Here is a 223,933-nt window from a genome sequence, read left to right as displayed (position 1 = left end):
CACCTTGCTGCTGATTTCCCACGACCGGGACTTCCTCGATGAAGTGGTCGATCACGTGGCCCACGTCGATCAGCGCAAGCTGGTGCTCTACCGTGGCGGCTACACCGCGTTCGAGCGCGCCCGTGCCGAGCGTCTGGCCCAGCAGCAACAGGCCTACGAGAAGCAGCAGGCGCAGCGTGCGCACATGGAAAGCTACATCGCCCGGTTCAAGGCCCAGGCCACCAAGGCCCGTCAGGCCCAGAGCCGGATCAAGGCCCTTGAGCGGATGGAAGAGCTGTCGGCGGCCCACGTCGATTCGCCGTTCGATTTCGTGTTCCGCGAGTCCACCAAGATCTCCAGCCCGCTGATCGACCTGTCCGATGCGCGCCTCGGTTACGGCGAGAAAACCGTGCTGGAGAAGGTCAAACTGCAACTGACCCCCGGTGCGCGGATCGGCTTGCTCGGCCCCAATGGCGCGGGCAAATCGACCCTGATCAAGAACCTCGCCGGCGAGCTGTCGCCGCTGGCCGGGCGCCTGACCCGTGGCGAGAACACGGTGGTCGGCTACTTCGCCCAGCATCAGCTCGATTCGCTGGATGCCAAGGCCAGCCCGTTGCTGCACCTGCAACGTCTGGCGCCGACCGAACGCGAGCAGACCCTGCGCGACTTCCTTGGCGGTTTCGACTTCCGTGGGGCGCGGATCGACGAGCCGGTGCTGAATTTCTCCGGTGGCGAAAAGGCCCGTCTGGCCCTGGCGTTGATCGCCTGGGAACGGCCGAACCTGTTGCTGCTCGACGAACCGACCAACCACCTGGACCTGGAAATGCGCCTGGCGCTGACCATGGCGTTGCAGGAATTCAGTGGCGCGGTGCTAGTGGTTTCCCACGATCGGCACCTGCTCAAGAGCACCACCGACAACTTCTTCCTGGTCGCCGATGGCAAGGTCGAAGAGTTCGATGGCGACCTCGAAGACTACGCCCGTTGGCTGGTCGAGTATCGTCAGCGCAACGCCCCGGTCAGCAACACGCCGGTCAACCCGGACAAGACTGACAAGAAGGCCCAGCGCCAGGCCGCTGCTGCATTGCGTCAACAACTGGCGCCGCACAAGCGTGAAGCCGACAAGCTCGAAGCCGAGCTGGGCAAGCTGCACGAGAAACTGGCCAAGGTCGATGCCAGTCTCGGCGACAGTGATCTCTACGAGCCGGCGCGCAAGAACGAATTGCGCGACCTGCTGGCCGAACAGGCCAAGCTGAAAGTCCGCGAAGGCGAGCTTGAAGAAGCGTGGATGCAGGCGCTGGAAACGCTGGAAACCATGCAGGCGGAGCTGGAGGCGCTGTCCTGATGGACGCGTTCAAGCTGCCGCTGCCGGCGGTGTGGGTCGAGCCGATCTGGCTGGGCGTGCAGATTCTGCTGATCCTGCTGGCCGGCTACTTCGCTCAGCGTGTCGTCGCGCGGTTCCTGACGCGCCTGGGCGAGAAGTATCCGTTCCCGCCGCAACTGCTGATGCCGCTGCGCGGTGGTCTGCGCTGGCTGATCATGGGCAGTGCGCTGATCTTCGTGCTGGAGCGTCTCGGTGTTTCTGCCACCGTGCTGTGGACAGCGTTGTCCGGTTTCGTCGCCGTTGCGGCCGTGGCGTTCTTCGCCATGTGGAGCGTGCTGTCGAATCTGCTCTGCGCGATTCTGATCTTCACCGTCGGCCCGTTCCGTCTCGGCGATGTGGTGGAGCTGGTGGACACCACCGACAAGCCCGGCGTCAAAGGCCGGGTGGTGGCGATCAATCTGCTCTACACCACGCTGATCGAAGCCGAAGAACTCGGCACCGGCAGCGCCATGGTGCAGGTCCCCAACAGCCTGTTCTTCCAGCGCTCGGTAAGACGCTGGCGCGGGTCGGATGTGTTTCCTTCCGGCGGTTTCGAAAAGTGATCGGACGCCGGCCACGTTGGTCGGCGGCCGCAACATCCTGAAAAAATCGGTAGTCATCCCGCCCGAATCCCATTAGCTTGGACGTTTGTCACGAGTCTGAGTCGAGGTGTGCGATGGAGCTTCAAACATGGCTGGCGTTTTTTGCCGCGTGTTGGGTAATCAGCCTTTCTCCGGGCGCTGGCGCGATTGCGTCGATGTCCAGTGGTCTGCAATACGGTTTCTGGCGCGGTTACTGGAACGCCCTGGGCCTGCAACTGGGCCTGGCCCTGCAGATTGCCATCGTCGGCGCCGGTGTCGGCGCAATCCTCACCGCTTCGGCCACTGCGTTCCATGCGATCAAATGGTTCGGTGTCGCGTACCTGGTTTATCTGGCGATCAAACAGTGGCGCGCACTGCCGATGGACATGAGCGATGACGCGGCCGTACGCCCGATCGGCCGGCCGATGGCGCTGGTGTTCCGTGGCTTTCTGGTGAACATCAGCAACCCCAAGGCCCTGGTGTTCATGCTGGCGGTGCTGCCGCAGTTCATCAATCCGCATGCACCGCTGCTGATCCAGTACGTGGTGATCGGCGTGACCATGATCTGCGTCGACCTGATCGTCATGGCCGGCTACACCGGGCTGGCGTCGAAGGTGCTGCGTCTGCTGCGCACACCGACCCAGCAAAAACGCATGAACCGTACGTTTGCCGGGCTGTTCATCGGCGCGGCGGCATTCATGGCGACGTTGCGCAAAGCCGCCGCGTAAAGCGGGCAGGCATAAAAAAGGCGACCTTTTCAGGTCGCCTTTTTCGTTTGCGGCAGCCGGTCAGTGAAGAATCACCGGCGCCGTATCACGCGGCAGATTGTTGCGCTGCTGCGGTTCACGCGGTTGCTCGTAACCGCCACCGCCGAGCTGCATGCTCAGCTGTCCGGCCACGTCTTCACCCAACGCCTTCGAGACATCGCGCACCACCCGTGGGCGGTTGAGCGAGATCTTGATGTCGCGGTGGTTCACCAGTTTGGTGTCCTGCGCTTCACCCATGGCCGTGAAGGCCGAGGTGATTTCGTAGGTCTTGGTGTTGATCAGGCTGAAATCCGCCACCAGCGTCAGACCCAGTACGGCTGAATAGCTGTCGGTGTTGGCCAGCTCGTTCATGTCCTGGGTGAAGTCGATGTCGGAGACCGTACCGAACAGCACATAGTCGGCGCCCTTGAAGTTGCCGGCCTTGATCCGCTTGATCACGTCGTAGACGTCACCCTTGACGAAGCCGTGTACGGCGTGCCTTGTACCAGCTGGAACATGCCGGTGCGCAGGATTTCACCCTTGATGTCGCCGGTGAATTTGCGCAGTTCGCCTTGTTCGATGTAGCTGGTGGATGCTTCAAGTTCGTTGTAGTTCGACGAACCGCTGGAGCTGTAGTAGCCCTCACGGTAATTGTTCTGCGCCGAAACGATGTGGATGTATTGCTCCACGCGCTCCTGATACGCCAGATCCGTTACCGCGACTTTCGGGGCCGCTTGCACGCTGAACGCGCAAGCCAGGGCCATCATGCCAATCCATGCGCGCATCGATTAACGCTCCGTGGTTTTGCGGATCTCTTTCTCGTCCATCCACTCGGCCAGACCGCTTTCAACGTCGATCAGTTGCAAGCTGAATTTGTAGAAGACGTCCTTGTAGTCGCTGCTGCGCTTGACGATCGAGCTGATCGAACCTTCAAGACGGTATTTGGCGGCGATCATGTTGCCAGTCTTGGCCACGGTGCTCTTCTTGTACAGGCCGCTCTGGTTTTGCAGCTTGAGCTGATCGACCTGGCTCTGCATCGCGGTGTTGTCGCTGGCGAAGCGGGCGGTACCGGACTTCATCAGCTGGGTCTTGATGCTGGTAGTGATTTCGCGGGTGTCGATGTATTCGCTGGTCTTGTTCTTCACGTCGTAGACCTGCACCACCGGGCGGCCCTGCAGAATGCCGGACTGGGCCAGGGAGCGGGTCATCGACTCGGCGATCATCTGCAGGTCGGTCGAGCCGAACTCGTTGGTCACGGTTTCAACGGCCTTGGTGTCGCCGTAGCTGATGTTCTTGCTGCCCAGGGTCGGCGAAGTGTTGGCGCAACCGGAGGCCAGCAGGGCGAGGACAGCGATGAAGGAAAAGCGTGCAAACATGGGAATGCTCTCTGAATCGGGAATAGGGTGTCGGACTTAAGGCGTCTTCATTTCAAGACGGAAGTCCACGGCTTTCGGCGTCGGGGCGATGCCCTGGATGAAGCTGGTCTGGGCGCCGTACATCATCTGGCTCTTCCAGACTTCTTCCTCGGCTACAGGAAAGCCTTCCGCGCCGAGCCAGGCGAAGCGGTAGTAGAACGTCTTGTTGCTGTTGAGGGTGTTGGTCAACTGCACATTGACGGTCATGAAGCCGTTCTCGCGGGCGACGCGCATGGCGCCGACCGCAATGTGTTTTTGCGGGCCCATGGCCACGACCTTGCTCGCGGCGCTGCCCGGCTCCGGCGGTGGCGGGGTGGCGCAGCCGCTGGCCAGCACGGCGAGGGCGGCGACGGCGAAGAGTTTGAAACGCATGCAAAGACTCCGTTCTTAAGGTTGTTTGAGGCTGGCTACGGCGGTGGTACCGGCGCTCGGGGTCACGTGGGCGGCAAGGCCGGCGGCGAACACCTGATTGCCGACGGCGCGCAGGGTGACGACCTGATAACGCTGATCGACGGTAACTTTGACCTGCGTGCCACCTACGGCGCTCGGCAGAGTAACCTGATGCTCACCCTTTTTCAGGCGCAGACGTACCACTTGAGTGGTGTCCGGCAGGGTACGCCACGTACGGGTATCGGCACCTTCGAGCACCGCTGAAGAGATACCCACGGCCAGACCCGCCAGCGGGTTGGTTTCGTTGATCTTCTTCTGCGCCACGCCTTTGGTGATTGCCCGCACCATGGTGCGCACGATAATGCCCGGCATGTCATCGCGCAGGGCGCGGCGGGACATGGCGGTGGTGCTGTTGAGAGCGGTCAGGTTCAGTTGCTGGCCGTCGACACCGATCTGCGCGAATGTCGCGGTGGAGGTGTCAGGCTTGATGATCGGGAACGACAGCGGGGTGATCACCACGTTGTTGGAGATCGGCAGCGGCAGCGGTACGCGGATCGAGTCGCGGGCCGGTGCCAGACCGCTTTGCACCACGATCAGGACGTCGCTGTCATCGCTCTTGACCGGTTTGTCGAGGTTGACCAGCGCCTGCTCCAGCAGCGGCGTGTTCGGGCGCAGCTCGGCTGCCTTGCGGTAGCCCGGCGCAGCCAGGTCTTTTTCATCCAGGGCTTCGTAGACGAAACCGGCCAGATAGTGGCTGAACGCACTCTGGTAGCTGTTCTTCAGGCCGACCACTTCCGGGGCGTCGAGGCTGGCGACCGGGTAGCCTTGCAGGTCTTTGTACTGGGTCTTGATGCCTTCTTTCTCGGCTTCCTCTTCGCTCTTGAGGTATTCCTTGTCACGCAGGTCGGCGATCACGGCTTCACGTTCGTGGGTCTTTTTGATCGCGGTGCGGGCGCCGTCGAAATCGTTGACCGCCAGCAGGTTCAGAGCCATCTGCGTGGTCAGCATGACTTTTTCGTAGTCGTAGCCTTCGTAACGACGGACCTTGTCATTGACCAGAAAGCTGCCGAACTGGGCCAGGTACTTGTCGGTGTCGAGCTTGACCGAATCTTCCCACTTGCCGACCACCTGGTCGGCGCTGGTCCAGGCGTTCTGGCTGCCGGACAGGTCGCCCTTGGCGCGCAGCAGTTCACCTTTCTCGAAGTAATAGAGCAGGTCCTTGTCCGGGCCGGTGTTGTTCTTTTCCAGCAGGGTCAGGGCGGCGTCGACGTTGCCGGTGGCCAGTTGCTGATTGGTCTGGGCCAGTTCGGAATCGTAGTTGCGAAACGCCGAACAGCCGGACAGCAGGGTGACGGCGCCAAGCGCGATCAGAGTGGGAGCGCGGAATGCCATGGGGTACTTCTTCCATGAGTAGCGACAGCCTCGGGTGCGGGTCGGGCTGCTGGGACCGATCGGCAGTGGCGCTGGCCTCCTGCCAATTCCTCATAAACAGAGGAGCTTTAATGCCGCATCGCAATAACGAGGGCGCGGCATTATAGGCGGGCGATGCTGGCTATGTAATAGCTTTTTAATCGCACCGGATAGTTCTGTGCCACTACTTGTCAGGCAGCCCGGAAGTGCCGATCACATTGCCGAAATCGTTCAAAAGCCGCAGGTTGACCAATTGGTGATCGCGGTCGATCCGCAGGGTGACCGGTGCCGCACTCGGCACATTGGGGGCGCTGAACTGATGATTGCCCTTTTTCAGTCGCAGGCGTGCCACCAGTGTCCTGTCTGGCAGGGTGCGCCAGGTTCGCGTATCCGCTTCTTCAAAGGGGTCGTGTTCCGTGACGACCAGCGAGGCCTTGGCCGGGTTGCGTTCATTTTCATGGGCCTGGGAAATGGCCGCCATGTTGGCGCGGAACATCGCCCGGGAAATGATCGCCGGCATGTCGTCTCGCAACGTGCGAAATGCCATGTCGGTGACGCTGTTGATCGCGGTCAGCGGCCGTTTGCGGCCATCCACCATGATGTGGTCGAACACCGGGGTGACGGTGTCCGGCACCAGGATGGGAAACGAGATCGGCGCGGTAATGACCAGGTTTTCATTGAGCCGCACCGGGATCGGCACAGTGACCGAGCTGCGGGCCGGTGCCAGACCGCTCTGGACGACGATCAGCACATCGCTTTCATCATTGTTGGCCGGTGGTTTGTCGAGGTTGCGCAGCGCTTGTTCCAGAAAAGGCGTATTCGGGCGCAGTTCGATTGCCTGGCGATAGCCCGGTGCTGCAAGGCCGCGCTCACCCAGCGCTTCATAGGTGAAGCCGGCCAGGTAATGGCTGAAGGCACTCTGGTAGCCGTTTTTCAGCTCGATAACGGCCGGCGCGTCGAGAGTCAGAACCGGGTAACCCTGCAGGTCCTTGTATTGCACCGTAATGCCTTGAGTCTTGGCTTGTTCCTCAAGCTCCTCGTACTGGCGTTCCCGTTGACGGGCGATCAGCGCTTCGCGCTCGTGGGTTTTCTTGATGTCGGCCCGGGCGCCGTCAAAATCGCCGACGGCCAGTTGATTGAGGGCCATCTGCGTGGTCAGCATGACCTTTTCATAGTCGTAGCCGTCGTAGCGGCTCAACTTGTCGTTGACCAGCATGGTGCCCATTTCATAGGAGAACTGATTGAGCAGCTTCATGGGCGCAGAAGGCACGGCCTCTTCACGTTGAAACACCATGCGGTCAGCGCTGCGCCAAGCCGTCTGACTCTGCGGCAAGGCGTTGGCGAAGCTGAGGATCGAGCCCTTTTCGAAGTAATAGAGCAGATCCTTGTCGTCCCAGGGGTTGTGCCATTCCAGCAGATCCAGCGCGCCCTGAAAGTCGCCGCGCATCAACTGGGCGTTGGTCTGCTGCATCTCCAGATCGTAATTGCGGTAGGCGGCGCATCCGCTCAGTAGCAGGAGCGTGCCGATTAACACCGGAAACAGCAGGCATTGGCGCATGGAGTGCAGCTCTTCCTTGAACAGTGAGGCGAAAGGTGTCGGATTATAGGGGCGGGCGATGGCCATGTGCCGGGGATTGGAGAGAAAGCTTGAGTCAGGCTCCCTCGACGTGAACAATGTGTTACTTCGCATTTCCAATTGAGACCCCTTCATGACTGCCTCGTCCCGATTTCTGGCCTGGCTGGTGTTCCCGTTGTTTGCCCTGAGCAGCTTCAATCTGCTGGCCGATACCGTGGAAGGCGCGCCGCAAGCGCTGCACCTGCTCGATTACATCAGCGCCGATTACCCGCCAACGGTAGAGGCAGGCAAGGTCATCGACGATGCCGAATACCGTGAACAGCTGGAGTTCACCCGCGCGCTGCAGGGCTTGATTGCCGGCATGCCGGCCAAACCGGAGAAGGCCGGCCTTGAGCAGGGCATCGACGCTCTGCTGGCTGCCATCACCGCGAAGCAGGACGGCGCGGACGTCGCCCGTCAGGCCCGGCAACTGGGGGCGAAACTGGCGGTGGCCTATGAAGTCAGCCAGGCGCCGATCATCACCCCGGACCCGACCCGTGGTGCGCCGCTCTATACCCAGCACTGCTCGGTGTGTCATGGCACCAACGGGGCCGGCGATGGCCCTGCGGGTGTCGGCATGGAGCCCGCGCCGGCCAACCTGCGTGATGCCAAGCGTCTGGATCATCTGAGCCTCTACGCGATCTACAACACCCTCGGCCAAGGCGTCGAAGGCACCGACATGCCGGCCTTCGCCGATCAACTGGACGACCGTCAGCGCTGGGACCTGGCGACCTACATCGCCCAGTTCAGTGTCGACCCGGCCACAGCCAAAACCGACAAGACCTACAACATCGCCGACCTCGCCCGTCAGACGCCGGCCGAAGTGCAGGCCGCCGAAGGCGCCGAAGGCGCCGAAGCCGCCGCGACCTTCCGCGCACAGCGGGCGCAACCGCCGCAGGTCAAGCGTGGCCCGGCGCAGTTGCTCGACTACACCGCTGCGACCCTGGACAAGAGCCTCGCCGCCTACCGCGCCGGCGAGCGTGATCAGGCGTATGACCTGTCCGTCGCCGCCTATCTTGAAGGCTTCGAACTGGTTGAAAGTTCGCTGGATAACGTCGACGCCAATGTGCGCAAGGACACCGAAAAATCCCTGATGGCCTACCGGCAATCGCTGCAGGACGGCTTGTCGGTGGAGCAGGCCGAGCAGCGTCTCGACGCGGCCAAGGCCAAGCTCAAGGAGTCCGCCGATTTGCTGGGCAGCGATGGTCTGAGCTGGTCGCTGAGCTACATCTCCGGGCTGCTGATTCTGCTGCGTGAAGGCCTGGAAGCGATTCTGGTGCTGGCGGCGATCCTCGCGTTCCTGCGCAATACCGGCCAGCAATCGGCGGTGCGCAGCGTCAACGTCGGCTGGGGTCTGGCGCTGCTGGCCGGTCTGGGGACCTGGGCGCTGGCGGCGTATGTGATCGATGTCAGCGGCTCCCAGCGTGAACTGCTGGAAGGTGCCACGGCGCTGTTCGCCAGTGTCATGGTGCTGTGGCTCGGGGTGTGGATGCACGACCGTCGCCACGCGGCGGCCTGGCAGGATTACATCAAGCAGAGCCTGGTCGGTGGCGGCGGACGTTTCGGCTTCGCGATCCTGGCGTTCTTCTCGGTGTACCGCGAACTGTTCGAAGTGATCCTGTTCTACGAAACCCTGTGGTTGCAGGCCGGGCCTGCCGGGCACAACGCGGTACTGGCCGGTGGTGCGACGGCGCTGGTGCTGCTGTTCGGTCTGGCGTGGGTGATCCTGCGCGGCTCGGCGAAACTGCCGCTGGCGCTGTTCTTCAGCATCAACGCGGGGCTGCTGTGCGCGCTGTCGGTGGTGTTTGCCGGTCATGGTGTGAAGGCGTTGCAGGAAGCCGGAATCTTCGGCACGCGGCCGGTGGCGTTCTTCGATTTCGAATGGCTGGGCATTCATGCCGACGCCTACTCGCTGACGGCGCAGGCCGTTGCGATTGCAGCGATCATCGTGCTGTACGGCCGCAGCCGGGTGGCGGAAAAGCGCCGAGTGGCGGCCTGAGATGATGCGCGTATGGATCGATGCCGACGCCTGCCCGAAGATGGCCAAGGAACTGGTGGTCAAGTTCGCCCTCAAGCGCCGCTTCGAGGTGGTGCTGGTGGCGGGGCAGCCTCAGAGCAAGCCGGCACTGGCGATCGTCAAACTGATCGTGGTGCCGAGCGGCCCGGATGCGGCGGATGATTATCTGGTGGAGCACGCGGTGCCGGGCGAACTGGTGATCTGCAGCGACATTCCGCTGGCCGACCGGCTGGTGAAGAAGGGCGTTGCAGCGCTGGACCCGCGAGGCAAGGAGTTCGACGCGCAGAACATGGGTGAACGACTGGCGACACGCAACCTGTTCACCGATCTGCGTGAGCAGGGCCAGGTCAGCGGCGGCCCGGCGCCGTTCGGTGACCGGGAGAAGCAGGCGTTCGCCAATGCGCTGGATCGGATCCTGACGCGGCTGGCGCGCCAATCCTGAATCTCTGAGCATTCCCACGCAGAGCGTGGGAACGATCCTATCGCCAATCAGGCGTCGTTTTCGTGGGTCAGCTCAAGTACGCGATCCACTAGCTTGTTGATCCCCGAAGCCGCTTCACTGATCGACTGCGCCAGCATGTAGGCCGGGGTGGTCACGAGTTTGCGTGCCTTGTCTTCGATGATGTCGGTCACTGTGCAGTCTTCGTGGGTGGCGCCCATCTTGCCGATGGCCTTGGCCGTCTCCGCGTCATTGCCGATGGTGCAGGTCACGCCCGGGCCGTAGATCTTCGCGGCCAGTGCCGGGGAAATGCACATCAGGCCCACCGGTTTGCCCGCTTCGGCAAACGCCTCGGTCAGCGCCAGTACGTCCGGCTGAACGCAGCAGCCGGCGCCGTCGACGGCGAAGTTCGACAGGTTCTTCGCTGCACCAAAACCGCCGGGCACGATCAGCGCATCGAAATCATCGACATCGGCTTCACGGACATCCTTGACGTTGCCCCGGGCGATGCGCGCCGACTCCACCAGCACGTTGCGCGACTCGGGCATCTCTTTGCCGGTGAGGTGGTTGATCACATGCAATTGCGCGATGTCCGGGGCGAAACACTGCACCTGGGCGCCGCGTTGATCGAGGCGCAACAGGGTGATGACGCTTTCGTGGATCTCGGCGCCGTCGTACACGCCGCAACCGGACAGGATCACTGCAACTTTTTTGCTCATGGCTTTCTCTCCAGATTCATGGCGCTAAATGTCCACTAATTTGTCGTTCGTTGCCATAGGGCCAAGCCGTGGCTACACCTAGGATCTGTGCACACGGATCTCGATCAGGGCGCGTCATGAACTTCATTCTGTATGCGGTGCCGTTTTTCTTCGTATTGATCGTGGCAGAGCTGATCGCCGACCGTTGGCGCGGGGTGAGCAATTATCGCCTGGCCGATGCGGTGAACAGCATCAGCACCGGGGTGTTGTCGACCACCACCGGCCTGCTGACCAAAGGCGTGGGGCTGGTGACCTACGGTTTTGCCCTGGAGCATCTGGCGCTGCTCAGGTTGCCGGTGGACAGTGTCTGGGTGTGGGTCTTCGCTTTTGTCCTCTACGACTTCTGCTACTACTGGCTGCACCGCATGGGCCACGAACGGAACATTCTCTGGGCGGCGCATTCGGTGCATCACCAGAGCGAGGACTACAACCTTTCCACCGCCTTGCGCCAGACCAGCACCGGGTTTCTGCTGGGCTGGATCTTTTACCTGCCGATGGCCGTGCTCGGCGTGCCGCTGCTGGTGTTCGTCAGTGTCGCGGCGATGAATCTGCTGTATCAGTTCTGGGTGCATACAAAGCACATTCCCAAGCTCGGCTGGTTCGAATGGATCTTCGTCACGCCGTCCAATCATCGGGCCCACCATGCACAGAACGCTCTCTACATGGATCGCAACTACGGCGGGGTGTTCATTATTTGGGATCGGCTGTTCGGCTCGTTTCAGGAAGAAGACGACAACGAACCGGTGATTTTCGGCGTGACCACACCGCTGGCGAGCTGGAATCCGCTGTGGGCCAATGTGCAGTTCTACGCGCAGCTGTGGGACGACGCGCGCCGCGCAGGGAGCAAACGGGACAAGCTGCGGATCTGGTTCATGCGTACCGGATGGCGTCCGGCGGACGTGGCGGCGAAGTACCCGATGCACAAGCCGGACCTGAGCCGGTTCCGCAAATTCGAGGTGCCGCTGGGCGCCCGACAGCAGTGGTACGTGCTGCTGCAATTCGGCGTGTACGTGGCGCTGGGCAGTTACCTGATGAATCTGGAGCGCAGCCTGTCGACCGGCGCTCTGGTACTGGGCTGGGGCGCGGTGGCGTTCGGTTTGTTCGTGTTGGGCGCGGCCCTGGAGAATCGCCCGTGGGCGTTGAGGCTGGAGCTGCTGCGGCTGGCGTTGAATCTGCCGCTGGTGTGGCTGGCGCCGCAGGTCGGGCTATGGCCGGCCGGCCCAGAGGTTTGGGTCGGCCTGCTCGGTTACAGCCTGCTCAGTGGCATCGGGCTGTATTGCTGCCGCCAGCGGATTACTCGGCTGGCGTCTTAGGTTCGGCGGATTTGGCCTGTTCGGCTTTGTGCCGTTCGGCCTTGGCCAGTTGTTCGGCCTGCTCGTCCTCGTAGACCTTCTTGGCCAGCCGGGCATTCTTGAACCGGCGGCGCAGCCACAGGCCGACACCCAGCACCAGCAGCGCGCCGAGCACCCACAGTTCATATTTCTTGATGCTGCCCAGCATGCCTTCGAGTACCGCGCCGAAGTGGTACGCGGCAGCGGCCAGGGCGGCAGCCCAGATCGCCGCGCCAATGCCGTTCAGCAGCAGATAGCGTCCCGGCGGGTAGCCCGACAGGCCGATCGCCACCGGCATCACCGTGCGCAGGCCGTAAACGAAGCGGAAGCTCAGGACCCAGATGTCCGGGTGCTTGCGGATGTGCTCCAGCGCGCGGTCGCCCATCATTTGCCAGCGCGGTTTGCGCGCCAGCAACTTGCGCCCGTGCTTGCGGCCCAGGAAGTACCACAGCTGATCGCCGGCATAACTGCCGAAGAACGCCACGACCACCACCAGGTTGATGTCCATGTAACCACGGAACGCGAGGAAGCCCGCGAGCACCAGGATGGTTTCGCCTTCGAAGAACGTGCCGAGAAACAGGGCAAAGTAGCCGAAGTCATGCAGAAATTGTTGGAGCATTGTCTGGGTGCTGGCGAAATGAACGCGCAGCCTAACCCTTCGGACACATTCAGGAAAGTGTCGAAATGTGTCTCGACGTTAACATTTCCTACAACGACAATGGATTGCGGCTACATGTCACAGGGGTGCACATAACTGTAATACGACCGTCATAATGGCCGCTTATAACTGCCACACTCGCCCGTCTGCGCGGGCTCAGGAGTCTGCCGTGAGCTTTACCCCAGCCAACCGCCTGTTCCCTGCCACCCGCCTGCGTCGCAATCGTCGTGATGATTTTTCCCGGCGGCTGGTGCGTGAGAACGTGCTGACGGTCGATGACCTGATCCTGCCGGTGTTCGTGCTCGACGGTGAAAACCGTCGCGAAGCCGTGGCCTCGATGCCCGGTGTCGAGCGCCTGACCATCGACCTGCTGCTTGAAGAAGCGGCGAAATGGGTCGAGCTGGGGATTCCGGCGCTGGCGCTATTCCCGGTCACGCCACCTGAACTCAAATCCCTCGATGCCGCCGAAGCCTGGAATCCCGAAGGTATCGCCCAGCGCGCCACCCGCGCCCTGCGTGACCGCTTCCCGGAGCTGGGGGTGATCACCGATGTCGCCCTCGACCCGTTCACCACTCACGGTCAGGACGGCATCCTCGACGAAGAAGGCTATGTGCAGAACGACATCACCGTCGATGCACTGGTCAAACAGGCCTTGTCCCACGCCGCCGCTGGCGCCCAGGTGGTGGCCCCGTCGGACATGATGGACGGTCGCATCCAGGCGATCCGCGAGGCGCTGGAGCTGGCCGGTCACGTCAACGTGCGGATCATGGCCTACTCGGCCAAGTACGCCAGCGCCTATTCCGGCCCGTTCCGCGATGCCGTGGGTTCGGCCGCGAACCTGGGCAAGGCGAACAAGGCTTCCTACCAGATGGACCCGGCCAACAGCGACGAAGCGTTGCACGAAGTGGGCGCGGACTTGTCTGAAGGCGCGGACATGGTCATGGTCAAACCCGGCATGCCTTACCTGGATATTTTGTTCCGGGTAAAAGATGCCTTCAAAGTGCCGACGTTCGTCTATCAGGTTAGCGGCGAATACGCCATGCACATGGCGGCGATCCAGAATGGCTGGTTGAGCGAAGGCGTGATCCTCGAATCCCTGACCGCCTTTAAACGTGCCGGCGCTGATGGCATCCTGACTTACTTTGCTGTCCGTGCCGCTCAATTGTTACGAGAGCAGAAATAGCCCTCCCAGGAACATTCGATGAATACCGAAGGACTCACTGAAGTTGCCGTAAAAGAAGCTCAACCCGTGGTCGAGCAGATTACCGAAACCCCGCCGGAACTGGAGCCTGCGCCACCCGCGCCGGCCACCGAGTCTGCCGCGGCAGCGCCGGTGATCGCGATTCCCGGCCTGGATGACAGCAGCCTGTATATCCACCGGGAATTGTCGCAACTGCAGTTCAACATCCGCGTGCTGGAACAGGCGCTGGACGAGTCCTATCCGTTGCTGGAGCGGCTGAAGTTCCTGCTGATCTTCTCCAGTAACCTCGACGAATTCTTCGAGATCCGCGTCGCCGGCCTCAAGAAACAGATCACCTTCGCCCGTGAACAGGCCGGCGCCGACGGCCTGCAACCGCATCAGGCCCTGGCCCGCATCAGCGAGTTGGTGCACGGTCATGTAGACCGCCAGTACGCGATCCTCAACGACATCCTGCTGCCGGAGCTGGAAAAGCATCAGGTCCGCTTCATCCGTCGCCGTTACTGGACGACCAAGCTCAAGACCTGGGTGCGCCGTTACTTCCGCGACGAGATCGCGCCGATCATCACCCCGATCGGCCTCGACCCGACGCACCCGTTCCCGTTGCTGGTGAACAAGAGCCTGAACTTCATCGTCGAGCTCGAAGGCATCGACGCCTTCGGTCGCGACTCCGGTCTGGCGATCATCCCGGCGCCGCGTCTGCTGCCGCGGATTATCAAGGTGCCGGAAGAAGTCGGCGGCCCTGGCGACAACTATGTGTTCCTGTCGTCGATGATCCACGCTCACGCCGATGACCTGTTCCAGGGCATGAAGGTAAAGGGCTGCTACCAGTTCCGCCTGACCCGGAACGCCGACCTTGCGCTCGATTCCGAAGACGTCGAAGACCTGGCCCGCGCCCTGCGTGGCGAGCTGTTCTCCCGTCGTTACGGCGACGCCGTGCGCCTGGAAGTCGCCGACACTTGCCCGAAACACCTGTCGGACTACCTGCTCAAGCAGTTCAACCTGAGCGAGACCGAGCTGTATCAGGTCAACGGTCCGGTGAACCTGACGCGTCTGTTCAGCATCACTGGCCTGGACAGCCATCCGGAGCTGCAATACACGCCGTTCACGCCGCAGATCCCGAAACTGCTGCAGAACAGCGAGAACATTTTCAGCGTCGTCAGCAAACAGGACATCCTGCTGCTGCACCCGTTCGAGTCGTTCACCCCGGTGGTCGATTTGCTGCGCCAGGCTGCCAAAGACCCGCACGTTCTGGCCGTGCGCCAGACCCTGTACCGTTCCGGCGCCAACTCGGAAATCGTCGATGCGCTGGTGGACGCCGCGCGTAACGGCAAGGAAGTGACGGCGGTCATCGAGCTGCGTGCACGCTTCGACGAAGAATCCAACCTGCAGCTGGCCAGCCGACTGCAAGCGGCCGGTGCGGTGGTGATCTACGGCGTGGTGGGCTTCAAGACCCACGCCAAGATGATGCTGATCCTGCGTCGCGAGGCCGGCGAGATCGTGCGTTACGCGCACCTTGGCACCGGTAACTACCACGCCGGCAACGCCCGTCTGTACACCGACTACAGCTTGCTGACCTCCGACGACGCCTTGTGCGAAGACGTCGGCAAACTGTTCAGCCAGTTGATCGGCATGGGCAAGACGCTGCGCATGAAGAAGCTGCTGCACGCGCCGTTCACCCTGAAGAAGGGCATGCTCGACATGATCACCCGCGAGACGCAATTCGCGCTCGACGGCAAGCCGGCGCACATCATCGCCAAGTTCAACTCGCTGACCGATCCGAAGATCATCCGCGCGCTGTACAAGGCCAGCCAGTCCGGCGTGCGCATCGACCTGGTGGTGCGCGGCATGTGCTGCCTGCGTCCGGGCATCGCCGGGGTTTCGCACAACATTCACGTGCGCTCGATCATCGGCCGCTTCCTTGAGCACACCCGGGTGTTCTACTTCCTCAACGGCGGCGAGGAGCAGATGTTCCTGTCCAGCGCCGACTGGATGGAACGCAACCTCGACAAGCGCGTCGAGACTTGCTTCCCGGTGGAAGGCAAGAAGCTGCTGACCCGGGTCAAGAAAGAGCTGGAGCTGTACCTGACCGACAACACCCACAGCTGGAGCCTGCAATCGGACGGCCGCTACATCCGCAACACGCCGACCGGCAACCAGAACCCGCGCAGTGCGCAGGCGACGTTGTTGGAAAGGTTGGGTAGCCCGATTTTGCCGGTGAGCAGCTAAGCGCTTAAAAGCACCCTCACCCTAGCCCTCTCCCAGGGGGAGAGGGGACTGACCGAGGTGTCTCTCGCGATACATCGACCTGAGAAATCGAGTCGAGCTCAGGTCCGGAAAAGCATGAAGATCTGCCCCCTTTCCCCCTCGCCCCCCTTGGGTGAGAGGGTTGGGGTGAGGGGGTTCGATCTTAAGCACCCCACCTGAATCCAGCCGAACACCCAATAAAAAGGCGATCCGAAAGGATCGCCTTTTTTGTGCCTGCCGGTTACTCAGTGCACGGTCAGTACGATCCCCACCCGAGTCAGCCACTCCGCCTCAAGCGCAAAATCCGCCTGGGTCAGCTGATTCTCATCCAGCCAGTTCTCCGGGAATTCCACGTCGAGGTTGTCGCCATTGGCATGCAGCGCGACCTGCGGCATGGTCTGGGTGCCGCGAATGTGATGGAACAGGATCGCAAAACGGAGCAGCACGCACAGGCGGATCAGCTTGTCGCCGTCTTCGCCGAATTCGGCAAACTTGTCCTTGGGGATGTTGCGGCGGTGGCCACGCACGAGCAGGGCAAGCATTTGCTGGTCTTCGCGGGAGAAGCCGGCGAGGTCCGAGTGCTCGATCAGGTAGGCGCCATGCTTGTGGTAGTGGTAGTGAGCGATGTCGAGCCCGACTTCGTGCACTTTCGCCGCCCAGCCCAGCAGTTCGCGCCAGATGCCGTCGTCCAGCTGCCAGTCGACAGCCACTTGATCGAACGCGTGCAGGGCTTTGCGCTCGACCCGCGCGGCCTGTTCCAGATCGACGTGGTAGCGCTCCATCAGCGAGGTCAGGGTGCGTTCGCGCACGTCTTCGTGATGATGGCGGCCGAGCAGGTCGTAGAGCACGCCTTCACGCAGCGCGCCTTCGCAGTGATCCATGCGTTGCAGTTCGAGGGCGTCGAAGATTGCTTCGAGAATCGCCAGGCCGGCCGGGAAGATCGCGCGGCGGTCAGGCTTGATGCCTTCGAAGTCGATCTTGTCGACGTCGCCGAGCTTGAACAGGCGACGCTTGAGCCACGCCAGGCCTTCGGCATTCACTTCGCCGGTGCCGTGTCCGCCGGCCTTCAGTGCCAAGCCGATGGCGCGGATGGTGCCCGAGGAGCCGATGGCTTCATCCCAGGTCAGGCGATGCAGGGCGTGTTCGATGCTCATGATTTCCAGCCGCGCCGCCGTGTAGGCCTGGGCGTAGCGGGCCGGGGTGATCTTGCCGTCCTTGAAATAGCGCTGGGTGAAACTCACGCAGCCCATTTGCAGACTTTCACGCAGCAGCGGTTCGAATCGCTGCCCGATGATGAATTCGGTACTGCCGCCGCCGATGTCGGCGACCAGACGTTTGCCCGGGGTGTCGGCGAGGGTGTGGGACACGCCGAGGTAGATCAGGCGCGCCTCTTCACGGCCGGAGATGACTTCCACCGGGTGGCCGAGGATTTCTTCGGCGCGGTGGATGAACTCCAGGCGGTTGCGCGCTTCGCGCAGGGCGTTGGTGCCGACGATCCGCACGGCGCCCAGCGGCATACCGTTGATCAGTTGGGCAAAACGCTTCAGGCAATCGAGCCCGCGTTGCATGGATTCTTCGTTGAGATGGCGCTCATCGTCGATGCCGGCGGCCAGCTGAACCTTCTCCCCGAGACGTTCGAGAATACGGATTTCGCCGTTCTGGGCCTTGGCCACGACCATGTGGAAGCTGTTGGAGCCCAGGTCGATCGCGGCGATCAGGGACAGATTCTTGGCTTGGGAATGCGGCATGGTCTGGGGGTCTCGGTCGATAACCCTGACATCGTGCCACGATCAAAGGCTGCCGCCAACGCGCATGGTTCAAACCCTTGATTTAGCGCACTGACGGCCTGCTTTCAGCCTGTGGCTTCTGCGGTTCCGATGAAATTCGCCAGCTCCGGCGTCTGCGGGTCGGCAAACAGTACCTTCGGGTCGCCCACCTCGTGCACTTTGCCCTGGTGCATGAACACCAGTTTGTCCCCGACCTCCCGGGCGAAGCGCATTTCGTGGGTGACCATGATCAGCGTCATGCCTTCCTTCGCGAGCTGGCGGACCACGCTGAGCACTTCGTTGACCAGTTCCGGGTCCAGCGCCGAGGTGATCTCGTCGCACAGCAGGACCTTGGGCGACATCGCCAGCGCCCGGGCAATCGCCACGCGCTGTTGCTGGCCCCCGGAAAGCCGATCCGGGAACGCATCGAATTTTTCACCCAGGCCGACGCGCTCCAGCATCTGCCGCGCCAGTTCCGCAGCCTTGGCCTTGGGCACTTTCTGCACCACCTGCGGCGCGAGCATCACGTTTTCGCCCACCGTCAGATGCGGGAACAGGTTGAACTGCTGAAACACCATCCCGACTTTCTGCCGCAGGCTGCGCAGGTCGGCGCGGGCGGCGTCGAGGTATTCGCCGTCGACCTCGATCACACCGTCGTTGATCGACTCAAGGCCGTTGAGGGTACGCAGCAGGGTGGATTTGCCCGAGCCGCTGCGGCCGATGATCGCCACCACCTGGCCTTCCTCGACGCTCAGGTCGATGCCTTTGAGCACGTGGTGATCGCCGTAGTATTTATGCAGGGCGGAAATTCTAAGCAGAGGCATGCAGTCTCCTTTCCAGGTAGCGCGCACTGAGGGACAAGGGGTAGCAGAGCAGGAAGTAACCGGCGGCAACGAGGCCGTAGACCATGAACGGTTCGAAAGTGGCGTTGGCGAGCATGCCGCCGGTCTTGGTCAGCTCGGTGAAGCCGATGATCGAGGTCACGGCGGTGCCCTTGACCACTTGTACCGAGAAGCCCACGGTCGGTGCCACCGCAATACGCAGCGCTTGCGGCAGGATCACGTAGCGCAGTTGCTCCAGCGGATTGAGCGCCAGGCTCGACGAAGCTTCCCACTGGCCATTGGGAATCGCCTCGACGCAACCGCGCCAGATCTCCGCCAGATAGGCGCTGGTAAACAGCGTCAGGGCAATCGCCGCCGCCATCCACGGCGAAATCTCCACCCCGGCCAGCGCTACGCCGAAGAACACCAGAAACAGCTGCATCAGCAACGGCGTGCCCTGGAACAGTTCGATCCAGGTGCGGGCAATGCTGCTCGGCAGTGGGTTTTTCGAAATGCGCATCACCAGGATCAGCAACCCGACAATCCCGCCGCCGATGAACGCCACCAGTGACAGAGCCAGCGTCCATTGCAGGCCGGTGAGCAGGTTGCGCAGGATGTCCCAGAACGTGAAGTCGCTCATTGGCTGCTCCTTGCGCTGCTTTTCGACAGGTAGCGCCGACCGAGCCAGTTCAGCAACTGACGGATCAGCAGCGCCATGCACAGATAAATGAGGGTGGTCAGGGCATAGGTTTCAAAAGCGCGGAAGTTGCGCGACTGAATGAAGTTGGCGGCGAAGCTCAATTCCTCGGTGGCGATCTGCGAACACACCGCCGAGCCGAGCATGACGATGATGATCTGGCTGCTCAGGGCCGGCCAGACCTTGCCCAGCGCCGGCAGCAGCACCACGTGGCGGAACGCTTCGAAACGGCTCATCGCCAGTGCAGCCGCGGCTTCCAGTTGCCCGCGCGGAATCGCCTGGATGCCGGCGCGGATAATCTCGGTCGAGTACGCGCCGAGGTTGATCACCATCGCCAGCACCGCCGCCTGCCACTCGGAAATCTGCACGCCGAGGGACGGCAGGCCGAAGAAGATGAAGAACAGTTGCACCAGAAACGGCGTGTTGCGGATCAACTCCACATACACGCCGAAAATCGCCGAGAACGGGCGGATGTTCCACGCCCGCACCAGCGCCCCGACGATGCCCACGCCTACGCCAAACAGCGCGCCGATGGCCGTCAGCTCAAGGGTGAACAGCGCCCCGTGCAGCAGTAGGTCGGTGTTTTCCACCACCGGCAAGAAATCGAACTGATAGGCCATGAAAGTCTCCCGCGTCGCCGGTCAGAGGTCGGACGGCAGCGGCTCTTTGAGCCAGGTCTGCGCATTCTTTTCCAGCGCGCCGTCAGCCTTGGCGCTGGCCAGGATCTCGTTGACCTTGCCCAGCAGCGCCGGCTCGTTCTTGTTCACGCCGACGTAGACCGGCGAATCCTTGAGCTTCACTTTCAGCGCCGGTACGCGTTTCGGGTTCTTTTCGCTGATTGCGACCATCACCACGTTGCCGCTGGCGATCAGGTCGACCTGGCCTGCGAGGTAGGCGGCGATGGTCGAGTTGTTGTCTTCGAAGCGCTTGATGGTCACGCCTTCGGGGGCGACCTTGGTCAGTTCGATGTCTTCGATGGCGCCACGGGTGACGCTGATGGTCTTGCCCTTGAGGTCGTCCAGGGTGCTGACGGCTGCGTCCGGCGGGCCGAATACGGCGAGGTAGAACGGCGCGTAGGCACGGGAAAAGTCGATGACCTTCTCGCGCTCGGGGTTCTTGCCGAGGCTGGAAATCACCAGATCGACCTTGCCGGTGGTGAGGAACGGGATGCGGTTGGTGCTGTTGACCGGGGTCAGCTCGAGTTTGACCTTGAGCTGCTCGGCCAGCAGTTTCGCGGTGTCGATATCGAGGCCGCGCGGCTTCATGTCCGGGCCGACCGAGCCGAAGGGCGGGAAGTCCTGAGGCACGGCGACTTTCAAGGTGCCGCGTTTGACTACGTCGTCCAGACCGTCGGCATGGGCGGGGGCCTGGCTCAGCATCAGACCGGCAAACAGGGCGGCGAGGAGGGCGCTGTAACGCTTCGTCATGGACAATCTCCGGATCGGCGGGAAGTGAAATCTGCGATCGGACAGAGCACGGGCCGTGCCAAGCCAGCGGTCTGGCCCCGCAAAGCCACGGGTTTAGCGGGTTTGTTCGGTCTTACTGGTCTGAACAGTCAGGTCGGGTTTCGCACTGCGATAGCGCATCCATGCGCACCGTCGAACCCCGCTGGGGCACGACTTGCCTGATGCCTCGAATAGCTTTACAACTGGCCGCACCTTGGCCTGGCCCGTCTGGAAAACCATGAACTCGATCTCCCGCGCCGTACCCGAAGTGGCGCTGCAAGCGATCCGCAAACTGATTACCGAGCAGGGTTTTGGCCCCGGCGATGCGTTGCCCTCGCAACGGGATCTGGCGGTGCAGCTGGGGGTCAGCCGGGCGTCGTTGCGCGAGGCGTTGTCGTCCTTGAGTGCGCTGGGGGTGGTCAGCATCCAGCCGGGCAAGGGCGTGTTCGTGCAGTCGCCGGTGGAGTTGCCGCGGGGGAGGGCGCGCCGGCCTGGCCGTTCGCAGCCCAGGCTTCGCCGCTGGAGATCTTCCAGTTGCGTTATGCGCTGGAAGGCTTCGCGGCCGGGCTGGCGGCTGTGACGCTGAGCACGTTCGATCTGGACGAACTGGAAGACAACGTCGCCGCCATGCGTGAGCAACTGCGTGCCGGCGACTTCGAGGCAGCGGCGAAACTGGACTTCGAATTCCACCAGCGGATCCTGCGGGCCAGCGGCAATCAGGCGATGCTAAGCATTCTCACCGCCAGCGCCGAGATCTTTCTGGAGAGCCAGAAGTTACCGTTCATCCGCGCCGAACGGGCCATGGAAACCTGGCAGGAACACCGCAAAATCCTCCGCGCCCTGGCCCGCCGGGCTTCCGCTGCCGCCCAGAAAGCCATGCAGGAACACGTGCGCAACGCGGCCCTGCGCACCGGAATCGCCTTCATCGCCCCCGCCGGCGCGTGACTTGAGCTATACCCAAACTCATCGAGTGCCATAGCAAGACTCAATCATCTGCGGCTTCCTGAACAAGAGAAGGGCGGCTATGATGGGCCACGTTTTTTTGCTTACAACCTGGAGAATTCCATGAGCAGCGATCTGATCAAACACGTTAGCGACGCTAGCTTCGAAGCCGACGTACTCAGTGCCGAAGGCGCTGTCCTGGTCGACTACTGGGCTGAATGGTGCGGCCCTTGCAAAATGATCGCTCCGGTTCTGGACGAGATTGCAGAGACTTACAAAGGCAAGCTGACCGTTGCCAAGCTGAACATCGACCAGAACGCCGATACCCCGTCCAAGTACGGCGTTCGTGGTATCCCGACCCTGATGCTGTTCAAGAACGGCAACGTGGAAGCGACCAAGGTCGGCGCTCTGTCGAAGTCGCAACTGGCTGCTTTCCTCGACGCCAACATCTAAGCGTCGCGGTAAAGATTGTCCTCAAAAAGCCCCGCAAATTGCGGGGCTTTTTGCGTATTCAGGGCTAGACGCTCCGAAACTCAGGTGATACATTCGGCCCCGCACTGGTTTCTCCACTGCCCCCTGCTAGCCGTCGCCGACGCACTCCTTTTCGAACAAGTACGCGATCCTGTCGCCTTCTCCGCGGCGCGGCCTCATTAAGCCAAAAGCTTAATTTCCCCCCTCCATAAATGATTACGTCATTCCTATATGAATCTGACTGAACTCAAGCAAAAGCCGATTACCGAACTGCTCGAATTGGCCGAACAGATGGGCATAGAAAATATGGCCCGTTCGCGCAAGCAGGACGTGATTTTCTCCCTGCTGAAAAAGCACGCTAAAAGCGGTGAGGAAATCTCCGGTGATGGCGTGCTGGAGATTCTCCAGGACGGCTTCGGCTTCCTGCGCTCCGCTGACGCTTCCTACCTCGCCGGCCCTGACGACATCTACGTCTCGCCGAGCCAGATCCGCCGTTTCAACCTGCGCACCGGTGACACCATCGTTGGCAAGATCCGGCCGCCGAAGGAAGGCGAGCGTTATTTCGCCCTGCTCAAGGTCGACACGATCAACTTCGATCGTCCCGAGAACGCGAAGAACAAGATTCTCTTCGAGAACCTGACCCCGCTGTTCCCGAACGTGCGCATGAAGATGGAAGCCGGCAACGGCTCCACCGAAGACCTGACCGGTCGTGTGATCGACCTGTGCGCCCCGATCGGTAAAGGCCAGCGCGGTCTGATCGTTGCACCGCCGAAAGCCGGTAAAACGATCATGCTGCAGAACATCGCGGCCAACATCGCCCGTAACAACCCTGAAGTTCACCTGATCGTGCTGTTGATCGACGAACGTCCGGAAGAAGTGACCGAAATGCAGCGCACCGTGCGCGGCGAAGTGGTTGCCTCGACCTTCGACGAGCCGCCGACCCGTCACGTACAGGTGGCTGAAATGGTGATCGAAAAGGCCAAGCGCCTGGTCGAACACAAGAAGGACGTGGTGATCCTGCTCGACTCCATCACCCGTCTGGCCCGTGCCTACAACACCGTGATCCCGAGCTCCGGCAAGGTGCTGACCGGTGGTGTCGATGCCCACGCCCTGGAGAAGCCGAAGCGTTTCTTCGGTGCCGCGCGTAACATCGAAGAAGGCGGCTCGCTGACCATTATCGCCACCGCGCTGGTTGAAACCGGCTCGAAGATGGACGAAGTGATCTACGAAGAGTTCAAGGGTACCGGCAACATGGAACTGCCTCTGGACCGTCGCATCGCCGAGAAGCGTGTGTTCCCGGCCATCAACATCAACAAGTCCGGCACTCGCCGTGAAGAGTTGCTGACTGCCGACGATGAACTGCAGCGCATGTGGATCCTGCGCAAGCTGCTGCACCCGATGGACGAAGTGGCGGCCATCGAGTTTCTGGTCGACAAGCTGAAAACGACCAAGACCAACGACGAATTCTTCCTGTCGATGAAGCGCAAGTAACATCGTCGGTCGAGTCCGGAAAAAGGCGTCCCCAGGGGGCGCCTTTTTTTGCCTGTTTTTTGTCCTGGCTGCGGGAGGTTCACGATCTGGTAAGGTCAGTGTGTTGGCAAAACAAGACGCAGCGACTGAGGCTGTACAAAAAACAACCATCTGATTGGCATCAAGGATTTATGAGCACTCTCGCTTATCGAAGGGATATCGACGGCTTGCGCGCAGTCGCAGTGATTGCCGTGGTGCTGTTCCACTTTGGCGTCCCGGGATTCACCGGCGGATTTGTCGGTGTGGACGTGTTTTTCGTGATTTCCGGCTACCTGATCACCTCGATCATCTGGAACCAGCGCCAGGCCGGGCGCTTCAGCTTCGTCGAGTTCTGGGCCCGGCGTGCCCGGCGGATCCTGCCGGCGCTGTTTGCAATGATCATCGCGGTGCTGGCGGTGGGCTGGTTCCTGCTGGCACCCAAGGACTACGAGGAACTCGGGCGCTCGGTGCGCTACCAGGTGACTTTCGTCTCGAACATCCTGTTCATGCGTCAGGACGGCTATTTCGACGTTGCGTCGGATCTCAAGCCGCTGTTGCACACCTGGTCGCTGGCGGTGGAAGAGCAGTTCTACATCCTTTTCCCGCTGTTGCTGACCTTGCTGTCGAGCCGACTGAAACACTGGCGGCTGGCTCTGTTCGGCGTATTGCTGCTGTCCTTCGGGCTGAGCGTTTGGGCGGTTCAGCATTATCCGGAGAAGGCGTTCTTCCTGTTGCCGATGCGGGCGTGGGAGTTGCTGGCCGGTGCGATGCTCGCCGTGGCGCCCCGGCATTCGTGGCGTCTCAAACCGATGGCTGCGCAGTGGCTGAGCCTGTTCGGTATGGCGCTGATCCTGCTGGCAGTCTTCGGGTTCGACAAGCACACGCCATTTCCCGGTGTCGCTGCGCTGCTGCCGGTTCTGGGCGTGGTAGCGCTGATCCTGGCCAACGGTCATCGAGAGACGCTGATCGGTCGATTTCTGAGCAGTCGGGTGATGGTCGGCCTCGGCCTGATTTCCTATTCCTGGTACTTGTGGCATTGGCCGGTGTTCGTATTTTCCAGCTATGCCAGCGTCGAGGAACCGGGTGTTTTGGACATCGCAGGGTTGATCCTGTTGACGCTGGTGCTGGGTTATCTGTCATGGAAGTTCGTCGAAACGCCGTTCCGCGAGCGTCGCCTGCTCGCCGGGCGCCGACAGGTTCTGCTGGCCGGTTTCTGCGGCATCCTGGTGCTCGGCCTGGCCGGGCAAGCCCTGCGCTGGACCGATGGCTTGCCGTCGCGCCTGTCCGAACAGGCGCTGCAATATGCCAAGGGTCGCGAGTGGCGGCCGGAACAGATGGCGTGCCTGACGGATGACAAGGCTCCGGACGACAGGCTGTTCTGCCATTACGGTGTAGAAAACCTGCCAGCTCAGGCAATCGTCTGGGGCGACAGCCACGCTACGGCATTTATTCCAGTGCTGGAGGACGGTGCGCAAGCTCATGGCGTCAGCGTGGCCCTCGCCAGCTCTGCCGGTTGTATTCCGGTTGAAGGGCTGGAAACCGACGCGGCCTGTGCGCGGTTCAATCGGCGTATCGAGCAGCGGTTGAGCGCGCAGCGCATCAGCGATGTGGTGCTGGTCGCGCGTTGGAGCCTCTATCTGTATGGCGACGCCAAGGGCGATCTCGACCATGCGCTCAGAAAGCCGGATGGCAAATACGACCGGGCCGTCGCTGAGCAACGCCTGGCCGAAGGCCTGCGCGCGCAGCTTGCTCAATTGCGTGAGGGCGGGCATCGGGTCTGGCTGGTGAAAGAGGCGCCGTTGCAGCCGTTCAGCCCGCCGTATCGCCTGACGCGCCTTGCCATGCTGGGCCACCCGGTGGACGGCGTTGGCCTGGCTATCGGCGAGCATGACAAGCGCCAGGCATTCATCAACCACTTGTTCGCCCGATTGGCGCAGGATCCGAGGGTGCGGGTGATCGATCCGGCGCCACGGCTGTGCGATGAAAACGATCTGTGTCGCGCCGAGCTCGACGGCCATTCGCTGTACAAGGATGACAATCACCTGTCGGAAGCCGGCGCTCGATTCGTGGCGCCGATCCTCGAACCGCTGTTTGTCAGCCTGCAGGCCGGCAAAAATCCGGGTAACGGCCAGGTGAATGCAGCCAAGTAAGCAGTGACGGGCTGCCAGCGACCGGCATAGCAGGTAGGATGTACGCCTATTTTGAGGGTGCCATCGTCAATGAAATTCAAGGATCTTCGGGATTTCGTGCAGCAGCTTGAGCAGCGCGGAGAGTTGAAACGCATCCAGATTCCCGTCTCGCCGGTGCTGGAAATGACCGAGGTGTGCGACCGCACACTGCGGGCCAAGGGCCCGGCGCTGCTGTTCGAGAAGCCGACCGGCTATGACATTCCGGTGCTCGGCAACCTGTTCGGCACCCCCGAGCGGGTCGCCATGGGTATGGGCGCAGAGTCGGTCAGCGAGCTGCGTGAGATCGGCAAGCTGCTGGCGTTCCTCAAGGAACCGGAGCCGCCGAAGGGCTTGAAGGACGCGTGGTCGAAGCTGCCGATCTTCCGCAAGATCATTGCGATGGCGCCGAAAGTCGTCAAAGACGCGCCGTGCCAGGAAGTGGTCATCGAAGGCGATGACGTCGACCTGGCGATGCTGCCGGTGCAGACCTGCTGGCCGGGCGACGTGGCACCGCTGATCACCTGGGGTCTGACCGTCACCAAAGGCCCGAACAAGGACCGGCAGAACCTCGGCATCTACCGTCAGCAAGTGATCGGCCGCAACAAGGTCATCATGCGCTGGCTCAGCCACCGTGGCGGCGCGCTGGACTTCCGTGAGTGGTGCGAGAAGCACCCGGGCCAGCCGTTCCCGGTGTCCGTGGCCCTCGGCGCGGATCCGGCGACCATTCTCGGCGCCGTCACCCCGGTGCCGGACAGCCTCTCCGAATACGCCTTTGCCGGTCTGCTGCGCGACAGCCGCACCGAACTGGTCAAGTGCCGTGGCAACGACCTGCAAGTGCCGGCCACTGCCGAGATCATCCTTGAAGGTGTGATCCATCCGGGCGAGATGGCCGATGAAGGCCCGTACGGCGACCACACCGGTTACTACAACGAAGTCGACAGCTTCCCGGTGTTCACCGTCGAGCGCATCACTCACCGGATCAAACCGATCTACCACAGCACCTACACCGGCCGTCCGCCGGATGAGCCGGCGATTCTCGGCGTGGCGCTGAACGAAGTGTTCGTGCCGATCCTGCAGAAGCAGTTCCCGGAGATCACCGACTTCTACCTGCCGCCGGAAGGCTGCTCGTACCGCATGGCCGTGGTGACGATGAAGAAGTCGTATCCGGGCCACGCCAAGCGCGTGATGCTGGGTGTCTGGTCGTTTTTGCGACAGTTCATGTACACCAAGTTCGTTATCGTCACCGACGACGATATCAACGCGCGGGACTGGAACGACGTGATCTGGGCCATCACCACGCGTATGGACCCCAAGCGCGACACGGTGATGATCGACAACACGCCGATCGACTACCTCGACTTCGCCTCGCCTGTGTCGGGGCTCGGCTCGAAAATGGGCCTGGATGCCACCCACAAGTGGCCGGGCGAAACCACTCGCGAGTGGGGCCGCGTCATCGTCAAGGATGATGCCGTCACCCAACGGATCGATGCCATCTGGAATCAGTTAGGAATAGATTGATGCGTGTAACCCTGCAGCCCTCCGGAGCGGTGCTCGAGATACGGCCCGGAGAGCGGATTCTCGATGGTGCGCGGCGCCTGGGCTACGAATGCCCGCAAAGTTGCCGCAACGGCAATTGTCATGTATGCGCGGCGCTGCTGGTGGAAGGCCGGGTCGAACAGGCCGGCAAGGTGCATGACCACGGCGAGTTCTACACTTGCATAGCGCAGCCGCTGGAAGACTGCATCCTGCTGTGGGATGGCGTGCTCGCGCTGGGAGAACTGCCGGTGCGCAGCCTGTCGTGTCAGGTCATCGAATGCCGGGACGTCGGTGGCGATACCTGGCGTGTACGCCTGCGGGCGCCGGCCGGCAAGCCGCCGCGTTATCACGCCGGTCAGTACCTGATGATCGAACGCGAGAGCGGCGAGAAATCAGCCTTTTCCATGGCCTCGGCGCCCCACGGCGGGCGAGACCTGGAAATCCACGTCCTGGCGCGTGAAGCCAGTGCCCTCAGCCTGATCGAGCAACTGCAGCGCAATTCGATGGTGCGGGTCGAACTGCCGTTCGGCGACACCCATCTCGCGGAACTGCCGGACGGGCCGCTGGTGCTGATCGCCGCCGGCACCGGCATGGGTCAGATCCACAGCCTGATCGAACATTGCCGGGCCAACGGCTTCAAGCATCCGGTGCATTTGTACTGGGGCGTGCGTCGTCCGGAGGATTTCTATGAAATCGAACATTGGGACGAATGGCTGAAGCTGCCCAACCTGTTCCTGCACAAAGTCGTCAGCGACCAATGTGGCTGGGAAGGGCGCTGCGGGATGTTGCATGAGGCGGTGTGCGAGGACTTCCCGGATCTGAAATCCCTGCACGTCTACGCCAGTGGCTCGCCGGCGATGGTCTACGGCACGCTGGATGCGCTGGTGGAAGCCGGGATGGATGCCCACCAGATGCGTGCCGACGTGTTTGCGTATGCGCCGCGCTCTTGAGCCGCGCTCTTGAGTCTGCCTGAGTCGCTTTAGAAGCGTACGCCCGTCGTCACCATGGCCGCGTTGGCGCCGAGAAACACCAGCTCGGCGCCCAGCGGGCCATAGTGGGTACCGACCGACGGAATGATCACCGGCGCAACGCCGAAGTGATTGAGCGGAATCTTGTCCTTGTAGTCACCCCGATAGCCCTGCAGCAACCCGCCCGTGAGTTTCACGTACACCGGATAATCGGCGCTCTCGAAGCGTTTGCCGGCATAGGCGTAATTGGAGCGCTGGCTGAACGAGTTACGGAAAGTTGCCCCGCCAAATACCCAGCCGGAAGCCTGATTGCGTTCAATGCCGATCAAGTCCTGATGATTATTGTGTTCGGGGTCGGGTGAGTAATGTTTGGTGTAGACACTGGTTTGTGCGTACCAGAAACCTTTGTCTTCTTGCGAGTCATCCGTAGCCAGTGCCTGGCCGGTCTGAATCAATAAAAGTGCGGCCAAAAGCCTCGGTATGTTCATCGTGCAGCCTCGGTTGAACGGGTTGGCTTGCGCCAGAGGAAAGCCGTTTTACGCAGGCGATCAGCGACGGTAAATATGGGAAGTCCGAAATTTTAGTAGGAAAAATCCCGAGACTTCATGAACGAATCCTGAACGAAGAGAGGGCTTAACGATATTTCATTCGGGTATTTAAGATATCTGCGCAATGGTATTAGGCTATATCAAACAAGATAGCCCTCGCGGATAACCCCGGATTAGCGCTATCAAAGGTGTCATACATCCTTTAGCACTTTTCGTTTTACAGTTACTGCTATATGTTCTATCAAGCGAATTGTGCTTACATCTTGTAATACTTGCGGGGCCGAACACTTCCGTCATGACAGCCATAGAATCTGCTTTTCTGAATCTGGCTTACCCTCCGCGGCTCGATCTGGGGCCGCAGCTGACTCACGAACAACTTCTCGCTTCCATGCAATCGACCATGGCACGCCACAAGGGCGGTCCGGTGTGGCTGTTCGCGTATGGTTCGCTGATCTGGCGGCCGGAGTGTTCGGCGGTGGAGCGGGTACGCGGACGGGTGCATGGCTACCATCGCGGTCTGTACCTGTGGTCCCACGAACATCGCGGTACGCCGGAAATGCCGGGACTGGTATTCGGTCTGGATCGCGGCGGTTCGTGCAGCGGCTTTGCCTACCGGTTGCCGGAAGACAACCTCGACAGTGCGCTGTATGCGCTGTGGAAACGCGAGATGCCGTTCCCGTCCTACCGCCCGCACTGGCTCAACTGCCGTCTTGAAGATGGCAGCCAGGTACAGGCCTTGGGATTCGTGTTGGAGCGACACCTGCCCAGCTATGCCGGCAATCTGCCGGATCACGTGCTGAGCCAGGTGTTCGAAAGCGCTTGTGGGCGTTACGGCACCACTCGCGATTATGTCGAGCAGACCGCTCACGCCCTGCGCAGCCACGCCATGCCAGACCGGAATCTGGAGGCGCGGCTCAAGCGCTGCAAGTCAAAGGCCGATCAGGCGACTGCTTCGCGGCTCTGACTGGCGACTTGCTTGTGCCACAGGGTCGGGGCCAGGAAGGCCATCGACAGCAGGCAAGCGCCCACCAGCAGCACGAAACCGCCATCCCAACCAAAGTGGTCCACGGTGTAGCCCATCGCTGCACTGGCCGCGACCGAACCACCCAGATAACCGAACAGACCGGTGAAGCCCGCGGCCGTGCCGGCGGCTTTCTTCGGTGCCAGTTCCAGCGCCTGCAGGCCGATCAGCATCACCGGGCCGTAGATCAGGAAGCCGATGGAGAACAGCGCGATCATGTCGATGGTCGGGTTGCCGGCCGGGTTCAGCCAGTAAACCAGGGTCGCCACGGTCACCAGGGCCATGAACACCATGCCGGTCAGGCCACGGTTGCCACGGAAGATCTTGTCCGACATCCAGCCGCACAACAGCGTGCCCGGAATGCCCGCCCACTCATAGAAGAAGTACGCCCACGAAGTCTTGTCGACGTCGAAGTGCTTGGCTTCCTTTAGATAGGTCGGCGCCCAGTCCAGTACGCCGTAGCGCAGCAGGTAGACGAACACGTTGGCCATGGCGATGTACCAGAGCATTTTGTTACGCAGCACGTATTTGACGAAGATTTCCTTGGCGCTGAATTCGTCTTCGTGGCTGGCGTCGTAGCCTTCCGGGTAGTCGTTCTTGTACTTCTCGATCGGCGGCAGGCCAACCGATTGCGGGGTGTCGCGCATGGTGATGAAGGCAAATGCCGCCACCGCCAGAGCTACCGCCGCCGGTACATAGAACGCGGCGTGCCAGTCATTGAACAGGCCCATGCCGATCAGGAACAGCGGGCCGATCAGACCACCGCCGACGTTGTGCGCCACGTTCCATACGGACACCACGCCGCCGCGCTCCTTCTGCGACCACCAGTGCACCATGGTCCGTCCGCTCGGCGGCCAGCCCATGCCCTGGGCCCAGCCGTTGATGAACAGCAGGATGAACATCATGGTCACGCTGGACGTTGCCCAAGGTGCGAAACCGAAAATGAACATCACCCCCGCCGAAACCAGCAGGCCGAACGGCAGGAAGTAGCGCGGGTTGGAACGGTCGGAGACCAGGCCCATGAGGAACTTGGACAGACCGTAGGCAATGGCGATGGCCGACATCGCCAGACCCAGTTCGCCGCGGGTGTAACCCTCGTCGATCAGGTACGGCATGGCCAGGGAGAAGTTTTTGCGCAGCAGGTAGTAACCCGCATAGCCAAAGAAAATACCGGCGAAGATCTGCCAGCGCAGGCGTCGGTAGGTACTGTCTATTTTTTCTTCAGGCAATGGAGCCTGATGTGCGGCAGGTCGAAAGAAAGCAAACATTCAAGAGCTCCAGATTTCTTGTTTTGACTGCGGATGCGAATGTTACAGTTTCGTTACCGAAAATAGCACCGGTTCGCATCGGCAAAACAGCGGAAAATGTTGGAAGTCGCACGTTCTTTTACGAACCTGTCGCTCTGCTGTAAGAACAGGGCGTTTTCACCACTTATGAACATGGGCTGGCATAGACTCGCGATCCGTCGATCGACTGATCAGCAGAGATGAATGATGGCTTTGAAGGTTCGCATGCTCATGCGCCGATTATTGGCGGCGGCGGTTATTGCCGCTGCGGTGCTGGGATTGATTTACGCCGATCACCCGGCCCAGTCCGGGTTGCGCAATGCCACGGTGCTGATCATCCGCCATGCGGAAAAGCCGACTGAAGGCTCGGTGCTCAATGCCCGGGGCGAAGAGCGGGCCCGCGCCTATGCCGACTACTTCAATCCATTGAAGCTCGATGGCCAGACGCTGACCCCGGAACGGCTGATTGCCGCCGGCGACACTCCCGAGAGCTCCCGCTCACGTTTGACCCTGACGCCGCTGGCCGAGCGCCTGAACCTGTCTATCGAGCAGCCCTACATCAACGGCGACGTGCATGAACTGGTCAAGCTGTTGCGCAAGAGCAATCAGGCGCCAGTGATCCTGATCGCCTGGCACCACGGGCGCATCAACAAGCTGATCAGTGCGTTCGGTGGCGACAGCACGGCCCTGATGGGTCAGAAAAAATGGCCGGACGAGGTGTACGACTGGATGCTCGTGCTGCGCTTCGACGACAAGGGCCGGATTATCAAGGCTGATAGCCGGAAGGTTTTGGAGCACCTGTTGCCGGGCGATGAGGTGGACGCAAGCCAAGGGAAATAGTCCGTCGGAAAAGTTACTGGTGGATGATCCCTTCACGCTTGCACCCAATTTCCCTTCGAAGCTTGGGCAATTTCCTGCATAGAATGCAGAAGCCGCGCTATTCAGCTGAAAATCATTGCTCCGTAACCTTTGTGATGCTGCCGAGAAGGCGCGTCAGTGCAGAAGGTGCGGGAATGATGCAATGGATCATGGCTGTCGTTTTGTTGGTAATTTTCCCCGCTCAGGCGGGAGAAGTATTTTTGATTCCGGATAACACCCCTAAGCCGGTTTACCCACTTGCGTTATCGAGAGCGGGAATTACCGGTGACGTAAAGGTCCGCTTCATTGCCAATGCAGATGGTTCGGTGAGCGAAATCAGCATTCTGCAAAGTGATCATCCGGATCTGGCGCAAGCGGCCAGGGACGCGATAGCGCAGTGGAGGTTCAAGCCGTGGACGGTTGACGGCAGCAAGCCTGCCACACAGGAGATTGTGGCCCCCATGGTCTTTCTCCTCGAGGCGCCGGAAGGTGCTCTCCAATGGGTTCAGCAGCTGAAATGCCGAGAATTCAACGAGCTGCTCAATCGAATGCCCGAATATTCATGGGTCGACTCTGCGCCGTTTCACTATCTCCGAGACCATTTGTCGAGCGCTCTCTTCAAGCCGCAGCTGGCGGAAGATGAAAGACTTGCGCTGATTGCCAGGCTGAACCGAAGCGTGGAGGGCGTAGTCTGGCGTTGTCGACAGTGGCCGGTGAGCAGGTTCACGAGGTTTTTGCCGGAGGATGTCCGCAAGTTGCTTTAATGTCCGGCGGAATGAACGGCGATCCAGACATGGCGTCCGAATCGCCGGTTGAGTCAGCGTACCTGCACGACTACCTTGCCCACAGCCTTGCGCTGCCCAAGATCATTGATCGCCTGTGCCGCCTCACTCAGCGGATAGACCTGCGACACCAGCGGCTTCAGCTTGCCCTCGGCGAACCAGGCGAACAGTTGCTGGAAGTTCGCCGCGTTGTCCTGTGGCTGGCGTTGGGCGAAGGAGCCCCAGAACACGCCGAGCACGGCCGCGCCCTTGAGCAGGGCGAGGTTGACCGGCAGTTCGGGGATGCGTCCGCTGGCGAAACCGACCACCAGCAGGCGGCCGTTCCAGGCGATGGCGCGGATGGCCTGGTCGAACAGGTCGCCGCCGACCGGGTCGTAGATCACGTCGGCGCCCTGGCCGTCGGTCAGGCGCTTGATTTCGTCCTTGAGGCTGGTTTCGCTGTAGTTGATCAATTCATCTGCACCGGCAGCTTTGGCCACGGCGAGTTTCTCGGCGCTGCTGGCGGCGGCAATCACCCGGGCGCCCATGGCTTTGCCGATCTCCACGGCGGCCAGGCCAACGCCGCCGGAGGCACCGAGCACTAACAAGGTTTCCCCGGTTGCAGGTTGCCGCGTTGTTTGAGCGCGTGCATCGACGTGCCGTAGGTCATGCTGAACGCGGCGGCAGTGTTGAAATCCATCGACGGCGGGATCGGCAGCACGTTATAACCCGGCACGGCGACCTGCTCGGCGAAGCTGCCCCAGCCGGTCAGGGCCATGACCCGGTCACCAATCTTGAGGTGACTGATCTTTTCGCCGACTTCGCGGACCACGCCAGCCGCTTCACCACCCGGTGAGAACGGGAAGGGCGGCTTGAACTGGTACTTGCCCTCGATGATCAGCGTGTCCGGGAAGTTGACCCCGGCGGCGTGCACGTCCAGCAGGATTTCATTCTTCTTCGCGACAGGACTGGCGACGTCTTCCAGCACCAGCGATTCGGCAGGGCCGAAGGCTTTGCACAGCACGGCTTTCATCAGGGCTATTCCTTTGGGAGTGATGGCCGATAAGTGTAGGTGTGGCAGTCAACGGGTCAACGAGCATGCCCGGCCCTGATAGTCCGCCATAAGCTTGTGCTTGCGCGGCGGGTCGTTATGCTAGGCCGCAAACCGGATAAGGAGCGAATTGTGAAAGCGTGGATCATGTTGTTGCTGGCCCTGTCTCTGCCTGTGGCAGCGCTGGCCGAAGAAGCCAAAGAAGGCGAGGCGCCGAAGGTCAACTACATCACCCTGAGTCCGCCGTTCGTGGGCAACTACGGGTTGGACGGCACGCCGAAGCTCAAGGTCTACAAGGCCGACGTGGCGTTGCGGGTGACCGGCGACGAGGCGACCAAACTGGTCAAGGCCAACGAGCCGCTGATCCGCAATCAGCTGGTGGCGCTGTTCACTCAGCAGACCACCGACGCGATGGGCAGCATCGAAGGCAAGGAGAAGCTGCGTCAGGAAGCCTTGAAGCAGACCCAGCAAGTGATGAATGACGAGACCGGCAAGCCGGTGGTCGAGGATCTGTTGTTCAACAACCTCATCATTCAGTAAGGCTTGATCCGCAGGAGTCGGATTCCGGCTCCTGCGAAGGCGCTGTCAACGCAGCGCGATAACCGCCGCCCACTGCTCGGCCGTCACCGGCATCACCGACAGCCGCGAGCCCTTCTGCACCAGTGGCATCTCGGCCAGCGCGGTCTGCTGCTTCAGATAATCCAGCTTCAACACTCGGGCAAACGTCTCGACATGGGCGACATCGATCGCGCTCCAGGCGTTTTTCTCCGGCGTGGCTTTCGGATCGAAGTAGTGGCTCTCCGGTTCCAGTGCGGTGGGATCCGGGTACGCGGCTTCAATAATCTTGCCAATCCCGGCGATCCCCGGCTCCGGGCAGCTGGAGTGATAGAAAAAGAACTCATCCCCCACCGCCATGGCCCGCAGGAAGTTGCGCGCCTGGTAGTTGCGCACCCCGTCCCAGCGCGCCTTGCCGAGTTTTTCCAGACCCTTGATCGAGAGTTCGTCGGGCTCGGATTTCATCAGCCAGTAGGCCATGGTGGTTGCTCCTGAAACGGTCATTGGGCAGGTTGTCGGGCAATTTTATGACAAACCGACAGTCGGTTGACGCCAGCATTTGCGCAGAGGTTCACGTTGTCGCAAAATGCCGGCCTTTAAAGCTTGACGCTGCTGCACGGCCTACGAATGGAAACCGCTGCTGTCATCGTGATGATGTGCCTTGAGGGGGGCAATCGATGAAACGCAAACCGGATTTGCTGTGGACTTTGGTGATTTTGTTCGGCCTTGGCGTCGTGACCACCGGTTATGCGCAAAGTCTGTGGGCCAACAAGGCCGATGCTCCGATTGAAGTGGCGCAACAAGTACAGCAGTCGACAGCGTTCAAACGCTGATCCCGTCTTCCCGACGCCGCTGATTCCCTCGCGGCGTCTATCCTGCGAAATACCACGCCTTGTCGGTCACCGTTCCCTGCAACGGTACATCCCAGCTGGCCTGCGCCAGTCGTTCGACTTTCTGACATTCATGGGCCAGTCCCAGCAGCGTCGGCTTGCGCCAGTTCTGGCGGCGAGCCAGGTACGCGAGGCTGCGGTCGTAGAATCCGCCGCCCATCCCCAGGCGTCCGCCGACATCGTCAAACCCTACCAATGGCAACAACACCAGATCCAGTGCCCAGATCTTGCGCTGACGGGCGACATTGACCCGAGGTTCGAGAATACGGAAACGGTTGGGCCGCAGCTTTTCGCCGGGGCGGATCTGTTGAAAGACCATTTTGGTCCGCGGCCAGGCACTCAATACCGGCAGGTAGGTTTTCTTGCCGCGGCGCTGGGCGGCACGCAGCAACAGGCGCGGGTCGATCTCGCCGTCGGTGGGCAGGTACAGGGAAATGTGTTTCGCCCGGCGAAAGTGCGGGTCTTGCGCGAGTTGTTTGTACAGACCTTCGGCGGCCGCGCGTTGCTGACTTGGCGTCAGGGAGCGGCGGGCCTTGCGCAGCAGGCGGCGCAGTTGGGGGCGGGGCAGCAGCGCGGGTTCGGTCATGGTCGGCTTCGGCAGGGTGGGGACGAAAACGTACGCATAAAAAATCCGATGCCGGCATGCACCGGCATCGGATTCGAATCAGGCTCCCCGGATGAGCCGCTGTCGACTTAGCCCTTGAACCCGAGAGTTCAAGGTGGAGGATGCAGTAGGCTTTAAGGCTTTCCGTCTGGCGGACATGCACACCAGCCCAACGTGCAACCCCCAGGGTAGTGCAAATCGGCTCAGGGACATCGTCAACTGGCAAGCACCCCAGGGAGTGCGGCGAGTATACCTCAAGCGGCCTGGCGAATCAGCCCTTGCTGATGTCCGGATCGTCGGCCAGCACCAGATCGACACGATCGAGCAAGTCACGCACCTGTTCACGGGTCGAGCCGCTGGCCTGGATGTCCGGGCGCTCTTCTTTGTGCAAGAGATCGTGGGTGATGTTCAGCGCGGCCATCACGGCGATGCGGTCGGCGCCGATGACTTTGCCGCTGCTGCGGATCTCGCGCATCTTGCCGTCCAGGTAACGCGCGGCACTGACCAGATTGCTGCGTTCTTCCTGGGGACAGATGATCGAATATTCTTTGTCGAGGATCTGCACGGTAACGCTATTGCTTGAACTCATGAGTCTTGCTCCAGGGCCTTGAGGCGCGAAATCATCGACTCGACCTTACGCCGGGCGATTTCGTTTTTTCAATGAGGTGCGCGCGTTCCTCGCGCCAGGTCTTTTCCTGAGCTAGTAAGAGTGCGTTTTGACTCTTTAGTTGCTCGACCCGAGTAATCAGCAGTTCGAGTCTGGCCATCAGCGCTTGCAGGTCGGTGTCTTCCATTGTGTCCACTGATTCGGTCTGATGGGTTTGGCTGGGGGACAGCCTTTAATGGTCTTGGCGAGTCTGTCGATGTAGGATACAAGGCCTTCATTCTAGACATAGCGCCGTCTGGCGCCTAGCTGCCCATGCCCATTCAGAATTCCCCGTACCAAGCCTTCGCCACCCTGCTGACTGCCAGCGGTCACAACGTCTCGCCTGCCGAACTGCATGGCCTGCTGCTCGGCCGCAGCTGCGCCGGTGCCGGCTTCAATGCCGAAGAATGGCTGATCGATGCCGCAGAGCTGCTCGAAAGCGAGCCGCAGGACAACGTTCGCAACGCGCTCATCGGCCTGCAGGAAATGGTCAAGGGCGAGCTCACCGGCGACGACGTGACCGTCGTGCTGCTGTTGCCGACCGATGACGTGCCGCTGGCCGATCGCGCTGCCGCACTGGGCCAGTGGTGCCAGGGCTTCCTTACCGGTTTCGGCCTGAACTGCCGCGACAGCAGCATGCTGAGCACCGAGGCCACCGAGGTGTTGCAGGATCTGGCAGCGATCTCCCAGGTGCAAGATGCCCTGGAAGAATCCGAAGACGGCGAAAGCGACTACATGGAAGTCATGGAGTACCTGCGTGTAGCGCCGCTGCTGCTGTTCTCCGAAACCAAGAAAGCCGACGTGCCGCCAGCCGCCAAGCCGTCGCTGCACTGATCGCGTGCCAGGGAAAGCCATCTGCCCATGATCCATATCCCAAAAGCGGAATACGCCCGTCGCCGCAAGGCACTCATGGCGCAGATGGAACCCAACAGCATCGCCATCCTGCCCGCCGCTGCGGTTGCCATTCGCAACCGTGACGTCGAGCACGTCTACCGCCAGGACAGCGACTTCCAGTACCTGAGCGGTTTCCCCGAGCCGCAGGCGGTCATCGTCCTGATGCCCGGTCGCGAACACGGCGAATACGTGCTGTTCTGCCGTGAACGCAATGCCGAACGGGAACTATGGGACGGCCTGCGTGCCGGCCAGGAAGGCGCGATTCGCGACTTTGGCGCCGACGACGCGTTCCCCATCACCGATATCGACGACATCCTGCCGGGCCTGATCGAAGGTCGCGACCGGGTGTATTCGGCCATGGGCAGCAACCCGGAATTCGACCGTCACCTGATGGACTGGATCAACGTGATCCGCTCCAAGGCGCACCTCGGCGCCCAGCCGCCGAACGAATTCGTTGCCCTGGATCACCTGCTGCACGACATGCGCCTGTATAAATCGGCGGCAGAAGTGAAGGTGATGCGCGAAGCGGCGCGGATTTCCGCTCAGGCCCATATCCGGGCGATGCAGGCCAGCCGTGCCGGCCTCTACGAATACAGCCTCGAAGCCGAGCTGGATTACGAGTTCCGCAAGGGCGGGGCGAAGATGCCGGCCTACGGTTCGATCGTCGCTGCCGGGCGCAACAGCTGCATCCTGCATTACCAGCAGAATGACGCGTTGCTCAAGGATGGTGATCTGGTGCTGATCGACGCCGGTTGCGAAATCGACTGCTACGCCAGCGACATCACGCGGACGTGGCCGGTCAACGGCAAGTTTTCCGCCGAGCAGAAAGCGATCTACGAATTGGTGTTGGCCTCCCAGGAAGCCGCGTTCGCCGAAATCGCCCCGAACAAGCACTGGAACCAGGCGCACGAAGCGACGGTTCGGGTGATCACCGCCGGGCTGGTGCAGCTGGGGTTGTTGCAGGGCGAGGTGGACGAGTTGATTGCCTCCGAGGCCTACAAGGCGTTTTACATGCACCGCGCCGGCCACTGGCTGGGAATGGATGTACATGACGTCGGCGAGTACAAGGTCGGTGGCGAATGGCGAGTGCTGGAAGTCGGCATGGCGCTGACCGTGGAGCCGGGCATCTACATCGCCCCGGACAATCAGAACGTAGCGAAGAAATGGCGCGGCATTGGCGTGCGCATCGAGGACGACGTGGTAGTGACCAAGAGCGGTTGTGAAATCCTGACGGGTGGCGTACCGAAAACAGTCGCCGAGATCGAAGCCCTGATGGCGCAAGCACGGACTTGCGCGGCATGAGTCGGGTCAATCTGGCAATCATCGGTGGCGGCCTGGTCGGCGCCAGTCTGGCGCTGGCGTTGCAGGCCGGGGCCAAGGCCCGGGGCTGGAAGATCGTGCTGATCGAACCGTTCGCCCCCGGCGACAGCTGGCAGCCGAGCTACGACGCACGTTCATCGGCGCTGTCCTTTGGCTCGCGGCAGATCTATCAGCGGCTGGGCGTGTGGCAGGAAATCTCCCGTCGCGCCGAGCCGATCAAGCAGATTCATGTGTCCGACCGTGGACGTTTTTCCACCGCCCGACTGTCGGCGATGGAAGAGGGCGTCCCGGCGCTCGGCTATGTCGTGGAAAACGCCTGGCTCGGCCACAGCCTGTGGCAACACCTCGACAAAGACGTGATCAGTTGGCGCTGCCCGGCGGAAGTCACCCGCATGGAGCCGCTGCCGGACGGTTATCGCCTGACCCTCAACGATGAGACCACGGTCGAATGCGATCTGGCGGTGCTCGCCGATGGCGGCCGTTCCGGTCTTCGTGAGCAACTGGGCATCAACGTGCGCAAGCGCCCGTACAACCAGAGCGCGCTGATCGCCAACATCACCCCGAGCGAAGCGCACAACGGCATGGCTTTCGAGCGCTTCACCGACGAAGGCCCGATGGCGCTGCTGCCGCTGCCGGAAAACCGCTGCGCGCTGGTCTGGACCCGTCTGGGCATGGACGCGCAACGTCTGGCGGAGCTGAGTGATCGTGATTTCCTCAGCGAGCTGCAAGGTGTGTTCGGCTATCGCCTCGGCACGTTGAAGCAGGTCGGCGCGCGGCATCTGTACCCGCTGTCGCTGGTAGAGGCCGAAGAGCAGGTGCGTTCGCATCTGGCCGTCCTCGGCAACGCCGCCCACAGCCTGCACCCGATTGCCGGGCAGGGTTTCAACCTGTCCCTGCGCGATGCCGATGCCTTGGCCGCCGCGCTGCTGGCCAGTGACAAGCCGCTGGGGGATTTCGCCACGCTGCAGGCCTATCGCGAGCGCCAGCGCCTCGATCAGGACCTCACCGTGGGCTTCTCCGATCAGGTGACGCGCCTGTTCGGCAGCACTCAGCCGCTGGTGTCGCTGGGGCGCAACATCGGCCTGCTCGGCCTCGATCTGCTGCCGCCGGCCAAACGCTGGTTCGCCCGTCAGGCCATGGGGCTGGGGACGCGGCCGGATGCGTGAGTGGCTGATCAAACAGTTTGGCAAGGCGCGGCTGATGCGCTGGATCATGACGTTCTACCCGCCGTACTTCGGCGCCGGTGTCCGGGTGAAGCACATCAGCGATGACTTTCGTGACATTCGGGTCTCGATGGGCCTGGGCTGGTACAACCGCAATTACGTCGGCACCCAGTTCGGCGGCAGTCTGTATTCGATGGTCGATCCGTTCTTCATGTTGATGCTCATGGAGAACCTCGGGTCGAAGTACATCGTCTGGGACAAGGCTGCCGACATTGATTTCATTGCGCCGGGCAAAGGCCCGGTGTTCGCCCGGTTCAACATCGACGACACCCTGCTCGACGAAATCCGTCGGCAGACCGCCAGTGGCGAGAAATACCTGCCGCAGTTGCAGGTCGACATTCATGACGGCGCCGGCAACCTGGTGGCGCGGGTCGGTAAAACCCTTTATGTGCGGCTCAAGCCGCAAGCGAGACAGGCTTAAAGCATGGAAATGCGCGCGGATGTGCTGATTGTCGGAGCCGGAATGGTCGGCAGCGCCCTGGCGCTGGCGTTGCAGGACAGCGGGCTGGAAGTCCTGCTGCTCGACGGCAGCCCGCTGAGCGTCAAACCCTTCAATGGCGATGCGCCGTTCGAGCCGCGAGTCAGTGCGCTGTCGGCAGCTAGCCAGCGGATCCTCGAGCGCCTCGGCGTGTGGGACGGCATCGTCAATCGACGCAGCAGCCCGTACACCGACATGCACGTCTGGGACGGCAGCGGCACTGGGCAGATCCATTTCTCGGCCAGCAGCGTGCACGCCGAAGTGCTCGGCCACATTGTCGAGAACCGCGTGGTGCAGGATGCGTTGCTCGACCGTCTGCACGATTGCGATCTCGGCCTGCTGGCCAATGCGCGTCTGGAGCAGATGCGTCGCTCCGGTGACGACTGGCTGCTGACCCTGGCCGACGGTCGCACCCTGCGCGCGCCGCTGGTGATCGCGGCAGATGGCGCCAATTCCGCCGTGCGTCGTCTGACCGGCGTCGCCACTCGCGAGTGGGATTATCTGCATCACGCCATCGTCACCAGCGTGCGCAGCAGCAAACCGCACCGCATGACCGCGTGGCAGCGCTTCACCGATCACGGGCCGCTGGCGTTTCTGCCGCTGGAGCGTGACGGTCAGCAGGACTGGTGCTCGATCGTCTGGTCGACCACGCCGAGCGAAGCCGAACGGCTGATGGCGCTGGATGAAGCGGATTTCTGCCGCGAGCTGGAGCGCGCCTTTGAAGGTTGCCTCGGCGACGTCATCAGCGCCGACCCGCGTCTGTGCGTGCCGCTGCGTCAGCGTCACGCCAAGCGCTACGTGGCCGAAGGGCTGGCGCTGATCGGCGATGCGGCGCATACCATCCACCCGTTGGCGGGGCAGGGCGTGAACCTTGGCTTCCTCGATGCCGCTGTATTGGCCGAAGTGCTGCTGCAAGCCAACGAACGCGGCGAACGCCTGGCGGACGTGAAAGTGCTGAGCCGCTACGAGCGCCGGCGCATGCCGCACAACCTGGCGCTGATGGCGGCGATGGAAGGCTTCGAACGGTTGTTCCAGGCCGATCCGCTGCCGCTGCGCTGGTTGCGCAACACCGGGCTGAAAATCGTCGAGCAGATGCCTGAGGCCAAAGCGCTGTTCGTACGCGAAGCATTGGGGCTGACCGGGGACTTGCCGGCGCTTGCCAAGGTCTGAAGACCGTCGTGCAACATCTGGTAACTCCTTGGGAAAGTGATCGATTGAGCTGGTAAATGTGAGTCCTTATCATTTGGGCCACTTTTCCCGACCGAGAGATCACTCCCATGTTGGCATCCAAGCGTCTTCTGACCGCACTGGCCCTGACCCTGATCGGCAGCACCGCCGCCCAGGCCGCCGACGAGGTGGTGGTCTACTCGTCGCGCATCGATGAACTGATCAAACCGGTGTTCGATGCCTACACCGCCAAGACCGGGGTGAAGATCAAGTTCATCACCGACAAGGAAGCGCCGCTGATGCAGCGGATCAAGGCCGAAGGCGAGAACGCCACCGCCGACCTGCTGCTGACCGTCGATGCCGGCAACCTCTGGCAGGCCGAGCAGATGGGCATTCTCCAGCCGTTCACCTCGAAAACCATCGACGCCAACATTCCCCTGCAATACCGCTCGTCCAGCCACGCCTGGACCGGCCTGAGCCTGCGCGCGCGGACCATCGCCTATTCCACCGAGCGCGTGAAACCGGGCGAACTGACCACCTACGAAGCGCTGGCCGACAAGAACTGGGAAGGTCGCCTGTGCCTGCGCACGGCGAAGAAGGTCTACAACCAGTCGCTGACCGCCACCATGATCGAAGTCCACGGCGCCGAGAAAACCGAGAAGATCCTCAAGGGCTGGGTCAACAACCTGTCCACCGACGTGTTCTCCGACGACGTCGCGGTGCTCGAAGCGATCAACGCCGGCCAGTGCGACGTCGGCATCGTCAACACCTACTACTACGGCCGCCTGCACAAGCAGAAGCCGGAGCTGCCGGTGAAACTGTTCTGGCCGAACCAGGCGGATCGCGGTGTGCACGTCAACCTGTCGGGCATCGGTTTGACCAAACATGCACCTCATCCGGAAGCGGCCAAGGCACTGGTGGAGTGGATGACCACGCCTGAGGCGCAAAAGATCTTCGCTGACGTGAATCAGGAGTTCCCGGCGAATCCGGCGGTGAAGCCTTCGGAAGAAGTGGCGGCGTGGGGGCAGTTTGTGGCCGATACGCTGCCGGTTGAAGTGGCGGGCAAGCGACAGGCTGAAGCGATCCGGATGATGGATCGTGCGGGTTGGAACTGAGTTCTTCGTGAAAGCATTGCTTGTCATGATACCGCTGCCCTCACCCCAGCCCTCTCCCGGGGGAGAGGGAGCCGATCTCTATGGCGTTCAAAACCGGAGTTCAACTCGATATCCCACGTCGGCGTATGACGTCCAGGCAACACGGTCAGTCCCCTCTCCCTCCGGGAGAGGGTTAGGGTGAGGGCAGCAATCCCCACTTGAAATACCCAGCCCAACAACACCACAACTCCCTCAGAGACCCCAAAGTGGCCCACCCCGCCCAACGCCGCTGGTACCCCATCGTCTTCGCCATCGCCGCATTGGTGCTGCTCCCCCTCAGCGTCCTCCTGCTGTCGTGGCAGACCATCGACCAGCAGATCTGGTCGCACCTGTGGGAAACCCAGATGCCACGCCTGCTGGGCAACACCCTGACGCTGGTCGTCGGCGTCGGCATCGGCGTGACCCTGTTGGGTGTAAGCCTCGCCTGGCTCACCAGCCTCTGCGAGTTCCCCGGCCGACGCTGGCTCGACTGGGCACTGATGCTGCCGTTCGCGATCCCGGCGTACGTGCTGGCGTTCGTGTTCGTCGGCCTGCTGGACTTCGCCGGTCCCGTGCAAAGCCTGCTGCGCGAATGGTTCGGCACCGGCCTGCGTCTGCCGCGCGTGCGCTCCACCGGTGGCGTGATTCTGGTGTTGGTGCTGGTGTTCTACCCCTACGTTTACTTGCTGGCGCGCACCGCGTTTCTCGCCCAAGGCAAAGGCCTGATGGAAGCGGCGCGGGTGCTCGGCCAGTCGCCGTGGCAAGCGTTCTGGCGGGTGGCATTGCCGATGGCGCGGCCGGCCATCGGCGCTGGCGTAGCGCTGGCGTTGATGGAAACCCTGGCGGATTTCGGCGCAGTGTCGGTGTTCAACTTCGATACCTTCACCACCGCGATCTACAAGACCTGGTATGGCTTCTTCAGCCTGTCGAGCGCCGCGCAACTGGCGAGCCTGTTGCTGCTGGTGGTGATGCTGGTGCTGTACGGCGAACGCCGCGCCCGCGGTGCCAATCGGGCGAGCAACGAGCGGCCGCGGGTCAAGGCGCTGTATCACCTGCGCGGGCCCAAGGCGTGGGCGGCGACCGGCTGGTGCGGTCTGGTGTTTGCCTGTGCGTTTGTCATTCCGGTGCTGCAACTGCTGGTGTGGTTCTGGCAGCGCGGGCGTTTCGATCTGGATGAGCGCTACGCCGGGCTGATTCTGCACACCCTGTATCTGGGCGGCATGGCGGCGTTGATCACGGTCAGTGTGGCGATGTTGCTGGCATTCGCCCGACGTCTGGCGCCGACCCCGGCGATCCGTTCAGGCGTCAGTCTGGCCAACCTCGGCTACGCGCTGCCGGGCTCGGTGCTGGCGGTGTCGATCATGCTGGCGTTCAGTTATCTGGATCGTGAACTGGTGATTCCGCTCTCAGGCTGGCTCGGCGGTGCGGGCAAACCGTTGCTGCTGGGCAGTCTGGCGGCGTTGCTGATGGCTTATCTGGTGCGCTTCGTGGCGGTGGCCTACGGGCCGCTGGAAAGCAGTCTGGCGCGTATACGGCCCTCTTTGCCTGAAGCGGCACGTAGCCTGGGTGTCAGTGGGCCGCGACTGTTTTTCAAAGTGTATCTGCCGTTGCTGCTGCCCGGCACCCTCAGCGCCGCGTTGCTGGTGTTCGTCGATGTGCTCAAGGAAATGCCCGCCACCCTGCTGATGCGCCCGTTTGGCTGGGACACGCTGGCCGTGCGCATCTTCGAGATGACCAGTGAAGGCGAATGGGCGAGGGCGTCGTTGCCGGCGCTGACCCTTGTTCTGGTCGGGTTGTTGCCGGTCATCGGACTTATTCGCCGCTCGGCGCATCGAAACACTTAGTAGTGAGTCATGAATCATGCGGCTACAATGCGCGGCATTCGGTGCGGTCCGTCTGACAGACCCTGTCGCTGAAATCGGCTGAAAGCCTTCTTCCACGGGGCTTTCAAACCGTGCAGCAGCGCTCCGCACCTTCGCCACGCCCGGAAGGAGAAACCCATGGGACAGCGTACGCCTCTGTATGACCTGCATCTCGCCCTCGGCGCGAAGATGGTCGATTTTGGCGGTTGGGACATGCCACTGCATTACGGCTCGCAGGTCGAGGAGCACCACGAGGTGCGTCGCGATTGCGGGGTGTTCGATGTATCCCACATGACCGTGATCGATGTCGCCGGCCACCAGGCCAAGGCCTGGCTTCAGCATTTGCTGGCCAACGACGTCGAACGCCTGCACAGCCCCGGCCGTGCGTTGTACAGCACCATGCTCAACGAGCGCGGTGGCATCGTCGACGACATGATCGTCTATCGCCTCGAGGACAGTTACCGACTGGTGGTCAACGCCTCGACCCGCGATCAGGACCTGGCCTGGATGCAGGCGAATCTCACCGGCTACGACGTGCAGCTGCAAGAGCGCACGGATCTGGCGATGCTTGCCATTCAAGGCCCCCATGCCCGGCACAAGATTGCCGAACTGGTAACCCAGTCCCGCGCCAATCTGATCCAGATGCTCAAGCCTTTCGAAGGTCAGGTCGACGGCGACTGGTTCATTGCGCGCACCGGTTACACCGGCGAGGACGGGCTGGAAATTGCCCTGCCGGCCGATCAGGCCCCCGGTTTCTTTAACGATCTGGTGGGCGCCGGCATTTCTCCCATTGGCCTCGGCGCTCGCGACACCTTGCGGGTGGAAGCGGGGATGAACCTCTACGGTCAGGACATCCATCAGGACGTTTCGCCGCTGGCCTCGAACATGGCCTGGAGCATCGCCTGGGAGCCGGCCACGCGCCGCTTCATCGGTCGCGATGCGCTGGAAGCGGAAAAAGCCGCCGGCGTGCAGCACAAACTGGTGGGTCTGGTGCTCGAGGAGCGCGGGGTTTTGCGTGCGCATCAGGTGGTTCGTATCGCTGATGTTGGCGAAGGAGAGATCACCAGTGGTAGTTTCTCTCCTACGCTTAGCAAGTCGATTGCCCTGGCGCGTGTACCGATGGCGACTGCCGACCGCGCCGAAGTGGAAATCCGTGGCAAGTGGTATCCGGTACGAGTGGTCAAACCGACCTTCGTCCGTCACGGCAAAACCTTGATCTAACCTTTTCCGGCGGGCACGACCGCTGACAATTTCTTGAGGACACCGAGCATGAGCAATATCCCCGCCGACCTGCGTTTTGCCGAAAGTCATGAATGGGCGCGCCTGGAAGCCGACGGCACCGTCACCGTGGGCATCAGCGATCACGCACAGCAAGCGCTGGGCGATGTGGTGTTTGTCGAACTGACTGAAGTCGGCAAGGTGTTTGCTGCCGGTGATGCGGCGGGTGTTGTCGAGTCGGTGAAGGCCGCTTCCGACATCTATTCCCCGGTCGGCGGTGAAGTGATTGCGGTCAACGAAGAGCTGGCGGATTCGCCGGAGCTGCTGAACGAAGAACCGTACAGCTCGTGGATCTTCAAGCTCAAGCCAAGCGACAAGTCCGAGCTGGACAAGCTGCTCGACGCCGCTGCCTACAAGCAGTCCATCGGCGAATAAGTTTCACGCAACACCGCAAAGCCCCGATCCGTCGGGGCTTTTTTGTGGGCGCAGATTTTTATCGGGGACGGATCAGGCGTGGTCCAGCACCGCTTTGACCGCCGCCACCGAGCGCTCGACATCGTCTTTGGTCATGGTCGTGAACATCGGCAACGACACGATCAACCGGCCCACGCGCTCGGCCACCGGCAACATGCCTTCCTTGAAACCGCGCTCGCGGTACAGGCTCAGCAAATGGATCGGCGGATAGTGGTAACCGATGCCGATCCCCAGCGCCTGAATCTGCTCCATGAACGTGGCCCGCGCCGGCAAGCCGTCCTTGCGCTCCGGCAGCACCAGCTGGAACAAGTGCCAGTTGCTGTTGGTGAAGTCGGCGGGCGGCAGTTGCGCGCCGTACGTGGCTTCGAAGTCGTCGCCGAAACATTTGAAGTAGTGGCGAGCCAGTTCCTGACGATGAGCAGTGAGGGCTTCGATGTGGGCGAACTGGCCAAGACCAATAGTCGCTGCGACGTCGGTCATGTTGAACTTGCCGCCCAGCACATCGACGTCCAGGCCGTCGAAACCGGTGCGGGTGACGCCCTGCAGGCGATATTTCTCCGCCAGACGCGCTTCCTCGGGCGTGTTCAGCACCAGGCAGCCACCCTCGGAGCAGGTCACGTTCTTGTTGGCCTGGAAGCTGAACGACACGAAGTCGCCGGTGGCGCCGATGCGCTGGCCGTTCCAGCTCGAACCCAGGGCCTGGGCGGCGTCTTCGATGATGCGCAGGTTGTGCTTTTTGGCGATGGCGTACAGGCGCTCCATGTCCACCGGCAACCCGGCGAGGTAGACCGGAATGACGGCTTTGGTGCGCGCCGTGATGGCCGCTTCCAGTTTATCCAGGTCGATGTTGCGGGTGATCGGGTCGATGTCGGCGAACACCGGCGTGGCGCCCACTTCAAGAATCACGTTGGCCGTGGCCACCCAGGAGATCGGCGTGGTGATCACTTCGTCACCCGGTCCGATGCCGGCGATGCGCAGGGCAATCTCCATGGTGCAGGTGCCGGAGTTGAAGGTACGTACCGGACGCCCGCCGAAATACTCCGACAGTTGCGCTTCGAAGGCCTGGACCTTCGGCCCGCTGGTGATCCAGCCGGAACGCAGGACATCGCCGACGGCGGCGATGGTGGCTTCGTCGATGACAGGTTTGGAAAACGGCAGAAACGGCAGTTGGCTCATGAGGATTCGATCATCCAAGGGTTGGGCGCGTGTTGCAGGTGCCACAGCATGCCCCGTTCGACCACCCGCCGCCAAGCCGTCCGCGACGGTATCGACTGCTATGCTGGTTTGACCGTGTTGCATTGACGCCGAGCGCCAGCCAAGAGAGAGCCCGTCATGTCCCAGTTGCCATCCTTGAGCCAGTTACGCGACCCCCATGCCTTCCTGCGCCGCCACCTCGGCCCCGATGCCGCCGAGCAGCAGGCCATGCTCGACAGTCTGGGCCTGGGCAGCCGGATCGAACTGATCCAGCAGACCGTCCCGCCCGCCATCCGCCTCAACCGTGAACTGGACCTGCCGCCCGCGCTGGACGAGCAGGCCGCGCTGGCGAAACTGCGCGGGTACGCCGAACAGAATCAGGTCTGGACCAGCCTGATCGGCATGGGTTACCACGGCACCCTCACGCCGACGGTCATTTTGCGCAATGTGCTGGAAAATCCTGGCTGGTACACCGCGTACACGCCCTACCAACCGGAAATCGCCCAAGGTCGGCTCGAGGCGTTGCTCAACTTCCAGCAACTGACCATCGACCTCACCGGACTGGAGCTGGCCAACGCTTCGCTGCTCGATGAGGCCACTGCGGCCGCCGAGGCCATGGCGCTGGCCAAGCGTGTGGCGAAGTCGAAGAGCAATCTGTTTTTCGTCGATGAAAACTGTCACCCGCAAACCATTTCCGTGGTGCAGACCCGCGCCGAAGGTTTCGGCTTCGAGCTGATCGTTGACGCTGTGGATAACTTGAAGCAGCACCAGGTATTCGGTGCGCTGTTGCAATACCCCGACACCCACGGCGAGGTCCGCGACCTGCGTCCGTTGATCGATCACCTGCATGCGCAACAGGCACTGGCCTGTGTCGCGGCCGATCTGCTGAGTCTGTTGTTGCTGACCCCGCCGGGGGAACTGGGCGCCGATGTGGTGTTCGGCTCGTCCCAGCGTTTTGGTGTGCCGATGGGGTACGGCGGGCCGCATGCGGCGTTTTTCGCCAGTCGCGAGGAATACAAACGGGCGATTCCCGGGCGCATCATCGGTGTCTCGAAAGACGCGCGGGGCAACGTTGCGCTGCGCATGGCCCTGCAGACCCGCGAGCAGCATATTCGCCGGGAGAAGGCCAATTCGAACATCTGCACCGCTCAAGTGCTGCTGGCCAACATCGCCAGTTGCTACGCGGTGTACCACGGGCCGGAAGGCCTGAAACGGATTGCCCAGCGAGTCCATCGGCTGACCTGCATCCTCGCTGTCGGCCTTGAGCGGCATGGCATCAAACGCATCAACAAGCAGTTTTTCGACACGCTGACTCTGGACGTCGGTGGCGCGCAGACCGCGATCATCGAAAGTGCTCAGGCGGCACAGATCAACCTGCGCATTCTCGGTCGCGGCCACCTGGGCCTGAGCCTCGATGAAACCTGTGACGAGAGCACCGTCGGCAAACTGTTCGATGTGCTTTTGGGTGTCGATCATGGGCTCAACGTCGAAGAACTCGACGCCGAAGCGTTGGTTTCCGGGATTCCTGACCACCTGCAACGCAGCTCGCCTTACCTGCGCCACCCGGTGTTCAACGCCCATCACAGCGAAACCGAGATGCTGCGCTACCTCAAACAATTGGAGAACAAGGATCTGGCGCTCAACCAGTCGATGATCCCGCTCGGCTCCTGCACCATGAAACTCAACGCCACCAGCGAGATGATCCCGATCACCTGGCCGCAATTCGCCAACCTGCACCCGTTCGTGCCCCGGGAGCAGGCCGTCGGTTACACGCTGATGATCGATGAGCTGGAACGCTGGTTGTGCGCGATCACCGGGTTCGACGCCATCTGCATGCAGCCCAACTCTGGGGCCCAGGGCGAATACGCCGGGTTGCTGGCGATCCGCAAATACCACGAAAGTCGCCAGCAGCGCGGGCGTGACATTTGCCTGATTCCGTCATCGGCCCACGGCACCAATCCTGCCTCGGCGCAAATGGCCGGGATGCGCGTGGTGATCGTCGAGTGCGACGAGGCGGGCAACGTCGATCTGGATGACCTGAAATCCAAGGCATCCGAGGCCGGGGACAAGCTCTCATGCCTGATGGCGACTTATCCGTCGACCCACGGTGTGTACGAGGAGGGCATCAGCGAAATCTGCGAAGTTATCCACAAGCACGGCGGCCAGGTGTACATGGACGGTGCCAACCTCAATGCCCAGGTCGGACTGGCGCGGCCGGCGGACATCGGCGCCGACGTCTCGCACATGAACCTGCACAAGACCTTCTGCATTCCCCACGGCGGAGGCGGGCCGGGCATGGGCCCGATCGGCATTCGCGCGCATCTGGCACCGTTCGTCGCCAATCACCCGGTGGTGCCGATCGACGGCCCAGAGCCGCAGAACGGTGCGGTGAGCGCGGCACCCTGGGGCAGTGCGAGCATTTTGCCGATCAGCTGGATGTACATCGCGATGATGGGGCCGCAACTGGCGGACGCCAGCGAAGTGGCGATCCTTGCGGCGAATTACCTGGCGCAGCACCTGTCCGGCGCCTTTCCGGTGCTCTACACCGGGCGCAATGATCGGGTGGCCCATGAGTGCATTCTGGATCTGCGGCCGCTGAAAGCGCAGACCGGCATCAGCGAGGAAGACATCGCCAAGCGCCTGATGGATTACGGCTTCCATGCGCCGACCATGTCGTTCCCGGTGCCGGGGACGTTGATGGTCGAGCCGACCGAGAGTGAATCCAAGGCTGAACTGGATCGCTTTATCGGCGCCATGTTGAGCATTCGTGCGGAAATCACCGAGGTGCAGAACGGCAACTGGCCGGCCGAGGACAATCCGCTCAAACGGGCGCCGCATACGCTGGCCGATGTCATCGGCGTCTGGGAGCGGCCCTACAGCATCGAGCAGGGCATCACGCCGGATGCGCACACCAAGGCGCACAAGTACTGGCCTGCGGTGAACCGGGTGGACAACGTCTATGGCGACCGCAATCTGTTCTGCGCGTGTGTGCCGGTAGACGATTACCGCTGATCGGCGGGCAAAAAAATGCCGCTCATGTGAGCGGCATTTTTGTGGGCGACAGATTTATTCCGAAGCCACGGCGTTCTTCGCCAGAATCGCGTTCGCCAGTTCCATGTCCGTCGCCTGCAGGCCCGGATTGTCGGCGCGGACTTTCTGCATGGCGGCTTCCAGGTACGGGCCACGGATGCCGCCATCGCTGGCAACGAAACTGCCGGCGTCGTCCTGGGCGGCGACGATCAGCTTGTGATCCTTGAAGGTCAGGTACGTCGAGCCGGTGGTGGCGCCGGACGAAATGACGTTACGCCAAAAGCTGTCAGCCATTGCCGAACCGACGGGCAGAGACAGCAGGGCAAGGGTGGCGACAGCAAGTTTGAGACGCATGAGGGATGACTCCACTGGTGTTGAATAACGGCTTGGATCGTCATTTCGACGATCCGGTTCCGTGACGGGCTATTTCTGCTCGCTCTGCGGCGTCACCCGCAGCACCTCCTCGATGGTCGTCAGGCCCGCCGCGACTTTCTGCGCGCCGGACAGCCGCAGGCTGCGCATGCCTTCCTTGAAAGCCTGGCGGCGGAGCGCCGTCAAATCGGTATCGGGGCTGATCAGCCCCTTGAGGCTGTCGGTCAGCTGCATGATTTCGTAGACCCCGGCGCGGCCGTGATAGCCGGTGTCGCGACATTCCAGGCAGCCGATGGCCCGTTGCGCGTTGCCCGGCAGCGGCGCCTGCCACGGCCGGGTCAGGGTTTGCCAGTCCTCCTCGGCGACAGGCAGCGGTGCCTTGCAGTGCGGGCACAGTGTGCGCACCAGACGCTGGGCCATGACCCCGAGCACCGTGGCCTTGATCAGGTAATGCGGCACGCCGAGTTCCAGCAGACGGCTGATGGCGCTCGGTGCATCGTTGGTGTGCAGGGTCGAGAGCACCAGGTGCCCGGTCAATGCGGCCTGGATGGCCATTTCGGCGGTCTCCAGGTCGCGGATCTCGCCGATCATGATGATGTCCGGGTCCTGCCGCATCAGCGCTCGCACCCCGGCGGCGAAGGTCAGGTCGATGTTGTGCTGCACCTGCATCTGGTTGAAGGCCGGCTCGACCATCTCGATCGGGTCCTCGATGGTGCAGAGGTTGACCTCCGGGGTCGCCAGTTTTTTCAGGGTGGTGTAAAGCGTGGTGGTCTTGCCCGAACCGGTCGGGCCGGTCACCAGAATGATGCCGTTGGGCTGCCGGGTCATGTCCTGCCAGCGCCGCAGATCATCGGTGGAAAAACCGAGCTGGTCGAAATCCTTGAGCAGCACTTCCGGGTCGAAGATCCGCATCACCATTTTTTCGCCGAACGCGGTGGGCAGGGTCGACAGGCGCAACTCGACCTCGCCGCCGTCCGGGGTCTTGGTCTTGACCCGGCCGTCCTGGGGTTTGCGCTTCTCGGCGACGTTCATCCGGCCGAGGCTTTTCAGGCGACTGACGATGGCCATCGTCACCTGTGGCGGAAATTGATAGACGTTGTGCAGCACGCCGTCGATGCGAAACCGTACCGTGCCTTGCTCGCGCCGTGGCTCGATATGGATATCGCTGGCCCGCTGCTGGAAGGCGTACTGGAACAGCCAGTCGACGATGTTGACGATGTGCGCGTCGTTGGCGTCCGGCTCCTGATCGCTGGCGCCGAGGTTGAGCAGTTGTTCGAAGTTGCCGAGGTTGCTGCCCGGCTGGTCGGCGTTGCTGGCGCCGCTGACCGATTTGGCGAGGCGAAAGAACTCGACGCTGAAGCGCTGGATGTCCGCCGGATTGGCCACCACCCGTTTGACCGGCAGTTTCAGCACGTGGGTCAGATCGGCTTCCCAACCCGTGACGTAGGGTTGGGCGCTGGCCACGGTCACCGCATCGCGATCAACCGACACCGCAAGAATCTTGTGGCGCTGGGCAAAGGCATAGGACATCAGTGGCGTCACGGCGGCGACGTTGATCTTCAGCGGGTCGATCCGCAGGTACGGCTGGCCGGCCTGCTGCGCCAGCCACAGGGTCAGGCTTTCAAGATCCAGGTGTTTGCCCGGACGGCTGAGGTCGTCGAGTTGCTGACCGGCGATGAATTCCAGCGGATGTACCTGCCCGTGGGTCGCCTGCCGACGGCGGGCATTCAGCGCGTGTTCGGCCGAGTCCTGGCTGATGAAGCCCTGGGCGACCAGTTCACGCAAGACATCATTGAGATCCAGCCAGCGGTCCTGAGTGGCGAGTTGAACGGACATGCGGGCTCCTTTTGAACGACAGTCCGCAAAGGATAGTCGTGGCTCCGCCGACCGTTGGGCCACTACCCGACAAAGGCGTTTCCGCTTTTGTCAGCCAGCCGCCTGAGCCGGCGCGTCCCACGCCGCATCGGGGTTTTGCAGATTCACCGAGCAGACGCTGATCAGGTTACGAAGTTTTTCCGCGATCACCTGGGCGCGGTGCCAGCTCAGGCCACCCATGACGATGTCGATGGACAGCAGGTCGTCCAGCCGCTGGACATTGACCTGTTCCGGGGTGAGGAACTGCAAGGCGAACAGGTTCAGCACCCGCACCAGCAGATCCGGTTCGGCCTCGGCCAGTATCTGGTACTGCGCAAGGCAATGGGCGTTGCTGACGTTCCACACATCGGCACGGGGCGCTGGGGTGTTGACGGCTTCGAGGTGTGGCATGGCAGGTCTCCGGAATCAGTGGAGAAATTTTTACATTCGATGCCGGGCATTTCTTGTCTAAGATGAGCCGATTGGCCGGTTGATAGGGTTGGTCAATTCGGTATTGGCTGATTTTGAGGATTATTTATGCACAGTGAGCTGGACAGCTACGACCGGCGCATTCTCGCCCTGCTGCAAGAGGACGCTTCTCTGTCCAGCGCACAGATCGCCGAACAGGTGGGCCTGTCGCAGTCGCCGTGCTGGCGGCGGATTCAGCGGATGAAGGAGGAGGGGATCATTCGCGGCCAGGTGACCTTGCTCGATCGCAAGAAAATCGGCCTGAACACGCAGATCTTCGCCGAAATCAAACTCAACGCCCACGGCCGTTCGAACTTCACCGAATTCACCGAGGCGATTCGCGGCTTTCCGGAAGTGCTGGAGTGTTACGTGCTGATGGGAGCGGTGGATTTCCTGCTGCGGATCGTCGCGGCGGACATCGAGGCGTATGAGCGGTTCTTCTTCGAGAAGCTGTCGCTGGTGCCGGGGATTCAGGAGGTGAACTCGATCGTGGCGCTGTCGGAGATCAAGTCGACGACGAGCTTGCCGGTATTGCGCTGATGATCGTTCCCGTGAGTGGGAACGATCATCATCCGGGGATTACATGCGCAGCAGCATTTTCCAGGCGCGATTCTGGTAAACCGCAATCGCCTGATGCTTGCGTGCATCGAGCAGTTCATCGGTGATGGTCGGCTCGTTGGCCAGTTGCGCCAGTTTGTTCAGCTCACCGTACAAACGATCCATTTCCGGGATATCCAGCACGTTGCGCGCGTGGTGCAGCCAGACCTGGATGCGTTCGATGCGCGGCAGTTGCTCGGCCAGATCTTCCGGCTGCTGCTGATAACGCTGCAATTGCAGCGAAGTGGCTTCTTCGCCCAGCAGACGCGGCAACCAGCTTTGCAATTGCGCGGCACCCTGGCGATTGCCACGGGTGTTGCGGTCGGCAGCCCAGGTGCGGGCCAGCAACCAGCGCGAGGTGTTCAGCGAGAACAGGCCCCAGCGCGGATCTTCCAGTTCCTCGAGGAACTGCTCCGGCGCGGCTTTGCGCACGTCTTCGTCTTCAAGGCCGACCTGCACCAGCGGGCGCCAGTCTTCCAGCAAGGCATCCAGTGCCACACGCAGGTCGTGGGTCGACTGACGCGGCGCGGCCTGGCCGAGGCTGCTCAGCAGGGCGCGCATTTCCGCGAGGCTCTCGACCCAGTCCTGCAGCAGGCGCCAGTGACCGTTGAAACGATACTGTTCGGCCAGACGCTGGCTGCTGCCGAGCAAGTGCCAGCTCAGGGCGGCGAAGGCGTCGTCCAGCGGAGTTTCAGCGCTGATGGCCGGCGCCGGCAGGCTCAGCGAGTAGCTGTTGGCGTCGTACAGGCGATAGCCGCGCTCGGCCTTGCTGATGTCGCACGGCATCAGGGCCAGGGTTTCGGCCAGTTCGGCGGCCAGTTCCAGCAGCGCGGCAGGCTCGCCTTCGCGCAGTTCCAGTTCCAGCTCGCAGATTTCTTCTTTCTGCTTGCCGACCACTACGTGGCCCAGGTCCAGCGCGGCCTCGATGACCACTTTGGTCTTGCCACGGCCCCAGGCGATTTCGGCGCGCTCGCGGACGAAATCGGTGGTGAAGATCGGTTTCAGGGTTTTCTTGTCCAGCTCGGAGAGGGACTCGGGCCAGCATTCGCCGTCGAGCTTCTTCACATCGAGTTTGGCTTTGGGCAGGTGCCAGTCGTACTCGTTACGCTCGGACAGACCGGCGACGCTCTGGCCACGGGTCTTGAGGGTCTGAATCACTTCTTCGCCGTCCTTGCGCAGGCGCAGGGCAACCTTGGCCCGGGCCAGGTCACGCTCGGGCGTGTCGAAGTACTGATTCATCAACTCACGGCGTTCCCAGCCACTTTTGTTGCGTTTTTTCAGGAGAGGGTGCTCGCGCAGGGCGGCGAGGGTTTCGCGGCTGACGCGGAGTTTGATTTCGGTTTCTTTCTGCATGGCCGGAAAATCCAGGATCGGGAGCGCAGCCGGGGGAATGTGTGGCTGCCAAGGTCGTGCAGTGTACAGGACTGAACCTTCCTACGCTTTGCGGCGGTTTATTCTCGGCGCCGGATGGTTCTATGATGGACTTCAATCCGGGAGTTGGAGTCAGCGATGCCTTTGCCATCCATGCAAGACCAGTTCGCTGCACTGATCGCTGTGCCGTCGGTCAGTTGCACCCAGCCGAACCTGGATCAATCCAACCGGGCGGTGATCGATCTGCTCGCCGGATGGCTCGGCGACCTGGGCTTCAGTTGCGACATCCAGCAAGTCAGCCCCGGCAAGTTCAACCTGCTCGCCAGTTTCGGCAGTGGCCCCGGCGGGCTGGTGCTGGCCGGGCACAGCGACACCGTGCCCTACGACGATGCGCTGTGGAAAACCGACCCGCTGAAACTCACCGAAGTCGACGGCCGCTGGGTCGGCCTCGGCAGTTGCGACATGAAGGGCTTTTTCGCCCTGATCATCGAGGCCGTGCAGCCGCTGCTCGACCAGCCGTTCAGGCAGCCATTGCTGATCCTCGCCACCTGCGATGAAGAAAGCTCGATGTCCGGCGCCCGGGCGCTGGCCGAAGCAGGGCGGCCGCTGGGCCGGGCGGCAGTGATCGGCGAGCCGACCGGGCTCAAGCCGATCCGCATGCACAAGGGCATCATGATGGAACGCATCGATATCCTCGGGCAGAGCGGCCATTCGTCGGATCCGCGTCTGGGGCACAGCGCCCTCGAAGCCATGCACGACGCCATCGGCGAGCTGCGTGGCCTGCGCCTGCTGTGGCAACGCGAATTCAACAACCCGCAGTTCAGTGTGCCGCAGCCGACCATGAACTTCGGCTGCATCCATGGTGGCGACAACCCCAACCGCATCTGTGGCCAGTGTTCGCTGGAGTTCGATCTGCGGCCGCTGCCGGGGATGGACCCGAAGGTGTTGCGAGCCGAGATCCTGCGCAAGCTCAACCCGGTCGCCGAGCGGCATCAGGTGAAGATCGATTACGCGCCGCTGTTTCCCGAGGTACCGCCGTTCGAGCAGGCCGAAGACGCCGAGCTGGTGCGAATCGCCGAAAAACTCACCGGCCACACGGCCGAAGCGGTAGCGTTCGGCACCGAAGCGCCTTATCTTCAGCGCCTTGGCTGCGAAACCATCGTGCTCGGCCCTGGCGATATCGCCTGCGCCCATCAGCCGGACGAGTACCTTGAAATGTCACGTTTGCAGCCTACCGTGCATCTATTGCGGCAGTTGATCGAACATTACTGTCTCAAAGCTGTATAAATTGCCGTCCTGCCAACCCGTATTCATGAGGAGAGCGCGCGTGTCGCCAAGCCTGTTCCGACGATAACCATCAGCCCGCTGTGCGTTTTCCGTTTCGCCCTTTTTCCGGCTGCTATTTATTACAGGCCCAGGTTCATGCCCGAATACGTCAATTGGCTTCGTCACGCGTCTCCTTATATCAATGCCCACCGCGACTGCACCTTCGTCGTCATGCTGCCCGGCGACGGCGTGGAGCATCCGAATTTCGGCAACATCGTCCATGACATCGTGCTGCTGCACAGTCTTGGCGTGCGACTGGTGCTGGTGCACGGTTCCCGCCCGCAGATCGAAACCCGCCTCGCCGCTCGCGGCCTGACCCCGCATTACCACCACGGCATGCGCATCACCGATGCCGCGACCCTTGAGTGCGTGATCGACGCCGTCGGCCAGCTGCGCATCGCCATCGAAGCGCGGCTGTCGATGGACATGGCCTCGTCGCCGATGCAGGGCTCGCGCCTGCGGGTGGCCAGCGGCAACCTCGTGACCGCGCGGCCGATCGGCGTGCTGGAAGGTGTCGACTATCACCACACCGGTGAAGTGCGCCGGGTCGACCGCAAGGGCATCAATCGTCTTCTCGACGAGCGCTCCATCGTATTGCTGTCGCCGCTGGGTTACTCGCCGACCGGTGAGATCTTCAACCTGGCCTGCGAAGACGTCGCCACCCGCGCCGCCATCGATCTGGGCGCAGACAAACTGCTGCTGTTCGGTGCCGACCTCGGTCTGATCGACGAAAACGGCAAACTGGTGCGCGAGCTGCGCCCGCAACAGGTGCCGGCGCATTTGCAGCGCCTGGGCAGCAACTATCAGGCGGAATTGCTCGATGCCGCCGCAGAAGCCTGCCGTGGCGGCGTGGCGCGCAGCCATATCGTCAGTTATGCCGAGGACGGCGCGTTGCTCACCGAACTGTTCACTCGCGACGGTGGCGGTACGCTGGTGGCCCAGGAGCAATTCGAACTGGTGCGCGAGGCGGCGATTGAAGACGTCGGCGGTCTGCTTGACCTGATCAGTCCGCTGGAAGAGCAGGGGATTCTGGTGCGTCGTTCGCGCGAAGTGCTGGAGCGCGAGATCGAGCAGTTCAGCGTGGTCGAGCGCGAAGGGATGATCATCGCCTGTGCGGCGCTGTATCAGATTGCCGATTCGGATGCCGGTGAACTGGCGTGCCTGGCGGTGAATCCTGAGTACCGCCATGGCGGTCGCGGTGATGAATTGCTTGAACGCATCGAGACCCGTGCCCGGGCGCAGGGCCTGAAGACTCTGTTCGTCCTTACCACCCGCACCGCTCACTGGTTCCGCGAGCGTGGGTTCGAGCCGAGCAGCGTCGAGCGCCTGCCGGCGGCCCGGGCTTCTCTCTATAACTATCAGCGCAATTCGAAGATTTTCGAAAAGTCCCTGTGAAGTGCGATTGCCCCCATGGGATGCGTGGGGGCAATGCTTTTATTCAGCTACAAACTTCGCACTGACATACGGCGAGTAATCGGGCAGTACGCTCTCAACCTTGCCCTGTTCCTTCAAAAACTTTGCCGTCTCGCCAATCGCCTTCGCCGTGCCGCCGTCCAGCAGCGCCGTGGTCTGTTGCGCCTTGGCGTCCGGGAAGGCCGAACCTGCGAGCAATTCCGGGACATCGGCAGCGTTGGCACCGGTCAGTTTGGCGATTTTCTGCACCGGCACCGAGTCGGCAGTCCAGCTGTCTTTATGGGCGGCGTAGTCGGCGAACGAGTCCAGCGTCACCTTGGCGAACTTGGCCACGACCTCCGGATGCTTCTCGGCAAAGTCCTTGCGCGCGACCCAGACTTCAAAGGTTGGCGCGCCCCACTGGCCGACCTGGGCGGCGTCGGTCAGGGTCTTGCCGGTCTTGCGGATCTCGCCCAGTGCCGGTGACCAGACAAAGGCGCCGTCGATGTCGCCGCGTTTCCAGGCCGCCGCGATTTCTGCGGGTTGCAGGTTCACCACTTTGACTTTCGAGGTGTCCAGGCCCCAGTGCTTGAGTGCACCGAGCAGGCTGTAGTGTGAGGTGGACACAAACGGTGTGGCGATGGTCTTGCCCACCAGATCCTCGGGTTTGTCGATACCGCTGCCGTTGCGCACCACCAGCGCTTCGGCGGCATTGATCTGTGCCGAAACGATGAAGGCAACAATCGGCAGGTTGCGCGAAGCGGCGGCTGCCAATGGGCTGGAGCCGAGGTTGCCGATCTGTACGTCACCCGAGGCTATGGCTGTCACAACTTCCGGGCCACTGTTGAAACGGCGCCAGTTGATTTTCTCGCCTATGGTCTTCTCGTAAACGCCGTCGGCCTGGGGGACTTTGCTTGGATCGATGCCGGTCTGGTAGCCGACAGTGAGGCTGGAAGCATGGACAGAAAAAGAAATCAGCGCTGACACACAAACTGTAACAAATTGACTAGATAGTGCACGTTTGGCCATGATGGCGTCGCCTTTTTCGATAGGGTTTGACGAATCGGGGTTTCGCCAAAGCTAAACGATCTAAAAAAAGGCTAATAAATACCATTTAGGAATGAGCTTAGGCGCCGATACGCTGTATCCCGGTACAGATGGCCACTATCCAGCCATATTCCTGAATGGTATGAAAAAGAATGAATAAATTCTTTTTGGGTTTATCTGGAAGTCTTTACCCTGCAAGGACCAAATAACTGCGATTAGACCTTGGTCGTAGACGCACAAGGTTACGATTGACTTGTCAGTCACGGTCTGGCGCTAATCGCGCATCTTAGGATCCAGGAGCATCAGACTCCGGACCAGGAACACAAGAATTAGAAACGAGAGGAGCGATACATGAACAAGTCCACCTTGGCCCTGGCCGTGGCCGTAGGGGTTATTGCGCAGCAGGCAGGCGCAGCCGGTTTCATCGAAGACAGCAAGGCCACTCTGGGGCTGCGTAACTTCTACATCAACACCGACAACCGTGATGGCACTGGCCCGAACAAGAACGAAGAGTGGGGCCAAGGCTTCGATCTGCGTTTCATCTCGGGTTACACCCAGGGCACCGTCCAGTTCGGCGTTGACGCCATCGGCCTGTACGGCCTGCGTCTGGATTCCAGCCCGGACAAGAGCGGCAACTCGACGGGTACCGCTTCCGGTGGCACCATTTTCCCGAGCGATGGCAACCGTGCCGTGCATGACTTCGCCAGCCTGGGCCTGACCGGTAAGGTCAAGATCTCCCAGACCGAGCTGAAGGTCGGTACCCTGATGCCGAACAACCCGGTCATCAAGTACAACGATGGTCGTCTGCTGCCACAAACCTTCACCGGTGGCGAGCTGAAGTCCAACGAGATCAAGGATCTGACCCTGACTGCCGGTCAGATCGAATCCGCCAAGGGCCGTAACTCCAGCAACGACGAAAACCTGTCGATCGCTGGTGCGAACGCCGGTTCGAACTACGACAAGGGCGTGTTCAGCAACAAGTTCTACTACGCCGGTGCTGACTACAAGCTGACCAAGGACCTGACTGCCTCGTACTACTACGGCGAGCTGAAAGAGTTCTACTCGCAGAACTTCCTGGGTCTGGTACACAACTGGGCCATCGGTCCGGGCGTACTGAAAAGCGACCTGCGCTACTACCGCAGCCGTGACAACGGCAACAACGGTGACACGCCTGCGTACTTCACCACCGGTTACTACGGCGGCAAAACCGTCAAGGGCAAGGTCGACAACGATCTGTACAGCTACCTGGCACTGTACTCGGTTGAAGGTCACACCTTCGGCGCCGGCTACCAGTACACCAAGGGCGACAGCGACTTCCCTTGGCTGAACCAGGGTGACGGTTCGTCCAACAGCACCATCACCGACATGCAGATCCAGAAGTTCGGTCGTGCCGGCGAGCGTACCTGGCAGGCTCGCTACGCCTATGACTTCGCCAAGGTCGGCGTACCTGGCCTGACCGCCGGTGTGATCTACCTGCGTGGCGATAACATCGACACTCCGCTGGGCGAAAAAACTGAGTGGGAACGTGACCTGACCGTTGGTTACGTGATTCCGGAAGGCCCGCTGAAGAACCTCGGCGTTGCCTGGAAGAACGCCATGTGGCGCACCGACCTGGCGAACACCCGTTCCCAGGACGAAAACCGCCTGATCGTCAGCTACTCGATCCCGCTGCTGTAATAGCGCTCGAGCAACCGACGTAAAAAAGCCCCGTCCGGCATCGCGCCGGACGGGGCTTTTGTGTTTTCGGGTCCGGCCCACCCCCGTAGACCTTTCCCGACATTTCCCTCTTTACAGCAACTCAAGGCCTTCTCGAACCTTGGGGCCGATGTTCGGCGCGTTGCCGGCGAGCGTCCAGTGAACAGAAGTTTAATATTCTCAAATGGTCTAGATATCTAGTTATTTATTCTTTTTATGAATGGCAAATCCCGAGCTACAGTTGAGGTCTCCAACAACTCATCAGGAGCAGCACCATGAGCCTCAGACTCGGCGATATCGCCCCCGATTTCGAACAGGATTCCAGCGCCGGCAAGATTCGTTTCCACGAATGGCTGGGCAACAGCTGGGGCGTGCTGTTTTCCCATCCGGCGGACTTCACCCCGGTGTGCACCACCGAGCTGGGCTTCACCGCCAAGCTCAAGGATGAGTTCACCAAACGCGGCGTGAAAGCCATCGCGCTGTCGGTCGACCCGGTGGACTCGCACCACAAGTGGATCGAAGACATCAACGAAACCCAGAACACCCTCGTCAACTTCCCGATCCTGGCCGATGCCGATCGCAAGGTGTCCGATCTCTACGACCTGATCCACCCGAACGCCAGCGACACCCTGACTGTGCGTTCGCTGTTCGTGATCGATCCGAACAAGAAGATCCGCCTGACAATCACTTACCCGGCGAGCACCGGGCGCAACTTTCACGAAATCCTGCGGGTGATCGACTCGCTGCAGCTCACCGACAACTACAAGGTAGCCACGCCGGCCAACTGGCAGGACGGTGAAGAGGTGGTGATCGTGCCGTCGCTCAAGGATGAAGACGAAATCAAGCAACGCTTTCCGAAGGGCTACCGCGCGGTGAAGCCGTACCTGCGCCTCACCCCACAGCCGAACAAATAAAGTCCAATCGCCAGCAGGCGGGCTCCCACAAGGGCGCGTTCCAATGTGGGAGCCAGTCTGCTGGCGATGGCGGCGGTGAATGCTCCGCGCGCCTCCAATTTGTAACCACGATGCAGGGTTTCAGGCCGTTTTCACGGCCTGTTTTTTTGCCCGGAGAAAAGTGAAACGTATATCTCCATAAAGAATAACCAAATGAATAAATATGATTTATGGATATATAAATCAGCTGATAAGGTCACTCTCATTGAAGCGAGATCGCAACCCGCGAATCGCCGGTAACGCGCAAGGAATCGTCTGAATGCTGGTCGTCTCACTCGGTGGCAGTCCCAGTCAACGCTCTCGTTCCGGGGTGTTGCTGGAGCGCTCGCAACGCTGGTTGCAGCAGCAAGGGGTGGAAGTGGTGAGTTATCAGGTGCGGGACTTCCCGGCCGAAGACTTGCTCCACGCCCGCTTCGACAGCCCGAAGGTGCTCGACTTGCTGCAACAGATTGAAAACGCCGATGGCCTGCTGATCGCCACTCCGGTCTACAAGGCGTCGTTCTCCGGCGCGCTGAAGACCGTGCTGGATCTGCTGCCGGAACGCGCCCTGAACCACAAGATTGTCTTGCCGATGGCTACCGGCGGCAGCATCGCCCACATGCTGGTGGTCGATTACGCCCTCAAACCTGTGCTGTCGGCGTTGAAGGCCCAGGAAATGCTGCAAGGGATTTTTGCCGAGGACAGCCAGATCGCCTACGGCGAAGGCAGTGCTGCGGCGCAGCTGGCGCCGGCTCTGGAGCAGCGGCTACACGAAGCGCTGGATCAGTTTGTCAGCGCCATGGCCCGTCGGCCGAAGCCGCTGGAGCCGGGGCTGTTGAATGAACGTTTGTTGAGTGCTCGCTGGAGCATTTGAGCCACATCGAAACTTGAAGTACTGGCCTTACTCGCCCGCCAACGGGCAAGCAGGTGCAGCCAAAACCCAACAGCAAAAAGGAGAGCGCTATGCGCACTGTATTTTTGCGTCGTGGTCTGGTCGCTCTGTTTGCTGCGGCTGTCACCTTCGGCGCCATCACTCAAGCTCAGGCCGAGACGCTCAGAATCGGTTATCAGAAATACGGCACGCTGGTGCTGCTCAAGGCCAAGGGCACCCTGGAAAAACGTCTCGCCGCCCAAGGCGTCGACGTGCAATGGACTGAATTCCCCGGCGGCCCGCAACTGCTGGAAGGCCTGAACGTCGGCTCGATCGACTTCGGCGTCACTGGCGAAACCCCGCCGGTCTTCGCCCAGGCGGCCGGTGCCGATCTGCTCTATGTGGCCTACGAGCCGCCCGCGCCGAACAGCGAAGCGATCCTTGTGCCGAAAGACTCGCCGATCAAATCGGTGGCGGATCTCAAGGGCAAGAAAGTCGCCCTGAACAAAGGCTCCAACGTCCACTACCTGCTGGTGCGTGCGCTGGAAGACGCCGGCCTCAAGTACACCGACATTCAAACCGTATTCCTGCCGCCGGCCGATGCCCGCGCCGCGTTCGAACGCGGCAGCGTCGACGCCTGGGTCATCTGGGACCCTTACCAGGCCGCCGCCGAGCAACAACTGCAGGCGCACACCCTGCGTGACGGCAAAGGCATCGTCGACAACCACCAGTTCTACCTGGCGACCAAACCCTACGCACAGAAAAATCCCGAGGTGATCAAGACCCTCGTGGAAGAAGTGCGCGCCGTCGGCGAGTGGTCGAAAGCCAACCCGCAAGACGTGACCCAACAGGTCGCGCCACTGCTCGGCCTGCCGGCAGACATCACCCTGACTTCGGTGAAACGCCAAGGCTACGGCGCGCTGTTCCTGACCCCGGAAGTGGTCGCCGCGCAACAGAAAATCGCCGACACCTTCTACCAGCTCAAGCTGATTCCCAAGCCGTTGAGCATCAAGGATGTGATCTGGACCCCACCGGCCGCTGTGGCCCAAAGCTCGGTCACCCAAGCCCAGTAAATCGAATCCCCAAGGAGACCACTCCATGAGCCTCAACATCTTCTGGTTCCTGCCTACCCACGGCGACGGCCATTACCTTGGCACCGCCGAAGGCGCCCGCGCCGTCGACCACGGCTATCTGCAACAGGTCGCGCAAGCGGCGGATCGTCTGGGCTTCGGCGGCGTGCTGATTCCTACCGGCCGCTCCTGCGAGGATTCGTGGCTGGTGGCCGCATCGCTGATCCCAGTGACCCAGCGCCTGAAGTTTCTGGTCGCCCTGCGCCCCGGGATCATTTCCCCGACAGTGGCGGCGCGTCAGGCCGCGACCCTGGATCGTCTGTCCGGCGGTCGTGCGCTGTTCAATCTGGTGACCGGCGGCGATCCGGAGGAGTTGGCCGGAGACGGTCTGTTCCTCGATCACGAAGCGCGCTATCAGGCCTCGGTGGAATTTACCCGGATCTGGCGTCGGGTGCTGGAAGGCGAGACCGTGGATTACGACGGCGAGCACATCAGCGTGAAGGGCGCCAAATTGCTCTATCCGCCTATTCAGCAACCGCGTCCGCCGCTGTATTTCGGCGGTTCTTCGGAAGCGGCGCAGGATCTGGCAGCGGAACAAGTGGAAATGGTCCTGACCTGGGGCGAGCCGCCAGCGGCGGTTGCCGAAAAGATTGAACAGGTTCGCGCCAAAGCCGCCAAGCTCGGACGCACCGTACGCTTCGGCATTCGCCTGCATGTGATCGTGCGGGAGACCAACGCTGAAGCCTGGCAGGCAGCGGATCGCCTGATCTCGCATCTGGACGATGACACCATCAAACGCGCCCAGGCGTCACTGGCACGGTTCGATTCGGTCGGCCAGCAACGCATGGCCGCGTTGCACGGTGGCAGCCGCGACAACCTCGAAGTCAGCCCTAACCTGTGGGCCGGCGTCGGTCTGGTGCGCGGCGGTGCCGGGACGGCGCTGGTGGGCGACGGTCCGACCGTGGCAGCACGGGTGAAGGAGTACGCGGCGCTGGGCATCGATACCTTCATCTTCTCCGGTTATCCACATCTCGAAGAATCGTATCGCGTGGCCGAGCTGCTGTTCCCGCACCTCGACGTCGAACGTCCGGAACTGCCGAAAAGCGCCGGTTACGTCAGCCCGTTCGGCGAGATGGTGGCCAACGACATTCTTCCCAAAGCCGCGTCCCAGAGCTGAGGCGCCGCCATGAAGAAATTTATCCACAGCCTCGCGCCCTGGGCGTTGCCGGTGTTGCTGCTGGCGGTGTGGCAGTTGTCGGTGTCGGCGGGCTGGTTGTCGACGCGGATTCTGCCGGCGCCGGTGGCGGTGATCGAAGCCGGCGTGAGTCTGGTGCGCAGCGGTGAAATCTGGACGCACCTGGCAATCAGCGGCTGGCGCGCCGCACTGGGCTTCACCATCGGCGGCAGCATCGGCCTGGCGCTGGGCTTCATCACCGGCCTGTCGAAGTGGGGCGAGCGCCTGCTCGACAGCTCGGTGCAGATGATCCGCAACGTGCCGCACCTGGCGCTGATTCCGCTGGTGATCCTGTGGTTCGGCATCGATGAGTCGGCGAAGATTTTCCTGGTGGCGTTGGGCACGTTGTTCCCGATCTACCTCAACACCTATCACGGCATCCGAAACGTCGATCCGGCGCTGGTGGAGATGGCGCGCAGTTATGGCCTGTCCGGTTTCAGCCTGTTCTGGCAGGTGATTCTGCCGGGTGCGCTGCCTTCGATTCTGGTCGGTGTGCGCTTCGCCCTGGGTTTCATGTGGCTGACGCTGATCGTGGCGGAAACCATCTCCGCCAGCTCCGGCATCGGTTATCTGGCGATGAATGCCCGTGAGTTCCTGCAGACCGACGTGGTGGTGCTGGCGATTCTGCTCTACGCGGTGCTCGGCAAACTGGCCGACCTCGCGGCCCGTGGACTTGAACGTGTGTGGTTGCGCTGGCATCCGGCCTATCAAGTGGCGAAAGGAGGTGCGGCATGACCGCTCAACAACCTCCACGCCTGCTGCGCGGGATTCCGCTGGTGGTGCGCAATCTGCAAAAGACCTTCGGCGCGCGGCAGGTGTTGCGTGACATCGACCTGCATATTCCGGCGGGGCAGTTCGTCGCTGTGGTCGGGCGCAGTGGTTGTGGCAAAAGTACCTTGCTGCGCTTGCTCGCCGGCCTCGATCAGCCCACCGGCGGCGATTTGCTCGCAGGTGCCGCACCGCTCAGCGATGCCCGGGAAGACACCCGGCTGATGTTCCGGGAAGCACGGCTGCTGCCGTGGAAAAAGATCATCGACAACGTCGGTCTCGGCCTCAAGGGCAACTGGCGTCCGCAAGCCCTGGAAGCGCTGGAAGCCGTTGGCCTGGCGGATCGCGCCAATGAATGGCCGGCGGCATTGTCCGGCGGGCAGAAGCAGCGTGTGGCGCTGGCCCGGGCGCTGATCCATCAACCGCGCCTGCTGTTGCTCGATGAGCCGCTCGGCGCACTGGACGCGCTGACCCGGATCGAGATGCAGCAACTGATCGAACGTCTCTGGCAACAGCATGGTTTCACCGTGTTGCTGGTGACCCACGATGTCAGCGAAGCGGTGGCGATTGCCGACCGGGTGATTCTGATCGAGGACGGCGAAGTCGGTCTCGACCTGCAAGTGGAGTTGCCGCGCCCTCGGGTGCGTGGCTCCCATCGACTGGCCGCGCTGGAAACCGAAGTGCTCAACCGTGTGCTGTCCCTGCCCGGCGAACCGCCGGCGCCGGAACCCGTTTCACCCTTGCCTACGCAATTGCGTTGGGCGCAATGAAGCAGCTGCGAGCTTCAAGCCTCAAGCCGCAAGCGAAAGCAGATCGCTTTTACTTGCAGCTTGTAGCTTGCCGCTTGCCGCTCATTTCGATCCTAGGAGAAATGCCATGACTATCAAAGCCATCAACGTACGCAACCAGTTCAAAGGCGCGATCAAGGAGATCGTTCTCGGCGACGTGCTGTCGGAAATCGACGTGCAGACCGCTTCCGGCATCGTCACTTCGGTGATCACCACCCGTTCGGTCAAGGAGCTGGAACTGGAGGTCGGCAGTGAAGTGATCGCCTTCGTGAAATCCACCGAGGTGTCTATCGCCAAGTTGTAAGTCTGTGAGTAAAAAACAACCCCGGAGGGTGTGAGCCCTTCGGGGTTTTTTGTGCCTGTCGTGTGCCGCGCTAGAGAATCCGCTTGGGCAGATAGGGCGGCAGATACAGCCCGATGTAGGCATCGAACACCCGCATCCCTTCCTCGGCCATGCGCGGGGTGATCTGCCCGTGCTGCTGCACCGAGCGGGCGTAGACGCGGTCGCCCAGCTCCATCGCCAGCGCAAACACATCGACATCATCCGGCAGCTTCGGCAGTTCGAAGTGATGATCGAACAGCTTGTGCATCAGGTCGCCCAGTTCGAGGTCGTGCTGGCGGTCGGCCTGGGTGACTTCGGTCAGGCCGTGCTGCGCGAGGATCAGTTGGCGGGCGGCGGCGTCTTCGTCGTAGATCTCCAGCATCCGTTGCTCGACCAGCCGGGACAGGTCGCGCCAGTCGCGCAGGGCATCGTGATCGATCGGCGCTTGCAGGCAGGCGCGGAAGGCCGCGTGGACATCTGCCGTCAGGCCTTCGAGCAACGCCGGGACGCTGGCGAAGAAATGGTAGACCGAGGAGGGCGGGATCTGCGCGCGTTCGGCGACGCTGTAGACCGACAGGCTCGCCACGCCCTCGGCGGCCAGCAGCGTGCGCGCGGCGTCGAGTATCGAATCGATCCGCGCCTGACTGCGGGCACGGGGTTTGCGGACGGGGGCGGGACGCGTCATGAAAGTCTCCTGCGGGGCAGCGGGCATTGTACGCAGAGCTTGAATCTCTGCCACAGAGGCCAATAAAAAAACGCCGCGGGCTGAGAAGCCAACGGCGTTTTCATGTGCTGCAGTCCGCTTAAACGGTGTGCAGATACCAGTTGTACTCAAGGTCGGAGATGGAGTGTTCGAACTCCTCCAGCTCGCTTTCCTTGCAGGCGACGAAGATATCGATGTATTTCGGATCGATGTACTTGGCCATCACCTCGCTGTCGTCCAGCTCGCGCAGGGCATCGCGCAAGTTGTTCGGCAGGCTCTGTTCGTTCTGCTCGTAGCTGTTGCCTTCGGTCGGGGCCGGTGGCTCGATCTTGTTGGTCAGGCCGTGATGCACGCCCGCCAGTACCGAAGCCATCAGCAGGTACGGGTTGGCGTCGGCGCCGGCAACGCGATGTTCCAGGCGGACCGCGTCGGCGGAGCCGGTCGGTACGCGCAGGGCCACGGTGCGGTTGTCCAGGCCCCAGCTCGGCGAGTTCGGCACGTAGAACTGTGCGCCGAAACGACGGTAGGAGTTGACGTTGGGGCAGAGGAAAGCCATCTGCGCGGGCAGGGTCTCGAGCACACCGCCGATCGCGTGACGCAGCGCGGCGTTCTGCTCGGGATCCTCGCTGGCAAAAATGTTTTTGCCATCTTTGTCGAGAACCGAAATGTGCACATGCAGACCGTTGCCTGCCTGGCCAGGGTAAGGCTTGGCCATGAAGGTGGTGTCCATTTCATGGTCGTAGGCGATGTTCTTGATCAGACGCTTGAGCAGTACCGCGTAGTCGCAAGCCTTGATCGGGTCGGCGACGTGGTGCAGGTTCACTTCGAACTGCGCCGGGGCACTTTCCTTGACGATGGCGTCAGCCGGAATGCCTTGCTCTTTCGCGCCTTCCAGAATGTCCTGGAGGCAGTCGACGTATTCGTCGAGGTCGTCGATCAGGTAGACCTGGGTCGAATGCGGGCGTTTGCCGGAGATCGGCGAGCGTGGCGGCTGAGGGCGGCCGTTCACGTTTTCCTGGTCGATCAGGTAGAACTCGAGTTCGAATGCGGCGCAGATGGTCAAGCCAAGCTCGTCAAACTTTGCAACAACTTGACGGAGCACTTCGCGCGGGTCGGCGAAGAAAGGGTCACCTTCGAGTTCGTGCATGGTCATCAGCAGCTGCGCGGTAGGACGCTTTTGCCATGGCTCGTTGCACAGGGTATCGGGGATTGGATAGCAGATACGGTCGGCGTCGCCGATGTCCAGGCCCAGGCCGGTGCTTTCCACCGTCGAACCATTGATATCCAGAGCAAATAGAGAGGCCGGCAGGTTGATGCCTTTCTCGTAAACCTTGTGGAGGCTGGTGCGTTCGATGCGCTTGCCGCGCACCACACCATTCATATCCGCAATCAGAAGGTCAACGTACAGAACCTCAGGATGTTCCTTAAGGAACGCGTTCGCTTCGTTAAGCTGAACGGCACGCGGGGGTACCGACATGATGCAACACCTTTGTTGTTAAAAATATCAATCATTGATCTTTTCTGGTTTCAGTCAACCCGAACGGCATGCCGAAGTCAAGCGAGGCCTTTTTTGCCCCGAAAAAGCGCCGCGAGGGCATTTATGGGGCACTTTGGGGCATTTTTTTATCCATGAAAGACGCGCCACCCGCAGGCTTGAGCAGGCCGTGTTGTATTTTTTACGGGGGTGTTGTGTAAAAAAATGAACAAGGCTAAGCTCGGGTCAAACCCATAACAGCAATAATACCGGGGTGCTTCATGTCTCGCCTGCCGTTAATCGGCGTCACCGACTGCTCCGTGCAGTACGGTCTGCATGCTTATCACATCAGTGGCGACACGTCCGTCCGCAGCGCAGCCGACAGCCAGGCTCGCATTCTGCCAGCGATCTCTTTGTCCATGGCGGATCAGGCGCCGGCGTCCGATATTCTGGACGCGGGGAAGGGCATCCTCTTCAGCGGTTCTCCTTTCAATATAGATCTCTTTCCTGCTCCCGGCCTGCACCGCGCCCGTCGCCGTGCCCGTGATTCTGCACACCCTGGATGTGCACAGGAAATGCAACGCCAGCGTAAAGGGCAGGTAAGCTCCTCCTTCATTGTCGATGCGCGGTGCCAGGCGTAAGCCGGTACTGCGCGCAAACAAGCCCCTTTAACGCGACGCCCCGTGCGTCAAACCTGCCTGACACGTGTCAGGAGACTCAGCCCAGAGGCATTTATGAGCAACAACCTCGACCAGCTCACCGATTGGTTGAAAGACCACAAGATCACAGAAGTCGAATGCATGATCGGCGACTTGACCGGCATTACCCGGGGCAAGATCTCGCCGACCAACAAGTTCATCGCCGAGAAAGGCATGCGCCTGCCAGAGAGCGTTCTGTTGCAGACCGTGACCGGCGACTACGTCGAAGACGACATCTATTACGAACTGCTCGACCCGGCCGACATCGACATGATCTGCCGCCCCGACCAGAACGCCGTGTACCTGGTGCCATGGGCCATCGAGCCGACCGCCCAGGTGATCCACGACACCTACGACAAGCAAGGCAACCCGATCGAGCTGTCGCCGCGCAACGTGCTCAAGAAAGTCCTGAAACTCTATGCCGACAAGGGCTGGCAGCCGATCGTGGCGCCGGAAATGGAGTTCTACCTGACCAAGCGCAGCGACGACCCTGACTATCCGTTGCAGCCGCCGGTCGGTCGTTCCGGGCGTCCGGAAATCGGTCGTCAGTCGTTCTCCATCGAAGCGGCCAACGAATTCGATCCGCTGTTCGAAGACGTCTACGACTGGTGCGAACTGCAGGAGCTGGACCTCGACACGCTGATCCACGAGGACGGCACCGCGCAGATGGAAATCAACTTCCGTCACGGCGACGCCCTGTCCCTGGCCGACCAGATTCTGGTGTTCAAGCGCACCATGCGTGAGGCCGCCCTCAAGCACAACGTGGCCGCGACCTTCATGGCTAAGCCGATGACCGGGGAGCCGGGCAGTGCGATGCACCTGCACCAGAGCATCATCGACATCGAGACCGGCAAGAACGTGTTCTCCAATGACGACGGCACCATGAGCCAGCTGTTCCTGCACCACATCGGTGGCCTGCAGAAGCTGATTCCGGAGCTGCTGCCGCTGTTTGCACCGAACGTCAACTCGTTCCGTCGCTTCCTGCCGGACACCTCGGCACCGGTGAACGTGGAGTGGGGCGAAGAAAACCGCACCGTGGGCCTGCGCGTCCCGGATGCCGGCCCGCAGAACCGCCGGGTGGAAAACCGCCTGCCGGGCGCCGACGCCAACCCGTATTTGGCGATTGCCGCGAGCCTGCTCTGCGGCTACATCGGCATGGTCGAAGGCATCAACCCGAGCGCGCCGGTGGTGGGCCGTGGTTACGAGCGCCGCAACCTGCGCCTGCCGCTGACCATCGAAGACGCGCTGGAGCGTATGGAAAACAGCGCAACCATCGAGAAATACCTGGGCAAGACCTTCATCACCGGCTACGTCGCGGTCAAGCGGGCCGAGCATGAAAACTTCAAGCGCGTGATCAGTTCCTGGGAGCGTGAGTACCTGCTCTTCGCCGTCTGATACGCCGGGCGCGGTGGTCAGCCGCCGCGCCTTCACCGATAACAAGGAGAATTGGCATGACCAGCAACAACCCGCAAACCCGTGAGTGGCAAGCCCTCAGCAGCGAGCACCACCTGGCCCCGTTCAGCGACTTCAAGCAGCTGAAAGAAAAGGGTCCGCGGATCATCACCAACGCCAAGGGCGTGTACCTGTGGGACAGCGAGGGCAACAAGATCCTCGATGGCATGGCGGGTCTGTGGTGCGTGGCGATCGGTTATGGCCGCGATGAGCTGGCGGATGCTGCCGCCAAACAGATGCGCGAACTGCCGTACTACAACCTGTTCTTCCAGACCGCGCACCCGCCGGCACTGGAACTGGCCAAGGCCATCGCCGACGTGGCGCCGGAAGGCATGAACCACGTGTTTTTCACCGGTTCCGGCTCCGAAGGCAACGACACCATGCTGCGCATGGTTCGCCACTACTGGGCGATCAAGGGCCAGCCGAACAAGAAAGTCATCATCAGCCGCAAGAACGGTTACCACGGCTCCACCGTGGCTGGCGCCAGCCTGGGCGGCATGACCTACATGCACGAACAGGGCGACTTGCCGATTCCGGGCATCGTCCACATCGCCCAGCCGTACTGGTTCGCCGAAGGCGGCGACATGACCCCGGAAGAATTCGGGATCTGGGCCGCCAATCAGCTGGAAGAGAAGATTCTGGAAGTCGGCGTCGACAACGTCGGTGCCTTCATTGCCGAGCCGATCCAGGGCGCCGGCGGCGTGATCATTCCGCCAGACACCTACTGGCCACGCATCAAGGAAATCCTCGCCAAGTACGACATCCTGTTCGTGGCGGACGAAGTGATCTGCGGTTTCGGCCGCACCGGCGAATGGTTCGGCAGCGATTTCTACGACCTCAAGCCGCACATGATGACCATCGCCAAAGGCCTGACATCCGGCTACATCCCGATGGGCGGCCTGATCGTGCGCGACGAAGTGGTGGCGGTGCTCAACGAGGGCGGCGATTTCAACCACGGCTTCACCTACTCCGGTCACCCGGTGGCGGCGGCGGTGGGTCTGGAAAACATCCGGATTCTGCGCGACGAAAAAATTATCGAGAACGCACACAACGAAACGGCACCGTATTTGCAGAAACGTCTGCGCGAACTGAACGATCACCCGTTGGTGGGGGAAGTGCGCGGGGTCGGTCTGCTGGGGGCCATCGAGCTGGTGCAGGACAAGGCCACTCGCAAGCGTTACGAAGGCAAGGGTGTGGGCATGATCTGCCGCCAGTTCTGCTTCGACAACGGACTGATCATGCGCGCCGTGGGCGACACCATGATCATTGCGCCGCCGCTGGTGATCAGCAAGGCGGAGATCGATGAGCTGGTTACAAAAGCACGCAAGTGCCTGGACCTGACCCTCAGTGCATTGCAGGGGTAAGTGCTAGGCTTCGAGCGATGGAGCTGTTGCGCTGTCGCTCGGAGCAGTTGGAAAGGCTGGTCTTTTCTTGAAAGACCGCCTCGTATCTTGCCAGACTAGCCGCGGTTCCAGTTGTCCGGGTTCGGCCGCTGAACAAAGTGGTTCAAAAAAGAAAAATTTGGAGCATGACGCATGAAGGCATTAGGTAAAAAGCTTGCTGGCAAGACACTTCTGGCCCTGTCCGTCGCGGGCATGATGGCGGGCGCGGTTCACGCGGACGACAAAGTGCTGCACGTCTACAACTGGTCCGACTACATCGCTCCGGACACCATCGCGAACTTCGAGAAAGAGTCGGGGATCAAGGTGGTCTACGACGTATTCGATTCCAACGAAACCCTGGAAGCCAAGCTGCTGGCGGGCAAGTCCGGCTACGACGTGGTCGTGCCGTCCAACAACTTCCTGGCCAAGCAGATCAAGGCCGGCGTGTACCAGGAACTGGATCGCTCCAAGCTGCCTAACTGGAAGAACCTGAACCAGGACCTGCTCAAGGCCGTGTCGGTCAGCGACCCGGACAACAAGCACGCCTTCCCGTACATGTGGGGTTCGATCGGCATCGGCTACAACCCGGAGAAGGTCAAGGCCGCGCTGGGCGTCGACAAGATCGATTCCTGGGACGTACTGCTGAAGCCGGAAAACATCGCCAAGCTCAAGAGCTGCGGTGTGAGCTTCCTCGATTCGCCGACCGAAATGCTGCCGGTCGCGCTGCACTACCTGGGCCTGCCAACCGACTCCCAGAAGAAAGAAGACATCAAGAAAGCCGAGGACCTGTTCCTCAAGATTCGTCCTTCGATCACCTACTTCCACTCCTCGAAGTACATCTCGGACCTGGCCAACGGCAACATCTGCGTAGCGGTCGGCTACTCGGGTGACGTGCAGCAGGCCAAGTCCCGTGCCGCCGAGGCCGGTGACAAGGTGAAAGTCAGCTACGCCATTCCGAAGGAAGGCGCTGGCAGCTTCTTCGACATGGTCGCCATTCCGAAGGATGCCGAAAACGTTGAAGGCGCCTACAAGTTCATGACCTTCCTGCAGAAGCCTGAAGTCATGGCCGGCATCACCAACGCCGTACGCTTCCCGAACGGTAACGCTGCTGCAACACCACTGGTAGAGAAAGACATCACCAGCGATCCAGGCATCTACCCGCCAGCGGACGTGCAGGCGAAGCTGTATGCCATCGCCGATCTGCCGGCGGCAACCCAGCGTGAAATGACGCGCAGCTGGACCAAGATCAAATCCGGCAAATAAGCCGGTTTGAAGCCGCAACCGCTGGCCGTCGCCTTCACCCGGGCGGCCAGCGGTGCAATTAAATGACAGAAAGTTTTGCTGGAACGGTTTTTCGAGGGTAAGTTGCGCGCCGGTTTTGTTGCCGGGCAGCCGTGACTGTCATGCAGCGCGGGGCAACTTGGGCCCAACTAAATTAGAGGACCTCCACTTGCCTATTTTTTCTTCTTTGCGCAATGCCCTGCTGGCCGCTGCCGGCCTGACGTTTGCTGTCGGTGCCCAAGCCGCCGGTACTGTGCATATTTATAACTGGTCGGATTACATCGGCGAGACCACCCTGGCCGATTTCCAGAAAGAAACCGGGATCAAACCGGTCTACGACGTGTTCGATTCCAACGAAACCCTGGAAGGCAAACTGCTCGCCGGGCGCACCGGTTACGACGTGGTCGTGCCGTCGAACCACTTCCTCGGCAAGCAGATCAAGGCGGGCGCGTTCCAGAAGCTCGACAAGGCGCAGTTGACCAACTACGCCAATCTCGACCCGGTGCTGCTCAAGCGCCTGGAACAGAACGACCCTGGCAACCAGTACGCCGTGCCGTACCTGTGGGGCACCAACGGCATCGGCTACAACGTCGACAAAGTGAAGGCCGTGCTCGGCGTCGACAAGATCGATTCCTGGAGCGTGCTGTTCGAACCCGAGAACATCAAGAAGCTGCACAGCTGCGGCGTGGCGTTCCTCGATTCGGCCGATGAAATGATGCCGACCGTGCTCAACTACATGGGCCTGAACGCCAACAGCACCGATCCCAAGGATTACGAGAAAGCCACGGCCAAACTGCTGGCGGTGCGCCCTTACGTGACCTACTTCCACTCCTCGAAATACATCGGCGACCTGGCCAACGGTGACATCTGCGTGGCCATCGGTTTCTCCGGCGACATCTTCCAGGCCAAGCACCGTGCCGAAGAAGCCAAGAAGGGCGTCAACATCGCCTACGCCATCCCGAAAGAGGGCGGCGCGCTCTGGTTCGACATGCTGGCGATTCCGAAGGATTCGGCCAACGTCAAAGAGGCCCACGCCTTCATCAACTATTTGCTGAAACCTGAGGTGATTGCCCAGGTCAGTGATTACGTCGGTTACGCCAACCCCAACCCGGGTTCGGACAAGCTGATGGAGCAGTCCATCCGCACCGACGAAGCGGTTTATCCACCGCAGGCCGTCCTCGACAAGACCTATGTGTCGGTCGAGTTGCCACCGAATATTCAGCGTTTGATGACCCGCAGCTGGACCAAGGTCAAGTCGGGTAAATAACGCGCAAACCATCCTGGGTTCGTCTTGCGTGGGCGAACTGCACTCTTTTTTTCTGGGAGTTTCGTAAATGGCAGTTGCCTCCGGCGCCTATAAGAAAGCCCTCGAGGGCGACCAGACACCGAAACAGGTGCTGGTTAAAATCGACCGGGTCACGAAGAAGTTCGACGAGACGGTTGCCGTGGACGATGTGTCCCTGGAAATCAAGAAGGGCGAAATCTTCGCTCTGCTCGGCGGTTCGGGATCGGGCAAATCCACTCTGCTGCGGATGCTGGCAGGGTTCGAACGGCCCACGGAGGGGCGCATTTTCCTCGACGGCGTCGACATTACCGACATGCCGCCGTACGAGCGACCGATCAACATGATGTTCCAGTCCTACGCTCTGTTCCCGCACATGACCGTGGCGCAGAACATCGCGTTCGGCCTCAAGCAGGACAAGATCCCGGCAGCCGAGATCGACGCCCGTGTGGCCGAGATGCTCAAGCTGGTGCAGATGAGCCAGTACGCCAAGCGCAAGCCGCACCAGTTGTCCGGCGGCCAGCGTCAGCGTGTGGCGCTGGCGCGTTCCCTGGCCAAGCGGCCGAAGCTGCTGCTGCTCGACGAGCCGATGGGCGCACTGGACAAGAAACTGCGTTCGCAGATGCAGTTGGAACTGGTGGAAATCATCGAGCGCGTGGGCGTGACCTGCGTAATGGTGACCCACGACCAGGAAGAGGCCATGACCATGGCCGAGCGCATCGCGATCATGCACCTGGGCTGGATCGCCCAGATCGGCAGCCCGATCGACATCTACGAAACCCCGACCAGCCGTCTGGTCTGCGAATTCATCGGTAACGTGAACATCTTCGAAGGCGAAGTGATCGACGACGCCGAAGGCCACGCGACCATCACCTGCAAGGACCTCGACCGGCAGATCTACGTCGGCCACGGCATCAGCACCTCGGTGCAGGACAAGTCCGTGACCTACGCGATCCGCCCGGAGAAGCTGCTGGTCACCGCCGAAATGCCGACCTGCGAATACAACTGGTCCAGCGGCAAGGTGCATGACATCGCCTACCTCGGTGGCCATTCGGTGTTCTACGTCGAATTGCCGAGCGGCAAGCTGGTGCAGTCGTTCGTGGCCAACGCCGAACGCCGTGGCGCACGTCCGACCTGGGGCGATCAGGTGTACGTGTACTGGGAAGATGACAGCGGCGTGGTACTTCGCTCATGAACATGCGCAAATTCAAACGCCGGCTCAATCGAATAATTCCCGGTGGCCGCCAACTGGTCATCGGGGTGCCGTTCATCTGGCTGTTCCTGTTCTTCATGCTGCCGTTCTTCATCGTTCTGAAGATCAGCTTCGCCGAAGCGGACGTGGCCATTCCGCCGTACACCGAGATCTACACCTACGCCGAGCAGAAGCTGCAATTGCTGCTGAACCTTGGTAACTACGCGATGCTCGGCGACGACGAACTGTACATCTCGGCGTACCTCGGTTCGTTGAAGATGGCGTTCTTCAGCACGCTGCTGTGCCTGCTGATCGGCTACCCGATGGCCTATGCCATCGCCAGCGCCCGCAAGGAAGTGCAGACGGTGCTGGTGCTGCTGATCATGATGCCGACCTGGACCGCGATCCTGATCCGCGTTTACGCGTGGATGGGCATCCTCAGCAACAACGGCCTGCTCAACGGTTTCCTGATGAGCATGGGCTTGATCGACGAGCCGCTGCAGATCCTCAACACCAACCTCGCGGTGTACATCGGCGTCGTCTATTCGTACCTGCCGTTCATGATCCTGCCGCTGTACGCCAACCTGGTGAAACACGACACCAGCCTGCTGGAAGCCGCGTCGGACCTGGGTTCGAGCACCTTCAACAGCTTCTGGAAAATCACTGTTCCGCTGTCCAAGAACGGGATCATCGCCGGCTGCATGCTGGTGTTCATCCCGGTGGTGGGCGAGTTCGTGATCCCGGAACTGCTCGGCGGTCCGGAAACCCTGATGATCGGTAAAGTGCTCTGGCAAGAGTTCTTCAACAACCGTGACTGGCCGGTGGCGTCCGCCCTGGCGGTGGTGATGCTGGCGATCCTGATCGTGCCGATCATCCTGTTCAACCGCAGTCAGGCCAAGGAAATGGAGGGTAAAGAATGAAGCGCTTCCGTTTCTCCAGCCTGATGCTGGTGCTCGGCCTGTTGTTCATCTATCTGCCGATGCTGATCCTGGTGATCTACTCGTTCAACGCCTCGAAACTGGTAACGGTGTGGGGTGGCTGGTCGATCAAGTGGTATGTCGGCTTGCTCGACAACACCCAGTTGATGGGCTCGGTGGTGCGCTCGCTGGAAATCGCCTGCTACACCGCCGTCGCGGCGGTGGCGCTGGGTACGCTGGCGGCCTTCGTGCTGACCCGCATCACCCGCTTCAAGGGCCGCACGCTGTTCGGTGGCCTGGTCACCGCGCCGCTGGTAATGCCCGAGGTGATTACCGGTCTGTCGCTGTTGCTGCTGTTCGTGGCCATGGCGCAGATGATCGGCTGGCCCCAGGAACGCGGCATCGTCACCATCTGGATCGCCCACACGACGTTCTGTGCGGCGTATGTGGCGGTGGTGGTGTCGGCGCGTCTGCGTGAGCTGGACCTGTCGATCGAAGAGGCGGCGATGGACCTGGGGGCGCGGCCGTGGAAGGTGTTCTTCCTGATCACCATCCCGATGATCGCGCCATCGCTGGCAGCGGGCGGCATGATGTCGTTCGCCCTGTCGCTGGACGACCTGGTGCTGGCGAGCTTCGTCTCCGGCCCGGGTTCGACGACCCTGCCGATGGAAGTGTTCTCGGCCGTGCGTCTGGGTGTGAAGCCCGAGATCAACGCCGTGGCCAGCCTGATTCTGCTGGCGGTGTCGCTGGTGACCTTCATGGTCTGGTTCTTCAGCCGCCGTGCCGAAGAGTCGCGCCGCAAGGCGATCCAGCAAGCCATCGAAGAAGGCGCTGCCGATTCGTGGAAACAACCGGACGTGCGCCGGGCGCAGACGCCGGAAGCGGCTTAAGTCTGCGGACACAAAAAACCTCGCGACCGGAAATGGTCGCGAGGTTTTTTTATGCCCGTCAGGAAATCCACGGAGACTGGCGAATGACCTCGACGAAATTCATCGGCTTGAACCCCGGCATCTGATCTTTCAACACATCGGTCTTCACATTGCCGAACGTGGTCTGCGGGCGATGACGCAAGCCGCCGGCAAACGCGCAGATGATGCACTCCTTGAAACCCTCGCCCCGTGGGTGCGCATGCACCACCGCCTCGCGCTGCACCGTGGTGAACGCTGCGTAGTCCATGCCCAGCACATCCATCTCGACGCCTGCGGTCACCAGCGCCACGGTCGGACGCAAATGCTTCGGCACGCCCGGCGTGGTGTGCAGGGCGATCGACAGCCAGACCTGTTCGATGTCGTCGTCGCTCAGCCCATAAGGCTTGAGAAACGCCGCCGCCGCGTTGGCGCCATCGACTTCGAAACGTTCGCCATCGCTGCGGTGGCCGTCGACCAGACCCAGATCGTGAAACATCGCGCCGACGTACAGCAACTCCGGATCGTAGGCCAGTTGCCGGCGTTCGCCGCTCAAGGCACCGAACAGAAACACCCGGCGCGAGTGATGGTAGAGCAGGTCGGATTCGATATCGCGGATGTACTCGGTGGTGGCCCGGGCGAGGGCGCTGTCGGGGATCTTGATACCGGCGATGGTCGTGGTCATGTTGAGCTTCCTCGTCGAAAACGCCGTTGCGGCGCTGATGGGGAAAGTCTGTTCTTGGGGGCTAATGCGGACAATCGATCCATGGCTGCGATCCTTGCCATTTCACCTGCAAATCGTGCCAGCTCGCTTCTGCCGCGCGGATTGGCTAGGGTTGGCGCTGATTCGCCATTCCCAGGGAGCCGACATCGCCATGAACAGAACCGTCGCCATCGTGGTGTTCACCGGCGTGCAGGCGCTGGACGTCAGCGGGCCGATGGACGTGTTCGCCGAGGCCAATCGCTTTCTGGCGGCGGAGGATCATTACCGGCTCGAAGTGATCGGCGTCGAACGCGGGCCGATGGCGTGTTCTAACGGGCTGACCCTGAGTGCGCATCGGCACTTCAGCGACGTGCGGGAAGCTTATGACTTGCTGCTGGTGGCCGGCGGGCCGCAGTTGCCGTTCCTGGATTTCGGTGAGGCGTTCGATGCGTGGTTGCGCGAGGCCTGCGGGCGGGCGCGGCGATTCGGTTCGATCTGCAACGGAGCGTTCATGCTGGCGCGTGCGGGATTGCTGGACGGGCGTACGGTCACCACCCATTGGAACGACGCCGAGGCGCTGGCGCAGTTGTGCCCGTCGAGCCGGGTCGAGGCTGATCGGTTGTACGTCGAGGACGGTCAGCTCTACACCTCGGCGGGGGTGACGGCGGGGATCGATCTGTCGCTGTACCTGCTGGCGCGTGATTACGGGGCCGAAGTGGCGCTGAGCGTGGCCAAGCGGCTGGTGGTGTTTACCCAGCGCTCGGGCGGGCAGTCGCAGTTCAGCCCGTTCCTCACGCCTCACGCCGAACCGACCTCCGCGGTGGCGATGGTGCAGCTGTACGTGCTGGCCAACCTCACCGGCGACCTGACCATTGCCGACCTGGCGAATGCCGCCAACATGAGTGCGCGGAATTTCTCCCGGGTGTTTGCCCGGGAGGCGAAAGTCACCCCGGCGGAATTCGTCGAGCGGGCGCGGGTGGATGCGGCGCGGGTGATGCTCGAAAGCACCACGGCGCCGCTGAAGACCGTGGCGTATCAGTGCGGGTTTCGCGATGCGCAACACATGCGCAGCGTGTTCAACCGCCGGTTGGGGGTGACGCCGCAGCAGTTTCGGCTGAATTTTGCGGCGATGGTTTGAGCGGCGCTTATTGCGCCGCCCGTGCAGGAAGCAGTTTCAGGGTACTGCGCGTATTCGCCGTTACCTCTTCATCACTGAAATGCGCCTGCACATACAACCCGTCCACATACGCCTCCGCCTGATCGTCATAGTGGCTGTCGAACGGCACGCCGCTCTGGCCGACCGGGTTGATGGTCAGGCTGTGGGCCGGATCCGCGAAGTCCACCAGCCGCCGTGTCGACGGCCCATAGGTCACCGGCCACGGCGCCGGGCCGATCTTCGCCGAGAGGTTGTTCGGTACTTCGTGGGAGCCGGGGGCGGCAAACGGGCCGACGTTGAAGATGCGGTCGAGCGGTTTCTGCTGCCCCAGCGGATGACCATGGGTCAGCGTGTGTGCCTTGCCCCATTGCCAGCCGGAGGCATCGTCGCCGAGGGTCTGCTTCAGATGCGTGATGCTGGCCTGCCACGCGGTGCGCACGGTGTCGGCGCGGGTTTCCTTGCCCGGGGTGTTGCGGTTGTCCCACCAGGGTGAATCGGCGTTCGCCGCCAGGCGCGGCAGCGCTGCATCAAGCACGCGGGTCGACAGCAAGGTCTCGAACATGTCGTTGCCCAGTTCATCGCGCATCGCCGCGTCGGCCAGGTAGTAGAGGAACTGGTTGAACACCGTGGCGCTGACCGAATCCAGCGGGTAGTCGCCTTGCCACTGCGCCAGTTGCTCGACCAGTTTCAGCTGCGCCGGGTCGGTCACCACTTCACGCAATACCGGCAACAACGGCGCCAGCACGCGCGGGCCATAACCGGTGGTGGTGCCCAGTTGCAGCTTCTGGTTGGCTTCGTTGTCCCACTTCACGTTCTTGTCGGCGAGCTGGCGGTTGAGTTGCTGACCACGGTCGGCGAGGTTGTAGTAACCGGGAATCTCCATGCCGGTCGGCGATACGGGCTGGAAGTTGGCCGAGACGATATAGCCCCGCGCCGGGTTCTCTTCCTGCGGGTTGGCGCTGAACGGGAAGTAGCCGTCCTTGTCCGCCTGATTGCTGCTGCCATCGAGGATGAATTCGGGTTTGACCCCCGCCGGCCGCTTGGGCAGCAGCGCCGAAGCCCACCAGGCGATATCGCCCTTGGCGTTGGCGTAGACGATGTTCAGCCCCGGTGCCTGCACCTTGGCGGCAGCGGCGCGGGCCTTGGCCAGGGTGTCGGCGCGGTTGAGCTGGTAGAAACCTTCGAGGATCGGGTTCGGCGTTTCGAGGAATGCCCACCACATCGCGATCGGGGTTTTCCCGGCGGCAGTGCCGAGGGCATCGTTGACGATCGGCCCGTGTGGCGACTGGCGCAGGCTGATGGTCACCGGCGCCTGGCCTTTCACGGCGATCTGCTGTTCGGTGCTGACCATGTCGGTCCACTGGCCGTGATACCAGACCTGATTCGGGTTGTCCGGATTGACCTTCTCGGCGATCAGGTCCAGGTCATCGTTCTGGAACATGGTCAGGCTCCAGCCGAAATCCAGGTTGTGCCCCAGGAACGCAAACGGCACCAGTGCCTGATGATGGCCGTAGAGTTCAAAACCCGGTGCCGTCAGCTGCGCTTCGTACCACACCGACGGCACCGAAAAGCGGATGTGCGGATCGCCGGCCAGCAACGCCTTGCCGCCCTTGCTGCGACTGCCAGCAATCACCCAGGCGTTGCTGCCCTCGAACTGCGGCAGGCCGTTGTCGATCAGTGCCTGTTCGCTGAGGCGGGCGAGGGCGTTCAGGTCTTTCCAGTCATCGGCAGCGAGGGCCGGTGCGGTGCCGGCGCGGCCCTTGGCGAGCACGCCCTTGGGCTGCCAGTCGAGGTCGAAGACGTTGAGGTAGTCGGCGCCCAGTTGATCGCGCACGTAGGTCAGCAGCGGTTCGGTGCGAAACGCGGCGGCGAAGCTGTAGGCCATGTAGCCGGCGACGCTGATGGTGTCTTCGGCAGTGAACGGCCGCTTGGGGATGCCCAGCACATCGAATTCGACCGGGGCGGCGTGCGAGTCCTGATACTGGTTGATGCCGTCCAGATAGGCTTGCAGGGCCTTCCACGCCGGTGACTGCTTGTCGAGGCCGGCCACGTAACTGGCGGCGCGTTCACGAATGCGCAGGCTGCGGAACAACTTGTCGGTGTCGAGCAGCTTCGGTCCCAGCACTTCGGCCAGTTCGCCCCGGGCGAGGCGGCGCATGGCTTCCATCTGGAACAACCGGTCCTGGGCGTGCACGTAGCCGAGGGCGCGATAGAGGTCAGTTTCGTTTTCGGCACGGATGTGCGGCACGCCGCGCTCGTCGTAACGCACGGTCACCGAGCCTTGCAGGTTGCGCAGTTCCACCTGGCCCTGACGCGTCGGTTGCTTGCTGTAGAGGTAGCCGCCAACCCCGATGGCGGGAATGACGATCAGCAACGCAAGTACGGTCAGGCCTTTTTTCATGAGATATCTGCTCCCTGTCGTTCTATTTATATGAAGGCATTGATGGTGCTGATCTAGTTGAAGCTCGCAACCGGGATTTCATAACACAGTATTTCTCGAATAGGAAGTTTCCTTCAGGTTTTCGGGAAGTGCACTACAGGTTTGTTATTGCGGCGTTTAACGGGGCAGGCCTATAAAAGACCTCGAGAAGAAAACAGAGGACCAAAACAAGTTTGCGAATTCGATACATGGAATAACTGACATGGAGAAGTCGTATGAGTGATGTTGGAAATTATCTTGGGCCGCACAAACAAGTCGCACCTGGGAAATATGAACTGGCACCGATACCCGTTCGGACATTTGCGCCGGTTCGATTGGGACAGGGTGGTTATTTTTCTGGAAGTTGGGGATTGAATGAAGGACCGCACAGAGGTACCGGGCAAGGTTCCGGAAAACTTGATCCGTTAACCCCGTTCATTTGGGATGACTTGATGCATGAGCAGCAGAATGCTCAGGCTCATATTGATCTTGAGTACGCTGGAATATTCAGCAATATCCTGATGGCCTCGAACAATGAAGTAGAGCACGCCAGGCAAGTTGCCGGTGTTGGCCTGTCTCCGGTTCAGAAAGTAAAGGCCGATCAGGAAATAACCCTTCAGGTTATTCACGCAAAGCTATTGGAATATCGCGCGCATTCCGAGACTGCTTACTCGTTGTATGGCCATAATCCATTCTTTCTGATGAAGGATCTGTCCTTCAGAAAAATCCGGGAAAGTCTGGCGTCGCCCGTTCCGGATGTCTCCGTTGCTTATGCCGCCATCGACAGGGCCTACCGCGCGGCAATGGAGCTGCGGCGGCTTTCCTGGGTGATGGCGATTATCGCCAATCAGCTTCCGGAGTTGGCGGCAAGAAGAATCCAGGTCGAAACTGCGACTCAAACCACTCGGGACGCCCAGCAAATTCTTTCTGCTGAAAGGCTCTCCGTGGTCAATCTGGAAACGAATATCCGCTTCCAGTTTCTGCCGGGTTTTCTCGTTGAAAGAATGGCCGCCATTGCGGGCACAACCGGCGGCAGTCTCTCTCAAACGCTCACGAACTATAAATTCGCAGCGGACAGCATCAGCGCCGCCGAGCAGGCCGCAGTCCGGCCCTATGCAATCGCCAACCCTGCGATCAACTTCCCGTTGAGCAAGCCTGAGCTCGAAGCACTGAAGAACCTGGTGGACTTGCAGGCCTCTACGGATCTGGGCAAGCGCTGGCAGGACTATCACGCGTCACTTCTGCACTCGGAAAGTGCCCGGCACATGGCTGCGGCTGCGGACGCTTTTGCCGGTCTGATCGCCCGCGCCCAAGAGGCGGAGCGTCTGCAGGAGCAGATACGCCTTGCCCGGGAGCAGGAAGCCCGGCAGTTGCAGGAGCAGGCGCGTTTAGCTGCGGAGGCTGAGGCCCGGCGTGTTGCCGAGGAGCAGGCGCGTATACGGGAGGAGGCGCGAGTCGCCGCAGAAGCAGAGGCCAGGCGCCTTGCCGAAGAGCAAGCGCGTATAGCGGCAGAGGCGCTGCGTTCCGCCCATACCTTCCGCGCCCCGGGTGCCACTTCTGCGGCAGGACCGCTGTTCATGACTTCGGCGGGAGTACTGGCAGTTGCCGAGGCCGCTTCGGCCAGCCTGCAAGCGGCGGTTCGCAGCGCCATCGCGGCTTTGGGCAGTCTGGCGGCCAGCGTCGGGGCTGGCGCTGTCGTCGGTGTTTCAGCGTTGGTCTACTCGTCGAAGCTGGGCAACGGGGAGTTGCCGGACCGTTACGCGTTCAGTACGCCACTGTCGGACCTCGCGCCAGAATTTGCGCCAGATCTGTACGCCATCGCGGCGGCTGGCGGGACGGTTGATCTGCCTTACCGTGTCAGTTCAAAGACCGACACGAATGGGCAGTCAGAGGTTTTTGTCGTCAAGACTGATGGGCGGAGTATTCCGTCGGCCACCAGGGTGGTGGCGGCTGCTTACGACGCCGAACGCCACGTCTACACCGCAACCACCGCCGATGTTCCGCCACGCACCCTGACCTGGACGCCGATCGTAAACCCGGGCAACAGCTCGACAATCTCACCGGCCGAACCGACGGATCCACCTGTCTACACCGGAGCGACGGTGATACCGGTCGAGGGACGCCTCGATTCGTTCCCGGCGGTTTCCGAAGCCGGATTCGATGACTATGTCCTGGTGTTCCCGCTGGACTCCGGGCTGCCGCCGAACTACATCATGTTTCGGGACCGGCGGGAGGATCCGGGCGTCGTGACAGGGGTGGGTCAGGTGGTGTCGGGGAACTGGCTTGCCAGCGCATCGCAAGGCGAAGGCGCGCCGGTGCCAGTGCAGATTGCCGATCAGTTGCGAGGGCGGGAGTTCAGGAATTTTCGGGCGTTTCGGGAGGCGTTTTGGAAGGCGGTGGCTGGGGATCCGGAGTTGGGAATTCAGTTTGATCCCAGTGCCCTGGCTAGTATGAAAGATGGCCAATCCCCTTTTGTTAGAGAGAGTCAGCAAGTTGGGAGACGTGTAAAGGTTGAACTGCACCACAGGAAATATATTTCTGAAGGTGGCGGAGTTTATGAGATTGATAACATAGTCGCAATGACTCCTAAGAGACATATTGATACGCATAGAGGGGCGGGTAATGATTAAGCTGATTAGTGAAATGTCAGAGTCGGATTTTCTGAAGTTTGTTACGGGGATATACGAAAATGACTATGACACTGAAGAGAAACACATCGATGCTGTTCTCGAGTTCAAGGCTTTGAGTGAGCATCCATCTGGATCGGATCTTATTTTTTATCCAGAACCAGGAAAAAGTGGGCCGGAAGCCGTGGTCGCGGAAGTGAAAGCGTGGCGAGTTGCTAACGGAAAACCTGGTTTCAAGGTGGATTGAGCATTTAAATTGAAAATGCTCCTGGTAAATATTTTTGTCAGGAGTATTTTTGATAGGAGGGTAATGACTTGTCAAGTATTTCGGACTATACGGAAAAAGAGTTTTTGAATTTTGTAATTTCAATTTGTGATGCTGGGGCTCGAACGGAAGAGGAAGATATAAAAATGGTGTTGGAGTTTGAAGCACTAACAGAGCATCCGGACGGCTCGGATCTGATCTACTACCCAAGAGATGATAGAGATGACAGTCCTGAAGGGGTTGTAAAGGAGGTCAAAGAGTGGCGCGCTGCTAATAACAAGCCTGGATTCAAGTCGGTTTAGTTTTCGGTTATCAGTATGTTTCTGGCGTCTTTTGGGTTGATGTAATGTCTATTGTGGACCCGAGACTGATCACTCCCCACTCACCCACGGACAATAACACCCCACCGCCAACGTATGAGTCGCATTCACCGGACGATCATCACTCAACGCTTGCAAAATCGGTTCGATAAAACTGTTGCTGGAATTACAGGTCAGCCCTTCGCTGTAGGGGCCGAAGTACGCCAGTTTGCCGCTGCGGTCCCAGATCGCCACGGCCGGGCTGGCGGGGATCTGTTCGGAGCCGGGCAGCACCGCGATGGTCTTGAGGTTGCTGAGAGTGGCAGGCAACTGGCCGTGGCTGCCAGTCTTCTGCACGGCGAAGAACTCCACACCCTTGGGGCCGAACTGTTCGACCATCTCGGTCAGGTGCTGTTGATTGCCGACGTTGCACGGGCAGGCCGGGTCCCAGAAATGCACGAGGCGGATATTGCCGGGACCGGCGAGGTCGGCGGGCAGGCGCAGCGGGTCGCCGGAAAACACCGCGGTGTGTTCGCTGAAGGCCCGCAGGTAGCGGCCCTGAAACCAGTCGTACGCGGCCCACAGCACGCCGGCACACACGATGGCGAGCAGGCTGGCAAACAGTGCGGTGCGGTAGGGCGGGCGCATGGAATTGAGTCCTCAAGAGCGCGCTAGCTTGCCATGCTTGCCGCGACAGATGAATATCGCAGGCCGATAAAGTCTGTTTACCGTTCTGGAATTGCCCATGTCTGTTGCTTTCGATCCCGATCATCTGCGCGCGAGCCTCAAGCCGTTGGCCGAGTGGCAGCCGTTGTCCGAGGAGGCGAAGGCGTATCAGCGGTTCTACCAGACCGACTTCCCGGAGCGCGATGTCTGGCGTGGCATGGGCCGCTTCGATGTCGATGGTTATGAACTCGTCAGCCATTGCTGGTGGCCGGCGGAAACGGCCAAGGCCACGCTGTTTCTGGTGCACGGTTTTTATGACCACACCGGCCTCTACCGGCATGTGATCGAGTGGGCGCTGGATCTGGGGTTTGCGGTGATTGCCTGTGACTTGCCCGGGCATGGTCTGTCGAGCGGGCCACGGGCGAGCATCCGCGATTTCTCCGAATATCAGGATGCGCTGCAAGGCCTGTTCGCCGAGGCGCGCTCGATTGCGTTGCCGCAACCGTGGCACCTGTGCGGGCAAAGCACCGGCGGGGCGATCATTGTCGATCACGTGCTCAACCACGGTGAGAACAGCCCGGCCCAGGGCCAGTTGATTTTGCTGGCGCCGCTGGTGCGTCCACGGGCCTGGGGCTGGTCGCAATTCAGTTATTACCTGTTGCGTCCCTTCGTCCGGGGCATCGCCCGGCGTTTCAGCGAGAACTCCAACGACCCGGATTTCCTGCCGTTCCTGCAGGCCGATCCGTTGCAGCCAAAACGCCTGCCGACGGCGTGGGTCGGGGCGTTGTCACGCTGGATCAAACGGGTGGAATACGCGAAGAAAAGTCCGCGCCGGCCGCTGATCGTCCAGGGGCAGGCGGACATGACCGTGGACTGGCCGCACAACTTGCAAGTGATGAAATGGAAATTCGACCGGCCGCAGATTCTGCTGCTGGCCGAGGCGCGGCATCACCTGGCCAATGAAACGGCAGAGATGCGCGAGGAGTATTTCGAGTTCTTGAACAAGCGGATCAAGGGTCGCAATCCCTAGATCACTGACTGAGGTTCGAGGTGCTCTGGCCGACGGCCAACCCGGCGCGGATTGCTGACAGCGCGGCCTGATAGTAGGCCTTGCCTTCGGTGGACTCGGCAAAGGTCGCGAACTCTTCCAGCTCTTCATCCGACAGATCGCGATAGACGTACAGCAGCGTGTTGTTCAGGTCGGCACCGATCTGATCCATCAGGCGCTGGCGTTGTCCGTTCAACATGCCCTGGGCCTGACCGCCACCGAGCAGGCCGGGGATCATCGAACTCAGGCTGTCCGCCGCCACGCCGGCAATCGCCAGGCTGACTTCGGCGCCGGCCTCGCGGGCGGGCAAGGCCTGGGCGAGGTGGCCGATGATCAGCAGACGACTGTCGCTGGCCGGCATCTTCGGCAGGCCCTTGGCGTTTTTCGCCAATTGATCGCGACGGGTCGCCAGCAGTTCGGCGGCGACGATCTTCTTGCCCAGCGGTGACTGAAAGAACGACAGGGCCGGTTTCGGATCGGCGAGGTTCTTGCGCAGTTGCGCTTCGGCCCGTTGATCCACGGCTTGAGGAGCGAAGCGCTGGTTGCTGTTATTTACCAGCGCCTGAAACACCGCCGGCGGCAGGCTGCTCTGATAACGCTGTTGCGCGGCGCTCAGGGCGTCATTGAAATGCGCACGTTGGTCCGGCCAGCCGGCGACCTTGTACAACTGGTCGTGGCCGTCTGCCCAGGCGGGCAAAACGCAGAACATCAACAGTGAAAAAAGCAAACGGCGCATAGGGACTCCTGTCGGCAGCGGACTATTCTCCGTGCGGTGCCAGTACTTGTCGAGAATTCGTATCAAGCCGCCGCGTGGCTCTGTCGGAATTCTTGCCGCAGGCATACTATGCGCGCCATGCAAATATCCTCTGAACACCCGCTGCTGTTACGTATCGTCGACGACCTGGCCGAGCGTGGCTGGTCGCAGCAGAACATATTCCTGCCTGCGGATCTGACCCGCGCGCTGGCCGCCGAGTGCCGTAAACGTGAGGCCGAAGGTGAACTGGCACCGGCGGGCGTCGGACGCGGGCCGTTTTCGGAGGTCCGCGAGGGCATTCGCGGCGACCATATCCAATGGATCGATCCCGGTCAGGCCGAGGCCAGCGACCGTTATCTGAACCTGATGGACAGCCTGCGCGAGGCGCTCAATCGCGGACTGTTCCTCGGTCTGGAAGATTTCGAATGCCATTTCGCCCTGTACCCGCCGGGTGCGTTCTACCGCAAGCATGTCGACCGTTTTCGCGACGATGACCGGCGCATGGTCTCGGCGGTGATCTACCTCAACGACGGCTGGCTGCCGGAGGATGGCGGGCAATTGCGCATGTATCTGGAGGGTGATCGGGTCCATGACGTGCAACCCACCGGCGGTTGTCTGGTGGTGTTCCTCTCCGGCGAAGTGCCCCACGAAGTGTTGCCGGCGCAGCGCGAGCGCTTGTCGCTGACCGGCTGGTTCCGCCGTCGCGGCAACGAGCCGTTCTGAGATGCAGAAGATCCTCGTCAGTCGCTGCCTGCTCGGCCATCGCGTGCGTTACGACGGTGGGGCCAGCGGGCCGTTCGATCTGCTGGAACAGTGGATTGCCGAGGGACGCGTCGTACCGTTGTGCCCGGAAGTGGCCGGCGGCTTGCCGACGCCTCGGGCGGCGGCGGAGATTCCGGGCGGGCAGGGCAGTGAAGTGCTCGACGGCCTTGCGGCGGTGATCACCACCGAAGGCGAGGACGTCAGTGCGCAGTTTCTCGATGGCGCCCGCCAGGCGCTGGAGCTGGTGCAGAAACACGGAATTCGTGTGGCGGTGCTCAAGGCCAACAGCCCTTCCTGCGGGAATCTGCTGACCTATGACGGGACGTTCAGTGGGGTGAAGGTGAGTGGCGAAGGGGTAACTGCCGCGTTGCTGAAGCGCCATGGGGTGCAGGTCTTCAGCGAACTCGAACTGCCGCAGGCTGCACAGGCGCTCAAGGCACTCGACTAGACCATCACTTCAGGTCTTCAGTGGTCTTCACGCTCAACCACTTCTTCGACAACGCCTCCAGCCGCCCATCCGCCCTGATCCGCTGCAACGCATTCTCCAGACTCGCCTGAAACGCCGGGTTGCCCTTCTGAAACGGAATCGCCAGATCCACCGGCGGTCCGACCTTAGGTTTCTCTTCCGTCAGCGCCTGGACCAGCACCAGCGGGCGGGGTTGTTCATCCTTTTTCGCCAGCAGCTGCGCATTGACCTGCGTGTAAGGTTGGCTCACGTCGAAACGATCCTTGAGTTCCGGGGTCAGTGCTATGTGGTTGAGCGCGACGTCGTACTTGCCGCTTTCGACGCCCTGGAGCAGATCGGCTTCGTCGGTGACGATGAAGTCGGCGCGCACATCCAGCTCGTTGGCCAGCTGTTGCCCAAGCTCGACCTCGAACCCCGTGAGTGTGTCGCCGTCCTTGAAATTGAAGGGCGGTGTATTAGCCTCTAGGGCTATGCGCAACTCGCCACGGTCGTTGACGTCATCAATCAGTTCGGCGTGAGCCAGAGGGCTCAGAAGGGGTAGCAGGCAGATCAGGCCAGGCAGAAAACGCATGGTCACTCCTTTGAAATCATTGTCGCGGCCTGTTGGTCAGGCTCGCTTTGCTATGGTTGTCGAGTGCCTTCGACAACGAATGGTCATGAAGTTGTCATGACCGCGCGGATTTTACGGAAAAACTGGAGAAGAGAATGAAAACATTCATGTCACGTGCTGCTTTGGCGGGTTTGCTGATGGGCGTTTCGGTGCTGGCCAGTGCGGCCACGCCGGCGCCGAAGGGAGCCGAAGTGTTCATCGTTTCTCCCGAAGACGGAGCAAAGGTTTCGCAGACCTTCACCGTCAAGTTCGGCACCAAGGATGTCGCGCTGGCACCGGCCGGTGATGCCACGCCGAATACCGGTCACCACCATCTGCTGATCGACGCCAAGGAGATTGTTCCGGCCGGCGCAGTGGTGCCGACCGACGCCAACCACATGCATTTCGGCAAGGCCCAGACGTTCGCCGAGATCAAACTGGCGCCAGGCAAGCACACCCTGCAGCTGGAGCTGGGCGACAAGAACCACATGGCTTTCGACCCGCCCGTGGTCTCGAAGAAAATCACCATCACCGTCGAATAAAAAAGGAGCCCTTCGGGGCTCCTTTTTTATCAGTTGCGAGCTACAAGCTACGAGCTTCAAGCCAAAGCGCTTTTCACTTGCCGCTTGATACTTGTTACTCGTAGCTGCTCTTAAAACAACACACGGCTACGGATGGTGCCGTTGACGTGTTGCAGCTTCTCTTGCGCCAGCTCCGAGTACTCGGCGTCGACGTCGATCACCACGTAGCCAACCTTCTCGTTGGTCTGCAGGAACTGACCGGAGATGTTGATGCCGTTTTCGGCGAAGACCTTGTTGATCTCGCTCATCACACCCGGGATGTTCTCGTGGATGTGCAGCAGACGGTGCTTGCCAGGGTGAGCCGGCAGGGCTACTTCCGGGAAGTTCACCGACGATACCGAAGTACCGTTGTCGCTGTACTTGACCAGTTTTTCTGCCACTTCCAGACCGATGTTGGCCTGCGCTTCAGCGGTGGAACCGCCGATGTGCGGGGTCAGGATCACGTTGTCCAGGCCACGCAGCGGGCTTTCGAACTCTTCGTCGTTGGAACGCGGCTCGACCGGGAACACGTCGATGGCGGCGCCGATCAGGTGCTTGTCCTTGATCGCAGCAGCCAGGTGATCCAGCTCGACCACGGTGCCGCGTGCAGCGTTGATCAGGATGCCGCCTTTCTTGATGGCGCGGATTTCCTTCTCGCCGATCATCCACTGGGTCGCAGCGGTTTCCGGAACGTGCAGGGTGACGATGTCGGACATGCCCAGCAGCTCGTGCAGGTTGCCGACCTGGGTCGCGTTGCCCAGTGGCAGCTTGGTCACGGTGTCGTAGAAGAACACCTGCATGCCCAGACCTTCAGCCAGGACCGACAGCTGAGTACCGATCGAGCCGTAGCCGACGATGCCCAGTTTCTTGCCACGGATCTCGAAGGAGTTGGCTGCGGACTTGATCCAGCCGCCACGGTGGCAGGAAGCGTTTTTCTCGGGGATGCCGCGCAGCAGCAGGATCGCTTCGGCCAGCACCAGCTCGGCCACGGAGCGGGTGTTGGAGTACGGTGCGTTGAACACGGCGATGCCGCGCTCGCGGGCCGCTTCCAGGTCGACCTGGTTGGTGCCGATGCAGAAACAGCCGACTGCGACCAGCTTCTTCGCGTGATCGAAGATCTCTTCGGTCAGTTGGGTGCGCGAACGAATGCCGATGAAGTGAGCGTCAGCGATCTTTTCCTTGAGCTGGTCTTCCGGCAGGGAGCCAGTCAGGTATTCGATGCTGGTGTAGCCCGCCGCCTTGAGGACGTCGACAGCCGATTGGTGGACGCCTTCGAGAAGAAGGAACTTGATCTTGCTCTTATCGAGAGAAGTCTTGCTCATCTGCGTAAACCTGTATCCCGGAGAAAAATGGCAGGAAATGGTCAACAGACATTGACCTTGACGACAAGAAAGCCGTCACCGCAGAACCGCCGTTGGGCACTGGCCTGCGGGGTCGGTATGCTAGCATAGCCGCCCCGCTAATCACTCATTCCTGCGACGTGAAGCGTTCTCAGGATGACCATGAATTGTTCGAGAGTTCTGTCGATGACCAATCCTGCCCTGATTGATGAACTGAAGACCCTGGTCGAGCCTGGCAAGGTCCTGACCGATGCCGACTCCCTGAACGCGTACGGCAAGGATTGGACCAAGCACTTCGCCCCGGCGCCGAGCGCCATCGTGTTTCCCAAGACCATCGAGCAAGTGCAGGCCATCGTCCGCTGGGCCAACGAACATAAAGTGGCGCTGGTGCCGTCGGGCGGGCGCACCGGTCTTTCCGCCGCTGCCGTCGCCGCCAATGGCGAAGTGGTTGTCTCGTTCGACTACATGAACCAGATTCTCGACATCAACCTCACCGACCGCACCGCCGTTTGCCAGCCGGGCGTGGTCACCGAGCAATTGCAGAACGCGGCCGAAGAACATCACCTGTACTACCCGGTGGACTTCGCTTCCGCCGGTTCCAGCCAGATTGGCGGCAATATCGGCACCAATGCCGGCGGGATCAAGGTCATTCGTTACGGCATGACCCGCAACTGGGTGGCGGGCATGAAAGTGGTCACCGGCAAGGGCGATGTGCTGGAACTGAACAAGGACCTGATCAAGAACGCCACCGGTTATGACCTGCGCCAGCTGTTCATCGGCGCCGAAGGCACCCTCGGGTTTGTGGTCGAAGCCACCATGCGTCTGGATCGTGCACCGAAAAACCTCACCGCGATGGTCCTCGGCACCGCCGATTTCGATTCGATCATGCCGGTGCTGCACGCCTTCCAGGGCAAGCTCGACCTGACCGCGTTCGAATTCTTCTCCGACAAGGCATTGGCCAAGGTCATGGGCCGTGGCGATGTCCCGGCACCGTTCGAGACCGACTGCCCGTTCTACGCCTTGCTGGAATTCGAGGCGACCACTGAAGAAGTGGCCAACAGCGCCCTGGAAACCTTCGAGCACTGCGTGGAGCAGGGCTGGGTGCTGGACGGCGTGATGAGCCAGAGCGAAACCCAGTTGCAGAATCTGTGGAAGTTGCGCGAGTACATCTCCGAAACCATCTCCCACTGGACGCCGTACAAGAACGACATCTCGGTCACCGTTTCGAAAGTCCCGGCGTTTCTGCGGGAAATCGACGCGATCGTCGGCAAACATTACCCGGATTTCGAAATCGTCTGGTTCGGCCATATCGGCGACGGCAACCTGCACCTGAATATCCTCAAGCCGGACAACTTGAGCAAGGACGAGTTTTTCGCCAAGTGCGCCACCGTCAACAAGTGGGTGTTCGAAACCGTCGAGAAGTACAACGGTTCGATCTCCGCCGAACACGGTGTGGGCATGACCAAGCGCGATTACTTGACCTACAGCCGCTCGCCGGTGGAAATCGAATACATGAAAGCGGTCAAGGCGGTGTTCGACCCGAACGGCATCATGAACCCGGGCAAGATCTTCGCGGTTTGATTGGCAATCCCTGATGAATCAATGAAGGCAGGAGTCGGTAATGAGCTATCAGCACCAGTATGTCGACGGTACGCGGATTCATTTTCCGCTGGGGAAAGTGGTGTGCATCGGCCGTAACTACGCCGAACACGCCAAGGAACTGGATAACCCGGTCCCTACCGAGCCGCTGCTGTTCATCAAGCCGGGCAGTTGCGTGGTGCCGCTGGAAGGCGGTTTCAGCATTCCGACCGAGCGCGGCTCCGTGCATTACGAAGCGGAAATCGCCGTGTTGATCGGCAAACCGCTGTCGACCAAACCGAGTCGTGAGGAAGTGCTGGACGCGATCTCAGGTTTCGCCCCGGCGCTGGACCTGACCCTGCGCGACAAGCAGGCCGAACTCAAGTCCAAAGGCCTGCCGTGGGAAATCGCCAAGTCGTTCGACGGTGCGGCGGTGATTGCCCCGTTCGTGGCCAGCAGCACCTTCCCTGACCTGACCGACATCGGCATCCGCCTGACCATCAATGGCGAAGTGCGCCAGGACGGCAACAGCAGTGCGATGCTCAACCCGATCGTGCCGATGATCCAGCACATGGCCGGCTGCTTCTCGCTGCAGGCCGGTGATGTGATCCTGACCGGCACGCCGGTGGGCGTGGGGCCGTTCAACGTCGGCGATGACATCGTGCTGGAACTGCCGGGCGCCAGTCGCTTCACCAGCAGCGTGCGCTGACTGCAACTCTGAGAAAAACTGTGGGAGCGAGCTTGCTCGCGAATGCGTCAGGTCAGTCGACATCGTCGTTAACTGATCTATCGCATTCGCGAGCAAGCTCGCTCCCACATTTGTTTTTGTGGTGCCGCCCGCAAAGGCATAAGGCAATCCCGCCATTTGCCGTTTTTTTCACATCTTGTCCGGATAATTCCGGTCATCCTGGCGTCTGAGCCGGCCTCTTTGTGCTATTACCCATAGCCTGAATTTTCGGAACGCGTCCTCTGATGTCATCTCAAACTCAGCTCAACCCTGCCCGTCGTTCACGTTTCGCCCTGCGCTGGTATTACTGGCTGTTGCTGGTGGTCGCTGCCGCTTACGGTCTGGCGCATGCCATGCATTGGGACGACCGCGGCCTGCTCTGGGTGCGCGAGCGCTTCGAAAGCCCGACCGAGCGCAAGGAAAGCGTCTGGCTGCCGGACTATCGGGTGGTGATCGACGGCAAACTGCTGCCGGGCATGGAAAAGGACGAGGCCTCGGACCTGTCCTACGACCCGCAGACCAAGACCCTGTTTTCGGTGATGGGCAAGAATCCGTTCCTGGTCGAGCTGACCTTGCAGGGCGACGTGCTGCGCAAGATGCCGCTGGTGGGCTGGAGCAATCCTGAAGGTGTGACCGTGCTGGGCAATGGCCTGGTGGCGATTGTCGATGAGCGCGAGCACATGCTGTCCATCGTCAAGGTCGACGCCGCGACCCGAGAACTGAAGCGCGACGATTTCCCGAAATACGACCTCGGCCCGTCGAAAAACCAGAACAAGGCCTTCGAAGCCATCACCTGGGACGCCCGCAATCAACGACTGTTGCTGGGCGAAGAGCGTCCACCGGCGTTGTTCACCTGGAAAAGCGACGGCAGCCAGACCCTCACCGGCGACAAGCAGAAGCTGCCGAACGACGACCTGGACATCCGCAACCTCTCGGCACTGGCCATTGATCCGCGTACCGGCCATACCCTGGTGCTGTCCGCCGACTCGCACCTGCTGCTGGAGCTGGACGAGAAGGGCGAACAAGTCAGCTTCATGACCCTGCTCGGCGGTTTCAACGGCCTCAAGAACACCATTCCCCGCGCCGAGGGCGTGACCATGGACGAGCAGGGCACGCTGTACATGGTCAGCGAGCCGAACCTGTTCTACCGCTTCGAAAAGCAGAAATAACCAGCCCGCCGCCGCAAGGTTGTCGTTCCGGGCAAGTGGCCTTTAAGCTTCGATTCAGACAGGCGTGATATTTCATCCGCCTGTTTTGATCCCGAGCCCAGCCCGCATGCGTCGATTTGCCCGTCCCAAGCCACTTCTGATCATCCTTTCGGTGATTGCCCTAATCGCACTGATTGCGATCGGCCAATACCTGCGTCTGTTCGAGCGCGCCTGGTTCAACCTGCAAAGTCACTGGCAGCCCCATAGCATTGAAGCGATCAATCTGGATCAGTACCGCGTGGACATCGAGGCCCGGACAATTGAGGGGTTGAACGACGATGTCTCGGCGCTGACCTACGATCCGGTGCGCAAGAGCCTGTTCACCGTCACCAACAAGAATGCCGAGCTGATCGAGCTGTCGCTGGAGGGCCGGATCCTGCGCCGTGTCGCGCTGATCGGCTTCGGCGATGCGGAGGCGGTGGAGTTCATCAGCGCCGATACCTATGTCATCAGCGATGAGCGTCAGCAGCGGTTGATCAAGATTCATCTGGAGCAGGGCACGACGTACCTCGATGCGGCGGACGCCGAGCAGATGACGCTCGGCGTGCACATGAGCGGCAACAAGGGTTTCGAAGGCCTGGCCTACGACTCGGTGGGCAAGCGCCTGTTCGTGGCCAAGGAGCGCGACCCGATGCTGATTTACGAAGTGCACGGCTTCCCACACTTCAACCCGGAGAAGTCCTACGCAGTGCATGTGATCAACAACCCCAAGCGCGATGCCGGGATGTTCGTGCGTGACCTGTCGAGCCTGCAATACGACGAGCGCAGCGGCCATCTGTTGGCGCTGTCGGACGAGTCGCGGCTGATTCTGGAACTGGATGTGGACGGGCGCCCGTTGAGCACGATGTCGTTGAGCGGTGGCCGGCAAGGACTGAAGAAAACCGTGCCGCAGGCGGAAGGCATTGCGATGGATGATGACGGGACGTTGTATCTGGTGAGCGAGCCGAATCTGTTTTATGTCTTCAGAAAACCAGAGCAGAACTGACATTCTTCTTTGAACCCCTGTGGGAGCGGACAGGCTCCCACAGGTTCTTCAGGCTTACTCGGCCTTCAGGGTCTTCACACCTTCGCTGGTTCCCAGCAACAGCAGATTCGCCGGGCGCGCCGCGAACAGGCCGTTGGTGACCACGCCGACGATCGCATTGATCTGCGCTTCCAGCTCCACCGGGTTGGTGATCTGCAGGTTGTGCACGTCGAGGATGATGTTGCCGTTGTCGGTCAGCACGCCTTCACGGTAGACCGGGTCGCCGCCCAGCTTCACCAGTTGGCGGGCGACGTGGCTGCGAGCCATCGGAATCACTTCCACCGGCAGCGGGAACGCGCCGAGCACCGGCACCAGTTTGCTGCCGTCGGCGATGCAGATGAAGGTCTTGGCCACGGCCGCTACGATCTTCTCGCGGGTCAGGGCTGCGCCGCCGCCCTTGATCAGGTTCAGGTGCGCGTCGCTTTCGTCGGCGCCGTCGATGTAGAACTCCAGGTCGCTGACGGTGTTCAGTTCGTACACCGGAATCCCGTGGCCCTTGAGGCGCGCGGCGGTGGCTTCGGAGCTGGCGACCGCGCCATCGAACGCACCCTTGTGCTGGGCGAGGGCGTCGATAAAGCAGTTGGCGGTGGAGCCGGTGCCGACGCCGATGATGCTCTTGTCGTCGAGTTTCGGAAGGATGAAGTCGACGGCGGCCTGGGCTACGGCCTGTTTGAGTTGATCCTGGGTCATGCGGGCTCCGGAAGCGGGCAAGGTAAGAACGGAAAGGCCGGCATTATAGCCGCAAGCCGGGCTAAAACCTCTGCAATCGTGTGGTCGTCCGGCCGAAAGCCGGGTTAGACTCGTTGATCCCGCTCAACCGCCAGTGATGCTTTCCGATGCTCGAACAGTACGTCAAGAAGATCCTCACCTCGCGCGTTTATGACGTTGCCGTAGAAACCCCGCTGCAGAACGCTCGCCAGCTCTCCGAGCGGCTGGGCAACGACATCTGGCTCAAGCGCGAAGACTTGCAGCCGGTGTTCTCGTTCAAGATTCGCGGCGCCTACAACAAGCTGACCCAGTTGAGCGACGAAGAACGTGCCCGTGGCGTGGTCACCGCGTCGGCGGGCAACCATGCGCAGGGCCTGGCCCTGGCGGCGAAAGTACTGGGCGTAAAGGCGACCATCGTGATGCCCAAGACCACCCCGGAGATCAAGGTCGAAGGCGTGCGTTCCCGTGGCGGCAAAGTGGTGCTGCACGGGGATTCGTTCCCGGAAGCCCTGGCCTACTCGCTGAAACTGGTCGATGAAAAAGGCTACGTCTACATCCACCCGTACGACGATCCGCACACCATTGCCGGGCAGGGCACCGTGGCGATGGAAATCCTGCGCCAGCATCCGCAGCCGTTGGACGCGATCTTCGTGCCGGTGGGCGGCGGCGGCCTGATCGCCGGCATCGCGGCTTACGTGAAATACCTGCGGCCGGACATCAAGGTCATCGGCGTCGAGCCCGACGACTCCAACTGCCTGCAGGCGGCGATGGCGGCGGGCGAACGCGTGGTGCTGCCGACCGTGGGCATCTTCGCCGACGGCGTGGCGGTGGCGCAGATCGGCCAGCACACGTTCGATATCTGCAAGGATTACGTCGATGAAGTGATCACCGTCAGCACCGACGAGATCTGCGCGGCGATCAAGGACATCTACGACGACACCCGTTCGATCACCGAACCGGCCGGCGCCCTGGGTGTGGCCGGGATCAAAAAGTACGTCGAACAGCGCGGCGTCAGCGGCAAGACTTTCGTCGCCATCGATTCCGGGGCCAACGTCAACTTCGACCGCCTGCGTCACGTCGCCGAGCGTGCAGAGCTGGGCGAGGGCCGCGAAGCGATCATCGCCGTGACCATCCCGGAGCAGGCCGGCAGCTTCAAGGCGTTCTGCGAAGCCATCGGCAAGCGCCAGATCACTGAATTCAACTATCGCTACAACACCGGCAGCGAAGCGCACATCTTCGTCGGCGTGCAGACTCACCCGGAAAACGATCCGCGCAGTGCACTGCTGGCGAGCCTGACCGAACAGGGTTTCCCGGTACTCGACCTCACCGACAACGAACTGGCCAAGCTGCACATCCGCCACATGGTCGGCGGGCGCGCGGCGCAGGTGGTCGATGAAGTGGTGCTGCGTTTCGAGTTCCCGGAGCGTCCGGGCGCGCTGTTCAACTTCCTCAACAAGCTCGGCGGGCGCTGGAACATCTCGATGTTCCACTACCGCAACCACGGCGCGGCGGACGGTCGTGTGGTCGCCGGCCTGCAGGTGCCTCACGACGAGCGACATCTGGTTCCCGCAGCACTGGCGGAAATCGGCTACCCGTACTGGGACGAAAGCGACAACCCGGCCTATCAGCTGTTTCTTGGCTGAGCGGCTACGCTGATGGGCAGGCCATAAGGAAATTCGACAATGGAAACGTTAACTGCCCTGAAAACGGCGCACATGGTCGCCACCGTGGTTTTGCTGGCGAGTGCGCTGGGGCTGGGTGTCTGGGTTTTGCTGGCCCGGCGCAAGGGTGATGCGACGGCGGGCAGCCGCACCTTGCAGCGGCCACGGGTGTTTGTCTGGCTGCTGATGGGCCTGGCGCTGCTGAGCATGCCGTTCACCGGCTGGTGGATGGTGCATCTGGTGGGCTGGCCGTTGGGGCAGACGTGGATTCTGGCCTCCAGCGTGCTGTACACCGTGGCGGCGCTGGCGTGGTTCTGGCTGCTGGTGCGCTTGAATCGCTTGCGCAAGACGCCGGGCGGCGTCGGCCGGTTCAGCTTTGCCCTGGCGTTGTTCAGTTTTGTCTGCTTTGTCGCGATTGCCGGGTTGATGGGCGCCAAGCCGGTTTAAGGCCCGGCGCCCGATCTTGAGATCAATCGCGCAGCGAGATGACCGACCAGCCACGCTTCTCGGCTTCAGCCCGCAGATTCGGGTCCGGATCAACAGCGACCGGGTTCACCACCTGCTCCAGCAGCGGCAAGTCATTCATCGAGTCGCTGTAGAAGTAGCTGTCTTCCAGCGAATGCCCGGTCTCTTCCAGCCAGCGGTTCAGGCGCGTCACCTTGCCTTCGCGGAAGCACGGCACGTCGGTGCTGCGGCCGGTGTAGCGGCCGTCCTGCATCTCGCACTCGGTGGCGATCAGGGTTTCAACGCCCAGGCGCACGGCAATCGGTGCGGTGACGAAGCGGTTGGTGGCGGTGATGATCACCAGTTTGTCGCCGGCATCGCGGTGCTTTTTCAGCAGCTCGACCGCTTTTGGCAGCATCAGTGGCTCGATGCAGTCACGCATGAAGTCGCTGTGCCATTGCTCGAGCACGGCCATGTCAGTGCGGCCGAGGATTTCCAGGCAGAAGTTCAGGTACGCGGCGTTATCCAGTTTGCCCGCCAGGTAATCCTGGTAGAACTCGTCGTTGCGCGCCTTGTAGGCGATCGGGTCGAGGAAGCCGCGTTCACACAGATAATCGCCCCAGGCGTGATCGCTGTCGCCGCCCAGAAGGGTGTTGTCCAAATCGAATAAAGCCAGGCGCATTGCAGTTACCCGCTGAAAAGTCAGTAAAAAGGCCACAAGAATACGGTCTTTTCACAAGAGTGCACATAAGCTCGGAACCTTCGTTGCCGCCTTCACAAGCTTTGTGGAACAATGCGGCGACATGCGTTTGCGAGGTTGTTGCCGTGATCGACCCCGATGGTTTCCGTCCTAATGTCGGGATCATTCTGACGAATGACGCCGGACAGGTGCTATGGGCTCGCCGTATCAATCAAGATGCCTGGCAGTTTCCACAGGGAGGAATCAATCCCGAGGAGACGCCGGAAGACGCCTTGTACCGCGAGTTGAACGAAGAAGTGGGCCTGGAACGCGAAGATGTTGAAATTCTCGCCTGTACCCGGGGCTGGTTGCGCTATCGTTTGCCGCAACGTCTGGTGCGAACCCACAGCCAACCGCTGTGCATCGGCCAGAAACAGAAGTGGTTTCTCCTGCGCCTGATCTCCAACGAGCAGCGGGTGCGGATGGATTTGACCGGTAAACCGGAGTTCGATGGCTGGCGCTGGGTCAGCTATTGGTATCCGCTGGGCCAGGTGGTGACATTCAAGCGCGAGGTGTATCGCCGCGCTCTCAAAGAGCTTGCCCCGCGCCTTTTAGCGCGCGACTGACGACGGAGTTCGACCCCGAGCCATGCTCAATACGCTGCGCAAGATCGTCCAGGAAGTTAACTCCGCCAAGGATCTCAAGGCGGCGTTGGGGATTATTGTGTTGCGCGTCAAAGAGGCCATGGGCAGCCAGGTCTGCTCGGTCTATCTGCTTGATCCCGAGACCAACCGCTTCGTCCTGATGGCCACCGAGGGCTTGAACAAGCGCTCGATCGGCAAGGTCAGCATGGCACCCAACGAAGGTCTGGTCGGCCTGGTCGGCACGCGTGAAGAACCCCTGAACCTCGAAAACGCCGCGGATCACCCGCGCTACCGCTACTTCGCCGAAACGGGCGAGGAGCGCTACGCCTCGTTCCTCGGGGCGCCGATCATTCACCACCGCCGCGTCGTCGGCGTGTTGGTCATCCAGCAGAAAGAACGCCGCCAGTTCGATGAAGGTGAAGAAGCCTTCCTCGTGACCATGAGCGCGCAGCTCGCCGGCGTAATCGCCCACGCCGAGGCCACCGGGTCGATCCGTGGCCTGGGCCGTCAGGGCAAGGGCATCCAGGAAGCCAAGTTCGTCGGTGTGCCGGGTTCGCCGGGCGCGGCGGTCGGTACGGCGGTGGTCATGCTGCCGCCTGCCGACCTCGATGTCGTGCCGGACAAGTCTGTCGACGACATCGATGCCGAAATAAAACTGTTCAAGAAGGCGCTTGAAGGCGTGCGCGCCGACATGCGCAACCTGTCGACCAAACTGGCCACCCAGTTGCGTCCGGAAGAGCGCGCGTTGTTCGACGTGTACCAGATGATGCTCGATGACGCGTCCCTCGGTAACGAAGTCAAAACCGTGATCAAGACCGGTCAGTGGGCCCAGGGCGCGCTGCGTCAGGTGGTGACCGACCACGTCAACCGTTTCGAGTTGATGGACGATGAATACCTGCGTGAGCGGGCGTCGGATGTGCGTGACCTCGGTCGTCGTCTGCTGGCCTACTTGCAGGAAGACCGCACCACCAACATGGTTTTCCCCGACAACACCATCCTGGTCAGTGAAGAGCTGACCGCCACCCAGCTCGGTGAAGTGCCGGAAGGCAAGCTGGTGGGGTTGGTTTCGGTACTGGGTTCGGGTAACTCCCACGTCGCGATCCTGGCCCGGGCCATGGGTATTCCGACGGTGATGGGTGTAGTCGACTTGCCGTACGCCAAGGTCGATGGCATCCCGATGATCGTCGACGGGATCAAGGGCGAAATCTACACCAACCCGAGCGAAGTGCTGATCAAGCAATTCGCCGACGTGGTGGAAGAAGAGAAACAACTGGCGCTGGGCCTCGATACCCTGCGCGACTTGCCGTGCGTGACCCTCGACGGTCACCGCATGCCGCTGTGGGTCAACACCGGCCTGCTGGCGGACGTGGCGCGGGCGCAGAAGCGTGGGGCCGAAGGTGTCGGCCTGTACCGCACCGAAGTGCCGTTCATGATCAACCAGCGCTTCCCGAGCGAGAAGGAACAGCTGGCGATATACCGCGAACAGCTCGCGGCGTTTCACCCGCAACCGGTGACCATGCGTACGCTGGACATCGGCGGTGACAAGGCGCTGTCGTACTTCCCGATCAAGGAAGACAACCCGTTCCTTGGCTGGCGCGGGATCCGCGTCACCCTCGACCACCCGGAAATCTTCCTGGTGCAGACCCGTGCGATGCTCAAGGCCAGCGAAGGCCTGAACAACCTGCGGATCCTGTTGCCGATGATCTCCGGCATCCATGAGCTCGAAGAAGCGTTGCACCTGATCCACCGGGCCTGGGGCGAAGTGCGCGACGAAGGCACCGATGTGCCGATGCCGCCGGTGGGCGTGATGATCGAGATTCCGGCGGCGGTCTACCAGACCAGAGAACTGGCGCGGATGGTGGACTTCCTGTCGGTGGGTTCCAACGACCTGACCCAGTATCTGCTGGCCGTGGACCGCAACAACCCACGCGTGGCCGACCTCTACGACTATCTGCACCCGGCGGTGCTGCAAGCCTTGCAGATCGTCGTGCGTGACGCCCATGCCGAAGGCAAGCCGGTGAGCATCTGCGGCGAGATGGCCGGTGACCCGGCGGCAGCGGTGCTGTTGATGGCGATGGGTTTCGACAGTTTGTCGATGAACGCCACCAACCTGCCGAAGGTGAAGTGGATGCTGCGTCAGATCAACCTGAGCAAGGCGAAGGATCTGCTGGCGGAACTGATGACCATCGACAACCCGCAAGTTATCCACAGCTCGCTGCAACTGGCGCTGAAGAGTCTCGGGCTGTCGCGGATGGTCAAACCGCTCTGAACAGAAGATCGCAGCCTTCGGGCTGCGATTTTCAGAGATTGATCTCCACTTCCCCCAGATGCCCGCCATACGGCCCGAAACTGCGCTCCACCATCCGCCGCGTCCCGTCCGCCTGCACGATCAGCGCCGTACTCGCCCGGGTCCCGTAACTCTGGCTGGCAATGAACACACTCGACAGCAACGACTCGGTCGCCAGCCCCACGCCGGTGTCCGGCAGCTCGGCGAACGGTGCCGTCTGCGCATCCCCCAGCAGCGCGAGCAATTGCTCGGGCTGCGGATCATCCAGCACCGCACTCAATGCCGCCTTGGCCTTGAGCAGTTTCGGCCACGGCGTATCCAGCCCCGCGTTTGAAAGTCCATAAATGCCCGGCTGCAACATCACCGGTTCCGAAGACCGGGCGTTGAAATGCCACAGCTCGTTGGCATTGCCCAGCAGCAGATTGAAACCGGCATATTCCGGCGAACGGGCGACAACGTCGGACAGATAGTCATCGATCGACAGGTTTCCGGTCAGAAATCCCGCCACCAGTTCACCCCGGGAGCGCCGGGCCGGTGGTTGATGCGGATCGCGGATGTTGGTCAGCGCGGCAAAACGGCCGTTGGCGCCGAGGCCGAGCCAGGTGCCGCCCGCCTCCAGATCCCGTCCGGCATGGACGTGCGGCGACTCGGGCCACTGGGCCAGCGGCAGACTGGGCCGGGCGTAGAATTCGTCACGGTTGGCCGCGACGATCAGCGGCTGGGCATGCCCCGGCCGCCAGGCGAAAACGATCAGGCACATAAGGTGGTCCTTGTGTGTTTTCTGCCCACTCTACGCAGACATCGTCCGTGCATCCATCGCCAGTGGAGCCGAAGGGTATCCATCCGTTACCATGCCGCTCCGGTTTTGGGATGCGCCTCTGGAGGCAGTCATGGAATTTCTGCTCTATCTGGCGCTGGGTGCCTGTGCAGGCGTACTGGCGGGGCTGTTCGGGGTTGGCGGCGGGATCATCATCGTCCCGGTGCTGGTGTTCAGTTTCACCTTGCAGGGTTTCGATCCGTCGATCCTGACCCACCTGGCCGTCGGCACGTCGCTGGCGACGATCATTTTCACCTCGGTCAACGCCGTGCGTGAACATCATCGACGCGGGGCGGTGCGCTGGCCGATTTTCGCCTGGATGACCGTGGGGATCCTGCTGGGTGCCGGTTTCGGCGCGCTGACCGCCGAAGCGATCTCCGGGCCCAACCTGCAGAAGATCATCGGTGTGTTCGCCCTGGTGATCGCGGCGCAGCTGGCGCTGGACGTCAAACCCAAGGCCAGCCGAACGGTGCCCGGCAAATTCGGTCTGACCGTGGCCGGCAGTGTGATCGGCTGGGCGTCGGCGATTTTCGGCATTGGCGGCGGCTCGCTGACCGTGCCGTTCCTGACCTGGCGCAGCGTGCCGATGCAGCAGGCCGTAGCGACCTCGTCGGCCTGTGGCCTGCCGATCGCTTTGGCAAGTGCAATAAGTTTCATGATTCTGGGCTGGCATGATCCTTTGCTGCCGGCCCATAGTCTCGGGTTTGTGTATCTGCCGGCGCTGCTGGGCATTGCGCTGACCAGCATGGTGTTCGCCCGGATCGGCGCGCGGCTGGCGCACAAGTTGTCGCCGAAGTTGCTGAAACGGCTGTTCGCCGCTTTGCTGTTCTGCGTGGGACTGAGCTTTCTGTTCTGAGGCGTCTGTTCCGAGCAGGCCACAATCCTGGCTTAATCCTGAGGTGGCAGCGTCGCCCGGGAATTTTGAAGATTTGAACTCTAACGAGGAGTCGCAATGCTGCCTTACCCGCAGATCGACCCGGTGGCCCTGGCCATCGGTCCGCTGAAAATCCATTGGTACGGCCTGATGTATCTGGTCGGCATCGGCGGTGCGTGGCTGCTGGCGTCGCGCCGGCTCAACCGTTTCGACCCGACCTGGACCAAGGAGAAACTCTCCGACCTGGTGTTCTGGCTGTCGATGGGGGTGATTGTCGGCGGGCGACTGGGCTATGTGCTGTTCTACGATCTGAGCGCCTACATCGCCAACCCGACGCTGATTTTCGAAGTGTGGAAGGGCGGCATGTCGTTCCATGGCGGCTTCATCGGCGTGATGCTGGCGGCCTTGTGGTTCGGCAAGCGTAACGGCAAGTCGTTCTTCCAGCTGATGGACTTCGTGGCGCCGATGGTGCCGATCGGTCTGGGCGCCGGGCGTATCGGCAACTTCATCAACGCCGAGCTGTGGGGCAAGGCCACCGACGTGCCGTGGGCCATGGTGTTTCCGCCGTTCAGCGACCCGGCGCAACTGCCGCGTCACCCGTCGCAGCTGTATCAGTTCGCGCTCGAAGGCGTGGCACTGTTCCTGATCCTCTGGCTGTTCTCGCGCAAGCCGCGGCCAACCATGGCGGTCTCGGGCATGTTCGCGCTGTTCTATGGCATCTTCCGTTTCATCGTCGAATTCGTCCGCGTGCCGGACGCGCAACTGGGCTACCTGGCCTGGAACTGGCTGACCATGGGCCAGATCCTCTGCGTACCGATGATCATCGGCGGGCTGTTCCTGATCTGGCTGGCCTACCGCCGTGCCCCGTCGGCGCCGGTTGCACCGACAGCTTAAAATATTCGAACCCTGGCGCAGTCGGCCGGGGTTCAAGGACACAGGTAACTCATGAAGCAATATCTCGATCTGGTGTCGCACGTCATCAACAACGGCACCAAACAGGCCAACCGTACCGGCGTGAACACCATCAGCTTTCCGGGCGCCATGCTGCGCTTCGATCTGCAGGAAGGTTTCCCGGCGATCACCACCCGCAAGATGGCCTTCAAGTCGGCCATCGGCGAGATGTGCGGCTTTCTGCGTGGCGTGAACAACGCCGCCGAATTCCGTGCGCTGGGCTGCAAGGTCTGGGATCAGAACGCCAACGAAAACGCCCAGTGGCTGGCCAACCCGTTCCGCCAGGGCGAAGACGACCTCGGCGAAATCTACGGTGTGCAATGGCGCAAATGGCCGGCGTACAAGCAGATCCCGCTGAGCAACACCGCCGCCATCGAACAAACCCTGAGCAACGGCTACAAGCAGATTGCCCAGGGCGAAGAAGACGGCCAGGCCTACGTGGTGTTGTACAAAGCCATCGATCAGGTGCGCCAGTGCGTCGACACGATCATCAAGGACCCGGGCAGCCGCCGCATCCTGTTCCACGGCTGGAACTGCGCCCAGCTCGATGAAATGGCCCTGCCACCGTGCCATCTGCTGTACCAGTTCCACCCGAATGTCGAGACCAAAGAGATTTCTCTGACCCTCTACATCCGCTCCAACGACCTGGGCCTGGGCACACCGTTCAACCTCACCGAAGGCGCTGCGCTGCTGAGCCTGATCGGTCGCCTGACCGGCTACACGCCGCGCTGGTTCACCTATTTCATCGGTGACGCCCACGTCTACGAAAACCACCTCGACATGCTCAACGAACAACTCAAGCGCGAGCCGTTCGCCATGCCGAAGCTGAAGATTTCGGATCGTGTGCCGGAATTCGCCAAGACGGGTGTTTACCAGCCGGAATGGCTGGAGCTGGTGGAGCCGAGCGACTTCTCGCTGGAAGGCTACGAGCACCATGCACCGATGACCGCGCCGATGGCAGTCTGACGAGCAATACGCAAAACCCCTGTGGGAGCGGGCTTGCTCGCGAAGGCAGTGTTTGAGTCGATAGAGATGTTGGCTGATACACCGCTTTCGCGAGCAAGCCCGCTCCCACATTTGGTTCTGAGTAAGTATCAATGGCCGTGACTGCGGCCCACATGCGAATGCTCCACTTCCGTCGCCACAACCCCGCCACTCACCTCCAGCCGCTGCAGGATCCCGCATTGATCCGCCTCCGGCCCTTCGCCACAACGCTGGCGCAGGTCGAGCAGTTGCGTCTGCAACGCCAGCAACCCGTCGATCCGCGCCTTGACGTGCTGGATGTGCTCGTCGATCAGCGCATTCACGCTTTCGCACTGATCCTGCGGGCTGTCGCGCAAGGCGAGCAGGCTGCGGATTTCTTCGAGGGTCATGTCGAGGGTGCGGCAGTTGCGGATGAAGGTCAGGCGCTCGGCATGGGCCTGGGTGTAGACGCGGTAGTTGCCGTCGCTGCGGGCCGGTTCCGGCAGCAGGTTTTCGCGCTCGTAGTAGCGGATGGTTTCCACGGCGCAATCGGTCTGTTTCGCCAGTTCTCCGATCTTCATGACGGCAATCTCCAAAAGGGTGCTTGACCCTATAGTGGCTACAGGGTCTTTACTTGGCAACAGGCACCTTCATGGACGCGACCAATGAGCGATTCCCAGCACACCCACAAATCCCACGCGGGACACGACCACAGCCACAAATTGCAGCCTGTGCATAAACATGACCACGGCGCTGATTCCTGCTGTGCATCAAAAGCCGCGGCGCCGTCGCTGATTCAACTGAGCGAAGCGAAAAGCGCCGACGCCCGGTTGAGCAGTTTCCGCATCGAGGCGATGGACTGCCCGACCGAACAGACGCTGATCCAGAACAAGCTCGGCAAACTGGCCGGGATCCAGCAACTGGAATTCAACCTGATCAACCGCGTACTTGGCGTGACCCACAATCTGCCGGACACTGCGCCGATCATCGACGCGATCAAATCCCTCGGCATGCAGGCCGAGCCGCTGGAGGCGGGCGTTGATGCCCCGGCCGCCGCCCCGGTGAAAAAACACTGGTGGCCACTGGCGCTGTCCGGCGTCGGTGCGCTCGCTGCCGAAGTGATCCACTTCACCAGCGCTGCTCCAACCTGGGTGGTGGCGATCATCGCGCTGATCTCGATCCTCAGCGGCGGCCTTACCACCTACAAGAAGGGCTGGATCGCCCTGAAGAACCGCAACCTCAACATAAACGCCCTGATGAGCATCGCCGTGACCGGCGCCGTGTTGATCGGCCAGTGGCCGGAAGCGGCGATGGTGATGTTCCTGTTCACCGTGGCCGAGCTGATCGAAGCGCGCTCGCTGGACCGCGCACGCAACGCCATCAGCGGTTTGATGCAGATGACGCCAGAACAGGCGACTGTGTTGCAGGCTGACGGCAACTGGGTCGAACTGGATGTGAAAAGCATCGACCTCGGCGCCCGCGTGCGGGTGAAACCCGGCGAGCGCATCGCGCTGGACGGTGAAGTCGTCAGCGGCAGTTCGACTATCGACCAAGCGCCGATCACCGGTGAAAGCCTGCCGGTGGAAAAAACCGTCGGCGACAAAGTGTTCGCCGGCACCATCAACCAGGCCGGTTCGCTGGAATACACAGTGACCGCAGCGGCGAACAATTCCACCCTGGCGCGGATCATCCACGCCGTGGAACAGGCGCAAGGCGCACGTGCGCCGACCCAGCGCTTCGTCGATCAGTTCTCGAAAATCTACACCCCGGTGGTCTTCGTTCTGGCCCTGGCCGTGGCGATCATCCCGCCGCTGTTCATGGGTGCCGCGTGGTTCGACTGGATCTATCGCGCGCTGGTGCTGCTGGTGGTCGCGTGCCCGTGCGCACTGGTGATTTCCACCCCGGTGACCATCGTCAGCGGCCTCGCCGCAGCAGCGCGCAAAGGCATTCTGGTCAAGGGCGGCGTGTACCTGGAGGGCGGTTTCAAGCTCGACTATCTGGCCCTCGACAAGACCGGCACCATCACCCACGGCAAACCGGTGCAGACCGATTACCTGTCCCTCGACCCGACTGCCGACGCCACAGCCCCGGCCATTGCCGCCGCGCTGGCCGGGCGTTCCGATCACCCGGTGTCGCTGGCCATCGCCAATGCCGCTGTGGATAAAGGTTTCGCGCCGCTGGTTGTGGATAACTTCGAAGCCCTGGCCGGGCGCGGTGTGAAAGGTGAGGTCAACGGTCAGGCCTACCATTTGGGCAACCACCGTCTGGTGGAAGAGCTGGGCCTGTGCTCGCCGCAACTGGAAGAAAAGCTGTTCGCGCTGGAGAAACAGGGCAAGTCCGTGGTGTTGCTGCTCGACCGTTCCGGCCCGCTGGCGCTGTTCGCCGTGGCCGACACGGTCAAGGAAACCAGCCGCGAGGCGATCCGCCAGTTGCACGATCTGGGCGTGAAAACCCTGATGCTGACCGGCGACAACGTCCACACCGCGCAGGCGATTGCGGCGCAGGTCGGGATTGATCAGGCCAAGGGCGACTTGCTGCCCACCGACAAACTGCAAGCCATCGAGGACCTGTACGCGCAGGGCCGTCGGGTCGGCATGGTCGGCGACGGCATCAACGATGCGCCGGCACTGGCTCGGGCGGAGATCGGTTTTGCGATGGCAGCGGCCGGTACCGATACGGCGATTGAAACCGCCGATGTCGCCCTGATGGACGATGATCTGCGCAAGATTCCGGCGTTCATCAGCCTGTCCCGCAACACGGCCAGCATCCTGAAACAGAACATTGCGTTGGCATTGGTGATCAAGGCTATCTTTCTTGGGGTAACCTTCGCCGGGCTCGCCACCATGTGGATGGCGGTGTTTGCCGACATGGGCGTAAGCCTGCTGGTGGTGTTCAACGGTTTGCGCCTGCTGCGCAAATAGAGGAAGAGGGACATTTGTGCTGAGTGCCGAGCTGAAAGCGTTTTACATGGTGGCCCGCCTGGGCAGCATCACGCTGGCGGCGAAAAAGCTCGGCCTCAGCCAACCGACCGTGACCACCCAGATCCGCAATCTGGAAAGCCAGTATTCGGTGGAGCTGTTCTACCGTGGTGGCCGCCGCCTGAGTGTCAGCGATGAAGGCGCGCGGCTGTTGCCGATGGTCAAGGCGCTGTTGCAGCAGGAGGCCGATATCGAGTTCTTCCTGCGCAACAGCGGCCAGGTTCAGGGCACGCTGCGCATCGCCGCCACGGCGCCGTATTACATCCTCGATCTGGTGAAGACCTTCCGCGAGCGCCTGCCGCAGGTGGAAGTGTCGGTGGAAATCGGCAATTCACAGCAAGTGCTCGAAGCGCTGGAGGATTACCGGGTGGATGTCGCGGCCTCGTCGCAGTTGCTCGACGATGCGCGGCTGATCCGCCGGGTGCTCGGCAGTGATCCGCTGGTACTGGCGGTGCATCGCAATCATCCGCTGGCGGCGCACGACCATGTGACGCTGAGCGCGCTGGCCGGGCATACCCTGTTGATGCGCGAGCCGGGCTCGACCACCCGTCGGCTGACCGAAGAGTTGCTGGCCGGCGCGGGAGTCAGTTTCGGACCGTTGCTGGAGATCGGCAGCCGCGAGTCGATCCGCGAGGCGGTGTTGCGCAACATCGGCATCAGCATCATTGCCCGCCAGGAAGTGCCGCACGATCCGCAGTTGCGGGTGCTGACCCTGGAGAATGCGCCGCAGATTCCCGAATACCTCTACTGTCTCAAGGAACGCAAGAATGCGCGCTTGCCGGCGGCGTTTCTCGGGCTGGCGCAGGAAATGTCTCCGGCCTGATAAACCAAAATCCCTGAATACCACTATCGGTCGTTTTTGCCTCGTTGCCATATGACCGACGCATTACAACTCTAGGATTCGTCTCATCTGCTTGATGAGGCCTGTCCATGAACCCTGCAATCGCAACTGCCCTGACCAACCCCGGCGCCCCGATGAAAGTGCGCGGCGTGCAGAAGCGCTTCGGCGCCTTCACGGCGCTGGATAACGTCTCCCTCGATGTCGCGGCCGGTGAGCTGGTGTGCCTGCTTGGCCCGTCGGGCTGTGGCAAGACCACGCTGCTGCGTTGCATTGCCGGTCTGGAGAAGCAGGACAGCGGCGAGTTGTATCTGGGCGAGCGCGACGTTTCCCACCTCGCGCCCCAGGCTCGGGACTACGGGATCCTGTTCCAGTCCTACGCGCTGTTCCCCAATCTGACTGTCGAAGCGAACATTGCCTACGGCCTTGCCGGTAGCGGTCGCGATGAAGTGCGCCGTCGCGTGGGTCAGATGCTGGAACTGGTCGGCCTCAGCGGCAGTGAGAAAAAGTACCCGGGCCAGTTGTCCGGTGGCCAGCAACAACGGGTGGCCCTGGCACGTGCCTTGGCACCGGCGCCGTCGCTGCTGTTGCTCGACGAACCGATGTCGGCCCTCGATGCCCGGGTCCGCGAGCATCTGTGCACCGAGCTGCGCCAACTGCAACGCAACCTCGGTATCACCACCCTGATGGTCACCCACAATCAGGACGAAGCCATGCTGATGGCCGACCGCATCGCCGTGATGAACAACGGCAAGGTCGAGCAGTACGCCACCCCGCAGGAAATCTACAACCGCCCGGCCACGCCGTTCGTGGCCGAGTTCGTCGGCCAGGGCAACTGGCTGCCGTTCCAGCGCAGCAGCGACAGCCACGCCAAGGTCGGCGGGATGAACCTGCGCCTGGCCGACGGCAGCGTCCACAGCCCGTCGGGCCGACTGTTCTGCCGCCCGGAAGCGATCAACGTCAATCCACTGGTGCATGAGGAAAACCTGTTCCCGGCCAAGGTCCGCGAGATCACTTTCCTCGGCAACCGCTGCCGCATGAGCTTCGAACTCGATCAATTGCCCGGCCACGCCTTGCTCGCCGAACTGGCACCGGAGGCCATGCCGCGCCTTGGCGCCCAGCAGATCATGGTCGCCTTGCCGCCGCGCAGCCTGCAGGTGTTTGCCTGATGAACAGCAACCTCGCACTGCCGCTACCGCAAAAGCAGGCGCGGCAGGTGTCCGGGGCCGAGGTCGGTGACCGGATCTTCGTCCTCGGCGGCAAACTCCTGCTGCTGGTGCTGCTCGGTGTGGCGGTGCTGTTGCCTTTGCTGGCGATCTTCTGGCGCGGCTTCAGCAGCGAAGCCGGGCAGGGCGGTGGCTGGCTCGCCGCGAAGGAGCTGGTGACCAGCGACAATTTTCACTGGCTGCTCGGTAACAGCCTGAAAGTTTCCCTCAGCGTCGCGGCGATCGTCGTACCGCTGGCCTACCTCTTTGCCTACGCCTTGCAGCGCACATTGATTCCGGCAAAAGGCATCTGGCGCGGGATTTCCCTGCTGCCACTGATGGCGCCATCGATGCTGCCGGGGATTGCGCTGGTCTATCTGTTCGGCAATCAGGGCATGTTGCGCGGACTGCTGTCGGACAACATCTACGGCTTCTGGGGGATTGTTCTGGGTGAGGTGATCTACACCTTCCCACACGCCTTGATGATTTTGCTGTCAGCCCTGTCGCTGGCGGATGCGCGACTGTTCGACGCTGCGTCGAGCATGGGCGCCAGTCCGGCGAAAGCCTTCCGCAGCATCACCTGGCCGGCGACTCGCCAGGCTGTGTTCGCCGCGTTCTGTCTGGTGTTCACCCTGACCATCACCGATTTCGGTGTGCCGGTGGTGGTCGGTGGCGACTATCAAGTGCTGGCGCTGGAAGCCTACAAAGCGGTGGTCGGCCAACAGCAGTTCGGTCGCGGTGCGTTGATCGGCATGGTTCTGTTGCTGCCGGCGCTGTTCAGCTTCGGTGTCGATGCCTGGCTGCGTCGTCGTCACGGCGACTCCATGAGCGGCCGTGCCCAGGTGTTCAAACCGGCGCCGTCGAAGAAGCGCGACGCCTGTTATCTGGCCATCGTTCTGCTGATCAGCGCGGCGTTGCTGCTGGTGTTCGGCATGGCGGTGTTCTCGTCGCTGGTGAAGTTCTGGCCGTACAACCTGTCGCTGTCGCTCAATCACTATCAGTTCAACGAAACAGCCGGCGGTGGCTGGTTGGCCTACGGCAACAGTCTGAAAATGGCGCTGGGTACGGCGTTGATCGGCAGCGTGCTGATCTTCACCGGCGCCTACCTGATGGAAAAGACCCGCAGCCAGCGCGGACTCAATCTGACACTGCGCATGCTCAGTTTCGTACCGATGGCGGTGCCGGGGCTGGTGCTGGGTCTGGGTTATGTCTTCTTCTTCAACCTGACCGGCAACCCGTTGCATGTGCTGTACGGGACCATGACCCTGCTGATCGTCTGCACCATTGCTCACTATTTGACCACTGCGCAGATGACCGCCACCACCGCGCTGCGCCAGCTCGACGCCGAGTTCGAAGCCGCCGCGCTGTCGCTCAAGGCGCCGTTGTACCGGCATTACCTGCGGGTCACCGTGCCGATCTGCCTGCCGGCGCTGCTGGACATCGTGCGCTACCTGTTCGTCTCGGCGATGACCACCGTTTCCGCCGCGATCTTCCTCTACAGCCCCGACACCATCCTCGCAGCGGTGGCGGTGCTGAACATGGATGACGCCGGCAACGTCGGCGGTGCGGCGGCGATGTCGACCCTGATTCTGTTCACCTCGGCGGGCGTGTCCTTGCTGCTGGCGTGGGCTTCGCGCGGCTTGCTGCGCCGTTCCCAGGCCTGGCGGCAAACGGCGCCCGGCCACTGATCCACGACTTGTCCCTTTAGCCTCAACTCACCTACAGGAAAACGATCATGTTCAAGCCTATGGCCCTGGCCGCTGCTGTGCTCGCTACTTTCAGCCTGAATGCCTTCGCGGCAAAAACCGAGTTGACGGTGTACACCGCCCTCGAAGCCGAACAGCTGACCGCCTACAAGGCTGCGTTCGAAAAAGCCAACCCGGACGTCGAGATCAAGTGGGTGCGTGACTCCACCGGGATCATCACTGCCAAACTGCTGGCTGAAAAAGAGCGTCCACAGGCTGACGCGGTGTGGGGCCTGGCCGCTTCGAGCCTGGCGATCCTCGACCAGCAAGGCATGCTGCAAAGCTATGCGCCAAAGGACCTGGGCAAGATCGGCGCAAACTACCGCGACGCCGCCAACCCGCCAGCCTGGGTCGGCATGGACGTCTGGGCCGCGACCATCTGCTTCAACACCGTCGAGGCCGAGAAGCAGGGCCTGACCAAACCGGTGAGCTGGCAGGACCTGACCAAGCCTGAGTACAAAGGCAAGATCGTGATGCCGAACCCGGCCTCGTCCGGCACCGGTTTCCTCGACGTCAGCGCCTGGTTGCAAACCTTCGGCGAGAAGCAGGGCTGGGCCTACATGGACGGTCTGCACCAGAACATCGGCCAGTACGTTCACTCCGGTTCCAAGCCTTGCAAACTGGCGGCGGCGGGCGAATTCCCGATCGGTATTTCTTTTGAATATCCAGCTGTTCAGCTGAAGCGTCAGGGCGCGCCACTGGACATCATCCTGCCGAAGGAAGGCCTGGGCTGGGAGATCGAAGCGACTGCCGTGATCAAAGGCACACCGCATGAAGAAGCCGCGAAGAAACTGGCCGACTTCTCCGCCAGCGTCCCGGCGATGGACCTGTACAAGGAAAACTTCGCCGTCCTCGCTCAGCCGGGCATCGCCAAGCCACAGACCGAACTGCCGGCCGACTACGAACAGCGCCTGATCAAGAACGACTTTGCCTGGGCTTCGAAGAACCGCGACGTGATCCTGACCGAATGGCGCAAGCGCTATGACGGCAAGTCCGAGAAAGTCGCTGCCAAGTAAAAACTTCATCGACTGACAGGGCCCCATCGCTGGCTTGCCAGCGATGGCGGTCTTTTTTTCAGAGCACCTCTAGATGACACAACACAAAGACTTGCTGATCGTCGGCGCCGGCATCCTGGGTCTGTCCCATGCTTACGCCGCCGCCCGGCGCGGTCTCAAGGTCACGGTTTTCGAGCGCACTGCCACGCCAATCGGCGCATCGGTACGCAACTTCGGCCAGGCGCTGGTCACCGGCCAGCCACCGGGCCCGATGCTCGAACTGGCCAAGGCCAGCCGAGAGATCTGGGGCCAGTGGGCGCAGCTCGCCGGCCTGCAACTCAAGCGCAACGGCTCGTATTTGTTTGCCCGCACCGAGGCGGAAGAACACTTGCTAGAAGCCTTCTGCGCCGGACGCGCCGTCGAGCACGACTACCGAGTCGAGTTGCTGCGCGGTGCCGCGTTGCGTGATCTGTACGGCGGCCAGTTCAGCCATCACCGCGCCGCGCTGCACGGCATGGACGATCAACAGCTGTATTCCCGGGAAGCGATTCCGGCGCTGATCGAATACCTGCGCCACGAACTCGACGTCGAGTTTCACTTCTCGACGCTGGTACGCGACGTCGAACCGGGGCGTCTGCAAAGCACCGCCGGGATCTTCACCGCCGAGCAGATCATCGTCTGTTCCGGCCACGATTATCAGACCCTGCTGGCCGAGCCGATTGCCGCCCTCGACCCGCAAATCTGCCGCCTGCAAATGCTCCGCACCCGGCCGCAGATCGACCTGAACCTGCAACACGCCTTGCTCACCGGCCTCAGCTGCGTGCATTACGGCGCCTTCGCCGATTTGCCGGAAGCGGCCGCAGTGCAGGCGCAAATCCTGCGCGAGCAACCGCACCTGCAGGAAAACGGCATTCACCTGCTGATCAGCCCGACGCCTTATGGCGAACTGATCATCGGCGACTCGCACCATTACGGCAGCGATCCGTCACCGTTCAACGCCGAGCAGGTCGACAACTGGATGCTCGAACTGGCCGAACAGACCCTTGGCTGCAAGGTGCAGGTGGTCGAGCGCTGGCAGGGTGTCTATGGTTCCCGGGGGCCGGGGCCGTTTTCGTTCCTGCGTCCGGCGCCGGGGCTGAGTGTGGCGCTGATGCACAGCGGCGTCGGCATGAGCGTCGGCCCGGCCATGGCCGAGCGCAATGTCGCACAGCTTTTTGGAGAGAACGGATGTTGAGTCACGAGCAAGTCATCGACCGGGTGTTCGGTCTCTATGAGCGCTTCGGCGCCAGCGACTACATCGGCGAACCGGTGTCGCAGATCGAGCACATGTCCCAGGCGGCGCAACTGGCCATCGCCGAAGGCTTCGACGACGAAGTGGTGCTCGCTGCGTTCTTCCACGACATCGGCCACTTGTGTGCCGAAGGCGCGGAGAACATGGGCGGTTATGGCGTGGTCAGCCACGAGCGCCTCGGTGCGGACTATTTGCGTGAGGCCGGATTCAGCGAGCGCCTGGCACGGCTGGTGGAGTATCACGTCCAGGCCAAACGCTATCTGACGCTCAGGGAGCCGGGCTATTACGAGCGCTTGAGCGAAGCCAGCCGCCGCACCCTGGAATATCAGGGCGGGGTGATGACCGAGGCTGAAGCCGATGCGTTCGAGTAGGATCCGCTGTGCGCCGTCAGCCTGCGGATGCGCCAGTGGGATGAACTGGCGAAGGAAATGGCGGTGCCGGTGATGGATCTGGGCGTGCTGAAAGACAAAGCGGCGCGGGTTCTGGCGGCCTGAGGTCAGCCGCTACAAATCTACAGCCAACGACTCGATCTGCTCCTGGCGCTCAGCCTGATTCAGCTTCGGATGTGGATTGAGCGAAGACCACTGCGGATGCGCCCGGGCCTTGCCCAAAGCCTCGGGCAGCTTGCCTTCGCGCCAGGTCTTGTCCTGCGGCGTCGCCACCTGAACGGCATCCATCGCTGCATGACCACGGGCATTCAGCGCTTGCAGCAGTTGCCGCTGACGCAGAGCCAACAGGCGCAGCACGTTGTCGTCGACCGTCAGTTCACGCTGTCCCTTGATCTTGCCCAGTAACCGATTGCCATAACTGCGGGCGGTTTGCAGAGCGCCGCCAGCAATCGCGCCGGCCAGTGCGGCAGCGCCGAGGGTGATGCCGCCCACCAGCAGATCCACACCCGCTCCGGCTGCGGCACCGGCGGCAATCCCGCCGCCAACCCGCACGCCCAGTTGCTTGAGGGTTTCCGGGTTGAACAGGTCATCGCCCCAGCGGCCATCGAGCAGCGGCAGATCGCTGGCGGCGGCGTCTTGCGGGCGGAAGGCGTAGAGCTTGAGCAACGCTTCGACGCATTTCTGCTCGCGCTGGCGCACGGCTTTGCGCAGTTCGCTGATGGCCTGTTGTTCCTGCTCGGCGTTGCTCGCCACGCTGCGTCGGCACGCGGCGCAATCGATCAGCAGTTCGGCGATCAGGCGTGCGGCGCTTTGCTCGCGGGCGAGGCGTTGGGCCTGTTGATCGGCGATCAGCCGTTCAAGTTGCGGACGGGCGTTTTCCAACAGTAACGCGAGGCTTTCATACAGCCGCCGCTCGCCGTCCTCGGGCGGGGCGACGCTGTCGAAACGCACCAGCGCATGCAAGCCGAGACGCGCCAGTGCTTCGCGCCAGTCCGGCTCGCGATGGCTGGCGCTGCTGACGAAATTCAGTACCGGCAGCAAAGGTTTGCCGCAACTGGCCAGCACTTCCAGTTCATCACGGTACTTGGCCAGCACCGGTTCCCGGGCATCGATCACATACAGGCCGGCATCGGAGTCGAGCAGTTGCCGCAGCACTTTGGCTTCCTGTTCGAAACGCTGGCGCGCTTCGCTGCCGTCGAGAAACCGCGCCAGACGCGCCGGGCCGTCGAGGCGTTCGCCGGGACGTTCCAGACGCTCGAGAAAATCCAGCAGGGCGATGGCGTCTTCCAGGCCCGGTGTGTCGTAGAGGTCGAGCAACGGCTCGCCATCCACCGACAGCCGCGCGCCTTCGACATGCCGCGTGGTGCTCGGGCGATGGGAGACTTCGCCGAAGCCGACGTCGCGGGTCAGGGTGCGCAACAGCGACGTCTTGCCGACGTTGGTGTGGCCGACCACCGCCAGTTTCAGCGGCGCTTTCCAGGCATCAGTCATGTCCGTGCTCCAGCCAGTTCAACGGGGCGCAATCGGCAAACTCCAGCTCAAGCTGTTGCAGTGCCACGTGCCAGTCACCGAGGCGTTCGGCGTCCAGCGCCTGTCCTTGCGGCGCCTGCAACAGCCAGACGCGGGTGGCGGCGGCATTGCGCGCAAGCTCGGCGATCAGCGCCAGGCTGCCGCGATCCGGCGAGCGTCGTGGGTCGCAGGCAATCGCCAGCCGCGCCGGCGGGAAACGGCTGAGCTGTTCGAGCAGTTTGTTGCGCGATTCACGGCTGTCGAGGATGCCGGCGTTGCTGACGTTTTTCGGCAGCGTCGGTGGCCATGAGTGTTGATCGTCGAGTTCGATTGCCACCAGCAACGCGCCGTCACTGGCGTGTTCGCCGACGGTGCTTTCGACGCGGTGCAATTGCGCAGGCTCGGGGTCGGTGATGCCGAGGCGTTCGCTGGTCGGCATCAGGCGTTCGCGCAGTTGAGCGTACCCGGGCAGGTTCAGGTCCAGGCGCAACGCGGCTTTACCGCTGCTCCAGCGCCAGAAGCAGAACAGCGCCAACAGCAGGCGCGGTAGCACGCCGTACACCACCAGCACGCCGACCAGCCAGGTTGCCCAGGCCTGACGGGCGCTTTCGATGTTCAGCGCGGTGTCGCCGCTGGCGCGGATCATGTCCACGGTCGGTACGTTGAAGCCCAGCAGCGCCGGCAATGCGCCGAGGGCCTGGGTCATGTTGATGAAGGTGTCGGCGCTGAGAATTGTGGTTTCCCAGACGAAGCCGTAGCGACGGGTCGCCATCAGCGTCAGCAGCAAAACCAGCGCGCTGACCATCGCCAGCAACCACAGGCCATTGACCAGCGTACCGAGCGCCCAGCGATTGAGTTTCTGGCGTTGCAGCATCAACAGCAGGGCCGGCGCCAGTTGCGCCGCCTTGGCATCGCGGGCGAGCTTTTCACTGAGCCACAACCATAAGCGGCCAAGAGTGGCGCCGTGTTCGCCAGCGAAGATCATCCCCAGCGCCCAACTCAACAGCAAAATCAGATTCAGCCCGAGCAGACTGCCCAGGGCCCAGAACACATTGACCGGTGTCTGGCCCAGCGCGGCGAAGGCCAGACCCGCGCCGCTCAATACAGCGAGAATCGCCAGCAACACCAGCGCCAGGCGCGCGCCTTGCAGCCAGTGCTTGAGCGCCGAGGTCAGACCATCGCGCTCGGCCAGCCACAGGGCGCGGCGTTGAATGCGTCCCGGCAGATCGCCGCCGGCCGCGCGGGCCAGGCGATTGGCTTCCTGATCGTCCAGCGGGCCTGCGTGTTCTTCGCGCAGGCGCACGGTTTCGGTGAGCCAGAGGTTTTGCAGTGGAGTCAGTTCAGTCACGCGGCATCCCGATGCTTGATTGAGCCGTGAGCATAACCGCTGTGGCGCTTATCGGGGTAAGCGCGGCTCTGGTATCCTCGCCGGCATGACTAAATCACTCCCCCTCAGCCTGATCGCAGCCCTCGGTGAAAACCGCGTGATCGGCGTCGACAACAGCATGCCCTGGCACCTGCCGGGGGACTTCAAATACTTCAAGGCCACGACGCTCGGCAAGCCGATCATCATGGGTCGCAAGACCTGGGATTCGCTGGGTCGTCCGTTGCCGGGCCGTTTGAACATCGTAGTCAGCCGTCAGGCCGATCTGGTGCTGGAAGGGGCGGAAGTCTATCCGTCGCTGGAAGCCGCCGTGGTGCGCGCCGAAGAATGGGCGAAAGAGCAGGGCGTCGATGAGTTGATGCTGATTGGCGGGGCGCAACTGTATGCGCAGGGACTGGCACAGGCGGATCGTCTGTATCTGACCCGTGTCGCGTTGAGCCCGGAAGGGGATGCGTGGTTTCCGGAGTTCGATCTGAATCAGTGGAAACTGGTATCGAACGTGCCGAATCCGGCTGAAGACGACAAACCGGCTTACAGCTTCGAAGTCTGGGAGAAAAGATAGCTACAAGCTTCGAGCTACAAGCTGCAAGTAGAAGCTGGAATGCTCTTCTTGCAGCTTGCAGCTTGCAGCTTGCAGCTTGCAGCTTGCTAGCTCGCTAGCGCCGCATGCTCATCGGCATCCAGCAGGGCCTTGTCGGTCTGCTGCATCACCTGGCTGGTAATCGCGCCAGCGGTGATCGAACCACTCACGTTCAGTGCCGTACGACCCATGTCGATCAGCGGCTCGACCGAAATCAGCAACGCCACCAGCGAAACCGGCAAGCCCATGGCCGGCAGCACGATCAGTGCCGCGAAGGTCGCACCGCCACCCACGCCCGCCACACCGGCCGAACTCAGGGTCACAATCGCCACCAGCGTCGCGATCCACAGCGGATCCAGCGGGTTGATGCCGACCGTTGGCGCAACCATCACCGCCAGCATCGCCGGGTACAGACCGGCGCAGCCGTTCTGGCCGATGGTCGCGCCGAACGAGGCGGCGAAGCTTGCCACCGATTGCGGAATGCCCAGACGGCGGGTCTGCGCTTCGATGCTCAGCGGAATGCTCGCGGCGCTGGAGCGGCTGGTGAAAGCGAAGGTCAATACCGGCCAGATCTTGCGGAAGAAACGCAGCGGGTTGATCCCGGCCGCCGACACCAGCAGGCCATGCACGACGAACATCAGGCCCAGGCCGAGGTACGACACCACCACAAAACTGCCGAGCTTGATGATGTCCTGCAGGTTGGAACCGGCCACCACTTTGGTCATCAGCGCCAGCACGCCGTAAGGGGTCAGCTTCATCACCAGACGCACCAGACGCATCACCCAGGCTTGCAGGGTGTCGATAGCGTTGATCACTTTCTGACCTTTCTCGGCGTCATCCTTGAGCAGTTGCAGCGCGGCAACCCCCATGAACGCGGCGAAGATCACCACGCTGATGATCGAGGTCGGTTTGGCCCGGGCCAGGTCGGCGAACGGGTTCTGCGGGATGAACGACAGCAGCAGTTGCGGCACATTCAGGTCGGCGACCTTGCCGGCGTAGTCGGTCTGGATGGTTTGCAGACGGGCCATTTCCTGCGTGCCGGCGACCAGACCTTCGGCGGTCAGGCCGAACAGGTTGGTCAGGCCGATGCCGATCAGCGCCGCAATCGCCGTGGTGAACAGCAGCGTGCCGATGGTCAGGAAGCTGATCTTGCCCAGCGACGACGCGTTGTGCAGACGGGCCACGGCGCTGAGGATCGAGGCGAACACCAGCGGGATCACGATCATTTGCAGCAGCTGCACGTAACCGTTGCCGACCAGATCGAACCAGCCGATCGAGGCTTTCAGCACCGGGTTGCCGGCACCGTAGATCGTGTGCAGCGCGACGCCGAACGCCACGCCGAGCACCAGGGCGAGCAGGACTTTTTTCGCCAGGCTCCACATGGTGTGACGGGTTTGCGCCAGGCCGAAGAGCAGGGCGAGGAACACCAGCAAGTTGAGAATCAGGGGCAGATTCATGAGGACTCCAGAAAAGACTGTGCCAACAACCTTCCGGGGCTGTTGCGAACCGGCAAGCCTAACAGTTTGATTTCCAATGATTTAATACCGAAATCAAAGGTCGTCCGTCGTTTTTGGAATAAGCGGGTGTCGCTCTCGGGGATGCAGTTGGCGCAAAAGGGACGTGGACGGTCGCTGACAGACGGTAACTGTCACACTGATTTGTTAGCGTCGATCTCTTTCAATCGGGGAGAAACGCAGAATGAAGTTCGCACCTAAATTGCTGGCTGCCGCACTCTGCTTCGGCCTTGTTGGCCAAGCGTTCGCCACTGACCTCAAGCACTGGCCGGCGGACCAGGCCAAGGCACTGGACGCGATGATCGCGGCCAACGCCAACAAGGGTAACTACGCGGTGTTCGACATGGACAACACCAGTTATCGCTACGACCTCGAAGAGTCGCTGCTGCCGTTCATGGAAAACAAGGGCCTGATCACCCGTGACAAGCTCGACCCATCGCTGAAACTGATCCCGTTCAAGGACACCGCCGACCACAAGGAAAGCCTGTTCAGCTACTACTACCGTCTCTGCGAAGTTGACGACATGGTCTGCTACCCATGGGTGGCGCAGGTGTTCTCCGGCTTCACCCTCAAGGAACTCAAAGGCTACGTCGACGAACTGATGGCGTCGGGCAAACCGGTGCCGGCGACCTATTACGAAGGCGATGTGGTGAAGAACATCGACGTGCAGCCGCCGAAAGTCTTCACCGGTCAGGCCGAGCTGTACAACAAGCTGATGGAGAACGGCATCGAGGTCTACGTGATGACCGCCGCCTCCGAAGAACTGGTGCGCATGGTCGCGGCCGATCCGAAGTACGGCTACAACGTCAAACCGCAGAACGTCATTGGCGTGACCACCTTGCTGAAGAACCGCGAGACCGGCGAGCTGACCACCGCACGCAAGCAGATCACTGCCGGCAAGTATGACGAGAAGGCCAACCTCGGCCTCGAACTGACCCCGTACCTGTGGACCCCGGCGACCTGGATGGCCGGCAAGCATGCGGCGATCCTGACTTACATCGACGAATGGAAAAAACCGGTGCTGGTGGGCGGCGACACCCCGAGCAGCGACGGCTACATGCTGTTCCACAGCGTCGACGTGGCCAAGGGCGGCATTCACTTGTGGGTAAACCGCAAGGATAAATACATGACCCAGCTCAACGGCATGATGGCCAAGCACGCGGCGGCCCAGGCGAAAGAAGGTTTGCCGGTGACGGCGGACAAGAACTGGGTGATCGTGAAGCCGGAAGAAATTCAATAAAAGCAGCTGCAAGTGACTAGCTGCAAGCTACAAGTAAAAGCCGTAGTGCTTCTACTTGCCGCTTGTAGCTAGCCGCTCGTAGCTTTTTTACATTCCGTCGAGCATCGCCTTGTTACGCACCGCACCCTTGTCGGCGCTGGTGGCCAGCAGTGCGTAGGCCTTGAGGGCGGTAGTCACTTTACGTGGACGCTTCTCGACCGGTTTCCAGCCTTTCTTGTCCTGCTCGACCCGGCGTGCCGCCAGTTCTTCGTCGCTGATCAACAGGTTGATCGAGCGGTTCGGAATGTCGATCAGCACCTTGTCACCGTCCTGCACCAGACCGATCGCGCCGCCGGCCGCAGCCTCTGGCGAAGCGTGGCCGATGGACAGACCGGAAGTGCCGCCGGAGAAACGGCCATCGGTCAGCAAGGCGCAGGCTTTGCCCAGGCCCTTGGATTTCAGGTACGACGTCGGGTAGAGCATTTCCTGCATGCCCGGGCCGCCTTTCGGGCCTTCGTAGCGAATGATGACGATGTCGCCTTCCTTCACTTCGTCGGCGAGGATGCCGCGCACGGCGCTGTCCTGGCTTTCGAAGATCTTCGCGTTGCCTTCGAAGACGTGGATCGACTCGTCGACGCCGGCGGTTTTCACCACGCAGCCGTCCAGGGCGATGTTGCCGTACAGCACGGCCAGGCCGCCTTCTTTCGAATAGGCGTGCTCGAAGCTGCGGATGCAACCGTTTTCACGGTCGTCATCCAGGGTTTCCCAACGGGTCGACTGGCTGAACGCGGTTTGCGTCGGGATGCCGGCCGGGCCTGCCTTGAAGAAGTGGTGCACGGCTTCATCGTCGGTCTGGGTGATGTCCCACTTGGCGATGGCCTCTTCCATGCTGCGGCTGTGCACGGTCGGCAGGTCGGTGTGCAGCAGGCCACCACGGGCCAGCGAACCGAGGATGCTGAAGATGCCGCCGGCGCGGTGCACGTCTTCCATGTGGTACTTCTGGATGTTCGGCGCGACCTTGCACAGCTGCGGCACCTTGCGCGACAGACGATCGATGTCGCGCAGGTCGAAGTCGATCTCGGCTTCCTGGGCGGCGGCCAGCAAGTGCAGGATGGTGTTGGTCGAACCGCCCATGGCGATGTCGAGCATCATCGCGTTTTCGAACGCCTTGAAGTTGGCGATGTTGCGCGGCAGTACCGACTCGTCGTTCTCGCCGTAGTAGCGTTTGCACAGTTCAACGATGGTGCGGCCGGCCTGCAGGAACAGCTGTTCGCGGTCGCTGTGGGTGGCCAGGGTCGAACCGTTGCCCGGCAATGCGAGGCCCAGGGCTTCGGTCAGGCAGTTCATCGAGTTGGCGGTAAACATGCCGGAGCACGAACCGCAGGTCGGGCAGGCGCTGCGCTCGTACTCGGCAACCTTCTCGTCAGAAGCGCTGGAGTCGGCGGCGATGACCATGGCGTCGACGAGGTCGAGACCGTGGCTGGCCAGTTTGGTCTTGCCGGCTTCCATCGGGCCGCCGGAAACGAAGATCACCGGGATGTTCAGGCGCAGGGCGGCCATCAGCATGCCCGGGGTGATCTTGTCGCAGTTGGAGATGCAGACGATGGCGTCGGCGCAGTGGGCGTTGACCATGTACTCGACGGAGTCCGCGATGATCTCGCGGCTCGGCAGCGAATACAGCATGCCGTCGTGGCCCATGGCGATGCCGTCGTCCACGGCGATGGTGTTGAATTCTTTCGCCACGCCACCGGCGCGTTCGATTTCACGTGCAACCAGCTGGCCCAGATCCTTCAGGTGTACGTGGCCCGGTACGAACTGGGTGAAAGAGTTGGCAATGGCGATGATCGGCTTCTTGAAGTCGTCATCTTTCATCCCGGTGGCGCGCCACAGTGCGCGGGCGCCGGCCATGTTGCGGCCGTGGGTGGATGTTTTCGAGCGGTAATCTGGCATGGAGCACTCCGGGCGGCTAATCAGGTATCAAAAGGGAGTGAGCTTCTATTGACGTCTGGAACACTCAGAAATGGCCGTGTGTCCTGAAGTTGCCGATGACGTTGCGGGATCGCCGCTGGTCTCAGCCTGAGCTCATAAACCCGCCGGGGATGAATGGCGATGAATCTCGCGATTCTACACCGCTGGCGTCAGGAGGGAATGGCGCAAAACGTTGTTCCAGTGCTGACGCCGCGTGCGGAATGACGACTGGCAGGTTTAATCGCCACCCGGCTGTGCGATGGCACCGGTTTGCAGGACTTTGGCGCGACGGCTGATCCGGTTGTTCAAGGCGAGCGCCACACCACTGAGCAAGACAAAGGCGTAACCGAGGGTGGATTGCAGATTGGCCGGGCTGAGGCTGATCAAGGCACTGATCAACCCGCCGCAGATGAAGATGATCGTGCTGCCGGCCGAGGCCGAGGTGCCGGCGTTGTCCGGAAACAGGCTCATGGCCCGGGAGGTGGCAGCCGGCCGGGCAATGGTGGTGCCGGCGGTGCAGATCAGCATCGGGATCAGCACGGTTGCCGGTGCCAGAGCGAAGTTCGACGACAGGTACAGCATGCTTACGCCGGCAAATAGGATCAGGCTCAGACCGACGACGATCTGTTGACCGCTGCTGATGCGCCTGCTCAGCACGCTGGCGAGGATGCCTCCGGTGACGTAAGCCGCACCGTAGATCAGCAGGATCAAGGAGAACTCGTAGGCGGACAATTGCAGCCGGTCCATGAAGATCAGCGGCGAGATCACGATGAATGAAAAGTGGCAGGCGAACGCAAATGCCGAAATCAGCCAGTAGCCGACGAAGTCGAAATCTCCCAGCACCCGTCGGTAAGCCGTGAGGAAGTTCGTGCGTGTGCCACGGGTGGTCGGTCGGCTGTTTTCCAGAAACAGCCAGGCCTTGAGCAGTACCACGGCCGATAATGCGATGAACACCCAGAAGCTGCCACGCCAGCCCAGGGTTGCCTGCAGGAAAGTACCGACAAGAGGCGATACCGAGATGAAAATCCCGCCGGCGGTGACCATCAGGATTCGCAGGCGATCGCGTTCCTCGCCTTCGAACAGGTCCTGGACCAGTGCCTGGGACAGCACGAAGCAACCACAGCCCAGCGCCTGCACGACCCGGAACACCAGGAACAGCGAATAATCAGTGGTCATCACGCAGCCGAGGGCGCCGAGCATTGAAACGCTCATGCCGGCGAGCAACAGGCCCTTGCGCCCGATCACATCCGACAGCGGCCCGATCAGCAACTGGGCGAAAGCGATGCCGACGGCGAACAGGCTGATGGACAGCGCGATGTCGGCCGGGGTGCTGCGAAAGTGCTCGGCCAGCGCCGGAAATGAAGGCAGCACGACATCCAGCGGAAAAACACCCAGCAACACCATTGCCAGCAACAGGCTGACGGCCCCGCGACGCTGTCGGGTCGTCACCCCGGATTTTCCTTTATCCATCGATCAATCCCGCCCTGGCGAAAAGTATCTGGTTGTAAGGTTCAGCGAAAAATCCGGCTTTCTTCAGTGCATTCAATGTGGCGATGCTGCCCGTCCGGGCACGTCGTCGGGAGGCTTGCGCTGTTGTCAGGCTTTCGAGTATTTCCAGCACGGCACCGTCGGCAATCCCGGCATCGCACAGGCTTTGTCGCAGCCACTGTTCATCGGTTTCGAAGAAAATCCCGAAGATCTCGAGCAGGGTGGTGGCAGCGAACGTTCGTTGCTGCGGTACCAGATGCAGCCAGAGGTAATGGAACACTTCGGTGAAGTAGCGACTGTGTCGCGCCTCGTCGGTGAGGTGATCGCGCAGCATGTCGTTGACCCCGGACACCAGGCTGTCCCGGCAGACGTCGAGCAGTTCCCGGGCAATGATGGTTTCCGAGACGAAGCCGAGCAGAAACCCTGTCAGCGGTCGCTGCTGCGGAAGGGTTTCGTCGATCAGCCTGATCATGCGGGTGATCCGCCTGGGCATCACTGGGCGCCCGGTGATGCCGTAGAACCCGGCGATCTGTTCAGCGACCTGATGGGAAAACAGGGCGTGGTAGCCCTCATCGGTGTAGAGCTGCAGCGCGGCGGTTTTCATGGGCGGCGGAACATCGACCGGCAATTCGCCGTGGACGATGACTTCCACGGCGCGATTGACGATGCGGTGTTCGAGCAGGGTGGTGTAATCGAGAAAGTGCACCAGATGATTGGCCGTGAGCCGGTGCACTACCGAGCGGCCCGCAGCTTCGATGGCCGGGTGGGCGAGGTAGGGCAGAAATGCCGGCGGGAACCAGTGACGGGTTTCCAGCTGTTGCGCTACGTCATCCGGCAAGCGGTAATTGTGGGCGCTGGCACGCACTGAAGCGCGAGTGCTCCAGTCGCCCAGCGAAAATTCGAAGACCGGGGCCTGGGAGAGAAGGCTCATGCTGGCGTCTCACGCAGCAGGTCGCGCATTTCCTGGCACATCGCCTGACCGTCGCTTTGTCCGCAACCGACGAAGAACAAAGGTTGTTCCGCACTGTTCTCGAGTTTCAGCAAGCGCTCGACCTGGTCGTCGGAAAACGCACCGGTCAGCCAGGTGTTCATGCCCAGGGCAGTGGCCACCAGTTGAAACGTCTGCGAGAGGTGCCCGGCTTCGACGAATGCCATTCGATAGGCGCGCGAGTGCGGGTATTTCCACCAGAGCCTGTCAAAGCGGGCGGTGATGAACAGGCCCAGTGGCAGGTTATTGATGAAGTGCTGGCCTCCCAGCAGATTGCCCAGTGCTGTGTCGGGCCAGGGATTGATGAAGCTCAGGGCGTGTTCCGCCGGGTGATAGGCGTATATGCCGGGTGGCAGTCCGTCGACGTTCTGCACCAGCACAAACCCGGCGCAGGCATTGAGACCGCCCCCTGAAGGGCTGCCGCGCCGCGCGCCAAGACCTTCGGCGATGCTGTCGTCACAGTCGGCTTCGCGTTCTCGCAGGTAACCGAGGGACAGGTATAGCAAGGTGCCGACATCCTCCAGGGACAGGGGGGCGCCGGTGAAGGATCGGCAAGTCTTTCGCCGGATGAGTGAACTCGACAGGCTGTCGTCATTCAGTGCCAGTGGTGCGGGCAGGGCGATGAGTGCGTTCGGACCGGTGTCTGCAGGGACGTCCGCCGGAGGCGACGTGGCAAGCACGGTGCTGCAGTGTTCGAGGTATTGCCTGGACCATTCCTGAATATTTCGGGGCGTGTGTTCGCAGGGAATATCCCGGGTGCCGATATGGTAGATCCTGGACAGTTCATCCCAGCCCCAGAGCGGCGCTGCGATTTTTGTAGAAGTCAGTATTCCGGCATTTAGAAGTTGCGCGTCTATTGTGTTGCTACTGTCATATAAGTCCGGATTGTGAATAATTTGTGCCAGTCGCGAGGAATGCTCGAGATCGAGTTCGTGTTGAATGTGTTCTTTATAATTCCAGACTATTTGGCCGGGCGTTCGTGGCAATATGAATAAATAAGGATTTATATGCATTTTGGGGCACTGCTCTGGATGAGTGTTTTGCCAGAGGCGCTGGGTAGCCGGCATACCCAGCGCCCACCTTACTTAACGGGCTTTAGGTGCGACCAGGAAAGCCAGGTTTGCGAGGGTGCGGGATTCCAGAGTAATTGCTTTCATGATTGAACTCCTTGTTCATTGTTGCTTCGTGGTTAGTTGGTGCCACCTTCGTGGTGACGACTTAATAATAGTTTGTAATGGATTAATCGCAAGCAAATATTAAGTAGGAATAATCCAGTAATTTTGTCGGAGTGATCTTTGGCTGGAAGTAAGTGTGTAAGTTTAATGCTACTAAATAAAATAGTTAAGGAAATGTCCTGCACGACGGCAGGACGATAAATGTAGGAAAGCAAAGTGCAAGACAAAAAAGAAGGGGAGCCTGTGGGCTCCCCTTTCGCTAGCGTCAATGCCGTGCGTCTGTCAGCTGTTCGGCAGCAGACGGCAGGTGATGCTCTTGATGTAGCGGGTTTCCGCAATGGCCGGGTGCACCGGGTGATCCGGGCCCTGACCGCCGCGCTCCAGCAACTGGATGTTGCGATCCAGGTGACGGGCGCTGGTCAGCAGGATGTTCTGCAGATCATCTTCCGGCAGGTGCATCGAGCACGAAGCGCTGACAAGGATGCCGTCCTTGTTGAGCAGGCGCATGGCTTGCTCGTTCAGGCGGCGGTAGGCGCCTTCACCGTTTTTCATGTCCTTCTTGCGTTTGATGAACGCAGGCGGGTCGGCCACGATCACGTCGAAGCGTTCTTCGCTGGCCTTGAGTTCCTTCAGGGCTTCGAAAACATCGCCTTCGATGCAGGTCATCTTGTCGGCGAATCCGTTCAGTGCGGCATTGCGCTCGACGCCGTCGAGGGCGAAGCCCGAGGCATCGACGCAGAACACTTCGCTGGCGCCGAACGCGGCAGCCTGCACACCCCAGCCACCGATGTAGCTGTAGAGGTCCAGCACGCGTTTGCCTTTGGCGTAAGGCGCCAGGCGTGCGCGGTTCATGCGGTGGTCGTAGAACCAGCCGGTCTTCTGGCCCTGGATCACCGGCGCTTCGAATTTCACGCCGTTCTCTTCCAGAGCAACCCACTCCGGCACCAGGCCGAACACGGTTTCGGTGTAGCGCTCCAGACCTTCGGCGTCACGGGCGGCGGAGTCGTTCTTGAACAGAATGCCGCTCGGCTTGAGCACCTGAGTCAGCGCCGCGATCACGTCATCTTTATGGGCTTCCATGGTGGCGGAAGCGATCTGTACCACGAGGATGTCGCCGAAACGGTCGACCACCAGACCCGGCAGCAGGTCGGAGTCACCGTAGACCAGGCGATAGAACGGTTTGTCGAACAGACGCTGACGCAGGGAAAGCGCCACGTTCAGGCGATGCACCAACAGCGACTTGTCCAACGGCAGTTTGATGTCGCGCGACAGCAGGCGGGCGCAGATCAGGTTGTTCGGGCTCATGGCCACGATGCCCAGCGGCTTGCCGCCGGCGGCTTCGAGGATGGCCTGGTCGCCGGCCTTGAAGCCGTGCAACGGGGTGGCGGCCACGTCGATTTCGTTGCTGTAGACCCACAGGTGGCCGGCGCGCAGGCGACGGTCGGCGTTGGCTTTGAGGCGCAAGCTAGGCAGGGACATGACGTCGCTCCGGAAAAAAGAGCGGGAGTATACCGTGTTGCGACGCAGGCGGGTTCGGTGCTGGACATGTGGCGCACAGGCGTGGCGCGCAAACGGACGAAGGCAGAATTCTGTCCATGGTCTTGAATGAAAGTTTCCGCCGATCTGCCCCTGATGTGTCGTTCGTCGGTTTTTAGGGGTTAGAATCGCCGCCTGTCCAAGAGTATGTACTTATGTCCCAAGAGCTGACCACCGAACAGATTCAACAATCCCTGCAAGGCATCAGCGTGCCGGCGCAACCGCAGATCATGGTGGATCTGCAAATGGAGCAGTACATGCCCGACCCGGACCTGGAGACGATCGCCAAGCTGATCTCCCAGGATCCCGGCCTGTCCGGCTCTCTGCTGAAAATCGTCAATTCCCCGTATTACGGCCTGAGCAACAAGATCACCTCGATCAAGCGCGCGGTGAACCTGCTGGGCAGTCGCTCGATCATCAACCTGATCAACGCGCAGTCGATCAAGGGCGAGATGAATGACGACACCATCGTCACGCTCAACCGTTTCTGGGACACCGCCCAGGACGTGGCCATGACCTGCCTGACCCTGGCCAAGCGCGTCGGCACCGAGGCGAGCGACGAGGCCTACGCATTGGGCCTGTTCCATGACTGCGGCGTGCCGCTCATGCTTCAGCGTTTCCCGGACTATATGAAGACACTTGAAGAGGCTTATGCCAACGCCAGTGCCGATTGCCGGGTGGTGGACACTGAGAACCGTGTCTACAACACCAACCATTCGGTGGTGGGTTACTACACCGCCAAGTCCTGGCGCCTGCCGGAGCATGTCAGTGCGGCCATCGCCAATCACCACAACGCCATGGCGATCTTCAGCGATGAGACTTCGCGCAACAGCCAGATGAAAAACCTGCTGGCGATCCTGAAAATGGCCGAGCACATCTGCGCGTCGTACCGGGTGCTGGGCAACCAGAGCGAAGACTTCGAGTGGCAGGCTGTCGGGCCGCTGGTGCTCGAATACATCGGTCTTTCGGATTACGACTTCGAAACCCTGAAGCAGACGATCCGCGAACTCGGCGCACACTGACTTAGCAAACTGATTCGAGACCCCCATGCCTGAATTGCCGGAAGTCGAAACCACCCGCCGCGGGATCGCCCCGCACCTGGAAGGCCAGCGCGTCAGCCGGGTGATCGTGCGCGACCGGCGGCTGCGCTGGCCGATTCCCGAAGACCTCGATGTGCGCCTGTCCGGCCAGCGCATCGTGCTGGTCGAGCGGCGCGCCAAGTACCTGCTGATCAATGCCGAAGTCGGCACACTGATCAGCCATCTGGGCATGTCGGGCAATTTGCGGCTGGTTGAGGTCGGGATGCCGGCAGCCAAGCATGAGCATGTGGATATCGAACTGGAGTCCGGCCTGGCCCTGCGCTACACCGATCCGCGACGTTTCGGCGCGATGCTCTGGAGCAACGATCCGCTCAATCACGAATTGCTGATTCGTCTGGGGCCGGAGCCGTTGACCGATCTGTTCGATGGCGAGCGATTGTTTCAGCTGTCACGCGGACGGTCGATGGCGGTCAAGCCGTTCATCATGGACAACGCGGTGGTGGTAGGGGTTGGCAATATTTACGCGACCGAAGCACTGTTCGCCGCCGGCATCGATCCGCGCCGTGAAGCCAAGGGCATTTCCCGGGCGCGCTATCTGAAGCTGGCGATCGAGATCAAACGCATCCTCGCAGCTGCCATCGAGCGTGGCGGCACCACGTTGCGCGATTTCATCGGTGGCGACGGGCAGCCGGGGTATTTCCAGCAAGAGTTGTTTGTCTACGGCCGCGGTGGCGAACACTGCAAGGTTTGCGGCACGGGCCTGCGGGAAGTGAAGCTGGGCCAGCGGGCCAGCGTTTTCTGCCCGCGCTGCCAGACCTGACGAAAAGCTGAAAAAGTCCTACGGTCTATAGTGAGTTGTCTCACTGTTCAGCCCGAAGGATCGTGCCATGAAGTCCTCGCAAGTCCTGCTCCTCGCACTGCTGCTGTGTTCCAGCCTGACCGTTCAGGCCACGGAAGGCGGCAGCGGTGATCCGCGATACGCCATCCAGAATCCACCGGCCTACGCCATGATCGGCGATCTGCTGATTGCCCGCCCCTTGCTGGTGGCGGCGACAGTGATCGGTGCAGGCGTGTTTGTGGTGTCGTTGCCGTTTACCGCGCTGGGTGGCGGTGTCGGCGATGCGGGGGAGGCGCTGGTGGTGGCGCCGGCGAAAGCGGCGTTCGTGCGTTGCCTGGGCTGTACCGGGGAAGGGTTCGAGCAGCGTGAATGACGTGATCGCAGCCTGGCGCTGCGATCACGGTCAGCGACTCAAGCCTTGCCGGTAATCTTGCGGTACTTCTCCATCAACTGTTCTTCAGTCTCCGGATGGGCTTCGTCCAGTGGAATGCAATCCACCGGGCAGACCTGCTGGCACTGCGGCTCGTCGTAGTGGCCGACGCACTGGGTGCACAGGTTCGGGTCGATCACGTAGATCTCTTCGCCCTGGGAAATGGCGGCGTTCGGGCACTCAGGTTCGCAGACGTCGCAGTTGATGCAATCGTCGGTGATGATCAGGGACATGCTAACTCCAGCCGGGGCGGCGGGCCCGGGCGCAATAAATCAATGCGCGCAATTGTGCCGCATTGGCGCCCGCAGTGCACGCGGGCGCCGTTTGAACGGACGTTACTTCTTGAAGCGCAGGGTCAGGGCGTCAGCCACGGCCGGGTGGACGAACTTGCTGATATCGCCGCCCAGGGCTGCAATTTCCCGCACCAGGGTCGAGGAAATGAACGAATAACGCTCGGACGGAGTGAGAAACAGGCTCTCCACATCCGGCGCCAACTGGCGGTTCATGTTGGCCAGCTGGAATTCGTATTCGAAGTCCGACACTGCGCGCAAACCACGCAGGAACACATTGGCGTTCTGCTCCTTGGCGAAATGCGCCAGCAGCGTCGAGAAGCCGACCACTTCCACGTTCGGCAGGTGTTTGGTGACCTCGCGGGCCAGCTCGACCCGTTGTTCCAGCGGGAACAGCGGATTCTTCTTGGGGCTGGCGGCGACGGCGATGATCACATGGTCGAACAGGCGCGAGGCGCGTTCGACCAGATCGCCATGGCCCTTGGTAATAGGGTCGAAGGTACCTGGGTACAACACTCGGTTCATCGCGTCGTCCTGGCGGGAATCCGTTGGGGAGTCGGATGGTATCGCAGCCGTCCCGGTCGGCCAAGTCGCCTTTTGGGTAAGAAAGCACTATGGACGGTACGAATCTTCGGCTTTTTCACGGGTTTTTCAGCCGTTCGCCGAGGGACGTCGCCAGTTGCGCCGTCAGACCATACACCGACAGTTGCGGGTTGGCGCCGATGCTGGTGGGGAACAGCGAGCCGTCGTGAATCGACAGATTGCCCAACTGATGATGGCGCCCCAGGCTGTCGGTGACGGCGCTTTTCGGGTCTTCGCCCATCGCGCAACCGCCCATGACGTGGGCGCTGCCCAGGCGGGTGCGGTACAGCTCCAGGCTCAAACCGTCGATCATTTTGCGTGCCTCGGCCAGGCTGTTCACATAACGCGCATCGGCGTGCATCGGCATCACCGCTTTGGCGCCGCCGGCGAACTGAATCTCGGCCATGACATGGAAGGCCCGGCGCAAACCGTCCCAGGCGTAGGGCGACACCTGGTAGTCGAGTACTGGCGAACCATCCCCGCGCAATTCGACGCTGCCACCCTGGCTGTCCGGGTGAAACCCGTCACGCAGTAACGCCAGCATGGCGTGGGTGTGGGGCAGGTCGGCCATGTGCTGTGCGTTTTCCTGGCCGAATCCGCCAAGCAAGGTAGCGGCCAGCGCCGGGTGCAACGGCGGCACTTCGAGTTTGAAGGCCATCGGCCCGGTGGCGCCATCCTTCCACTGGAAATGGTCGGAGTAGATCGACTGCGGCGCTCCGTAAAACGGGTTGATGACCTCGTCGAAGCGCCCGGCGGACATGTTAACCGGGTGCAGAAAGGTGCGTTTGCCGAGGCGTTGATGCGGATCCGGCGCATCCGAGCGCAGCAGCAGGGCGGGGCTGTTGATGCCGCCGCCGGCCAGCACGTAATGGCGAGCCTTGACCGTGATCTTGCGCCCGGTCGGTTCGACGCAGCGTTCGTCCATCGCCACGCATTGCAGGCCGGTGACCTTGTCACCGTTGATCAGCAGTTTTTCGGCGCGGGCCAGATAGAGCAGCTCGCCGCCCTTTTCCAGGGTCGCCGGAATGGTCGTAACCATCATCGACTGCTTGGCGTTGGTCGGGCAGCCCATGCCGCAATAGCCGAGGTTCCAGCAGCCGCGCACGTTGCGCGGGATCACGTGCCAGCTGTAGCCGAGTTGTTCACAGCCTTTGCGGATTACGTCGTTGTTGGCGTTGGGCGGCACCATCCACGGGGCGACGCCGAGGCGCTGCTCCATTTTTTCGAACCATGGCGCCATGTCGGCGGGGCTGTGGCCTTTGACGTTGTGTTCTTTGGCCCAGTGTTCGAGGGTCGGCTCGGGGGTGCGAAAACTCGAGGTCCAGTTGATCAGGGTGGTGCCGCCGACCGCGCGGCCCTGAAGGATGGTGATCGCGCCGTCCTTGCTCATGCGGCCGATGCCTTCCTGATAGAGGCTGCTGTAGGCCTTGTCTTCCAGCATCTTGAAGTCGCTGCTGGTCTTGAGCGGGCCTTCTTCGATCAGCAGCACTTTATAGCCGGCGGCGCTGAGGATTTCCGCCGTGGTGCCGCCGCCGGCACCGCTGCCGATGATGGCCACGTCGGCTTCCAGGGTCAGGTCATCGGTCAGTTGCGCGCCGTTGTAGGTTTTCCAGCCACGGGCAAGGCCTTCGCGAAACGGGTCGGGTACGGGCATCAATCAGGCTCTCTTATTATTGTTCGGGGGAGGCGCGAGTCTTAAACCGTGGGCGGGCCGGGATAACCGCAGTGGGCCCAGGATTCGGCGCGGGTGTACCAGGCCATCATCACCATTTGCTGCAGGGAGCTGTGACCCATGCGCAGCAGGCTCAATGAACTGTTTTCCCAGCGCTCGAGAAAGTGGCGGATCGCCTCGGGGCTGGCATTTTCCCAACTGCCCCAGATGCCGGTCAGCGGTCCCCGGGTCACGGCCATGCCCAGCACGTCGAACAGCTGTCGGGTGAGCTTGAGCATTTCCGGCGACAGGTGATCGAGGCTGTAGTCCAGGGACTTCAGGGTTCCGTCGACAGCGGCAGGCATCTTTTCCACCGCGACGGCGCCATCGAGCATCACCGGAATCAGCGCACGCAGAAACAGCAGGTCACCGCTGCGCAACGTGGCAAATCCGTTGGCCGATACGCTCGACGAACAGCCGCTGAGGCTGGCACCAAGGCCGGCGGTGGCGAGGAAAGCCGTGGCGCCGAGGCTGAATTTCAGCAGGCCACGGCGCGAGAGGGCGGGTGTTTCGGTCAGGCTTGGGTGCATTGTTGTTATTACCCGGCGGTGACGTTAGCGAATGAACAGTTTCTGGATCAGTTTCTGAATGGATTTGCCGTACGGCGGGTAAATCAGCTTCGCCGCGTTGAAGCGCTGTTTAACCAGCACGCCCTTGGCCTTGCTGAAGGTCAGAAAACCTTCGTGTCCGTGGTAATGGCCCATCCCCGACGGCCCGATACCGCCGAACGGCATGTCGTCCTGGGCCACATGCAGCAGCGTGTCGTTGAGGCAGACGCCACCGGAGTGGGTTTCGTGGAGCACGCGGTTCTGTTCGCGTTTGTCGTAGCCGAAGTAGTAAAGAGCCAGAGGACGTGGGCGCTGATTGATGTAAGCAAATGCCTGATCCAGGTCCCGGTACGGCACGATCGGCAGCAGCGGGCCGAAGATTTCGTCCTGCATCACTGTCATCTCGTCGCTGACATTCAGCAGCAGGCTGTGCGGCATGCGTCGGCCCTGGCCCTGCTCGAACAGCGGAATCAGCAGCGCGCCCTTGCTGGTGGCGTCGCTGAGGTAACTGTTGAGTCGAGCCAGTTGGCGTTCGTTGATGATCGCGGTGTAGTCCGGGTTGTCGGCGAGTGTCGGATAAAACCCGCGCACGGCCTGGCGATAGGCTTCGACGAAACCGCCGACCCGTTCTTCCGGCACCAAGACGTAGTCCGGCGCTACGCAGGTCTGGCCGGCGTTGAGGGTCTTGCCGAAGGCGATGCGCTCGGCGGCGTCCTTGAGCGGCACGTCGTGGGAGACGATGGCCGGGGATTTGCCGCCCAGCTCCAGGGTCACCGGCGTGAGGTTTTCCGCCGCCGCGCGCATCACGTGCTTGCCGATGCTGGTGGCGCCGGTGAACAGCAGGTGGTCGAAGCGCAATTTCGAGAAGGCCACGCCGACATCGGCCTCGCCGAGCACCACGCAGACCAGGTCTTCAGGGAAGATCCGCGCCAGCAATTCCTTGAGCAGCAGGCCGGTGGCCGGGGTCGACTCGCTGAGTTTGAGCATCACCCGGTTGCCTGCTGCGAGCGCGCCGGTCAGCGGGCCCATGGCCAGGAACAACGGGTAGTTCCACGGCACGATCACGCCGACCACGCCCAGGGGCTGATACACGACTTTCGCCGACGCTGGCTGGAAGGCGACGCCGACCTTGCGCCGCGAAGGTTTCATCCACTGACTGATATGCCGGCTGGCGTAATGAATGCCGTGCAGGCTCGGCATCAACTCGGCAAGCAAGGTTTCATCGGCGCTGCGGTGGCTGAAATCCGAACTGATCGCCCCGATCAATGCCTGCCGTTCGTTGCTCAACAGATCGCGCAAGGCCTTGAGCCACTGCTGACGCTGGGCAGCAGGTGGCATCGGGTTGGCGGCGTAGGCGGCGCGCTGCGCGTCGAACAACCGGTTGAGCTCTTCCAGCGGCTGTTGCAACGATTGCAGGTAGGCAATATCGGCGGTCATTGTCGGCTCCGGATTTGTTGTCGTGAGGAACTTTCTAGAGTCTATGCTCTAGAAAGTCAAATGACTTCCTTGGGCATCATGGTTTTATCCCATTCCGGTTAGGTCGTAAGATGCCCCCCAACGCACTCTGAATTAAAGCTCAAGCCATGGCCCCACGGATCAAAACCAGCGAGCGCATCGTGCAGAACAGCCTCGAGCTGTTCAATCAGCAGGGCGAGCGCAGCATCAGCACCAATCACATCGCCGCCCACATGGAGATTTCTCCGGGCAATCTGTACTACCACTTCCCCAACAAGCAGGCGATCATCGCCGTGTTGTTCAGTGAGTACGAAAGCCTTGTGGACAGCTTCCTGCGCCCGCCTCAAGGGCGTGCGGCGACGGTCGAAGACAAGCGCTTCTATCTCAAGGAACTGCTGTCGGCGATGTGGCGCTACCGCTTTCTGCACCGTGATCTCGAGCACTTGCTCGACAGCGACCCGGATCTGGCCGGGCGTTACCGGCGCTTTTCCCAACGCTGCGTGATTCAGGGCGCGGCAATCTATGAAGGCTTCGTCGCCGCCGGGATCCTGAAGATGGACCGGGTGCAGATCGAATCCCTGACCCTCAACGCGTGGATCATCCTCACCTCCTGGGTACGCTTTCTGTGCACCACCCGGGAAAATTCCAACCACCTCAGCGAACAGGCCATTAAACGTGGCGTGTATCAGGTGCTGGTGCTGGAAGCGGGATTTGTCACCGAGCAGGCCCGCGATGAGGTCAATGCACTGTTCGAAGAATTCTACGTACCGTTGGCCCAGGCCCTCGAAGAAAGGTCCTGACCCATCCGCTCACAGGAGTCGTTCGCTATGCCGATTGCGCAACTGATCAGCCCGACCACGCTGGATGCCCGCAAGGAGCAACCGGGGCTGGTGATTCTCGATTGCCGTTTTGCCCTCGAAGACCCGGATTACGGCCAGCGTAGCTATGCCGAAGGGCACATTGCCGGGGCGAGTTTCGCCGATCTTGAACGCGACCTGAGCGGGCCGGTGACCAAGGGCGTGACCGGACGTCATCCGTTGCCGGAGCCGGCGGCGTTGATCGAGCGTCTGCAAGCGTTCGGCATCAACAACGACAGCGACGTGGTTCTGTATGACGACGGCCCCGGTGCCTATGCGGCACGGGCCTGGTGGTTGCTGGCGTGGCTGGGCAAGCGCGACGGCGTGTTCATTCTCGATGGCGGACTCAAGGCCTGGCACGCGGCCGGTCTGCCGCTGAGCCTGGATGCGCCTTCGGTGGCGCGCGGGAAGTTCAGCGGGCACCCGGACAAGCATCTGCTGCTCAGCGCCGAGCAATTGCAGCAGCGCCTCGGCCAACCGGCCCTGACCCTGCTCGATGCTCGCGCCTTGCCGCGTTTCAAGGGCGAAGTGGAGCCGATCGACCCGATTGCCGGGCACATTCCCGGCGCGCAATGCGCGGCGTTTACCGAGAATCTGGGCAGCGACGGGCGTTTCCTTCCCGCTGATCAACTCAAGCAGCGCTTTGCCGCGAAACTCGGCGAGCGTTCGCCGAACGATCTGGTGGCGTATTGCGGTTCCGGGGTGACGGCGTGTCACAACCTGTTTGCCCTGTGCCTGGCGGGTTATCCGTTGGGTGCGCTGTATGCCGGGTCGTGGAGTGAGTGGATCAATGAGCCTTCGCGCGGCATCGCCACGGGTGAGTAAACGCGTTCAGCGTTCCAGTCGCGCGCTGCGATAGGCCGCCGGCCCCACGCCATAAACCTGTTTGAACTGCCGGCTCAGATGGCTCTGGTCGGCAAAGCCCAGTTGCGTGGCGACTTCCACTGGCAGGCAGCCGCTCTGCAACAAGCCCCGCGCGCAGGCAATCCGCTGTTGCATCAGCCAGGTGTGCGGCGGCATGCCGGTGGCGCGGCGGAACACCCGGGCGAAGTGGAAGGGCGACAGGTTCACCGCCGCCGCCAGTTCTTCCAGCGAGGGTGGCGCCGCCAGTTTTGCGTGCAGCAACTCCTTGGCCATCACCACTGCGCGGTGTTCTTTTCCGGGTTTGCCGTTGATCTGCACCGCCGCGTGACGTTGCAGCAGCATCATCATCATTTCGCGCCACACCGTCTGCTGCTGCAGCGCGGTGGCGGGGCTTTCCAGCAAGCGGTGCAACTGGCTGAAGCCGTTGACCAGATCCGGGTCGCGATACAGCGTCGCGCCAAAGGCCGGCATGGGCGCGATTGGCAGCTCCAGTTCTTCAAGCAGCGAAACAATCTTGTCGGTATCCGGATAGAACGCCCGGTACAGCCAGCCGTCCTCGGTGCCTTTGTGGCCAGTGTGCAATTCATCCGGGTTGATCAGCACCAGCGTGCCGCTGCCGGCCAGGTGTTCGGCACCGCGATAACGATAGCGCTGGGCGCCGGCCATGATCATGCCGATCACGTAGCCGTCGTGAACGTGCGGGGCGAAACGATGCTCGATGTAGCGCGCCGAGAGCAGCTCGACGCCGGCCAGCGGCGCGGTTTGCCAGAAACGGATCGACTCGCCCTGATCGCTCATGACCTCACCCGCGCCCCGTTTCGGCCAGCCACTGGGGAATGCGCCGTTCCAGGTAATAACCCGGTTGGCGGAATGAGCCGTCGACGAAGCCGACATGCCCGCCCCGGGCCTGCAATTCGAATGCGGTCGAGCTCGACAGTTCGCTGGCCGAAGGCAGGCTGTGGGGAAACACGAACGGGTCGTCCGCCGCCTGAATGATCAGGGTCGGCGTGCGGATCTCGCCCAGAAAGTAGCGGCTCGATGCCCGACGATAATAATCCTCGGCATCGGCAAAACCGTGCAGTGGCGCGGTCACCCGGCCATCGAAATCCCAGAAGGTGCGCATGTTTTCCAGTGAGCCAAGGGCGGCCAGTGCGGCAAGACCATCCTCGCGGCCGTCGTGCTGGAACTGGCGCTGCTTGTTCTTGATGTAGGCGACCATTTCACGCATGAAGTGCGCCTGATAGACCTTCGAAAACCCCTGGCCGATACGGTCGGCACATTGATCCAGTCGAAATGGCACCGACACCGCCACCGCACCGAGCACGCCGCTGGCGCTGCCGGTTTCCCCCAGATGCTTGAGCAACACGTTGCCGCCAAGGGAGTAACCGACCGCATACAGCGGCGCCAATGGTCGCTTGGCTTTCAGGTGTTTGATGGTTTCGGCGAGGTCTTCGCTGGCGCCGGAATGGTAACTGCGCGGCAACAGGTTCGGCTCGCCCGAGCAACCACGCCAGTTCAATGCGACGCTGGCCCAGCCTTGGGCGGCGAGCGCTGCCTGAATCCCGGCGACGTAAGGCGAGTTGGAAGAACCGGTCAGCCCGTGCAGCACCAGCACCAGAGGCGCATCGGCGCTGTGCGGGCCGTGCCAGTCGAGGTCGAGGAAATCGCCGTCTTCCAGCCACAGGCGCTCGCGCTGGCGATCAAGGTGTACGGTTTTGCGCCACAGCGGTCCCCACAAGGTTTGCAGGTGCGGATTGCCGAGGCCGAAGGCGGGGATGAACGGTTTTGACGAAGGGGACACGATTGCTCTCGATGCAGCGCAGCGAGCCTCGGCTGAGGCTCGCTGCTTTTTCAGGCCGGTCGGTTAACCGGCGATCACTGCCATACGTTGCCACAACGCGTAGTACACCCGCCCGGATTTCTGTTCGCGGTGCAGGCGCCAGTTGCCTGGCAGGCCGAGGGTCGATGGCGCGGTTTCGCTTTCAGTGTAGATCCACGAATCATCGGCCAGCCATTGGCGCTCTTCCAGCAGCGTGCACACGGCGGGCAGCAGGTTCTGGTTGAACGGCGGGTCGAGGAATACCAGGTCAAACGCGGTCGAAGTCTGGGTTTCCAGATAGCGCAAGGCATCGGCAGTCTGCACCTGGCCATTGGTGCAGCGCAGGGTGCCGAGGTGTTCTTTCAGGCTGGAGACCGCGACATGGCTGGCATCCAGCGCCTGACCCATGGACGCGCCACGGGACAATGCTTCCAGAAACAGCGCGCCGCTGCCGGCGAACGGATCGAGCACCTTGGCCCCGGCAACGTACGGCGCGAGCCAGTTGAACAGGGTTTCGCGCACACGGTCCGGCGTCGGGCGCAGGCCCGGTGCATCCGGGAAGCTCAGTTTGCGGCTACGCCATTCGCCGCCGATGATGCGCAACTGGTTCACACCGTTGTGCAGTTTTTGTACAGGTTTCTTTGGACTGGCCATTAATGCTCCGGAACCCCGAGCGGCTGCTCGGCAGGTTTATCAGATGGGGCCGGTAACGGCTTTTGCGGCACGGTCGGGCCAGCGCTGACGATGACCATTTTGTCCGTGCTCAAGTGTTTGTTCAGGGCGTCGCGGACCTGCTCGACGGTCAGGCTCTGGGACTGACGCATGAAGTCGTCCAGATAGCTCAGCGGCAGGTTGTAGAAACCCATGGCGCCGAGCTGGCCGACGATATCGGCGTTGCTCGCGGTGGACAGCGGGAAGCTGCCGGCCAGTTCGCGCTTGGCGTCGTCGAGTTCTTTCTGGGTCGGGCCGGTCTTCAGGTAATCGGCGAGCACGTCCTGCACCAGTTTCAGGGTGCCTTCGCTCATTTCCGCGCGAGTCTGCAGATTGATCATGAACGGGCCGCGCGCCTGCATCGGGCTGAACGCCGAATATACGCCGTAGGCCAGGCCACGCTTCTCGCGGACTTCGCTCATCAAGCGAGTGCCGAAGCCACCGCCACCGAGGATCTGGTTGCCCATCGACAGCGCAGCGTAGTCCGGGTCGTCACGGTCGATGCCCAGTTGCGCGAGCATGAGGTTGGTCTGCTTCGACGGGAATTCGATGTGGCCGACACTGGCCTTCGGCTCCTGCGGCTGGGCGATCTTCGCCAGCGCCGGGCCTTTCGGCAGGGCAGCGGAAACCTGACTGGCAATCGCCTCGGCTTCGCTGCGGGACAGGTCGCCCACCAGTGCAATCACCACGTTGCCGGCGGCATACGCCTTGGCGTGGAACTCGCGCAGTTGCGCCAAAGTGATCTTCGGCACGCTTTGCGCGCTGCCATCGCTGGAGTGTGCGTACGGGTGATCGCCGTACAGACGCTTCATCAATTCCAGGCTGGCGAGTTTGCCGGGGTTCTGTTTCTGGTACTCGAAACCGGCGAGCATCTGGTTCTTGATGCGTGCGAAGGAGTCGGCGGGGAAGGTCGGCTTGCCGATCACTTCCGAGAACAGTTTCAGCGCCGGCTCGCGCTTGTCGGCGGCACTCAGGCTGCGCAACGAAACGATGGCCATGTCCTTGTAGGCGCCGTTGCCGAAATCCGCGCCCAGGCCTTCGAAGCCCTGGGCGATGGCGCCGACATCCTTGCCCGCCACGCCTTCGTTGAGCATGGCGTTGGTCAGCAGGGCCAGGCCCGGCGCGCTGCCGTCCTGGCTGCTGCCTGCGGAGAAGATCAGGCGCATATCGAACATCGGCAGTTCGCGGGCCTCGACGAACAGCACCTTGGCGCCTTCGGCGGTGTTCCAGGTCTGCACGTCGAGCTTGCGGCTGGCCGGGGCCTTGCCGTCGAGCTCGGCCAGCGATTGCAGCTTCTGGCTGGACTTGGCGTTATCCAGTGCTTCGCTGGCCTTGCTGTTGTCGCTCGGCGCCAGATACAGCGCGGCGGAGCCAATGACTGCCACGGCGATCAGGCCAAGCAGCAGGCGTGGGGTTTTGCGCTCACTCATGAGTCGTCTCCAGTGGCAGGACGTGGGCGACGCTGAGACGTTCGCGGGTGAAATACAGCCTGGCGGCGTTCTGGATGTCTTGCGGGGTGACGCTTTCCAGATCGGCCAGTTCGGTGTCCATCAGCTTCCACGACAGACCGACGGTCTCCAGTTGGCCGATGGCGGTGGCCTGGCTGGTGATCGAATCGCGTTCGAAAACCAGACCGGCGATGACTTGCGCCCGCACCCGCTCCAGCTCTTCAGCGGAAGGTGCAGTGGTTTTCAACTGTTCCAGCAGTTTCCACAGGCCGGCTTCAGCCTGGGCCATGGTCTTTTTCTTCTGGGTGTTCGGCGTGGCCGACAGGGTGAACAGGCTGTCACCGCGGGTGTAGGCGTCGTAGCTCGACGAACCGCCGGACACCAGCTCTTCGCCGCGCTCCAGTTGGGTCGGGATACGGCCGCTGTAGCCGCCGTCAAGCAGCGCTGAGATCAGGCGCAAGGCGTTGATCGAGCGTTTGTCTTCGGCGGTGGCCAGACTCGGCACGTTGAAACCGAGCATCAGGCTGGGCAGTTGGGTCTGCACGTGCAGGGTGATCTGGCGTTCGCCGGGCTCGGCGAGTTCCAGCGGTTGCTTCGCCGGCGGCACATCGCGTTTCGGGATCGGCCCGAAGTAGCGTTGGGCAAGGGTTTTCACTTCGTCCGGGGTCACGTCACCGACCACCACCAGCGTGGCGTTGTTCGGCACATACCATGACTGATACCAGTGGCGCAGCTCTTCGACCTTCATCCGGTCGAGGTCGGCCATCCAGCCGATGGTCGGCGTGTGATAACCGCTGGCCGGGTAGGCCATGGCCTTGTAGCGCTCGTAGGCTTTGGACATCGGTTTGTCGTCGGTGCGCAGACGGCGCTCTTCCTTGATGACTTCGATTTCCTTGGCGAACTCGTCGGCCGGCAGGCGCAGATTGGCCATGCGGTCGGCTTCCAGTTCGAAGGCTACGCCCAGACGATCGCGGGCCAGCACCTGGTAATAGGCGGTGAAGTCATCGCTGGTGAAGGCGTTCTCTTCGGCGCCGAGGTCACGCAGGATCAGCGAGGCCTCACCGGGACCGACTTTCTCGCTGCCCTTGAACATCATGTGCTCGAGGGCGTGGGACAGACCGGTCTGGCCCGGGGTTTCGTAGCTGGAGCCGACCTTGTACCAGACTTGCGATACCACCACCGGCGCGCGATGGTCTTCGCGCACGACGACTTTCAGACCGTTGTCGAGGGTGAATTCGTGGGTCGGTTGCGGGTCGGCCGCCAGGGCCGAAAGGGGCAGGCAGACTGTGCTGAGCAGCAGGCCTGCGGCGCGGCGGGCTAGAGCATTCATTCGTTTTTAAACCTGTTCGGCTGCCCGCTTGGTCTTAGCCTAGGCGGGCGAGGAGGTGCTAGGATACTGATCCGTTTTACCGGCGACCACGCCTATCCGGTTTTGAAACTTGATCAGGTTGTATGGGTTTGCGGCAGAAGGCCTTGGTTTATCAGCTAAACTTCGCTTTTTCGCCGATTTTGCCGGCTAGTCCTTCATTAAAACGATTCCTTTGAGGTGCCGTTGGCGCCTCGACAAAATGTTGCGCGTGAACAAGCTGGGTGAAACACAGTCTGTTCTGCATCGAATATTTATTTGCCGGGGCGCCCCTGTGGCGCGTCGCTACCGTGAGATAGCCGTCCTCCATGTTTGGTTCCAACGACGACAAGAAGACCCCAGCTGCGGCTGGCGAGAAGAAAAGCCTGTTCGGATGGCTGCGCAAAAAGCCGCAGGAACCCGTCGTCGAACAGCCGACAGCCATTCCTGAGCCAGCCCCGGCACCAGCACCTGTCATAGAAGAAGTGCCGGCGCCGGTTGTGCTGCCGATCGCCGAACCGGTGCTGCAACCAGTGGCCGAAGTCGAGCCTGAAGCGCCGGCTGCCGCTGAACTGCCGCTGACCCCGGCTGCCCAGCCATGGCTGACCTTGCCCGTGGCGGAAGAGCCGGTGGCGCTGGTCGAAGAGGCTGCGCCGCACATCACGCCGCCGATTCCGGCAGCGGTTGCATTCACTCCCGAGCTTGTTCAAGCGCCGGTGGTTGAACCTGCTCCTGTCATTCCCGAGCCTGTGGTCGCTGCGCCGGTTGCACCGATTGTCACTGCGCCCGAGCCTGCACCTGCACCTGCACCTGCACCTGCACCTGCACCTGCACCTGCACCTGCACCTGCACCTGCACCGGTCGTCGCAGCGCCAGTCGCTGTCGTCGAAACGCCGGTGGAGGCTCCGCGCACCGAAGAAACCAAGGCCGGCTTCTTCGCCCGCCTCAAGCAAGGACTGTCGAAGACCAGCGCCAGCATCGGCGAGGGCATGGCCAGCCTGTTCCTCGGCAAGAAGGCTATCGATGACGATCTGCTCGATGATCTCGAAACCCGTCTGCTGACCGCCGACGTCGGCGTCGAAGCCACTTCGGTGATCATTCAGCGCCTGACCCAGAAGGTCGCGCGCAAAGAGCTGGCCGACTCCGACGCCTTGTACAAATCCCTGCAGGCCGAGCTGGCTGCGATGCTCAAACCGGTCGAGCAGCCGCTGAAGATTGCTTCGCAGAACAAGCCGTTCGTGATCCTTGTGGTTGGCGTCAACGGCGCCGGCAAGACCACCACCATCGGCAAGCTGGCCAAGAAGCTGCAGCTGGAAGGCAAGAAAGTCATGCTCGCCGCCGGTGACACCTTCCGTGCCGCCGCTGTCGAGCAATTGCAGGTCTGGGGCGAGCGCAACAAGATTCCGGTGATCGCCCAGCACACGGGCGCCGACTCGGCTTCGGTGATCTTCGACGCCGTGCAGGCCGCCAAGGCCCGTGGCATCGATGTGCTGATCGCCGACACCGCTGGCCGCCTGCACACCAAAGACAACCTGATGGAAGAACTGAAGAAGGTTCGCCGGGTGATCGGCAAGCTCGACGCCGATGCGCCGCACGAAGTGCTGCTGGTGCTCGACGCCGGCACCGGTCAGAACGCCATCAACCAGGCCAAGCAATTCAACCAGACCGTCGAACTGACCGGCCTGGCGCTGACCAAGCTCGACGGCACCGCCAAGGGTGGGGTGATTTTCGCCCTGGCCAAGCAATTCGGCCTGCCGATCCGCTACATCGGCGTCGGTGAAGGCATCGACGATCTGCGTACCTTTGAAGCCGAACCCTTTGTCCAGGCACTGTTTGCCGAGCGGGAGCGTTCATGATTCGTTTCGAACAGGTCGGTAAGCGCTACCCGAACGGTCACGTCGGCTTGCATGAGCTGAGCTTTCGAGTCCGTCGCGGCGAGTTCCTGTTTGTCACCGGCCACTCCGGTGCCGGTAAATCCACATTGTTGCGCCTGTTGCTGGCGATGGAGCGTCCGACCAGTGGCAAGCTGCTGCTGGCCGGGCAAGACCTGAGCACCATCAGCAATGCGCAGATTCCGTTCCTGCGTCGGCAGATCGGTGTGGTGTTCCAGAATCACCAGTTGCTGTTCGATCGCACGGTGTTCAACAACGTCGCACTGCCGTTGCAGATCCTCGGGCTGTCCAAGGCGGAAATCGCCAAGCGCGTCGATTCGGCGCTTGAGCGCGTGGCGCTGTCGGACAAGACCGATCTGTACCCCGGCGACCTGTCCACCGGTCAGCAACAGCGCGTCGGCATCGCCCGCGCCATCGTGCACCGCCCGGCCCTGCTGCTGGCGGACGAACCGACCGGTAACCTCGACCCGCGTCTGGCGGCCGAGATCATGGGGGTGTTCGAAGACATCAACCGTCTGGGCACCAGCGTGCTGATCGCCAGTCACGACCTGGCCCTGATTGCGCGCATGCGCCATCGCATGCTGACCCTGCAACGCGGCCGATTGATCGGCGACGGGGAGGCTGGCGAATGAGTGCAACACGTAGTCCGAAGGTTTCCGAGCGCGTGGCCCCGAAAGCCGCCGATCCGCAGCCGCCGAAGAAGAAAAAGCACGACGAGGATGATGGTCCGGACTTCGCCACGCTGTTTCACGCCTGGATCGAAAGCCACCGTGCCAGCCTGCTGGACAGCCTGCGTCGTCTTGGCAAGCAGCCGATCGGCAGCTTCTTCACCTGCATGGTGATGGCGGTTGCACTGAGTTTGCCGATGGGGCTGTCGTTGTTGCTGAACAACGTCGAACGCCTGGGCGGTTCGTGGCAGCGCGCGGCGCAGATCTCGCTCTATCTGGAGCTTGAGGCCAGTCCGGCTCAGGGCGAAGCGTTGCGTGACCAGATCAAAGGCATGCCCGGCGTCGCTGATGCTGAATATGTCGGCCGCGACCAGGCACTGGAAGAATTCCAGCAGCAGTCCGGACTGGGCGAAGCCCTGCGCGAGCTGCCGGAAAACCCGCTGCCGGGCGTTGTACTGGTGACGCCGAACGAGGTCGACAAGCCGACCCTGGAAGCATTAAGACAAAAACTTTCCGAACTGCCCAAGGTACAACAGGCGCAACTTGATCTAGTCTGGGTCGAGCGTCTGGCCGCCATCCTCAAGCTCGGCGACCGCTTTGTCTTCGGTCTGACGGTGTTGCTGGTTTCCGCATTACTTTTGGTGATAGGCAATACCATTCGTCTTCATATTGAAAACCGCCGCACAGAGATAGAAGTGATTAAACTCGTCGGCGGCACCGACAGCTATGTGCGTCGTCCCTTCCTTTATATGGGCGCGTTGTATGGCTTCGGTGCAGGGCTGCTGTCCTGGGGTGTGCTGGCGTTCGGCCTGAACTGGCTGAACGACGCGGTGGTCGGGCTGGCCGGCTTGTACGGCAGTGATTTCGCACTGGCCGGAGTGCCAGTTGCCGACGGTCTGTCGCTCTTGCTTGGCGCGGTGCTGTTGGGTTATATCGGTGCATGGATTGCAGTCGCACGTCATCTCAGGGAGCTGGCGCCGAAGTAGAATCTTTTTTGCGCGTGATTGACCTTGCGGTTTTTTGGGAACTTGTACCTGAGTTCCCGGTCAATTTTTCGCAGTGCCGAAAGGCGCGAGTATGTAAGTCGGAGGTTTTTTCGTATGACCAATTCTTTGCAACCTGCGTATGCATTGGTTCCGGGCGCAAACCTGGAAGCCTATGTGCACACCGTCAACAGCATTCCATTGCTGACGCCGGAGCAGGAGCGTGAACTGGCCGAGAGTCTCTACTATGAGCAGGATCTTGGGGCGGCTCGGCAGATGGTGCTCGCCCACCTGCGATTTGTCGTACACATTGCCCGTAGCTATTCCGGCTACGGTCTGGCTCAGGCTGACCTGATCCAGGAAGGCAACGTCGGCCTGATGAAGGCCGTGAAGCGTTTCAACCCGGAAATGGGCGTGCGTCTGGTGTCCTTCGCGGTGCACTGGATCAAGGCCGAGATTCACGAGTTCATCCTGCGCAACTGGCGGATCGTGAAAGTCGCGACCACCAAGGCCCAGCGCAAGCTGTTCTTCAACCTGCGCAGCCAGAAGAAACGTCTGGCCTGGCTGAACAACGAGGAAGTCCACCGTGTGGCGGAAAGCCTCGGCGTCGAGCCCCGTGAAGTGCGTGAGATGGAAAGTCGCCTGACCGGCCATGACATGGCCTTCGACCCGGCTGCCGAAGCCGACGACGACAGTGCTTTCCAATCGCCGGCCAACTACCTGGAAGACCACCGGTACGACCCGGCGCGTCAGCTGGAAGATGCCGACTGGAGCGACAACTCCAATCACAACCTGCACGAAGCACTGGAAGTGCTGGACGAGCGCAGCCGCGACATCCTCTACCAGCGCTGGCTGGCAGAAGAGAAAGCCACGCTGCACGACCTGGCGCAGAAGTACAACGTGTCGGCCGAGCGGATCCGTCAGCTCGAGAAGAGCGCGATGAACAAGCTCAAATTGTCGATTGCCGCGTAACCGATAGTCCGGCAATAAAAAAAACGCCCCGATCAGTGATGATCGGGGCGTTTTTTGTGTGCGCTTCAGAAACTTATTGGGCCCAGGGTGCGCGGCGTGAATCATCGAGTGTCAGCAGATAGCTGTCGCCGCCCAGCTGGCTCATCTGCTGGCGAATCCATCCGGCTCGACGCGAAACATAGGAAGTCGGGTGACTGGCACTCCAGACCCGCGGATTCGGCAGCACAGCCGCCAGATAGCTCGCCTGCTGCCGGGACAAAGACTTGGCGCTTACGCCAAAGTGATGCCGTGCCGCTGCTTCGGCGCCAAACACGCCGTCATCCCACTCGACGCTGTTCAGGTACACCTCAAGAATCCGTTGCTTGGGCCAGAACACTTCGATCAGCGCGGTGAACCACGCTTCCAGGCCTTTGCGCAGATAGCTGCGGCCGGACCACAAGAACAGGTTCTTCGACACTTGCTGGCTCAGGGTGCTGGCGCCGCGAATCGAGCCGCCGAGTTCGTTGTGGGCCAGTGCGGCCTTGATCGCACTCAGGTCAAAACCCCAGTGCTCGGGGAATTTCTGGTCTTCACCGGCAATCACCGCGACCTTCAGATCATCGGATATCTCGTCCCACGGCTTCCAGGTGCGTTGCAGATCGATCGGCTCGCCGTCGACCCAGGATTGGATCTTGCGCTCGACCATCAGTGCCGTGCCCGGCGGCGGCACGAAACGAAACACCAACACCAGCAATACGCTGCCGCCCGCGAACCAGAGCAGGGCCTTCGTGAAACGACGGAGAAATAAACGCAGCATAGAGATGGCTTGGCCGAACCGGTTGAGCGGGCCATTATACAGACCCTGCCGATCGAGTCTGAGTGGAGTTCTACATGCTGCGTAGCTTTCTGATGCTGGCTGCCTTCTTTGGTTTCACCGGTGTCGGCCTTGGCGCATTCGCCGCCCATGGCCTGAAAAACCGCCTGACCCCCGAGTACCTCGCGATCTTCCACACCGGCGTCACCTATCAACTGGTGCATGCGCTGGCGCTGTTCGGTGTGGCGCTGCTGGCCACGCAGCTTCAGGGGCGTCTGGTCGCCTGGGCCGGCATCTCGTTCAGCATCGGCATCCTGTTGTTCTCCGGCAGTCTGTACCTGCTGACCACCATCGGCATCGGCAAGCTCGGCATCATCACCCCGTTCGGTGGCCTGGCGTTCCTGATCGGCTGGCTGTGCCTCGGACTCGCCGCCTGGCGCCTGCAGCCAACCGCTTGACGCTTGGTGCTGACCTTTAGGTCATGATCGGGCTAGAATGCCACCCCCTAAAAAGTGATGGCGGCGTTGCGCATGCGCATTCAGTTGAACGGTGAATCCTTTGAACTGCCCGACGGTGAAACCGTTGCGGCCCTGCTGACCCGTCTGGACCTGACCGGACGCCGCGTCGCGGTCGAGCTCAATCTGGATATCGTCCCGCGCAGCCAGCATGCCGACACCACGCTGAACGACGGCGACAACGTCGAAGTGGTGCACGCCATCGGCGGCGGCTAGCCGTCCGGCCTGCATGGGCCGAGAATTCTGCAAGACCCTCACCCCAACAGAGGATTTCCCATGAGCATCGTTCGTAGCGACAAGCCTTTCGTTCTGGCCGGTCGTACTTACCAGTCGCGTTTGCTGGTCGGTACCGGCAAGTACCGTGACATGGAAGAAACCCGCCTGGCCATCGAAGCCTCGGGTGCCGAGATCGTCACCTTCGCGGTGCGCCGCACCAACCTGGGCCAGATCGAAGGCGAGCCGAACCTGCTCGAAGTGCTGTCGCCGGATCGCTACACCTTCCTGCCGAACACTGCCGGCTGCTACGACGCGGTCGAAGCCGTGCGCACCTGCCGCCTGGCCCGTGAGCTGCTCGATGGCCACAACCTGGTGAAGCTGGAAGTGCTGGCTGACCAGAAAACCCTGTTCCCCAACGTGATCGAAACCCTCAAGGCCGCCGAAGTGCTGGTCAAGGAAGGTTTCGACGTGATGGTTTACACCAGTGATGACCCGATCATCGCCCGGCAACTGGCGGAAATCGGCTGCATCGCGGTGATGCCGCTGGCCGGCCTGATCGGTTCGGGCCTGGGGATCTGCAACCCGTACAACCTGCAGATCATCCTCGAAGAAGCCAAGATCCCGGTACTGGTGGATGCCGGTGTCGGTACCGCTTCCGACGCCACCATCTCGATGGAACTGGGCTGTGACGCCGTGCTGATGAACTCGGCCATCGCCCACGCCCAGCAGCCGATCATGATGGCCGAAGCCATGAAACACGCGATCGTCGCGGGCCGCCTGGCCTACCTCGCCGGCCGCATGCCGAAAAAACTCTATGCCAGCGCCTCTTCGCCGCTGGATGGTCTGATCAAGTAAGAGCTATTGATGACTGAATCGAACGACACGCCAATCCAGACGGAAGAAGGCGACGAGCGCCAACACCGCCGCATCAAGAGTTTCGTGATGCGCGCCGGGCGCATGACCGAAGGCCAGCAGCGCGGCCTGGATCAGGGCGCGCCGAAGTTCGTCCTGCCTCTGGCCGATGCGCCGGTGGATTACGATCAGGTGTTCGGCCGTTCCGCGCCGCGTTCGCTGGAGATCGGTTTCGGCATGGGCCACTCGCTGCTGGAAATGGCAGCCGCTGCGCCGGAACAGGATTTCATCGGTGTCGAAGTTCACCGTCCGGGTGTCGGCGCGCTGCTCAATGGCGTGCTGACTCAGGGCCTGACCAACCTGCGGGTCTACGATTGCGACGCGATCGAAGTGCTCAACCGTTGCATCGCCGACAACAGCCTCGATCGCCTGATGCTGTTCTTCCCGGATCCGTGGCACAAGAGCCGGCACCACAAGCGCCGCATCGTTCAGGCGTCCTTCGCTGAGCTGGTGCGCAGCAAGTTGAAGGTTGGCGGCATTCTGCACATGGCCACCGACTGGGAGCCGTATGCCGAATACATGCTGGAAGTGATGAACGTCGCCCCGGGCTATCGCAACCTCGCCGAAGACGGCAAGTGCGTGCCACGCCCGGCCGAGCGCCCGATCACCAAGTTCGAACGCCGCGGCGAACGTCTTGGGCATGGCGTGTGGGATCTGAAGTTCGAGAAACTCGCTTAAGCCTTATGCAATAAAACTGTGGGAGCCAATGGCTCCCACAGTTGTTTTAGCAGCACTCGGTCATTACATCGTAGAAAGGAATTCTGCCGGTACCCGCTCGGTCAGCCAGACACCATTCTCGGCCTGGTAGAACTTGAACCCCTGTTCCTGCATCTGCCGCGCGGCGACCTGCAGAATCACGACCGTTCCGTAACGTTGCCCGACCGCCGAAGCCGTGTCGGTTTCCTGGGAAAGATGCACGTGATGACGTGATCCCGGGATCAATCCCTGCTCGTTGATCGAGTCCATGAAACGTGTCGCCGTGCCGTGATAGAGCGTTTCCGGAGGCTGCTTTTCTTCGAACTGCAGCTCCACGCTTTTCGTCGAGTGGCCCTGTACGGCGCGAATCGACTGACCGTCCGGAGAGATCGAAAAGCGCTTTTTGTCACTGCTGGCCACGACGTTTTCGATCAGCGTGCGATCCAGCGTTCTGCCGTCCCGTGCCGCGCCATCGATCAAGGCGTCGATGTTTGCCCAGCCTTCGGAGTCCAGCGTCAGGCCAATCGCCTGTGGCTCATGACGCAGCACGAAGCTGAGAAATTTGCTTGTTTCGTCCAGCAGTTTCTTGCTCATGAACTTCCCTGTCTGTATTCAGCGGCGGTCGGCGACCACGCCGATCAAAACGAGCACCACCAACAACACCGGCGCCAGGCTGTAGTTGTTGAACTGGCTCAGCCCCTTCACCACCCACGGCGTGGCGTAGATCAGCGCCGCGCCGCTGCCGACCATGCACAGCAGGGCCATCAGCGGGACGCGCAGGGCGCCGGCGATGCTGCCCAGGCGTTGCTCGACCCAGCTTTTGAAGTCGGCGCCGAACAGCACCAGCAGGCAGCCCACCAGGGCCAGCGCGATTTCCGAGAGGTTGCTGCGGCTCCAGCGGGAGACAGTGGCGAGCAGGTCGAGTATCAAATCCATGCGGTTTCCCGGGGAGCCATTCAGCTCAGAAATTTCTGCAGCAAATCGTTGAGAAAGAGTTGTCCGCGCTCGGTGGCCGCCAGACGTGACGGTTCGACCTGCAACAGACCGCTTTGTTCGGCCTCGCGCCGGTGTTCGTCGAGGCTTTCCAGCGGCAGGCCGGTGCGCTCGGGATACAGGCGTGATTCGACGCCGGCAGTCAGGCGCAGGGCGTTCATCAGGAACTCGAACGGCATCTCGTCGTTGGTCAGGGCTTTCTCGCCGGCCTGGAAGCTTTTGGTCGGGTTGAGGTAGTCCTTCGGCAGTCGGGTCTTCCAGGTGCGCACGATGCGCCCGTCCGGATGGCTGAGCTTGCCGTGGGCGCCGGCGCCGATGCCGATGAAGTCACCGAAGCTCCAGTAGTTGAGGTTATGCCGCGCCGGACGACCGGGTTGGGCATAGGCGGAGACTTCGTATTGCGCGTAACCGTGTTCGGCCAGCAGCGCCTGTCCGGCCTCTTGAATGTCCCACAGCGTGTCGTCTTCCGGCAGCACCGGCGGCTGGTTCCAGAACACGGTGTTCGGCTCCAGTGTCAGCTGATACCAGGAGATGTGCGTCGGTTTCAGTTCGATCGCCTGACGCAGATCGCTCAGGGCATCGTCCAGCGACTGGTCCGGCAGGCCGTGCATCAGGTCGAGGTTGAAGTTATCGAACCCGGCCTGGCGCGCCATGCCGGCGGCACGCACCGCTTCGTCGCCGTTGTGGATGCGGCCGAGGGCCTTGAGCTTTTCCTGCTGGAAGCTCTGGATACCGATCGACAGGCGATTGATCCCCAGTTTGCGGTAGGCGACGAACTTCGCTTGCTCGAAGGTCCCGGGGTTGGCTTCCAGGGTGATTTCGATGTCCTCGGCAAACGGGATGCGTTGTTTGACGCCTTCCAGCAAGCGACCAAGGGCTTCTGCGCTGAACAGGCTTGGCGTGCCACCGCCAAAGAAGATCGAACTCAACTCGCGGCCGTACACCGCGTGCAGATCCTGATCCAGGTCGGCAAGCAGCGCATCGACATATTCCTGTTCCGGCAGCACCGGGCTGGCGGTGTGGGAGTTGAAGTCGCAATACGGGCATTTGCGCACACACCACGGGATGTGGATGTACAGCGCCAGGGGCGGTAGCGTCGGCAACGGCGCCCGAGGCGAGGAGGCGGCGCCACCGATGATCAGCGACGACGCGGAGGAGCTATCGGTCATTTCAAGCCCAGACGCTGGCGCAGCAGATCCATTGCACGGGCGCGGTGGCTGATCTGGTTCTTGTCGCTCGGGCTCAGTTCGGCGCTGGACACGTTACGCTCCGGCACCCAGAACAGCGGGTCGTAGCCGAAACCGTGCTCGCCGCTGGCGGCGGTCAGGATGCGCCCGTGCCACAGGCCTTCGCAGAGGATCGGCAGCGGGTCGTCGGCATGACGCACCAGCGCCAGTACGCAGACGAACTGCGCGCCGCGCTCGGCTTCAGGCACGTCTTTCAGTGCGTCGAGCAGCTTGGCGTTGTTCGCCGCGTCGCCCTTGCCGTCGGCGTAGCGCGCGGAGTAGATGCCCGGTGCACCGCCGAGGAAGTCCACCGCCAGACCCGAATCGTCGGCCAGCGCCGGCAGCCCGGAGATGCGCGCGGCATTGCGCGCCTTGAGGATCGCGTTCTCGACGAACGACAGACCGGTTTCTTCCGGCTCCACGCTGCTGAACTCGCCGATCGAGCGCAATTGCACCGATTCGCCGAGCATGGCCTGGAGTTCCTTGAGTTTGCCGGCGTTATGGCTGGCCAGTACGAGTTGCTTGAGGTTCATCATTCGCCGGGGAAAAGCTCTTGGTTGAAATTGATGGTGTTGATCTTGTCACCGTTCTGCACCTTGATTTCGAAGGTGCGGGTTTCCTGCTGTTCCACCGGGTACTGGGCGATGTAATAGATCGCGCCCTGTTCGGTGACCTGGCGGAAATTCAGGGTCACGGTCTGGCTGGTCAGGTCTTTGACCGTGCCGGTGACGTTGGCGATCAGCGGCTTGCCGTCTTTGATCACCGAGACATTGATCACGCCCTGATTCTTGCTGCGGATCAACTCGGCAGCCTTGGCGATGTCCGGTTGCAGGTAGGTCGAGTTGAAGGTGTTGTAGTGCACCGTCACGTCGCCGAAGGTTTCCTGGCGCTCGCTCTTGATGGCATCGGCTGCCACGGCCGACAGGCTCAGGCAGGCGGCCAATAGCGTGGTAATCAGGCGTCCCATGTTCGTTCTCCTCGCAATGTCGTGGTTCAGACCGCGATTTTGTGATCCTGCAGCCCCGGGCTGCTGACGCGGTAGATACCGATCTCACCTAACAGATTAGGCCATAGCTTACTGGCCCACCCGTGGCGGTGCTGTTGATCCACGGCAAGCCGATCAATGACCTTCGCCTCACGTTCGCGACAAAGTTCTTCAAAGTCTTCGAAGGTGCAGAAGTGAATGTTCGGCGTGTTGTACCAGGTGTACGGCAGGAACTCGGACACCGGCATCCGGCCCTTGCTCGCCAGATACCAGCGGCAGCGCCAGTGGCCGAAGTTGGGGAAGGTGATGATGCACTGGCGACCGACCCGCAGCATTTCGTCGAGGATCTTGTCCGGGTAGTGCACGGCCTGCAGGGCCTGGGTCATCACGACCACGTCGAAGCTGTTGCTGGCGAAGTTGCCCAGGCCCTTGTCCAGGTCCTGCTCGATGACGTTGATGCCCTTGGCCACGCACTCGGCAATGTTGTCCGGGTCGTTTTCCAGGCCATAACCGGTGACCTGCTTGTGGTCGCGCAGCCAGGTCAGCAACTCGCCGTCACCGCAACCGAGGTCGAGCACGCGGCTGCCGGCGGGGATCCATTCCTGGATGATTTCCAGATCAGCTCTCATGGCTTGTTCACACCGTAATTCGGTTCATGTAATTGCCGAACGCCTGCAAATAGCGCGGGATCGGAATCAGGAAGGCGTCGTGGCCCTGGGGCGCGTCGATTTCCAGGTAGCTGACGTCCTTGCGTGCAGCCATCAGTGCGTCCACCAGTTCCCGCGAACGGGCCGGGGAGAAGCGCCAGTCGGTGGTGAACGACATCACGCAGAACTTGGCTTTCGCGCCTTCGAAGGTTTTCGCCAGGTTATCGTCGAAGTTCGCCGCCGGATCGAAGTAATCCAGCGCCTTGGTCATCAACAGATAGGTGTTGGCATCGAAGCGCCCGGAGAATTCTTCGCCCTGATAGCGCAGGTAGCTTTCGACCTGAAACTCGACGCTGTGGAAGTCGTAGTTGAGCTTTTCGCTCTTCAGGCCGCGACCGAATTTCTCGCCCATGGAGTCGTCGGACAGGTAGGTGATGTGCCCGACCATCCGCGCCAGCATCAGGCCGCGTTTGGGGATCACGCCCTGTTCCTGGAACGAGCCGCCGTGGAATTCCGGATCGGTGAGGATCGCCTGGCGCGCCACTTCGTTGAAGGCGATGTTCTGCGCCGACAGCTTGGGGGCTGAGGCGATGGCCAGGCAGTGGCGCACGCGATCCGGATAGGTGATGGTCCATTGCAGCGCCTGCATGCCGCCGAGGCTGCCGCCGATCACTGCGGCCCACTGGCCGATGCCGAGCAGGTCGGCGAGGCGCGCCTGGCTGTGCACCCAGTCTTCCACGGTCAGCACCGGGAAGTCGGCGCCGAACGGCTTGCCGGTGTCCGGGTTGAGGCTGCTCGGGCCGGTGGAGCCGTTGCAACCACCGAGGTTGTTCAGGCTGACCACGAAGAACTTGTTGGTGTCGATCGGTTTGCCGGGGCCGATGCAGCTGTCCCACCAACCGGGCTTGCGGTCGTCGACGCTGTGGTAGCCGGCGGCGTGGTGGTGGCCGGACAAGGCGTGGCAGATCAACACGGCGTTGCTCGCTTGCGTGTTCAGCGTGCCGTAGGTTTCGTAGATCAGGTCATAAGCGGCCAGCGAACGGCCGCAGGCCAGGGCCAGCGGTTCGCTGAAGTGCGCCGTTTGCGGCGTCACCAGACCAACAGAATCGGGGGAAAGGCAGCTGGCATCGACCCTGCTCTCGTTGAAATGAGGCGTAAGTCTAAAGAGCATGGGGGTTAGCAGCAAGCAGCCCTCACCCTAACCCTCTCCCGGAGGGAGAGGGGACTGACTGCGGTGATCTTTCGAGCTGCACCGACCTGATATTTTCGAGTTGAGCTCAAGTTTCGGAAACAACAATTATCGGCTCCCTCTCCTGGGGGAGAGGGCTGGGGTGAGGGGGGGGCGGCGACACAAGAATCAAGACGATTGCGCAACTAATCCCGGCAAATCCGGCAGTTTTTTGGGGGCATGGATGCGCACCCGCTTCTGCCGGTTCAACTCACCACTGAGCAAACTGACCTGACTCTTGGAAACCCCGAAAGCCTTGGCCAGAAACCCCATCAGATACGCATTGGCCTTGCCCTCGACCGGCGGCGCGGTCAGGCGGATCTTCAGGCGATCACCGTGCAGCCCGGCGAAGTCATCGTTGCGGGCTGCCGGTTGCAGGTGACACTCGAGGATAAGGTCGTCCCCGTCCCAACGGAACCAGCTCACATCAACAGGCGCAGGATTTCCGGCATCATCGTCATCGCCGCGAGGTTGTTGATCACCAGCATGTCGATCAGCTTCAGCGCGAGAAAGGCGAAAATCGGCGACAGGTCCAGGCCGCCCATGCTCGGCAGGAAGCGGCGGAACGGCGCCAGGGCCGGTTCGCAGATCTGGTTCACCAGCTCGGCGCCCGGGTTATGGCTGCCCGGGGCGACCCACGACAGGATCACGCTGATGATAAGGGCGAAGAAGAAAATCTTCAGGAACAGCGCGGTCACGCCGATGATCGACCAGATGAACAGTTGCAGCGGGTTGCCGGTGGTGCCGTAGGTCAGCAGCAGGGTCAGTGCCATCAGTGCCAGTTGTACGAGGATTGCCAGCACCAGCGAGGACATGTCGAGGCCGAACAGGCTCGGGATGATCCGGCGCAGTGGCTTGAGCAGCGGCTGGGTGGCCTTGACCACGAACTGGCACAGCGGGTTGTAGAAGTTCGCCCGTACCAGTTGCAGGACGAAGCGCAGCAGCACGATCAGCAGGTACAGGCTGCCGAGGGTTTGCAGCACGTAGACCGCTGCAGTGTTCAATCCAATCATGTAAGGCTCCTTATTTGCCCAGTTGTTCGGCCATCTCGGCCGAGCGGTGCGCGGCGGCGCCGAGTGCTTTTTCCACCAGGGCTTCGAAGCCGCCGGCCTGGAACGATTTGATCGCAGCTTCAGTGGTGCCCGCTGGCGAGGTCACGCGGCGGCGCAGTTCGGCGGCGTCGACGTCGCTGGAAACCGCCATGTGCGCGGCGCCCAGCGCAGTTTGCAGAGTCAGTTGCTCGGCGGTTTCCTTCGGCAGGCCGAGTTTGACGCCGGCGGCGGTCATGGCTTCGATCAGCAGGAAGAAGTAGGCCGGGCCGGAACCGGAGACGGCGGTGACCGCGTCCAGTTGCTGTTCTTCGTTCAGCCACAGGGCGATGCCCACGGCGGACAGCAGCTCTTCAGCCTGTTGGCGCTGTTCGGCGCTGACTTCGCCGGTGGCGTACAAGCCGCTCACGCCCTGACGCAGCAGCGCCGGGGTGTTGGGCATGCAGCGCACGATCGGCTGCTCACCGAGCCACGCGGTCATGCTGGCACAGGTGATGCCGGCGGCGATGGACACCACCAGTTGATTCGGTTTCAGGCTCGGGCGGATCGCTTCGCACACGGCTTTCATGGCCTGTGGCTTGACTGCCAGCACGACAACGTCGGCGCCGTCGATGGCCTGGGCATTGTCGGCGAAGGTTTCGATGCCGTGCTCGGCGCTGACCCGGTTGCGGGTCTCTTCGCCCGGATCGCTGGCGCGGATGTGTGCGGCTTCCAGACCCTTGGCCCGCAGGCCGCCGATCAGGCTGGCGGCCATGTTGCCGGCACCGATAAAGGCAATACGCGTGTTGCTCATGTCAGGTCCTTATCTGGAAATCATCAAGATTGGGAGTAGTCGCGAGCGCCAAACAGGGCCGTACCGATACGGACCCAGGTGGCGCCCTGGGCAATGGCCGACTCGAGGTCGTGGCTCATGCCCATGGAAAGTGTGTCGAGCGGCAGATCAAGGTTGGCCTGCAATGTCTGGACGGCGGCGAATGCGGCATCCTGCTCGGCGCGATCTTCGGTCGGCTCGGGAATCGCCATCAGCCCGCGCAACTTCAAGCGCGGCAGGGCGCTGATGGCCTCGGCCAGGGCCGGCAGGTCGGCCGGAGTGCAGCCGGATTTGCTGGCCTCACCGCTGACATTGACCTGAATGCAGATGTTCAGTGGCGGCAGATCCGCCGGACGTTGCTCGGACAGACGTTGGGCAATTTTCAGACGGTCCACGGAGTGCACCCAGGCGAAGTGCTCGGCAATCGAGCGGGTCTTGTTCGACTGAATGGGGCCGATGAAGTGCCAGATCAAGGGCAGGTCGGCCAGTTCGAGCTGTTTGCCCAAAGCTTCCTGCAGATAGTTCTCGCCAAAGTCGCGCAGGCCGGCGGCGTAAGCTTCGCGCAGGGCTTCGGCGGGTTTGGTCTTGCTCACGGCCAGCAGCTGGACGCTGTTTTCATCGCGGCCGGCGGCTTGAGTCGCTGCCTGGATGCGCGAACTAACGTGGAGAATGTTGTCTGCTATCGTGGACATCAAGAGGCGCCAGCGGTCTGAAGGTTCGCGGCATTCTACTGGAATTGAGGGACGCTATGGATATCACTGAACTGCTGGCCTTCAGCGCCAAACAGGGCGCTTCCGACCTGCACCTGTCGGCCGGACTGCCGCCGATGATCCGCGTGGATGGCGATGTGCGGCGGATCAATCTGCCGGCGCTGGATCACAAACAGGTGCACGAGCTGATCTACGACATCATGAACGACACCCAACGGGTGGAGTTCGAGAAACATCTGGAAACCGACTTTTCCTTCGAAGTGCCGGGTGTGGCGCGCTTTCGGGTCAATGCCTTCAACCAGAACCGTGGCGCCGGCGCCGTGTTCCGCACCATCCCGTCGAAAGTGCTGAGCATGGAAGACCTCGCCATGGGCGACGTCTTTCGCAAGATCACCGACGCGCCGCGCGGGCTGGTGCTGGTGACCGGGCCGACCGGTTCCGGCAAATCCACCACCCTGGCGGCGATGATTGATTACCTCAACACCCATCGTCATCACCACATCCTGACCATCGAAGACCCCATCGAATTCGTCCACGAATCGCGCAAATGCCTGATCAATCAGCGTGAGGTCCACCGCGATACCCGCAGTTTCGCCACTGCGTTGCGCTCAGCGTTGCGGGAAGACCCGGACGTGATCCTGGTGGGCGAGATGCGCGACCTGGAAACCATCCGCCTGGCGCTGACCGCTGCGGAAACCGGGCATCTGGTGTTCGGTACGCTGCACACCACCTCGGCAGCCAAGACCATCGACCGGGTGGTTGACGTGTTCCCTGGGGACGAGAAGTCCATGGTGCGTTCGATGCTGTCCGAGTCGTTGCTGGCCGTGGTGTCGCAGACGCTGATCAAGAAGATCGGCGGCGGCCGGGTGGCGGCGCACGAAATCATGCTGGGAACGTCGGCGATCCGGAACCTGATCCGCGAGGACAAGGTGGCGCAGATGTATTCGGCGATCCAGACCGGCGGGTCGCTGGGGATGCAGACACTCGACATGTGCCTGAAGGATCTGGTGACCAAGGGCCTGATCAGTCGCGAGCATGCGCGGGAGAAGGCGCGGACGCCGGATAATTTCTAGTGGCGAAAAAAAACGCAGCCCGAGGGCTGCGTTTTTTGTGATCTGCAAGGATCAGCGTTGAACCACGCGCATCTGCTTGCCGCCCGGTTCTTTCGGCAGCACACGCTTGGCAACCACGTAATGCTGTTCCCAATACGGCTTGTTCAGCGTATCGATGCTCACCGCTTTGCCACGGCGCGGTGCGTGGATGAAGCGGTCGTTGCCCAGGTAGATGGCAACGTGATTGACCCGACGGCTCTTGATATTGAAGAAAATCAGGTCGCCAGGCTTGAGATCCTTGCGCTCGACTTTCTCGCCGTGGCCGCTGGCCATGGCATTCGAGGTGCGCGGCAGGTCGAACGTGGCGTCGTTGAACGCGTATTTCACCAGGCCGCTGCAGTCGAAGCCTTTGCTCGGGCTGCTGCCGCCCCAACGGTAAGGTGTACCGAGGACGTTCACCGCGCGACTGAGGACGTTGCTGCTTTCCTTGTTCGCCATCGGTGGAACCAGCTTGCCGTGACCCTTGCTGGCGAGCGTGGTGTGTTTCGTTTGCTTGCCTTTGTTCGACGGAGCAGAGGCATGGGATTTGGGAGTGAAACCGTTAACGTTGGGAAGACGTTGCTCACGATTGGTGGCGTGGGCGGCCAGTGGCATTAATAGGCAAATAGTTAGCCATGTCTTGAAAAATGGACGCATTAGGCAGGGCTCTTATGTGTTAGCGCGCAACTTTATAACAGCTTTTTTGTCCCTTCCGAGGCCGTTGGTCGATTCAAAAGGCGGGCAACGGAACCAAACAAGCGGCAAATAGACGCAATTGTCGGACAGAAGTCAGGTGCTATAAGGCTTTGACGGACCACAAGGTAGCATTTGCCGTACGTCGGCTACATGTAAAAAAGTCACAAAGAATTAAAGAAAATTTATCTATCGCGTGTATCGAGGTCTTCATGAACCGCTATCAACTGCCACAAGTGAAGGAAAAGGACACCCATAGCAAGGTGATCGGTTACCTGTTGTGGATCTTCGGTTTTACCGGGTCGCACCGCTTCTATTACGGCAAGCCGGTGACCGGCACGATCTGGTTTTTCACCTTCGGCCTGCTGGGGATTGGCTGGCTGATCGACGTGTTCCTGATCCCGGCGATGGACCGGGAAGCGGACCTGCGCTTTGCGGCGGGGCCGATCGAATACAACGTGGCGTGGATTCTGCTGACATTTCTTGGCGCGTTCGGCGTGCACCGGATGTATCAGGGCAAGTGGATCACAGGTTTGCTGTACCTGCTGACCGGCGGGTTGTTCTTTCTGGGCGTGCTGTATGACTTCTGGACGCTGAACGATCAGGTGTCGGTGCGTAACGCCGAAGGGCGGGGTGCTTTTCAGTAAGAGATGGCGAGGGAGCAAGCTCCCTCGCCACTTTTTTATGCCTGATGGCTGATCCGGCCATCCACCAACGTGTAACGCACCACGCCTGGCAGGCTGTGACCGAGGAACGGGCAGTTCTCGCCCTTCGACAGCCAGCGCTCGCCGGCCACGGTCGAAGCCTTTGGATCGAACAGCACGATATCCGCCGCACCGCCCACTGCCAGTTTGCCTGCCGGCAGGCGCAGGGCTTCGGCCGGGCCGGCGCTCAGGCGCGCCAGCAGGGTCGGCAGGTCCAGCAGACCATCCTCGACCAGCGTCATCGCCAGCGGCAGCAGCAGTTCGACACTGCTGATGCCCGGCTCGGTAGCGCCGAACGGTGCCAGTTTCGCATCGCGCTCATGGGGCTGGTGATGGCTGGAGATCGCCGAAACCACCCCGGACTTCACCGCTTCACGCAGACCGTCGCGATCCGCGCGGGTGCGCAGCGGTGGTTGCACGTGATACAGGCTGCTGAAGTCGATCAGCGCTTCATCCGTCAGGATCAGTTGATAAAGGGCGACATCCGCCGTGACTTTCAAACCACGGGCCTGGGCCTGAGCAATCAGGGCCACGCCGCGAGCGCTGGTCAGTTGACTGAAGTGCGCACGCACGCCGGTCTGCTCGACCAGCAGCAGATCCCGGGCCAGGGCCACGGTTTCAGCGGTTTCCGGGATGCCCGGCAGGCCGAGGAAGCTGGCAGTGGCGCCTTCGTGGGCCAGGCCGCCGTCGGCGAGGTCGTGATCCTGGGAGTTGAAAATCACCGTCAGGTCGAAGGTTGCCGCGTAATCCAGCGCCCGGCACAGGGTGCGGGTGTTGCGAAAGCTCTCCAGACCGTTGCCGAACGCCACGCAACCGGCGTCGCGCAAGGCAACGAGCTCGGCCAGTTGCTCGCCGTCCAGGCCTTTGCTCAGGGCGCCGATCGGAAACACCTTGGTGTTGCCGGCTTCGCGGGCGCGGTCGAGGATCAGCTCGGCCACGGCCGAGGTGTCGAGCACCGGTTTGGTTTTCGGCGGGCAGCACAGGCTGGTCACGCCTCCGGCCGCCGCGGCGCGGGTTTCGCTGGCGATGGTGCCTTTGCGGCTGTAGCCCGGCTCGCGCAGGGCGACGTTCAGGTCGACGAGGCCCGGAGCGGCGACAAGGCCTTGGGCGTCGATGGTTTCCACAGCGGTGAAACCGGCCGGTGCCGCGCCGAGGGCGACGATCTTGCAGGCTTCAACGTGAATATCGGTGATTTGATCCAGGCCGCTGCTTGGATCGATGACGCGGGCGCCGAGAATGCTGAGCTTCACTGGGCGTTCTCCTGCTCGAATTGACGCTGCGCGGTTTGTCCGCTCATGGCCATGGACAGCACGGCCATACGGATCGCGATGCCGTAGGTAACTTGATTGAGGATCACCGAGTGCGGGCCGTCAGCCACCGCCGACTCGATCTCCACGCCACGGTTGATCGGCCCCGGGTGCATGACGATGCAATCGGGCTTGGCACCGGCCAGGCGCGCGGTGGTCAGGCCGAACAGGCGGTAGAACTCGCCTTCGCTCGGCAGCAGGCCGCCGGTCATGCGCTCACGCTGCAGGCGCAGCATGATCACCACGTCGACGTCTTTCAGGCCTTCGGTCATGTCGGTGTAGACCTTCACGCCGTACTGCTCGATGCCGATCGGCAGCAGGGTCTTCGGCGCGATCACGCGGATGTCCTGGCAACCGAGGGTCTTCAGGGCGAGCATGTTCGAGCGCGCCACCCGCGAATGCAGGATGTCGCCGACGATGGCTACCGAGAGGTTTTCGAAGCTGCCCTTGTGCCGACGGATGGTCAGCATGTCGAGCATGCCCTGGGTCGGGTGGGCATGACGGCCGTCGCCGCCGTTGATGATCGCCACCTGCGGGCAGACATGCTCGGCGATGAAGTGCGCGGCGCCCGAATCACCGTGGCGCACGACGAACATGTCGGCGGCCATGGCTTCGAGATTGCGCAGGGTGTCGAGCAGGGTTTCGCCCTTGCTGGCCGACGACGTCGACACGTTCAGGGTGATCACGTCCGCCGACAGTCGCTGGGCCGCCAGTTCGAAGGTGGTGCGGGTGCGCGTGGAGTTTTCGAAGAACACGTTGCACACGGTCTTGCCGCGCAGCAACGGGACCTTCTTCACGGCCCGTGCACCGACTTCGAGGAACGAGTCGGCGGTGTCGAGGATTTCCGTCAGCAACTCGCGGCGCAGGCCGTCGAGCGAGAGGAAGTGGCGCAGCTGGCCCTGATCATTGAGCTGCAGCGGGCGCTTGGTATCTAGAGGCGTCATCGCGAAGGGGACTCTCAATAGGGCGGATTAAAGGGCAAGGTCTTGCAGTTCGAGGGCCAGCTCCGGGCCGGACAGCTTGACCCGCTCATGGGCGGCCAGCGACAGGGTCGCGCCGACCACGTTCGGGCGGATCGGCAGTTCGCCGGCGTCCAGGTCCAGCAGGCAGACCAGCGTCACGCTGGCCGGGCGGCCGTAGTCGAACAGCTCGTTCATGGCAGCGCGGATGGTCCGGCCGCTCATCAGTACGTCGTCGATCAGCACCAGATGCTGGCCTTCGATTTCGAAGGGCAGGGCGGACGGACGCACTTGCGGGTGCAGGCCGTTCTGGCTGAAGTCGTCGCGGTAGAAGGAAACGTCCAGCGTACCCAGTGGCGCATCGCTGCCCAGCTCTGCGAGCAGGGCCTGGGCGACCCAGACGCCGCCGGTGCGGATGCCGATGTAACGCGGTTCGCTGATACCACGCTGGGCCAGGTGCGCCTTGAGGCGTGTCGCCATCTGGCTGATCAGATCGGCGGGATTGGGCAGGCTCATGGTTGCTCCTTCTCGGGGTCGAGCCGGTTCTAGCGAACCGGGGCTCGGGTTGTAGCCAAAAGAAAAGCGCCGTAGCGCTTGTCAGGATTCAAACAGTGCGGTGTTCTCGTCGAGCCAGCCCTGCAGCAGCAGCGCGGCGGCGATGGCGTCCACCGGGTTGTCGCGGTAGCTGCCCTTCTGTCCGCCGCGCACCAGTCGCTCGCCCTTGGCTTCGAAGGTCGTCAGGCGCTCGTCGTGGGTATAGAAGGGCAGGTTGTAGCGTCCGTTGAGACGGCGGGCGAATTTCTCGGCGCGTACGCACATCTCGCTGGGTGTGCCGTCCATGTTCAGCGGCAGGCCGACCACCACGGCATCGGGTTTCCATTCCTTTATCAGGGCTTCGACCTGATTCCAGTCCGGCACACCGTTTTGCGCCTTCAAGGTGCACAGCTCGCGAGCCTGGCCGGTAATCACCTGGCCGACCGCCACGCCGATCTGTTTGGTGCCGTAGTCGAAGCCGAGGATCAGGCGCAGGGCCATCAGGCGTGCCCTGCCTGGCTGGTCAGCAGATTGAGGTTGATCCCCAAGTGTTTGGCCGCCGCTTCCAGGCGCAGTTCGCTGCTGGTGTTGAACAGGATGTCGGCGTCGTACGGGCAGGTCAGCCAGGCGTTGTCGGCCATTTCAGCCTCCAGTTGCCCGGCTTCCCAGCCGGCGTAGCCGAGGGTGATCAGGCTTTTCGCCGGGCCCACGCCGTCAGCGATGGCGAACAGCACGTCTTGCGAGGTGGACAGTGCGAGGTCGCCGTCCAGCTCGACGGTGGCCTGGAACGTCTTGCCTGCCGGGTGCAGGACAAAACCGCGATCGGTCTGCACCGGGCCGCCGATGAAGATCGGTACATGCTGGCACAGCGCTGGCGGATCGATGTCCGGGCGCAGCTGCTCGAGGATGTCGGCCAGGTTCAGCTCTTGCGGTCGGTTGACCACCAGCCCCATTGCGCCATTGGCCGTGTGCTCGACGATGTAGGTCAAGGTGTGGGCAAAGTTCGGGTCGGCCATGTGTGGCATGGCGATCAGGAAGTGATGCTTGAGGTAGCTGGGGCTGACGTTTTTCATGTGCGGTAGTGTGGCGTTCGGGGGGCGAACTGACAAGCTGGAGCGGTCAAAAGATCGGCTCAGTTGCTGGACAGCCGGTCGCCCCGGGCGAATTTCCAGGTGCGGATGATTTCCAGCCGGTCGATGTCCGACAAGTCGCCGGTAAACGGTGCGAAAGGCGCGGCCAGCCGCACGATGCGCTGCGCTGCCTGATCCAGCAGCGGCTGGCCGGAGGATTCCAGCACCAGCACTTCATACAGCGAGCCGTCGCGGTTGATCGACACCATCAGGCGCAAATTGCCGTAAATCTGTTGGCGCCGGGCTTCTTCGGGGTAATTGAGGTTGCCGATGCGCTCGACCTTCTTGCGCCATTCGTCCTTGTACCAGGCGCCCTTGTCGCGCATGGTCGAGGCCGCGCTCAGGCGGTGGATGCGCGGGCGTTTGGCGTACAGCTGTTGTTCGTTGGCCAGTTCGGCTTCCAGGCTGGCGATGTCGCTGGAGAGCTGCGAACTGTCGAAAGTCGGTGCATCGACCGTCGGTTTGGTCTCGGTCTTGGCTTCTTCTTTCTTGGTCGGCGCCTTTTTCGGTTTCGGCGCGACGGTGGTCACCGCCGCCTTGGGCGCGGCTTCCTGCACTTCCGGCTTGGCGGCCGGCGGCGGGGTGACTTTCTTGACCTGATTGTCCTGGAACGGCGCGACTTCGGTGGTCTTGGGGATCGCCTTCTTGTCGAGGGTGCCGCTGCCTTCCTGGTTTTCCTGAGCGAGGAAATCGGCCTTCTTGGGCTTGGTTTCGCTCTTGAAGGTAGCGAGGGTGATTTCCAGGGTTTTGCTGATCTGCTTGGGCTCGACCATGGTGAAACCCACGCCGAGCAGCAGCGCCAAATGGATCAGCGCCGCGAGAAACAGGGTAAATCCGAGGCGATCGACCGGGCGCACGCCGCGGTGGGCGAGTTCAGCAGGCAGATCGGACGGAAGTGTCATTCGAGAAAAACCAACATCGCGTTTTTACGGGCTCGGCATGATAACGCAATGTTGGTTTTTAGCTGCAAGCTGCACAGAAGCAAGCGACGAGCGACGAGCTTCAAGCTTCAAGCTTGCGGCTCGTGGCTTGCAGCTTTTTCTCTATCGCATCCATCAGCATCCCGCCGATGTCGGTGCCGAAGGCATTGTCGATCTCGCGGATGCAGGTCGGGCTGGTGACGTTGATTTCGGTCAGGTGCTCGCCGATCACGTCGAGGCCGACGAACAGCAGGCCCTTCGCGCGCAAGGTCGGGCCGACCTGAGCGGCGATCCAGCGATCCTTGTCGGTCAGCGGGCGGGCTTCGCCTCGACCGCCGGCGGCGAGGTTGCCACGGGTTTCGCCCTGGGCCGGAATCCGCGCCAGGCAGTAATCCACCGGCTCGCCGTCGATCATCAGGATGCGCTTGTCGCCGTCCTTGATCGCCGGCAGGTAGGCCTGGCCCATGATCTGCTGGGTGCCGAGGGCGGTCAGGGTTTCCAGAATCACCGACAGGTTCGGATCGCCGACGCGGTGACGGAAGATAGAAGTACCGCCCATGCCGTCCAGCGGCTTGAGGATCACGTCGCCATGCTTGGCGGCGAATTCACGCAGTACGTCGGCGCGGCGGCTGACCACGGTTGGCGGCGTGCACTGCGGGAACAGCGTGGCGAACAGCTTTTCGTTGCAGTCGCGCAGGCTCTGCGGCTTGTTGACCACCAGCACGCCAGCGGACTCGGCCTGTTCGAGCAGGTAGGTGGAGTAGACGAACTCCATGTCGAATGGCGGATCCTTGCGCATCAGGATCACGTTCAGGTCGCTCAGCAGGGAATCCTGTTCGGCGCCCAGTTCGAACCATTTTTCCGGGTTGGCGAAGACTTTCAGCGGCTTCATCCGCGCCCGGGCCTGACCTTCACCTTGATAAAGGTCTTTCTGTTCCATGTAGAACAGTTCCCAGCCGCGCTTCTGCGCCGCCAGCAGCATGGCCAGCGAGCTATCCTTTTTATAGGAAATGCTGGCGATTGGGTCCATGACTATCCCGACGCGAACGCTCATTGGGTTTTCCTCGAAAATTGGCTACCGGATCGGTATGAAAAAAGTGCCGCCAGAGTGGCTCCGGGCGGGTTTTCGGTCAAGGAAAAACCCGTCGATAGATTGCTTCTGGAGACTGTGCTAAAAAGGCTCCCAGCCGTGCTGGCCCTTGAACATCAAGGGTTTCCAGCCATCAGTCATCGCAAAACGGACAAATTGATTCGCAAAGGCGACGGTAGAGCCCCCTTATGGAACAGCAGTCCAGCGCCTTGAAGGTCATGGTGATCGACGACTCGAAAACGATTCGTCGCACCGCCGAGACCCTGTTGAAAAATGCAGGGTGCGAAGTCATCACGGCGATCGACGGTTTCGACGCCCTGGCGAAGATCGCCGACAACCACCCCGGGATCATTTTTGTCGACATCATGATGCCGCGTCTGGATGGTTATCAGACCTGCGCTTTAATCAAGAACAACAGTGCCTTCAAGGCGACGCCGGTGATCATGCTGTCGTCCCGCGACGGGCTGTTCGACAAGGCCAAGGGGCGGATTGTCGGTTCCGATCAATTTTTGACCAAACCTTTCAGCAAGGAAGAACTGCTCGACGCGATTGCGGCCCATGTTCCGGGCTTTGCCGCTGATTTGCCGCAGTAAGACACGCACAGTGACGCTCGGCCAGCGGGCCCGGTGTCGACAAGAAAAATGGGGAAGACCATGGCACGTATTCTGATCGTCGATGACTCGCCGACCGAAATGTACAAACTGACCGGCATGCTGGAAAAGCACGGCCACGAAGTGTTGAAAGCCGAAAACGGCGCCGACGGCGTGGCCCTGGCCCGTCAGGAGAAACCTGACGCGGTGCTGATGGACATCGTCATGCCCGGCCTCAACGGTTTCCAGGCGACCCGCCAACTGACCAAGGACGCTGAAACCAGCCACATTCCGGTCATCATCATCACCACCAAGGATCAGGAAACCGACAAGGTCTGGGGCACTCGCCAGGGCGCCAGGGATTACCTGACCAAACCGGTCGACGAAGACACGCTGATCAAGACCCTGAACAACGTGCTGGCCGGTTGATCGCGCCGCCATGAGCGAGTCGCTGACCGCGTTCGAACTGTTGTGGCAGATCGACCAGCGCTGTCGCCTGCTGGCGGCGGACCTGCCGTCGCAACCGGCGCGCCAGGATCGCTGGAGCGGCATCGGCTTTCGCCTCGGCGAGCACTGGTACGTCGCGCCGATGGGCGAGGTCAGCGAAGTGCTGCCCGAACCGCGCTTCACCCAGATGCCGGGGGTGAAGCCCTGGGTCAAGGGCGTGGCCAATCTGCGCGGGCGGTTGCTGCCGATCATGGACCTGTGCGGATTCTTCGGCCATGAGCTGTCACCGATGCGCAAGCAGCGGCGGGTATTGGTCGTGGAGCATCAGGACGTGTTTGCCGGTGTGCTGGTCGATGAGGTTTTCGGCTTGCAGCACTTCGAGCAGGACAGCTTCGAACCGGTCTCGATCCGTAAACGGCAAGGCTCCAAGGGCGAGTTCGTCAAAGGCTATTTCCGGCGCGAGCAGAACTGGCGAGTGTTCAGCCTGTTTGCGCTGGCGCAGTCACCGAGTTTCATGCACGTCGCGGTTTAACAGGCGAGGACCGATGATCAAAGCAAAAACCAGCAAGCCCGCAGAAGGCTCGCGCAGCCGCTCGCAGATCATCGTGCTGTTCATCGCGCTGATCGTGTTCATCATGCTGCTGTTCGCCAATTTCGCTTACCTCAACACTCAGGCCAACTACGACAAACAGTACATCGGTCACGCCGGCGAGCTGCGGGTTCTGTCGCAGCGGATTGCCAAGAACGCCACCGAAGCTGCCGCCGGCAAGGCTGCCGCGTTCAAGCTGCTCAGCGATGCGCGCAACGATTTCGCCCAGCGCTGGGGTTACCTGAAGAAGGGCGACCCGGCCACCGGCCTGCCGCCGGCACCGTCCACCGTGCGCCCGGAAATGCGCGCCGTGCAGCTGGACTGGGAACGCCTGCTGAAAAACACCGACGCCATCCTGTCCAGCGAACAGACCGTGCTGTCCCTGCATCAGGTCGCCGCGACCCTCGCCGAAACCGTGCCGCAGTTGCAGATCGAATACGAAAAAGTCGTCGAGATCCTCCTGCAACGCGGCGCCCCGGCGGCGCAGGTGGCGATGGCCCAGCGTCAGTCGCTGCTGGCTGAGCGGATTCTCGGCGCGGTCAACACCGTGCTCTCCGGCGACGAAAATTCGCAACAGGCTGCCGACGCTTTTGGCCGTGACGCCACGCGCTTCGGTCAGGTGCTCAACGGCATGCTGCAAGGCAACCCGACGCTGAAAATCAGCCAGGTCGAGGACCGTGATGCCCGTGCGCGCCTGAGCGAAATTGCCGAGCTGTTCCAGTTTGTCTCCGGTTCGGTAGATGAAATCCTCGAAACCTCGCCGGAGCTGTTCAAGGTCCGCGAGTCCGCCACCAACATCTTCAGCCTGTCGCAGACCCTGCTCGACGAAGCCTCGCACCTGGCCACAGGTTTCGAGAACCTCGCCGGCGGGCGCAGCACCGACACCATCGGCGGCTACGTGCTGGGCCTGCTGGCACTGGCGTCGATCATCCTGATCGGCATGGTCATGGTCCGGGAAACCAACCGTCAGTTGCGCGAGACTGCCGAGAAGAACGAACGCAACCAGAACGCGATCATGCGTCTGCTGGATGAAATCGAAGACCTCGCCGACGGCGACCTGACGGTGACCGCCTCGGTGACCGAAGACTTCACCGGGACCATCGCCGACTCGATCAACTATTCTGTCGACCAGTTACGCGACCTGGTGGCGACCATCAACCTGACAGCCGGCCAGGTCGCCGCCGCGGTGCAGGAAACCCAGGCCACCGCCATGCACCTAGCCCAGGCGTCGGAGCATCAGGCCCAGCAGATTTCCGAAGCCTCGACCGCGATCAACGACATGGCCCAGTCCATCGACCAGGTGTCGGCCAACGCCGCCGAATCCTCGGCGGTGGCCGAGCGTTCGGTGGAGATCGCCAACAAGGGCAACGAGGTGGTGCACAACACCATCCACGGCATGGACAACATTCGCGAACAGATCCAGGACACCGCCAAACGCATCAAGCGCCTGGGTGAGTCGTCCCAGGAAATCGGCGACATCGTCAGCCTGATCGACGACATTGCCGACCAGACCAACATCCTCGCCCTCAACGCGGCGATTCAGGCGTCGATGGCCGGTGATGCCGGGCGCGGTTTTGCCGTGGTTGCCGACGAAGTACAACGGCTGGCGGAACGTTCGTCCGCCGCCACCCGACAGATCGAGACGCTGGTGCGGGCGATCCAGACCGACACCAACGAAGCCGTGATTTCCATGGAGCAGACCACCACCGAAGTGGTGCGCGGCGCGCGGCTGGCGCAGGATGCCGGTGTGGCCCTGGAAGAAATCGAAGGCGTGTCCAAGACCCTTGCGGCGCTGATCCAGAGCATTTCCAACGCGGCGCAGCAGCAGACGTCTTCGGCCGGGCAGATTTCCCTGACGATGAACGTGATCCAGCAGATCACCTCGCAGACCTCGTCCGGTTCCACGGCCACTGCCGAAAGCATCGGCAACCTGACGAAAATGGCCAGCCAGTTGCGGCGTTCGGTGTCCGGGTTCACCTTGCCGGCGGCGGCAACGCCCGCCACGGGCAAGGCGTGAGGCCTGCGGGCGAGATCATGTCGAGCGGAGTGGTTATGGGCGACCGGCACGACTACGTGGCCCTCGAATGGGTCAAGGGCGAAATTGCCGAAACGCTGAGGCAGGCGCATCAGGCCATCGAAGCCGTGCTCGACGATCAGCAGTCGGTGCCCGGGCTGGACGAGTGCCTGGCGTGCATCCATCAGGTCCACGGCAGTCTGCAGATGGTCGAGTTCTACGGCGCGGCCTTGCTTGCCGAAGAGATGGAGCATCTGGTCGAAGCCCTGCAGAACGACCGCGTCAGCCACCGCGACGAAGCCTTGCACCTGCTGTTGCAGGCCTTCGGCCAACTGCCGACCTACCTCGACCGTGTGCAAAGTGCTCGCCGTGATTTGCCGCTGGTGGTGCTGCCGCTGATCAACGATTTGCGTAGCGCCCGTGGCGAAAGCCTGTTGTCCGAGACCAGCCTGTTCAGCCCGCAATTGCCGGAGTTGCCGGCGCTGAGCCCTGAAGCGCTGGCCCTGCTGGAACCGGCGGAACTGCCCAATGTGCTGCGCAAGTTGCGGCAAATGTTGCAGATGGCGTTGGTAGGCTTGCTCCGCGAACAGGACGACCAGACGCACCTCGGTTACCTGAGCAAAGTCTTCACCCGTCTCGAAGCGTTGAGCGGCGATTCACCCTTGAGTCCGTTGTGGCAAGTCGCCTCGGCGCTGGTCGAGGGCATGCGCGAAGGCCGGATCGCCAACAGCCCGGCCCTGCGCAGCCTGTTCAAGGACGCCGACAAGGAACTCAAGCGCCTGCTCGAACAAGGCATGGCCGGCCTCAACCAGCCACCGCCGCCCGAGCTGTTCAAAAGCCTGCTGTTCTATATTGCCAAAGCCGAACATCCCACCGGGCAGATGCTGACCATGAAAGATCGCTACTCCCTGGACGACGCGTTGCCCGACAGCGCGATGGTCGACGAAGAACGCGCACGTCTGGCCGGCCCCGACCGCGATGCCATGCGCTCGGTGCTCGCGGCGTTGTGCGAAGAGCTGGTGCGGGTCAAGGAGCGCCTCGACCTGTTCGTGCGCAGCGACCGCCAGCACACCTCGGATCTGGACAGCCTGCTGGCGCCGCTGCGGCAGATCGCCGACACCCTCGCGGTGCTCGGTTTCGGCCAGCCGCGCAAGGTCATCATCGATCAACTGGCGGTGGTGCTCAGCCTCGCTCAGGGCCAGCGCGAACCGAACGACGCCACACTGATGGACGTCGCCGGCGCCTTGCTTTACGTCGAAGCGACGCTGGCCGGTATGGTCGGCACGGTGGAGCCGGAGAGCCCGGAAGACTCGCGCCTGCCCACCACCGACCTGACGCAGATCCATCAGATCGTGATCAAGGAAGCACGCATCTGCCTGCAACAGGCCAAGGACATGATCGTCGACTACATCGACGCCGACTGGGATCGCCAGCAGCTGCAACCCTTGCCGGCGCTGCTGACCCAGGTCCGTGGCGCGTTGGCGATGATCCCGTTGACCCGTGCGGCGAGTCTGCTGGAAGCCTGCAACGGCTTCATCCGCGAGCATCTGCTGCTCGACCCCCACGAGCCGGGCTGGCAGCAACTGGACAACCTCGCCGATGTCATCACCAGTCTCGAGTATTACCTCGAACGCCTGACCGATGACCCGCAGGCACCGAGCGAGCAGCTGCTGGATGTCGCGCAAAAGAGCCTGGCCCGTCTCGGCTACTTCCCTGACGAGCCGCCCAGCGAACAGCGTGTACCCGTGCTCGAGGATGTGCTCAGTCCCAGCGAAGCGCTGGTGATGCAGGACCTGCAGGAACTCGATGACCCGCAAATCGCCCAGTCGCTGGCCGATGTGCTGGCCAGCCCGGTGTCAGCGGTCAATCCGCCGGCACTGACCACGCCCGGCAGCCTGCTGCCGCCGCCCGCCGATGAAGAGCCGGTGGACGACGAGTTGCGTGAAGTGTTCCTCGAAGAGACCGAGGAGGTACTCGATGTCCTGCGTGACTACCTGCCGCGCTGGACCGCCGATCCGCAGGACCGCGCAGCCCTCAGTGAGCTGCGCCGGGCCTTTCACACCCTGAAAGGCAGCGGACGCATGGTGCGTGCGCTGGTACTCGGCGAACTGGCCTGGGCGGTGGAAAACCTGCTCAACCGTGTGCTGGAGCACAGCGTCGAACCGGCGCCGGCGGTGCAGCAATTGCTGGCCGATACGCTGCTGTTGCTGCCGGACCTGATCGCCGAATTCGCCATCAATGGTCAGCGTCAGCGCCAGGATGTCGATCACCTCGCGGCCCGTGCCCACGCCTTGGCCAAGGGCGACACGCCGTTGCCGGCCGAAGACGTGGAGGACGTCGCGGCGCTCGATCCGCTGTTGCTGGAGATTTTCCGCAACGAAGCCGAAACCCACCTCGCCAGCCTCAACCGCTTCCTCGATCAGGCCGCTGAACACGTGCCGTTGCAGGCCAGCGACGAACTGCAGCGAGCGTTGCATACCCTCAAAGGCAGCGCGTCGATGGCCGGCGTATTGCCGATCGCCGAACTGGCGGCGCCGCTGGACAAACTGGCCCGGGAGTTCAAGGCCCACCAACTGGCGCTGGATCTGGACGAAGTGGAATTGCTGCTGGAAGCCGAGGGCCTGTTCCGCGTCGGCCTGCGCCAGCTCAAGCACGACCCGCTGGCACCGATTGTCGGTGCGCAGTCGCTGATCAAACGTACCGAAACCCTGCTGAGCGAACGCCTCGAATCCATCCTCAATGCACCGAGCAGTGCCCTGCGGGTCAAGCGCGATCCGCAACTGATCAACAACTTTCTGGCCCAGGGCATGGACATCCTGCTCGACGCCGAAAACCTCTTGCAGCGCTGGCAGCAGCATCCCGGCGAACGCCAGGAACTCAGTGCGCTGCTGGATGAACTGACGACCCTCGGCGAGGCCGCGCACCTGGCGGATCTGCTGCCGGTGGACGTGTTGTGCGAAGCCTTGCTGGATCTGTATGGCGCGGTGGAAGAAAGCAGCCTGGCGGTCAGCGAGCGGTTTTTCCATGAAGCTCAGCAGGCCCACGAAGCGCTGATCAACATGCTCGACGAACTGGCCGCCGGCCAGGAAATCACCCCGCAACCGCAGCGCATCCGTGCGCTGCACGAACTGCTCGACGAAGGCCTCGACCCGTCGGCCATGGGCCTGATCCGCAGCGACGGCAGCCGAACCCTGAGCATTTCCGAGCTGGGCAGCGCCACTGCCGAGCTGCAAAAAAGCACCGGGATCGGCGCGGATGACGAGATCGTCGAGATCTTCCTCGAAGAAGCGGTGGACATTCTCGACAGCGCCGGGCAAGCCTTGCAGCGCTGGTTGAACGACCCGGAAAACGGCGCGCCACTGTCGTCGCTGCAACGGGACCTGCACACCCTCAAGGGCGGTGCACGGATGGCCGAGGTCGAGGCGATCGGCGACCTGGCCCAGGAGCTGGAAAACCTTTACGAAGGACTGGTGGATCGCCGCTACAACCACAGCGACGCACTGGGCCGACTGTTGCTGCAAAGCCATGAGCGACTGGCGTTGTTCCTCGATCAACTGCATGACCATCAGCCGCTGAAACCGGCACCGGACCTGATCGACGCGATCCGCCAGTTCCGTCAGGGCCAGTCAGGCGCTTCCGAGACGCTGCCGGAGGCCACCAGCCATGAAGGCGCCGGACACGACCCGGAGCTGCTGGAAATCTTCCTCGAAGAAGGTTTCGACATCATCGAAAACTCCGGCGCCGCGCTGCTGCGCTGGCAGGCCGAACCCGGCAACCGCCAGGGAAGTGGAAACCCTGCTGCGCGACCTGCACACCCTCAAGGGTGGCGCGCGGATGGTGGAAATCGGCCCGATCGGCGACCTCGCCCATGAACTCGAGTACCTTTACGAAAGCCTGTCCTCCGGCACCCTGCAAAGCAGCGCCGAACTGTTTGCCCTGTTGCAGCGCGGCCATGACCGGTTGGCGCAGATGCTCGATGCGGTGCGCGCCGGCCAGCCATGCCCGCCGGCGGATCGACTGATCGGCGCGATCCAGAGTTTCAGCCACCCGGTGGCGGTGGAAACGCCTGCGCCGATCCTGCCGGTGCCCTTGAAGACCGAACCCGCCGCGCCCGCTGTCGAGGCGGGTGCGGATATGGTCAAGGTTTCCGCCGAGCTGCTGGATGAGCTGGTCAACCTTGCCGGCGAAACCTCGATTTTCCGTGGGCGTATCGAGCAGCAAGTCAGCGATGCGCAGACCGCCCTGAACGAGATGGAAACCACCATCGAGCGCATGCGCGACCAGTTGCGTCGGCTCGATACAGAAACCCAGGGGCGGATTCTCAGCCGTCAGCAAGTGGACGCAGAACGTCTGGGCTACGAAGAATTCGATCCGCTGGAAATGGATCGCCATTCGCAGTTGCAGCAGTTGTCCCGGGCGCTGTTCGAATCCGCCTCCGACCTGCTCGACCTCAAGGAAACCCTTGACCGGCGCACCCACGACGCCGAGAACCTGCTGCAGCAGCAAGGCCGGATCAACACCGAATTGCAGGAAGGCCTGATGCGCACGCGCATGGTGCCGTTCGAGCGCATGCTGCCGCGACTCAAGCGCATCGTCCGTCAGGTGGCCGAAGAGCTGAACAAGGACGTGGCCTTCACCGTCGGCAACGCCGAAGGCGAGATGGACCGCAACGTCCTCGAACGCATGGCGGCGCCGCTGGAACACATGCTGCGCAACGCCGTCGACCATGGTCTGGAGCCCGCCGACGTGCGACTGGCAGCAGGTAAACCGGCTCAGGGTCAGATCAGCCTCGACCTGTCCCGCGAGGGCGGCGACATCGTTTTCGACATCCGCGACGACGGCGCCGGGGTGCCGCTGGACGCGGTGCGGCGCAAGGCGATCAAGCGCGGCCTGCTGGCGCCGAACGCGGAAATCAGCGACCGCGAAGTGTTGCAGTTCATCCTGCAACCGGGCTTCTCCACCGCCGAGAAAATCACCCAGATTTCCGGGCGCGGCGTGGGCATGGACGTGGTCCACGAAGAAGTGCGGCAACTGGGCGGCACCATGAGCATCGATTCGGTGCCGGGGCAGGGTGTGCACTTTCGTATTCGCCTGCCGTTCACCGTGTCGGTCAACCGTGCGCTGATGGTGCAGTGCGGTGAGGATCAATACGCAATTCCGCTGAACACCATCGACGGCATCGTTCGCGTGTTGCCGAATGAACTGGACGGGCATTTCCGTCACGATCCGCCGCGCTACGAGTATGGCGGCCAGCGTTATGAACTGTGCTATCTGGGCGAGCTGCTGAAAACCGCGCCACGGCCGAAACTGCTCGGCCAGAGCCTGCCGCTGCCGGTGCTGCTGGTGCAGTGCAACGACCGGCACATTGCGGTGCAGGTCGACGCCATGGCCGGCACCCGCGAGATTGTGGTCAAGAGCCTCGGCCCGCAGTTCGCGGCGGTGCAGGGCGTGTCCGGGGCAACGATCCTCGGCGATGGCCGGGTGGTGCTGATCCTCGATCTGCTGGCGCCGATCCGCGCGATGCAGGCGCGGATGCCGCAGCGTCCGGCCGGTCACGAAATCGAGAGCGAACCACAGAAGCCGCTGCTGGTGCTGGTGGTCGACGACTCAGTCACCGTGCGCAAGGTCACCAGCCGTCTGCTCGAACGCCACGGCATGAACGTACTGACCGCCAAGGACGGGGTCGATGCGATGCTACTGCTGGAAGAACACATGCCGGACCTGATGCTGCTCGACATCGAAATGCCGCGCATGGACGGCTTCGAAGTGGCGACCCAGGTGCGCCAGGATGAACGCCTGCAACACCTGCCGATCATCATGATCACTTCGCGCACCGGGCAGAAACACCGCGACCGCGCCATGGCCATCGGCGTCAACGACTACCTCGGCAAGCCGTACCAGGAATCGGTGCTGCTCGAAAGCATTGCCCTGTGGAGCAAAAAACATGCATGAGCGGCGTCATAACCAACGCAGCAGCCAACTCACCGGGCTGTTGCTGCCGCTGGCTGATCGAAACCTGATCCTGCCCAACGTCGCCGTCGCCGAACTGATCGACTACCAGTCCAGCGCCTTCGACCTCGATACACCGCCGTGGTATCTGGGCCGGGTGACCTGGCGCGAGCGGCAGATTCCGCTGCTGAGTTTCGAGTCGGCGTGCGGCAACAAGATTGTCATCGGCGAACGGGCCCGGATCGTCATCCTCAACGCCCTCGGCGGATTGCCGACGCTGCGCTTCATTGCCTTGCTGGTGCAGGGGATTCCGCGCTCGTACAAGCTCGACAGCCAGTTGAGTTATGTCGACGTGCCGCTGTGTGCGCTGGAGCAGGCGGCGGTGCAGGTGGGGGAGCAGGTGGCGAAGGTGCCGGATTTGTTGGCGCTGGAGAGATTGTTGGTGGATGCGGGGCTGGTTTGATTTTCGCTTGAATTTTGCGTTGTCCTTCCCCCTCACCCCAGCCCTCTCCCCCAGGAGAGGGAGCCGACCGAGGTGTCTTGCATAATCCATCGACCTGAAAAAACCAGTCGATCATGGATTCACTGCAACACGTTCAGGTCGGTGCAGCTATTGAACATCCCCCAATCGGTTCCCTCTCCCTCCGGGCGGTCCGACGTTTCGGGAGGGTTAGGGTGAGGGCGCTCTTGATCGTTACGCTGACCGTAATGATTCACCGCTGCGCTTGATTGATGCCCCTCAAACACACTCCTAAGGTAGCTCCACGACAGCGAACCCCGTGGAGTGAGCATGACAACAACAATTTCCCCCGACTCGCGCTGGACGCGGCGGCGCGACGAGAAGCAGCGGCGCCTCGACAAGGTGCGCGGGCTGGCCGACGGTGCGGTGTTGCCCACCGACAGGATCGTCGCGGCGCTTGAGGCGCTGATCCTGCCCGGCGACCGTGTGGTGCTGGAGGGCAACAACCAGAAGCAGGCGGATTTTCTTTCCCGTGCTTTGGCCAAGGCCGATCCCGAGAAGCTCCACGACCTGCACATGATCATGCCCAGTGTCGGTCGCTCCGAGCATCTGGACCTGTTCGAACGCGGCATCGCCCGCAAGCTCGATTTCTCCTTTGCCGGCACCCAGAGCCTGCGCATCAGCCAGTTGCTTGAAGACGGCCTGCTGGAAGTCGGCGCGATCCACACCTACATCGAACTCTACGCCCGGCTGGTGGTGGACCTGATCCCCAACGTCGTGCTTTCGGCCGGGTTCATGGCCGACCGTGCCGGCAACATCTACACCGGCCCGAGCACCGAAGACACCCCGGCGCTGATCGAACCGGCGGCGTTCAGCGATGGCATCGTCATTGTCCAGGTCAATCAACTGGTGGACGACGTCAGCGAACTGCCTCGCGTGGACATTCCTGCGTCGTGGGTGGATTTCGTGGTGGTGGCGGACAAGCCGTTCTACATCGAACCGCTGTTCACCCGCGACCCGCGCCACATCAAGCCTGTGCACGTGTTGATGGCGATGATGGCGATCCGTGGCATCTACGAAAAACACAACGTGCAGTCGCTGAACCACGGCATCGGTTTCAACACCGCCGCCATCGAACTGATCCTGCCGACCTACGGCGAATCCCTCGGCCTCAAGGGCAAGATCTGCCGCAACTGGACCCTCAACCCGCACCCAACTTTGATCCCGGCGATTGAAAGCGGTTGGGTCGAAAGCGTGCATTGCTTCGGCACCGAACTGGGCATGGAAAACTACATCGCCGCCCGTCCCGACGTGTTCTTCACCGGCCGCGATGGCTCGCTGCGTTCCAACCGGATGTTCTGCCAACTGGCCGGGCAATACGCGGTGGACCTGTTCATCGGCGCGACCCTGCAAGTCGATGGCGATGGACATTCTTCAACCGTTACCCGAGGCCGCCTCGCCGGTTTCGGTGGCGCGCCGAACATGGGCCACGACCCGCGCGGTCGTCGTCACGGCACCCCTGCGTGGCTCGACATGCGCCATGACGATTCGCAGCAGCCGATGCTCGAACGCGGCAAGAAACTCGTGGTGCAAATGGTCGAGACCTTCCAGGAGGGCGGCAAACCGACCTTCGTCGAAACCCTCGACGCGGTAGAGGTGGCGAAGAAAAGCGGCATGCCGCTGGCGCCGATCATGATCTATGGCGACGACGTCACCCACCTGCTGACCGAAGAAGGCATCGCCTACCTGTACAAGGCGCGTTCGCTGGAAGAGCGTCAGGCGATGATCGCTGCGGTGGCCGGCGTCACTGCCATCGGCCTGCGCCACAACCCGAAAGACACCGAACGCATGCGCCGCGAAGGGCTGATCGCCTTGCCCGAAGACCTCGGCATCCGTCGCACCGACGCCACCCGCGAATTGCTCGCGGCGAAGAGCGTGGCCGATCTGGTCGAGTGGTCCGGCGGCCTCTACAACCCGCCCGCCAAATTCAGGAGCTGGTAATGCACGCACTCAACCTGAAAGCGAAACCTGTTTCCTTGGCTGACCGGTTAGCGGATATGGCCGTGGACGCACTGATCGACGAAGCCGACCTGTCGCCGAAACCGGCGCTGGTCGACCGCCGTGGCAACGGTGCGCACACCGACCTGCACCTGGGCTTGATGCACGCCTCGGCGCTGGCGCTGTGGCCGGCGTTCAAGGAAATGGCTGAGGCCGCGCTTGAGTTCGGCGAGATCGGCTTGCTGCTGCGCGAAGCCATTGGCCGCATAGGAAGGAAGGCGAGCAAGCGATGCTCGCCACCACCCACGGCGTGAACACCCACCGCGGGGCGATCTGGGCCTTGGGCCTGCTGGTCACGGCCGCTGCGCTGGACACGAAATCCACCAGCGCTGGCGCCGTTGCTCTGCGCGCCGCACGTCTGGCGTTGCTCGATGACCGTTATGCGCCGCGCCCGCTGAGCCACGGCGCGCAAGTCGCCCAACGCTATGGCGCTCGCGGTGCCCGGGAAGAAGCGCAGCTCGGCTTCCCCTCCGTGGTGCAGCGCGGACTGCCGCAACTCAAATGCAGCCGCATCGCCGGCCATGGCGAACAGAACGCCCGGCTCGATGCCTTGCTGGCGATCATGACCGACCTCGCCGACACCTGCGTGCTGTACCGCGCCGGCGAATCGGGCCTGCACGCCATGCAGCACGGCGCCCGAGCGGTGCTCGACGCCGGTGGCAGTGCCAGCCTCACCGGTCGCCGCCGCCTGCACGAACTGGATCAACAACTCATCGCATTGAATGCCTCGCCCGGTGGCGCCGCCGACTTGCTCGCCGCCACGCTGCTGCTCGACCGGATCGAGCGCGACGGCATCCTTCAGGGAGCGTTTTGATGGAAACCTTATCCTTTGAATTCCCCGCCGGGCAGCCGCCACGGGGTCGGGCGCTGGTCGGTTGTGTCGGCTCGGGCGATCTGGAAGTGCTGATCGAACCGGGCCTGGCCGGCAAGCTGACGATCAATGTGCAGACCTCGGTCAACGGCGCGCAGCAGCGCTGGCAGCATCTGTTTGCACGGATGTTCGACGGCACCACGCCACCGGCGATGGCCATCGATATCCACGACTTCGGCGCGACCCCGGGCGTGGTGCGCCTGCGACTGGAACAAGGCTTCGAGGAGATCGGCCATGACTGACACCTCGGCACTTTTGCACAAACATTCGTTCGTCGAACTCGGCGCTCGTCAGCGGGCGAAAGCCTTGCTCGATGCCGGCACTTTCCGCGAACTGCTCGATCCGTTTCAGCGCGTGATGTCGCCATGGCTCGAACGCCAGGGCGTGGTGCCCCAGGCCGATGACGGCGTGGTGATCGCCAAGGGCTGCCTCGACGGTTTGCCGGTGGTGATCGCAGCGATCGAAGGCGCGTTTCAGGGCGGCAGCCTCGGTGAAGTCGGCGGCGCAAAAATCGCCGGCGCGCTGGAACTGGCCGCCGAGGACAACCGCAAAGGCATTCCGACCCGCGCCATTCTGCTGCTGGAAACCGGCGGCGTGCGCTTGCAGGAAGCCAACCTCGGACTGGCGGCGATTGCCGACATCCACGCAGCGATTGTCGATCTGCAGCAGTACCAACCGGTGGTCGGCGTGGTCGCCGGCAGCGTCGGTTGCTTTGGCGGGATGTCGATTGCCGCCGCGTTGTGCAGCTACTTGCTGGTGACTCAGGAAGCACGCCTCGGCCTGAACGGCCCGCAGGTGATCGAGCAGGAAGCCGGGATCGAGGAATACGACTCCCGCGACCGGCCGTTCATCTGGAGCCTGACCGGCGGCGAGCAACGTTTCGCCAGCGGTCTGGTGGACCGTTATGTCGCCGATGACGTGGCGCAGATTCGCCAGCAGGTCGGCGAGTTGTTGCAACAAGGCCTACCGGCGCAACCGCGCAGTCAGCGGGCCGAGTGGTTTCTGCAACGCCTGACAAGCCTGGACACTGACAAGCAAATCGAGCCTTCGGTGGTTCGCGATCTGTATCAAGGAGAGCGCTCATGAGCGGTTATTCCATGCGCGGTTTGAACTGGTTCAACGCCTTGAGCGCCGGGGCGAATGCTGTTGAGGGTTTGCCGCCATCGTTGAAGGTCGCCGACGGTGAGCTCGGGCGGTTTATTGCGGTGGTCGCTGATCCGCAAAACCGTTTCCCTCGCGCTCGCAACGGCGAAGTCGGATTGCTCGAAGGCTGGGGCCTGGCCAAGGCTGTGGATGATGCAATCACCGCCGATCGCGACAAAACGCAAAAACGCCCACTGATTGCCATCGTCGACGTACCGAGCCAGGCCTATGGCCGCCGCGAAGAAGCCCTCGGCATTCATCAAGCCTTGGCCGGCGCGGCGGACGCCTACGCCCGGGCTCGTCTGGCCGGGCATCCGGTGATTGCGCTGCTGGTGGGCAAGGCCATGTCCGGGGCGTTTCTGGCCCACGGTTATCAGGCCAACCGCTTGATCGCCCTGCGCGATCCGGGGGTGATGGTGCATGCGATGGGCAAAGCGTCGGCGGCGCGGGTGACCTTGCGCAGCGTCGAAGAACTGGAAGCCCTGGCGTCCAGCGTGCCGCCGATGGCCTATGACATCGACAGCTACGCCAGCCTCGGATTGCTCTGGGAAACCCTGTCGGTGCAACAGATCGAACAGCCGACAGCGGAGGATCTGGTGCGGGTCGGCGAATGCCTGAAGCAGGCCATCGGCGATATTGGTGCGACTGATTTGAGCAATCGTCTCGGCGCTAAAAATCGCGAAGCCTCCAGCCGCGTGCGTGAGCTGCTGAGGGCGCAGTGGTGAACCGCTTTCTCGCCCACGACCTGCTGTGGGGCATGACGCCTGAGCAGTTGCCGGCGGATGCGCCGCAGTGGGCGATTGACTCGCTGGCGACCGGGCAACCGGTGGTGGTGCGGCGGGCGCTGAGTGAAGACGGGTTCGTGGCGGTGGGCGTGCGCGGTCAGTTGCGCGAGCAGCGGCTGGCGGCGTTCATGTCTGTCGATTCGATTGCCTGTCGGGTCAGTCCCGAGGCGCTTTGTCATGTCGAGAGCGAACGTGATCTGCCGGTCATGCAGGCGCTCCGGCAACTGCGGCCGGTGCTCGATGATTGCGGTTGGATCTGGGGCGTCAGTGGCAGCGTCGGGTTTGAACTGGCGAGCGGTTTTGCGGCAATGCACGAGACCAGCGATCTCGATCTGATCCTGCGTACACCGCAACTCATCACCCGTAATCAGGCACGCAAACTGGTCGCGGTTTTCGATCAGGCGATCTGCCGGGTCGACCTGCAGTTGCAGACGCCGTTGGGTGCCGTCGCCCTGCGCGAATGGGCAGGGAATGCTTCGCGGGTGCTGCTGAAAAACGCCCATGAAGCCTGTCTGGTCAGCGACCCGTGGAACCCGCAGGAGCAGGCAGCGTGAGCAGCCTGCTGGTGTTTCCCGGCCAAGGCGCGCAGCAGCCCGGCATGCTCCAGCGTTTGCCTCGGGAAACGTTGATCGAGGCCAGCGATAGCCTCGGGGAAGATGTCTTGCGCCTGGATTCCAGCGAAGCGTTGCGCAGCACCCGGGCGGTTCAGCTCTGTCTGCTGATCGCCGGCGTCGCGGCCTCGCGGCAGTTGTTGCAGGACGGACTCACCGCCGATTACGTCGCCGGCCTGTCTATCGGTGCGTATCCGGCAGCAGTGGTTGCCGGCGCGTTGAGCTTCAGCGATGCGTTGCATCTGGTCAGTCTGCGGGGTGAGTTGATGCAGCAGGCTTATCCACAGGGCTTCGGCATGACCGCGATCACCGGTCTGCAATTATCCACCGTCGAAACGCTGCTGGCGCAGGTGCACGGCGCAGAAACGCCGGTTTACCTGGCCAACATCAATGCCGATAACCAGGTGGTGATTGCCGGTAGCGACAAGGCGATGCAAGCGGTCGCCGAGCTGGCCCGCAGTCGTGGCGCCGGGCTGGCAAAACGTCTGGCAGTCAGCGTGCCGTCGCACTGCCCGCTGCTGGATGAACCTGCGCAAACACTCGCCCAAGCGTTCGCCAAAGTGGAACTGAAAACACCAAAAATCGCTTACCTGAGCGGCAGTCGCGCCAGGCCTGTAACCAAGGTAGAAGCGCTGCGCGACGATCTCGCCTTCAACATGTGCCGAGTGGTGGACTGGCGCGGCACCGTGCAAAGCGCCTACGAGCGCGGCGTGCGACTACAGATCGAGCTGCCGCCCGGTGCGGTGCTGACCGGGCTGGCGCGCCGGGTGTTCGAACAGGGGACTGTCACTGCCTTCGACAGCGCCCGGCTCGACACCTTGCAGGCGCTGTTGCGTGAGGAGGAGGGCAGAAGAATCTAAATCACCGACTCAGGCTTCGAACAACAAAAACAACATTCGACGATGCACTTTGAGGACTACAACAATGATTATTTACGGTGTGGCGCTGCTGGCGATCTGTACGTTGGCAGGGGTGATCATGGGTGACCTGCTCGGCGTGTTGCTGGGGGTCAAATCCAACGTCGGCGGGGTCGGCATCGCCATGATTCTGTTGATCTGCGCGCGGTTGTGGATGCAAAAACGCGGCGGCATGACCAAGGATTGCGAGATGGGCGTCGGCTTCTGGGGCGCCATGTACATTCCGGTGGTGGTGGCGATGGCCGCGCAACAGAACGTCGTCACCGCACTGCACGGTGGCCCGGTGGCGGTGCTGGCGGCAATCGGTTCGGTGGTGGTCTGTGGTTGCACCATTGCCCTGATCAGCCGCACCCACAAGGGCGAGCCGTTGCCCGATGAACCAGCGGAAATCTCCCCGGTCGGCATACCGGTAGGAGGTCGCTGACATGTGGGATCTCATTGAAAAAGGTCTGGAACACAACGGTCTGATCACTGCGTTCGCCTTCGTCGGCGTGATCATGTGGGTCTCGGTGATTCTCTCCAAACGCCTGACGTTCGGGCGGATTCACGGCTCGGCGATTGCCATCGTCATTGGCCTGGTGCTGGCCTGGGTTGGCGGGACCATGACCGGTGGACAGAAAGGCCTGGCGGATCTGTCGCTGTTCTCCGGCATCGGCCTGATGGGCGGCGCGATGCTGCGGGATTTCGCCATCGTTGCTACCGCTTTCGAGGTGCAGGCGACCGAGGCGAAGAAGGCCGGGCTGATTGGCGTGATCGCGTTGCTGCTGGGCACGATCCTGCCGTTCATTGTCGGCGCGTGCATGGCTTACGCGTTCGGTTATCGCGATGCCGTGAGCATGACCACCATCGGCGCAGGCGCGGTGACTTACATCGTCGGCCCGGTGACCGGCGCAGCGATTGGCGCGACCTCGGATGTGATGGCGCTGTCGATTGCCACCGGGTTGATCAAGGCGATTCTGGTGATGGTCGGCACTCCGGTGGCGGCGCGCTGGATGGGCCTGGATAACCCGCGTTCGGCGATGGTGTTTGGCGGGCTGGCCGGGACCGTGAGTGGCGTGACGGCGGGGCTGGCGGCGACGGATCGGCGGTTGGTGCCTTATGGGGCGTTGACGGCTACCTTCCATACCGGGCTTGGCTGCCTGCTCGGGCCTTCGCTGCTGTTCTTCATCGTGCGCGGGATTGTGGGTTAAAGATCAAAAGCCCCCTCACCCTAGCCCTCTCCCGGAGGGAGAGGGGACTGACCGAGTTGTTTATGCGCTATACGTCGACCTGAGAGTCCTGAGTCGAACTCAGGTTTGAAAAGCCCCCGATAGGCTCCCTTCCCCTCGCCCCCTTGGGGGAGAGGGCTGGGGTGAGGGGGTAGGCTTTTGATCTGCTTTTAATCACACCGCCGACTGGCGATTCGCATACATCCGACACTCCGCCAGCAACGCCAGCAGATTCGGATCCCGTTCCTTGGCCTTCAAAAACACCACTCCAATGTGCTGCTGCAACCGGTACTTCTCCTGCAACGGAATCAGCTTCACCCGGTTCTCGTACACCGCCGCAATCCTCCCCGGCAGCAACGCATAACCCACCCCCGAGCTGACCATGCTCAGCAGGGTGAAGATGTCGTTGACCTGCATCGCCACCTTCGGCTCGAACCCCGCCTGCCTGAACACCCGGATGCCGTCCTGATGGGTGGCGAAGCCCTGGGTGAGGGTGATGAAGGTTTCGTCGCGCACCTCCGCCAGGTCCACTTCGCTGCGTTGGGCAAAGCGGGAATCGGCCGGGGTGGCGAGGAAGATGTCGTCGGAAAACAGCGGAATCTGCTCGCAGTCCGGATCGTTGACGCTGTCGTCCAGCGACACCAGGATCGCGTCGACTTCCATGTTTTTCAGCTTGTAGAGCAGGTCGATGTTCGAGCCGAGGATCAGGTCGATGTTGAGTTCGCTGCGGCGGATCTTCAGGCCCATGATCAGCTGCGGCACGGTCTTCACCGTCAGCGAATACAGTGAGCCGAGTTTGAAACGCTCGGCCGAAAACCCGGCGGCTTCGCGGGTCAGGCGTACGCTTTCGACCACGTCCTGAATCAGCTTCTGCGCCCGCTCTTCGAGTACATAGGCGCTCTCCAGCGGCGTCAGGTTGCGTCCTTCATGCTTGAACAGCGGGCAGCGCAAGGCGCTTTCCAGCGAATGGATCGCGCGGTGCACGCTGACGTTGCTGGTCTGCAATTCGGCGGCGGCGCGGGCGAGGTTGCCGGTGCGCATGAAGGCGAGGAACACCTCGAGTTTCTTCAGGGTCAATTCTTCGTCGATCAGCATGGCGCGGACTCTTCTTGGTATCGCTCGATTGTGCCCAAATATCAGGACAGGTGCAGGCCCGCGTTGAACGGAAACATTGCGCTTTTACGCTCAAGGCCCGAGCCTTGCGCGCTGCGGTAATGAAATCGAGGTGTGCGACACATGTATCACGGAGAAAAACTGAACGCCTGGACGCATTTGGTCGGGGCGGTAGCGGCGTTTGTCGGGGGCGTCTGGATGCTGGTGATTGCCAGCCTCGACGGCAGCCCGTGGAAGATCGTCAGCGTGGCGATTTACGCTTTCACCTTGCTGGTGCTCTACAGCGCATCCACCGTGTATCACAGCGTGCGCGGGCGCAAGAAAGCGATCATGAAGAAGGTCGATCACTTTTCGATCTACCTGCTGATCGCCGGCAGTTACACGCCGTTCTGTCTGGTGACCCTGCGCGGGCCGTGGGGCTGGACGCTGTTCGGGATTGTCTGGGGGCTGGCGCTGATCGGCATCCTGCAAGAGATCAAGCCGCGCTCCGAGGCGCGGATCCTGTCGATCGTGATCTACGCGGTGATGGGCTGGATCGTGCTGGTGGCGGTCAAGCCGCTGATCGACGCGCTGGGGACGGCGGGGTTTGCCTGGCTGGCGTCGGGCGGCGTGCTGTACACCGTGGGAATCATCTTCTTTGCCCTCGACCATCGCTTGCGGCATGCCCACGGGATCTGGCATCTGTTCGTGATTGCCGGGAGCCTGCTGCATTTTGTGGCGATTCTGTTTTACGTCCTTTAAGGGCGCATCAGTCGGTCGAGTTGTTCCCGGGCGCGCTGACTGAAGATCTCCAGCAAATCATTCAAGGTGTGGGGCGGAGGTTCGGTGGCGCGGGTCACGGCGTACAGCGTGATCGGCAGCGGCGGGGCGAGGGGGCGGATAGTGGTGGTGGCCGATGAGGCACCGAGCGCGGTGAACGGGTCGATTACCGCCACGCCAGCTCCGGATTCAACCATCGCCCGGGCCAGTGAGTACGTCTGCACGGCGATCCGCACCCGAGGCGGTGGCTCGACCGCTTCCAGATAACTGTCGAGGCGAGCCGCCAACGGGTCGGCACTGGACAGCCCGATCAGCGGCGCCCCGGCCAGAGCCATCAGCGGCAACGGTTGACCGGCGTCTTCCTCCGGCCAGTAATCTTTCGGCGCCAGCACCACCAGAACCCCCGAGGCCAATGCCTGCGCCTTCAGCCCCGGATGATCCGGCAACTGCAACGTCAGGGCCACGTCCACTTCGCGCATCAGCAGATTCTGCATCAGCTCGCGGCTGTGGGCGCTGGACAGTTCGCAGGCGATGTCCGGGAACTGCGCCGTCCATTGCCGGATCGCCGGCGGCAGCAACGACAGCGCCAGCGCCGGGGTCGCACCGACACGCAGACTGTGGCCGGGCTCGCGGCGCAGGCTCTGGGCCAGGCGCCGCACGCCTTGCAGGCTTTCCGTGACCTTGTCGACTTCGCGCTCCAGCTCCAGCGCTTCCGGGGTCGCCTGCAACTTGCCGCGCACCCGCAAAAACAAAGGGAAACCCAACTGCTGCTCGGCGTGCTGCAGCACCTTGGTCACCGCCGGTTGCGAGACGTGCAGCAACTGCGCGGCGGCGCTGACCGAGCCGGTCTGGCGGATGGCCTGGAAAATCTCGATATGACGAAGGCGCATGGCAAGTCCATAACCTTTGTTTATAGGTCTGGCATCTTTATTCATTGTTCGGCGCCTGTCACCTCACCCTAACCTCGGCCTCGTCTTCAAATAGAAATAAGGACGGACATGGCTCAGCGTGTGTGCATCATCGGCGGCGGTGTGATTGGCCTGGCAACGGCCTACGCGCTGGTGCGCGACGGCTTTGAGGTGACAGTGGTCGAGGCGCGGCAGTCGCTGGGCAGCGAAACCAGTTTTGCCAACGGCGGCCAGTTGTCCTACCGCTATGTGGCGCCGCTGGCCGATGCCGGCGTACCGTTGCAGGCCATCGGCTGGATGCTGCGCGGCGATTCACCGCTGAAACTTCGCCCGCGCCTGGACCCGGCGCAGTGGCGCTGGATGGCGTCGTTTCTTGCCGCGTGCCGCACCTCGGTCAACCGGGAAAACGCGGCGCATTTGTTGCGTCTGGCGCTGTTCAGCCAGAGCACGCTGAAACACTGGCGCGAGGACGACGGACTCGCCGGCTTCAACTGGCGGCGCAATGGCAAACTGGTGACCTTCCGCAATGCCGCCAGCTTCGATCATGCACGCCAAGGCCTGGCCGACCCGCAGCAACAGCAGGTATTGTCCGCCACCGAATGTGCGCAACTGGAACCGGCATTGACCAAGTCACCGTTCGTGGGCGCGATCTACACGCCGGATGAAGAAGTGGGCGACTGTCACGGTTTCTGCCAACAGTTGGCGGCGCGATTGAAGGCATCGGGCCGCTGCGCGTTTCGCCTCGGCCAGCCAGTCACCGGCATTCGCCACAGCCACGGCACCGTCACGGCCATTGAGCTAGGCGACGAAACTCTGCCGGTCGAGCAACTGGTGATCGCCGCCGGCCATCGCAGCCCGTTGCTGGCGCTGCCCGGCCTGCGCCTGCCGCTGTATCCGCTGAAGGGTTACAGCCTGACTGTGCCGATCGGCAACGAGCATCGGGCGCCGGACATGAGCATCACCGACTACGACCGCAAGATCGTCTACGCGCGCATCGGCGAACAGTTGCGCGTGGCGGCCATGGTCGACATCGTCGGTTTCGACCCGGCGGTGGACCCCGAGCGACTGGCACTGATCAAGCGCCAGGCCCGCGACACCTTTCCCGATGCCGGCCACTACGACGCCGCCGTTGAATGGGCCGGCATGCGCCCGGCCACCCCGACCGGCGTACCGCTATTGGGCGCCACGGCCTATCGCAATCTGTGGCTCAACCTCGGCCACGGCGCGCTCGGTTTCACCCTGGCCTGCGGTAGCGGGCAGTTGCTCAGCGAACTGATCGGTCAGCAGCGCACATCGATTGATCTGCACGGGTTCAATCCCCGTGCGGCGTGACGGTCTCTGCTAAAACACCCCACCCACAACGGAGAATAACAATGCAAAAAATCACGTTGCTCGGCTGCACACTGGCGCTGTTTATAGGCGCTCAGGCTCAGGCCAATGAATTGCCTCTGACCGGCGCGCTTGGCAAGATCGCCAGCGCCAACAGCATCACCCTGGGGTATCGCGATGCGTCGGTGCCGTTCTCGTATGTGGGCGATCACACCGGGCAGCCGATGGGGTATTCGGTGGAACTGGCGGGCAAGATCGTCGAGCGCATCAAGCAGCAACTGGCGCTGCCGGAGCTGAAGGTGAAGTACAACCTGGTGACGTCGCAGACGCGGATTCCGCTGGTGCAGAACGGCACGGTTGATCTTGAGTGCGGCTCCACCGGGGTGACGGCCGAGCGGCAGAAACAGGTCGCGTTCTCCTACGGTTTTATCTATGTCAAAGGGCAGTTGCTGACCGCCAAGGACAGCGGCATCCACGGTTTCGATGACCTGCGCGGCAAGAACGTGGTGACCACCGCCGGCACCACCAACGAGCGCTATCTGAAGAGCTACAACCTCGACCACAAATTGAACATGTTCGTGATCAGCGCCAAGGATCACGGCGAGGCATTCCAGATGCTGCAATCGGGGCGCGCGGCGGCGTTCTACATGGACGACGCATTGCTCTACGGTGAACGGGCCAAGGCGCGCGATCCGCACAACTGGGTCGTGGTGGGGGAGGAGCAATCGCGGGAAATCTACAGCTGCATGGTGCGCAAGGATGATCCGCAATTCCTCGCGCTGGTGAACGGCGCGCTGGCCGATCTGTACAGCTCGGGGGAGATCAACGGGATCTACCGCAAGTGGTTCGAACAGCCGATCCCGCCGAAGGGCTTGAACCTTGAGTTCCCGATGACCAGCGAACTCAAGGCAATCATCGCCAGACCGATCAGTGATCCGGTGCAGTGACGGCTTAGAAATCCCCCCACAGTTGCTGCGCCACCGCCAGCGCCACAACCGGCGCCGTCTCGGTACGCAGCACGCGTGGGCCGAGGCGGGCAGCGTGGAAGCCGTTGGCCTTGGCCTGCTCGACCTCGGCGTCGGACAAGCCGCCTTCGGGGCCGATCAGGAATGCCAGAGTCGCAGGTTTGGCGTGGCTGACCAAAGGCTCGGCCACCGGGTGCAGGACCAGTTTCAGTTCGGCCTTGGTCTGTTTCAGCCAGTCCGCCAGCAGCACCGGTGGATGAATCACCGGCACCCGCGAACGACCGCATTGCTCGCAAGCGCTGATCGCTACCTGGCGCCAGTGCAGCAGGCGTTTGTCGGCGCGTTCGTCCTTGAGGCGGACTTCGCAGCGTTCGCTGAAGATCGGGGTGATTTCATTCACGCCCAGTTCGGTGGCTTTCTGGATCGCCCAGTCCATCCGCTCGCCCCGGGACAGACCCTGGCCGAGATGGATGTGCAACGGCGATTCAACCTGACCGGCAAACTGCTCGTCGATCTGCACCACGACACGCTTCTTGCCGACTTCCACCAGCGCTCCGCGAAACTCGTGGCCGGAACCGTCGAACAACTGCACCGCATCGCCCTCGGCCATGCGCAGCACGCGGCTGATGTAATGCGCCTGGGCTTCCGGCAGTTCGTGTTCGCCGGTGCTCAGCGGGGCGTCGATAAAGAAGCGGGACAGTCTCATGGTGGTTCTCTAGAAAATTGAATCAGGATCGCTGTTGTGGCGAGTGACGCTTAGCCCGGATCACGGAACCCGGGATGGAAATCCTTCGGCACGGCCACGCTGACACTGTCGCGGGTGGCGATGTCGATGCCTTCGCTGGCGACTTCGGCGAGGAAGTCGATCTGCTCCGGGGTGATCACATACGGCGGCAGAAAATACACCACGCTGCCCAGCGGACGCAGCAACGCGCCACGCTCCAGGGCATGCTGGAACACTTTCAGGCCGCGACGTTCCTGCCACGGATAAGCCTCTTTCGTGGCCTTGTCCTTGACCATTTCGATGGCCAGCACCATGCCGGTCTGACGGACTTCCGAAACATTCGGATGATCCACCAGAGGCGCGGTCGCAGACGCCATGCGTTGCGCCAGCGCCCGGTTGTTCTCGATCACGTTGTCCTGCTCGAAAATATCCAGGGTCGCCAATGCTGCCGCGCAGGCCAGCGGGTTGCCGGTGTAACTGTGCGAATGCAGGAAGGCGCGCAGGGTCGGGTAATCGTCGTAGAACGCGCTGTATACCTCATCGGTGGTCAGACACGCCGCCAATGGCAGATAACCGCCGGTCAGGGCTTTCGACAGACACAGGAAGTCCGGACGGATGCCGGCCTGTTCGCAGGCGAACATGGTCCCGGTGCGGCCGAAGCCGACGGCGATTTCGTCGTGGATCAGGTGCACGCCATAACGGTCGCAGGCTTCGCGCAGCAGCTTGAGGTACACCGGGTGATACATGCGCATGCCGCCGGCGCCCTGGATCAGCGGCTCGAGGATCACGGCCGCAACGCTGTCATGATTTTCCGCCAGCGTCTGCTCCATGGCGGCGAACATGTTGCGCGAGTGTTCTTCCCAGCTCATGCCGTGCGGACGCAGATAGCAATCCGGGCTCGGCACCTTGATGGTGTCCATCAGCAGGGCTTTGTAGGTCTCGGTGAACAGTGGCACGTCGCCGACGGCCATCGCCGCCATGGTTTCACCGTGGTAGCTGTTGGTCAGGGTGACGAAGCGTTTCTTGTTCGGCTGGCCGCGGTTGAGCCAGTAGTGAAAGCTCATTTTCAGCGCGACTTCGATGCAGGACGAACCGTTATCGGCGTAGAACACCCGGTTCAGGCCTTCCGGCGTCATCTTCACCAGTCGCTCGGACAACTCGATCACCGGCTGATGGCTGAAACCGGCGAGAATCACGTGCTCCAGCTGATCGACCTGATCCTTGATGCGCTGATTGATGCGCGGGTTGGCGTGGCCGAACACGTTGACCCACCAGGAACTGACGGCATCGAGATAACGTTTGCCTTCAAAGTCCTCAAGCCACACGCCTTCACCGCGCTTGATCGGGATCAGCGGCAGCTGTTCGTGGTCTTTCATCTGGGTGCAGGGATGCCACAGCACCGCGAGATCGCGTTGCATCCACTGGTTGTTCAGGCCCATGTTCAGTCTCCTCGAGGCGGCTCGCGTCAGGCGCGGGCAAACAATCGCGCAAGCCTATGCAATGCGTCGCGCCGGGACAACCCATTGCGTCGATTGAGCTACTTTGTATGGGCCGATAGACGTCGCTGGCGGCGTTTTGATGGCTGACGTATTCTTCGCGGTTCTTTGGGTCGACTGACCCGCAAAACTGCTTTTTTCCTACGTGTTTTTCCGGAGTTCGCTGAATGTCTGTCGGTTGGCTGCGCGCCTGTGCGCTTGTGGTGTTGGGGCTTTTCAGCGTTACGGCGCTGGCCAAGGAAAAAACCGCGATCGTGATCGGCGGCGGCCTGTCGGGCCTGACCGCGGCTTACGAACTGCAGAACAAGGGCTGGCAGGTCACGCTGCTGGAAGCCAAACCGAGCCTGGGCGGTCGCTCGGGCATGGCCACCAGCGAGTGGATCGGCAACGACAAGGCGCAGCCGGTGCTGAACAAGTACGTCTCGACTTTCAAGCTGAGCACCACGCCAGCCCCTGAATTCGTGCGTACCCCTGGCTACCTGATCGATGGCGAGTATTTCTCCGCCGCCGACCTGGCCACCAAGCAACCGGCTACCGCGCAGGCGTTGAAAACCTTCGAGAAAACCCGTGACGATCTGGCGCGCTCGATCGACGATCCGCAGAACCCTGCGGCGACCAACACCCTGCACGCGCTGGACCAGATCAACGTATCGAGCTGGCTCGACAAGCAGAACCTGCCTGCCACTGCGCGTCAGCTGATCAACCAGGATATCCGCACCCATTACGACGAACCGTCGCGTCTGTCGCTGCTGTACTACGCACAGCAGAGCCGTGTTTATCGCGGCGTGTCCGACCGTGACATGCGCGCTTCGCGTCTGGTCGGTGGCAGCCCGGTGCTGGCCCAGGCCTTCGTCAAACAGCTGAAAACCATCAAGACCAGCTCGCCGGTTTCCGCGATCGTCCAGGACAAGGACAGCGTGACCGTCAAGGTCGGCAGCGTGGGCTACCAGGCAGACTACGTCGTGCTGGCGGTGCCATTGCGCGCCCTCGACAAGATCCAGCTGACTCCGGCCCTGGATGCCCAGCACCTGGCCGCGATCAAGGGCACCAACTACGGCTGGCGCGACCAGATCATGCTGAAGTTCAAGACGCCGGTCTGGGAAAGCAAGGCGCGGATGTCCGGCGAGATCTACAGCAACACCGGTCTGGGCATGTTGTGGATCGAGCCGGCCCTGAAGGGCGGCGCCAACGTGGTGATCAACCTGTCCGGCGACAACGCCCGCGTCATGCAGGCCTTCGGCGACAAGCAGATGGTCGATCAGGTGCTGATCCGTCTGCACGCGTTTTATCCACAGGCCCGTGGCGCGTTCACCGGTTATGAAATCCGTCGCTACAGCACCGACCCGTCGACCGGTGGTTCGTACCTGGCCTTCGGCCCGGGCCAGATCAGCAAATACTGGCGCCTGTGGGAGCGTCCGCTGCAGCGCGTAGCATTTGCCGGCGAGCACACCGACACCCTGTATCCGGGCACCCTGGAAGGCGCACTGCGCACCGGTCAGCGTGCGGCCAGTCAGGTTGAAGACCTGGCGGCGGGCAAATCCTTCGAACCGATCAAGGTCGGCCCGGCGGCGGCCACCGCAGCAGCGGCGGCAGGCGCAGCGGGCGCGGCCACGGCGGCGAAGAAAGGCAACTTCTTCACCAACCTGTTCGGTGGTTCGGATGACGAGAAGAAACCGGAGCCAGTAAAAGCCCCAGAGCCGGCACCTGCTCCAGCCGCTCCGGCGCCTGCACCGACTCCGGCACCTGCGCCAGCCCCGGTGGAAGCGCCGAAGCCAGCGGCCCCGGTGAAGGCCGAGCCAGCCAAGAAAGCACCGGCCAAGCCAGCAGCGAAGAAACCTGCAGCCAAAACCGAGGCGAAAAAAGCCCCGGCCAAACCGGCAGCGAAAAAGGCTGAACCGGCCAAGAAGCCAGCCGCCAAACCGGCTGCGGCCCCGGCGGCAGCGACCGATACCAAAGCGCAGTAAGGCTTTGCGGTGAATGAAAAAGCGCGGCTTTCAGGCCGCGCTTTTTTATTGCCTGTGAAACAGCAAGCATTCTGTGTTTGCTCGCCCGCCAGCTAATCTCCCGTCACACTTTTCCCCTTTAATCTTTCCTTAACTCCCTTGTTCAAGACTCTTGATCGTATTTCTCGATATTTCAAAGCGAAATTTTCCGCTTTAATTCGATAGATAACTCGCTAGTCTTGGTTCGCAGTTCTCACAGGATTTGGGCAATGCAGCTACGTAACTCTTCTTCGCGCTACGGTTGGGTCAGCATCTTCATGCACTGGGGTGTGGCGCTGGCGGTCTTCGGGCTGTTCGCGCTCGGTCTGTGGATGGTGGGGCTGGATTACTACAGCACCTGGCGCAAAGACGCGCCGGATCTGCATAAGAGCATCGGTCTGGTGCTGCTGGCTGTGATGGTGTTGCGGGTGCTGTGGCGCTTTGTCAGCCCACCGCCGCCAACGCTGCAGAGCTACAGCCGCATGACCCGCATCGGCGCAAAGTTCGGCCACGGGTTTCTGTACCTCGCGCTGTTCGCCGTGATGATTGCCGGTTACCTGATTTCCACCGCAGACGGTGTCGGGATTCCGGTGTTTGGCCTGTTTGAAGTTCCTGCACTGGTTTCCGGACTACCGGATCAGGCAGATACCGCCGGGGTGATTCACTTGTACCTGGCGTGGGCGCTGGTAATTTTTTCCGGCCTCCATGCGTTGGCAGCATTGAAGCACCACTTTATCGATCGTGATGCGACCCTCACTCGAATGCTCGGTCGCAAAGCCTGAAGTTCAACCTCGACTCAAAGGAAAAGAAAGCATGTTGAAAAAGACTCTGGCCGCTCTGGCAATCGGTTCTGCCGTGCTGTCCGCCAACGTAATGGCCGCTGACTACACCGTCGACAAAGAAGGCCAGCACGCCTTCGTCGACTTCAAGATCAGCCACTTGGGCTACAGCTACATCACCGGTACCTTCAAGGACATCAGCGGCAAGTTCAGCTTCGATGCTGCCAAGCCTGAAGACAGCAAGATCGAGTTCGACGTGAAAACCGCCAGCGTGTTCACCAACCACGCCGAGCGTGACAAGCACATCGCCAGCAAAGACTTCCTGGACGTGGGCAAATACGCTGACGCCAAGTTCGTCTCCACCAGCGTCAAATCCACCGGCAAGAACGCCGATGGCAAAGACACTGCTGACGTGACCGGTGACCTGACCCTGCACGGCGTGACCAAGCCAATCGTGGTCAAGGCCACTTTCCTGGGTGAAGGCAAGGATCCATGGGGCGGCTACCGTGCCGGCTTCGAAGGCACCACCAGCATCAAGCGTTCTGATTTCGGCAAGATGATGGACCTGGGTCCACAGTCCGACAAAGTCGACCTGTACATCTCGTTCGAAGGTGTCAAAGCGAAGTAATTTTCGCCTGACACACAAAAACGCCCCGGTCTTGCGACCGGGGGCGTTTTTTATTGCCTTGTCGAAACTCAGCGATTGCGGGTCAGCAAGGCCGGCTTCTCACCGCGTGGGCGGCTTGGTAGTTGATCGAGCTGCTCAGGCGTCGGGAAGCGGTCGGCTTTCGATTCCTTGTGCATGATCTTCGGGCCGCTGCTGCGCGGGTTCTGCACGGCCGGTTCGGCACGTTGCTGATCATCACGGGCCGGACGGCGGTTGCGCGAGTTTTCATCGCGACGACCCTGACCGTCACGCGGGGCACCGTTGCGCGGGCCGTTGCGTTTGCCCGGCGGGGTGCCGGTGCTCGAACCGTTGCTGTTGCGCGGGCCGTTCTGACGACCTTGCGACTGGCCGCCGCGTGGGGCGCCCGAACCTGCGCCTTGCGCCGGAGCGCCTGGGCGACGGTTGCGACCACCGGCAGGTGCCTGCTTCGGCACGTAATCAACGCGGTTACCGAAGTTATCGATATCGTCGTCGAGGAACTCGTCCGGTGCACGATCAGCCGCAGCACGTGGCGGCTGGCTTGGCTGACGCTGTTCGCGGGCCGGGGTGCCTTCGCGCGGTTTCTGCTGACGGGCTGGACGCTCGCCACGCTCACCGCGTTCGCCGGCAGGTTTTTCCTTGCCCTTGTCTTTGCCTTTGTCTTTACGACCGCCGCCACCGCCGCCGCCATTCGGGCCGTCGCCGCGCGGGCCTCGACCGTTGCGCGGGTTGCGCATGTCCGGACGCTCGCGCACTTCAGGCTTCTCGGCCTCGATGGTGCTGGCATCGAAGCCCATCAGGTCGCCGTCGGCGATTTTCTGCTTGGTCATGCGTTCGATGCTTTTCAGCAGTTTTTCTTCGTCCGGCGCGACCAGCGAGATCGCTTCGCCCGAACGACCGGCACGGCCGGTACGACCGATGCGGTGCACGTAGTCTTCATCGACGTTCGGCAGTTCGAAGTTGACCACGTGTGGCAACTGGTCGATATCCAGGCCGCGCGCCGCGATGTCGGTGGCAACCAGGATGCGTACCTGGTTGGCCTTGAAGTCGGCCAGGGCTTTGGTGCGGGCGTTCTGGCTCTTGTTGCCGTGGATCGCGACAGCCGGCAGGCCGTGTTTGTCCAGGTACTCGGCCAGACGATTGGCGCCGTGCTTGGTGCGGGTGAACACCAGTACCTGTTCCCACGCGCCGGCGGTGATCAGGTGAGCCAGCAGCGCACGTTTGTGGCTGGCCGGCAGACGGAAGACGCGTTGTTCGATGCGCTCGACCGTGGTGTTCGGCGGCGTCACTTCGATGCGTTCCGGGTTGTGCAGCAGCTTGCCGGCGAGGTCGGTGATGTCTTTGGAGAAGGTCGCCGAGAACAGCAGGTTCTGGCGCTTGGCCGGCAGGCGGGCGAGGACTTTCTTCACGTCATGGACGAAGCCCATGTCGAGCATGCGGTCGGCTTCGTCCAGCACGAGGATTTCAACGTGGGACAGATCGATGCTGCCCTGGCCGCACAGGTCGAGCAGACGACCCGGGCAGGCAACCAGTACGTCCACACCACGGGACATGGCCTGAACCTGCGGGTTCATGCCGACGCCGCCGAAGATGCAGGCGCTGACGAATTTCAGGTCACGGGCGTAGATCTTGAAGCTGTCGTGTACCTGGGCCGCGAGTTCGCGGGTCGGGGTCAGGACCAGGACGCGCGGCTGGCGTGGGCCGTGGCGCTGGGATTTGTCCGGGTGACCGTTGGGGAACAGCCGCTCCAGGATCGGAAGGGCGAAACCGCCGGTTTTACCGGTACCTGTCTGTGCCGCAACCATCAGGTCGCGACCTTGCAACACGGCGGGAATGGCCCGCTGTTGCACCGGAGTAGGCTCGGTATAGCCCGCGTCTTCGATAGCGCGGACCAAAGCCTCGGAGAGACCGAGGGAAGCAAAGGACATGAGTAATCCTGTTTTAGTTAGGGCTTGGCCCAATGGGAGTCTTGCCTGGCGCGAATGGCGTTTAAGAGGACGCAATCCCGTCCGGTCCTGCTGCGGTTCCGAAGGCACGTCCGGAGCGCTCGCGCGGGCTGAAAAGCTGCGCTGTAGCGGGTCGGGAGGCCTGTTACGGTTCCGGGCGTCCGGGCGTGAGCCTGGCGGGAACGCCGGAGTATAACAGAGCAATCACCGCGCGCCGCTTTCCTGCTGCTCAACGGTTTTGCCGCTGGCGGTGGCGCTGCTCAAGGGTTTTTCCGAAACCGGGGCTGCACCGTAGCGCGCGCTCAGCTCGGCATAGGCCGGCTCTCGCTTGAAACGCTTGAGCTCAGCGCCGAAGCGTTGCACCAGCAAATCCATTCCCGCATTGCGCCGCACGGCCAGAAACTGGCTCTGGCGGCTGATGACGGTGGGGTTTTCGGTGATCTGATCGCGAATATTCAGTTCATCGAGCAAATGCTGGCCCACGCGGCGATCGGTGATCAGCAGGTCGATGCGCCCGCGCACCAGTTTGCCGAAATTGGCTTCGTGGGTCGGGGCCGGTTCCCGGTTGAACAGGGGCGATTCACTGAAGTCCGGGCTGTACAGATAACCCGGCGAGGTGCCGACGGTCAGGCCCTTGAGGTCTTCAAGGCTGCGAAAAGGGTGCGGTCGGTCGTTGGCGTAGAACATCACGAACTCGACGTCCGACAGCGGTTCGCTCGGGTAGAGCAGGGTGGCGTCGCGTTCGTCGCTGTGAAAGATGTCCAGCGCACCGTCGGCCTGGCCGGTTTCGAGCATCGACAGACAACGCTTCCACGGCAGGAACTGCCATTCGACATCGATGCCCAGACGTTTGAACACAATGGCTGTGGTTTCGTAGTCCAGCCCGAGGTTCTTTCCGTTCTCTTCGTAAACGTACGGCGCCCACGGTTCGGTGACGATACGCAGCTTCTCGCCTCGAGCCGCAAAGCTCAGGCAAGCAAAAACCAGCACGGCGAATAACTGCGTGATCAAAGGCATGACTTGAGATTACGACGAGAAACGCCAAAGAGCCAGAAACTGGCTGCAGAAGCTCTGTTTCGGGCCTTAAAAGCAAAAGATCGCACCTACGAAACGCTTTTAGGCATTGGCGCAGTCTGCGATCTTTTGATCTTGCTTGTGGCTTTCAGCTTGAAGCTTGCCGCTGTTTTATCGTGGCAACTTCAGGTTGTTCCAGATCGCCAGGCTGGGTTCGGCCTGGTTCATGGAATAGAAGTGCAGGCCAGGAGCGCCGCCTTGCAGAAGGCGTTCGCACATTTCGCTGACGACTTGTTCGCCGAAGCGCTGAATGCTCTGGCTGTCATCGCCGTAGGCTTCCAGTTGCTTGCGGATCCAGCGCGGGATTTCCGCACCGCAGGCATCGGAGAAACGCGCGAGTTTGCTGTAGTTGGTGATCGGCATGATCCCTGGAACCACCGGAATGTCCACGCCCAGCGCCTGCAAACGGTCGACGAAGTAGAAGTAGCTGTCGGCGTTGAAGAAGTACTGGGTGATCGCGCTGTCGGCGCCGGCACGGGCCTTGCGCACGAAATTGGCGAGATCGTCTTCGTAGTTGCGAGCTTGCGGATGCATCTCCGGATAAGCGGCCACTTCGATGTGGAAATGATTGCCGGTTTCTTCACGAATGAATTCAACCAGTTCATTGGCGTGACGCAGCTCGCCGCTGGTCATGCCCATGCCGGACGGCAGGTCGCCACGCAGGGCAACGATGCGCTTGATGCCGGCAGCCTTGTACTCGTTCAGCAGGCCGCGCAGGTCGTCCTTGCTGTCGCCGACGCACGACAGGTGCGGTGCGGCGGGTACTTTGACTTCGCTTTCCAGCTGCAGCACGGTATTCAGCGTGCGGTCACGGGTCGAGCCGCCGGCGCCGTAGGTGCAGGAAAAGAAATCAGGGTTGTAGGTGGCCAACTGACGGGCAGTGGCGAGCAGTTTTTCATGCCCGGCATCGGTCTTGGTCGGGAAGAACTCGAAGCTGTAGCGACGGTCTTGGGACATCGGGGGACCTCCAGTTACGAGCGGCAAGCTACAAGCTTCGAGAGAAGCGGAGGTGCGCTGATCTCTCGTGCGTGAAACCTGCTGCCTGAAACTGTTTTTGAAATAGGGGCAGAGCTCTCAAGCTCCGTACGGCAAGTTCGGCTTTTGACCTTGCTTGCCGCTTGAAGCTTGAAGCTCGCAGCTGCTCTCGTCTTAGTAGCGGTAAGCGTGCGGCTTGAACGGGCCTTCGACGGTCACGCCGATGTAGTCAGCCTGTTGCTTGGTCAGTTGAGTGACCACGCCGCCGAAGCCGCGAACCATTTCCAGGGCCACTTCTTCGTCGAGTTTCTTCGGCAGTACTTCAACGGTCAGGCGCTCGGCTTTCTGGGCTGGCGACAGGTCGGCGTACTTCTGGCCGAACAGGAAGATCTGCGCCAGAACCTGGTTGGCGAACGAACCGTCCATGATGCGGCTCGGGTGACCAGTGGCGTTGCCCAGGTTCACCAGACGGCCTTCGGCCAGCAGGATCAGGTAGTCATCGTTCTGCGCGTCGAAAGCGCCCGGGCCGGTACGGTGGATCTTGTGTACCTGTGGCTTCACTTCTTCCCATGCCCAGTTCTTGCGCATGAAAGCGGTGTCGATTTCGTTGTCGAAGTGACCGATGTTGCAGACAACGGCGCGCTTCTTCAGGGCTTTGAGCATGTTTGCGTCGCAAACGTTGACGTTACCGGTGGTGGTCACGATCAGGTCGATCTTGCCCAGCAGCGCTTTGTCGATGCTGGCTTCGGTGCCGTCGTTGATACCGTCGATGAACGGCGAAACCAGTTCGAAACCGTCCATGCAGGCCTGCATGGCGCAGATCGGGTCGACTTCGGACACTTTAACGATCATGCCTTCCTGACGCAGGGACTGGGCCGAGCCCTTGCCCACGTCACCGTAGCCGATGACCAGCGCTTGCTTGCCGGACAGCAGGTGGTCGGTGCCGCGCTTGATGGCGTCGTTCAGGCTGTGACGGCAGCCGTACTTGTTGTCGTTCTTGGACTTGGTCACCGAGTCGTTGACGTTGATGGCCGGGATGCGCAGTTCGCCCTTGGCCAGCATGTCCAGCAGACGGTGTACGCCGGTGGTGGTTTCTTCGGTCACGCCGTGAACGCGGTCCAGAACCTGTGGGTATTTCTTGTGCAGCAGCTCGGTCAGGTCGCCGCCGTCGTCGAGGATCATGTTGGCGTCCCATGGCTGGCCATCTTTCAGGATGGTCTGCTCCAGGCACCACTCGTACTCTTCTTCGGTTTCACCTTTCCAGGCGAAAACCGGGATGCCGGCAGCGGCGATGGAAGCGGCGGCCTGATCCTGAGTCGAGAAGATGTTGCAGGACGACCAGCGAACTTCGGCACCCAGGGCAACCAGGGTTTCGATCAGCACGGCGGTCTGAATGGTCATGTGGATGCAGCCGAGGATTTTTGCGCCTTTCAGCGGCTGCTCGGAAGCGTACTTGCGGCGCAGACCCATCAGGGCCGGCATTTCCGACTCGGCGATGATGGTTTCGCGACGGCCCCAGGCAGCCAGGGACATGTCGGCAACTTTGTAATCGTTAAAATCTGCAGGCGTGATAACAGCGCTCATGAGAGCCTCCATTCGTAATGTATGCGAATGGGCGCCGTTGTGCGTTTAGTGTCCGGCCTGAGCCAGTCAACGCCCCATCCGAGCCTGACAGGTTGAACCTGCTGCAGCGCCCCTCGGACAGGTGGCGGGAAAACGGTATCAAGTGAAGGTTACCGTTTTGAAACGGGGGCGATTATAGCTTTCTTTGAGCTGCGAGTTGCAAGCTGCAAGCGACAAGTAACAGCGGCTCGGCTTTTAACTTGCAGCTCGTCGCTTGAAGCTTGAAGCTGGGGGGTAAACCTATTGCACAAACACCTCGGAGGGCGCCCCCCATGAATTTCCACACCCGCAAGTGGGTAAAACCCGAAGACCTCAACCCCAACGGCACCCTGTTCGGCGGCAGCCTGCTGCGCTGGATCGACGAAGAAGCGGCGATCTACGCCATCGTTCAACTGGGCAACCAGCGCGTGGTGACCAAGTACATTTCCGAGATCAACTTCGTCAGCGCCTCGCGCCAGGGCGACATCATCGAACTGGGCATCACCGCCACCGAGTTCGGCCGCACCTCGATCACCCTGACCTGTGAAGTGCGCAACAAGATCACCCGCAAGAGCATCCTGACCGTCGAGAAGATGGTTTTTGTGAACCTCGGCGAAGACGGCCTGCCGGCGCCGCACGGGCGGACCGAGATCAAATACGTCAAAGATCAGTTCAAGGATGAAACACCCGTTACCGAGTAATCGGTGCCCCCCACAGAACGGAAGCCGAATGGCGCGTGTCGTAGCTTTATGACTCCGCCACCGGTTTCCCGCCATGACCACGCCAACAGACGGCAAGACTCCCGACCTCTCGGCCAAGGAACAACACGAAGTCGAGAAAAGCCAGCCGCCCCGGGCGGCGGTCCTGCATGAAATCATCCGCAAACAGGGCGATCAGGAACTGGAGCGCAGCATCGCCGCGCTGTGGTGGTCGGCGCTGGCAGCCGGGCTTACCATGGGCCTGTCGCTGATGGGCATGGGCCTGCTCAATTCGCGTCTGCCCGAGGGCGACGAGTTCAAGGTGATCGCTAGCTTCGGCTACTGCGCCGGTTTCCTCGCGGTGATTCTGGCTCGCCAGCAGCTGTTCACCGAAAACACACTGACCGCTGTTCTGCCGGTCATGACCAAACCGACGCTCGGCAATTTCGGCCGCCTGATCCGGCTCTGGACGGTGGTGCTGTTCGGCAACCTGTGCGGGACGATTCTGGTGGCCTACGTGATGCTCGAACTGCCGATCTTCGACAGCAAGACTGACCACGCCTTCCTTGAGATTGGTCGCAAAGTCATGGAAAACCATGCGAGTCAGATGTTCGCCAAAGGCATCGTTTCCGGCTGGATGATCGCCACCATGGTCTGGATGATCCCGTCCATGGAGAGCGCGAAGATGTGGATCATCATCCTCATCACCTACCTGATGGCGCTCGGCGACTTCACGCACATCGTGGTCGGGTCGGCGGAAGTGTCGTATCTGGTGTTTGCCGGCGAGTTGCCGTGGAGTGATTTCTGGGCGGTGTTTGCCGGGCCGACATTGGCGGGGAACATCATCGGCGGCAGTTTCATCTTCGCCCTGATCAGCCATGCGCAGATCCGCAGCGAAAGCGGCAAACCGAAGGAGTCTGCGGATCAGGCGGAAAAGCCCGACCCGCAGCAGATCAAGAAATGATCAGTGGTGCGCAGGTTCGGCAGTGGTGACCGGTTCATCACGGGTGGCGTGCTTGACCAGTTTGCCGATGGTCAGACCCTGCAACAGGATCGACGACAGCACCACGATGTAGGTGATGCTCAGCAGCAGATCGCGCTCCGGGCCCAGCGGCAGGGCCAAAGCCAACGCCACGGAAACACCGCCACGCAAGCCGCCCCAGGTCAGGATCCGGATGGTGCCGCGCGGCACCGTGCGCCAGCGCCGCAACAGAACGATGGCCGGGGCCACGGTGAGCAGGCGCGACAACAGAATCGCCAGCGCCAGCAAGCTTGCCGCCGCCACGTGCAGCCAGTTGAACGGCAGCAGCAACAGCTCCATGCCGATCAGCGCGAACAGCAGGGCGTTGAGCATGTCGTCGAGCAACTCCCAGAAACCGTCCAGGTATTTGCGCGTCATGTCGTTCATCGCCAGGTTGCGACCGAGGTTACCGATGATCAGACCGGCGACCACCATCGCAATCGGCGCCGAGACGTGCAGCTCGGTGGCCATCGCCGAGCCGCCGATCACCAGCGCCAGGGTCAACATGACTTCGATCTGGTGCTGCTCAATGCTCTTGATCATCAGGTACACCAGATAACCGATCAGCCCGCCGAACAGCACGCCGCCGATGGCTTCATGGGCAAACAGCATGGCGGTAGCGCCGATGGTCGGGGTTTCGCCCAGTTGCGCGATGCCCAGCAACACGGTGAACACCACCACGGCAGTGCCGTCGTTGAACAGCGACTCGCCGACGATGGTGGTCTTCAACGGTTTCGAGGCATTGGCCGTCCGCAACACGCCGAGCACCGCGATCGGGTCGGTCGGGGAAATCAGTGCGCCGAACAACAGGCAGTAGAGGAAGCTCACGTGCCAGCCGAACAGGGCGAAGATGTAGTAGGCGAGGCTGCCGATCACGGCGGTGGCGATCAGTACGCCGAAGGTCGCCAGCAGGCCGATGGGCCAGCGGTAGCTGCGCAGGTCGTTCAGGTTGACGTGCAAGGCGCCGGCGAACAGCAGGAACGACAGCATCCAGTTCATCAGCAGATCACCGAAATCGATCTGGCCGATCAGTTGCTGCACGCGCTCTTCGAGGCCGGGATAACCGAGCAGGCTCAGGCCTTGCAGCAACAGGGAAAACATCAGTGCGGTAACCATCACGCCGATGGTCGGCGGCAAACCGATGAAGCGGAAATTCACGAAAGTGAGGAGGGTGGTGAGGCAGATGAAAGCGGCGACAAGTTCAAGCATCCGGGGTCCTTTGGATGGGGGTGGAAAGACAGCGCGCCCGTTCGTGGACGCAAGGGTTGGATGGGCAGACTCCGGGTGGGGGCACAATTGTGGCGCCCAGGCTGGATTTTTGAGAATTGTCTGTACGTGATCGGTTGCGGCGCGATCGCTTGACGTATAAACAACGGCTGACACATCGCGATTCAAAGACCTGATCAAATGGCTCAGGTTCAAAAACAAGAATGAAGGAGTGACACGTGCTGGCGACAGCTCTGGTGTTAGTGGCGGCGCTGTTGCACGCCGCGTGGAATACCCTGATCAAATTCAGCGCCGAGCGGTTGCTGGTGGTGGCCTGCATGGACACCGTGGCGCTGTTGTTCGTCGCGCTGGCATTTCCTTTCATCAGCCTGCCGCCGCAGGAAATCTGGCCGTGGATTCTGGCGTCGGCGGCGTTCGAGCTGCTTTATCGCTATCTGTTGATCCAGGCCTATCGGGTCGGCGACCTGGGGCTGGTCTATCCGTTGATGCGTGGATTGTCGCCACTGGTGGTGCTGGCGCTGACCCTGATCTTCGCCGGCGAAGTGCTGACCACCCAGCAGATCTTCGGAATCATGCTGATCCCGCTGGGCATGGCTTGCCTGCTCTGGCAGGGCGGTGGCGGGAAACACCTGCCGTGGTCGATGCTGCCGGTGGTGGCGTTGATCGGGCTGTGCATCGGCTGCTACACCTACATCGATGGCCAGGCTTTGCGGCGCTGGTCGCATCCGCTGGATTACCTGGTCTGGGTCACGCTGCTCAGCGCCTGGCCGTTCCCGATGCTGGCGTGGGTGGCCAAGCGTCCGGCGTTCCTGCAGTTCTGGCGCGAACAATGGAAGCTGGGGCTGGCGGTCGGGTTCTGCGTGTTGTTCAGCTACGCTCTGGTGCTGTGGGCGATGCAGCTGGGGTCGATTGCCGAAGCGGCGGCGTTGCGCGAGATCAGCGTGATTCTGGTGGTGCTGTTCGGCATGCGTTACCTGAAAGAACCTTTCGGCCGGCCACGGCTCTTAGCCTGTGGGCTGGTGCTGATCGGCATGCTGGTAATGAAGTTCTGACCCGCCAACTCTAAAAACTGAAAAAGGACGGCGTTATGACGGTGGCTCTGTGGTGCGTTTTCATTGCGATCTTTCTGCCCTATGTGTGCACGGGCGTGGCCAAGGCTGTCGGTGGTTATCGGCTCAGCGACAATCACGATCCCCGGGATTTTCTCGAAAGCCTGAACGGTGTGGCCCGACGGGCCCATGCGGCGCAACTGAACAGTTTTGAAGTGACGCCGGCCTTTGCGGCGGCGGTGATCGTCGCGCACCTGGTGGGCACGGCGCAGTTGGTGACGGTCAATGTGCTGGCAGTGCTGTTCATCACCAGTCGCCTGCTGTACATCATTTGCTATCTGGCGGACTGGGCGGTACTGCGGTCGCTGGTGTGGTTTGTCGGGATGGGGCTGATTGCCAGTTTCTTCTTCGTTTCGATCTGACGCTGAAAGGATCGCAGGCTGACGAGGCCTGCGATCCTTTGCGTTTCGCTTACTGTTTGTCGGCCACCTGCGGCACTTGCGGCAATGCCGCGCCTTTTGGCCAGAGCATCCAGATCTGCCCTTGTTGCTTCATGTCGCCGGCCAGTTGCCCGGCGGCATCGCCGGTGCCCCAGAACAGATCCGCACGAACTTCGCCGGCAATTGCGCCGCCGGTATCCTGCGCCGCCACCGGCCGTACCAGCGCCGTACCGTCAGGGCGAGTGGTCGACAGCCACAACAGGCTGCCCAACGGAATCACCTTGCGATCCACCGCCGCGCTGTAACCGGCGGTCAGCGGCACATTCAACGAGCCGCGCGGGCCTTCGTTGCTGTCCGGGTTGCGGGTGAAGAACACATAACTCGGGTTGCTGCCGAGCAATTCAGGAATGCGCGACGGGTTGGCCTTGGCCCAGTTGCTGATGGCGCCCATGGTCACGTCTTCTTTCTTCAGCTCGCCCTGTTCCACCAGCCAGCGGCCGATCGGCCGGTACGGGTGGCCGTTCTGGTCGGCGTAGGCGATGCGCAGTTGCCGGCCGTCATCGGTCTGAATCCGCCCCGAACCCTGAATCTGCAGGAATTGCAGGTTCATCGGATCGGTCAGCCACGCCACTACGGGCGCCTTGACCCCTTTGCTCTCGATGGTCGCGGCGTCGTCATAAGGCTTGAGCACGCGACCTTCGAGGCGTCCGCGCAGGCGCTTGCCTTTCAGCTCCGGGTAAATGCTGTCCAGGGAGACGATGATCATGTCTTCAGGCACGCCGTACACCGGCACGTTGGCGGTTGCGGTTTGCGTCAGGCTGCCGGGGTAGACCGGTTCGTAGTAGCCGGTGATCAGACCGTTGGGATTGTCATTTTCGGCGCGCAGGCCGAACACATCGAGGTGCTGCTTGAGGAACGTACGGATGTCGCCGGCGTTTTGCGGCACATTGGCCGCCGCCGCGCAGGTGGCGCCCCAGATCGGGTCAGCCTTGAGCCGGGTGCAGGCGCTGCGCCACGAACCGAAACCGGCCACCAGATCGTTGTCGGAAACCGCAGGCAGGGCTTCCCAGGTGGCGCTGGAGTAAGTGGCCAGTGCGTGGGTTTTCGGCTTGGCACTGTCGCCTCCGGTGCAGCCGGCAAGAATGGCCAGCAGCGGCAGGGTTGCGATGAGTGGGTGGCGCCAGGCCTTGAAACGGCTGTTCATGGAGAATTTCCTGTGTCGGTTGCAGGCGTGCTCCATGCGCGCCAGCAACCCATATTATTAATAGGGCTATTGGTGTTTGGCGGTGACGCGAGGATACTGGCCGCCGAATTCCGTGACCTGAAGCCACCATGACTCTTAAAAGACTTTCTGTTGTATTGCTGGCCTGTCTGACCTTGTCCGCCTGCGGCGGTGTTGATCCCAACTCCCCGCTGGGTCAGCGCAAAGCGATCTTCAAGCAGATGCTCAAGACCGGCGAAGACCTGGGCGGCATGCTGCGCGGACGCATCCCCTTCGACGGGCCGAAATTCACGGAAGGCGCGGTCAAGCTCGACGCACTGTCCCATGAGCCGTGGAAGCATTTCCCGTCGGTGCGCGAAGAAGATCACACTAGCGCCAAGGACGATGTCTGGCAGCGACAGGCACGTTTCCAGGAAATGGCCCGCACCCTTGAGGCGGCCACCGGTGAACTGGTGATCGCCAGCAAGGTTCAGCCTTACAAGGCCAGCAACCTGGGGCCGGCGGTGCAGAAGGTCGAAGATGCCTGCAGTGCCTGCCATAAAGAGTTTCGGGATCATTGATCCTGAGGTGCGGTGACGGAGAGAACTCTTTCACCGCACATTGCCTGGCGGATTACTTGTCCAGTTCGTCCAGCGCGTCCTGCAATTCCTTGCGAGACTCGGCGAGCTTGTTTTTGCGCTTGTCGATCTTCTCCGGGTCGCCTTTCTTCATGGCCTTGTCGAGATCGGCCTGGCGCTTGCTCACTTCGTGCTTGGCGTCGAGCACCTTGTTTTCACGTTCCTTCTTCAGGCCGGCGTCGGTGCAGTGTTCGGTGACTTCGCGCAGGGCGGTTTCGAGGCCGGCTTGCTGGTCGGCGTTGCCACGGGATTTGGCCTGTTCGATCTGATTGATGATGCCTTGTTTCTTGGCGGCGCAACCGGTCAGGCCCGGGGCGTCTTCGCCAGCCATCGCGGGTGCGGCCATTACGCCGCAAAGAGTCAGCATGGCGAGCGGTGCGAGAAATTTCATAAAAGCTCCATGTGCAAAGGCAATCGGGTCTGGAAGGCACTGCGCTGTTGGAGCGCTTCGGCGACCGTTGGGTTCCCGGCGTACCGGGATGCATGTTCAGAAGCCGTCGATTCCGGCGGCGCGTAAGGTTTCACTCAGGGCCAGCACCTGCGGGTCGCGGAAAAAAGCGCTCAATTGCGCTGCGCGACCGGGGCCGATTCCGGGTTCTGCCTGCCATTGTTCGGTATTTCGTTGTGCCAGCGCTTGCCATGAATCAGCCAAAGTAGCCTGACCGGTCGGCGGCAGTCCCAGGGCCTTGAGCCACTGGGTGAACGGCCGCTGGCGAGCGCTGTGAAAACTGTGGAGCAGGCGGGCGCTGCTGCGCTCGCCGAGGCCGGCAATCTTAGCAAGCTCTGGCTCGTCAAGGGCCAACCAATCCAGCAGGTTGTTCAGGCGGCCTGTATCCAGAAGTTTCTCCCACGTACCACGACCGACATGGGGCAGTGCCAGCCCTTGCTTGCCGCCAAGCCAGATCAGGCGCGCGAGGAACTGACTTTCGCACCCGGGCGTCGGTTGCCAGCAGCTTAGCGGGTGAAAGTCGCTGGCGAGAGGAACGTTCAATTCGACGCGTTCCGTGCTGCGCAGCACGACGCTGTCGAGTCGCGGAATCGTCAGCCCGGCCAGGCTGATCGCCACTTGATCGCCGGGACGAATGTCCAGTTCCTGCCAGCGTTTGAGTGAACTGACGCTGACCCGCCTGATCTGGCGGTCGTCGAGCATGACCGGCGCCAGTTCCAGCACAGGGGTGATGCGCCCGGTGCGACCGACCTTGAAATCGACCTTGCGCACATCGGCCAGCGCCTGGGCGAATGGGTATTTCCAGGCCACGGCCCAGTAAGGCGAGCGCGCCTGCCAGCGTTCGGCAGCAGGACGCTGGCTCTGACGCAGGACGATGCCGTCGCTGGCAAAGGGCAGTGGCGAGCGATACCAGTGGTCGCGCCACTGCTGCGCATCGGCAAGACCGCTGACGGGTTGGCTGTAAGGTTCTGTTGTGGCGAAGCCCAGTGTTGCCAGTGTCGTGATTCGCTCTTTCAGGCTGTTCGGCCCCAGCGGCCAGTCCCAGACAAACAGCCCGATACCCGTTGCCTGTTCGGCACTGAGATCCTTGCGGCCCATCAGGCCGGCGACTGTTGCGCGGGCGTTGGCGCTGCCGGCTCGGGCCTGGATATGGTCGTTCAGTTGCCAATAGAGTTCGCCCTGCACCGAGAGGTCCAGTGGTTGCGTCAGCTGTCGGGGAATGGCGTTGATCTTTTGTGCTGAGGCAGTCCAGTCCTGCCCGCGTACGCCGTCGCCGCGACTGATCGCCTGCTGCAACCGCCCGGCGCGATAGATCAGCGTGACGGCCACACCATCGACCTTGGGTTGCGCCCAGACGTCCTTGCGGTCGCGCAGCCAGGCTTCGATGTCGGTAGCGTCGTGAAGTTTGTCGAGGCCGGTATGGGCGATCGGGTGCGCGACCGGGCCAGCCGCAGTCCGTAACGGCTTGGACGGTGATGGAAGTTTGAAGCACTGGCGCCATTCGCCAATCCGGATGCGGGACTGATCGTAGAGTTCATCGGCGATCAGTGACCGGCCTTCACGGTGATAGGCGTCGTCCCATTGATCGATCTGCTGTTGCAGGGCAGTGATTTCGCTTCGGGCCCGGTCGGCTGGCCAGGTGGGGCAATCGCCAGCGAAGGCGCCGAGGTGGATGGAAAGCAGCAGGGAAAAGAAAAAAGGTGCAGTGTGGCCAGCATCGTGAGCGTCCTTGCTCAGGGAGATACCTGAAGGCTAGCCGGGATTTTCCAGCGGGCCGGTCGGCTGTTTTGCCGGGTGTTTCGCGGCCATGAAAAAGCCCCGCACGGCGAGCCGTGCGGGGCTTTTTGTACCGCCAGGAAAATTACAGGCCGGCAGCGGAACGCAGGGCGTCGGCGCGGTCGGTTTTTTCCCAGGTGAAAGTGGAGAAGGTGTCTTCGCCAACAGTCTTGGTCTGCGGAGCGCGGCCGAAGTGGCCGTAGGCTGCGGTTTCCTGGTACATCGGGTGCAGCAGGTCGAGCATGGTGGTGATCGCGTATGGACGCAGGTCGAACACTTCGCGGACCAGTTTGATGATCTTGTCATCGCTGATCTTGCCGGTGCCGAAGGTGTTCAGCGAGATCGAAGTAGGCTGGGCCACACCGATCGCGTAGGAAACCTGGATCTCGCAACGCTCGGCCAGGCCGGCAGCCACGATGTTCTTGGCAACGTAACGGCCAGCGTAGGCAGCCGAACGGTCAACCTTCGATGGATCCTTGCCGGAGAACGCGCCGCCGCCGTGACGGGCCATGCCGCCGTAGCTGTCGACGATGATCTTGCGACCGGTCAGGCCGCAGTCGCCCACCGGGCCGCCGATGATGAACTGGCCGGTCGGGTTGATGTGGAACTGGGTGTCCTTGCTCAGCAGTTCGGCAGGCAGCACGTGCTTGACGATCAGCTCCATCACGCCTTCGCGCAGGTCGTTGTACGACACTTCAGGGTTGTGCTGGGTCGACAGAACCACGGCGTCGATACCGACAACCTTGCCGCCTTCGTAACGGCAGGTCACTTGCGACTTGGCGTCCGGACGCAGCCAGGGCAGCAGACCCGATTTACGGGCTTCGGCCTGACGCTGAACCAGCTGGTGCGAGAAGGTGATCGGTGCCGGCATCAGCACGTCGGTTTCGTTGCTGGCGTAGCCGAACATCAGGCCCTGGTCGCCGGCGCCCTGATCTTCAGGCTTGGCACGGTCAACGCCCTGGTTGATGTCAGGGGACTGCTTGCCGATGATGTTCATCACGCCGCAGGTAGCGCCGTCGAAGCCGACGTCGGAGCTGGTGTAGCCGATGTCGCAGATCACGTCACGAACGATCTGCTCGAGGTCGACCCAGGCGCTGGTGGTCACTTCACCGGCAACGATGGCCACGCCGGTCTTGACCAGGGTTTCCACGGCAACGCGTGCGTGTTTGTCCTGGGCGATGATGGCGTCCAGCACTGCATCGGAAATCTGGTCGGCGATTTTGTCCGGATGTCCTTCAGACACGGACTCGGAGGTGAAGAGGGAGTATTCGCTCATCTCGATGTTTTCCTGAATTTACCGATGGTGAGTGTCGCCAGCCGGCCGCTGAAAGTGGCGGACCTGGATCTGGAAACCATTACGTAAGCCTACATAGAGGCTTTCCCCGGGAACGAGTCCCGCAGCGGTGGCCCAACGGGCCAGATCGTCCTGTTCAAACCCCAACCACAGATCACCGCAGGCCTCCCTGGCCCAACTCTGGTTGTGGCTACATAACTCTGTCACGAGCAGGCTACCGCCCGGTTGCAGCAGGCTGGCCATGTGCTTGAGCGCTTCGGCCGGCGCGGCGAAATGGTGCAACACCATGTTCAACACCACGCAATCGGCCTGAAGGCTCACGCCATTCAATGCATCGGCCAATTGCAGGCTGACGTTAGTCAGCTTTTCACGTTCACATACCTGGCGGGCCAGTTCGAGCATCGCCGCGCTGTTGTCCAGTGCGGTTACGGTGCCGAAGCGACGCGCCAGTTCCGGCAGGAATGCACCATCGCCGGGGCCGACTTCAATGGCCGTGGCAGCGCCATTGAAGTTCAGTTTGTCGAGCAGGGCCAGCACGCTTTCACGGTACTGCGGCAGGCCGGCAATCAAATCCTGCTGGGCGCGGAATTTCTCTGCGACCCGTGCGAAAAAGTCCTGGCTGTTGGCAGCACGTTGCCCATGGACCTGTGCGATTCGGGTTTCCACGTCGGCCGGCAGCGCCAGATTGTCGACTTCTTCTAACAACGCCGCGTGCAACTTGCCGCCCAGCAACTCGGTGTGGGGCAGGGCGCGACGATAGAAAACCGCATTGCCTTCGCGGCGAGTCGCCACCAGATCGGCTTGTGCCAACACCTTGAGGTGATGACTCATGCCGGACTGGCCGATATCGAAAATCTGCGCCAGTTCCAGTACGCCGAACGAATCGTTGGCCAGGGCGCGCAATACATTCAGCCGCAGCGGATCACCGCCGGCCTTGCACAGGGCCGCCAGCTCGTCGCAATCGTCATGGCGAATGGAAGGCACGCGTAAGTTCATAGGGCCAGCAGTCTAGAGACGGCCGGAAAACACCGCAAGGCCAATATCAAAAAGTTTTGATATTGCTCGATGGGTGGCACTTTTTATTGCACTTCTCACTGACCGGTTAACTCTACAGACGAACAGCGGAAAGGTTTCACCAGCCGAAACCGATGTTATCCATTGGAAAAACGCCTCCGGATGACTATCTGTCATTGCCCCGAGGCGCTCGGGTGAGGGAAAATGCCCTCCTTTTTTCCGTTTCAATCTATTCACACCCAGGAGATCAGCGATGCCTAGCCGTCGTGAGCGTGCCAACGCCATTCGTGCCCTCAGCATGGATGCCGTGCAAAAAGCCAACAGCGGCCATCCCGGTGCCCCTATGGGTATGGCAGATATTGCCGAAGTGCTTTGGCGCGACTACCTCAAGCACAACCCGAGCAATCCATCCTTCGCCGACCGTGACCGCTTCGTGCTGTCCAACGGCCACGGCTCGATGTTGATCTACTCGCTGCTGCACCTGACCGGTTACGACCTGTCGATCGACGACCTGAAACAGTTCCGTCAACTGCACAGCCGCACCCCGGGCCACCCGGAATTCGGTTACACCCCGGGCGTCGAGACCACCACCGGCCCGCTGGGTCAGGGTCTGGCCAACGCCGTGGGCTTCGCCCTGGCGGAAAAGGTACTGGGCGCGCAGTTCAACCGTCCTGGCCACAACATCGTCGACCACCACACCTACGTGTTCCTGGGTGATGGCTGCATGATGGAAGGCATTTCCCACGAAGTCGCTTCCCTGGCCGGCACTCTGGGCCTGGGCAAGCTGATCGCCTTCTACGATGACAACGGCATCTCCATCGACGGCGAAGTCGAAGGCTGGTTCACCGATGACACGCCGAAGCGTTTCGAAGCCTACAACTGGCAGGTGATCCGCAACGTCGACGGTCACGACCCGGAAGAGATCAAGACCGCCATCGAGACCGCTCGCAAGAGCCCGCTGCCGACCCTGATCTGCTGCAAGACCACCATCGGTTTCGGTTCGCCGAACAAGCAGGGCAAGGAAGATTGCCACGGCGCCCCGCTGGGTGACGCGGAAATCGCCCTGACCCGTCAGGCGCTGAACTGGAACTACGGTCCGTTCGAAATCCCGGCCGACATCTATGCCGAGTGGGATGCCAAGGAAAAGGGCCGCGCTGTCGAAGCCGAGTGGGACCAGCGTTTCGCTGCCTACTCCGCCGCGTTCCCGACCGAAGCCAACGAACTGATCCGTCGCCTGAGCGGCGAGCTGCCAGCTGACTTCTCCGAGAAGGCTGACGCCTACATCGCCGAAGTCGCGGCCAAGGGCGAAACCATCGCCAGCCGTAAAGCCAGCCAGAACGCCCTGAACGCGTTCGGCCCGCTGCTGCCGGAAGTGCTGGGCGGTTCGGCTGACCTGGCCGGTTCCAACCTGACCCTGTGGAAAGGCTGCAAAGGCGTCAGCGCCGAAGACGCCAGCGGCAACTACATGTACTACGGCGTGCGCGAATTCGGCATGACCGCGATCATGAACGGCGTTGCCCTGCACGGCGGTCTGGTGCCTTACGGCGCGACCTTCCTGATGTTCATGGAATACGCCCGCAACGCGGTGCGCATGTCCGCGCTGATGAAGCAGCGTGTGATCCACGTCTACACCCACGACTCCATCGGTCTGGGCGAAGACGGCCCGACGCACCAGCCGATCGAGCAACTGACCAGCCTGCGCAGCACGCCGAACCTCGACACCTGGCGTCCAGCCGATGCCGTTGAATCGGCCGTGGCCTGGAAAAACGCCCTGGAGCGCAAGGACGGCCCGTCGGCGCTGATCTTCTCGCGTCAGAACCTGCAGCACCAAACCCGTGATGCCGGCCAGATCGCCGACATCAGCCGTGGTGGCTATGTGCTGAAAGACTGCGCAGGCGAGCCTGAGCTGATCCTGATCGCTACCGGTTCGGAAGTCGGCCTGGCCGTTCAGGCCTACGACAAACTGACCGAGCAGGGCCGCAAGGTACGTGTGGTTTCCATGCCATGCACCAGCGCGTTCGACGCTCAGGACGCCAGCTACAAGCAATCGGTCCTGCCGTTGCAGGTTGGCGCGCGTATCGCGATCGAAGCGGCCCACGCCGACTTCTGGTTCAAGTACGTGGGTCTGGAAGGTCGTGTGATCGGCATGACCACCTACGGCGAATCGGCTCCGGCTTCGGCACTGTTCGAAGAGTTCGGCTTCACCCTGGAAAACATCCTGGGTCAGGCTGAAGAGCTGCTGGAAGACTGATCCAGAAAAGGTGTCGCCTGAACTGGCGCATTCGCGAGCAAGTCGAGTCGTCGCACCGTCGCTCCCACAGGGTTATGTATGACTCATGTGGGAGCGAGCTTGCTCGCGATAGCGATGGTTCAGGCGCCATCGCATCAACGGATACACCACGGTAATCGAGAACCCCATGCCTCAACCGCGTCCCTACAAAGTTGCACTCAACGGCTACGGCCGGATTGGTCGTTGCGTCTTGCGTGCGTTGTTCGAGCGAGGCGATAAAGCCGGGTTTGAAATTGTCGCGATCAACGATCTGGCCGACATGGCCAGCATTGAATACCTGACACGCTTCGACTCCACTCACGGCCGGTTTCCGGGCGAGGTGAAGGTCGACGGCGATTGTCTGCATATCAATGGCAACTGCGTGAAGGTTCTGCGCAGTTCCACCCCCGAAAGCATCGATTGGGCGTCCCTGGGCGTCGATCTGGTGCTCGAATGCTCCGGCGCCTACCACACCCGTGAAGACGGCCAGCGTTTCCTCGACGCCGGCGCGCCGCGGGTGCTGTTTTCGCAGCCGATGGCCAGCGAGGCGGATGTCGACGCCACCATCGTCTACGGCGTCAATCAGGATTGCCTGACCGGCGACGAACTGCTGGTGTCCAACGCCTCCTGCACCACCAACTGCGGCGTGCCGCTGTTGCGCCTGCTGGACAAGGCGATCGGCCTGGAATTCGTGTCGATCACCACGATTCACTCGGCGATGAACGATCAGCCGGTGATCGACGCCTATCACCACGAAGACCTGCGCCGCACCCGTTCGGCGTTCCAGTCGGTGATCCCGGTGTCCACCGGTCTGGCGCGGGGTATCGAGCGCCTGCTGCCGGAACTTGCCGGGCGAATCCAGGCCAAAGCCGTACGCGTGCCGACGGTCAACGTGTCCTGCCTCGACATCACGATGCAGACCGCGAGCGACACCGACGCCGGCGAGGTCAACCGGATCCTGCGCGAGGCTGCCACCAGCGGCCCGCTCAAAGGTCTTTTGGCCTACACCGAGCTGCCCCACGCAAGTTGTGATTTCAACCATGACCCACATTCGGCCATCGTCGATGCCAGTCAGACCCGTGTTTCCGGCCCACGGCTGGTGAACATCCTGGCCTGGTTCGACAACGAATGGGGTTTTGCCAACCGAATGCTGGATGTTGCAGAACACTATCTGCAGACAGCGACTTCAAAAAAACCGTAGGAAGTGCGACCCATGACCGTGTTGAAGATGTCCGACCTCGATCTGCAAGGTAAGCGCGTATTGATCCGCGAAGACCTCAACGTCCCAGTCAAGGACGGTGTTGTCACCAGCGATGCGCGTATCCTGGCTTCGCTGCCGACCATCAAGCTGGCCCTGGAAAAAGGCGCGGCCGTGATGGTCTGCTCGCACCTGGGTCGTCCGACCGAAGGCGAATTCTCCGCCGAAAACAGCCTCAAGCCGGTCGCCGACTACCTGAGCAAGGCCCTGGGCCGCGAAGTGCCGCTGGTGGCCGACTACCTGGGCGGCGTTGACGTCAAGGCCGGCGACATCGTGCTGTTCGAAAACGTGCGCTTCAACAAGGGCGAGAAAAAGAACGCCGACGAACTGGCCCAGCAATACGCCGCCCTGTGCGACGTGTTTGTGATGGACGCTTTCGGCACCGCTCACCGCGCTGAAGGTTCGACGCATGGTGTAGCCAAGTTCGCCAAGGTCGCCGCTGCCGGTCCGCTGCTGGCCGCTGAACTGGATGCACTGGGCAAAGCCCTGGGCGCACCGGCCAAGCCGATGGCGGCCATCGTTGCCGGTTCCAAGGTCTCGACCAAACTCGACGTGCTGAACAGCCTGAGCCAGATCTGCGATCAACTGATCGTCGGCGGCGGCATCGCCAACACCTTCCTGGCTGCTGCCGGTCACCCGGTCGGCAAGTCGCTGTACGAACCGGACCTGCTGGACACCGCGCGCGCCATTGCCGCCAAGGTCAGCGTGCCACTGCCGGTCGACGTTGTGGTTGCCAAGGAATTCGCTGAAAGCGCTGAAGCGACCGTGAAGCTGATCGCTGACGTCGCTTCTGACGACATGATCCTCGACATCGGCCCGCAAACCGCGGCCAACTTCGCCGAACTGCTGAAGTCGTCGAAAACCATCCTGTGGAACGGCCCGGTCGGCGTGTTCGAATTCGACCAGTTTGGCAACGGCACCAAAGTACTGGCCGAAGCCATCGCTGAAAGCGCGGCGTTCTCGATTGCCGGCGGTGGCGACACCCTGGCGGCCATCGATAAATATGGCGTGGCTGAAAAGATCTCCTACATTTCCACCGGCGGTGGCGCGTTCCTCGAATTCGTCGAGGGCAAGGTGCTGCCGGCCGTTGAAGTCCTGGAAAGCCGGGCCAAGGCCTGAGGCCGCCCGTTTGGCCAGGCAAAGGAGTGTTCAGATGGTCAAGTCGTTAGCGCTGTTGTTGCTGACCGGTACATTGGCAGCCTGCGGGAGTAACCCGAAGGCTGCGCCGGAGCCGGCACCCGGCGAGGCACAGAAGGGCTGCTACCAGGCCGACTGGCAGGCCGAAACCAACCCGGTGCTGAACAAGCGCTCGGGGCCGGAAGGCCTGGACAAATACGAGACGCAAACCCCGGCCAAGGAACATGGTTGCCCTTGACCGGTCTGACTCTTTAACTCAGGGCCGGCGGCGTGCGCTGCCGGTCGAGGAACACGGATGAAAGGCTTGATCGCCGTTGCGGCACTGGGATTGTTGGGCGGTTGTGCGCAGTGGAACCCGTTCCAGTCGTCCGCCCCTGTGGATAACTGGACCACCTGGACCTGCGACAGTCAGGCCAAGGTGTTGTGGCGCTACACCGACGCCGGCCAAAAGGCAGTCGATGTGCGACTGGGCGGCGGCGATCAGGTCTATCGCCTGAAAGAAGAGCCGGGCGCCTCGGGTGTGTTGTACAGCGACGACATGCTGGCGTTTCACATCAAAGGCAATGAAGGCCTGGTCTACTGGGTCGCAACCAATGATCTGATCGGCCGAGGCTGCAAAGCCGAATAAAACAGAATCTGCTTTATCGAATCACCAGGCCGGGCCTCAACCCCTGATCTGCAATCACTTGAATAGCCGCCGCCGCTCCGGCAGGCTGGCACGATTAACGACCCAAACCGGGAGAGACACACACAATGGCACTTATCAGCATGCGCCAGATGCTGGACCACGCAGCCGAGTTCGGCTACGGCGTTCCAGCCTTCAACGTCAATAACCTTGAGCAGATGCGCGCCATCATGGAAGCCGCTGACAAGACTGACTCCCCGGTGATCGTTCAGGCTTCGGCCGGCGCCCGCAAATACGCCGGCGCGCCGTTCCTGCGTCACCTGATCCTGGCCGCGATCGAAGAATTCCCGCACATCCCGGTGTGCATGCACCAGGACCACGGCACCAGCCCTGACGTCTGCCAGCGCTCGATCCAGCTGGGCTTCAGCTCGGTGATGATGGACGGCTCCCTCGGCGAAGACGGCAAGACCCCGACCGACTACGAATACAACGTTCGCGTAACTCAACAAACCGTCGCCATGGCTCACGCCTGCGGCGTATCGGTAGAAGGCGAGCTGGGCTGCCTGGGTTCTCTGGAAACCGGCATGGCCGGTGAAGAAGACGGCATCGGCGCCGAAGGCGTTCTGGATCACAGCCAGATGCTGACCGACCCGGAAGAAGCCGCTGACTTCGTCAAGAAGACCCAAGTTGATGCCCTGGCCATCGCCATCGGCACCAGTCACGGCGCCTACAAGTTCACCAAGCCACCTACTGGCGACGTGCTGGCGATCGACCGCATCAAGGAAATCCACAAACGCATCCCGAACACCCACCTGGTGATGCACGGTTCCTCGTCGGTTCCGCAAGAGTGGCTGGCGATCATCAACCAGTACGGCGGCGACATCAAAGAAACCTACGGCGTACCGGTTGAAGAAATCGTCGAAGGCATCAAGCACGGCGTGCGCAAGGTCAACATCGACACCGACCTGCGTCTGGCATCCACCGGCGCCATGCGTCGCCTGATGGCCACCAACCCGAGCGAATTCGACCCGCGTAAATTCTTCGGCGAAACCGTGAAGGCCATGCGCGATGTATGTATCGCTCGCTACGAAGCCTTCGGCACTGCCGGCAACGCTTCGAAGATCAAGCCGATCTCGCTGGAAAGCATGTATCAGCGTTATCTGAAGGGTGAGCTGAACGCCAAGGTCAATTGAGACTGGGTGTTGAGCTGATTTGAAAGAAACCCGCCGTGAGGCGGGTTTTTTTTGCCTGGAGTTTCATGGTGAGCTCATATTTCTGCTGGGTGAAATGTCACCTGTAACAGACAACGTCTGGATTGGCTTGGCCGAAGTCCGATATGGGTGACATTTTTATGGTCTGCGTAGCTTGTAGCGGCTTTAGTGTGAAGTTGATGGTTAAATAAATCCGCCCCTTTCGTCCCTTTCGTCCCCGTCGGTTTTTCCTTTGGCTTCTGATTTATGCCGGTTTATACATATATTTTATTACTTTGACAGTTTTAGTTGACTCTTCTACCTCTTCCTGCGCGGTGAAGCTAAATTTCAATGCGTAAGTATTCGAGGGGCTACTAATATAATCTCCTTTTAATACTTGCCCATTGGAACCCGCAACGTATACGGGGTTATAGTGTTGGTCCCAAATCCAAGGAACATTATCTGGTCCAGGGGGAATGTAGGGCTTCACGGTGGTTGGTGCGGGGGGGAGGGGCGGAGTACTGGGGATTTCGATAATCTCGGCCTCTCCCGGCCAGACTATTTGGGGGTGTTTGTGGGATCGAATACATCTAGGCCGGGTAAGTAGTCAGGATCAAATGGCTCGTGAATCAAATAGTCAAGGTCATCTAGGCCTACCGCTAAGATTTTGCTAGGTAGAATGATCTCGTTTAGATTAACTGCATTTTTTACTTTTATGCTTGTGCTATCCATCGATACAATGGTGCCCTCCACCAGTTTGTTTTTACTTGTAATTGCACTTAGCCGATGACCGATGTGCACGATTACCACGCGAGGTACATTTTGTTTTGTGTTCATTTCAGTTGCTCCATGCTCTTAGATGGCTGAGAGTCGTCGATTACGGTAACTGTATAGTGAAATAGAACGACTTAATTATGTAGATAGTATTGCTCGCGTTGTCTGTTACTGAGCCGTAGCATTCGATTAGCCCGGGACCCAGCGTGGTCATGGAAGGCATTCCAATAAATATCTTGCCAGGTGTGTTGCTCGTTAATGTTTGTTGATGTGCGAAACTGTTCGCCGGTAGGCCCGTGGTGGTGTTGTCGGCATAAACATCCGCTATCATTCCAGATGAATAAGGTATGGTGGAGGGGAGTTTGAGGTTGCAGCCACCTAGTCGCTGATACGTTCCATAGGGTTTGTTATACAGCTGATATGCAACGTTGTTAGGGTCTCTGCAGTTGATGCCCATTATCGGGGAACCCGGAAGATTGGTGTCGGAGTAAAATAACTCAAAGGGCTCATTGACTATCCTGTATGTGGTGGGCATGGCCGGATTCCTGATTTTGATGTGGAAGGAAACATTAATTTTTTGGAGCATTTTGTTTGGAGGGAGGGAGAAAAGAGGACGGGTTTATTTACTTTGCATGTGTGCAAAATTATATGATAAATAACTCAGTCCCATTTTTTAATCTGTCCCCTTAAGTTAGTCCCTTAAGTTAGTTCTGAGGAATGGCCGCCGCTGCTGCGTCAGGACTCTCTCCATTGGTCACTGCCCACTGACTTATGTCGGGATTGAAGGGTAAAGACGCAAATGCCGCAAAAGCACCATTAGCATCGGCATAAGCACTTGCGACTACTCGCCAACTGGGAACGACACCCGCCAATTCACAGTGCCACATATAGAGTGCTGCTCCAGGCTGTGCGGACGATGGTGGGCCACCGATTATGGTTTCTGCGCCGCTGTTGGTTGCCAAGGTAAATTGATGAAGTGCCATGATTGATTCCTTTCAGAAAATTTTAAATAACTGTTTTTTGAGGAGACTCTTTCGTAACGATACTCAAGACTCAAGCCTTTCATATGGCTTGGGTTCTGTAGTAGATGAGCTACCTCAGCCAGTTGCTGATAAGTTTTTGACTCGACGTAATTCCGCGTCTGATTCACCGCCAGTTCCCAAAGCACCACCACTTGCGCGATTTCCAGCACAGTTTGCGGTGGGGTGAACGCAGTATCGCGGTGAAGTAGTTGAGCATTCCGCTGGTGGAGCCTAGAGTTTCTTTGGCGTTGGCCAGATAAATAAATCCGTCCCTCCGTTTGTCGTCTCACGTTTGTTTTCTTGTGTTTTATTTAGTGAAGGTGATGTTGTATGTTTTACCTACATTCGGTCCTCCACGATCGACGCGAACAGTGCCGTTCAAATTGGAATAACTTCTATCAGGTGAACTCATGCTGGTAATAAGGACGTTGTATTCCGGGGCTCCTGCTTGTGCTCGAAGGTTGAAGGTTGAAGGATACAGCGGATTCATCCGATAAACTTTGATAGGCGAAACTCCCGTCAACGGTAAAGGTAAGTCCGTAATAATCCATTGTGGCCTGTGAAATGTTGCCTGTTTGCGGGTCGGAATTAATAATGCTGAGAGTGGCGTTATGACTCTCGCCGGCATCATACACGCGCCCGTAATAGGTTCCGTTCGGATTGACTTGGCCCATGACATTTCTCCTTCATGTCTTCGTGGAATATTAAAATTTAAGAACTTTTTTTCTGTGCTGTTCATGATGTTAGTTTTTAACTCGAGTTTCAGCACCTGTTATAAATGACAGTTTTTAATAATTATTTGGAATGGTTTTTGATTTTTTTGATATTTGGATAGGCGTGGCGATGAAAGGCAGCTGGTTTGTTGTTTTGAATGTGAAAAAATCGGACGCAGATGCTTGGGGAAATGCTGAGAGTAATGGAGGGGGCGACTCAATGAGTTCACCCCTTTTTGCACTTATTACTTCGGCTCGACGTGATCCAGCGCCTGATTCACCGCCAGTTCCCCCAGCATCACCACTTGCGCGATACCCAGCGCGGTTTTGCGGTGGGATGTCGGGAGTATTGCGGCGAAGTTGTTGAGCATTTCGCTGGCGGAGCCGAGGGTTTCGCTGGCGTTGGCCAGCAGGGATTCGGTGTTGCAGGCGGGGTTGGCGAAGTACATGCGGTCGGGTTCGTTGACCGTGGCCATGATGCGGGCGCCGGGGCAGAGGTAGTGATCGAGGGCGCGTTCGGCGGCTTCGTTGAGTTTTTTGGGGTCGAGGGAATCGTAGGGGGAGGCCAGATCTTTTTCTGGCGGATGAGGCGTTGATTTAGTCATTTGCTCGAAACCTGATTGGAGTGCCCCCGCTCTGGCTACTAATCAAAGTGGAGGCAACTGTACGCAGGTTAGTAGACCGGGGTTTCGAGCAAGCCGGCGCACCCGAAGGTGCCCTGCGCACAGTCGCCATCGAGTTCAGGAATCGAAATTCCTGACTGACAGATGCTTGTGCACCAAGCTTGAAACCACAGGCTACTAAACCCGATCACTGCGAATCAGTGACCCGAATCAAGTTACCGATGGCCCTCCAGGCGCACAAGCCGGCGGATTCTGGCGTACCGGTAGGCCGCGACGCAAGCCGTTGTAGGCTTCAGGAAGTAACGCGAACCGTCTTTAAACATCAGCCTTAAACGAGCACGTCGCCACTATTTATCGTGATCGATATCGAGCTTGCTGAACGTCACCTGCCCACCCTCGCTGGTGTACCCGGTGTTGTCCTGCACATACACGCCGGCCTTGAAGTACAGCGGTTTGTTGCGCCAGGTCGCGCTGATCTGCGAGTCCCACTGATACCCGGCCGCGCTGATACCCAGCGCGCCACCGGGGCTGAGGTGAATCAGGTAATTGAATTCGCGATCCAGTTTGATCCCGGTCGCCAGAGTAATCACCCGGCCCTCGTCGTCATCCGGGTGCATCCGCACCTTGATCACCAGGTTGCCGGAATCCAGTTTGCTCTTGTACTGATACTCAAGTTTCACCAGCGGCTTCTGGCTTTCATAGGCGTGGATCTGGCCGATGACGATCTTGCCGGAACTGGGCACCTTGTTGACCGAGAGGGTCGCGCGCAGCAGGTTGTCGGCGTCCGGGTAGTACCAGTTGCGCAAGGTGCCGTTGCTGAAGGTTTCGCGCAGTTCGGTGCGCGGATAGATGGCGTTTTCGGTTTTCGAGCCGGTCACCGGGGACCAGAAGAACAGGGTGCCGGTGTCGGAATGGAAGTACTGATCCTTGAAGCCGTTCACCAGTCTGGAGGTTTCGACGGTGTGGGGCGGGCTGCCAACGGGAACGCTGAGGTTCCAGGTTGCGAGGTCGATCATGTCGGTTCTTCCACTCTGTTTCTGCTGCACGCGCGTGCCAGAAGCTCTAGCCCGCGCCTCTTGGGGGCGGCCTTTATAAGCGTAGAGGGATTTTTTGTTAACGGCCGTCTGGCGGATGATTGGCGCCAACATCCTGTCGAAATGCCATGTTTCCCGGTTTTCGGGGGCTGCAGCGATGACCGTTAGTCGGCTACTTACCGGTTTGGTTAAATGATGGCCTGATGACAGCTACTGCTTTTTCGGATCCAGGACTAGAGTGAAGGCTCAGTAACAGTACGGTTTTCACGAGAAACCGGCCGCGTCCCGATTGGATGTCCCGACAAGAGAAGCAGCATGGAATGCGCGCAAACCCAGCCAGGTGAAGGCAGCTCCGTCCTTTTGATCGTTGATGATTACCCTGAAAATCTGATCAGCATGCGCGCGTTGCTGCAGCGCCAGGACTGGCAGGTCATGACCGCGGCTTCCGGTTTCGAAGCCCTCAGCCTGTTGCTCGAACACGACATCGACTTGGTACTGCTGGATGTGCAGATGCCGGGCATGGACGGTTTTGAAGTCGCGCGCCTGATGCGCGGCAGCCAGCGAACGCGGCTCACCCCCATCATTTTCCTTACCGCCAACGAACAGTCCCAGGACGCCGTGATCAAGGGCTATGCCAGTGGCGCGGTGGATTACCTGTTCAAACCCTTCGACCCGCAGATTCTCAAACCCAAGGTCCAGGCGTTGCTGGAGCACCAGCGCAATCGCCGGGCGTTGCAGCGCCTGAGTCAGGATCTGGAATCGGCGCGGGCCTTCAATGCCTCGGTGCTGGATAACGCCGCCGAAGGGATTCTGGTGCTGGCCGAGGATGGCTTGATCCGCTTTGCCAACCCGGCGATTTCCCGGTTGCTCAACGCGCCGGTGAAAGAACTGGAAGGGCAGGAGTTTCTCGATTTCCTGCAGAAACCGCACATTCCGCTGTGGGCCGATTCCGAGTTTTATGCCAGTTACAAACGTGGCGAGACGCTGCGTTTACACGATGCGTTGCTGCGTACCGCGCCAGGCCAGCAAGTGCCGGTGGCGTTGTCCTGCGCGCCGCTGCCGAGCGAGCAGCATGCGATGGTGGTGACGGTGCTGGACATGTCGGTGGTGCGACATCTGCATCAGCAGCTGGAGTTTCAGGCTGTCACCGATCCGTTGACTGGGCTGCTCAATCGTCGTGGCTTTTACCAGACGGTGGAAAACCTGCTGTTGCGCGGTGAACGCAGTGACAGCAGTTGGGTGCTGATGTACCTCGATCTTGATGGCTTCAAACGGGTCAACGATTCCCTCGGCCACGACGCCGGCGACCGGGTGTTGCGCTGGGTCTCCGAACAACTGAAGGCCTGCCTGCGGCCGTTCGACATTCTGGCGCGGATGGGCGGTGATGAGTTCACCGCGCTGCTGGATCTGGAGTTCCCCGAACAGGCGGCGAAGATCGCCGAGAAGCTCATCGAACGGGTGTCGATCTGTCAGCAGATCGAAGGCATGGACATCGCCCTTGGCGCCAGTATCGGCATCGCCACGTACCCGGATTGCGGCAACAACCTCGACGGTTTGATGCGTGCTTCGGACATCGCCATGTACGAAGCCAAGCGCGCCGGGCGTCAGCAATATCGCTTCTACGATCACGAAATGAACGGCCGCGCGCGCTCGAGGCTGATGCTGGAAGAGAGCGTGCGCAACGCCATCGAGAACCGCGATTTCAATCTGGTGTATCAGCCGCAGGTGGCGATTGGCGACGGCCGGATTCGCGGTTTCGAGGCATTGCTGCGCTGGCAGCACCCGA

Annotated in this window: 210 protein-coding genes, 1 other RNA gene, 8 pseudogenes and 1 riboswitch (2 of these 220 running past the window's edge); of the genes and pseudogenes, 124 read left to right on the top strand and 95 right to left on the bottom strand. The window is 61.5% G+C overall.

Going from position 1 to position 223,933, the window contains the following annotated elements; translation table 11 throughout:
- From R1A29_RS27815 to R1A29_RS27805, 3 genes are all read left to right on the top strand, one after another.
- Positions 1-1,321, top strand: partial view of an ATP-binding cassette domain-containing protein gene (locus tag R1A29_RS27815; RefSeq protein WP_085708944.1) — the 3' portion only. It extends 590 nt beyond the left edge of the window; the window shows 1,321 of its 1,911 coding nt (coding positions 591-1,911); its start codon lies off the left edge, out of view; it ends in the stop codon at positions 1,319-1,321.
- Positions 1,321-1,902, top strand: a complete 582-nt coding sequence (locus tag R1A29_RS27810; protein ID WP_438300114.1) for a mechanosensitive ion channel domain-containing protein — start codon at positions 1,321-1,323, stop codon at positions 1,900-1,902. The genes R1A29_RS27815 and R1A29_RS27810 overlap by 1 nt, the downstream gene beginning before the upstream one ends.
- A gap of 113 nt (positions 1,903-2,015) precedes the next feature.
- The gene (locus R1A29_RS27805; protein WP_085708946.1) at positions 2,016-2,648 is read left to right on the top strand and encodes a LysE family transporter; all 633 of its coding nucleotides are present in this window, start codon (positions 2,016-2,018) and stop codon (positions 2,646-2,648) included.
- 60 nt (positions 2,649-2,708) lie between these two features.
- Here the strand turns inward: R1A29_RS27805 and R1A29_RS27800 are convergent.
- The 5 genes and pseudogenes from R1A29_RS27800 to R1A29_RS27780 form a co-directional block, all read right to left on the bottom strand.
- A pseudogene (locus R1A29_RS27800) lies at positions 2,709-3,451 on the bottom strand (penicillin-binding protein activator LpoB).
- A 3-nt stretch (positions 3,452-3,454) separates the two neighbouring features.
- Positions 3,455-4,042, bottom strand: a complete 588-nt coding sequence (gene lpoB, locus R1A29_RS27795; RefSeq protein ID WP_007951848.1) for a penicillin-binding protein activator LpoB — start codon at positions 4,040-4,042, stop codon at positions 3,455-3,457.
- Between the two features lie 36 nt (positions 4,043-4,078).
- Positions 4,079-4,453 (bottom strand): YcfL family protein, encoded by a 375-nt coding sequence (locus tag R1A29_RS27790; protein WP_438300113.1) that lies wholly within the window; start codon positions 4,451-4,453, stop codon positions 4,079-4,081.
- Positions 4,454-4,468: 15 nt separating this feature from the next.
- A complete protein-coding gene (locus tag R1A29_RS27785) occupies positions 4,469-5,863 on the bottom strand; it encodes a COG3014 family protein (RefSeq protein WP_085708949.1) in 1,395 nt (464 codons plus the stop codon).
- A gap of 202 nt (positions 5,864-6,065) precedes the next feature.
- The gene (locus R1A29_RS27780) at positions 6,066-7,439 is read right to left on the bottom strand and encodes a COG3014 family protein (protein ID WP_438300112.1); all 1,374 of its coding nucleotides are present in this window, start codon (positions 7,437-7,439) and stop codon (positions 6,066-6,068) included.
- A 151-nt stretch (positions 7,440-7,590) separates the two neighbouring features.
- Between R1A29_RS27780 and R1A29_RS27775 the strand changes: the two genes are divergently transcribed.
- Both R1A29_RS27775 and R1A29_RS27770 read left to right on the top strand, forming a co-directional pair.
- A complete protein-coding gene (locus tag R1A29_RS27775; protein ID WP_438300111.1) occupies positions 7,591-9,495 on the top strand; it encodes an FTR1 family protein in 1,905 nt (634 codons plus the stop codon).
- A 4-nt stretch (positions 9,496-9,499) separates the two neighbouring features.
- Complete coding sequence (locus R1A29_RS27770) at positions 9,500-9,955, top strand: YaiI/YqxD family protein (protein ID WP_085746828.1); 456 nt, start codon at positions 9,500-9,502, stop codon at positions 9,953-9,955.
- Positions 9,956-10,002: 47 nt separating this feature from the next.
- On the opposite strand, the gene elbB is transcribed toward R1A29_RS27770, so the two are convergent.
- On the bottom strand, positions 10,003-10,671 hold the full coding sequence (elbB, locus tag R1A29_RS27765) for an isoprenoid biosynthesis glyoxalase ElbB (RefSeq protein WP_438300110.1): 669 nt from the start codon (positions 10,669-10,671) through the stop codon (positions 10,003-10,005).
- 116 nt (positions 10,672-10,787) lie between these two features.
- Here elbB and R1A29_RS27760 point away from each other — a divergent pair, with 116 nt between their 5' ends.
- A complete protein-coding gene (locus R1A29_RS27760; RefSeq protein ID WP_438300109.1) occupies positions 10,788-12,023 on the top strand; it encodes a sterol desaturase family protein in 1,236 nt (411 codons plus the stop codon).
- Here the strand turns inward: R1A29_RS27760 and R1A29_RS27755 are convergent.
- Positions 12,004-12,660, bottom strand: coding sequence for a DedA family protein (locus R1A29_RS27755; protein WP_085708953.1), 657 nt, complete (start codon positions 12,658-12,660; stop codon positions 12,004-12,006). The genes R1A29_RS27760 and R1A29_RS27755 overlap by 20 nt on opposite strands.
- A 208-nt stretch (positions 12,661-12,868) precedes the next feature.
- Between R1A29_RS27755 and hemB the strand changes: the two genes are divergently transcribed.
- Entirely contained in the window at positions 12,869-13,882 is a 1,014-nt protein-coding gene (gene hemB / locus R1A29_RS27750; RefSeq protein WP_438300108.1) for a porphobilinogen synthase, read from the top strand.
- Positions 13,883-13,900: 18 nt separating this feature from the next.
- Complete coding sequence (ppk1, locus tag R1A29_RS27745) at positions 13,901-16,126, top strand: polyphosphate kinase 1 (protein WP_438300107.1); 2,226 nt, start codon at positions 13,901-13,903, stop codon at positions 16,124-16,126.
- A gap of 263 nt (positions 16,127-16,389) precedes the next feature.
- On the opposite strand, the gene ppx is transcribed toward ppk1, so the two are convergent.
- The 5 genes from ppx to R1A29_RS27720 form a co-directional block, all read right to left on the bottom strand.
- On the bottom strand, positions 16,390-17,892 hold the full coding sequence (gene ppx / locus R1A29_RS27740; RefSeq protein WP_438300106.1) for an exopolyphosphatase: 1,503 nt from the start codon (positions 17,890-17,892) through the stop codon (positions 16,390-16,392).
- A 104-nt stretch (positions 17,893-17,996) separates the two neighbouring features.
- Positions 17,997-18,734 carry an amino acid ABC transporter ATP-binding protein gene (locus R1A29_RS27735; RefSeq protein WP_438300105.1) on the bottom strand — a complete coding sequence of 246 codons (738 nt, stop codon included), beginning with the start codon at positions 18,732-18,734 and terminating at the stop codon, positions 17,997-17,999.
- The gene (locus R1A29_RS27730; protein WP_085708957.1) at positions 18,721-19,371 is read right to left on the bottom strand and encodes an amino acid ABC transporter permease; all 651 of its coding nucleotides are present in this window, start codon (positions 19,369-19,371) and stop codon (positions 18,721-18,723) included. Before R1A29_RS27730 ends, R1A29_RS27735 begins: the two co-directional genes overlap by 14 nt.
- Positions 19,368-20,048 carry an amino acid ABC transporter permease gene (locus R1A29_RS27725; protein WP_438300104.1) on the bottom strand — a complete coding sequence of 227 codons (681 nt, stop codon included), beginning with the start codon at positions 20,046-20,048 and terminating at the stop codon, positions 19,368-19,370. Before R1A29_RS27725 ends, R1A29_RS27730 begins: the two co-directional genes overlap by 4 nt.
- A 21-nt stretch (positions 20,049-20,069) precedes the next feature.
- Complete coding sequence (locus R1A29_RS27720) at positions 20,070-20,855, bottom strand: transporter substrate-binding domain-containing protein (protein WP_438300103.1); 786 nt, start codon at positions 20,853-20,855, stop codon at positions 20,070-20,072.
- A gap of 256 nt (positions 20,856-21,111) precedes the next feature.
- On the opposite strand from R1A29_RS27720, the pseudogene R1A29_RS27715 reads away from it, so the two are divergent.
- The 6 genes and pseudogenes from R1A29_RS27715 to R1A29_RS27690 all read left to right on the top strand — a co-directional run bounded on the left by R1A29_RS27715 (position 21,112) and on the right by R1A29_RS27690 (position 28,449).
- Positions 21,112-21,818: pseudogene (locus R1A29_RS27715) on the top strand (FadR/GntR family transcriptional regulator).
- A 120-nt stretch (positions 21,819-21,938) separates the two neighbouring features.
- The gene (trxA, locus tag R1A29_RS27710) at positions 21,939-22,268 is read left to right on the top strand and encodes a thioredoxin TrxA (protein WP_438300102.1); all 330 of its coding nucleotides are present in this window, start codon (positions 21,939-21,941) and stop codon (positions 22,266-22,268) included.
- Positions 22,269-22,517: 249 nt separating this feature from the next.
- Positions 22,518-23,777, top strand: coding sequence for a transcription termination factor Rho (gene rho / locus R1A29_RS27705; RefSeq protein WP_007951825.1), 1,260 nt, complete (start codon positions 22,518-22,520; stop codon positions 23,775-23,777).
- Between the two features lie 170 nt (positions 23,778-23,947).
- Positions 23,948-25,945, top strand: coding sequence for an acyltransferase family protein (locus R1A29_RS27700; RefSeq protein WP_438300101.1), 1,998 nt, complete (start codon positions 23,948-23,950; stop codon positions 25,943-25,945).
- A gap of 69 nt (positions 25,946-26,014) precedes the next feature.
- Positions 26,015-27,481, top strand: a complete 1,467-nt coding sequence (gene ubiD, locus R1A29_RS27695; RefSeq protein WP_007951823.1) for a 4-hydroxy-3-polyprenylbenzoate decarboxylase — start codon at positions 26,015-26,017, stop codon at positions 27,479-27,481.
- A complete protein-coding gene (locus R1A29_RS27690) occupies positions 27,481-28,449 on the top strand; it encodes a CDP-6-deoxy-delta-3,4-glucoseen reductase (RefSeq protein ID WP_085708962.1) in 969 nt (322 codons plus the stop codon). Before ubiD ends, R1A29_RS27690 begins: the two co-directional genes overlap by 1 nt.
- 29 nt (positions 28,450-28,478) lie before the next feature.
- Here R1A29_RS27690 and R1A29_RS27685 read toward each other — a convergent pair whose 3' ends face one another.
- The gene (locus tag R1A29_RS27685; protein ID WP_438300100.1) at positions 28,479-28,955 is read right to left on the bottom strand and encodes a sn-glycerol-3-phosphate transporter; all 477 of its coding nucleotides are present in this window, start codon (positions 28,953-28,955) and stop codon (positions 28,479-28,481) included.
- Between the two features lie 355 nt (positions 28,956-29,310).
- On the opposite strand from R1A29_RS27685, the gene R1A29_RS27680 reads away from it, so the two are divergent.
- Positions 29,311-29,979: a gamma-glutamylcyclotransferase gene (locus R1A29_RS27680; protein ID WP_085708964.1), complete on the top strand. Its 669-nt coding sequence runs from the start codon at positions 29,311-29,313 to the stop codon at positions 29,977-29,979.
- On the opposite strand, the gene glpT is transcribed toward R1A29_RS27680, so the two are convergent.
- Positions 29,955-31,304 carry a glycerol-3-phosphate transporter gene (gene glpT, locus R1A29_RS27675; RefSeq protein WP_085708965.1) on the bottom strand — a complete coding sequence of 450 codons (1,350 nt, stop codon included), beginning with the start codon at positions 31,302-31,304 and terminating at the stop codon, positions 29,955-29,957. The genes R1A29_RS27680 and glpT overlap by 25 nt on opposite strands.
- 225 nt (positions 31,305-31,529) lie before the next feature.
- Between glpT and R1A29_RS27670 the strand changes: the two genes are divergently transcribed.
- Both R1A29_RS27670 and R1A29_RS27665 read left to right on the top strand, forming a co-directional pair.
- The gene (locus R1A29_RS27670) at positions 31,530-32,162 is read left to right on the top strand and encodes a flagellar basal body-associated protein FliL (RefSeq protein WP_438300099.1); all 633 of its coding nucleotides are present in this window, start codon (positions 31,530-31,532) and stop codon (positions 32,160-32,162) included.
- A 176-nt stretch (positions 32,163-32,338) separates the two neighbouring features.
- Complete coding sequence (locus R1A29_RS27665; RefSeq protein ID WP_438300098.1) at positions 32,339-32,944, top strand: energy transducer TonB; 606 nt, start codon at positions 32,339-32,341, stop codon at positions 32,942-32,944.
- A gap of 53 nt (positions 32,945-32,997) precedes the next feature.
- Here the strand turns inward: R1A29_RS27665 and R1A29_RS27660 are convergent.
- Positions 32,998-33,974: pseudogene (locus R1A29_RS27660) on the bottom strand (NADPH:quinone oxidoreductase family protein).
- Between the two features lie 150 nt (positions 33,975-34,124).
- Between R1A29_RS27660 and R1A29_RS27655 the strand changes: the two are divergent.
- Positions 34,125-34,532 carry a flagellar basal body-associated protein FliL gene (locus tag R1A29_RS27655; RefSeq protein WP_065259922.1) on the top strand — a complete coding sequence of 136 codons (408 nt, stop codon included), beginning with the start codon at positions 34,125-34,127 and terminating at the stop codon, positions 34,530-34,532.
- A gap of 45 nt (positions 34,533-34,577) precedes the next feature.
- Here R1A29_RS27655 and R1A29_RS27650 read toward each other — a convergent pair whose 3' ends face one another.
- Complete coding sequence (locus tag R1A29_RS27650; RefSeq protein WP_114886223.1) at positions 34,578-35,027, bottom strand: EVE domain-containing protein; 450 nt, start codon at positions 35,025-35,027, stop codon at positions 34,578-34,580.
- Between the two features lie 197 nt (positions 35,028-35,224).
- Here R1A29_RS27650 and R1A29_RS27645 point away from each other — a divergent pair, with 197 nt between their 5' ends.
- On the top strand, positions 35,225-35,380 hold the full coding sequence (locus tag R1A29_RS27645; protein ID WP_007911192.1) for a hypothetical protein: 156 nt from the start codon (positions 35,225-35,227) through the stop codon (positions 35,378-35,380).
- Between the two features lie 37 nt (positions 35,381-35,417).
- Here R1A29_RS27645 and R1A29_RS27640 read toward each other — a convergent pair whose 3' ends face one another.
- The 4 genes and pseudogenes from R1A29_RS27640 to R1A29_RS27625 all read right to left on the bottom strand — a co-directional run bounded on the left by R1A29_RS27640 (position 35,418) and on the right by R1A29_RS27625 (position 36,835).
- Entirely contained in the window at positions 35,418-36,023 is a 606-nt protein-coding gene (locus tag R1A29_RS27640; RefSeq protein WP_134828460.1) for a 5-formyltetrahydrofolate cyclo-ligase, read from the bottom strand.
- 80 nt (positions 36,024-36,103) lie between these two features.
- Positions 36,104-36,282, bottom strand: a non-coding RNA gene (gene ssrS / locus R1A29_RS27635) — 6S RNA.
- A 30-nt stretch (positions 36,283-36,312) separates the two neighbouring features.
- Entirely contained in the window at positions 36,313-36,630 is a 318-nt protein-coding gene (locus R1A29_RS27630) for a cell division protein ZapA (RefSeq protein ID WP_007967943.1), read from the bottom strand.
- A pseudogene (locus tag R1A29_RS27625) lies at positions 36,627-36,835 on the bottom strand (TIGR02449 family protein). The gene R1A29_RS27630 and the pseudogene R1A29_RS27625 overlap by 4 nt, the downstream one beginning before the upstream one ends.
- A 125-nt stretch (positions 36,836-36,960) precedes the next feature.
- On the opposite strand from R1A29_RS27625, the gene R1A29_RS27620 reads away from it, so the two are divergent.
- From R1A29_RS27620 to gcvH, 9 genes are all read left to right on the top strand, one after another.
- Positions 36,961-37,521, top strand: a complete 561-nt coding sequence (locus R1A29_RS27620) for a YecA/YgfB family protein (RefSeq protein WP_192552532.1) — start codon at positions 36,961-36,963, stop codon at positions 37,519-37,521.
- A 27-nt stretch (positions 37,522-37,548) separates the two neighbouring features.
- Positions 37,549-38,883: a Xaa-Pro aminopeptidase gene (pepP, locus tag R1A29_RS27615; protein ID WP_085708971.1), complete on the top strand. Its 1,335-nt coding sequence runs from the start codon at positions 37,549-37,551 to the stop codon at positions 38,881-38,883.
- Complete coding sequence (gene ubiH, locus R1A29_RS27610; RefSeq protein ID WP_114886219.1) at positions 38,880-40,067, top strand: 2-octaprenyl-6-methoxyphenyl hydroxylase; 1,188 nt, start codon at positions 38,880-38,882, stop codon at positions 40,065-40,067. Before pepP ends, ubiH begins: the two co-directional genes overlap by 4 nt.
- Positions 40,060-40,545 carry a DUF4442 domain-containing protein gene (locus R1A29_RS27605; RefSeq protein ID WP_438300097.1) on the top strand — a complete coding sequence of 162 codons (486 nt, stop codon included), beginning with the start codon at positions 40,060-40,062 and terminating at the stop codon, positions 40,543-40,545. The genes ubiH and R1A29_RS27605 overlap by 8 nt, the downstream gene beginning before the upstream one ends.
- A gap of 9 nt (positions 40,546-40,554) precedes the next feature.
- A complete protein-coding gene (locus R1A29_RS27600) occupies positions 40,555-41,772 on the top strand; it encodes a 2-octaprenyl-3-methyl-6-methoxy-1,4-benzoquinol hydroxylase (RefSeq protein WP_438302094.1) in 1,218 nt (405 codons plus the stop codon).
- Positions 41,773-41,879: 107 nt separating this feature from the next.
- Complete coding sequence (locus R1A29_RS27595) at positions 41,880-42,884, top strand: extracellular solute-binding protein (protein WP_438300096.1); 1,005 nt, start codon at positions 41,880-41,882, stop codon at positions 42,882-42,884.
- Positions 42,885-43,129: 245 nt separating this feature from the next.
- Entirely contained in the window at positions 43,130-44,746 is a 1,617-nt protein-coding gene (locus R1A29_RS27590; protein ID WP_438300095.1) for an ABC transporter permease, read from the top strand.
- Positions 44,747-44,902: 156 nt separating this feature from the next.
- Positions 44,903-45,985, top strand: a complete 1,083-nt coding sequence (gene gcvT / locus R1A29_RS27585; RefSeq protein ID WP_438300094.1) for a glycine cleavage system aminomethyltransferase GcvT — start codon at positions 44,903-44,905, stop codon at positions 45,983-45,985.
- Between the two features lie 48 nt (positions 45,986-46,033).
- Positions 46,034-46,417 carry a glycine cleavage system protein GcvH gene (gene gcvH, locus R1A29_RS27580; protein WP_085708978.1) on the top strand — a complete coding sequence of 128 codons (384 nt, stop codon included), beginning with the start codon at positions 46,034-46,036 and terminating at the stop codon, positions 46,415-46,417.
- Positions 46,418-46,489: 72 nt separating this feature from the next.
- On the opposite strand, the gene R1A29_RS27575 is transcribed toward gcvH, so the two are convergent.
- Positions 46,490-47,632, bottom strand: coding sequence for a DegT/DnrJ/EryC1/StrS family aminotransferase (locus tag R1A29_RS27575; RefSeq protein WP_438300093.1), 1,143 nt, complete (start codon positions 47,630-47,632; stop codon positions 46,490-46,492).
- Between the two features lie 156 nt (positions 47,633-47,788).
- Here R1A29_RS27575 and gcvP point away from each other — a divergent pair, with 156 nt between their 5' ends.
- Complete coding sequence (gene gcvP, locus R1A29_RS27570; RefSeq protein ID WP_438300092.1) at positions 47,789-50,662, top strand: aminomethyl-transferring glycine dehydrogenase; 2,874 nt, start codon at positions 47,789-47,791, stop codon at positions 50,660-50,662.
- Between the two features lie 54 nt (positions 50,663-50,716).
- On the opposite strand, the gene R1A29_RS27565 is transcribed toward gcvP, so the two are convergent.
- The 3 genes from R1A29_RS27565 to R1A29_RS27555 all read right to left on the bottom strand — a co-directional run bounded on the left by R1A29_RS27565 (position 50,717) and on the right by R1A29_RS27555 (position 53,317).
- Complete coding sequence (locus R1A29_RS27565; RefSeq protein WP_007951791.1) at positions 50,717-51,034, bottom strand: DUF2388 domain-containing protein; 318 nt, start codon at positions 51,032-51,034, stop codon at positions 50,717-50,719.
- A gap of 69 nt (positions 51,035-51,103) precedes the next feature.
- Positions 51,104-52,888: a GspE/PulE family protein gene (locus R1A29_RS27560; RefSeq protein ID WP_438300091.1), complete on the bottom strand. Its 1,785-nt coding sequence runs from the start codon at positions 52,886-52,888 to the stop codon at positions 51,104-51,106.
- Positions 52,889-52,978: 90 nt separating this feature from the next.
- A complete protein-coding gene (locus R1A29_RS27555) occupies positions 52,979-53,317 on the bottom strand; it encodes a hypothetical protein (protein ID WP_085708982.1) in 339 nt (112 codons plus the stop codon).
- A 126-nt stretch (positions 53,318-53,443) separates the two neighbouring features.
- Between R1A29_RS27555 and R1A29_RS27550 the strand changes: the two genes are divergently transcribed.
- Positions 53,444-53,914 carry an Lrp/AsnC family transcriptional regulator gene (locus R1A29_RS27550; protein ID WP_007951785.1) on the top strand — a complete coding sequence of 157 codons (471 nt, stop codon included), beginning with the start codon at positions 53,444-53,446 and terminating at the stop codon, positions 53,912-53,914.
- Positions 53,915-53,953: 39 nt separating this feature from the next.
- Here the strand turns inward: R1A29_RS27550 and R1A29_RS27545 are convergent, their stop codons facing one another.
- A complete protein-coding gene (locus tag R1A29_RS27545; RefSeq protein WP_438300090.1) occupies positions 53,954-55,324 on the bottom strand; it encodes a CYTH domain-containing protein in 1,371 nt (456 codons plus the stop codon).
- Between the two features lie 156 nt (positions 55,325-55,480).
- Between R1A29_RS27545 and argE the strand changes: the two genes are divergently transcribed.
- Positions 55,481-56,629, top strand: a complete 1,149-nt coding sequence (argE, locus tag R1A29_RS27540) for an acetylornithine deacetylase (RefSeq protein ID WP_438300089.1) — start codon at positions 55,481-55,483, stop codon at positions 56,627-56,629.
- Between the two features lie 135 nt (positions 56,630-56,764).
- Entirely contained in the window at positions 56,765-58,063 is a 1,299-nt protein-coding gene (gene argA / locus R1A29_RS27535) for an amino-acid N-acetyltransferase (RefSeq protein ID WP_007951778.1), read from the top strand.
- A gap of 39 nt (positions 58,064-58,102) precedes the next feature.
- Here the strand turns inward: argA and tauA are convergent, their stop codons facing one another.
- Positions 58,103-59,092, bottom strand: a complete 990-nt coding sequence (gene tauA / locus R1A29_RS27530; RefSeq protein WP_438302093.1) for a taurine ABC transporter substrate-binding protein — start codon at positions 59,090-59,092, stop codon at positions 58,103-58,105.
- A gap of 366 nt (positions 59,093-59,458) precedes the next feature.
- Here tauA and R1A29_RS27525 point away from each other — a divergent pair, with 366 nt between their 5' ends.
- The 8 genes from R1A29_RS27525 (at position 59,459) to R1A29_RS27490 (ending at position 66,769) form a co-directional block, all read left to right on the top strand.
- Positions 59,459-60,784 (top strand): OprD family porin, encoded by a 1,326-nt coding sequence (locus R1A29_RS27525; protein WP_438300088.1) that lies wholly within the window; start codon positions 59,459-59,461, stop codon positions 60,782-60,784.
- Positions 60,785-61,077: 293 nt separating this feature from the next.
- On the top strand, positions 61,078-61,716 hold the full coding sequence (locus R1A29_RS27520; RefSeq protein ID WP_438300087.1) for a peroxiredoxin: 639 nt from the start codon (positions 61,078-61,080) through the stop codon (positions 61,714-61,716).
- A gap of 298 nt (positions 61,717-62,014) precedes the next feature.
- Positions 62,015-62,608 (top strand): NADPH-dependent FMN reductase, encoded by a 594-nt coding sequence (gene ssuE, locus R1A29_RS27515; protein WP_085731495.1) that lies wholly within the window; start codon positions 62,015-62,017, stop codon positions 62,606-62,608.
- An 89-nt stretch (positions 62,609-62,697) separates the two neighbouring features.
- Positions 62,698-63,678, top strand: coding sequence for a sulfonate ABC transporter substrate-binding protein (locus tag R1A29_RS27510; RefSeq protein WP_085708989.1), 981 nt, complete (start codon positions 62,698-62,700; stop codon positions 63,676-63,678).
- Positions 63,679-63,703: 25 nt separating this feature from the next.
- Entirely contained in the window at positions 63,704-64,852 is a 1,149-nt protein-coding gene (gene ssuD / locus R1A29_RS27505; RefSeq protein WP_102619651.1) for an FMNH2-dependent alkanesulfonate monooxygenase, read from the top strand.
- 9 nt (positions 64,853-64,861) lie between these two features.
- Positions 64,862-65,644, top strand: coding sequence for an aliphatic sulfonate ABC transporter permease SsuC (gene ssuC, locus R1A29_RS27500; RefSeq protein WP_248739888.1), 783 nt, complete (start codon positions 64,862-64,864; stop codon positions 65,642-65,644).
- The gene (gene ssuB / locus R1A29_RS27495) at positions 65,641-66,447 is read left to right on the top strand and encodes an aliphatic sulfonates ABC transporter ATP-binding protein (RefSeq protein WP_438300086.1); all 807 of its coding nucleotides are present in this window, start codon (positions 65,641-65,643) and stop codon (positions 66,445-66,447) included. The genes ssuC and ssuB overlap by 4 nt, the downstream gene beginning before the upstream one ends.
- A 106-nt stretch (positions 66,448-66,553) precedes the next feature.
- Entirely contained in the window at positions 66,554-66,769 is a 216-nt protein-coding gene (locus R1A29_RS27490; protein ID WP_007953520.1) for a TOBE domain-containing protein, read from the top strand.
- Positions 66,770-66,839: 70 nt separating this feature from the next.
- Here the strand turns inward: R1A29_RS27490 and R1A29_RS27485 are convergent, their stop codons facing one another.
- Together R1A29_RS27485 and R1A29_RS27480 are read right to left on the bottom strand one after the other, a co-directional pair.
- Positions 66,840-67,472, bottom strand: a complete 633-nt coding sequence (locus tag R1A29_RS27485; RefSeq protein WP_085708993.1) for a TetR/AcrR family transcriptional regulator — start codon at positions 67,470-67,472, stop codon at positions 66,840-66,842.
- Positions 67,473-67,590: 118 nt separating this feature from the next.
- Complete coding sequence (locus tag R1A29_RS27480; protein ID WP_085581012.1) at positions 67,591-68,967, bottom strand: glutamine synthetase family protein; 1,377 nt, start codon at positions 68,965-68,967, stop codon at positions 67,591-67,593.
- 278 nt (positions 68,968-69,245) lie between these two features.
- Here R1A29_RS27480 and R1A29_RS27475 point away from each other — a divergent pair, with 278 nt between their 5' ends.
- From R1A29_RS27475 to R1A29_RS27440, 8 genes are all read left to right on the top strand, one after another.
- Positions 69,246-69,605: a glutamine amidotransferase gene (locus R1A29_RS27475; RefSeq protein WP_134828443.1), complete on the top strand. Its 360-nt coding sequence runs from the start codon at positions 69,246-69,248 to the stop codon at positions 69,603-69,605.
- A gap of 93 nt (positions 69,606-69,698) precedes the next feature.
- Positions 69,699-71,057: a glutamine synthetase family protein gene (locus R1A29_RS27470; RefSeq protein ID WP_011336448.1), complete on the top strand. Its 1,359-nt coding sequence runs from the start codon at positions 69,699-69,701 to the stop codon at positions 71,055-71,057.
- 56 nt (positions 71,058-71,113) lie between these two features.
- A complete protein-coding gene (locus tag R1A29_RS27465) occupies positions 71,114-72,478 on the top strand; it encodes an aspartate aminotransferase family protein (RefSeq protein ID WP_085708995.1) in 1,365 nt (454 codons plus the stop codon).
- A 171-nt stretch (positions 72,479-72,649) separates the two neighbouring features.
- Positions 72,650-73,759, top strand: coding sequence for a polyamine ABC transporter substrate-binding protein (locus R1A29_RS27460; RefSeq protein ID WP_438300085.1), 1,110 nt, complete (start codon positions 72,650-72,652; stop codon positions 73,757-73,759).
- A gap of 187 nt (positions 73,760-73,946) precedes the next feature.
- Positions 73,947-75,044, top strand: a complete 1,098-nt coding sequence (locus R1A29_RS27455; RefSeq protein WP_438300084.1) for a polyamine ABC transporter substrate-binding protein — start codon at positions 73,947-73,949, stop codon at positions 75,042-75,044.
- A gap of 67 nt (positions 75,045-75,111) precedes the next feature.
- A complete protein-coding gene (locus tag R1A29_RS27450) occupies positions 75,112-76,254 on the top strand; it encodes an ABC transporter ATP-binding protein (protein WP_085708998.1) in 1,143 nt (380 codons plus the stop codon).
- A gap of 35 nt (positions 76,255-76,289) precedes the next feature.
- Entirely contained in the window at positions 76,290-77,171 is an 882-nt protein-coding gene (locus R1A29_RS27445) for an ABC transporter permease subunit (protein WP_170931574.1), read from the top strand.
- Positions 77,168-78,058: an ABC transporter permease subunit gene (locus tag R1A29_RS27440; RefSeq protein ID WP_085709000.1), complete on the top strand. Its 891-nt coding sequence runs from the start codon at positions 77,168-77,170 to the stop codon at positions 78,056-78,058. Before R1A29_RS27445 ends, R1A29_RS27440 begins: the two co-directional genes overlap by 4 nt.
- Positions 78,059-78,116: 58 nt before the next feature.
- Here R1A29_RS27440 and R1A29_RS27435 read toward each other — a convergent pair whose 3' ends face one another.
- Positions 78,117-78,758: an HD domain-containing protein gene (locus tag R1A29_RS27435; protein ID WP_438300083.1), complete on the bottom strand. Its 642-nt coding sequence runs from the start codon at positions 78,756-78,758 to the stop codon at positions 78,117-78,119.
- 190 nt (positions 78,759-78,948) lie between these two features.
- On the opposite strand from R1A29_RS27435, the gene R1A29_RS27430 reads away from it, so the two are divergent.
- Complete coding sequence (locus R1A29_RS27430) at positions 78,949-79,914, top strand: GlxA family transcriptional regulator (RefSeq protein WP_438300082.1); 966 nt, start codon at positions 78,949-78,951, stop codon at positions 79,912-79,914.
- A 7-nt stretch (positions 79,915-79,921) separates the two neighbouring features.
- Here the strand turns inward: R1A29_RS27430 and R1A29_RS27425 are convergent, their stop codons facing one another.
- Positions 79,922-82,333: a penicillin acylase family protein gene (locus tag R1A29_RS27425; RefSeq protein WP_438300081.1), complete on the bottom strand. Its 2,412-nt coding sequence runs from the start codon at positions 82,331-82,333 to the stop codon at positions 79,922-79,924.
- Positions 82,334-82,587: 254 nt separating this feature from the next.
- Between R1A29_RS27425 and R1A29_RS27420 the strand changes: the two genes are divergently transcribed.
- The 3 genes from R1A29_RS27420 (at position 82,588) to R1A29_RS27410 (ending at position 85,545) form a co-directional block, all read left to right on the top strand.
- Complete coding sequence (locus R1A29_RS27420) at positions 82,588-84,981, top strand: S-type pyocin domain-containing protein (RefSeq protein ID WP_438300080.1); 2,394 nt, start codon at positions 82,588-82,590, stop codon at positions 84,979-84,981.
- Positions 84,974-85,225: a bacteriocin immunity protein gene (locus R1A29_RS27415; RefSeq protein WP_438300079.1), complete on the top strand. Its 252-nt coding sequence runs from the start codon at positions 84,974-84,976 to the stop codon at positions 85,223-85,225. Before R1A29_RS27420 ends, R1A29_RS27415 begins: the two co-directional genes overlap by 8 nt.
- 68 nt (positions 85,226-85,293) lie before the next feature.
- Positions 85,294-85,545: a bacteriocin immunity protein gene (locus tag R1A29_RS27410; protein ID WP_438300078.1), complete on the top strand. Its 252-nt coding sequence runs from the start codon at positions 85,294-85,296 to the stop codon at positions 85,543-85,545.
- 69 nt (positions 85,546-85,614) lie between these two features.
- On the opposite strand, the gene R1A29_RS27405 is transcribed toward R1A29_RS27410, so the two are convergent.
- Entirely contained in the window at positions 85,615-86,190 is a 576-nt protein-coding gene (locus tag R1A29_RS27405) for a DUF6436 domain-containing protein (RefSeq protein WP_438300077.1), read from the bottom strand.
- 97 nt (positions 86,191-86,287) lie between these two features.
- On the opposite strand from R1A29_RS27405, the gene R1A29_RS27400 reads away from it, so the two are divergent.
- Complete coding sequence (locus R1A29_RS27400; protein WP_438300076.1) at positions 86,288-87,238, top strand: alpha/beta hydrolase; 951 nt, start codon at positions 86,288-86,290, stop codon at positions 87,236-87,238.
- A gap of 1 nt (position 87,239) precedes the next feature.
- Here R1A29_RS27400 and R1A29_RS27395 read toward each other — a convergent pair whose 3' ends face one another.
- A complete protein-coding gene (locus tag R1A29_RS27395) occupies positions 87,240-87,992 on the bottom strand; it encodes a DUF2059 domain-containing protein (RefSeq protein ID WP_134828437.1) in 753 nt (250 codons plus the stop codon).
- A 108-nt stretch (positions 87,993-88,100) separates the two neighbouring features.
- Between R1A29_RS27395 and R1A29_RS27390 the strand changes: the two genes are divergently transcribed.
- Together R1A29_RS27390 and R1A29_RS27385 are read left to right on the top strand one after the other, a co-directional pair.
- Complete coding sequence (locus R1A29_RS27390) at positions 88,101-88,733, top strand: 2OG-Fe(II) oxygenase (protein ID WP_085709011.1); 633 nt, start codon at positions 88,101-88,103, stop codon at positions 88,731-88,733.
- 1 nt (position 88,734) lies between these two features.
- The gene (locus R1A29_RS27385) at positions 88,735-89,220 is read left to right on the top strand and encodes a DUF523 domain-containing protein (protein WP_192559234.1); all 486 of its coding nucleotides are present in this window, start codon (positions 88,735-88,737) and stop codon (positions 89,218-89,220) included.
- Between the two features lie 4 nt (positions 89,221-89,224).
- On the opposite strand, the gene R1A29_RS27380 is transcribed toward R1A29_RS27385, so the two are convergent.
- A complete protein-coding gene (locus R1A29_RS27380; protein WP_438300075.1) occupies positions 89,225-89,809 on the bottom strand; it encodes a transporter substrate-binding domain-containing protein in 585 nt (194 codons plus the stop codon).
- Positions 89,810-89,943: 134 nt separating this feature from the next.
- On the opposite strand from R1A29_RS27380, the gene R1A29_RS27375 reads away from it, so the two are divergent.
- A complete protein-coding gene (locus tag R1A29_RS27375) occupies positions 89,944-90,369 on the top strand; it encodes a DUF4399 domain-containing protein (protein ID WP_085709014.1) in 426 nt (141 codons plus the stop codon).
- Between the two features lie 110 nt (positions 90,370-90,479).
- Here the strand turns inward: R1A29_RS27375 and serA are convergent, their stop codons facing one another.
- Positions 90,480-91,709: a phosphoglycerate dehydrogenase gene (gene serA, locus R1A29_RS27370; protein WP_085709015.1), complete on the bottom strand. Its 1,230-nt coding sequence runs from the start codon at positions 91,707-91,709 to the stop codon at positions 90,480-90,482.
- A gap of 204 nt (positions 91,710-91,913) precedes the next feature.
- Here serA and R1A29_RS27365 point away from each other — a divergent pair, with 204 nt between their 5' ends.
- From R1A29_RS27365 to R1A29_RS27350, 4 genes are all read left to right on the top strand, one after another.
- A complete protein-coding gene (locus R1A29_RS27365; protein ID WP_085709016.1) occupies positions 91,914-93,308 on the top strand; it encodes an FAD-binding oxidoreductase in 1,395 nt (464 codons plus the stop codon).
- A 40-nt stretch (positions 93,309-93,348) separates the two neighbouring features.
- The gene (locus tag R1A29_RS27360) at positions 93,349-94,014 is read left to right on the top strand and encodes a fumarylacetoacetate hydrolase family protein (protein WP_438300074.1); all 666 of its coding nucleotides are present in this window, start codon (positions 93,349-93,351) and stop codon (positions 94,012-94,014) included.
- A gap of 263 nt (positions 94,015-94,277) precedes the next feature.
- Positions 94,278-95,201, top strand: coding sequence for an SdiA-regulated domain-containing protein (locus R1A29_RS27355; protein ID WP_438300073.1), 924 nt, complete (start codon positions 94,278-94,280; stop codon positions 95,199-95,201).
- A gap of 106 nt (positions 95,202-95,307) precedes the next feature.
- The gene (locus tag R1A29_RS27350; protein ID WP_438300072.1) at positions 95,308-96,225 is read left to right on the top strand and encodes an SdiA-regulated domain-containing protein; all 918 of its coding nucleotides are present in this window, start codon (positions 95,308-95,310) and stop codon (positions 96,223-96,225) included.
- A gap of 54 nt (positions 96,226-96,279) precedes the next feature.
- Here the strand turns inward: R1A29_RS27350 and rpiA are convergent, their stop codons facing one another.
- Positions 96,280-96,954, bottom strand: a complete 675-nt coding sequence (gene rpiA, locus R1A29_RS27345) for a ribose-5-phosphate isomerase RpiA (protein WP_438300071.1) — start codon at positions 96,952-96,954, stop codon at positions 96,280-96,282.
- 146 nt (positions 96,955-97,100) lie between these two features.
- On the opposite strand from rpiA, the gene ilvA reads away from it, so the two are divergent.
- Together ilvA and R1A29_RS27335 are read left to right on the top strand one after the other, a co-directional pair.
- On the top strand, positions 97,101-98,615 hold the full coding sequence (gene ilvA, locus R1A29_RS27340; RefSeq protein ID WP_114886161.1) for a threonine ammonia-lyase, biosynthetic: 1,515 nt from the start codon (positions 97,101-97,103) through the stop codon (positions 98,613-98,615).
- Between the two features lie 39 nt (positions 98,616-98,654).
- Positions 98,655-99,080, top strand: a complete 426-nt coding sequence (locus tag R1A29_RS27335; RefSeq protein WP_119427503.1) for a DUF2269 domain-containing protein — start codon at positions 98,655-98,657, stop codon at positions 99,078-99,080.
- 22 nt (positions 99,081-99,102) lie between these two features.
- Here R1A29_RS27335 and R1A29_RS27330 read toward each other — a convergent pair whose 3' ends face one another.
- Positions 99,103-99,759 carry an HAD family hydrolase gene (locus R1A29_RS27330; RefSeq protein WP_085709023.1) on the bottom strand — a complete coding sequence of 219 codons (657 nt, stop codon included), beginning with the start codon at positions 99,757-99,759 and terminating at the stop codon, positions 99,103-99,105.
- A 143-nt stretch (positions 99,760-99,902) separates the two neighbouring features.
- Between R1A29_RS27330 and R1A29_RS27325 the strand changes: the two genes are divergently transcribed.
- Positions 99,903-100,382, top strand: coding sequence for an RNA pyrophosphohydrolase (locus tag R1A29_RS27325; RefSeq protein WP_003229203.1), 480 nt, complete (start codon positions 99,903-99,905; stop codon positions 100,380-100,382).
- Between the two features lie 22 nt (positions 100,383-100,404).
- Positions 100,405-102,669: a phosphoenolpyruvate--protein phosphotransferase gene (gene ptsP, locus R1A29_RS27320; protein WP_085709024.1), complete on the top strand. Its 2,265-nt coding sequence runs from the start codon at positions 100,405-100,407 to the stop codon at positions 102,667-102,669.
- A 31-nt stretch (positions 102,670-102,700) separates the two neighbouring features.
- On the opposite strand, the gene R1A29_RS27315 is transcribed toward ptsP, so the two are convergent.
- On the bottom strand, positions 102,701-103,447 hold the full coding sequence (locus R1A29_RS27315) for an NRDE family protein (RefSeq protein WP_438300070.1): 747 nt from the start codon (positions 103,445-103,447) through the stop codon (positions 102,701-102,703).
- Between the two features lie 130 nt (positions 103,448-103,577).
- On the opposite strand from R1A29_RS27315, the gene R1A29_RS27310 reads away from it, so the two are divergent.
- The 3 genes from R1A29_RS27310 (at position 103,578) to R1A29_RS27300 (ending at position 106,295) form a co-directional block, all read left to right on the top strand.
- Complete coding sequence (locus R1A29_RS27310; protein ID WP_134828427.1) at positions 103,578-104,360, top strand: sulfite exporter TauE/SafE family protein; 783 nt, start codon at positions 103,578-103,580, stop codon at positions 104,358-104,360.
- 96 nt (positions 104,361-104,456) lie between these two features.
- Positions 104,457-105,272, top strand: a complete 816-nt coding sequence (gene lgt / locus R1A29_RS27305) for a prolipoprotein diacylglyceryl transferase (protein ID WP_065258902.1) — start codon at positions 104,457-104,459, stop codon at positions 105,270-105,272.
- A gap of 51 nt (positions 105,273-105,323) precedes the next feature.
- On the top strand, positions 105,324-106,295 hold the full coding sequence (locus R1A29_RS27300; protein WP_011336420.1) for a thymidylate synthase: 972 nt from the start codon (positions 105,324-105,326) through the stop codon (positions 106,293-106,295).
- A gap of 128 nt (positions 106,296-106,423) precedes the next feature.
- On the opposite strand, the gene cadR is transcribed toward R1A29_RS27300, so the two are convergent.
- Positions 106,424-106,873: a Cd(II)/Pb(II)-responsive transcriptional regulator gene (gene cadR / locus R1A29_RS27295; protein WP_064600182.1), complete on the bottom strand. Its 450-nt coding sequence runs from the start codon at positions 106,871-106,873 to the stop codon at positions 106,424-106,426.
- A gap of 84 nt (positions 106,874-106,957) precedes the next feature.
- Here cadR and R1A29_RS27290 point away from each other — a divergent pair, with 84 nt between their 5' ends.
- The 7 genes and pseudogenes from R1A29_RS27290 (at position 106,958) to R1A29_RS27260 (ending at position 115,838) form a co-directional block, all read left to right on the top strand.
- Complete coding sequence (locus R1A29_RS27290; protein WP_438300069.1) at positions 106,958-109,213, top strand: heavy metal translocating P-type ATPase; 2,256 nt, start codon at positions 106,958-106,960, stop codon at positions 109,211-109,213.
- A gap of 16 nt (positions 109,214-109,229) precedes the next feature.
- Complete coding sequence (locus R1A29_RS27285; protein ID WP_102619666.1) at positions 109,230-110,093, top strand: LysR family transcriptional regulator; 864 nt, start codon at positions 109,230-109,232, stop codon at positions 110,091-110,093.
- A gap of 107 nt (positions 110,094-110,200) precedes the next feature.
- Positions 110,201-111,277, top strand: coding sequence for a putative 2-aminoethylphosphonate ABC transporter ATP-binding protein (locus R1A29_RS27280; RefSeq protein ID WP_074690113.1), 1,077 nt, complete (start codon positions 110,201-110,203; stop codon positions 111,275-111,277).
- Positions 111,277-113,001 carry a putative 2-aminoethylphosphonate ABC transporter permease subunit gene (locus R1A29_RS27275; protein WP_119427510.1) on the top strand — a complete coding sequence of 575 codons (1,725 nt, stop codon included), beginning with the start codon at positions 111,277-111,279 and terminating at the stop codon, positions 112,999-113,001. The genes R1A29_RS27280 and R1A29_RS27275 overlap by 1 nt, the downstream gene beginning before the upstream one ends.
- Before the next feature lie 47 nt (positions 113,002-113,048).
- Complete coding sequence (locus R1A29_RS27270; protein WP_438300068.1) at positions 113,049-114,074, top strand: putative 2-aminoethylphosphonate ABC transporter substrate-binding protein; 1,026 nt, start codon at positions 113,049-113,051, stop codon at positions 114,072-114,074.
- A gap of 73 nt (positions 114,075-114,147) precedes the next feature.
- Positions 114,148-115,287: a TIGR03364 family FAD-dependent oxidoreductase gene (locus R1A29_RS27265; RefSeq protein ID WP_438300067.1), complete on the top strand. Its 1,140-nt coding sequence runs from the start codon at positions 114,148-114,150 to the stop codon at positions 115,285-115,287.
- A pseudogene (locus tag R1A29_RS27260) lies at positions 115,281-115,838 on the top strand (phosphonate degradation HD-domain oxygenase). Before R1A29_RS27265 ends, R1A29_RS27260 begins: the two are co-directional and overlap by 7 nt.
- 9 nt (positions 115,839-115,847) lie before the next feature.
- Here the strand turns inward: R1A29_RS27260 and R1A29_RS27255 are convergent.
- Both R1A29_RS27255 and R1A29_RS27250 read right to left on the bottom strand, forming a co-directional pair.
- Positions 115,848-117,224, bottom strand: coding sequence for a GTPase/DUF3482 domain-containing protein (locus R1A29_RS27255; RefSeq protein WP_438300066.1), 1,377 nt, complete (start codon positions 117,222-117,224; stop codon positions 115,848-115,850).
- On the bottom strand, positions 117,217-118,590 hold the full coding sequence (locus R1A29_RS27250; protein WP_438300065.1) for a DUF2868 domain-containing protein: 1,374 nt from the start codon (positions 118,588-118,590) through the stop codon (positions 117,217-117,219). Before R1A29_RS27250 ends, R1A29_RS27255 begins: the two co-directional genes overlap by 8 nt.
- An 85-nt stretch (positions 118,591-118,675) precedes the next feature.
- Between R1A29_RS27250 and R1A29_RS27245 the strand changes: the two genes are divergently transcribed.
- Positions 118,676-119,188, top strand: coding sequence for a dihydrofolate reductase (locus R1A29_RS27245; protein WP_438300064.1), 513 nt, complete (start codon positions 118,676-118,678; stop codon positions 119,186-119,188).
- Between the two features lie 86 nt (positions 119,189-119,274).
- Here the strand turns inward: R1A29_RS27245 and R1A29_RS27240 are convergent, their stop codons facing one another.
- The gene (locus R1A29_RS27240) at positions 119,275-120,663 is read right to left on the bottom strand and encodes an L-cystine transporter (RefSeq protein WP_438300063.1); all 1,389 of its coding nucleotides are present in this window, start codon (positions 120,661-120,663) and stop codon (positions 119,275-119,277) included.
- Positions 120,664-120,904: 241 nt separating this feature from the next.
- Between R1A29_RS27240 and R1A29_RS27235 the strand changes: the two genes are divergently transcribed.
- Positions 120,905-121,960: a haloacid dehalogenase-like hydrolase gene (locus tag R1A29_RS27235; protein WP_114886132.1), complete on the top strand. Its 1,056-nt coding sequence runs from the start codon at positions 120,905-120,907 to the stop codon at positions 121,958-121,960.
- Positions 121,961-122,047: 87 nt separating this feature from the next.
- On the opposite strand, the gene ilvD is transcribed toward R1A29_RS27235, so the two are convergent.
- From ilvD to R1A29_RS27210, 5 genes are all read right to left on the bottom strand, one after another.
- Positions 122,048-123,889, bottom strand: a complete 1,842-nt coding sequence (gene ilvD / locus R1A29_RS27230; protein WP_438300062.1) for a dihydroxy-acid dehydratase — start codon at positions 123,887-123,889, stop codon at positions 122,048-122,050.
- 255 nt (positions 123,890-124,144) lie between these two features.
- Entirely contained in the window at positions 124,145-125,377 is a 1,233-nt protein-coding gene (locus R1A29_RS27225) for a multidrug effflux MFS transporter (protein ID WP_438300061.1), read from the bottom strand.
- Complete coding sequence (locus R1A29_RS27220; RefSeq protein ID WP_438300060.1) at positions 125,370-126,326, bottom strand: diiron oxygenase; 957 nt, start codon at positions 126,324-126,326, stop codon at positions 125,370-125,372. Before R1A29_RS27220 ends, R1A29_RS27225 begins: the two co-directional genes overlap by 8 nt.
- Positions 126,323-127,396 carry a SagB family peptide dehydrogenase gene (locus R1A29_RS27215; RefSeq protein ID WP_438302092.1) on the bottom strand — a complete coding sequence of 358 codons (1,074 nt, stop codon included), beginning with the start codon at positions 127,394-127,396 and terminating at the stop codon, positions 126,323-126,325. The genes R1A29_RS27220 and R1A29_RS27215 overlap by 4 nt, the downstream gene beginning before the upstream one ends.
- 444 nt (positions 127,397-127,840) lie before the next feature.
- Complete coding sequence (locus tag R1A29_RS27210; protein WP_085709044.1) at positions 127,841-129,037, bottom strand: class I SAM-dependent rRNA methyltransferase; 1,197 nt, start codon at positions 129,035-129,037, stop codon at positions 127,841-127,843.
- Between the two features lie 266 nt (positions 129,038-129,303).
- On the opposite strand from R1A29_RS27210, the gene R1A29_RS27205 reads away from it, so the two are divergent.
- The 3 genes from R1A29_RS27205 to R1A29_RS27195 all read left to right on the top strand — a co-directional run bounded on the left by R1A29_RS27205 (position 129,304) and on the right by R1A29_RS27195 (position 131,345).
- The gene (locus R1A29_RS27205; RefSeq protein ID WP_438302091.1) at positions 129,304-130,116 is read left to right on the top strand and encodes an HDOD domain-containing protein; all 813 of its coding nucleotides are present in this window, start codon (positions 129,304-129,306) and stop codon (positions 130,114-130,116) included.
- A gap of 25 nt (positions 130,117-130,141) precedes the next feature.
- The gene (gene mutM / locus R1A29_RS27200) at positions 130,142-130,954 is read left to right on the top strand and encodes a bifunctional DNA-formamidopyrimidine glycosylase/DNA-(apurinic or apyrimidinic site) lyase (RefSeq protein WP_085731547.1); all 813 of its coding nucleotides are present in this window, start codon (positions 130,142-130,144) and stop codon (positions 130,952-130,954) included.
- Positions 130,955-131,021: 67 nt separating this feature from the next.
- Entirely contained in the window at positions 131,022-131,345 is a 324-nt protein-coding gene (locus R1A29_RS27195) for a multidrug transporter (RefSeq protein ID WP_438300059.1), read from the top strand.
- A gap of 38 nt (positions 131,346-131,383) precedes the next feature.
- Here the strand turns inward: R1A29_RS27195 and R1A29_RS27190 are convergent, their stop codons facing one another.
- The 5 genes from R1A29_RS27190 to R1A29_RS27170 form a co-directional block, all read right to left on the bottom strand.
- Entirely contained in the window at positions 131,384-131,635 is a 252-nt protein-coding gene (locus R1A29_RS27190; RefSeq protein ID WP_003195146.1) for a YfhL family 4Fe-4S dicluster ferredoxin, read from the bottom strand.
- Positions 131,636-131,737: 102 nt separating this feature from the next.
- A complete protein-coding gene (gene coaD, locus R1A29_RS27185; protein ID WP_003229157.1) occupies positions 131,738-132,217 on the bottom strand; it encodes a pantetheine-phosphate adenylyltransferase in 480 nt (159 codons plus the stop codon).
- 115 nt (positions 132,218-132,332) lie between these two features.
- A complete protein-coding gene (locus tag R1A29_RS27180) occupies positions 132,333-133,928 on the bottom strand; it encodes a GMC family oxidoreductase N-terminal domain-containing protein (protein ID WP_438300058.1) in 1,596 nt (531 codons plus the stop codon).
- Between the two features lie 41 nt (positions 133,929-133,969).
- A complete protein-coding gene (locus tag R1A29_RS27175) occupies positions 133,970-134,515 on the bottom strand; it encodes a twin-arginine translocation pathway signal protein (protein WP_438300057.1) in 546 nt (181 codons plus the stop codon).
- A 24-nt stretch (positions 134,516-134,539) separates the two neighbouring features.
- On the bottom strand, positions 134,540-135,970 hold the full coding sequence (locus tag R1A29_RS27170) for a coniferyl aldehyde dehydrogenase (protein ID WP_438300056.1): 1,431 nt from the start codon (positions 135,968-135,970) through the stop codon (positions 134,540-134,542).
- Positions 135,971-136,116: 146 nt separating this feature from the next.
- Here R1A29_RS27170 and R1A29_RS27165 point away from each other — a divergent pair, with 146 nt between their 5' ends.
- A complete protein-coding gene (locus tag R1A29_RS27165) occupies positions 136,117-136,788 on the top strand; it encodes a TetR/AcrR family transcriptional regulator (protein ID WP_085709051.1) in 672 nt (223 codons plus the stop codon).
- A gap of 27 nt (positions 136,789-136,815) precedes the next feature.
- Positions 136,816-137,670, top strand: coding sequence for a sulfurtransferase (locus R1A29_RS27160; protein WP_438300055.1), 855 nt, complete (start codon positions 136,816-136,818; stop codon positions 137,668-137,670).
- Positions 137,671-137,676: 6 nt separating this feature from the next.
- Here R1A29_RS27160 and R1A29_RS27155 read toward each other — a convergent pair whose 3' ends face one another.
- From R1A29_RS27155 to R1A29_RS27135, 5 genes are all read right to left on the bottom strand, one after another.
- On the bottom strand, positions 137,677-138,507 hold the full coding sequence (locus R1A29_RS27155; RefSeq protein ID WP_438300054.1) for an AraC family ligand binding domain-containing protein: 831 nt from the start codon (positions 138,505-138,507) through the stop codon (positions 137,677-137,679).
- Between the two features lie 4 nt (positions 138,508-138,511).
- Positions 138,512-139,510 (bottom strand): hydrolase, encoded by a 999-nt coding sequence (locus tag R1A29_RS27150; protein WP_438300053.1) that lies wholly within the window; start codon positions 139,508-139,510, stop codon positions 138,512-138,514.
- Positions 139,511-139,573: 63 nt separating this feature from the next.
- Positions 139,574-140,182, bottom strand: coding sequence for a 16S rRNA (guanine(966)-N(2))-methyltransferase RsmD (gene rsmD, locus R1A29_RS27145; RefSeq protein ID WP_438300052.1), 609 nt, complete (start codon positions 140,180-140,182; stop codon positions 139,574-139,576).
- Positions 140,182-141,669 carry a M16 family metallopeptidase gene (locus R1A29_RS27140; protein WP_438300051.1) on the bottom strand — a complete coding sequence of 496 codons (1,488 nt, stop codon included), beginning with the start codon at positions 141,667-141,669 and terminating at the stop codon, positions 140,182-140,184. Before R1A29_RS27140 ends, rsmD begins: the two co-directional genes overlap by 1 nt.
- Positions 141,662-143,017: a M16 family metallopeptidase gene (locus tag R1A29_RS27135; RefSeq protein WP_438300050.1), complete on the bottom strand. Its 1,356-nt coding sequence runs from the start codon at positions 143,015-143,017 to the stop codon at positions 141,662-141,664. Before R1A29_RS27135 ends, R1A29_RS27140 begins: the two co-directional genes overlap by 8 nt.
- A gap of 344 nt (positions 143,018-143,361) precedes the next feature.
- Between R1A29_RS27135 and ftsY the strand changes: the two genes are divergently transcribed.
- The 4 genes from ftsY (at position 143,362) to rpoH (ending at position 147,547) form a co-directional block, all read left to right on the top strand.
- A complete protein-coding gene (gene ftsY / locus R1A29_RS27130; protein ID WP_438300049.1) occupies positions 143,362-144,888 on the top strand; it encodes a signal recognition particle-docking protein FtsY in 1,527 nt (508 codons plus the stop codon).
- Positions 144,885-145,556: a cell division ATP-binding protein FtsE gene (ftsE, locus tag R1A29_RS27125; protein WP_008065082.1), complete on the top strand. Its 672-nt coding sequence runs from the start codon at positions 144,885-144,887 to the stop codon at positions 145,554-145,556. The genes ftsY and ftsE overlap by 4 nt, the downstream gene beginning before the upstream one ends.
- Entirely contained in the window at positions 145,553-146,578 is a 1,026-nt protein-coding gene (gene ftsX, locus R1A29_RS27120; protein ID WP_085709059.1) for a permease-like cell division protein FtsX, read from the top strand. The genes ftsE and ftsX overlap by 4 nt, the downstream gene beginning before the upstream one ends.
- A 114-nt stretch (positions 146,579-146,692) precedes the next feature.
- Positions 146,693-147,547 carry an RNA polymerase sigma factor RpoH gene (gene rpoH / locus R1A29_RS27115; RefSeq protein ID WP_003229146.1) on the top strand — a complete coding sequence of 285 codons (855 nt, stop codon included), beginning with the start codon at positions 146,693-146,695 and terminating at the stop codon, positions 147,545-147,547.
- Between the two features lie 73 nt (positions 147,548-147,620).
- Here rpoH and mtgA read toward each other — a convergent pair whose 3' ends face one another.
- Positions 147,621-148,343 (bottom strand): monofunctional biosynthetic peptidoglycan transglycosylase, encoded by a 723-nt coding sequence (mtgA, locus tag R1A29_RS27110; RefSeq protein ID WP_438300048.1) that lies wholly within the window; start codon positions 148,341-148,343, stop codon positions 147,621-147,623.
- A 74-nt stretch (positions 148,344-148,417) separates the two neighbouring features.
- On the opposite strand from mtgA, the gene R1A29_RS27105 reads away from it, so the two are divergent.
- From R1A29_RS27105 to trmB, 4 genes are all read left to right on the top strand, one after another.
- Positions 148,418-148,798 carry a DUF423 domain-containing protein gene (locus tag R1A29_RS27105; protein WP_119427533.1) on the top strand — a complete coding sequence of 127 codons (381 nt, stop codon included), beginning with the start codon at positions 148,418-148,420 and terminating at the stop codon, positions 148,796-148,798.
- 72 nt (positions 148,799-148,870) lie between these two features.
- On the top strand, positions 148,871-149,071 hold the full coding sequence (gene thiS / locus R1A29_RS27100; protein WP_007953386.1) for a sulfur carrier protein ThiS: 201 nt from the start codon (positions 148,871-148,873) through the stop codon (positions 149,069-149,071).
- A 60-nt stretch (positions 149,072-149,131) separates the two neighbouring features.
- Positions 149,132-149,926, top strand: coding sequence for a thiazole synthase (locus R1A29_RS27095; RefSeq protein WP_007953385.1), 795 nt, complete (start codon positions 149,132-149,134; stop codon positions 149,924-149,926).
- Positions 149,927-149,935: 9 nt separating this feature from the next.
- Positions 149,936-150,661, top strand: coding sequence for a tRNA (guanosine(46)-N7)-methyltransferase TrmB (gene trmB / locus R1A29_RS27090; protein WP_085646976.1), 726 nt, complete (start codon positions 149,936-149,938; stop codon positions 150,659-150,661).
- Positions 150,662-150,724: 63 nt separating this feature from the next.
- Here the strand turns inward: trmB and R1A29_RS27085 are convergent, their stop codons facing one another.
- From R1A29_RS27085 to R1A29_RS27035, 11 genes and pseudogenes are all read right to left on the bottom strand, one after another.
- Positions 150,725-151,273 (bottom strand): RNA 2'-phosphotransferase, encoded by a 549-nt coding sequence (locus tag R1A29_RS27085; protein ID WP_438300047.1) that lies wholly within the window; start codon positions 151,271-151,273, stop codon positions 150,725-150,727.
- Positions 151,274-151,291: 18 nt separating this feature from the next.
- Complete coding sequence (locus tag R1A29_RS27080) at positions 151,292-151,615, bottom strand: DUF3392 domain-containing protein (protein ID WP_438300046.1); 324 nt, start codon at positions 151,613-151,615, stop codon at positions 151,292-151,294.
- 20 nt (positions 151,616-151,635) lie between these two features.
- Positions 151,636-152,841, bottom strand: a complete 1,206-nt coding sequence (gene hemW, locus R1A29_RS27075; protein ID WP_438300045.1) for a radical SAM family heme chaperone HemW — start codon at positions 152,839-152,841, stop codon at positions 151,636-151,638.
- Entirely contained in the window at positions 152,838-153,434 is a 597-nt protein-coding gene (gene rdgB / locus R1A29_RS27070; RefSeq protein WP_085709065.1) for an RdgB/HAM1 family non-canonical purine NTP pyrophosphatase, read from the bottom strand. The genes hemW and rdgB overlap by 4 nt, the downstream gene beginning before the upstream one ends.
- A complete protein-coding gene (locus R1A29_RS27065) occupies positions 153,431-153,865 on the bottom strand; it encodes a DUF4426 domain-containing protein (protein WP_085580861.1) in 435 nt (144 codons plus the stop codon). The genes rdgB and R1A29_RS27065 overlap by 4 nt, the downstream gene beginning before the upstream one ends.
- A gap of 26 nt (positions 153,866-153,891) precedes the next feature.
- A complete protein-coding gene (metW, locus tag R1A29_RS27060; protein ID WP_085709067.1) occupies positions 153,892-154,512 on the bottom strand; it encodes a methionine biosynthesis protein MetW in 621 nt (206 codons plus the stop codon).
- A gap of 7 nt (positions 154,513-154,519) precedes the next feature.
- Positions 154,520-155,658, bottom strand: a pseudogene (metX, locus tag R1A29_RS27055) (homoserine O-succinyltransferase MetX).
- Between the two features lie 229 nt (positions 155,659-155,887).
- On the bottom strand, positions 155,888-156,184 hold the full coding sequence (locus R1A29_RS27050; protein WP_438300044.1) for a DUF167 domain-containing protein: 297 nt from the start codon (positions 156,182-156,184) through the stop codon (positions 155,888-155,890).
- Complete coding sequence (locus tag R1A29_RS27045; RefSeq protein WP_085709070.1) at positions 156,181-156,771, bottom strand: YggT family protein; 591 nt, start codon at positions 156,769-156,771, stop codon at positions 156,181-156,183. Before R1A29_RS27045 ends, R1A29_RS27050 begins: the two co-directional genes overlap by 4 nt.
- Before the next feature lie 10 nt (positions 156,772-156,781).
- Complete coding sequence (proC, locus tag R1A29_RS27040; RefSeq protein WP_085731569.1) at positions 156,782-157,600, bottom strand: pyrroline-5-carboxylate reductase; 819 nt, start codon at positions 157,598-157,600, stop codon at positions 156,782-156,784.
- Positions 157,601-157,623: 23 nt separating this feature from the next.
- A complete protein-coding gene (locus R1A29_RS27035) occupies positions 157,624-158,310 on the bottom strand; it encodes a YggS family pyridoxal phosphate-dependent enzyme (RefSeq protein ID WP_438300043.1) in 687 nt (228 codons plus the stop codon).
- Positions 158,311-158,366: 56 nt separating this feature from the next.
- Between R1A29_RS27035 and R1A29_RS27030 the strand changes: the two genes are divergently transcribed.
- Complete coding sequence (locus R1A29_RS27030) at positions 158,367-159,401, top strand: type IV pilus twitching motility protein PilT (RefSeq protein ID WP_114886090.1); 1,035 nt, start codon at positions 158,367-158,369, stop codon at positions 159,399-159,401.
- Positions 159,402-159,452: 51 nt separating this feature from the next.
- Here R1A29_RS27030 and R1A29_RS27025 read toward each other — a convergent pair whose 3' ends face one another.
- The gene (locus R1A29_RS27025; protein WP_085709074.1) at positions 159,453-160,076 is read right to left on the bottom strand and encodes a C40 family peptidase; all 624 of its coding nucleotides are present in this window, start codon (positions 160,074-160,076) and stop codon (positions 159,453-159,455) included.
- 248 nt (positions 160,077-160,324) lie between these two features.
- Between R1A29_RS27025 and R1A29_RS27020 the strand changes: the two genes are divergently transcribed.
- Positions 160,325-160,759, top strand: a complete 435-nt coding sequence (locus R1A29_RS27020) for an NINE protein (RefSeq protein ID WP_085709075.1) — start codon at positions 160,325-160,327, stop codon at positions 160,757-160,759.
- A gap of 35 nt (positions 160,760-160,794) precedes the next feature.
- On the opposite strand, the gene R1A29_RS27015 is transcribed toward R1A29_RS27020, so the two are convergent.
- The 7 genes from R1A29_RS27015 to gshB form a co-directional block, all read right to left on the bottom strand.
- Positions 160,795-162,066, bottom strand: a complete 1,272-nt coding sequence (locus tag R1A29_RS27015) for a dihydroorotase (RefSeq protein WP_438300041.1) — start codon at positions 162,064-162,066, stop codon at positions 160,795-160,797.
- Positions 162,063-163,067 carry an aspartate carbamoyltransferase catalytic subunit gene (locus R1A29_RS27010; protein WP_025109148.1) on the bottom strand — a complete coding sequence of 335 codons (1,005 nt, stop codon included), beginning with the start codon at positions 163,065-163,067 and terminating at the stop codon, positions 162,063-162,065. The genes R1A29_RS27015 and R1A29_RS27010 overlap by 4 nt, the downstream gene beginning before the upstream one ends.
- Before the next feature lie 27 nt (positions 163,068-163,094).
- Positions 163,095-163,598: a bifunctional pyr operon transcriptional regulator/uracil phosphoribosyltransferase PyrR gene (gene pyrR / locus R1A29_RS27005; protein ID WP_085709078.1), complete on the bottom strand. Its 504-nt coding sequence runs from the start codon at positions 163,596-163,598 to the stop codon at positions 163,095-163,097.
- A gap of 81 nt (positions 163,599-163,679) precedes the next feature.
- On the bottom strand, positions 163,680-164,117 hold the full coding sequence (gene ruvX / locus R1A29_RS27000; RefSeq protein WP_119427542.1) for a Holliday junction resolvase RuvX: 438 nt from the start codon (positions 164,115-164,117) through the stop codon (positions 163,680-163,682).
- On the bottom strand, positions 164,117-164,689 hold the full coding sequence (locus tag R1A29_RS26995) for a YqgE/AlgH family protein (protein WP_134828394.1): 573 nt from the start codon (positions 164,687-164,689) through the stop codon (positions 164,117-164,119). Before R1A29_RS26995 ends, ruvX begins: the two co-directional genes overlap by 1 nt.
- A gap of 59 nt (positions 164,690-164,748) precedes the next feature.
- Positions 164,749-165,648, bottom strand: a complete 900-nt coding sequence (locus R1A29_RS26990) for an energy transducer TonB (RefSeq protein ID WP_085709081.1) — start codon at positions 165,646-165,648, stop codon at positions 164,749-164,751.
- 100 nt (positions 165,649-165,748) lie between these two features.
- On the bottom strand, positions 165,749-166,720 hold the full coding sequence (gene gshB / locus R1A29_RS26985) for a glutathione synthase (protein WP_438300040.1): 972 nt from the start codon (positions 166,718-166,720) through the stop codon (positions 165,749-165,751).
- 224 nt (positions 166,721-166,944) lie between these two features.
- Here gshB and pilG point away from each other — a divergent pair, with 224 nt between their 5' ends.
- The 15 genes and pseudogenes from pilG (at position 166,945) to madM (ending at position 184,380) form a co-directional block, all read left to right on the top strand.
- The gene (gene pilG / locus R1A29_RS26980) at positions 166,945-167,349 is read left to right on the top strand and encodes a twitching motility response regulator PilG (RefSeq protein WP_085709083.1); all 405 of its coding nucleotides are present in this window, start codon (positions 166,945-166,947) and stop codon (positions 167,347-167,349) included.
- A 60-nt stretch (positions 167,350-167,409) separates the two neighbouring features.
- The gene (gene pilH, locus R1A29_RS26975) at positions 167,410-167,775 is read left to right on the top strand and encodes a twitching motility response regulator PilH (RefSeq protein WP_011336365.1); all 366 of its coding nucleotides are present in this window, start codon (positions 167,410-167,412) and stop codon (positions 167,773-167,775) included.
- 10 nt (positions 167,776-167,785) lie between these two features.
- The gene (locus R1A29_RS26970; RefSeq protein WP_085709084.1) at positions 167,786-168,325 is read left to right on the top strand and encodes a chemotaxis protein CheW; all 540 of its coding nucleotides are present in this window, start codon (positions 167,786-167,788) and stop codon (positions 168,323-168,325) included.
- A 13-nt stretch (positions 168,326-168,338) separates the two neighbouring features.
- Positions 168,339-170,399: a methyl-accepting chemotaxis protein gene (locus tag R1A29_RS26965; RefSeq protein ID WP_085709085.1), complete on the top strand. Its 2,061-nt coding sequence runs from the start codon at positions 168,339-168,341 to the stop codon at positions 170,397-170,399.
- Positions 170,400-170,434: 35 nt separating this feature from the next.
- Positions 170,435-176,348, top strand: a pseudogene (locus tag R1A29_RS26960) (Hpt domain-containing protein).
- Positions 176,341-176,808: a chemotaxis protein CheW gene (locus R1A29_RS26955; RefSeq protein ID WP_432217959.1), complete on the top strand. Its 468-nt coding sequence runs from the start codon at positions 176,341-176,343 to the stop codon at positions 176,806-176,808. Before R1A29_RS26960 ends, R1A29_RS26955 begins: the two are co-directional and overlap by 8 nt.
- Before the next feature lie 327 nt (positions 176,809-177,135).
- Complete coding sequence (gene mdcA / locus R1A29_RS26950; protein WP_085689631.1) at positions 177,136-178,806, top strand: malonate decarboxylase subunit alpha; 1,671 nt, start codon at positions 177,136-177,138, stop codon at positions 178,804-178,806.
- Positions 178,806-179,677 (top strand): annotated as a pseudogene (locus tag R1A29_RS26945) (triphosphoribosyl-dephospho-CoA synthase). The gene mdcA and the pseudogene R1A29_RS26945 overlap by 1 nt, the downstream one beginning before the upstream one ends.
- Positions 179,677-179,976 (top strand): malonate decarboxylase subunit delta, encoded by a 300-nt coding sequence (locus tag R1A29_RS26940; protein WP_003229075.1) that lies wholly within the window; start codon positions 179,677-179,679, stop codon positions 179,974-179,976. Before R1A29_RS26945 ends, R1A29_RS26940 begins: the two are co-directional and overlap by 1 nt.
- Complete coding sequence (locus R1A29_RS26935; RefSeq protein ID WP_438300039.1) at positions 179,969-180,820, top strand: biotin-independent malonate decarboxylase subunit beta; 852 nt, start codon at positions 179,969-179,971, stop codon at positions 180,818-180,820. Before R1A29_RS26940 ends, R1A29_RS26935 begins: the two co-directional genes overlap by 8 nt.
- Positions 180,817-181,602 carry a biotin-independent malonate decarboxylase subunit gamma gene (gene mdcE, locus R1A29_RS26930; RefSeq protein WP_438300038.1) on the top strand — a complete coding sequence of 262 codons (786 nt, stop codon included), beginning with the start codon at positions 180,817-180,819 and terminating at the stop codon, positions 181,600-181,602. Before R1A29_RS26935 ends, mdcE begins: the two co-directional genes overlap by 4 nt.
- On the top strand, positions 181,596-182,216 hold the full coding sequence (locus tag R1A29_RS26925) for a malonate decarboxylase holo-ACP synthase (protein ID WP_438300037.1): 621 nt from the start codon (positions 181,596-181,598) through the stop codon (positions 182,214-182,216). The genes mdcE and R1A29_RS26925 overlap by 7 nt, the downstream gene beginning before the upstream one ends.
- Positions 182,213-183,133: a malonate decarboxylase subunit epsilon gene (gene mdcH, locus R1A29_RS26920; RefSeq protein WP_438300036.1), complete on the top strand. Its 921-nt coding sequence runs from the start codon at positions 182,213-182,215 to the stop codon at positions 183,131-183,133. The genes R1A29_RS26925 and mdcH overlap by 4 nt, the downstream gene beginning before the upstream one ends.
- 64 nt (positions 183,134-183,197) lie before the next feature.
- Positions 183,198-183,614 (top strand): malonate transporter subunit MadL, encoded by a 417-nt coding sequence (gene madL, locus R1A29_RS26915; protein WP_438300035.1) that lies wholly within the window; start codon positions 183,198-183,200, stop codon positions 183,612-183,614.
- A gap of 1 nt (position 183,615) precedes the next feature.
- Positions 183,616-184,380 (top strand): malonate transporter subunit MadM, encoded by a 765-nt coding sequence (gene madM / locus R1A29_RS26910; RefSeq protein WP_085709095.1) that lies wholly within the window; start codon positions 183,616-183,618, stop codon positions 184,378-184,380.
- A 192-nt stretch (positions 184,381-184,572) separates the two neighbouring features.
- Here madM and R1A29_RS26905 read toward each other — a convergent pair whose 3' ends face one another.
- On the bottom strand, positions 184,573-185,493 hold the full coding sequence (locus R1A29_RS26905) for a LysR family transcriptional regulator (protein WP_249483497.1): 921 nt from the start codon (positions 185,491-185,493) through the stop codon (positions 184,573-184,575).
- A 141-nt stretch (positions 185,494-185,634) separates the two neighbouring features.
- Between R1A29_RS26905 and trhA the strand changes: the two genes are divergently transcribed.
- On the top strand, positions 185,635-186,252 hold the full coding sequence (gene trhA, locus R1A29_RS26900; RefSeq protein ID WP_114886061.1) for a PAQR family membrane homeostasis protein TrhA: 618 nt from the start codon (positions 185,635-185,637) through the stop codon (positions 186,250-186,252).
- Here the strand turns inward: trhA and R1A29_RS26895 are convergent.
- Positions 186,249-187,160: a LysR family transcriptional regulator gene (locus R1A29_RS26895; protein ID WP_438300034.1), complete on the bottom strand. Its 912-nt coding sequence runs from the start codon at positions 187,158-187,160 to the stop codon at positions 186,249-186,251. The two genes, trhA and R1A29_RS26895, sit on opposite strands and share 4 nt — an antisense overlap.
- A 108-nt stretch (positions 187,161-187,268) precedes the next feature.
- Between R1A29_RS26895 and R1A29_RS26890 the strand changes: the two genes are divergently transcribed.
- Positions 187,269-188,510, top strand: coding sequence for a D-amino acid dehydrogenase (locus R1A29_RS26890; RefSeq protein WP_438300033.1), 1,242 nt, complete (start codon positions 187,269-187,271; stop codon positions 188,508-188,510).
- Positions 188,511-188,551: 41 nt separating this feature from the next.
- Positions 188,552-189,454 (top strand): transporter substrate-binding domain-containing protein, encoded by a 903-nt coding sequence (locus R1A29_RS26885; protein ID WP_438300032.1) that lies wholly within the window; start codon positions 188,552-188,554, stop codon positions 189,452-189,454.
- Between the two features lie 4 nt (positions 189,455-189,458).
- Here the strand turns inward: R1A29_RS26885 and R1A29_RS26880 are convergent, their stop codons facing one another.
- Positions 189,459-190,178, bottom strand: a complete 720-nt coding sequence (locus tag R1A29_RS26880) for a 16S rRNA (uracil(1498)-N(3))-methyltransferase (RefSeq protein WP_438300031.1) — start codon at positions 190,176-190,178, stop codon at positions 189,459-189,461.
- 50 nt (positions 190,179-190,228) lie between these two features.
- Complete coding sequence (locus R1A29_RS26875; protein WP_438300030.1) at positions 190,229-191,635, bottom strand: adenosylmethionine--8-amino-7-oxononanoate transaminase; 1,407 nt, start codon at positions 191,633-191,635, stop codon at positions 190,229-190,231.
- Between the two features lie 224 nt (positions 191,636-191,859).
- Here R1A29_RS26875 and R1A29_RS26870 point away from each other — a divergent pair, with 224 nt between their 5' ends.
- The 3 genes from R1A29_RS26870 (at position 191,860) to R1A29_RS26860 (ending at position 195,081) form a co-directional block, all read left to right on the top strand.
- Complete coding sequence (locus R1A29_RS26870; RefSeq protein WP_438300029.1) at positions 191,860-193,656, top strand: flavin monoamine oxidase family protein; 1,797 nt, start codon at positions 191,860-191,862, stop codon at positions 193,654-193,656.
- Positions 193,657-193,904: 248 nt separating this feature from the next.
- Positions 193,905-194,456 carry a cytochrome b gene (locus tag R1A29_RS26865; RefSeq protein ID WP_011336344.1) on the top strand — a complete coding sequence of 184 codons (552 nt, stop codon included), beginning with the start codon at positions 193,905-193,907 and terminating at the stop codon, positions 194,454-194,456.
- A gap of 31 nt (positions 194,457-194,487) precedes the next feature.
- Positions 194,488-195,081: a YceI family protein gene (locus tag R1A29_RS26860; protein WP_438300028.1), complete on the top strand. Its 594-nt coding sequence runs from the start codon at positions 194,488-194,490 to the stop codon at positions 195,079-195,081.
- A gap of 68 nt (positions 195,082-195,149) precedes the next feature.
- On the opposite strand, the gene R1A29_RS26855 is transcribed toward R1A29_RS26860, so the two are convergent.
- The 4 genes from R1A29_RS26855 to ahcY form a co-directional block, all read right to left on the bottom strand.
- A complete protein-coding gene (locus tag R1A29_RS26855; protein ID WP_248739960.1) occupies positions 195,150-197,027 on the bottom strand; it encodes a DEAD/DEAH box helicase in 1,878 nt (625 codons plus the stop codon).
- Between the two features lie 222 nt (positions 197,028-197,249).
- Positions 197,250-198,062, bottom strand: coding sequence for a substrate-binding periplasmic protein (locus R1A29_RS26850; protein ID WP_438300027.1), 813 nt, complete (start codon positions 198,060-198,062; stop codon positions 197,250-197,252).
- A 168-nt stretch (positions 198,063-198,230) separates the two neighbouring features.
- Positions 198,231-199,076 carry a methylenetetrahydrofolate reductase [NAD(P)H] gene (gene metF, locus R1A29_RS26845; protein ID WP_114886047.1) on the bottom strand — a complete coding sequence of 282 codons (846 nt, stop codon included), beginning with the start codon at positions 199,074-199,076 and terminating at the stop codon, positions 198,231-198,233.
- Positions 199,077-199,268: 192 nt separating this feature from the next.
- Positions 199,269-200,678: an adenosylhomocysteinase gene (gene ahcY, locus R1A29_RS26840; RefSeq protein ID WP_085709106.1), complete on the bottom strand. Its 1,410-nt coding sequence runs from the start codon at positions 200,676-200,678 to the stop codon at positions 199,269-199,271.
- Positions 200,679-200,700: 22 nt separating this feature from the next.
- A riboswitch (S-adenosyl-L-homocysteine riboswitch) is annotated at positions 200,701-200,799 on the bottom strand.
- 190 nt (positions 200,800-200,989) lie between these two features.
- Here ahcY and R1A29_RS26835 point away from each other — a divergent pair.
- Together R1A29_RS26835 and R1A29_RS26830 are read left to right on the top strand one after the other, a co-directional pair.
- The gene (locus R1A29_RS26835; protein ID WP_007959686.1) at positions 200,990-201,397 is read left to right on the top strand and encodes an acyl-CoA thioesterase; all 408 of its coding nucleotides are present in this window, start codon (positions 200,990-200,992) and stop codon (positions 201,395-201,397) included.
- A gap of 73 nt (positions 201,398-201,470) precedes the next feature.
- Entirely contained in the window at positions 201,471-202,358 is an 888-nt protein-coding gene (locus R1A29_RS26830; RefSeq protein ID WP_438300026.1) for a formate/nitrite transporter family protein, read from the top strand.
- Here the strand turns inward: R1A29_RS26830 and R1A29_RS26825 are convergent, their stop codons facing one another.
- Complete coding sequence (locus R1A29_RS26825; RefSeq protein WP_438300025.1) at positions 202,359-203,624, bottom strand: cation:proton antiporter; 1,266 nt, start codon at positions 203,622-203,624, stop codon at positions 202,359-202,361.
- 236 nt (positions 203,625-203,860) lie between these two features.
- On the opposite strand from R1A29_RS26825, the gene R1A29_RS26820 reads away from it, so the two are divergent.
- Positions 203,861-204,694 (top strand): EamA family transporter, encoded by an 834-nt coding sequence (locus tag R1A29_RS26820; protein WP_248742269.1) that lies wholly within the window; start codon positions 203,861-203,863, stop codon positions 204,692-204,694.
- Positions 204,695-204,729: 35 nt separating this feature from the next.
- Positions 204,730-205,113, top strand: coding sequence for an MAPEG family protein (locus tag R1A29_RS26815; protein WP_438300024.1), 384 nt, complete (start codon positions 204,730-204,732; stop codon positions 205,111-205,113).
- A gap of 49 nt (positions 205,114-205,162) precedes the next feature.
- Here R1A29_RS26815 and mltA read toward each other — a convergent pair whose 3' ends face one another.
- The gene (gene mltA, locus R1A29_RS26810; protein ID WP_438300023.1) at positions 205,163-206,335 is read right to left on the bottom strand and encodes a murein transglycosylase A; all 1,173 of its coding nucleotides are present in this window, start codon (positions 206,333-206,335) and stop codon (positions 205,163-205,165) included.
- Positions 206,336-206,463: 128 nt separating this feature from the next.
- Between mltA and R1A29_RS26805 the strand changes: the two genes are divergently transcribed.
- The gene (locus tag R1A29_RS26805) at positions 206,464-206,913 is read left to right on the top strand and encodes a c-type cytochrome (protein ID WP_114886040.1); all 450 of its coding nucleotides are present in this window, start codon (positions 206,464-206,466) and stop codon (positions 206,911-206,913) included.
- A 52-nt stretch (positions 206,914-206,965) separates the two neighbouring features.
- Here the strand turns inward: R1A29_RS26805 and R1A29_RS26800 are convergent, their stop codons facing one another.
- From R1A29_RS26800 to R1A29_RS26785, 4 genes are all read right to left on the bottom strand, one after another.
- Positions 206,966-207,361, bottom strand: a complete 396-nt coding sequence (locus R1A29_RS26800; protein WP_085731609.1) for a DUF1090 domain-containing protein — start codon at positions 207,359-207,361, stop codon at positions 206,966-206,968.
- A gap of 96 nt (positions 207,362-207,457) precedes the next feature.
- On the bottom strand, positions 207,458-209,104 hold the full coding sequence (ligB, locus tag R1A29_RS26795) for an NAD-dependent DNA ligase LigB (RefSeq protein WP_438302090.1): 1,647 nt from the start codon (positions 209,102-209,104) through the stop codon (positions 207,458-207,460).
- 175 nt (positions 209,105-209,279) lie between these two features.
- A complete protein-coding gene (metK, locus tag R1A29_RS26790; RefSeq protein ID WP_011336330.1) occupies positions 209,280-210,470 on the bottom strand; it encodes a methionine adenosyltransferase in 1,191 nt (396 codons plus the stop codon).
- 18 nt (positions 210,471-210,488) lie between these two features.
- Positions 210,489-211,484, bottom strand: coding sequence for an ArsR/SmtB family transcription factor (locus tag R1A29_RS26785; RefSeq protein ID WP_085709116.1), 996 nt, complete (start codon positions 211,482-211,484; stop codon positions 210,489-210,491).
- Between the two features lie 271 nt (positions 211,485-211,755).
- Between R1A29_RS26785 and tkt the strand changes: the two genes are divergently transcribed.
- The 6 genes from tkt to fba all read left to right on the top strand — a co-directional run bounded on the left by tkt (position 211,756) and on the right by fba (position 217,984).
- Entirely contained in the window at positions 211,756-213,753 is a 1,998-nt protein-coding gene (gene tkt / locus R1A29_RS26780; protein WP_438300022.1) for a transketolase, read from the top strand.
- Positions 213,754-213,919: 166 nt separating this feature from the next.
- On the top strand, positions 213,920-214,972 hold the full coding sequence (epd, locus tag R1A29_RS26775) for an erythrose-4-phosphate dehydrogenase (RefSeq protein ID WP_134828368.1): 1,053 nt from the start codon (positions 213,920-213,922) through the stop codon (positions 214,970-214,972).
- A gap of 12 nt (positions 214,973-214,984) precedes the next feature.
- Entirely contained in the window at positions 214,985-216,148 is a 1,164-nt protein-coding gene (locus tag R1A29_RS26770) for a phosphoglycerate kinase (protein ID WP_438300021.1), read from the top strand.
- 34 nt (positions 216,149-216,182) lie between these two features.
- Positions 216,183-216,404: a hypothetical protein gene (locus R1A29_RS26765; RefSeq protein ID WP_085688661.1), complete on the top strand. Its 222-nt coding sequence runs from the start codon at positions 216,183-216,185 to the stop codon at positions 216,402-216,404.
- 57 nt (positions 216,405-216,461) lie between these two features.
- Positions 216,462-216,794 (top strand): MliC family protein, encoded by a 333-nt coding sequence (locus R1A29_RS26760; protein ID WP_438300020.1) that lies wholly within the window; start codon positions 216,462-216,464, stop codon positions 216,792-216,794.
- 125 nt (positions 216,795-216,919) lie between these two features.
- Positions 216,920-217,984 carry a class II fructose-bisphosphate aldolase gene (fba, locus tag R1A29_RS26755; protein WP_007959708.1) on the top strand — a complete coding sequence of 355 codons (1,065 nt, stop codon included), beginning with the start codon at positions 216,920-216,922 and terminating at the stop codon, positions 217,982-217,984.
- Positions 217,985-218,539: 555 nt separating this feature from the next.
- Here the strand turns inward: fba and R1A29_RS26750 are convergent.
- The 5 genes from R1A29_RS26750 to R1A29_RS26730 form a co-directional block, all read right to left on the bottom strand.
- A complete protein-coding gene (locus tag R1A29_RS26750) occupies positions 218,540-218,818 on the bottom strand; it encodes a hypothetical protein (protein WP_438300019.1) in 279 nt (92 codons plus the stop codon).
- 641 nt (positions 218,819-219,459) lie between these two features.
- The gene (locus tag R1A29_RS26745; protein WP_438300018.1) at positions 219,460-219,738 is read right to left on the bottom strand and encodes a hypothetical protein; all 279 of its coding nucleotides are present in this window, start codon (positions 219,736-219,738) and stop codon (positions 219,460-219,462) included.
- Between the two features lie 437 nt (positions 219,739-220,175).
- Positions 220,176-220,451, bottom strand: a complete 276-nt coding sequence (locus R1A29_RS26740) for a hypothetical protein (RefSeq protein WP_438300017.1) — start codon at positions 220,449-220,451, stop codon at positions 220,176-220,178.
- Positions 220,452-220,735: 284 nt separating this feature from the next.
- Positions 220,736-221,095, bottom strand: coding sequence for a DUF6124 family protein (locus tag R1A29_RS26735; protein WP_438300016.1), 360 nt, complete (start codon positions 221,093-221,095; stop codon positions 220,736-220,738).
- 365 nt (positions 221,096-221,460) lie between these two features.
- Positions 221,461-222,129 (bottom strand): polysaccharide lyase family 7 protein, encoded by a 669-nt coding sequence (locus R1A29_RS26730; RefSeq protein ID WP_134828365.1) that lies wholly within the window; start codon positions 222,127-222,129, stop codon positions 221,461-221,463.
- Between the two features lie 333 nt (positions 222,130-222,462).
- Here R1A29_RS26730 and R1A29_RS26725 point away from each other — a divergent pair, with 333 nt between their 5' ends.
- On the top strand, positions 222,463-223,933 hold the 5' portion of the coding sequence (locus R1A29_RS26725; protein ID WP_119427578.1) for a putative bifunctional diguanylate cyclase/phosphodiesterase. The gene runs 653 nt beyond the window's last position; 1,471 of the gene's 2,124 nt are visible here — the first part of the coding sequence; it begins with the start codon at positions 222,463-222,465; its stop codon lies off the right edge, out of view.

It is taken from the genome of Pseudomonas sp. NMS19W (assembly GCF_051554255.1).
GTDB classification, from domain to species: domain Bacteria; phylum Pseudomonadota; class Gammaproteobacteria; order Pseudomonadales; family Pseudomonadaceae; genus Aquipseudomonas; species Aquipseudomonas kribbensis.
Note: the sequence above shows the minus strand (reverse complement) of the source record. Positions and strands in the feature narration are given on the sequence as shown.

Excerpts from the sequence above, each read along its gene's own strand:
- R1A29_RS27810 (WP_438300114.1), top strand. The coding sequence starts at position 1,321 with ATGGACGCGTTCAAGCTGCCGCTGCCGGCGGTGTGGGTCGAGCCGATC.
- R1A29_RS27805 (WP_085708946.1), top strand. The coding sequence starts at position 2,016 with ATGGAGCTTCAAACATGGCTGGCGTTTTTTGCCGCGTGTTGGGTAATC.
- lpoB (WP_007951848.1), bottom strand. The coding sequence starts at position 4,042 with ATGTTTGCACGCTTTTCCTTCATCGCTGTCCTCGCCCTGCTGGCCTCC.
- R1A29_RS27790 (WP_438300113.1), bottom strand. The coding sequence starts at position 4,453 with ATGCGTTTCAAACTCTTCGCCGTCGCCGCCCTCGCCGTGCTGGCCAGC.
- R1A29_RS27785 (WP_085708949.1), bottom strand. The coding sequence starts at position 5,863 with ATGGCATTCCGCGCTCCCACTCTGATCGCGCTTGGCGCCGTCACCCTG.
- R1A29_RS27780 (WP_438300112.1), bottom strand. The coding sequence starts at position 7,439 with ATGCGCCAATGCCTGCTGTTTCCGGTGTTAATCGGCACGCTCCTGCTA.
- R1A29_RS27775 (WP_438300111.1), top strand. The coding sequence starts at position 7,591 with ATGACTGCCTCGTCCCGATTTCTGGCCTGGCTGGTGTTCCCGTTGTTT.
- R1A29_RS27770 (WP_085746828.1), top strand. The coding sequence starts at position 9,500 with ATGCGCGTATGGATCGATGCCGACGCCTGCCCGAAGATGGCCAAGGAA.
- elbB (WP_438300110.1), bottom strand. The coding sequence starts at position 10,671 with ATGAGCAAAAAAGTTGCAGTGATCCTGTCCGGTTGCGGCGTGTACGAC.
- R1A29_RS27760 (WP_438300109.1), top strand. The coding sequence starts at position 10,788 with ATGAACTTCATTCTGTATGCGGTGCCGTTTTTCTTCGTATTGATCGTG.
- R1A29_RS27755 (WP_085708953.1), bottom strand. The coding sequence starts at position 12,660 with ATGCTCCAACAATTTCTGCATGACTTCGGCTACTTTGCCCTGTTTCTC.
- ppk1 (WP_438300107.1), top strand. The coding sequence starts at position 13,901 with ATGAATACCGAAGGACTCACTGAAGTTGCCGTAAAAGAAGCTCAACCC.
- ppx (WP_438300106.1), bottom strand. The coding sequence starts at position 17,892 with ATGCCGCATTCCCAAGCCAAGAATCTGTCCCTGATCGCCGCGATCGAC.
- R1A29_RS27735 (WP_438300105.1), bottom strand. The coding sequence starts at position 18,734 with ATGCCTCTGCTTAGAATTTCCGCCCTGCATAAATACTACGGCGATCAC.
- R1A29_RS27730 (WP_085708957.1), bottom strand. The coding sequence starts at position 19,371 with ATGAGCGACTTCACGTTCTGGGACATCCTGCGCAACCTGCTCACCGGC.
- R1A29_RS27725 (WP_438300104.1), bottom strand. The coding sequence starts at position 20,048 with ATGGCCTATCAGTTCGATTTCTTGCCGGTGGTGGAAAACACCGACCTA.
- R1A29_RS27720 (WP_438300103.1), bottom strand. The coding sequence starts at position 20,855 with ATGACGAAGCGTTACAGCGCCCTCCTCGCCGCCCTGTTTGCCGGTCTG.
- trxA (WP_438300102.1), top strand. The coding sequence starts at position 21,939 with ATGAGCAGCGATCTGATCAAACACGTTAGCGACGCTAGCTTCGAAGCC.
- rho (WP_007951825.1), top strand. The coding sequence starts at position 22,518 with ATGAATCTGACTGAACTCAAGCAAAAGCCGATTACCGAACTGCTCGAA.
- R1A29_RS27700 (WP_438300101.1), top strand. The coding sequence starts at position 23,948 with ATGAGCACTCTCGCTTATCGAAGGGATATCGACGGCTTGCGCGCAGTC.
- ubiD (WP_007951823.1), top strand. The coding sequence starts at position 26,015 with ATGAAATTCAAGGATCTTCGGGATTTCGTGCAGCAGCTTGAGCAGCGC.
- R1A29_RS27690 (WP_085708962.1), top strand. The coding sequence starts at position 27,481 with ATGCGTGTAACCCTGCAGCCCTCCGGAGCGGTGCTCGAGATACGGCCC.
- R1A29_RS27685 (WP_438300100.1), bottom strand. The coding sequence starts at position 28,955 with ATGAACATACCGAGGCTTTTGGCCGCACTTTTATTGATTCAGACCGGC.
- R1A29_RS27680 (WP_085708964.1), top strand. The coding sequence starts at position 29,311 with ATGACAGCCATAGAATCTGCTTTTCTGAATCTGGCTTACCCTCCGCGG.
- glpT (WP_085708965.1), bottom strand. The coding sequence starts at position 31,304 with ATGTTTGCTTTCTTTCGACCTGCCGCACATCAGGCTCCATTGCCTGAA.
- R1A29_RS27670 (WP_438300099.1), top strand. The coding sequence starts at position 31,530 with ATGGCTTTGAAGGTTCGCATGCTCATGCGCCGATTATTGGCGGCGGCG.
- R1A29_RS27665 (WP_438300098.1), top strand. The coding sequence starts at position 32,339 with ATGCAATGGATCATGGCTGTCGTTTTGTTGGTAATTTTCCCCGCTCAG.
- R1A29_RS27650 (WP_114886223.1), bottom strand. The coding sequence starts at position 35,027 with ATGGCCTACTGGCTGATGAAATCCGAGCCCGACGAACTCTCGATCAAG.
- R1A29_RS27645 (WP_007911192.1), top strand. The coding sequence starts at position 35,225 with ATGAAACGCAAACCGGATTTGCTGTGGACTTTGGTGATTTTGTTCGGC.
- R1A29_RS27640 (WP_134828460.1), bottom strand. The coding sequence starts at position 36,023 with ATGACCGAACCCGCGCTGCTGCCCCGCCCCCAACTGCGCCGCCTGCTG.
- R1A29_RS27630 (WP_007967943.1), bottom strand. The coding sequence starts at position 36,630 with ATGAGTTCAAGCAATAGCGTTACCGTGCAGATCCTCGACAAAGAATAT.
- R1A29_RS27620 (WP_192552532.1), top strand. The coding sequence starts at position 36,961 with ATGCCCATTCAGAATTCCCCGTACCAAGCCTTCGCCACCCTGCTGACT.
- pepP (WP_085708971.1), top strand. The coding sequence starts at position 37,549 with ATGATCCATATCCCAAAAGCGGAATACGCCCGTCGCCGCAAGGCACTC.
- ubiH (WP_114886219.1), top strand. The coding sequence starts at position 38,880 with ATGAGTCGGGTCAATCTGGCAATCATCGGTGGCGGCCTGGTCGGCGCC.
- R1A29_RS27605 (WP_438300097.1), top strand. The coding sequence starts at position 40,060 with ATGCGTGAGTGGCTGATCAAACAGTTTGGCAAGGCGCGGCTGATGCGC.
- R1A29_RS27600 (WP_438302094.1), top strand. The coding sequence starts at position 40,555 with ATGCGCGCGGATGTGCTGATTGTCGGAGCCGGAATGGTCGGCAGCGCC.
- R1A29_RS27595 (WP_438300096.1), top strand. The coding sequence starts at position 41,880 with ATGTTGGCATCCAAGCGTCTTCTGACCGCACTGGCCCTGACCCTGATC.
- gcvT (WP_438300094.1), top strand. The coding sequence starts at position 44,903 with ATGGGACAGCGTACGCCTCTGTATGACCTGCATCTCGCCCTCGGCGCG.
- gcvH (WP_085708978.1), top strand. The coding sequence starts at position 46,034 with ATGAGCAATATCCCCGCCGACCTGCGTTTTGCCGAAAGTCATGAATGG.
- R1A29_RS27575 (WP_438300093.1), bottom strand. The coding sequence starts at position 47,632 with ATGAGCCAACTGCCGTTTCTGCCGTTTTCCAAACCTGTCATCGACGAA.
- gcvP (WP_438300092.1), top strand. The coding sequence starts at position 47,789 with ATGTCCCAGTTGCCATCCTTGAGCCAGTTACGCGACCCCCATGCCTTC.
- R1A29_RS27565 (WP_007951791.1), bottom strand. The coding sequence starts at position 51,034 with ATGCGTCTCAAACTTGCTGTCGCCACCCTTGCCCTGCTGTCTCTGCCC.
- R1A29_RS27560 (WP_438300091.1), bottom strand. The coding sequence starts at position 52,888 with ATGTCCGTTCAACTCGCCACTCAGGACCGCTGGCTGGATCTCAATGAT.
- R1A29_RS27555 (WP_085708982.1), bottom strand. The coding sequence starts at position 53,317 with ATGCCACACCTCGAAGCCGTCAACACCCCAGCGCCCCGTGCCGATGTG.
- R1A29_RS27550 (WP_007951785.1), top strand. The coding sequence starts at position 53,444 with ATGCACAGTGAGCTGGACAGCTACGACCGGCGCATTCTCGCCCTGCTG.
- R1A29_RS27545 (WP_438300090.1), bottom strand. The coding sequence starts at position 55,324 with ATGCAGAAAGAAACCGAAATCAAACTCCGCGTCAGCCGCGAAACCCTC.
- argE (WP_438300089.1), top strand. The coding sequence starts at position 55,481 with ATGCCTTTGCCATCCATGCAAGACCAGTTCGCTGCACTGATCGCTGTG.
- argA (WP_007951778.1), top strand. The coding sequence starts at position 56,765 with ATGCCCGAATACGTCAATTGGCTTCGTCACGCGTCTCCTTATATCAAT.
- R1A29_RS27525 (WP_438300088.1), top strand. The coding sequence starts at position 59,459 with ATGAACAAGTCCACCTTGGCCCTGGCCGTGGCCGTAGGGGTTATTGCG.
- R1A29_RS27520 (WP_438300087.1), top strand. The coding sequence starts at position 61,078 with ATGAGCCTCAGACTCGGCGATATCGCCCCCGATTTCGAACAGGATTCC.
- ssuE (WP_085731495.1), top strand. The coding sequence starts at position 62,015 with ATGCTGGTCGTCTCACTCGGTGGCAGTCCCAGTCAACGCTCTCGTTCC.
- R1A29_RS27510 (WP_085708989.1), top strand. The coding sequence starts at position 62,698 with ATGCGCACTGTATTTTTGCGTCGTGGTCTGGTCGCTCTGTTTGCTGCG.
- ssuD (WP_102619651.1), top strand. The coding sequence starts at position 63,704 with ATGAGCCTCAACATCTTCTGGTTCCTGCCTACCCACGGCGACGGCCAT.
- ssuC (WP_248739888.1), top strand. The coding sequence starts at position 64,862 with ATGAAGAAATTTATCCACAGCCTCGCGCCCTGGGCGTTGCCGGTGTTG.
- ssuB (WP_438300086.1), top strand. The coding sequence starts at position 65,641 with ATGACCGCTCAACAACCTCCACGCCTGCTGCGCGGGATTCCGCTGGTG.
- R1A29_RS27490 (WP_007953520.1), top strand. The coding sequence starts at position 66,554 with ATGACTATCAAAGCCATCAACGTACGCAACCAGTTCAAAGGCGCGATC.
- R1A29_RS27485 (WP_085708993.1), bottom strand. The coding sequence starts at position 67,472 with ATGACGCGTCCCGCCCCCGTCCGCAAACCCCGTGCCCGCAGTCAGGCG.
- R1A29_RS27480 (WP_085581012.1), bottom strand. The coding sequence starts at position 68,967 with ATGTCGGTACCCCCGCGTGCCGTTCAGCTTAACGAAGCGAACGCGTTC.
- R1A29_RS27475 (WP_134828443.1), top strand. The coding sequence starts at position 69,246 with ATGTCTCGCCTGCCGTTAATCGGCGTCACCGACTGCTCCGTGCAGTAC.
- R1A29_RS27470 (WP_011336448.1), top strand. The coding sequence starts at position 69,699 with ATGAGCAACAACCTCGACCAGCTCACCGATTGGTTGAAAGACCACAAG.
- R1A29_RS27465 (WP_085708995.1), top strand. The coding sequence starts at position 71,114 with ATGACCAGCAACAACCCGCAAACCCGTGAGTGGCAAGCCCTCAGCAGC.
- R1A29_RS27460 (WP_438300085.1), top strand. The coding sequence starts at position 72,650 with ATGAAGGCATTAGGTAAAAAGCTTGCTGGCAAGACACTTCTGGCCCTG.
- R1A29_RS27450 (WP_085708998.1), top strand. The coding sequence starts at position 75,112 with ATGGCAGTTGCCTCCGGCGCCTATAAGAAAGCCCTCGAGGGCGACCAG.
- R1A29_RS27440 (WP_085709000.1), top strand. The coding sequence starts at position 77,168 with ATGAAGCGCTTCCGTTTCTCCAGCCTGATGCTGGTGCTCGGCCTGTTG.
- R1A29_RS27435 (WP_438300083.1), bottom strand. The coding sequence starts at position 78,758 with ATGACCACGACCATCGCCGGTATCAAGATCCCCGACAGCGCCCTCGCC.
- R1A29_RS27430 (WP_438300082.1), top strand. The coding sequence starts at position 78,949 with ATGAACAGAACCGTCGCCATCGTGGTGTTCACCGGCGTGCAGGCGCTG.
- R1A29_RS27425 (WP_438300081.1), bottom strand. The coding sequence starts at position 82,333 with ATGAAAAAAGGCCTGACCGTACTTGCGTTGCTGATCGTCATTCCCGCC.
- R1A29_RS27420 (WP_438300080.1), top strand. The coding sequence starts at position 82,588 with ATGAGTGATGTTGGAAATTATCTTGGGCCGCACAAACAAGTCGCACCT.
- R1A29_RS27415 (WP_438300079.1), top strand. The coding sequence starts at position 84,974 with ATGATTAAGCTGATTAGTGAAATGTCAGAGTCGGATTTTCTGAAGTTT.
- R1A29_RS27405 (WP_438300077.1), bottom strand. The coding sequence starts at position 86,190 with ATGCGCCCGCCCTACCGCACCGCACTGTTTGCCAGCCTGCTCGCCATC.
- R1A29_RS27400 (WP_438300076.1), top strand. The coding sequence starts at position 86,288 with ATGTCTGTTGCTTTCGATCCCGATCATCTGCGCGCGAGCCTCAAGCCG.
- R1A29_RS27395 (WP_134828437.1), bottom strand. The coding sequence starts at position 87,992 with ATGCGCCGTTTGCTTTTTTCACTGTTGATGTTCTGCGTTTTGCCCGCC.
- R1A29_RS27390 (WP_085709011.1), top strand. The coding sequence starts at position 88,101 with ATGCGCGCCATGCAAATATCCTCTGAACACCCGCTGCTGTTACGTATC.
- R1A29_RS27385 (WP_192559234.1), top strand. The coding sequence starts at position 88,735 with ATGCAGAAGATCCTCGTCAGTCGCTGCCTGCTCGGCCATCGCGTGCGT.
- R1A29_RS27380 (WP_438300075.1), bottom strand. The coding sequence starts at position 89,809 with ATGCGTTTTCTGCCTGGCCTGATCTGCCTGCTACCCCTTCTGAGCCCT.
- R1A29_RS27375 (WP_085709014.1), top strand. The coding sequence starts at position 89,944 with ATGAAAACATTCATGTCACGTGCTGCTTTGGCGGGTTTGCTGATGGGC.
- serA (WP_085709015.1), bottom strand. The coding sequence starts at position 91,709 with ATGAGCAAGACTTCTCTCGATAAGAGCAAGATCAAGTTCCTTCTTCTC.
- R1A29_RS27365 (WP_085709016.1), top strand. The coding sequence starts at position 91,914 with ATGACCAATCCTGCCCTGATTGATGAACTGAAGACCCTGGTCGAGCCT.
- R1A29_RS27360 (WP_438300074.1), top strand. The coding sequence starts at position 93,349 with ATGAGCTATCAGCACCAGTATGTCGACGGTACGCGGATTCATTTTCCG.
- R1A29_RS27355 (WP_438300073.1), top strand. The coding sequence starts at position 94,278 with ATGTCATCTCAAACTCAGCTCAACCCTGCCCGTCGTTCACGTTTCGCC.
- R1A29_RS27350 (WP_438300072.1), top strand. The coding sequence starts at position 95,308 with ATGCGTCGATTTGCCCGTCCCAAGCCACTTCTGATCATCCTTTCGGTG.
- rpiA (WP_438300071.1), bottom strand. The coding sequence starts at position 96,954 with ATGACCCAGGATCAACTCAAACAGGCCGTAGCCCAGGCCGCCGTCGAC.
- ilvA (WP_114886161.1), top strand. The coding sequence starts at position 97,101 with ATGCTCGAACAGTACGTCAAGAAGATCCTCACCTCGCGCGTTTATGAC.
- R1A29_RS27335 (WP_119427503.1), top strand. The coding sequence starts at position 98,655 with ATGGAAACGTTAACTGCCCTGAAAACGGCGCACATGGTCGCCACCGTG.
- R1A29_RS27330 (WP_085709023.1), bottom strand. The coding sequence starts at position 99,759 with ATGCGCCTGGCTTTATTCGATTTGGACAACACCCTTCTGGGCGGCGAC.
- ptsP (WP_085709024.1), top strand. The coding sequence starts at position 100,405 with ATGCTCAATACGCTGCGCAAGATCGTCCAGGAAGTTAACTCCGCCAAG.
- R1A29_RS27315 (WP_438300070.1), bottom strand. The coding sequence starts at position 103,447 with ATGTGCCTGATCGTTTTCGCCTGGCGGCCGGGGCATGCCCAGCCGCTG.
- R1A29_RS27310 (WP_134828427.1), top strand. The coding sequence starts at position 103,578 with ATGGAATTTCTGCTCTATCTGGCGCTGGGTGCCTGTGCAGGCGTACTG.
- lgt (WP_065258902.1), top strand. The coding sequence starts at position 104,457 with ATGCTGCCTTACCCGCAGATCGACCCGGTGGCCCTGGCCATCGGTCCG.
- R1A29_RS27300 (WP_011336420.1), top strand. The coding sequence starts at position 105,324 with ATGAAGCAATATCTCGATCTGGTGTCGCACGTCATCAACAACGGCACC.
- cadR (WP_064600182.1), bottom strand. The coding sequence starts at position 106,873 with ATGAAGATCGGAGAACTGGCGAAACAGACCGATTGCGCCGTGGAAACC.
- R1A29_RS27290 (WP_438300069.1), top strand. The coding sequence starts at position 106,958 with ATGAGCGATTCCCAGCACACCCACAAATCCCACGCGGGACACGACCAC.
- R1A29_RS27280 (WP_074690113.1), top strand. The coding sequence starts at position 110,201 with ATGAACCCTGCAATCGCAACTGCCCTGACCAACCCCGGCGCCCCGATG.
- R1A29_RS27275 (WP_119427510.1), top strand. The coding sequence starts at position 111,277 with ATGAACAGCAACCTCGCACTGCCGCTACCGCAAAAGCAGGCGCGGCAG.
- R1A29_RS27270 (WP_438300068.1), top strand. The coding sequence starts at position 113,049 with ATGTTCAAGCCTATGGCCCTGGCCGCTGCTGTGCTCGCTACTTTCAGC.
- R1A29_RS27265 (WP_438300067.1), top strand. The coding sequence starts at position 114,148 with ATGACACAACACAAAGACTTGCTGATCGTCGGCGCCGGCATCCTGGGT.
- R1A29_RS27255 (WP_438300066.1), bottom strand. The coding sequence starts at position 117,224 with ATGACTGATGCCTGGAAAGCGCCGCTGAAACTGGCGGTGGTCGGCCAC.
- R1A29_RS27245 (WP_438300064.1), top strand. The coding sequence starts at position 118,676 with ATGACTAAATCACTCCCCCTCAGCCTGATCGCAGCCCTCGGTGAAAAC.
- R1A29_RS27240 (WP_438300063.1), bottom strand. The coding sequence starts at position 120,663 with ATGAATCTGCCCCTGATTCTCAACTTGCTGGTGTTCCTCGCCCTGCTC.
- R1A29_RS27235 (WP_114886132.1), top strand. The coding sequence starts at position 120,905 with ATGAAGTTCGCACCTAAATTGCTGGCTGCCGCACTCTGCTTCGGCCTT.
- ilvD (WP_438300062.1), bottom strand. The coding sequence starts at position 123,889 with ATGCCAGATTACCGCTCGAAAACATCCACCCACGGCCGCAACATGGCC.
- R1A29_RS27225 (WP_438300061.1), bottom strand. The coding sequence starts at position 125,377 with ATGGATAAAGGAAAATCCGGGGTGACGACCCGACAGCGTCGCGGGGCC.
- R1A29_RS27220 (WP_438300060.1), bottom strand. The coding sequence starts at position 126,326 with ATGAGCCTTCTCTCCCAGGCCCCGGTCTTCGAATTTTCGCTGGGCGAC.
- R1A29_RS27215 (WP_438302092.1), bottom strand. The coding sequence starts at position 127,396 with ATGCATATAAATCCTTATTTATTCATATTGCCACGAACGCCCGGCCAA.
- R1A29_RS27210 (WP_085709044.1), bottom strand. The coding sequence starts at position 129,037 with ATGTCCCTGCCTAGCTTGCGCCTCAAAGCCAACGCCGACCGTCGCCTG.
- mutM (WP_085731547.1), top strand. The coding sequence starts at position 130,142 with ATGCCTGAATTGCCGGAAGTCGAAACCACCCGCCGCGGGATCGCCCCG.
- R1A29_RS27195 (WP_438300059.1), top strand. The coding sequence starts at position 131,022 with ATGAAGTCCTCGCAAGTCCTGCTCCTCGCACTGCTGCTGTGTTCCAGC.
- R1A29_RS27190 (WP_003195146.1), bottom strand. The coding sequence starts at position 131,635 with ATGTCCCTGATCATCACCGACGATTGCATCAACTGCGACGTCTGCGAA.
- coaD (WP_003229157.1), bottom strand. The coding sequence starts at position 132,217 with ATGAACCGAGTGTTGTACCCAGGTACCTTCGACCCTATTACCAAGGGC.
- R1A29_RS27180 (WP_438300058.1), bottom strand. The coding sequence starts at position 133,928 with ATGCCCGTACCCGACCCGTTTCGCGAAGGCCTTGCCCGTGGCTGGAAA.
- R1A29_RS27175 (WP_438300057.1), bottom strand. The coding sequence starts at position 134,515 with ATGCACCCAAGCCTGACCGAAACACCCGCCCTCTCGCGCCGTGGCCTG.
- R1A29_RS27170 (WP_438300056.1), bottom strand. The coding sequence starts at position 135,970 with ATGACCGCCGATATTGCCTACCTGCAATCGTTGCAACAGCCGCTGGAA.
- R1A29_RS27165 (WP_085709051.1), top strand. The coding sequence starts at position 136,117 with ATGGCCCCACGGATCAAAACCAGCGAGCGCATCGTGCAGAACAGCCTC.
- R1A29_RS27160 (WP_438300055.1), top strand. The coding sequence starts at position 136,816 with ATGCCGATTGCGCAACTGATCAGCCCGACCACGCTGGATGCCCGCAAG.
- R1A29_RS27155 (WP_438300054.1), bottom strand. The coding sequence starts at position 138,507 with ATGAGCGATCAGGGCGAGTCGATCCGTTTCTGGCAAACCGCGCCGCTG.
- rsmD (WP_438300052.1), bottom strand. The coding sequence starts at position 140,182 with ATGGCCAGTCCAAAGAAACCTGTACAAAAACTGCACAACGGTGTGAAC.
- R1A29_RS27140 (WP_438300051.1), bottom strand. The coding sequence starts at position 141,669 with ATGAGTGAGCGCAAAACCCCACGCCTGCTGCTTGGCCTGATCGCCGTG.
- R1A29_RS27135 (WP_438300050.1), bottom strand. The coding sequence starts at position 143,017 with ATGAATGCTCTAGCCCGCCGCGCCGCAGGCCTGCTGCTCAGCACAGTC.
- ftsY (WP_438300049.1), top strand. The coding sequence starts at position 143,362 with ATGTTTGGTTCCAACGACGACAAGAAGACCCCAGCTGCGGCTGGCGAG.
- ftsE (WP_008065082.1), top strand. The coding sequence starts at position 144,885 with ATGATTCGTTTCGAACAGGTCGGTAAGCGCTACCCGAACGGTCACGTC.
- ftsX (WP_085709059.1), top strand. The coding sequence starts at position 145,553 with ATGAGTGCAACACGTAGTCCGAAGGTTTCCGAGCGCGTGGCCCCGAAA.
- rpoH (WP_003229146.1), top strand. The coding sequence starts at position 146,693 with ATGACCAATTCTTTGCAACCTGCGTATGCATTGGTTCCGGGCGCAAAC.
- mtgA (WP_438300048.1), bottom strand. The coding sequence starts at position 148,343 with ATGCTGCGTTTATTTCTCCGTCGTTTCACGAAGGCCCTGCTCTGGTTC.
- R1A29_RS27105 (WP_119427533.1), top strand. The coding sequence starts at position 148,418 with ATGCTGCGTAGCTTTCTGATGCTGGCTGCCTTCTTTGGTTTCACCGGT.
- thiS (WP_007953386.1), top strand. The coding sequence starts at position 148,871 with ATGCGCATTCAGTTGAACGGTGAATCCTTTGAACTGCCCGACGGTGAA.
- R1A29_RS27095 (WP_007953385.1), top strand. The coding sequence starts at position 149,132 with ATGAGCATCGTTCGTAGCGACAAGCCTTTCGTTCTGGCCGGTCGTACT.
- trmB (WP_085646976.1), top strand. The coding sequence starts at position 149,936 with ATGACTGAATCGAACGACACGCCAATCCAGACGGAAGAAGGCGACGAG.
- R1A29_RS27085 (WP_438300047.1), bottom strand. The coding sequence starts at position 151,273 with ATGAGCAAGAAACTGCTGGACGAAACAAGCAAATTTCTCAGCTTCGTG.
- R1A29_RS27080 (WP_438300046.1), bottom strand. The coding sequence starts at position 151,615 with ATGGATTTGATACTCGACCTGCTCGCCACTGTCTCCCGCTGGAGCCGC.
- hemW (WP_438300045.1), bottom strand. The coding sequence starts at position 152,841 with ATGACCGATAGCTCCTCCGCGTCGTCGCTGATCATCGGTGGCGCCGCC.
- rdgB (WP_085709065.1), bottom strand. The coding sequence starts at position 153,434 with ATGATGAACCTCAAGCAACTCGTACTGGCCAGCCATAACGCCGGCAAA.
- R1A29_RS27065 (WP_085580861.1), bottom strand. The coding sequence starts at position 153,865 with ATGGGACGCCTGATTACCACGCTATTGGCCGCCTGCCTGAGCCTGTCG.
- metW (WP_085709067.1), bottom strand. The coding sequence starts at position 154,512 with ATGAGAGCTGATCTGGAAATCATCCAGGAATGGATCCCCGCCGGCAGC.
- R1A29_RS27045 (WP_085709070.1), bottom strand. The coding sequence starts at position 156,771 with ATGATTGGATTGAACACTGCAGCGGTCTACGTGCTGCAAACCCTCGGC.
- proC (WP_085731569.1), bottom strand. The coding sequence starts at position 157,600 with ATGAGCAACACGCGTATTGCCTTTATCGGTGCCGGCAACATGGCCGCC.
- R1A29_RS27035 (WP_438300043.1), bottom strand. The coding sequence starts at position 158,310 with ATGTCCACGATAGCAGACAACATTCTCCACGTTAGTTCGCGCATCCAG.
- R1A29_RS27030 (WP_114886090.1), top strand. The coding sequence starts at position 158,367 with ATGGATATCACTGAACTGCTGGCCTTCAGCGCCAAACAGGGCGCTTCC.
- R1A29_RS27025 (WP_085709074.1), bottom strand. The coding sequence starts at position 160,076 with ATGCGTCCATTTTTCAAGACATGGCTAACTATTTGCCTATTAATGCCA.
- R1A29_RS27020 (WP_085709075.1), top strand. The coding sequence starts at position 160,325 with ATGAACCGCTATCAACTGCCACAAGTGAAGGAAAAGGACACCCATAGC.
- R1A29_RS27010 (WP_025109148.1), bottom strand. The coding sequence starts at position 163,067 with ATGACGCCTCTAGATACCAAGCGCCCGCTGCAGCTCAATGATCAGGGC.
- pyrR (WP_085709078.1), bottom strand. The coding sequence starts at position 163,598 with ATGAGCCTGCCCAATCCCGCCGATCTGATCAGCCAGATGGCGACACGC.
- ruvX (WP_119427542.1), bottom strand. The coding sequence starts at position 164,117 with ATGGCCCTGCGCCTGATCCTCGGCTTCGACTACGGCACCAAACAGATC.
- R1A29_RS26995 (WP_134828394.1), bottom strand. The coding sequence starts at position 164,689 with ATGAAAAACGTCAGCCCCAGCTACCTCAAGCATCACTTCCTGATCGCC.
- R1A29_RS26990 (WP_085709081.1), bottom strand. The coding sequence starts at position 165,648 with ATGACACTTCCGTCCGATCTGCCTGCTGAACTCGCCCACCGCGGCGTG.
- gshB (WP_438300040.1), bottom strand. The coding sequence starts at position 166,720 with ATGAGCGTTCGCGTCGGGATAGTCATGGACCCAATCGCCAGCATTTCC.
- pilG (WP_085709083.1), top strand. The coding sequence starts at position 166,945 with ATGGAACAGCAGTCCAGCGCCTTGAAGGTCATGGTGATCGACGACTCG.
- pilH (WP_011336365.1), top strand. The coding sequence starts at position 167,410 with ATGGCACGTATTCTGATCGTCGATGACTCGCCGACCGAAATGTACAAA.
- R1A29_RS26970 (WP_085709084.1), top strand. The coding sequence starts at position 167,786 with ATGAGCGAGTCGCTGACCGCGTTCGAACTGTTGTGGCAGATCGACCAG.
- R1A29_RS26965 (WP_085709085.1), top strand. The coding sequence starts at position 168,339 with ATGATCAAAGCAAAAACCAGCAAGCCCGCAGAAGGCTCGCGCAGCCGC.
- R1A29_RS26955 (WP_432217959.1), top strand. The coding sequence starts at position 176,341 with ATGCATGAGCGGCGTCATAACCAACGCAGCAGCCAACTCACCGGGCTG.
- mdcA (WP_085689631.1), top strand. The coding sequence starts at position 177,136 with ATGACAACAACAATTTCCCCCGACTCGCGCTGGACGCGGCGGCGCGAC.
- R1A29_RS26940 (WP_003229075.1), top strand. The coding sequence starts at position 179,677 with ATGGAAACCTTATCCTTTGAATTCCCCGCCGGGCAGCCGCCACGGGGT.
- R1A29_RS26935 (WP_438300039.1), top strand. The coding sequence starts at position 179,969 with ATGACTGACACCTCGGCACTTTTGCACAAACATTCGTTCGTCGAACTC.
- mdcE (WP_438300038.1), top strand. The coding sequence starts at position 180,817 with ATGAGCGGTTATTCCATGCGCGGTTTGAACTGGTTCAACGCCTTGAGC.
- madL (WP_438300035.1), top strand. The coding sequence starts at position 183,198 with ATGATTATTTACGGTGTGGCGCTGCTGGCGATCTGTACGTTGGCAGGG.
- madM (WP_085709095.1), top strand. The coding sequence starts at position 183,616 with ATGTGGGATCTCATTGAAAAAGGTCTGGAACACAACGGTCTGATCACT.
- R1A29_RS26905 (WP_249483497.1), bottom strand. The coding sequence starts at position 185,493 with ATGCTGATCGACGAAGAATTGACCCTGAAGAAACTCGAGGTGTTCCTC.
- trhA (WP_114886061.1), top strand. The coding sequence starts at position 185,635 with ATGTATCACGGAGAAAAACTGAACGCCTGGACGCATTTGGTCGGGGCG.
- R1A29_RS26895 (WP_438300034.1), bottom strand. The coding sequence starts at position 187,160 with ATGCGCCTTCGTCATATCGAGATTTTCCAGGCCATCCGCCAGACCGGC.
- R1A29_RS26890 (WP_438300033.1), top strand. The coding sequence starts at position 187,269 with ATGGCTCAGCGTGTGTGCATCATCGGCGGCGGTGTGATTGGCCTGGCA.
- R1A29_RS26885 (WP_438300032.1), top strand. The coding sequence starts at position 188,552 with ATGCAAAAAATCACGTTGCTCGGCTGCACACTGGCGCTGTTTATAGGC.
- R1A29_RS26880 (WP_438300031.1), bottom strand. The coding sequence starts at position 190,178 with ATGAGACTGTCCCGCTTCTTTATCGACGCCCCGCTGAGCACCGGCGAA.
- R1A29_RS26875 (WP_438300030.1), bottom strand. The coding sequence starts at position 191,635 with ATGGGCCTGAACAACCAGTGGATGCAACGCGATCTCGCGGTGCTGTGG.
- R1A29_RS26870 (WP_438300029.1), top strand. The coding sequence starts at position 191,860 with ATGTCTGTCGGTTGGCTGCGCGCCTGTGCGCTTGTGGTGTTGGGGCTT.
- R1A29_RS26865 (WP_011336344.1), top strand. The coding sequence starts at position 193,905 with ATGCAGCTACGTAACTCTTCTTCGCGCTACGGTTGGGTCAGCATCTTC.
- R1A29_RS26860 (WP_438300028.1), top strand. The coding sequence starts at position 194,488 with ATGTTGAAAAAGACTCTGGCCGCTCTGGCAATCGGTTCTGCCGTGCTG.
- R1A29_RS26855 (WP_248739960.1), bottom strand. The coding sequence starts at position 197,027 with ATGTCCTTTGCTTCCCTCGGTCTCTCCGAGGCTTTGGTCCGCGCTATC.
- R1A29_RS26850 (WP_438300027.1), bottom strand. The coding sequence starts at position 198,062 with ATGCCTTTGATCACGCAGTTATTCGCCGTGCTGGTTTTTGCTTGCCTG.
- metF (WP_114886047.1), bottom strand. The coding sequence starts at position 199,076 with ATGTCCCAAGACCGTCGCTACAGCTTCGAGTTCTTCCCGACCAAGACC.
- ahcY (WP_085709106.1), bottom strand. The coding sequence starts at position 200,678 with ATGAGCGCTGTTATCACGCCTGCAGATTTTAACGATTACAAAGTTGCC.
- R1A29_RS26835 (WP_007959686.1), top strand. The coding sequence starts at position 200,990 with ATGAATTTCCACACCCGCAAGTGGGTAAAACCCGAAGACCTCAACCCC.
- R1A29_RS26830 (WP_438300026.1), top strand. The coding sequence starts at position 201,471 with ATGACCACGCCAACAGACGGCAAGACTCCCGACCTCTCGGCCAAGGAA.
- R1A29_RS26825 (WP_438300025.1), bottom strand. The coding sequence starts at position 203,624 with ATGCTTGAACTTGTCGCCGCTTTCATCTGCCTCACCACCCTCCTCACT.
- R1A29_RS26815 (WP_438300024.1), top strand. The coding sequence starts at position 204,730 with ATGACGGTGGCTCTGTGGTGCGTTTTCATTGCGATCTTTCTGCCCTAT.
- mltA (WP_438300023.1), bottom strand. The coding sequence starts at position 206,335 with ATGAACAGCCGTTTCAAGGCCTGGCGCCACCCACTCATCGCAACCCTG.
- R1A29_RS26805 (WP_114886040.1), top strand. The coding sequence starts at position 206,464 with ATGACTCTTAAAAGACTTTCTGTTGTATTGCTGGCCTGTCTGACCTTG.
- R1A29_RS26800 (WP_085731609.1), bottom strand. The coding sequence starts at position 207,361 with ATGAAATTTCTCGCACCGCTCGCCATGCTGACTCTTTGCGGCGTAATG.
- metK (WP_011336330.1), bottom strand. The coding sequence starts at position 210,470 with ATGAGCGAATACTCCCTCTTCACCTCCGAGTCCGTGTCTGAAGGACAT.
- R1A29_RS26785 (WP_085709116.1), bottom strand. The coding sequence starts at position 211,484 with ATGAACTTACGCGTGCCTTCCATTCGCCATGACGATTGCGACGAGCTG.
- tkt (WP_438300022.1), top strand. The coding sequence starts at position 211,756 with ATGCCTAGCCGTCGTGAGCGTGCCAACGCCATTCGTGCCCTCAGCATG.
- epd (WP_134828368.1), top strand. The coding sequence starts at position 213,920 with ATGCCTCAACCGCGTCCCTACAAAGTTGCACTCAACGGCTACGGCCGG.
- R1A29_RS26770 (WP_438300021.1), top strand. The coding sequence starts at position 214,985 with ATGACCGTGTTGAAGATGTCCGACCTCGATCTGCAAGGTAAGCGCGTA.
- R1A29_RS26765 (WP_085688661.1), top strand. The coding sequence starts at position 216,183 with ATGGTCAAGTCGTTAGCGCTGTTGTTGCTGACCGGTACATTGGCAGCC.
- R1A29_RS26760 (WP_438300020.1), top strand. The coding sequence starts at position 216,462 with ATGAAAGGCTTGATCGCCGTTGCGGCACTGGGATTGTTGGGCGGTTGT.
- fba (WP_007959708.1), top strand. The coding sequence starts at position 216,920 with ATGGCACTTATCAGCATGCGCCAGATGCTGGACCACGCAGCCGAGTTC.
- R1A29_RS26750 (WP_438300019.1), bottom strand. The coding sequence starts at position 218,818 with ATGAACACAAAACAAAATGTACCTCGCGTGGTAATCGTGCACATCGGT.
- R1A29_RS26745 (WP_438300018.1), bottom strand. The coding sequence starts at position 219,738 with ATGGCACTTCATCAATTTACCTTGGCAACCAACAGCGGCGCAGAAACC.
- R1A29_RS26740 (WP_438300017.1), bottom strand. The coding sequence starts at position 220,451 with ATGGGCCAAGTCAATCCGAACGGAACCTATTACGGGCGCGTGTATGAT.
- R1A29_RS26735 (WP_438300016.1), bottom strand. The coding sequence starts at position 221,095 with ATGACTAAATCAACGCCTCATCCGCCAGAAAAAGATCTGGCCTCCCCC.
- R1A29_RS26730 (WP_134828365.1), bottom strand. The coding sequence starts at position 222,129 with ATGATCGACCTCGCAACCTGGAACCTCAGCGTTCCCGTTGGCAGCCCG.